The sequence below is a fragment of the Arthrobacter sp. GW822-FHT05G07 genome (genome assembly GCF_058799755.1).
In genome coordinates this window covers 54,854-285,539 of record NZ_JBXALT010000003.1, presented here as the reverse complement: position 1 = coordinate 285,539, position 230,686 = coordinate 54,854, and the positions used below count along the sequence as shown (strand labels likewise).

The 230,686-nt window shown below is 61.8% G+C and carries 205 protein-coding genes, 3 tRNA genes, 1 other RNA gene, 1 pseudogene and 2 riboswitches (2 of these 212 cut by a window edge); of the genes and pseudogenes, 79 read left to right on the top strand and 131 right to left on the bottom strand.

Annotation, left to right across the window (positions count from 1 at the left end; genetic code table 11):
* The 24 genes from AC1RJY_RS06455 to argS form a co-directional block, all read right to left on the bottom strand.
* Window positions 1-534, bottom strand: partial view of an alpha/beta hydrolase gene (locus AC1RJY_RS06455; RefSeq protein ID WP_498601865.1) — the start only. The gene continues 765 nt to the left of window position 1, outside the view; the window shows 534 of its 1,299 coding nt (coding positions 1-534); it begins with the start codon at window positions 532-534; its stop codon lies beyond the left edge, outside the window.
* A gap of 5 nt (window positions 535-539) precedes the next feature.
* Window positions 540-971, bottom strand: coding sequence for a DUF2550 domain-containing protein (locus AC1RJY_RS06450; RefSeq protein ID WP_014922171.1), 432 nt, complete (start codon window positions 969-971; stop codon window positions 540-542).
* A 10-nt stretch (window positions 972-981) separates the two neighbouring features.
* Window positions 982-1,266, bottom strand: coding sequence for a F0F1 ATP synthase subunit epsilon (locus tag AC1RJY_RS06445; RefSeq protein WP_014922172.1), 285 nt, complete (start codon window positions 1,264-1,266; stop codon window positions 982-984).
* Between the two features lies 1 nt (window position 1,267).
* The gene (gene atpD / locus AC1RJY_RS06440) at window positions 1,268-2,719 is read right to left on the bottom strand and encodes a F0F1 ATP synthase subunit beta (RefSeq protein WP_014922173.1); all 1,452 of its coding nucleotides are present in this window, start codon (window positions 2,717-2,719) and stop codon (window positions 1,268-1,270) included.
* A gap of 84 nt (window positions 2,720-2,803) precedes the next feature.
* Complete coding sequence (locus tag AC1RJY_RS06435) at window positions 2,804-3,694, bottom strand: F0F1 ATP synthase subunit gamma (protein ID WP_011775258.1); 891 nt, start codon at window positions 3,692-3,694, stop codon at window positions 2,804-2,806.
* Between the two features lie 76 nt (window positions 3,695-3,770).
* Window positions 3,771-5,408 carry a F0F1 ATP synthase subunit alpha gene (gene atpA, locus AC1RJY_RS06430; RefSeq protein WP_011775259.1) on the bottom strand — a complete coding sequence of 546 codons (1,638 nt, stop codon included), beginning with the start codon at window positions 5,406-5,408 and terminating at the stop codon, window positions 3,771-3,773.
* A gap of 85 nt (window positions 5,409-5,493) precedes the next feature.
* On the bottom strand, window positions 5,494-6,321 hold the full coding sequence (locus tag AC1RJY_RS06425) for a F0F1 ATP synthase subunit delta (RefSeq protein ID WP_014922175.1): 828 nt from the start codon (window positions 6,319-6,321) through the stop codon (window positions 5,494-5,496).
* Window positions 6,321-6,878 carry a F0F1 ATP synthase subunit B gene (locus AC1RJY_RS06420; protein ID WP_011775260.1) on the bottom strand — a complete coding sequence of 186 codons (558 nt, stop codon included), beginning with the start codon at window positions 6,876-6,878 and terminating at the stop codon, window positions 6,321-6,323. The genes AC1RJY_RS06425 and AC1RJY_RS06420 overlap by 1 nt, the downstream gene beginning before the upstream one ends.
* A gap of 50 nt (window positions 6,879-6,928) precedes the next feature.
* Window positions 6,929-7,147: an ATP synthase F0 subunit C gene (gene atpE, locus AC1RJY_RS06415; RefSeq protein ID WP_011775261.1), complete on the bottom strand. Its 219-nt coding sequence runs from the start codon at window positions 7,145-7,147 to the stop codon at window positions 6,929-6,931.
* Window positions 7,148-7,226: 79 nt separating this feature from the next.
* Window positions 7,227-8,027, bottom strand: coding sequence for a F0F1 ATP synthase subunit A (gene atpB, locus AC1RJY_RS06410; protein ID WP_011775262.1), 801 nt, complete (start codon window positions 8,025-8,027; stop codon window positions 7,227-7,229).
* 81 nt (window positions 8,028-8,108) lie between these two features.
* Entirely contained in the window at window positions 8,109-8,444 is a 336-nt protein-coding gene (locus tag AC1RJY_RS06405; RefSeq protein WP_043470421.1) for a hypothetical protein, read from the bottom strand.
* Window positions 8,431-8,922, bottom strand: a complete 492-nt coding sequence (locus tag AC1RJY_RS06400; RefSeq protein WP_011775263.1) for a Cg1360 family ATP-synthase-associated protein — start codon at window positions 8,920-8,922, stop codon at window positions 8,431-8,433. The genes AC1RJY_RS06405 and AC1RJY_RS06400 overlap by 14 nt, the downstream gene beginning before the upstream one ends.
* Window positions 8,923-9,041: 119 nt before the next feature.
* A complete protein-coding gene (locus AC1RJY_RS06395) occupies window positions 9,042-10,154 on the bottom strand; it encodes an MraY family glycosyltransferase (protein WP_187329886.1) in 1,113 nt (370 codons plus the stop codon).
* Window positions 10,155-10,449: 295 nt separating this feature from the next.
* Complete coding sequence (locus AC1RJY_RS06390) at window positions 10,450-11,406, bottom strand: glycosyltransferase (RefSeq protein ID WP_498601862.1); 957 nt, start codon at window positions 11,404-11,406, stop codon at window positions 10,450-10,452.
* The gene (locus AC1RJY_RS06385; protein WP_498601860.1) at window positions 11,407-12,192 is read right to left on the bottom strand and encodes a WecB/TagA/CpsF family glycosyltransferase; all 786 of its coding nucleotides are present in this window, start codon (window positions 12,190-12,192) and stop codon (window positions 11,407-11,409) included.
* Window positions 12,189-13,103 carry an L-threonylcarbamoyladenylate synthase gene (locus AC1RJY_RS06380; protein ID WP_498601858.1) on the bottom strand — a complete coding sequence of 305 codons (915 nt, stop codon included), beginning with the start codon at window positions 13,101-13,103 and terminating at the stop codon, window positions 12,189-12,191. Before AC1RJY_RS06380 ends, AC1RJY_RS06385 begins: the two co-directional genes overlap by 4 nt.
* Before the next feature lie 12 nt (window positions 13,104-13,115).
* Window positions 13,116-13,988 (bottom strand): peptide chain release factor N(5)-glutamine methyltransferase, encoded by an 873-nt coding sequence (gene prmC, locus AC1RJY_RS06375; protein WP_014922180.1) that lies wholly within the window; start codon window positions 13,986-13,988, stop codon window positions 13,116-13,118.
* A 36-nt stretch (window positions 13,989-14,024) separates the two neighbouring features.
* Window positions 14,025-15,098: a peptide chain release factor 1 gene (prfA, locus tag AC1RJY_RS06370; RefSeq protein WP_014922181.1), complete on the bottom strand. Its 1,074-nt coding sequence runs from the start codon at window positions 15,096-15,098 to the stop codon at window positions 14,025-14,027.
* A gap of 253 nt (window positions 15,099-15,351) precedes the next feature.
* Entirely contained in the window at window positions 15,352-17,478 is a 2,127-nt protein-coding gene (rho, locus tag AC1RJY_RS06365; protein ID WP_498601856.1) for a transcription termination factor Rho, read from the bottom strand.
* Between the two features lie 304 nt (window positions 17,479-17,782).
* Window positions 17,783-18,757 (bottom strand): homoserine kinase, encoded by a 975-nt coding sequence (gene thrB / locus AC1RJY_RS06360; protein ID WP_498601854.1) that lies wholly within the window; start codon window positions 18,755-18,757, stop codon window positions 17,783-17,785.
* Between the two features lie 2 nt (window positions 18,758-18,759).
* Window positions 18,760-19,863 (bottom strand): threonine synthase, encoded by a 1,104-nt coding sequence (gene thrC / locus AC1RJY_RS06355; protein WP_011775273.1) that lies wholly within the window; start codon window positions 19,861-19,863, stop codon window positions 18,760-18,762.
* Window positions 19,864-21,180, bottom strand: a complete 1,317-nt coding sequence (locus AC1RJY_RS06350; RefSeq protein ID WP_011775274.1) for a homoserine dehydrogenase — start codon at window positions 21,178-21,180, stop codon at window positions 19,864-19,866.
* Entirely contained in the window at window positions 21,173-22,645 is a 1,473-nt protein-coding gene (gene lysA / locus AC1RJY_RS06345) for a diaminopimelate decarboxylase (RefSeq protein ID WP_011775275.1), read from the bottom strand. Before lysA ends, AC1RJY_RS06350 begins: the two co-directional genes overlap by 8 nt.
* A gap of 4 nt (window positions 22,646-22,649) precedes the next feature.
* The gene (gene argS / locus AC1RJY_RS06340) at window positions 22,650-24,299 is read right to left on the bottom strand and encodes an arginine--tRNA ligase (RefSeq protein ID WP_210063649.1); all 1,650 of its coding nucleotides are present in this window, start codon (window positions 24,297-24,299) and stop codon (window positions 22,650-22,652) included.
* Window positions 24,300-24,533: 234 nt separating this feature from the next.
* Between argS and AC1RJY_RS06335 the strand changes: the two genes are divergently transcribed.
* From AC1RJY_RS06335 to AC1RJY_RS06310, 6 genes are all read left to right on the top strand, one after another.
* Complete coding sequence (locus AC1RJY_RS06335; RefSeq protein ID WP_498601852.1) at window positions 24,534-25,028, top strand: FMN-binding protein; 495 nt, start codon at window positions 24,534-24,536, stop codon at window positions 25,026-25,028.
* Window positions 25,029-25,033: 5 nt separating this feature from the next.
* Entirely contained in the window at window positions 25,034-25,906 is an 873-nt protein-coding gene (locus AC1RJY_RS06330; protein WP_498601850.1) for an FAD:protein FMN transferase, read from the top strand.
* On the top strand, window positions 25,903-27,405 hold the full coding sequence (locus AC1RJY_RS06325) for an FAD-dependent oxidoreductase (RefSeq protein ID WP_498601849.1): 1,503 nt from the start codon (window positions 25,903-25,905) through the stop codon (window positions 27,403-27,405). The genes AC1RJY_RS06330 and AC1RJY_RS06325 overlap by 4 nt, the downstream gene beginning before the upstream one ends.
* Before the next feature lie 109 nt (window positions 27,406-27,514).
* A tRNA-Arg gene (locus AC1RJY_RS06320) sits at window positions 27,515-27,587 on the top strand.
* A gap of 160 nt (window positions 27,588-27,747) precedes the next feature.
* A complete protein-coding gene (locus AC1RJY_RS06315; RefSeq protein ID WP_498601976.1) occupies window positions 27,748-28,788 on the top strand; it encodes a M4 family metallopeptidase in 1,041 nt (346 codons plus the stop codon).
* An 80-nt stretch (window positions 28,789-28,868) separates the two neighbouring features.
* The gene (locus tag AC1RJY_RS06310; RefSeq protein ID WP_014922189.1) at window positions 28,869-29,171 is read left to right on the top strand and encodes a protealysin inhibitor emfourin; all 303 of its coding nucleotides are present in this window, start codon (window positions 28,869-28,871) and stop codon (window positions 29,169-29,171) included.
* Between the two features lie 36 nt (window positions 29,172-29,207).
* Here the strand turns inward: AC1RJY_RS06310 and AC1RJY_RS06305 are convergent, their stop codons facing one another.
* Window positions 29,208-30,176, bottom strand: a complete 969-nt coding sequence (locus AC1RJY_RS06305; RefSeq protein ID WP_011775282.1) for a GlxA family transcriptional regulator — start codon at window positions 30,174-30,176, stop codon at window positions 29,208-29,210.
* An 81-nt stretch (window positions 30,177-30,257) separates the two neighbouring features.
* Between AC1RJY_RS06305 and AC1RJY_RS06300 the strand changes: the two genes are divergently transcribed.
* The 3 genes from AC1RJY_RS06300 (at window position 30,258) to hrpA (ending at window position 35,529) form a co-directional block, all read left to right on the top strand.
* Complete coding sequence (locus tag AC1RJY_RS06300) at window positions 30,258-30,428, top strand: hypothetical protein (RefSeq protein ID WP_014922190.1); 171 nt, start codon at window positions 30,258-30,260, stop codon at window positions 30,426-30,428.
* Between the two features lie 147 nt (window positions 30,429-30,575).
* Entirely contained in the window at window positions 30,576-31,568 is a 993-nt protein-coding gene (locus AC1RJY_RS06295) for a helix-turn-helix transcriptional regulator (RefSeq protein WP_014922191.1), read from the top strand.
* A 13-nt stretch (window positions 31,569-31,581) separates the two neighbouring features.
* A complete protein-coding gene (gene hrpA, locus AC1RJY_RS06290; RefSeq protein ID WP_498601848.1) occupies window positions 31,582-35,529 on the top strand; it encodes an ATP-dependent RNA helicase HrpA in 3,948 nt (1,315 codons plus the stop codon).
* A gap of 68 nt (window positions 35,530-35,597) precedes the next feature.
* On the opposite strand, the gene AC1RJY_RS06285 is transcribed toward hrpA, so the two are convergent.
* Genes AC1RJY_RS06285 through AC1RJY_RS06275 form a run of 3 tightly spaced genes read right to left on the bottom strand, consistent with a single transcriptional unit; the run spans window position 35,598 to window position 38,070 of the window.
* Window positions 35,598-36,026 (bottom strand): HIT family protein, encoded by a 429-nt coding sequence (locus tag AC1RJY_RS06285; protein WP_011775284.1) that lies wholly within the window; start codon window positions 36,024-36,026, stop codon window positions 35,598-35,600.
* Window positions 36,023-37,174 (bottom strand): NAD(P)-dependent alcohol dehydrogenase, encoded by a 1,152-nt coding sequence (locus tag AC1RJY_RS06280; RefSeq protein ID WP_498601847.1) that lies wholly within the window; start codon window positions 37,172-37,174, stop codon window positions 36,023-36,025. The genes AC1RJY_RS06285 and AC1RJY_RS06280 overlap by 4 nt, the downstream gene beginning before the upstream one ends.
* Window positions 37,171-38,070: a sulfurtransferase gene (locus AC1RJY_RS06275; protein ID WP_498601845.1), complete on the bottom strand. Its 900-nt coding sequence runs from the start codon at window positions 38,068-38,070 to the stop codon at window positions 37,171-37,173. The genes AC1RJY_RS06280 and AC1RJY_RS06275 overlap by 4 nt, the downstream gene beginning before the upstream one ends.
* A 96-nt stretch (window positions 38,071-38,166) precedes the next feature.
* On the opposite strand from AC1RJY_RS06275, the gene cds1 reads away from it, so the two are divergent.
* The gene (cds1, locus tag AC1RJY_RS06270) at window positions 38,167-39,249 is read left to right on the top strand and encodes an L-cysteine desulfhydrase Cds1 (protein WP_210063643.1); all 1,083 of its coding nucleotides are present in this window, start codon (window positions 38,167-38,169) and stop codon (window positions 39,247-39,249) included.
* On the opposite strand, the gene AC1RJY_RS06265 is transcribed toward cds1, so the two are convergent.
* Window positions 39,246-39,899, bottom strand: a complete 654-nt coding sequence (locus AC1RJY_RS06265) for an MBL fold metallo-hydrolase (protein ID WP_011775288.1) — start codon at window positions 39,897-39,899, stop codon at window positions 39,246-39,248. The genes cds1 and AC1RJY_RS06265 overlap by 4 nt on opposite strands.
* 94 nt (window positions 39,900-39,993) lie before the next feature.
* Between AC1RJY_RS06265 and AC1RJY_RS06260 the strand changes: the two genes are divergently transcribed.
* Window positions 39,994-40,461, top strand: coding sequence for a Fur family transcriptional regulator (locus AC1RJY_RS06260; RefSeq protein ID WP_014922196.1), 468 nt, complete (start codon window positions 39,994-39,996; stop codon window positions 40,459-40,461).
* Here AC1RJY_RS06260 and AC1RJY_RS06255 read toward each other — a convergent pair.
* From AC1RJY_RS06255 to AC1RJY_RS06235, 5 genes are all read right to left on the bottom strand, one after another.
* Window positions 40,458-41,348 (bottom strand): metal ABC transporter permease, encoded by an 891-nt coding sequence (locus AC1RJY_RS06255; protein WP_014922197.1) that lies wholly within the window; start codon window positions 41,346-41,348, stop codon window positions 40,458-40,460. The two genes, AC1RJY_RS06260 and AC1RJY_RS06255, sit on opposite strands and share 4 nt — an antisense overlap.
* A complete protein-coding gene (locus AC1RJY_RS06250; RefSeq protein WP_014922198.1) occupies window positions 41,349-42,152 on the bottom strand; it encodes a metal ABC transporter ATP-binding protein in 804 nt (267 codons plus the stop codon).
* 163 nt (window positions 42,153-42,315) lie between these two features.
* The gene (locus AC1RJY_RS06245; RefSeq protein WP_043806171.1) at window positions 42,316-43,332 is read right to left on the bottom strand and encodes a metal ABC transporter solute-binding protein, Zn/Mn family; all 1,017 of its coding nucleotides are present in this window, start codon (window positions 43,330-43,332) and stop codon (window positions 42,316-42,318) included.
* Window positions 43,333-43,439: 107 nt separating this feature from the next.
* Window positions 43,440-44,510, bottom strand: a complete 1,071-nt coding sequence (locus tag AC1RJY_RS06240; protein ID WP_498601844.1) for a hemolysin family protein — start codon at window positions 44,508-44,510, stop codon at window positions 43,440-43,442.
* Window positions 44,507-45,859 carry a hemolysin family protein gene (locus tag AC1RJY_RS06235; protein WP_210063640.1) on the bottom strand — a complete coding sequence of 451 codons (1,353 nt, stop codon included), beginning with the start codon at window positions 45,857-45,859 and terminating at the stop codon, window positions 44,507-44,509. The genes AC1RJY_RS06240 and AC1RJY_RS06235 overlap by 4 nt, the downstream gene beginning before the upstream one ends.
* Window positions 45,860-46,345: 486 nt before the next feature.
* Here AC1RJY_RS06235 and AC1RJY_RS06230 point away from each other — a divergent pair, with 486 nt between their 5' ends.
* Window positions 46,346-50,134 carry a multifunctional oxoglutarate decarboxylase/oxoglutarate dehydrogenase thiamine pyrophosphate-binding subunit/dihydrolipoyllysine-residue succinyltransferase subunit gene (locus tag AC1RJY_RS06230; RefSeq protein WP_014922201.1) on the top strand — a complete coding sequence of 1,263 codons (3,789 nt, stop codon included), beginning with the start codon at window positions 46,346-46,348 and terminating at the stop codon, window positions 50,132-50,134.
* Window positions 50,135-50,224: 90 nt separating this feature from the next.
* Entirely contained in the window at window positions 50,225-50,872 is a 648-nt protein-coding gene (locus tag AC1RJY_RS06225) for a GDSL-type esterase/lipase family protein (protein WP_011775296.1), read from the top strand.
* Here AC1RJY_RS06225 and AC1RJY_RS06220 read toward each other — a convergent pair.
* On the bottom strand, window positions 50,850-51,056 hold the full coding sequence (locus AC1RJY_RS06220) for a hypothetical protein (protein WP_238324325.1): 207 nt from the start codon (window positions 51,054-51,056) through the stop codon (window positions 50,850-50,852). The genes AC1RJY_RS06225 and AC1RJY_RS06220 overlap by 23 nt on opposite strands.
* Window positions 51,057-51,063: 7 nt before the next feature.
* Between AC1RJY_RS06220 and AC1RJY_RS06215 the strand changes: the two genes are divergently transcribed.
* From AC1RJY_RS06215 to AC1RJY_RS06200, 4 genes are all read left to right on the top strand, one after another.
* Window positions 51,064-52,164, top strand: a complete 1,101-nt coding sequence (locus AC1RJY_RS06215) for a serine hydrolase domain-containing protein (protein WP_498601842.1) — start codon at window positions 51,064-51,066, stop codon at window positions 52,162-52,164.
* Between the two features lie 103 nt (window positions 52,165-52,267).
* On the top strand, window positions 52,268-53,116 hold the full coding sequence (locus tag AC1RJY_RS06210) for a DUF4097 family beta strand repeat-containing protein (protein ID WP_014922204.1): 849 nt from the start codon (window positions 52,268-52,270) through the stop codon (window positions 53,114-53,116).
* Window positions 53,116-53,730: a PadR family transcriptional regulator gene (locus AC1RJY_RS06205; protein WP_011775299.1), complete on the top strand. Its 615-nt coding sequence runs from the start codon at window positions 53,116-53,118 to the stop codon at window positions 53,728-53,730. The genes AC1RJY_RS06210 and AC1RJY_RS06205 overlap by 1 nt, the downstream gene beginning before the upstream one ends.
* Before the next feature lie 113 nt (window positions 53,731-53,843).
* Window positions 53,844-53,918: a 50S ribosomal protein bL37 gene (locus tag AC1RJY_RS06200; protein ID WP_369299106.1), complete on the top strand. Its 75-nt coding sequence runs from the start codon at window positions 53,844-53,846 to the stop codon at window positions 53,916-53,918.
* Between the two features lie 131 nt (window positions 53,919-54,049).
* On the opposite strand, the gene rsrA is transcribed toward AC1RJY_RS06200, so the two are convergent.
* Both rsrA and AC1RJY_RS06190 read right to left on the bottom strand, forming a co-directional pair.
* On the bottom strand, window positions 54,050-54,310 hold the full coding sequence (rsrA, locus tag AC1RJY_RS06195) for a mycothiol system anti-sigma-R factor (protein WP_011775300.1): 261 nt from the start codon (window positions 54,308-54,310) through the stop codon (window positions 54,050-54,052).
* Window positions 54,307-55,104, bottom strand: coding sequence for a sigma-70 family RNA polymerase sigma factor (locus AC1RJY_RS06190; protein ID WP_011775301.1), 798 nt, complete (start codon window positions 55,102-55,104; stop codon window positions 54,307-54,309). The genes rsrA and AC1RJY_RS06190 overlap by 4 nt, the downstream gene beginning before the upstream one ends.
* Before the next feature lie 181 nt (window positions 55,105-55,285).
* Between AC1RJY_RS06190 and AC1RJY_RS06185 the strand changes: the two genes are divergently transcribed.
* The 7 genes from AC1RJY_RS06185 (at window position 55,286) to AC1RJY_RS06155 (ending at window position 62,532) form a co-directional block, all read left to right on the top strand.
* Window positions 55,286-55,801 (top strand): DoxX family membrane protein, encoded by a 516-nt coding sequence (locus AC1RJY_RS06185; protein WP_011775302.1) that lies wholly within the window; start codon window positions 55,286-55,288, stop codon window positions 55,799-55,801.
* A gap of 6 nt (window positions 55,802-55,807) precedes the next feature.
* Window positions 55,808-57,178, top strand: a complete 1,371-nt coding sequence (gene aroA, locus AC1RJY_RS06180) for a 3-phosphoshikimate 1-carboxyvinyltransferase (RefSeq protein WP_043470431.1) — start codon at window positions 55,808-55,810, stop codon at window positions 57,176-57,178.
* A 2-nt stretch (window positions 57,179-57,180) separates the two neighbouring features.
* Window positions 57,181-58,296, top strand: coding sequence for a ribosome small subunit-dependent GTPase A (gene rsgA, locus AC1RJY_RS06175; RefSeq protein ID WP_011775304.1), 1,116 nt, complete (start codon window positions 57,181-57,183; stop codon window positions 58,294-58,296).
* Between the two features lie 55 nt (window positions 58,297-58,351).
* Window positions 58,352-59,164, top strand: a complete 813-nt coding sequence (gene hisN, locus AC1RJY_RS06170) for a histidinol-phosphatase (protein ID WP_011775305.1) — start codon at window positions 58,352-58,354, stop codon at window positions 59,162-59,164.
* 180 nt (window positions 59,165-59,344) lie between these two features.
* A riboswitch (SAM riboswitch) is annotated at window positions 59,345-59,458 on the top strand.
* Window positions 59,459-59,489: 31 nt separating this feature from the next.
* Window positions 59,490-60,899: an aminotransferase class V-fold PLP-dependent enzyme gene (locus AC1RJY_RS06165; protein ID WP_014922207.1), complete on the top strand. Its 1,410-nt coding sequence runs from the start codon at window positions 59,490-59,492 to the stop codon at window positions 60,897-60,899.
* 85 nt (window positions 60,900-60,984) lie between these two features.
* On the top strand, window positions 60,985-61,809 hold the full coding sequence (locus AC1RJY_RS06160) for a class I SAM-dependent methyltransferase (protein WP_498601975.1): 825 nt from the start codon (window positions 60,985-60,987) through the stop codon (window positions 61,807-61,809).
* Window positions 61,810-61,818: 9 nt separating this feature from the next.
* The gene (locus AC1RJY_RS06155) at window positions 61,819-62,532 is read left to right on the top strand and encodes a metal-dependent transcriptional regulator (protein ID WP_498601839.1); all 714 of its coding nucleotides are present in this window, start codon (window positions 61,819-61,821) and stop codon (window positions 62,530-62,532) included.
* 18 nt (window positions 62,533-62,550) lie between these two features.
* Here the strand turns inward: AC1RJY_RS06155 and AC1RJY_RS06150 are convergent, their stop codons facing one another.
* The gene (locus tag AC1RJY_RS06150; RefSeq protein WP_498601837.1) at window positions 62,551-64,005 is read right to left on the bottom strand and encodes an MFS transporter; all 1,455 of its coding nucleotides are present in this window, start codon (window positions 64,003-64,005) and stop codon (window positions 62,551-62,553) included.
* A gap of 31 nt (window positions 64,006-64,036) precedes the next feature.
* Here AC1RJY_RS06150 and AC1RJY_RS06145 point away from each other — a divergent pair, with 31 nt between their 5' ends.
* Entirely contained in the window at window positions 64,037-64,411 is a 375-nt protein-coding gene (locus AC1RJY_RS06145) for a hypothetical protein (protein WP_498601836.1), read from the top strand.
* Between the two features lie 25 nt (window positions 64,412-64,436).
* Here AC1RJY_RS06145 and AC1RJY_RS06140 read toward each other — a convergent pair whose 3' ends face one another.
* From AC1RJY_RS06140 to AC1RJY_RS06075, 14 genes are all read right to left on the bottom strand, one after another.
* The gene (locus AC1RJY_RS06140; protein WP_498601834.1) at window positions 64,437-65,420 is read right to left on the bottom strand and encodes a S1C family serine protease; all 984 of its coding nucleotides are present in this window, start codon (window positions 65,418-65,420) and stop codon (window positions 64,437-64,439) included.
* A 175-nt stretch (window positions 65,421-65,595) separates the two neighbouring features.
* Window positions 65,596-65,964, bottom strand: a transfer-messenger RNA (tmRNA) gene (ssrA, locus tag AC1RJY_RS06135).
* Window positions 65,965-66,061: 97 nt separating this feature from the next.
* Complete coding sequence (gene smpB / locus AC1RJY_RS06130; RefSeq protein ID WP_017198498.1) at window positions 66,062-66,532, bottom strand: SsrA-binding protein SmpB; 471 nt, start codon at window positions 66,530-66,532, stop codon at window positions 66,062-66,064.
* A gap of 76 nt (window positions 66,533-66,608) precedes the next feature.
* Window positions 66,609-68,024: a peptidoglycan DD-metalloendopeptidase family protein gene (locus AC1RJY_RS06125; protein WP_498601832.1), complete on the bottom strand. Its 1,416-nt coding sequence runs from the start codon at window positions 68,022-68,024 to the stop codon at window positions 66,609-66,611.
* A 55-nt stretch (window positions 68,025-68,079) separates the two neighbouring features.
* Window positions 68,080-68,994, bottom strand: coding sequence for a permease-like cell division protein FtsX (gene ftsX / locus AC1RJY_RS06120; RefSeq protein WP_014922213.1), 915 nt, complete (start codon window positions 68,992-68,994; stop codon window positions 68,080-68,082).
* Window positions 68,991-69,755, bottom strand: a complete 765-nt coding sequence (ftsE, locus tag AC1RJY_RS06115; RefSeq protein WP_017198501.1) for a cell division ATP-binding protein FtsE — start codon at window positions 69,753-69,755, stop codon at window positions 68,991-68,993. Before ftsE ends, ftsX begins: the two co-directional genes overlap by 4 nt.
* 187 nt (window positions 69,756-69,942) lie before the next feature.
* On the bottom strand, window positions 69,943-71,061 hold the full coding sequence (gene prfB, locus AC1RJY_RS06110) for a peptide chain release factor 2 (protein ID WP_043471348.1): 1,119 nt from the start codon (window positions 71,059-71,061) through the stop codon (window positions 69,943-69,945).
* Window positions 71,062-71,170: 109 nt separating this feature from the next.
* Window positions 71,171-71,620: a pilus assembly protein TadG-related protein gene (locus tag AC1RJY_RS06105; RefSeq protein ID WP_011775316.1), complete on the bottom strand. Its 450-nt coding sequence runs from the start codon at window positions 71,618-71,620 to the stop codon at window positions 71,171-71,173.
* Window positions 71,617-72,165, bottom strand: coding sequence for a hypothetical protein (locus AC1RJY_RS06100; protein ID WP_498601830.1), 549 nt, complete (start codon window positions 72,163-72,165; stop codon window positions 71,617-71,619). Before AC1RJY_RS06100 ends, AC1RJY_RS06105 begins: the two co-directional genes overlap by 4 nt.
* Window positions 72,146-72,568 (bottom strand): TadE family protein, encoded by a 423-nt coding sequence (locus AC1RJY_RS06095; RefSeq protein ID WP_011775318.1) that lies wholly within the window; start codon window positions 72,566-72,568, stop codon window positions 72,146-72,148. Before AC1RJY_RS06095 ends, AC1RJY_RS06100 begins: the two co-directional genes overlap by 20 nt.
* An 8-nt stretch (window positions 72,569-72,576) precedes the next feature.
* Entirely contained in the window at window positions 72,577-72,816 is a 240-nt protein-coding gene (locus AC1RJY_RS06090) for a hypothetical protein (RefSeq protein ID WP_011775319.1), read from the bottom strand.
* Between the two features lie 83 nt (window positions 72,817-72,899).
* On the bottom strand, window positions 72,900-73,841 hold the full coding sequence (locus AC1RJY_RS06085) for a type II secretion system F family protein (protein ID WP_011775320.1): 942 nt from the start codon (window positions 73,839-73,841) through the stop codon (window positions 72,900-72,902).
* Entirely contained in the window at window positions 73,838-74,692 is an 855-nt protein-coding gene (locus AC1RJY_RS06080) for a type II secretion system F family protein (protein ID WP_014922220.1), read from the bottom strand. The genes AC1RJY_RS06085 and AC1RJY_RS06080 overlap by 4 nt, the downstream gene beginning before the upstream one ends.
* The gene (locus tag AC1RJY_RS06075; protein WP_043470439.1) at window positions 74,692-75,915 is read right to left on the bottom strand and encodes a TadA family conjugal transfer-associated ATPase; all 1,224 of its coding nucleotides are present in this window, start codon (window positions 75,913-75,915) and stop codon (window positions 74,692-74,694) included. The genes AC1RJY_RS06080 and AC1RJY_RS06075 overlap by 1 nt, the downstream gene beginning before the upstream one ends.
* A gap of 277 nt (window positions 75,916-76,192) precedes the next feature.
* On the opposite strand from AC1RJY_RS06075, the gene AC1RJY_RS06070 reads away from it, so the two are divergent.
* From AC1RJY_RS06070 to AC1RJY_RS06035, 8 genes are all read left to right on the top strand, one after another.
* Window positions 76,193-78,943 (top strand): GH25 family lysozyme, encoded by a 2,751-nt coding sequence (locus AC1RJY_RS06070; RefSeq protein WP_498601827.1) that lies wholly within the window; start codon window positions 76,193-76,195, stop codon window positions 78,941-78,943.
* A 251-nt stretch (window positions 78,944-79,194) separates the two neighbouring features.
* Entirely contained in the window at window positions 79,195-80,541 is a 1,347-nt protein-coding gene (locus tag AC1RJY_RS06065; RefSeq protein ID WP_011775324.1) for a hypothetical protein, read from the top strand.
* A 110-nt stretch (window positions 80,542-80,651) separates the two neighbouring features.
* Window positions 80,652-81,473 carry a hypothetical protein gene (locus AC1RJY_RS06060; protein WP_498601825.1) on the top strand — a complete coding sequence of 274 codons (822 nt, stop codon included), beginning with the start codon at window positions 80,652-80,654 and terminating at the stop codon, window positions 81,471-81,473.
* Between the two features lie 84 nt (window positions 81,474-81,557).
* Window positions 81,558-82,085, top strand: a complete 528-nt coding sequence (locus AC1RJY_RS06055) for a hypothetical protein (RefSeq protein ID WP_011775326.1) — start codon at window positions 81,558-81,560, stop codon at window positions 82,083-82,085.
* Window positions 82,085-85,168 (top strand): chitobiase/beta-hexosaminidase C-terminal domain-containing protein, encoded by a 3,084-nt coding sequence (locus AC1RJY_RS06050; RefSeq protein WP_498601973.1) that lies wholly within the window; start codon window positions 82,085-82,087, stop codon window positions 85,166-85,168. The genes AC1RJY_RS06055 and AC1RJY_RS06050 overlap by 1 nt, the downstream gene beginning before the upstream one ends.
* 213 nt (window positions 85,169-85,381) lie before the next feature.
* Complete coding sequence (locus tag AC1RJY_RS06045; protein WP_238324329.1) at window positions 85,382-86,137, top strand: glycosyltransferase; 756 nt, start codon at window positions 85,382-85,384, stop codon at window positions 86,135-86,137.
* Window positions 86,134-87,162, top strand: coding sequence for a lysylphosphatidylglycerol synthase domain-containing protein (locus AC1RJY_RS06040; protein ID WP_011775329.1), 1,029 nt, complete (start codon window positions 86,134-86,136; stop codon window positions 87,160-87,162). Before AC1RJY_RS06045 ends, AC1RJY_RS06040 begins: the two co-directional genes overlap by 4 nt.
* A 97-nt stretch (window positions 87,163-87,259) precedes the next feature.
* On the top strand, window positions 87,260-89,503 hold the full coding sequence (locus AC1RJY_RS06035) for a glycosyltransferase family protein (protein WP_043806177.1): 2,244 nt from the start codon (window positions 87,260-87,262) through the stop codon (window positions 89,501-89,503).
* Window positions 89,504-89,775: 272 nt separating this feature from the next.
* Here AC1RJY_RS06035 and AC1RJY_RS06030 read toward each other — a convergent pair whose 3' ends face one another.
* From AC1RJY_RS06030 to AC1RJY_RS06000, 7 genes are all read right to left on the bottom strand, one after another.
* Window positions 89,776-90,507: an ABC transporter ATP-binding protein gene (locus AC1RJY_RS06030; protein WP_011775331.1), complete on the bottom strand. Its 732-nt coding sequence runs from the start codon at window positions 90,505-90,507 to the stop codon at window positions 89,776-89,778.
* Complete coding sequence (locus tag AC1RJY_RS06025; RefSeq protein WP_014922226.1) at window positions 90,508-91,365, bottom strand: ABC transporter permease; 858 nt, start codon at window positions 91,363-91,365, stop codon at window positions 90,508-90,510.
* A 2-nt stretch (window positions 91,366-91,367) separates the two neighbouring features.
* The gene (locus tag AC1RJY_RS06020) at window positions 91,368-93,374 is read right to left on the bottom strand and encodes a glycosyltransferase (protein ID WP_011775333.1); all 2,007 of its coding nucleotides are present in this window, start codon (window positions 93,372-93,374) and stop codon (window positions 91,368-91,370) included.
* Window positions 93,371-94,555 carry a UDP-galactopyranose mutase gene (gene glf, locus AC1RJY_RS06015; protein ID WP_026005450.1) on the bottom strand — a complete coding sequence of 395 codons (1,185 nt, stop codon included), beginning with the start codon at window positions 94,553-94,555 and terminating at the stop codon, window positions 93,371-93,373. The genes AC1RJY_RS06020 and glf overlap by 4 nt, the downstream gene beginning before the upstream one ends.
* 187 nt (window positions 94,556-94,742) lie before the next feature.
* Window positions 94,743-95,729 (bottom strand): Gfo/Idh/MocA family oxidoreductase, encoded by a 987-nt coding sequence (locus AC1RJY_RS06010; protein WP_498601822.1) that lies wholly within the window; start codon window positions 95,727-95,729, stop codon window positions 94,743-94,745.
* Window positions 95,729-96,820, bottom strand: coding sequence for a DegT/DnrJ/EryC1/StrS family aminotransferase (locus AC1RJY_RS06005; RefSeq protein WP_014922229.1), 1,092 nt, complete (start codon window positions 96,818-96,820; stop codon window positions 95,729-95,731). Before AC1RJY_RS06005 ends, AC1RJY_RS06010 begins: the two co-directional genes overlap by 1 nt.
* Window positions 96,817-97,434, bottom strand: coding sequence for an acyltransferase (locus AC1RJY_RS06000; protein ID WP_498601820.1), 618 nt, complete (start codon window positions 97,432-97,434; stop codon window positions 96,817-96,819). Before AC1RJY_RS06000 ends, AC1RJY_RS06005 begins: the two co-directional genes overlap by 4 nt.
* A gap of 180 nt (window positions 97,435-97,614) precedes the next feature.
* Between AC1RJY_RS06000 and AC1RJY_RS05995 the strand changes: the two genes are divergently transcribed.
* Window positions 97,615-101,772, top strand: coding sequence for a type VII secretion EssC family protein (locus tag AC1RJY_RS05995; protein WP_498601818.1), 4,158 nt, complete (start codon window positions 97,615-97,617; stop codon window positions 101,770-101,772).
* Window positions 101,773-101,790: 18 nt separating this feature from the next.
* On the opposite strand, the gene AC1RJY_RS05990 is transcribed toward AC1RJY_RS05995, so the two are convergent.
* Window positions 101,791-102,279, bottom strand: coding sequence for a hypothetical protein (locus AC1RJY_RS05990; protein ID WP_210063627.1), 489 nt, complete (start codon window positions 102,277-102,279; stop codon window positions 101,791-101,793).
* A gap of 238 nt (window positions 102,280-102,517) precedes the next feature.
* Between AC1RJY_RS05990 and AC1RJY_RS05985 the strand changes: the two genes are divergently transcribed.
* On the top strand, window positions 102,518-102,766 hold the full coding sequence (locus AC1RJY_RS05985; RefSeq protein ID WP_003804966.1) for a WhiB family transcriptional regulator: 249 nt from the start codon (window positions 102,518-102,520) through the stop codon (window positions 102,764-102,766).
* An 89-nt stretch (window positions 102,767-102,855) separates the two neighbouring features.
* On the opposite strand, the gene AC1RJY_RS05980 is transcribed toward AC1RJY_RS05985, so the two are convergent.
* Genes AC1RJY_RS05980 through AC1RJY_RS05965 form a run of 4 tightly spaced genes read right to left on the bottom strand, consistent with a single transcriptional unit; the run spans window position 102,856 to window position 111,222 of the window.
* Window positions 102,856-104,325 carry a sensor histidine kinase gene (locus AC1RJY_RS05980; protein WP_011775340.1) on the bottom strand — a complete coding sequence of 490 codons (1,470 nt, stop codon included), beginning with the start codon at window positions 104,323-104,325 and terminating at the stop codon, window positions 102,856-102,858.
* A gap of 31 nt (window positions 104,326-104,356) precedes the next feature.
* A complete protein-coding gene (locus AC1RJY_RS05975) occupies window positions 104,357-109,213 on the bottom strand; it encodes an NAD-glutamate dehydrogenase (protein ID WP_498601817.1) in 4,857 nt (1,618 codons plus the stop codon).
* A 57-nt stretch (window positions 109,214-109,270) separates the two neighbouring features.
* Window positions 109,271-110,581 (bottom strand): CpaE/TadZ family protein, encoded by a 1,311-nt coding sequence (locus AC1RJY_RS05970; RefSeq protein ID WP_498601816.1) that lies wholly within the window; start codon window positions 110,579-110,581, stop codon window positions 109,271-109,273.
* Window positions 110,578-111,222 carry an SAF domain-containing protein gene (locus tag AC1RJY_RS05965; RefSeq protein WP_210063624.1) on the bottom strand — a complete coding sequence of 215 codons (645 nt, stop codon included), beginning with the start codon at window positions 111,220-111,222 and terminating at the stop codon, window positions 110,578-110,580. Before AC1RJY_RS05965 ends, AC1RJY_RS05970 begins: the two co-directional genes overlap by 4 nt.
* 155 nt (window positions 111,223-111,377) lie before the next feature.
* Between AC1RJY_RS05965 and AC1RJY_RS05960 the strand changes: the two genes are divergently transcribed.
* Window positions 111,378-111,599, top strand: a complete 222-nt coding sequence (locus AC1RJY_RS05960) for a helix-turn-helix domain-containing protein (protein WP_043471355.1) — start codon at window positions 111,378-111,380, stop codon at window positions 111,597-111,599.
* Here the strand turns inward: AC1RJY_RS05960 and AC1RJY_RS05955 are convergent.
* Window positions 111,596-112,183 (bottom strand): hypothetical protein, encoded by a 588-nt coding sequence (locus AC1RJY_RS05955; RefSeq protein WP_014922237.1) that lies wholly within the window; start codon window positions 112,181-112,183, stop codon window positions 111,596-111,598. The genes AC1RJY_RS05960 and AC1RJY_RS05955 overlap by 4 nt on opposite strands.
* 138 nt (window positions 112,184-112,321) lie before the next feature.
* On the opposite strand from AC1RJY_RS05955, the gene AC1RJY_RS05950 reads away from it, so the two are divergent.
* Entirely contained in the window at window positions 112,322-113,098 is a 777-nt protein-coding gene (locus AC1RJY_RS05950; protein ID WP_498601815.1) for a LysM peptidoglycan-binding domain-containing protein, read from the top strand.
* A 150-nt stretch (window positions 113,099-113,248) separates the two neighbouring features.
* Window positions 113,249-113,677: an Rv3235 family protein gene (locus tag AC1RJY_RS05945; protein WP_498601814.1), complete on the top strand. Its 429-nt coding sequence runs from the start codon at window positions 113,249-113,251 to the stop codon at window positions 113,675-113,677.
* 98 nt (window positions 113,678-113,775) lie between these two features.
* Here AC1RJY_RS05945 and secA read toward each other — a convergent pair whose 3' ends face one another.
* From secA to mtrA, 7 genes are all read right to left on the bottom strand, one after another.
* Window positions 113,776-116,517, bottom strand: coding sequence for a preprotein translocase subunit SecA (gene secA, locus AC1RJY_RS05940; RefSeq protein ID WP_014922239.1), 2,742 nt, complete (start codon window positions 116,515-116,517; stop codon window positions 113,776-113,778).
* 42 nt (window positions 116,518-116,559) lie between these two features.
* Window positions 116,560-117,849 carry a winged helix-turn-helix domain-containing protein gene (locus AC1RJY_RS05935; protein ID WP_498601812.1) on the bottom strand — a complete coding sequence of 430 codons (1,290 nt, stop codon included), beginning with the start codon at window positions 117,847-117,849 and terminating at the stop codon, window positions 116,560-116,562.
* A 29-nt stretch (window positions 117,850-117,878) separates the two neighbouring features.
* On the bottom strand, window positions 117,879-118,607 hold the full coding sequence (gene hpf, locus AC1RJY_RS05930) for a ribosome hibernation-promoting factor, HPF/YfiA family (RefSeq protein ID WP_043470442.1): 729 nt from the start codon (window positions 118,605-118,607) through the stop codon (window positions 117,879-117,881).
* Window positions 118,608-118,750: 143 nt separating this feature from the next.
* Window positions 118,751-119,458 (bottom strand): ComF family protein, encoded by a 708-nt coding sequence (locus AC1RJY_RS05925; protein WP_286139758.1) that lies wholly within the window; start codon window positions 119,456-119,458, stop codon window positions 118,751-118,753.
* Between the two features lie 465 nt (window positions 119,459-119,923).
* On the bottom strand, window positions 119,924-121,636 hold the full coding sequence (locus tag AC1RJY_RS05920) for an LpqB family beta-propeller domain-containing protein (protein WP_011775351.1): 1,713 nt from the start codon (window positions 121,634-121,636) through the stop codon (window positions 119,924-119,926).
* 2 nt (window positions 121,637-121,638) lie between these two features.
* Entirely contained in the window at window positions 121,639-123,627 is a 1,989-nt protein-coding gene (mtrB, locus tag AC1RJY_RS05915; RefSeq protein ID WP_043470445.1) for an MtrAB system histidine kinase MtrB, read from the bottom strand.
* A complete protein-coding gene (gene mtrA, locus AC1RJY_RS05910; RefSeq protein WP_014922244.1) occupies window positions 123,599-124,273 on the bottom strand; it encodes an MtrAB system response regulator MtrA in 675 nt (224 codons plus the stop codon). Before mtrA ends, mtrB begins: the two co-directional genes overlap by 29 nt.
* A 223-nt stretch (window positions 124,274-124,496) precedes the next feature.
* Here mtrA and AC1RJY_RS05905 point away from each other — a divergent pair, with 223 nt between their 5' ends.
* Genes AC1RJY_RS05905 through AC1RJY_RS05880 form a run of 6 tightly spaced genes read left to right on the top strand, consistent with a single transcriptional unit; the run spans window position 124,497 to window position 130,901 of the window.
* On the top strand, window positions 124,497-125,810 hold the full coding sequence (locus AC1RJY_RS05905) for a DUF7847 domain-containing protein (protein ID WP_498601810.1): 1,314 nt from the start codon (window positions 124,497-124,499) through the stop codon (window positions 125,808-125,810).
* Window positions 125,807-126,496 (top strand): DUF4129 domain-containing protein, encoded by a 690-nt coding sequence (locus AC1RJY_RS05900; protein ID WP_498601809.1) that lies wholly within the window; start codon window positions 125,807-125,809, stop codon window positions 126,494-126,496. Before AC1RJY_RS05905 ends, AC1RJY_RS05900 begins: the two co-directional genes overlap by 4 nt.
* Window positions 126,493-127,689 (top strand): DUF4350 domain-containing protein, encoded by a 1,197-nt coding sequence (locus tag AC1RJY_RS05895; protein WP_498601808.1) that lies wholly within the window; start codon window positions 126,493-126,495, stop codon window positions 127,687-127,689. The genes AC1RJY_RS05900 and AC1RJY_RS05895 overlap by 4 nt, the downstream gene beginning before the upstream one ends.
* Entirely contained in the window at window positions 127,686-128,816 is a 1,131-nt protein-coding gene (locus tag AC1RJY_RS05890; protein ID WP_498601806.1) for an AAA family ATPase, read from the top strand. The genes AC1RJY_RS05895 and AC1RJY_RS05890 overlap by 4 nt, the downstream gene beginning before the upstream one ends.
* Window positions 128,817-128,848: 32 nt before the next feature.
* Complete coding sequence (locus AC1RJY_RS05885) at window positions 128,849-130,141, top strand: DUF58 domain-containing protein (RefSeq protein ID WP_498601804.1); 1,293 nt, start codon at window positions 128,849-128,851, stop codon at window positions 130,139-130,141.
* Window positions 130,142-130,187: 46 nt separating this feature from the next.
* Complete coding sequence (locus AC1RJY_RS05880; RefSeq protein WP_011775359.1) at window positions 130,188-130,901, top strand: DUF4166 domain-containing protein; 714 nt, start codon at window positions 130,188-130,190, stop codon at window positions 130,899-130,901.
* An 11-nt stretch (window positions 130,902-130,912) separates the two neighbouring features.
* Here AC1RJY_RS05880 and AC1RJY_RS05875 read toward each other — a convergent pair whose 3' ends face one another.
* From AC1RJY_RS05875 to mnmA, 7 genes are all read right to left on the bottom strand, one after another.
* Window positions 130,913-131,947: a uroporphyrinogen decarboxylase/cobalamine-independent methonine synthase family protein gene (locus tag AC1RJY_RS05875; RefSeq protein ID WP_498601802.1), complete on the bottom strand. Its 1,035-nt coding sequence runs from the start codon at window positions 131,945-131,947 to the stop codon at window positions 130,913-130,915.
* Between the two features lie 3 nt (window positions 131,948-131,950).
* Entirely contained in the window at window positions 131,951-132,340 is a 390-nt protein-coding gene (locus AC1RJY_RS05870; protein ID WP_014922252.1) for a chorismate mutase, read from the bottom strand.
* Window positions 132,341-132,472: 132 nt separating this feature from the next.
* Complete coding sequence (locus tag AC1RJY_RS05865) at window positions 132,473-134,179, bottom strand: ABC transporter ATP-binding protein (RefSeq protein WP_498601800.1); 1,707 nt, start codon at window positions 134,177-134,179, stop codon at window positions 132,473-132,475.
* Window positions 134,176-135,180 (bottom strand): ABC transporter permease, encoded by a 1,005-nt coding sequence (locus tag AC1RJY_RS05860; protein WP_011775363.1) that lies wholly within the window; start codon window positions 135,178-135,180, stop codon window positions 134,176-134,178. Before AC1RJY_RS05860 ends, AC1RJY_RS05865 begins: the two co-directional genes overlap by 4 nt.
* A gap of 2 nt (window positions 135,181-135,182) precedes the next feature.
* Complete coding sequence (locus tag AC1RJY_RS05855) at window positions 135,183-136,274, bottom strand: ABC transporter permease (protein WP_011775364.1); 1,092 nt, start codon at window positions 136,272-136,274, stop codon at window positions 135,183-135,185.
* A gap of 129 nt (window positions 136,275-136,403) precedes the next feature.
* Window positions 136,404-138,032: an ABC transporter substrate-binding protein gene (locus AC1RJY_RS05850; RefSeq protein WP_014922255.1), complete on the bottom strand. Its 1,629-nt coding sequence runs from the start codon at window positions 138,030-138,032 to the stop codon at window positions 136,404-136,406.
* A 171-nt stretch (window positions 138,033-138,203) separates the two neighbouring features.
* The gene (gene mnmA, locus AC1RJY_RS05845; protein WP_187329888.1) at window positions 138,204-139,343 is read right to left on the bottom strand and encodes a tRNA 2-thiouridine(34) synthase MnmA; all 1,140 of its coding nucleotides are present in this window, start codon (window positions 139,341-139,343) and stop codon (window positions 138,204-138,206) included.
* Window positions 139,344-139,505: 162 nt separating this feature from the next.
* Here mnmA and AC1RJY_RS05840 point away from each other — a divergent pair, with 162 nt between their 5' ends.
* On the top strand, window positions 139,506-140,747 hold the full coding sequence (locus AC1RJY_RS05840; RefSeq protein WP_498601797.1) for an NAD(P)/FAD-dependent oxidoreductase: 1,242 nt from the start codon (window positions 139,506-139,508) through the stop codon (window positions 140,745-140,747).
* Window positions 140,748-140,750: 3 nt separating this feature from the next.
* Here AC1RJY_RS05840 and AC1RJY_RS05835 read toward each other — a convergent pair whose 3' ends face one another.
* The 4 genes from AC1RJY_RS05835 to AC1RJY_RS05820 form a co-directional block, all read right to left on the bottom strand.
* Window positions 140,751-141,983 carry a cysteine desulfurase family protein gene (locus tag AC1RJY_RS05835; RefSeq protein WP_210063613.1) on the bottom strand — a complete coding sequence of 411 codons (1,233 nt, stop codon included), beginning with the start codon at window positions 141,981-141,983 and terminating at the stop codon, window positions 140,751-140,753.
* Window positions 141,984-142,009: 26 nt separating this feature from the next.
* A complete protein-coding gene (locus AC1RJY_RS05830) occupies window positions 142,010-142,693 on the bottom strand; it encodes a helix-turn-helix transcriptional regulator (protein ID WP_498601795.1) in 684 nt (227 codons plus the stop codon).
* A 63-nt stretch (window positions 142,694-142,756) separates the two neighbouring features.
* Window positions 142,757-143,431 (bottom strand): hypothetical protein, encoded by a 675-nt coding sequence (locus AC1RJY_RS05825; protein WP_498601793.1) that lies wholly within the window; start codon window positions 143,429-143,431, stop codon window positions 142,757-142,759.
* Between the two features lie 139 nt (window positions 143,432-143,570).
* Window positions 143,571-144,497, bottom strand: a complete 927-nt coding sequence (locus AC1RJY_RS05820) for a diacylglycerol/lipid kinase family protein (RefSeq protein ID WP_498601791.1) — start codon at window positions 144,495-144,497, stop codon at window positions 143,571-143,573.
* Between the two features lie 122 nt (window positions 144,498-144,619).
* On the opposite strand from AC1RJY_RS05820, the gene AC1RJY_RS05815 reads away from it, so the two are divergent.
* From AC1RJY_RS05815 to AC1RJY_RS05800, 4 genes are all read left to right on the top strand, one after another.
* Window positions 144,620-145,564, top strand: coding sequence for a J domain-containing protein (locus AC1RJY_RS05815; RefSeq protein ID WP_011775372.1), 945 nt, complete (start codon window positions 144,620-144,622; stop codon window positions 145,562-145,564).
* Window positions 145,565-145,626: 62 nt separating this feature from the next.
* Window positions 145,627-146,094, top strand: a complete 468-nt coding sequence (locus AC1RJY_RS05810) for a tRNA (cytidine(34)-2'-O)-methyltransferase (RefSeq protein WP_011775373.1) — start codon at window positions 145,627-145,629, stop codon at window positions 146,092-146,094.
* A 188-nt stretch (window positions 146,095-146,282) separates the two neighbouring features.
* A complete protein-coding gene (gene sigK, locus AC1RJY_RS05805; protein ID WP_043471361.1) occupies window positions 146,283-146,888 on the top strand; it encodes an ECF RNA polymerase sigma factor SigK in 606 nt (201 codons plus the stop codon).
* Window position 146,889: 1 nt separating this feature from the next.
* Window positions 146,890-147,723 (top strand): anti-sigma factor, encoded by an 834-nt coding sequence (locus AC1RJY_RS05800; protein ID WP_498601788.1) that lies wholly within the window; start codon window positions 146,890-146,892, stop codon window positions 147,721-147,723.
* Window positions 147,724-147,804: 81 nt separating this feature from the next.
* Here AC1RJY_RS05800 and AC1RJY_RS05795 read toward each other — a convergent pair whose 3' ends face one another.
* The 6 genes from AC1RJY_RS05795 to AC1RJY_RS05770 form a co-directional block, all read right to left on the bottom strand.
* Entirely contained in the window at window positions 147,805-149,208 is a 1,404-nt protein-coding gene (locus AC1RJY_RS05795) for a GntT/GntP/DsdX family permease (RefSeq protein WP_011775376.1), read from the bottom strand.
* Complete coding sequence (locus tag AC1RJY_RS05790) at window positions 149,205-149,750, bottom strand: gluconokinase (protein ID WP_043806186.1); 546 nt, start codon at window positions 149,748-149,750, stop codon at window positions 149,205-149,207. Before AC1RJY_RS05790 ends, AC1RJY_RS05795 begins: the two co-directional genes overlap by 4 nt.
* Window positions 149,751-149,824: 74 nt before the next feature.
* On the bottom strand, window positions 149,825-150,604 hold the full coding sequence (locus AC1RJY_RS05785) for a PIG-L deacetylase family protein (RefSeq protein WP_498601786.1): 780 nt from the start codon (window positions 150,602-150,604) through the stop codon (window positions 149,825-149,827).
* A 5-nt stretch (window positions 150,605-150,609) separates the two neighbouring features.
* A complete protein-coding gene (locus AC1RJY_RS05780) occupies window positions 150,610-151,563 on the bottom strand; it encodes an electron transfer flavoprotein subunit alpha/FixB family protein (protein WP_498601785.1) in 954 nt (317 codons plus the stop codon).
* Window positions 151,564-151,577: 14 nt separating this feature from the next.
* A complete protein-coding gene (locus tag AC1RJY_RS05775) occupies window positions 151,578-152,381 on the bottom strand; it encodes an electron transfer flavoprotein subunit beta/FixA family protein (protein ID WP_043470457.1) in 804 nt (267 codons plus the stop codon).
* 258 nt (window positions 152,382-152,639) lie between these two features.
* The gene (locus AC1RJY_RS05770) at window positions 152,640-154,238 is read right to left on the bottom strand and encodes a S1C family serine protease (RefSeq protein ID WP_043471364.1); all 1,599 of its coding nucleotides are present in this window, start codon (window positions 154,236-154,238) and stop codon (window positions 152,640-152,642) included.
* 321 nt (window positions 154,239-154,559) lie between these two features.
* Between AC1RJY_RS05770 and AC1RJY_RS05765 the strand changes: the two genes are divergently transcribed.
* Window positions 154,560-156,617 carry a TPM domain-containing protein gene (locus tag AC1RJY_RS05765; RefSeq protein ID WP_210063609.1) on the top strand — a complete coding sequence of 686 codons (2,058 nt, stop codon included), beginning with the start codon at window positions 154,560-154,562 and terminating at the stop codon, window positions 156,615-156,617.
* Between the two features lie 98 nt (window positions 156,618-156,715).
* A complete protein-coding gene (locus AC1RJY_RS05760; RefSeq protein ID WP_014922264.1) occupies window positions 156,716-157,504 on the top strand; it encodes a PspA/IM30 family protein in 789 nt (262 codons plus the stop codon).
* Between the two features lie 104 nt (window positions 157,505-157,608).
* On the opposite strand, the gene AC1RJY_RS05755 is transcribed toward AC1RJY_RS05760, so the two are convergent.
* From AC1RJY_RS05755 to AC1RJY_RS05735, 5 genes are all read right to left on the bottom strand, one after another.
* A complete protein-coding gene (locus AC1RJY_RS05755; protein ID WP_014922265.1) occupies window positions 157,609-158,400 on the bottom strand; it encodes a GntR family transcriptional regulator in 792 nt (263 codons plus the stop codon).
* A gap of 119 nt (window positions 158,401-158,519) precedes the next feature.
* Window positions 158,520-158,593 (bottom strand) — tRNA-Met (locus AC1RJY_RS05750).
* A 407-nt stretch (window positions 158,594-159,000) separates the two neighbouring features.
* Window positions 159,001-159,077: transfer RNA gene (locus tag AC1RJY_RS05745), tRNA-Met, on the bottom strand.
* Window positions 159,078-159,210: 133 nt separating this feature from the next.
* A complete protein-coding gene (locus AC1RJY_RS05740; protein ID WP_011775386.1) occupies window positions 159,211-162,291 on the bottom strand; it encodes a UPF0182 family membrane protein in 3,081 nt (1,026 codons plus the stop codon).
* Window positions 162,292-162,332: 41 nt separating this feature from the next.
* Entirely contained in the window at window positions 162,333-163,469 is a 1,137-nt protein-coding gene (locus AC1RJY_RS05735; protein WP_498601781.1) for a YlbL family protein, read from the bottom strand.
* A gap of 210 nt (window positions 163,470-163,679) precedes the next feature.
* Here AC1RJY_RS05735 and AC1RJY_RS05730 point away from each other — a divergent pair, with 210 nt between their 5' ends.
* Window positions 163,680-165,137, top strand: coding sequence for a zinc-dependent metalloprotease (locus AC1RJY_RS05730; RefSeq protein WP_011775388.1), 1,458 nt, complete (start codon window positions 163,680-163,682; stop codon window positions 165,135-165,137).
* A 99-nt stretch (window positions 165,138-165,236) separates the two neighbouring features.
* Here the strand turns inward: AC1RJY_RS05730 and AC1RJY_RS05725 are convergent, their stop codons facing one another.
* The 3 genes from AC1RJY_RS05725 to nudC are packed head-to-tail and all read right to left on the bottom strand — an operon-like array spanning window position 165,237 to window position 168,981.
* Window positions 165,237-165,863 (bottom strand): M48 metallopeptidase family protein, encoded by a 627-nt coding sequence (locus AC1RJY_RS05725; RefSeq protein WP_011775389.1) that lies wholly within the window; start codon window positions 165,861-165,863, stop codon window positions 165,237-165,239.
* On the bottom strand, window positions 165,863-167,995 hold the full coding sequence (locus AC1RJY_RS05720; protein ID WP_498601780.1) for an ATP-dependent DNA helicase UvrD2: 2,133 nt from the start codon (window positions 167,993-167,995) through the stop codon (window positions 165,863-165,865). The genes AC1RJY_RS05725 and AC1RJY_RS05720 overlap by 1 nt, the downstream gene beginning before the upstream one ends.
* A complete protein-coding gene (gene nudC, locus AC1RJY_RS05715; protein WP_014922269.1) occupies window positions 167,992-168,981 on the bottom strand; it encodes an NAD(+) diphosphatase in 990 nt (329 codons plus the stop codon). Before nudC ends, AC1RJY_RS05720 begins: the two co-directional genes overlap by 4 nt.
* Before the next feature lie 194 nt (window positions 168,982-169,175).
* On the opposite strand from nudC, the gene AC1RJY_RS05710 reads away from it, so the two are divergent.
* Window positions 169,176-170,318 carry a macrolide 2'-phosphotransferase gene (locus tag AC1RJY_RS05710; RefSeq protein ID WP_307807155.1) on the top strand — a complete coding sequence of 381 codons (1,143 nt, stop codon included), beginning with the start codon at window positions 169,176-169,178 and terminating at the stop codon, window positions 170,316-170,318.
* Window positions 170,319-170,351: 33 nt separating this feature from the next.
* Here AC1RJY_RS05710 and AC1RJY_RS05705 read toward each other — a convergent pair whose 3' ends face one another.
* The 3 genes from AC1RJY_RS05705 to AC1RJY_RS05695 are packed head-to-tail and all read right to left on the bottom strand — an operon-like array spanning window position 170,352 to window position 177,621.
* Window positions 170,352-173,855, bottom strand: a complete 3,504-nt coding sequence (locus AC1RJY_RS05705; protein WP_498601777.1) for an ATP-dependent helicase — start codon at window positions 173,853-173,855, stop codon at window positions 170,352-170,354.
* The gene (locus AC1RJY_RS05700; protein ID WP_498601775.1) at window positions 173,852-177,208 is read right to left on the bottom strand and encodes an ATP-dependent helicase; all 3,357 of its coding nucleotides are present in this window, start codon (window positions 177,206-177,208) and stop codon (window positions 173,852-173,854) included. The genes AC1RJY_RS05705 and AC1RJY_RS05700 overlap by 4 nt, the downstream gene beginning before the upstream one ends.
* Window positions 177,205-177,621, bottom strand: a complete 417-nt coding sequence (locus AC1RJY_RS05695) for an MGMT family protein (RefSeq protein ID WP_498601773.1) — start codon at window positions 177,619-177,621, stop codon at window positions 177,205-177,207. The genes AC1RJY_RS05700 and AC1RJY_RS05695 overlap by 4 nt, the downstream gene beginning before the upstream one ends.
* Before the next feature lie 66 nt (window positions 177,622-177,687).
* Between AC1RJY_RS05695 and AC1RJY_RS05690 the strand changes: the two genes are divergently transcribed.
* From AC1RJY_RS05690 to AC1RJY_RS05675, 4 genes are all read left to right on the top strand, one after another.
* Window positions 177,688-178,398: a 3'-5' exonuclease gene (locus AC1RJY_RS05690; RefSeq protein ID WP_014922274.1), complete on the top strand. Its 711-nt coding sequence runs from the start codon at window positions 177,688-177,690 to the stop codon at window positions 178,396-178,398.
* Between the two features lie 323 nt (window positions 178,399-178,721).
* Window positions 178,722-179,672 carry an ABC transporter substrate-binding protein gene (locus tag AC1RJY_RS05685; protein ID WP_043806194.1) on the top strand — a complete coding sequence of 317 codons (951 nt, stop codon included), beginning with the start codon at window positions 178,722-178,724 and terminating at the stop codon, window positions 179,670-179,672.
* A 12-nt stretch (window positions 179,673-179,684) separates the two neighbouring features.
* Window positions 179,685-180,449 carry an amino acid ABC transporter permease gene (locus tag AC1RJY_RS05680; RefSeq protein WP_011775398.1) on the top strand — a complete coding sequence of 255 codons (765 nt, stop codon included), beginning with the start codon at window positions 179,685-179,687 and terminating at the stop codon, window positions 180,447-180,449.
* Window positions 180,446-181,183, top strand: coding sequence for an amino acid ABC transporter ATP-binding protein (locus AC1RJY_RS05675; RefSeq protein ID WP_011775399.1), 738 nt, complete (start codon window positions 180,446-180,448; stop codon window positions 181,181-181,183). The genes AC1RJY_RS05680 and AC1RJY_RS05675 overlap by 4 nt, the downstream gene beginning before the upstream one ends.
* Before the next feature lie 95 nt (window positions 181,184-181,278).
* On the opposite strand, the pseudogene AC1RJY_RS05670 reads toward AC1RJY_RS05675, so the two are convergent.
* A pseudogene (locus AC1RJY_RS05670) lies at window positions 181,279-182,268 on the bottom strand (glycoside hydrolase family 3 N-terminal domain-containing protein); the annotation flags it as partial.
* A gap of 49 nt (window positions 182,269-182,317) precedes the next feature.
* On the opposite strand from AC1RJY_RS05670, the gene AC1RJY_RS05665 reads away from it, so the two are divergent.
* A complete protein-coding gene (locus AC1RJY_RS05665) occupies window positions 182,318-182,620 on the top strand; it encodes a hypothetical protein (protein ID WP_498601985.1) in 303 nt (100 codons plus the stop codon).
* Window positions 182,621-182,676: 56 nt separating this feature from the next.
* Here AC1RJY_RS05665 and hemL read toward each other — a convergent pair whose 3' ends face one another.
* From hemL to hemE, 9 genes are all read right to left on the bottom strand, one after another.
* Entirely contained in the window at window positions 182,677-183,996 is a 1,320-nt protein-coding gene (gene hemL / locus AC1RJY_RS05660) for a glutamate-1-semialdehyde 2,1-aminomutase (protein WP_011775401.1), read from the bottom strand.
* A gap of 43 nt (window positions 183,997-184,039) precedes the next feature.
* Window positions 184,040-185,119 (bottom strand): LLM class flavin-dependent oxidoreductase, encoded by a 1,080-nt coding sequence (locus AC1RJY_RS05655; RefSeq protein ID WP_498601769.1) that lies wholly within the window; start codon window positions 185,117-185,119, stop codon window positions 184,040-184,042.
* Window positions 185,119-186,099, bottom strand: a complete 981-nt coding sequence (hemB, locus tag AC1RJY_RS05650; protein WP_498601767.1) for a porphobilinogen synthase — start codon at window positions 186,097-186,099, stop codon at window positions 185,119-185,121. The genes AC1RJY_RS05655 and hemB overlap by 1 nt, the downstream gene beginning before the upstream one ends.
* Window positions 186,096-186,974, bottom strand: a complete 879-nt coding sequence (locus tag AC1RJY_RS05645; RefSeq protein WP_498601765.1) for a uroporphyrinogen-III synthase — start codon at window positions 186,972-186,974, stop codon at window positions 186,096-186,098. The genes hemB and AC1RJY_RS05645 overlap by 4 nt, the downstream gene beginning before the upstream one ends.
* The gene (gene hemC / locus AC1RJY_RS05640) at window positions 186,961-187,959 is read right to left on the bottom strand and encodes a hydroxymethylbilane synthase (RefSeq protein ID WP_011775404.1); all 999 of its coding nucleotides are present in this window, start codon (window positions 187,957-187,959) and stop codon (window positions 186,961-186,963) included. The genes AC1RJY_RS05645 and hemC overlap by 14 nt, the downstream gene beginning before the upstream one ends.
* Complete coding sequence (locus AC1RJY_RS05635; protein ID WP_498601762.1) at window positions 187,956-189,179, bottom strand: ferrochelatase; 1,224 nt, start codon at window positions 189,177-189,179, stop codon at window positions 187,956-187,958. Before AC1RJY_RS05635 ends, hemC begins: the two co-directional genes overlap by 4 nt.
* Window positions 189,176-189,877, bottom strand: coding sequence for a hydrogen peroxide-dependent heme synthase (gene hemQ, locus AC1RJY_RS05630; RefSeq protein ID WP_011775406.1), 702 nt, complete (start codon window positions 189,875-189,877; stop codon window positions 189,176-189,178). The genes AC1RJY_RS05635 and hemQ overlap by 4 nt, the downstream gene beginning before the upstream one ends.
* Window positions 189,878-189,949: 72 nt before the next feature.
* Window positions 189,950-191,422 (bottom strand): protoporphyrinogen oxidase, encoded by a 1,473-nt coding sequence (gene hemG / locus AC1RJY_RS05625; RefSeq protein ID WP_051024990.1) that lies wholly within the window; start codon window positions 191,420-191,422, stop codon window positions 189,950-189,952.
* Window positions 191,423-191,427: 5 nt separating this feature from the next.
* A complete protein-coding gene (gene hemE, locus AC1RJY_RS05620) occupies window positions 191,428-192,543 on the bottom strand; it encodes a uroporphyrinogen decarboxylase (protein WP_011775408.1) in 1,116 nt (371 codons plus the stop codon).
* A gap of 158 nt (window positions 192,544-192,701) precedes the next feature.
* On the opposite strand from hemE, the gene AC1RJY_RS05615 reads away from it, so the two are divergent.
* Window positions 192,702-194,024, top strand: a complete 1,323-nt coding sequence (locus tag AC1RJY_RS05615) for a glutamyl-tRNA reductase (RefSeq protein ID WP_014922283.1) — start codon at window positions 192,702-192,704, stop codon at window positions 194,022-194,024.
* Window positions 194,025-194,076: 52 nt separating this feature from the next.
* Here the strand turns inward: AC1RJY_RS05615 and moeB are convergent, their stop codons facing one another.
* Entirely contained in the window at window positions 194,077-195,279 is a 1,203-nt protein-coding gene (gene moeB, locus AC1RJY_RS05610; RefSeq protein WP_011775410.1) for a molybdopterin-synthase adenylyltransferase MoeB, read from the bottom strand.
* A 6-nt stretch (window positions 195,280-195,285) separates the two neighbouring features.
* Here moeB and AC1RJY_RS05605 point away from each other — a divergent pair, with 6 nt between their 5' ends.
* The 3 genes from AC1RJY_RS05605 to AC1RJY_RS05595 are packed head-to-tail and all read left to right on the top strand — an operon-like array spanning window position 195,286 to window position 196,635.
* Complete coding sequence (locus AC1RJY_RS05605; protein ID WP_011775411.1) at window positions 195,286-196,020, top strand: TetR/AcrR family transcriptional regulator; 735 nt, start codon at window positions 195,286-195,288, stop codon at window positions 196,018-196,020.
* Window positions 196,021-196,070: 50 nt separating this feature from the next.
* Window positions 196,071-196,295 (top strand): DUF3107 domain-containing protein, encoded by a 225-nt coding sequence (locus tag AC1RJY_RS05600; protein WP_011775412.1) that lies wholly within the window; start codon window positions 196,071-196,073, stop codon window positions 196,293-196,295.
* Between the two features lie 37 nt (window positions 196,296-196,332).
* Complete coding sequence (locus tag AC1RJY_RS05595; protein ID WP_011775413.1) at window positions 196,333-196,635, top strand: hypothetical protein; 303 nt, start codon at window positions 196,333-196,335, stop codon at window positions 196,633-196,635.
* Between the two features lie 64 nt (window positions 196,636-196,699).
* On the opposite strand, the gene AC1RJY_RS05590 is transcribed toward AC1RJY_RS05595, so the two are convergent.
* From AC1RJY_RS05590 to thiO, 4 genes are all read right to left on the bottom strand, one after another.
* A complete protein-coding gene (locus AC1RJY_RS05590) occupies window positions 196,700-197,053 on the bottom strand; it encodes a 4a-hydroxytetrahydrobiopterin dehydratase (protein WP_011775414.1) in 354 nt (117 codons plus the stop codon).
* A 30-nt stretch (window positions 197,054-197,083) separates the two neighbouring features.
* Window positions 197,084-197,899, bottom strand: coding sequence for a thiazole synthase (locus AC1RJY_RS05585; RefSeq protein ID WP_011775415.1), 816 nt, complete (start codon window positions 197,897-197,899; stop codon window positions 197,084-197,086).
* Between the two features lie 3 nt (window positions 197,900-197,902).
* Window positions 197,903-198,139 carry a sulfur carrier protein ThiS gene (thiS, locus tag AC1RJY_RS05580; protein ID WP_011775416.1) on the bottom strand — a complete coding sequence of 79 codons (237 nt, stop codon included), beginning with the start codon at window positions 198,137-198,139 and terminating at the stop codon, window positions 197,903-197,905.
* The gene (gene thiO / locus AC1RJY_RS05575) at window positions 198,136-199,404 is read right to left on the bottom strand and encodes a glycine oxidase ThiO (protein WP_011775417.1); all 1,269 of its coding nucleotides are present in this window, start codon (window positions 199,402-199,404) and stop codon (window positions 198,136-198,138) included. The genes thiS and thiO overlap by 4 nt, the downstream gene beginning before the upstream one ends.
* Window positions 199,397-199,515, bottom strand: a riboswitch (TPP riboswitch). (Overlaps the previous gene by 8 nt.)
* A gap of 27 nt (window positions 199,516-199,542) precedes the next feature.
* Between thiO and thiE the strand changes: the two genes are divergently transcribed.
* The gene (gene thiE / locus AC1RJY_RS05570; protein WP_014922287.1) at window positions 199,543-200,214 is read left to right on the top strand and encodes a thiamine phosphate synthase; all 672 of its coding nucleotides are present in this window, start codon (window positions 199,543-199,545) and stop codon (window positions 200,212-200,214) included.
* A 30-nt stretch (window positions 200,215-200,244) separates the two neighbouring features.
* On the opposite strand, the gene AC1RJY_RS05565 is transcribed toward thiE, so the two are convergent.
* Entirely contained in the window at window positions 200,245-200,913 is a 669-nt protein-coding gene (locus AC1RJY_RS05565) for a ferritin-like fold-containing protein (RefSeq protein WP_011775419.1), read from the bottom strand.
* Between the two features lie 156 nt (window positions 200,914-201,069).
* Between AC1RJY_RS05565 and AC1RJY_RS05560 the strand changes: the two genes are divergently transcribed.
* From AC1RJY_RS05560 to AC1RJY_RS05545, 4 genes are all read left to right on the top strand, one after another.
* Window positions 201,070-202,017: a TM2 domain-containing protein gene (locus AC1RJY_RS05560; RefSeq protein ID WP_210063593.1), complete on the top strand. Its 948-nt coding sequence runs from the start codon at window positions 201,070-201,072 to the stop codon at window positions 202,015-202,017.
* Window positions 202,018-202,131: 114 nt separating this feature from the next.
* Window positions 202,132-203,634 (top strand): RNB domain-containing ribonuclease, encoded by a 1,503-nt coding sequence (locus tag AC1RJY_RS05555; RefSeq protein ID WP_498601755.1) that lies wholly within the window; start codon window positions 202,132-202,134, stop codon window positions 203,632-203,634.
* A gap of 277 nt (window positions 203,635-203,911) precedes the next feature.
* Window positions 203,912-205,624, top strand: a complete 1,713-nt coding sequence (locus AC1RJY_RS05550) for a DEAD/DEAH box helicase (protein ID WP_014922290.1) — start codon at window positions 203,912-203,914, stop codon at window positions 205,622-205,624.
* 8 nt (window positions 205,625-205,632) lie between these two features.
* On the top strand, window positions 205,633-206,547 hold the full coding sequence (locus AC1RJY_RS05545) for a DNA-methyltransferase (protein WP_011775423.1): 915 nt from the start codon (window positions 205,633-205,635) through the stop codon (window positions 206,545-206,547).
* Here the strand turns inward: AC1RJY_RS05545 and AC1RJY_RS05540 are convergent.
* Together AC1RJY_RS05540 and AC1RJY_RS05535 are read right to left on the bottom strand one after the other, a co-directional pair.
* The gene (locus tag AC1RJY_RS05540) at window positions 206,520-207,128 is read right to left on the bottom strand and encodes a MarC family protein (RefSeq protein ID WP_011775424.1); all 609 of its coding nucleotides are present in this window, start codon (window positions 207,126-207,128) and stop codon (window positions 206,520-206,522) included. The genes AC1RJY_RS05545 and AC1RJY_RS05540 overlap by 28 nt on opposite strands.
* A 13-nt stretch (window positions 207,129-207,141) precedes the next feature.
* Window positions 207,142-207,987: a PHP domain-containing protein gene (locus AC1RJY_RS05535; protein WP_011775425.1), complete on the bottom strand. Its 846-nt coding sequence runs from the start codon at window positions 207,985-207,987 to the stop codon at window positions 207,142-207,144.
* 80 nt (window positions 207,988-208,067) lie between these two features.
* Between AC1RJY_RS05535 and AC1RJY_RS05530 the strand changes: the two genes are divergently transcribed.
* Complete coding sequence (locus AC1RJY_RS05530; RefSeq protein ID WP_043470471.1) at window positions 208,068-209,642, top strand: aminopeptidase P family protein; 1,575 nt, start codon at window positions 208,068-208,070, stop codon at window positions 209,640-209,642.
* Window positions 209,643-209,746: 104 nt separating this feature from the next.
* Here the strand turns inward: AC1RJY_RS05530 and AC1RJY_RS05525 are convergent, their stop codons facing one another.
* Window positions 209,747-210,568 (bottom strand): YflT domain-containing protein, encoded by an 822-nt coding sequence (locus AC1RJY_RS05525; protein WP_187329891.1) that lies wholly within the window; start codon window positions 210,566-210,568, stop codon window positions 209,747-209,749.
* A gap of 76 nt (window positions 210,569-210,644) precedes the next feature.
* Here AC1RJY_RS05525 and AC1RJY_RS05520 point away from each other — a divergent pair, with 76 nt between their 5' ends.
* The 3 genes from AC1RJY_RS05520 to AC1RJY_RS05510 are packed head-to-tail and all read left to right on the top strand — an operon-like array spanning window position 210,645 to window position 213,772.
* Entirely contained in the window at window positions 210,645-211,928 is a 1,284-nt protein-coding gene (locus tag AC1RJY_RS05520) for a magnesium transporter MgtE N-terminal domain-containing protein (RefSeq protein WP_011775428.1), read from the top strand.
* On the top strand, window positions 211,909-212,640 hold the full coding sequence (locus AC1RJY_RS05515) for a DUF1003 domain-containing protein (RefSeq protein ID WP_011775429.1): 732 nt from the start codon (window positions 211,909-211,911) through the stop codon (window positions 212,638-212,640). The genes AC1RJY_RS05520 and AC1RJY_RS05515 overlap by 20 nt, the downstream gene beginning before the upstream one ends.
* A 4-nt stretch (window positions 212,641-212,644) precedes the next feature.
* Window positions 212,645-213,772, top strand: coding sequence for an Mrp/NBP35 family ATP-binding protein (locus tag AC1RJY_RS05510; protein WP_011775430.1), 1,128 nt, complete (start codon window positions 212,645-212,647; stop codon window positions 213,770-213,772).
* A gap of 37 nt (window positions 213,773-213,809) precedes the next feature.
* On the opposite strand, the gene AC1RJY_RS05505 is transcribed toward AC1RJY_RS05510, so the two are convergent.
* From AC1RJY_RS05505 to sigE, 3 genes are read right to left on the bottom strand one after another with little or no spacing between them, the layout of a single operon-like run.
* Window positions 213,810-214,196 carry a twin-arginine translocase TatA/TatE family subunit gene (locus AC1RJY_RS05505; RefSeq protein ID WP_011775431.1) on the bottom strand — a complete coding sequence of 129 codons (387 nt, stop codon included), beginning with the start codon at window positions 214,194-214,196 and terminating at the stop codon, window positions 213,810-213,812.
* A 10-nt stretch (window positions 214,197-214,206) separates the two neighbouring features.
* Window positions 214,207-215,148 (bottom strand): hypothetical protein, encoded by a 942-nt coding sequence (locus AC1RJY_RS05500; RefSeq protein ID WP_238324335.1) that lies wholly within the window; start codon window positions 215,146-215,148, stop codon window positions 214,207-214,209.
* A 7-nt stretch (window positions 215,149-215,155) separates the two neighbouring features.
* Entirely contained in the window at window positions 215,156-215,779 is a 624-nt protein-coding gene (gene sigE, locus AC1RJY_RS05495; RefSeq protein WP_011775433.1) for an RNA polymerase sigma factor SigE, read from the bottom strand.
* Window positions 215,780-216,016: 237 nt separating this feature from the next.
* Here sigE and AC1RJY_RS05490 point away from each other — a divergent pair, with 237 nt between their 5' ends.
* Window positions 216,017-216,649: an O-methyltransferase gene (locus AC1RJY_RS05490; protein ID WP_011775434.1), complete on the top strand. Its 633-nt coding sequence runs from the start codon at window positions 216,017-216,019 to the stop codon at window positions 216,647-216,649.
* Window positions 216,650-216,735: 86 nt separating this feature from the next.
* Here the strand turns inward: AC1RJY_RS05490 and AC1RJY_RS05485 are convergent, their stop codons facing one another.
* The 4 genes from AC1RJY_RS05485 to AC1RJY_RS05470 form a co-directional block, all read right to left on the bottom strand.
* The gene (locus AC1RJY_RS05485; protein ID WP_009357720.1) at window positions 216,736-216,903 is read right to left on the bottom strand and encodes a DUF3117 domain-containing protein; all 168 of its coding nucleotides are present in this window, start codon (window positions 216,901-216,903) and stop codon (window positions 216,736-216,738) included.
* A 225-nt stretch (window positions 216,904-217,128) separates the two neighbouring features.
* On the bottom strand, window positions 217,129-218,334 hold the full coding sequence (locus tag AC1RJY_RS05480; RefSeq protein ID WP_043806200.1) for a putative hexosyltransferase: 1,206 nt from the start codon (window positions 218,332-218,334) through the stop codon (window positions 217,129-217,131).
* A gap of 56 nt (window positions 218,335-218,390) precedes the next feature.
* On the bottom strand, window positions 218,391-218,735 hold the full coding sequence (locus AC1RJY_RS05475) for a DivIVA domain-containing protein (protein WP_498601749.1): 345 nt from the start codon (window positions 218,733-218,735) through the stop codon (window positions 218,391-218,393).
* Window positions 218,736-218,753: 18 nt separating this feature from the next.
* The gene (locus AC1RJY_RS05470; protein WP_011775437.1) at window positions 218,754-219,596 is read right to left on the bottom strand and encodes an LOG family protein; all 843 of its coding nucleotides are present in this window, start codon (window positions 219,594-219,596) and stop codon (window positions 218,754-218,756) included.
* 163 nt (window positions 219,597-219,759) lie between these two features.
* Here AC1RJY_RS05470 and AC1RJY_RS05465 point away from each other — a divergent pair, with 163 nt between their 5' ends.
* From AC1RJY_RS05465 to AC1RJY_RS05450, 4 genes are all read left to right on the top strand, one after another.
* A complete protein-coding gene (locus AC1RJY_RS05465; RefSeq protein ID WP_011775438.1) occupies window positions 219,760-220,515 on the top strand; it encodes an amino acid ABC transporter ATP-binding protein in 756 nt (251 codons plus the stop codon).
* Between the two features lie 54 nt (window positions 220,516-220,569).
* A complete protein-coding gene (locus AC1RJY_RS05460; RefSeq protein ID WP_011775439.1) occupies window positions 220,570-221,445 on the top strand; it encodes a glutamate ABC transporter substrate-binding protein in 876 nt (291 codons plus the stop codon).
* Window positions 221,446-221,541: 96 nt separating this feature from the next.
* Complete coding sequence (locus AC1RJY_RS05455; protein ID WP_011775440.1) at window positions 221,542-222,192, top strand: amino acid ABC transporter permease; 651 nt, start codon at window positions 221,542-221,544, stop codon at window positions 222,190-222,192.
* A complete protein-coding gene (locus AC1RJY_RS05450; RefSeq protein ID WP_011775441.1) occupies window positions 222,189-223,058 on the top strand; it encodes an amino acid ABC transporter permease in 870 nt (289 codons plus the stop codon). The genes AC1RJY_RS05455 and AC1RJY_RS05450 overlap by 4 nt, the downstream gene beginning before the upstream one ends.
* A 71-nt stretch (window positions 223,059-223,129) precedes the next feature.
* Here the strand turns inward: AC1RJY_RS05450 and dapE are convergent, their stop codons facing one another.
* Window positions 223,130-224,254: a succinyl-diaminopimelate desuccinylase gene (dapE, locus tag AC1RJY_RS05445; RefSeq protein WP_498601746.1), complete on the bottom strand. Its 1,125-nt coding sequence runs from the start codon at window positions 224,252-224,254 to the stop codon at window positions 223,130-223,132.
* 85 nt (window positions 224,255-224,339) lie between these two features.
* Here dapE and dapD point away from each other — a divergent pair, with 85 nt between their 5' ends.
* Window positions 224,340-225,365 (top strand): 2,3,4,5-tetrahydropyridine-2,6-dicarboxylate N-succinyltransferase, encoded by a 1,026-nt coding sequence (gene dapD, locus AC1RJY_RS05440; protein ID WP_498601745.1) that lies wholly within the window; start codon window positions 224,340-224,342, stop codon window positions 225,363-225,365.
* Window positions 225,366-225,378: 13 nt separating this feature from the next.
* Entirely contained in the window at window positions 225,379-226,221 is an 843-nt protein-coding gene (locus AC1RJY_RS05435; RefSeq protein WP_014922299.1) for a hypothetical protein, read from the top strand.
* Window positions 226,222-226,238: 17 nt separating this feature from the next.
* On the opposite strand, the gene AC1RJY_RS05430 is transcribed toward AC1RJY_RS05435, so the two are convergent.
* The gene (locus AC1RJY_RS05430) at window positions 226,239-226,850 is read right to left on the bottom strand and encodes a hypothetical protein (RefSeq protein ID WP_011775445.1); all 612 of its coding nucleotides are present in this window, start codon (window positions 226,848-226,850) and stop codon (window positions 226,239-226,241) included.
* Window positions 226,851-226,932: 82 nt separating this feature from the next.
* Window positions 226,933-227,559, bottom strand: a complete 627-nt coding sequence (locus tag AC1RJY_RS05425; RefSeq protein ID WP_210063587.1) for a TetR/AcrR family transcriptional regulator — start codon at window positions 227,557-227,559, stop codon at window positions 226,933-226,935.
* An 80-nt stretch (window positions 227,560-227,639) separates the two neighbouring features.
* Between AC1RJY_RS05425 and galE the strand changes: the two genes are divergently transcribed.
* The gene (gene galE / locus AC1RJY_RS05420) at window positions 227,640-228,680 is read left to right on the top strand and encodes a UDP-glucose 4-epimerase GalE (RefSeq protein ID WP_043470474.1); all 1,041 of its coding nucleotides are present in this window, start codon (window positions 227,640-227,642) and stop codon (window positions 228,678-228,680) included.
* Window positions 228,681-228,765: 85 nt separating this feature from the next.
* On the opposite strand, the gene AC1RJY_RS05415 is transcribed toward galE, so the two are convergent.
* Together AC1RJY_RS05415 and dapC are read right to left on the bottom strand one after the other, a co-directional pair.
* Window positions 228,766-230,049, bottom strand: a complete 1,284-nt coding sequence (locus AC1RJY_RS05415) for a citrate synthase (protein ID WP_026005754.1) — start codon at window positions 230,047-230,049, stop codon at window positions 228,766-228,768.
* Window positions 230,050-230,281: 232 nt separating this feature from the next.
* Window positions 230,282-230,686: the 3' portion of a succinyldiaminopimelate transaminase gene (gene dapC, locus AC1RJY_RS05410; protein ID WP_011775448.1), read on the bottom strand. The gene runs 744 nt beyond the window's last position; 405 of the gene's 1,149 nt are visible here — the last part of the coding sequence; its start codon lies beyond the right edge, outside the window — the gene reads right to left on this strand; its stop codon occupies window positions 230,282-230,284.

Sequence of the window (230,686 nt, the reverse complement as noted above, 5' to 3'; positions counted from 1 at the left end):
AATCCCGGCTTTGCGCATGATGCCGTTGCGGGGCATGGAATCCGGAGCTTTCCATGCGGAAAGAGCAGGGCCGGGCTTCGCGTCCGCAGCGCGCTTAAGGCTTGCTTCGAGAGGCTGTATGCGCGCTACCGCCGTACCCAATAAGTCCGAGACGGTGTTGTTCAGTCCAAAATAGAGATTTATCTGAACCACGCAGAGGAGCACAACGCCAAGCACTGCGGCCACACTAAGCGAGCGGCCGGGCCAGGAACCTTGGGGGAAGCGCGCGGCGCACAGGAGCACAGCCGCGACAGCAGGAACCGCCCAGGCCAGAGTCTCAAAAGGCAGATTCTCAGAAAACGTGGCGGTAAGGTCCACAAGGACCCAATGAATCAGCGCCACAGCGCCTATGGAGACCACCAGGCTGGCCAGGACGAGCAGCAACCAGGAACGTCGTCGACGCCAGAGAAGGTAGGCCCCTCCGGCCGCACCACAGGCGATGCTGAACCAGAGGAACGGCCCATCCACCAGACTCACGTCCGAAAGAAAGTCCATGGCGCCTAACGCCAGGTTCCGACGCCGATGACCGGCCCGGCCTCGAGCCAGGAGGACAAACCAGCGTAGGCGTCAAAATTCATGGCGAGCATGAACTCTTTACCTTCGTACTGCAGTTCCACCACTACGACGCCGGGCTGTATCCTGACGAGTTCATCTTCCGTGGGCTGGCGGCGGCCAAGCAGTTCAAGCGAGCTGCGCTTGAACTTGTGCTTAGGGATGACGCTGAGGGACATCAGGCGGAACCACTCGAGCTCGTTGTCCTGATAACGACAAACCCCCATCTGCCAGCTGTTTCCAGCCATGCAAATGGAGGCGTCGACCGTGCCCAGGGCGCGCCGCAGATTGAAGCGGCGCACCCCGAAAAGGCACAGTGAAATGATCAGCAACGTAAACGCTGTTGCCAGGGCGATGAACGGAATGAGGGAATCGTCCATCAAGGTCGTGCTATCGGATCCCCGCTGTAGCCGCTTCGCCCAATTTGGCGTTGTCAGCAACAATCACCACGCGGTCGTTGTCTACGGAGAAGAATCCACCGTCAACAACCACCGCAATGCGATCACCGGAAACCGGCTGGATTGCCAGCTCGCCCGCGGCCATGATGGCCAGAAGGGGCGAGTGGCCCGGCAGGATTCCGATTTCACCATCGCTGGTGCGGGCCTTCACCATCTTGGCCGCACCGGACCACACGAAGTGGTCCGCTGCGACAATCTCAACCTCGAGCTCAGCCATACTACTTGGTCTGTTCCTGGATCTTGGCCCAGTTGCGCTCGACGTCATCCAGGCCGCCGACGTTGAAGAACGCCTGCTCTGCGATGTGGTCAAGCTCGCCGTCGCAGATGGCAGTGAAGCCTTCAACGGTGTCCTTGATGGACACGGTGGAGCCCTCGACGCCGGTGAACTGCTTGGCGGTGTAGGTGTTCTGCGAGAGGAACTGCTGGATACGACGTGCACGCGACACGACGATCTTGTCCTCTTCAGACAGTTCGTCAACACCGAGGATGGCGATGATGTCCTGGAGTTCCTTGTTCTTCTGCAAGATCTGCTTGACACGGACTGCCGTGTTGTAGTGATCCTTGCCGATGTACTGGGGATCCAGAATACGGGAGGTGGACGTCAGCGGGTCAACGGCCGGGTACAGACCACGGGATGCGATTTCACGGGAAAGTTCCGTGGTCGCGTCGAGGTGTGCGAAGGTCGTTGCCGGAGCCGGGTCGGTGTAGTCATCAGCCGGCACGTAGATAGCCTGCATCGACGTGATGGAGTGACCCTTGGTGGACGTGATGCGCTCCTGGAGCAGACCCATCTCGTCAGCAAGGTTCGGCTGGTAGCCCACAGCGGACGGCATACGGCCGAGCAGAGTGGAAACTTCCGAACCTGCCTGCGTGAAGCGGAAGATGTTGTCAATGAAGAGCAACACGTCCTGGTTCTGGACATCGCGGAAGTACTCCGCCATGGTCAGGGCAGACAGGGCCACGCGCAGACGCGTTCCCGGCGGCTCATCCATCTGGCCGAATACAAGGGCGGTGTCCTTGAGAACGCCTGCCTCTTCCATTTCAACCCAGAGGTCGTTACCTTCACGGGTACGCTCGCCAACACCGGCGAATACCGAAGTACCACCGAAGTTGCGGGCAACACGAGTGATCATTTCCTGGATCAGAACGGTCTTGCCAACGCCGGCGCCGCCGAACAGGCCGATCTTTCCACCCTTGATGTACGGGGTGAGAAGGTCGATGACCTTGATGCCGGTCTCGAGCATCTCCGTAGAGCCCTCGAGGGAAGCGAAGGACGGAGCCTTGCGGTGGATCGGCCAGTAGGCGTCTGCCTTGATCTCCGACTCTTCGACGTCCAGCGGCTTGCCGAGAACGTTGAAGATGTGGCCCTTGACGCCGTCGCCAACGGGCACGGAGATGGGAGCACCGGAATCCTGCACGGTGGTACCGCGGACGAGGCCGTCGGTTGCCTGCAGGGAGATGGCGCGAACGAGGTTGTCACCCAGGTGCTGTGACGTCTCGAACGTGATGGTCTTGGTCTGGCCGTTGAGAGTGATCTCAGTGGTCAGAGCGTTGTAAATCGAGGGGATTGCGTCAGCCGGGAATTCGACGTCGACAACCGGACCAATAACACGGGCAATGCGGCCGGTGGCACCGGCCGTAGCTACGTGTTCGGTAGCAGTGGCAGTCATCTCTCTCACTTCACTCAGTAGATGGCGTGGGGTTAAGTTTATCTGTTTGGTGCAGGTGCGGCTTCGAGCCGAATCCGTTGCTGGCTAGGACGCGAGGGCGTCTGCGCCGGCCACGATTTCGGAAAGCTCCTGCGTAATCTCGGCCTGGCGGGCCGTGTTGCGAAGGCGCGTGTACTTCTTGATCAAATCCGTAGCGTTGTCACCGGCCGACTTCATAGCGCGCTGGCGGGCTGCGAGCTCGGAAGCTGCGGCCTGCAGCATGGCTGCGAAGATGCGGGACTCGATGTAACGCGGAAGCAGTGCGTCAAGCACCTGCTCTGTTTCCGGTTCAAACTCGTACAACGGCAACAGCTCGGATTCCGAGGCTGCTTCCTCTTCGACGACCTCCAGCGGGAGCAAACGGATGACCGTAGGCTCCTGCGTCACCATGGACTTGAAGCGGGTGTACACAACGTGGATCTCGTCCACGCCGCCCTCTTCGAAGTCAGTGGAGAAGTCTTCAAGAAGTGCAGCTCCGACTTCCTGCGCGGTTTCGAATTCCGGTGCGTCCGTGCCACCAGTCCATACGCGGGCGTAGGACCGGTTGCGGAAATCGAAGTACGCCTGCGCCTTGCGGCCAACCAGGTACGCCTTGACTTCCTTGCCTTCTGCGTGAAGAAGCTCGGTGAGACCTTCAGCCTGCTTGAGCACGCTCGCGGAGTAGGATCCTGCAAGGCCGCGGTCCGATGTAATGATCAGGACTGCGGCGCGGCGGATCTGCTCCGGCTCGGTGGTCAGCGGGTGGTCGATTTCGCTCTGAGTTGCGACAGCAGAAACGGCGCGGGTAATCGCGTTCGCGTAAGGCAGTGAAGCTGCTACGCGGGCGCGGGCCTTACCGATGCGCGAGGTAGCGATCAGTTCCATCGCCTTGAAGATCTTGCGCATCGACGTCGTCGAGCTGATCTTCTGACGGTAGACCCGAATCTGGGCTCCCATACTTATCCTTTCCTAAGTTCCCGATGTGCTGCCCTGCCGGGGCCCTTGCGGACCCCGGCAGAGCAGGTTATCGAAACTAGCGCTTCTGCTTGACGATCTTTTCCTGGTCGACGTCGCCGCCGGAGATCGCTGCGTGCTCTTCGTGGCCAGCGCCAACCAAGTGGTTGTCGCCTTCGCCGAAGAAGCCCTTCTTGAAGGAAACAATTGCTTCCTTCAAGGCTGCAGCGGTGTCGTCATCCAGGACGTTGGTCTGTGCCAGCGTGGTCAGGATGGAGGACTTGTGCGTGAGGTGCTCCAGGAACTCGGACTCGAAGCGGCTGATGTCCTCAACCGGAACGTCGTCCAGGTAACCGTTGGTACCGGCCCAGATGGAGACAACCTGGTTCTCAACCGGGAACGGTGAGTACTGGCCCTGCTTCAGCAGTTCCATCAGGCGTGCACCACGGGTCAGCTGCTGACGGGAAGCAGCATCCAGGTCAGAGGCGAACATAGCGAATGCCTGCATGTCGCGGTACTGAGCCAGGTCCAGCTTCAAGGTACCGGAGACCTTCTTCATGGACTTGACCTGTGCAGCGCCACCAACGCGGGACACGGACACACCAACGTCAACAGCGGGACGCTGGTTGGCGTTGAAGAGGTCCGACTGGAGGAAGATCTGGCCATCGGTAATGGAGATCACGTTGGTCGGGATGTAGGCAGAAACGTCGTTTGCCTTGGTTTCAACGATCGGCAGACCGGTCATCGAACCTGCACCGAGCTCGTCAGAGAGCTTGGCACAACGTTCCAGCAGACGGGAGTGCAAGTAGAAAACGTCACCCGGGTAGGCTTCGCGTCCCGGCGGACGACGCAGCAGCAGGGATACGGCGCGGTAGGCTTCGGCCTGCTTGGACAGGTCATCGAAGATCACCAGAACGTGCTTGCCGCCGTACATCCAGTGCTGGCCGATGGCCGAACCTGCATACGGTGCCAAGTACTTGAAGCCGGCGGGGTCAGATGCCGGGGACGCCACGATGGTGGTGTACTCCAGTGCGCCGTGATCCTCTAGTGTCTGACGAACGGCTGCGATGGTGGAAGCCTTCTGGCCAACACCGACGTAGACGCAACGTACCTGCTTGGTGACATCTCCCGAAGCCCAGTTGGCCTTCTGGTTGATGATGGTGTCCACGGCGATGGCGGTCTTGCCGGTCTGGCGGTCACCAATGATCAGCTGACGCTGGCCACGGCCGATCGGGATCATGGCGTCGATAGCCTTGAGGCCGGTCTGCATCGGTTCGTGAACCGACTTGCGTTCGGTAACGCCCGGAGCCTGAAGTTCCAGGGCACGGGTGGCTTCGGCCTTGATCTCGCCGAGGTCATCGATCGGCTGGCCCAGGGGGTCGACGACGCGACCCAGGAAGGCATCGCCAACCGGGACGGACAGGATCTCACCGGTACGGTGAACTTCCTGGCCTTCTTCAATACCGGTGAAGTCACCGAGGATAATGACACCGATCTCGCGGACGTCAAGGTTCTGGGCCAGGCCCAGCGTGCCATCTTCGAAGCGAAGCAGCTCGTTCGCCATGACCGAGGGAAGACCCTCAACACGGGCGATGCCGTCACTTGCGGTGGTCACACGACCAACCTCTACGCGCTCTGCGTTTCCGGGTTCGTAGGACGCCGCGAACTCGTTCAACGCATTACGGACGTCGTCGGCGTTGATGGTCAATTCGGCCATCTGCAGTCCCTGCTCTCCTGTTTTCGTGATCATCGTTGCTCACGATGACCGGGTTTTATATCAGTTAAGTTGTGCTTTGTCTTCGCTAGCCAGCGAGCTGGCGGCGGAGTTCGGTCAGACGGGCGATAACCGAAGCGTCGAGCACTTCGTCACCCACCTGCACGCGGATTCCACCGATCAGTGCGGGGTCAACATTGACGTTGACCTTCAGTTCGCGGCCGTACAGGGCATCCAGCCCGGCCTGCAGACGGCTGGCCTGCGTTTCCGTCAACGGACGGGTAACGCTGACAGTTGCAATCCAGCGCTGCTGACGCTTGGCTGCAAGCTTGGCGAATGAATCGACAAGCTTGCTCGGCTTGACACCGCGCGGCTGCGTAACTGCCTGGCTGATGAGAACCTTTGCTTCCTCGCTGCTGCCAGGAACAAGCTTCTCGGCCAGTGCAATCTTCGCCGCGGGAGATGCCTGCGGCTCAGACAGAGCACGTTGTACCTCGTGGCTGGAGGCGACGGCCTGATTGAAGGCAAACAGATCGTTTTCCAGCTCTTCCAGCCCCGTGATACCGGAGGCAGAAACGGCCGACTTGTTTTCAGCTACGGCAATGACAACCGTGGCAGCAAGCGTCTCGAGTGCATCGCCGATATCGCGTGCCGATGCCCAGCGCGAGCTGGCCAATCCGCCTGCAATCTCAGCAGCATCAGCGGAGACTTTTCCGCCAACCAGCTGCTTGACCAGCGCCGACTTCTCGTCACCGGAACGGGACGGGTCAGTCAGGGCGCGGCGCAAGCCAGCCGAGCTGTCCACCGTTCCCAGGATTCCGAAGAGGTCCTTAGCCAACTGCAGCGAGGCGAAGGGAAGCTTGGCTTCCAGTTGCGCCAGTGCTGTGGTCAGCGATTCGCTCGATATACCTGCCATTACTTAGCTGCACCTGCGCTCTGGGTCTCCAGATCTGCAAGGAAGCGGTCCACAACGCGTGCGGCGCGCTGGTCGTCGGTGAGTGCTTCCCCAACGATGCGGCCGGCCAGCGTAGTGGCCAAAGTGCCAACCTCGGAGCGAAGCGAGACAACAGCTGCCTGGCGCTCCGACTCGATGGCAGCGTGTGCCTGCTCAGTGATGCGCGCAGATTCTGCCGCAGCCTTTGCCTTCAGGTCCGCGAGGATCTGGGCGCCTTCGGCGCGTGCTTCTTCGCGGATGCGGTTGGCTTCGGCACGGGCATCGGTGAGCTGCTGCTTGTACTCTTCAAGAGCTGCAGAAGCTTCCGCCTGGGCCGCTTCGGCCTTTGCAATGCCACCTTCGATTGCTTCGGCGCGCTCTGCGAAGGTCTTCTCGAACATCGGGACAACAAACTTGACCACGATGTACATGAGGACCGCAAAGCCCACGAGGACTACGCCCATTTCCCAGACGTTGGGAACGAGCGGATTAGCCTCCGCAGCGCCTTCAGTGGCGGCTGAGATGATCAGCTGATTCATATTTCACCCGTCCTATCTACTCGTGCTTGGGATTCGCTTGGTTCTAAGGACTAGGAAAGAACGAAAGCGAAGACCAGGCCGAGGATGGCGAGAGCTTCAGTCAGTGCCAGACCAAGGAACGCGATCGGCTGCAGCACACGCTGAGCTTCCGGCTGACGTGCAACACCGTTGATGTACGCGGCGAACACGAGACCCACACCGATACCACCGCCGATGGCCGAGAGACCGTAGCCGATGAGGTTGAGGGAGCCGTTGATGGTGCCTTCCATTTTTTCTTCCTTTCAAGATGCCGCCCGTGCGGCAGGTTGTTTGGGTTGCTTCATCCCCGCGAGGGGAAGTTTTGGGAGCCTAGTGGCTGTCGGCGTGCAGGGCGCCTTCGATGTAGATCGCGGTCAACAGTGTGAACACGTAAGCCTGCAGGGCCATGATCAGTGCTTCGAGCATGTACATGGCCACGGCGCCTACCAGTACCAGTACCGATGCGCCCTTGAGCAGGACGTTCTCCTGCATGACAAGGAACTCGATGCCGGAACCGGCGAGCATGACGATCAAGTGGCCGGCCAGCATGGTCGCGAACAGACGGAGGCTGTGCGTGACGGGGCGGACCAGGAAGTTGGAGATGATTTCGATCGGTACCACGATCGGCAGGATGTACCACGGAACACCGGAAGGAACTGTGGCGAGCTTGAAGTACTTCAGGCCGTTCTTCTTGATACCGATGATGATCCAGGTGAAGTACACGATGCCGGCCATGACGTAGGCGCCGCCTACGTGCGAGAAGCTCGGAAGCTGGATCACCGGGATGGCGCCGTAGATGTTGTTCACCAGAATGAAGAAGAACAGGCTGAACAGCAGCGGGACGTACTTGATGAAGTCCTTGCCGCCGATGATGTCCTTGGCGATGCCGTTACGGACGAAGCCGTAGGCCATCTCACCTGCGAACTGCAGCTTGCCGGGAACCAGCTGCTGCTTACGTGCAGCGAGGATGAAGAATGTAGCGATAATGACGACCGATAGGATCACCAGCAACATCTGCTTGGAGAAGCCATCGTGCGCACCCCAAGGCAGGATTGCCGGCAGGTGCATTTCGTCGATTCCGGGTGGGGTGAATGACCCCGAATCCTGGGCGGGGAGCGCAAGCGCGATCAACGCGTTTCCTCTCTGCTGTGTCCATCATTGGGCATTGGTTGGAATCCGGACGCGTTGGACGCATCTGCATTCCTTGTGAAATTATTTGGCATTACTGTCCCCGTCCGTGGACGGACCGCTGTCTGCGTTGCTCTCGCCAGAAGAGGAGCTTTGTCTGGTGAGGCCGTGCATATGGGAAAGATAGAACCCTCCTGCGGCTCCCAGCAGAGCGCCAAGGAGCACAATCCAGCGGGTCCCCCACAGATTATCCAGACCCCAGCCTATCAAACTCCAGACAATGATCCCGCCAATGATGTAGCTGAAGACGGCAATGCCGGCGTTGTATCCGCCGTCGTTTCCGGCTTCCGCGGATTCATTGCGGTTGGCAGCTTGCTGATCAGTCACAGCCGGGCGTGAATAGCGCTTACGCGGGGACATCCGGGCCGCCTTTCTGCTCAGCAGGATCGTTGTAGATCTGCAGGCGGGCCTTGCTGAAGCCATAGATCTCGGCGGCTTGCCAGAAGACGACGGTGACCACGGCGCCGATGAGGAACCAACGGTCGTGGAGCCATTCCGGAGCGCCGAGTACAAAGAGCACAACAGCGAATCCGACCACCTTGATGAAATACGTCGCAACAAAGAGGCCGACTGCACCGGAGGGGTTGTTACGGCCAACGAAGTGGCCGATCAGGAGGCTGATCCCAAAGAAGAGCATGACCAGCACGGCACCGAACGCGGCTGAAAGCGCGCCCTGCCCGCCATTGATGAAGGCTGCGATCACACAGGTGACGGCCGTGGCCGCTACTGCTGCTGCAGCGCTAAGAAGAAGCAACCGGAGCCACAACGAGGACGGCTGACCAACAGATCCAACACCACGTTTACCGGACGGGCGTCCGGTTTCGGCGTTGGATGTCATGGGGATACCAATCCTCGTGGCACAGGTGCCATATTCTCAAAGTGGGGTTACGGGCGAGTGACTGTCCGCAGAAAGAATTCTACATGAGATAGAACTGTGACCATAACCGGCCATCACAACTACTCCCCAGGCCGCGTGGAGTTCCGGGTGAAGTAGGGCCACGCCGTCACGGCGGCCATGACCAGCGCTGCCGCTATGACCACGATGAGCACGATTTGCCATGGGAACACAGCAAAGGCGACACCGCCGAAGGCAAGAATGCACGTCCACACATAGAGCATGACGACGGCGCTGCGGTGCGAGTATCCGAGGTCCACCAACTTGTGGTGGAGGTGCCCGCGGTCAGCCGACCACGGCGATTGGCCTCTGGCTGTTCTCCGGACAACAGCCATCCCCAGGTCAAGAAGGGGAAGGGACAGTACCGCGAAAGGAAGCAAAATAGGAACGATCGTGGGGATACCGTTGGCGCGGTCGTAGAGGCCGGACCCGATCTGTCCAGTGGCCACAACACCGGCGGAAGCCATGAGCAAGCCGATAAGCATTGCCCCGGAATCTCCCATGAAGATTTTGGCGGGGAACCAATTATGCGGCAGGAACCCGATGCAACTGCCAACCAGGATGGCCATCAGGAGTGTTGCGAGATCCGAGTTGTCCGTGGATGGGTTGTTACGGTGTACCCAGTACGCGGTGAGGAAGAAGGCTCCGCCACCAATGATCGCGACTCCGGCGGCCAAACCGTCCAGTCCGTCGATGAAGTTGACGGCATTCATGGTGGTGACAATGAGGCCGGCCGTCAGCACAATCTGGACCACCTCGGACTCAAGGAAAATCGGTTCAGGGATGAAGGGCACCACAGACATCCGCACACCCCAGATAGCCACAATGAACGCTGCCGCGGCCTGGCCCAGGAGTTTGATCCACCAGCGGATGTCGAGGATATCGTCCGCGACCCCCACGGCGACGATCACTACAGCACCGGCCAGGATCCCCCAGGGGGCATCGTTGTGCCTGAAAATGTCCTTGACGAAAAAGGAATTGCTCGCGACTACCAACGCGGCGAAGAAGCCCACAAAGATGCCCAGTCCCCCAAGTTTGGAGATCAGGGCTGAGTGCATGTCACGGCTTCGGATGGGTTGGTATAACCGGAGCTTGTTTCCCACCACACGGGCACCCCATGTCCCGGCATACGCCACAACCGCAGCCGTAAGGGCCATCAGCATGTACATGATCATGCCGCGGCCCCAAAGAGCAGCCCGATGAATAACCGGGAAACCTGGATCACTGCACGCAGCCGGCGCGCACTGCCGCGAAATTGAGCGCAGCTCAGGGTGTGGAATTCTGTCTTTGGATAAATGGAACTTCTCCGTCGCCATGCCTGCACCGGCTGTGCCGAATGTTGCGGGATTTCTGTGGACTCTTGTCACGATACTAATGCCAACGGTCGTGACCACCCTGTGACGCAGCCGCCAAACCCAGCGTGTTTGGCTGAGGTTAAGCTGCGTGGCTCTTACCGAACCGGCTCTTGTCTTACCGAACCGGCTCTTGAACATTGCGCAACGCGTAGATGCCTTCGAGCACTTGGTCGTTGGAACGCGGGGCTTTCAGGCTGTGCCGCAGGCCCTTGAAAAACCCGGCCAACAGCACTTTGCGGTTGGGCGAGGCCGCGATGGTACGGGTCCAGTTGCGCAGCGAAGCACCGGTGAACAGGACTTTTTCCCACGGCGCCAAGGCATTCGATCGGGTATAGACCCAGAGCTTGTTCCGCACTTCATAGTAGAAGCGGGGGCCCGGATCTGCTCCCGCATCGCCAAAGACCTTGGTGTGGTGGCTGGCCACGGAGGCGTTGGTGGTCAAGGCGGTCCCCCGGCGGGAAATCCTGGCGGTGTACTCGAGATCATCGTTCCAGATGAAGTAGTCCGCAATAGGGAGGCCATGCTGTTTGATCTCTTCAGCACGTATCAGCACCGAAACGAACGATGCAGTCCGGATTTGGGTCGCACCCAGCCGGGCAGCTGCGCTGCGCTCGTTCTCGCTTGCTCCCATCCGCGGCCGCATGCGGTTCATCGGATGGTCGCGGCCATCAGTCCACACAACACGGCTTGCGATAAAGGCCGGGGCCTTACCTGCTGCCTGTCGGTAGGACTCCGATACGTCCAATGCTTCGCGAAGGGCATCCGGCTGCGGTTCCGTGTCGTCATCCATGATCCACACGTGGTCCGCGCGGTGGTCCAGTACGGCCCGTTCCATGCCGACAACGAACCCCCCGGCCCCGCCCACGTTCGTGTTCAAGGTAACCACATCAGTGGTCACCGTGCCTTGGTACTGCTGGAGGAACTCGGCGGTGCCGTCCGTGGAGGCGTTGTCCACGATGACGACGGCGTCCGGTACCCGGGTACCTGAAGCGATGCCTTCCAGGGTTGTCTGGAGGAGTTCACGCCGGTTATAGGTCACTACAACAGCGACCACTACAGGGTGGGACGTCATTTACTTGCCTTTGGTCTTGGATGGTTGGAAGCGGCGCCGGATCAGCAGGCCTGCCAGCTTCCAAGGTTCAAAAAAAACTCTGTAGGCCACGCGGCCCGGGTGCAGGACCAGGCGCCAAGCCCATTCGAGCCCCAAGCGTCCGAGCCAGCGTGGCGCCAGTTTTTGGATGCCTGCAACTTGTTCAATGGCACCTCCTACAGCGCAGTAGAGGGCGGGCGGCAATTCCGGGAGCCTACGGTGCAGGACAGTTTCCTGAAGGGGCATCCCGAGTCCGATCAGGACCAACTGCGGTCGGAAGTCCGTCAGCCAGTCCACCACCGCGTCTTCCAGGGCGCTGTCCCACCCCTCACCCGGCATTCCGTCCACTGTTGCACCGGGGACGATAGCGCGCAGCCGGGCGACCGCCGTCGTATTGGCCGCGCGTCCCGCGCCTACTACGGCCACGCGCTCCAGACCCTCGACCTTTCCAAGCTCCGGGATCCAATCCATGGAACCCAGCCGGTAGGCCATTGTTCCCTCACCCAAGGGCTGGAGTTGACGCTTGTGGGCGAATCCCCAGAGCATCGCAACGGGAGCACCATCCAAGAGGACGATCGGACTGCCCTCATACAAAGAACGGACATCCGGGCGCGAATGAAGCAACGTGATGCTGTGAAGGTTGTGTCCAAGCACCGTGGCGGTTGTTCCGGAGGCGATGAGCCCGCCCATGGCCTCAATAAGCTCATTGACGCGCAACGGAGTGGCGTCGACGTCAAGGACGGGGACGCGTTGGCGCTCCGGAATCATTCGGGCTTGGCTTCCCTTGAGGCCTCTGGCTTCACCGTTTCCAGCGTTGAGTCCTCGACGGCGGCGGCTTCCGTTACTTCCACAGGCGCGTCATCCGCTGTTGTGGGCTTCTCTTGGGGAACGATGGCTTCCTCAGCAGGTTCATCGACAGCCGCAGTATGCTCTGCGGCGCCGGCTGCTGTGGTTCCTTCAGGCGCCGCGTCGTCCACAGCAGGCTCCTCCGCAGGAATGGTGTCGGCGGCGCCCAGGGTCTCGCCAATGCCCAGTATCGACGGAACAATTTCGCGGAGCCGCTCCAGCTCAATGGCTCCTTGGCGCACTACCCGGAACGGAGTGGACGTGGCGTCAACAATGGTGGAGGGCAGGGCAGCAGTCCCCTTGATCGGACGGAAACCGCCTTCAAGGTAGACCTCAACGGACTCCGCCAGTTGGAGTCTCGCTTCCGAGGCTGTCTGTGCCGCTTCCTGGCCCGTCCGGTTGGCGGAGGAAACAGCCAAGGGACCCGTGAGCCCCAGGAGTTCCAGGGCAATCTGGTCATCAGGCATCCTCAGGGCAACGGTGCCCTTGGTGTCACCGAGGTCCCAGTCCAAGGACGGCTGTGCATGCAGGATCAGCGTCAACCCACCCGGCCAGAAGGCTTGAGCCAGTGCCCGGGCATCGGCGGGTACGTCGGTGGCAAGTCCATCCAAGGCGTTGACCCGGGGAATCAGGACCGGAGGAGGCATCTGCCGGCTGCGACCTTTGGAGGCCAGCAACATGGTCACGGCCAACGGCGAAAAGGCATCAGCAGCAATACCGTAGACAGTGTCCGTTGGCAGCACGATGCACTTCTTTTCGCTGATGGCGCGTTGGGCATGCTGAAGCCCTTCAGCCCGCTGGTCATCGGAAGTGCAGTTATAGGTTGTGGTCACAGCGCTATTCTTTCACTCATCAGGAGAGGGGCTTGCCAGGATCGCGCTGGTGGCACGTTCCTTGCCGTTCAGGTCGCAGTGCGTGGTGACGTTGTTCCAACGTCCGGTGCGTTCCAGCATCCCCGCGATCCATACTGCTTGGACCTCCGCGTGCTCCATCACGAAGAAACCACCGGGTTTGAGGAGGCGGGCCGCTGAGGCCGCCGCCGCCGTCGGAAGTACCATGCCGTCCGCTCCCCCACCGTACAGTGCCTCCGGCGGATCATGGAGGGCAACTTCAGGCTCTGTGGGGATGGCTTCGGACGGAATGTACGGCGGATTGGATACGACGACGTCGAACGTTCCGTTGTGCTCGGGGAGGGCATCCCGCAGGTCGCCTTGCACCAAGGTCACGCCCAGCGGTTCGAGGTTCTTCGCAGCCCAGGCGTGGGCAAAGGTACTGAACTCCACGGCGTGGACTTCAGCGCCCGGAACCTCATGGGCAATGGATCCGGCGATGGCACCGGATCCTGTCCCGAGGTCCACCACCTTGGGCGTGGGCACTCCCGCGACGTGATCAATGACCAACTGGACCACCGATTCCGTTTCAGGACGGGGAATGAAGACACCCGGCCCCACGCGCAACTCAAGATGGCGGAAATACGCGACGCCGGTGATGTGCTGGAGGGGGACCCGTCCGGCCCGCTCCTCCACCAGTTCCCCGTAGCCTTCCGGAGCGGGAGTGTCGCCGAGCAACATGGCACGCAGGCGGCCAAGGCCGACACCGAGCAGGTGTTCGGCAAGCAACTCGGCATCGACACGCGGGCTGGGCACACCGGCTTCGGCTAAGACGGCAGTAGCCTCGCGAACGGCGTCCGCGAGGCTCTGACCTTGGTAAAACGTCATGGATGAACTCTGCTGTGGTTGTTGTCCGGCAGGCAGTTATTCGCCGATGGCATCCAGGCGGGCCTGCTCGTCTGCTTCAATGGCTGACTGGATCACGGGTTCAAGATCGCCGTTCATGACGGCGTCAAGGTTGTAAGCCTTGTAGCCGGTGCGGTGGTCCGCGATACGGTTTTCCGGGAAGTTGTACGTACGGATGCGCTCTGAACGGTCCATGGTGCGGATCTGCGACTTGCGCTGTTCGGAGTTGGCGGCGTCGATTTGTTCCTGCTGGTGTGCCAAGAGACGGGCACGAAGGACGCGCATACCGGCTTCGCGGTTCTGCAGCTGCGACTTTTCGTTCTGCATGGCCACCACGATGCCCGTAGGCAAGTGAGTGATGCGGACAGCGGAGTCAGTGGTGTTCACGGACTGCCCACCCGGACCGGATGAACGGTAAACATCGATCTTGAGGTCGTTCTGGTTGATCTCGAGTTCCTCAGGCTCATCAACTTCCGGGAGCACCAGGACGCCGGCAGCCGACGTGTGGATACGACCCTGCGACTCGGTTACGGGAACACGCTGGACGCGGTGAACGCCGCCTTCAAATTTCAAACGGGCAAAAACGCCCTGTGCGGGATCGTTCGAATTGCCCTTGATGGCGACGGCAACGTCCTTGTATCCACCAAGATCGGATTCGGTTGCGGAGATCATTTCGGTCTTCCAGCCCCGCGATTCGGCGTAACGCATGTACATGCGCAGAAGATCACCGGCGAACAAAGCAGCTTCGTCGCCGCCTTCGCCGCCCTTCACTTCAAGGATCACGTTGCGGGCATCGTCCGGATCACGCGGGATCAGCAGACGGCGCAGCCGCTCTTGTGCCGCGGGGATCTGTTCCTCCAACTGCACAACCTCGGCAGCGAATTCGGGATCCTCGTCAGCCATCTCTTTGGCAGCTTCCAGATCATCGTTGAGCCCGCGCCACTTGTTGTAAGCCTCCACAATGCCCTGAAGCTGAGCGGATCGCCGCCCCAACTTCCTGGCAGCAGACTGATCGGCATAAACGGCAGGATCACTCAACTGCGCCTGAATAGCAGCATGCTCATCAAGCAATCCCTGTACGGACTCAAACATTTTCAAACCTCTTTCGACTCGCAGACAAGTCTAGTTGCGACGATTGGTGACTTAACGACCAACCGCTCAAATAAGCCGGCCAGCGAAGGTGACGGCAACGCCCAAGGTGACCTGACCGCCGTCGAGTAATTTTGCCGGCCCGGGAGTGGCATCGGGCCTGTCGTAGCGTTGCTGCCGACGTACGCAGTACGTCGGCAGCAACGCGAAGGGGCGGGGCCGGCAAAATTACTCGACGGCCCCACCCCAGATAACGCTATTTGTCGTTGTCCGACTTCGCTCCGAGCGTCGTCTTCTGAACCTGCATGAGGAACTCGACGTTGCTCTGCGTCTCCCGGATCTTGTTGGTCAGCAGCTCAAGGCTCTGCTGCTGTTCAAGGCCGGAAAGGACGCGGCGCAGCTTCCACATGATCTTGACCTCTTCAGGCGAGAGCAGGTTCTCTTCGCGGCGCGTGCCGGACGCGTTGACGTCCACGGCCGGGAAGATGCGCTTGTCTGCCAGCTGGCGGGACAGGCGGAGCTCCATGTTGCCGGTGCCCTTGAACTCTTCGAAGATGACTTCGTCCATCTTGGAGCCGGTCTCGACGAGAGCGGTTGCCAGGATGGTGAGCGAGCCACCGTTCTCGATGTTGCGGGCTGCACCGAAGAATCGCTTGGGCGGGTACAGGGCTGCTGAGTCCACGCCACCGGACAGGATACGGCCGGAGGCCGGTGCTGCCAGGTTGTAGGCACGGCCCAGGCGGGTCATGGAGTCCAGGAGAACCACCACGTCCATGCCCATTTCCACGAGGCGCTTTGCGCGTTCGATGGAGAGTTCGGCAACCGTGGTGTGGTCGTCGGCGGGACGGTCAAAGGTGGAGGCAATAACCTCACCCTTGACGGTGCGCTGCATGTCCGTGACTTCTTCGGGACGTTCGTCAACCAGCACCATCATGAGGTGAACCTCAGGGTTGTTGGTGGTGATTGCGTTCGCGATGGACTGCAGGATGAGCGTCTTGCCGGCCTTCGGCGGGGAGACGATCAGGCCACGCTGGCCCTTGCCGATCGGGGCCACGAGGTCGATAACACGCGGGCCGATCTTCTTGGGGTCCGTCTCGAGGCGCAGGCGCTCGGACGGGTACAGCGGTACGAGCTTGGCGAACTCGACGCGGTCCTTGAGTTCTTCCGGCGTCTTGCCGTTGACTGACGTGACGCGGACGAGTGCATTGAACTTCTGGCGGGCCGACTGCTGGCTGCGGTCTTCACCGTCACGAGGTGCGCGAATGGCACCGACGACGGCATCGCCCTTGCGGAGGTTGTACTTCTTTACCTGCGCCAGGGAAACGTAGACGTCGTTTGCACCGGGGAGGTATCCGGATGTACGGATGAACGCGTAGTTCTCCAGGACATCGAGGATGCCTGCTACGGGAAGCAGGACGTCGTCTTCGGTAACCTCGACGTCGTCAACGTCCGGTCCCTGCGCGCGGCCACGGCGACGCTCGTTGCGATCACGGAAGCGGTCGCTGCGGGTGTTGCCGTCACGGTTGTCCTGACCTCCCCGACGGTCACTCCGGTCGGTCTGCTCGTTGCGGTCACGACGGTTCCGGCGGTTCCTGCGGTTGCCGGTGTCGTCGCCGTCGTTGTTGTCATCACGGCGGCCGCGAGTGTTGTCGCGACGTTCGCGCTGCTGCTCGCCAGAGTCGGACTGTTCGCGCTGCTCACGCTGTTCAGTGCGGTCGGCACGCTGCTCGCGCTGCTCACTGCGATCGGCACGCTGCTCCGCACGGTCAGTACGTTGCTCAGTGCGGTCAGCGCGCTGCTCGGCGGCAGGTGCTTCGGCTGCTTCAGCAGGCGCTGCGGCAGCTTCGCCACGGCGTCGGTTACGGGTGCGCGGCTGACGACGCTCTGTAGCGGCCTCGCCGGTCTCAACGGCGGCCGGAGCTTCAGCAACCGGTGCGGTTGCGGACTCGGCAGGTGCTGCAGCGGCTTCAGCAGCTGCTACCACTCCATCACTGGTGGCGCGGCGGCTGCGGCCACGACCGCGACCACGAGGCGCTTCCTGGGCCGGGGCCTCGGCAGCTGCTTCTGCAGGTGCGCTGCTTTCCGCTGCAACCTTGGGCTCTGCGGTCCGGGCTTCCTTGGCCGCAGTTGCCTTTGCCGTCGCGGTGGCCTTGGCGGGCGCCTTGGCGGTTGAGGTTCCGGCGCGATGTGCCGAAATGGCCGTTACCAAGTCCCCCTTGCGCATACGGGATCCCCCGGAGATGCCCAGCTGACTCGCGAGAGCCTGAAGCTGGGCGAGCTTAAGGCCTGCAAGGCCGCTGCTCTTGGTGGTTGCTGCAGTTGACGAATCAGCAGCAGAAGATGTTGTGTCCACAGCTGAAGCCAGCTCAGTGGTTTCTGTCACGAAGGATCCTTCCCCCTCGACGGCGTCCAGAGCGAGAGCTGGACGCGATGATTTGTTCTGGGCTGCAGTTCAGATCTGCAGCCGGTGATTTGGGCCGTGCCTGATGGATTATGGCCAACAGGGCCGGATACTGATCGTCATCACTGGATCCAGTTGCCCGGACAGCCGGCGTAGCGTTCAGGGAACAGAGAGATTTCTGCGGCCCTGAGACAGGCCGGAAAGAGACGACACCACCAACGTTGGCACAGTTGACGAAAGGTACGGCAAAACACCGAGATCCAAAATCAGGGAACTGCCCGCGGCTTTACCGGCGGTGCACTTCCACTCTAGCACCTTGATCGTCTACAGCCAGCGTCATCACACGCCAACCGACGTCGGGTGTGTTGACCGCCGTGAATGTCTCGATGAATTCTGCAATTGTGGCGGCTTCGTCAGCGCCATTGGCCAGCACCATCACGGTGGGACCGGCGCCTGAGACAACCGCTGCATGCCCCGCAGTCCGGAGGGCCGCGATGAGATCGGCGCTGGGGCGCATGGCCTGAGCGCGGTAGCTCTGGTGGAGGTAGTCCTCTGTGCCTGGCAACAGCAACGTGGGATCAGCAGTGAGCGCGTGAATCAACAGGGCTGCACGTCCGGAATTCATTGCTGCCGCGTGATGCCCCACTGATGCCGGGAGCAGCCCGCGCGCAGTTTCCGTGGAAAGCTCGTAATCGGGGATTGCCACCACGGGAATGACCGCCGCTGCGACGTCAGCGTGTGTGCTGCTGTACTGCTCGCTGTCCTGCCATGACAGCGCCAGTCCGCCGAATATGGCGGGTGCGACGTTGTCCGGATGGCCTTCCATCTCGCTGGTCAACTGCAGGATCCAATCGCGGTCCTGCCGGGACGCTGCCGGGACCAGTGCGTTTGCCGCAGTGACGGCGGCAACCACTGCCGAGGCTGAAGACCCGAGTCCCCGGCCGTGCGGGTTGACGTTGTCCGCTGTGATTTTGAGGCCCGAGTGCCGGAAGCCAAGCCGATCCAAGGCCAGGTCAATGGCACGAACCACGAGGTGGCTGGCGTCACGCGGGAGGGAGTCAGCACCCTCGCCGGAGAGCTCGAACTCGAGCTCCCCGGTGCTGAGGGTCTCCACCGTCAAGGTGTCGTAGATGGACAGGGCCAAGCCGAGGCTGTCGTAGCCGGGGCCCAGGTTGGCACTCGTACCGGGGACCTTGACGGTCAGCCGCTGGCCTGCCGCGACGAGTGCACGATCGGTCGCGGTGGGCTGCGTTGATTCCACTCTTAGTTTTCTTCCAGTCCCAGTTCTGCGGCAACAGTGACGACGTCGTTCGGCACCTTGACGGGCTGCACGTCGCTGCCGTCTTCGGTGCGGAGGGCCCACTGCGGGTCCTTGAGTCCGTGTCCGGTAACCGTTATGACGATGGTTTTGCCCGACGGAACCTCGCCGGCGGCATGCTTCTTGATCAAGCCCGCGACACCGGCAGCGGAGCCGGGTTCAACGAAAACGCCTTCCTTTGCCGAAAGCCAGCGGTGAGCAGCCAGAATCTCGTCATCGGTGACAGCCTCGATCAGTCCACCGGATTCGTCACGGGCCGCAACTGCGGTTTCCCACGAGGCCGGGTTGCCGATGCGGATGGCGGTGGCAATCGTGTCGGGCTCGGTGATGGGGTGGCCTGCAACGAACGGCGCGGCACCGGCGGCCTGGAAGCCCCACATGACGGGCGTCTTGGTGGAAACAGCAGGAAGTGTTCCATTAGTGGTCTCGAAGGGCGCGGAGTATTCCTTGTAGCCCTTCCAGTAAGCACTGATGTTGCCGGCGTTGCCTACAGGCAGTACGTGGATGTCAGGGGCATCGCCCAAGGTGTCCACCACTTCGAAGGCACCGGTCTTCTGGCCTTGGATACGGGCCGGGTTGACCGAGTTCACCAGGAACACCGGGTAGGCCTCGCCGAGCTTCCGGGCGATGTCCAGGCAGTTATCAAAGTTGCCGTCAACCTGGAGCAGTGTGGCGCCGTGCGCGATGGCCTGGCTCAGCTTGCCCATGGAGATCTTGCCTTCGGGTACAAGCACAGCGCACTTGAGGCCTGCCGCAGTGGCGTAGGCCGCAGCCGAGGCGGAGGTGTTGCCGGTGGAAGCGCAAACAACAGCCTTTGCACCGGCTTCAACGGCAGCCGTCATGGCCATGGTCATGCCGCGGTCCTTGAAGGAACCCGTGGGGTTCATGCCTTCGACCTTCAGGTACACCTCTGAGCCGGTCAGCTCGGAAAGCTTCTGCGCGTGGACGAGCGGAGTGCCGCCCTCTCCCAGGGTGATGACCTTGGTGGCTTCCGTTACAGGCAAACGATCAGCGTATTCGCGGATTACTCCGCGCCATTGGTGAGCCACTTAGACCCCTTCTACCCGCAGAACGGATGTTACAGAATTGATGACGTCCAGGCCCTTCACGGCCTCGACGGTTGCTGCGAGTGCAGCTTCGGATGCACGGTGCGTCACGATTTTCAGCTCGGCCGACTCAACGTTGGAGGCTGAGTCGCGGTGGATCGTCTGGCGCATGATTTCGATGGAAACGCCGTTCTCCGCAAAGATGTGCGCAATCCGTGCCAGCACGCCGGCCTGGTCAGCGACATCCAAGCCGATGTAGTAGCTGGTGTTCGAGGCGTCGATGGCCAGCGCCGGAACGTGGCCCGTCGTGGTTTCCGTGCGGCCGGGGCCGCCCAACACCAAGCGCCGCGCAGCGGAGACGAGGTCGCCCAGCACGGCAGACGCCGTCGGGGTGCCGCCGGCACCCTGGCCGTAGAACATCAGTTCCCCGGCATTTTCCGCCTCGATGAAGACGGCATTGAAGGCTCCACGGACAGCGGCCAGCGGGTGTTCGCGCGGCAGGAGCGTGGGATGGACACGCACGGAAATGCCGCTGCCGTTGTCCGACGAGTCGATCTTCTCGGCAATTGCGAGCAGTTTGATGACAAAGCCGGCTTCCTTGGCGGAGGCGATGTCTGCAGCGCTGACCTTGGTGATGCCTTCGCAATAGACATCGTCCAGGGAGAAGCGGGTGTGGAACGACAACGACGCAAGGATCGCTGCCTTGGCTGCAGCGTCGTGGCCTTCCACATCGGCAGTGGGATCTGCTTCCGCGTATCCGAGGCGCTGTGCTTCGGCGAGGGCATCGGCGAACTGCGCGCCGGTGCTGTCCATCTGGTCAAGGATGAAGTTGGTGGTGCCGTTGACGATACCGAGTACGCGGGTGATGCGGTCTCCGGACAGAGAGTCACGGATGGGGCGCAGAATGGGAATGGCTCCCGCGACGGCGGCCTCGTAAGACAGCTGGACTCCGGCCTTGTCGGCCTCCTCGTAGAGAGTGGGCCCATCCTGGGCGAGCAAGGCCTTGTTGCCGGTAACGACGCATGCGCCGTTCTGGATGGCCGTCAGGATCAGTGATCGGGCAGGCTCTATGCCGCCCATGAGTTCGATGACCAGGTCTGCGTCCTTGACCAAGGTATCGGCGTCGGTGGTGAACAGTTCACGCGGCAGTTCGACGTCACGCGGCGAGTCGACATTGCGGACGGCGATGCCGGACAGTTCCAGGCGGGCGCCGCTGCGGGCAGCGAGGGCCTCGGCGTCGTCAATCAAAATCCGCGCAACCTGGGCCCCAACGTTGCCACAGCCCAGCAGGGCCACCTTCAAGGTTCGCATTTCAGACATTCGCCACTCCCATGTCGCGGTTCAAGAGATCTTCTTCGGTTTCCCCGCGGACAATCAGCCGGGCGGCTCCGTCGCGTACAGCGACAACGCCAGGCCGGGCCAGGTAGTTGTAGTTGCTGGAGAGGGCCCAGCAGTAGGCGCCGGTACCCGGTACTGCGAGCAAATCACCGGCTGCCACATCCGCGGGCAGATATACATCTCTAACAACTATGTCGCCGCTCTCGCAATGTTTGCCCACTACGCGGGACAGCTGCGGAGCCGCCGAAGAGTTCCGGGAGGCCAGAATTGCCGAATAATCCGCGTCGTACAGCACCGGACGGGCGTTGTCGCTCATTCCGCCGTCCACCGACACATAGCGGCGCGGATACGTAACGTTCTCTTGCGTTTCTTCACCCTCAGGGGCGTCAACACGGACGGTTTTGAGCGTGCCGACTTCGTAGAGAGTGAAGGTTGTGCTGCCCACAATGGCACGTCCGGGTTCAATGGAGATACGCGGTGGCGTGATGTCCAGCTCGGCGCACTTGGAGCGGACGACGTCGGCCATTGCCTGCGCGATTTCCGCTGCCGGGCGGGGGGTGTCCACGGGGGTGTAGGCGATGCCGTAACCGCCGCCGAGATCCAGTTCGGGCATGACGATGGAATACTTGGCCTGCATGGCGGCGAGGAAGCCCAGGAGCTTTTCCGCTGCAACAGCAAAGCCATCGGGCTCGAAGATCTGCGAACCGATGTGGCAGTGCAGGCCAAGCAGCTCGATGCTGGCGTAGGAGGTTGCCGCGGCCACTGCTTCTTCGGCCGCGGACAGGCCGGCTTCCTCGGTGGAGTCTTCGGCCATGGAAAGGCCGAACTTCTGGTCTTCGTGAGCCGTGGCAATGAACTCGTGGGTGTGGGCGTGCACGCCGGGGGTCAGCCTCAGCATGACCTTGGCAGTTTCGCCGCGGCTGGAAGCGATCTTGGCAACGCGCTCAAGTTCATCGAGGCTGTCCACCACGATCCGGCCAAGCAGCATGTCCAAAGCGCGGTTGATCTCGGCGTCGGACTTATTGTTGCCGTGCAGGCCAAGGTTGGGACCTTCAATTCCCGCGCGTGCCGCAACAGCCAGCTCGCCGCCCGAACAAGTGTCCAGGCGAAGGCCTTCCTCAGCCACCCAGCTGGCCACTGCAGTGCACAGGAACGACTTCCCGGCGTAGTAGACGTCCACTCCCCCGCAAATGTCGGCGAAGGCGGCATCAAAGGCGTCTTTGAATGCACGGGCACGGGCACGGAAGTCCGATTCACTCATGACGAACAGCGGGGTTCCGTACTGTTCCTTGAGCTCGCTGACGGACACGCCGTCGATGGTGACCTCGCCGGCGTCGTTCTTTTCAACCCCGGCCGCCCACATAGGTGCCTGCAAGGCGTTGAGGTCTTCAGGAACGGCCAACCACCCGGGAGCGAGCGGAGAAGCGTGTGCAGCGTCTGTGTTCATTTCCCTACATCCGTTCCGGCGCAGAAACGCCCAGCAGTTCGAGTCCGTTGGCGAGAACCTGGCTGGTGGCGTCGTTCAACCACAGACGTGTGCGGTTGACGTCGAGCACAGGTTCCTCGCCCTGCGGCGAGACGCGGCAAGCGTCGTACCAGCGGTGATAGGCCCCGGCGATGACCTCCAGGTGGCGTGCCACGCGGTGCGGTTCACGCAGTTCGGCGGCCTTTGCCACGATGGACGGATAGCTGCCCAGATAGGAGAGCAACTCGTTTTCGGTGGCGTGGTCCAGGAGTGATGCGTCAAAGACGGAGCGGTCCACGCCTGCTTCCGCAGCATTGCGGGCCGTGCCCCGCGACCGGGCATGAGCGTACTGCACGTAGAACACGGGGTTCTCGTTGCTGTGCTTCTTCAGCAGTTCGGGATCCAGCGTCAGGGGCGAGTCAGCCGGGAAACGGGCCAGCGAGTAGCGGACAGCGTCCTTCCCGAGCCATGAGATGAGGTCCTTGAGCTCGATGATGTTACCGGCACGCTTGGACAGTTTGGCGCCATTCACGGACACAAGCTGGCCGATGAGGACCTCAATGTTGACCTCGGGATCATCGCCCGCGCAGGCTGCAATGGCCTTCAGGCGATTGATGTAACCGTGGTGGTCCGCGCCGAGCAGGTAAATCTTCTCCGTGAACCCGCGGTCCTTCTTTGAAAGGTAGTACGCGGCGTCCGCTGCGAAGTAGGTGGGTTCGCCGTTGGCACGGATCATCACGCGGTCTTTGTCGTCGCCGAAGTCGGTGGTGCGCAACCAGACGGCACCGCCGTCGTCGAATACGTGGCCCTGTTCGCGAAGGCGGGCGACGGCGGATTCGATCGCGCCGGCGTCGTGCAGTTCCTTCTCCGAGAAGAAGACGTCGAACTCTACGCCGAACTCAGCCAGCGTGGTCTTGATGTCTGACATCTGTGCCTCGTAGGCTGCGGCGCGGATGACGGGCAGGGCTGCCTCGTCTGTCAGTTCGCGGATGCCTGGGTGGGCTTTCAGCACTTCGTCGCCAAGTTCACGGATGTACTCGCCCGGGTAGCCACCCTCCGGTACACCACGGCCATGAAGGCGGGAAAGGACCGAGTTTGCGAACACGTTCATCTGCGAGCCGGCGTCGTTGATGTAATACTCGGCGGTGACATCAGCACCCGAGGCACGCAGGACGCGGGCAATGGCGTCGCCAAGAGCGGCCCAGCGCGTATGTCCGATGTGCAGTGGACCAGTGGGGTTCGCAGAAACGAACTCCATATTGACGACTCGGCCTGCGAGCGCCTGGTTGGTGCCGTAGCTGGCTCCTGCTTCAACAATGGTCTTGGCGAGGGCGCCTGCTGTGGCAGCGTCCACTGTGATGTTCAGGAAGCCCGGACCGGCGATTTCCACTCCGGTAACGCCGGGAATGCCCTGCAGATGGTTGCTGAGGATTCCTGCGAATTCACGGGGGTTCATGCCGGCCTGCTTGGAGAGTTGCAGGGCGATGTTGGTGGCCCAGTCTCCATGATCCCGGTTCTTGGGTCGCTCCACTCGCACGGCGTCGGGCACGGCAGATTCCGTCAAGGCGATTTCGCCGGTAGAGACGGCGTCCTTTAGGCAGGCGGATATGGCAGCAGAGAGTTCTTCGGGAGTCACGCTTCTAGCCTACCGGGGGCCTGCAAAGTCGCGGAATTGAGGCTCCCGTATGTGGCTAGTTGGACACAGCCCGCTCACAGGAATGGCTCTCTGGCAGCACAGACTGAACCATTACGCTGAATCCAACGTTGTGAACACGTAGGAGGTGGCCTTGTTGGTCATCCCGTTACACGCAGTATCCATTGATGAAAATGACCCCTGACGAATTCTTGTCCAGTTGAAACGAGCAGAACCATGACTACGCCACTCCGCAAGAGCCTCTACGTTGGTTTCGCCGGCCTCTCCATCATCGGAACCGCCGCGGCATGTGCCCCTACGACCCAAGCCCCCGCAACTCAGACTCCGGCTACCCAGGATGGCGGCCAGGCCGCAACCAACAGCCCGTCATCGGCAGGCACTTCATCGTCTGCTGCCGTCGCTTCCACCGGCGCGGCCACATACAAGGACGGGACGTACAGTTCCGACGGTACGTACACCTCGCCCAATGGGCTGGAAACGGTGGGTGTGGAGCTGACCTTGGCCGCGGACAAGGTTTCTGCCGTCAACATCACGGTCCACCCGTCCAATCCGAATACCAAGAAGTTCCAGGGGGAGTTCGCCAGCGGTATCGCAGCCCAGATCGTCGGCAAGGACATCGACGAACTCAACGTTTCCAAGGTGGCCGGCTCTTCCCTGACGTCCGGCGGCTTCAACGAAGCCGTGGAACAGATCAAGGCCCAGGCCAAGTAGCAGCCATGCCGCACCCTGGCTGGAGCACCTTCAGCTTCGAAGGGATCGGTACGCAGTGGGAGATTTCGACGCCGGACAGTTTGGTACCCGCCGTCCGGCGCGAGGTGCTTGAAACAGTCGCGGCATACGACAAGACGTGGTCGCGGTTCAGGCCGGATTCCTTGGTGTCCGGCCTGTCCCGCGGTCCGGGCATCATCACGCTGCCGGAGCATGCAGTCGCCCTCCAGAAGCTATATTCGGTGCTGTATCGCCTCAGCGATGGTGCCATGACCCCACTCATCGGCAGCAGCTTGGAGCGTCTGGGTTACGACGCCGGCTACGCTCTTGTTCCGTCAGGAAATCCCCTCGCCCCGCCGCGGTGGGAAGACGTCCTCGATTGGACAGGCACGGACCTGGCCGCGAAAGAGCCGTTAGTTTTGGACGTCGGAGCAGCCGGGAAGGGCCAGCTGGTTGACCTGTTGGGCGAAATCCTGTTGGCAACGGATCACACTGACTTCCTGGTGGATGGCAGCGGCGACATGCTGCACGCGGGAAGCCACCCGGTCACCGTTGCGTTGGAGCATCCCTATAACCCCCGGCAGGCCATAGGAACGGTGGAGCTGAACAACTCCGCACTGTGTGCCTCTGCTTCAAACCGACGCACGTGGGGTGACGGTCTCCACCATGTCCTGGATGGAACGACGGGCGAGCCTATTCACACCACGGTGGCTACATGGGCCATGGCTGCGAGCGCCTTGGTTGCGGACGGACTTGCCACGGCATTGTTCATGCTTGAACCGGCTCGGCTGGAGGAGGAATTTGATTTCTCATGGCTTTCGGTGTCGTCGAGTGGTGTTGCCGCGTTTTCGACCGGTTTTGAGGGGAGACTGTTCACATGATTGCCGCTAAGTCGCGTCTGGACACTTGGTTGGGCCGCTTCACCATGTACCGCTTGATTCTCTGGGTGCTGGGCGTGCTGGTTGTCTACAGCATGGTCCTGAACATCCTGGGGTGGTTGACCTTCGGGCTCCCGGAGATGGCGGTACACCTTGTGCTTTGCTTGGGTGTGACCTATGCCTCCAGCCGGCTGCTCGCGCTGCTCTTCGGCGTGAAGCCGCACACGGAGTCGTCACTTATTACCGGGCTGCTGATCTACTTCCTGTTCTGGCCGGCCTTTGGCGTGATGGACATGGCGGGGGTTGCTTTGGCATGCGTGCTGGCCAGCGTGTCCAAGTATGCTCTGGCCTTCCGTGGGCGGCATATTTTCAACCCGGCCGCGGCCGGTGCGTTCATCACGGGCCTGACGGGGCTCAACATCGCCACGTGGTGGGCTGCCACGCCGGCCATGCTCTGGCTCTTGGTTCCCGGGGTGCTGCTTGTCCTGTACCGCACTCGGAAAATGCTGATGGCCGCCGTTTTCCTCGCGGCTGCCACCAGCATCATCACGGTAGAGCTCCTCAGCCGCAGCATGACATTGGGCCAGGCCTTGTGGCAGTCCTTGGCACAGCGCCCGTTGCTGTTCTTCGTGGGATTCATGCTCTCGGAGCCCCTCACCCTGCCTCCCCGTCGCTGGCAGCAGCTGGCGCTTGCCGCCGTCGTGGGTGTTGTCTTCGCCGTTCCCTACAACTTTGGTTTCATTGCCAACTCCCCGGAACTCGCGCTGTTGCTGGGCAATCTTTTGGCGTTCTTCCTGGGACAGCGCGGTGGCGTCCATCTGACGTTCAAGGGCTCGCGCCCCCTCACCCCCGCCAGTACTGAATTCAGGTTCGAGCCACAGCGGCCCGTGCGCTTTGCCGCCGGACAATTCATGGAGCTGAACCTGCCGCATGCCGGATCCGACGGCAAGGGGCGCCGACGGGTTTTCAGCATCACCAGCCCGCCCGGCGCGGCCGAGGTTACGTTCGGCGTGGGTACGGCCGAGCCCCTGTCTACGGCCAAGAAGGCACTGTTTGCGCTTCAGCCCGGGGACAGCGTTTCTGCAACGGCCGTGGGCGGAGACTTTGTTTTACCGCGCGACGCCGGGAAGCCGGTCCTGCTGATCGCCGCGGGTATCGGCATTACGCCTTTCGTGTCGCAGCTGGCGGCCGACGACGCCGCCCGCGACACCGTGGTTGTGTACCTCGCAAAGGGTCGCGATGAACTTGCGTGCGTGGAACAGCTGGAAGCCTCCGGCGCCAAAGTGTTGGCCCGGCTGGCGGACGGTTCCACTCCCCCGGAGTTCATGGTGGACGCCGGTACGTCCAGGATCGATGCCGCACGCCTCAAGGAGCTGGTTCCGGATATCGGGGATCGGGAAGTTTTCGTCTCGGGCTCCCCGGCGAGCGTGGACTCCCTGCGCGCTGCAGCACGTGGTGCAGGAGCGCGCCGGGTACATGTCGACTCATTCGCGGGCTACTGATCCGCGGGGTTCCGGACCGGGCTCGCCGGAGGGGCGCCGGGTTTTCATTTGCGGCTCCGTGGCTGCTAAGCTCTAGGACGTCCCACCGGCAACGGAGGGAACCCTGGATGCCCTCGTAGCTCAGGGGATAGAGCGTCTGCCTCCGGAGCAGAAGGCCGTAGGTTCGAATCCTATCGAGGGCACAACGAATACCCCGCCAGTCCTGCTGGCGGGGTATTTTTTTGCGTGCCGGTTACCGACTATCAGTTGGAGGCTTGCCGGGCCTGAACCGCAATATTGTCCGTCCCTGATCCTAGGCTGATTCCAGTTGGTCATACCGATAGCCAAAGGGGTTTCACCGTGATGTGTTCAATTGTCCCGCCGTATATGCTGCGCAGGATTGCTGCCCGGAATGAACCACGGCTTCGGGCGGTTGCCCGGGCCGCCAAGGAGTCCTTGCTGCACATCAAGGACCTGCAGGCCATCCGTACAGCCCCTATCCCCGCGGCACCGCCAAGCGCACGCCAAGCCAAACCGGGTCCGCCCAAGCGGACCATTTTCGACGCCGGCTCATCGGAAACCCTGCCCGGCCGCATTGTCCGCAAGGAGGGTGCCCCACCCGTCGGAGATGTCGCTGCGGACGAGGCCTACGACGGCCTCGGGAGCACGCACCGGCTGTACGGCGAGATTTTCGGCAGGGATTCCATTGACGATGCCGGGCTCTCCCTGGATGCAACGGTCCACTATGGGAAGCTCTACGACAACGCCTTTTGGGACGGCAGCCAGATGGTCTTCGGCGACGGTGACGGCCAGATTTTCCAGCGCTTCACCAAGTCCGTGAGCGTCATTGGCCATGAACTCGCCCACGGGGTTACGCAGTACACAGCCAATCTGGCGTATCGGAACCAAGCCGGAGCACTCAACGAGTCCATGTCGGACGTCTTCGGGGTCCTCGTCGAGCAGTATCTCAAGCAGGAGTCCGCAGGGGACGCCAGTTGGCTCATTGGGGAGGGCCTTTTCACCGGGCAGGTCCAAGGTGCCGCCCTGCGCTCCATGAAAGCACCGGGGACAGCTTATGACGACGACGTTTTGGGAAAGGACCCCCAGCCGGACTCCATGGATACGTACGTGCGGACGAGCGCTGACAATGGCGGAGTGCACATCAACTCCGGCATCCCCAACAAGGCTTTCTATGTTGTGGCCTCGGAACTCGGCGGCAAGGCTTGGGAGGCACCCGGCCAGATCTGGTACGGCACCTTGACCAGTGGATCCCTGCCGGCAACCTGTACTTTTGGAAAGTTTGCCAAGACCACTCTTGCGACCGCTGAGGAACTTTTCGGTTCCGGGTCAGCTGAGCATGACGCCGTCCTGAAGGCGTGGGAGACTGTGAAGGTCAAGGTTTAGTCAGGTGGCGGGACCGGACAGTTTGCTCCGGTCCCTGCCGGTTGGCTGACTACAGAACGTCGAACGAGAAGCAGCCGGCCATGAAGATCACCGTCCAACGCAGTGGGGGAATCGCCGCGATGACACGCGTCTGGAGCGTGGATGCTGTGTCCCCCGATGAGAAGGAACGATGGGTTCCGATCGTGGAGGCCTGCCCGTGGGACGAAGCCAAAAGTCAAGCCCGGACACCCAACGAACCTGACCGGTTCATGTACTCCATCCGCGCAGGGCAACGCCGCGCCACTCTCCCCGACCGCGCCGTAACCGGGCCTTGGCAGGAACTGGTGGAATGCGCCCAAGCCGAAGGTTCGGAGTCACGGGGACGGCTCGGCAGCCGACGCTAAGAGCAGCCGCCTTCGTCGGGCAGCAGCCGCTGGGTTTCAGATGGCTTCTGCCAACTGTCCCCGGAATGCCCGCCTGTAGCTCTGTGGACTCGTGTCCAGCACTTTTGTGAAGTGGTGGCGCAGCAGGACAGAATGCCCGAACCCTGCAACACGAGCGATCTCGTCGATGTTCAGCTCAGTGGTTTCCAACAGTTCCTGCGCACGCAGCACGCGTTGCGAGTTCAGCCAGGCAGCGGGCGTAGCTCCGGTTTCCGCGCGGAAGCGCCGGGCGAACGTCCTTGGCGACATGTGGAGCCGTGCAGCCAACTCGTTCACGCTGTGTTCTTCGTCGAGGTGTTCAACCATCCAGCGAAGCAGTTCCTCCATGGGTGCGGAACCGCAACGGGGCATGGGCCTGTCAATGAACTGGGCCTGGCCACCGTCGCGATGCGGCGGTACCACCATGTCGCGTGCGATTGCAGCAGCCACGTTCGCCCCCAATTCCTCACGGACAAGATGGAGGCATGCGTCGATTCCCGCGGCCGTACCGGCGCTGGTGATGATGGTTCCGTCCTGCACGTAGAGGACGTTCTCGTCCACGATCGCGGACGGGTACCGGCTGGCCAGATCCTGCGAATAGTGCCAGTGCGTGGTGCAACGCCGTCCGTCCAACAAACCGGCGCGGGCCAGGGCATAGGCCCCGGAGCAAATGGACATCACCCACGCACCCCTGGCATGTGCTGCCCGCAACGCATCCATGACGGACTCGGGGACGTCCTGGTCCCGGCCGAACGGCGCCATGATGACGAGGTCTGCATCTGCCGCTGCTTCGAGGCCGAGGTTCACATGAAGCGACAGACCGGACTTCATGCGGACGTCACCCGGTTCCGGTGTTACCACCCGGAAATCGAAGGCCGGTACCCCGGCACCACGGTCAGATCGGTCGATGCCGAAGACCTCGAAGGCCGTACCGAATTCGAAGACCGAGAAGTTGGGTACAACAATCACCGCCACTGATTTCAACATACCTCCAGTGTGGCAGAAAATTATCTAAATGGGGCATTTCTGCCACTGTTTCTTGGAGTCCCACAAGAGCAGGCTTGAGACATGGAAATCTTCGGAATCATCCTCTTCATCGTCCTCATCACCGCCGTCGCAGCTACCGTTTCAGCCCTGTTGAAGGATGGACGCGGGCACAACCCGCCCATCAATTCCAAGGAACCCTGGAGCGCCTTCGACGCTCCGAGCAGCCCGTACTGGAACCCCCGCATCTACTAGGGGCATGCCAGGCGACTGCAAGGTCCACCACGCCAATCCAACCGACGCCCGTACGTTCACGGAATTCTGCAGGATTCCCCTGAACGGCGGGCGTCCCTATGTCTGCCCGACGCCCACCCGGGACGCCCATGGGCTAGATTCACTTGCATGATTCAAACGTCTGCCCGGCTCCTCCAGCTGCTGTCACTGTTGCAGGTGCGACGCGAATGGACGGGCCCGGCACTCGCTGATCGGATGGGCGTGACCGAGCGGACCGTCCGACGCGACATCGACAAGCTACGGAACCTTGGCTACCCCATCCACGCCTCCCCCGGGATCGCGGGCGGTTACCAGCTTGGTGCCGGCGCGCAGCTTCCCCCGCTGCTGCTGGATGACAATGAGGCCTTGGCTGTCGCCCTCGGTTTGAGTTCGGTAGCCGCCGGCCCGGTGGCAGGCATCGGCGAGGCATCCGTCCGCGCCCTGGCAAAGCTGGAGCAGGTCCTGCCGTCCCGGCTGCGCCCGAAGTTCGCCATGCTGAAAGCGGCCGTCACTACCCTTCCCAGCAATGCGGCCACCGTAGATCCTGAACAACTGACCGTCGTCTCGGCCGCGATATCGGACCGGCGCCAAATCACCTTTGACTACGTCAAGTCCGACGGCGAGTCAGCACGGCGGCTGGTGGAGCCCTACCGATTGGTGGACACGGGGCGTCGCTGGTACTTGGTGGCGTGGGATGTTGATCGGGAGGACTGGCGGACGTTCCGGGCCGACCGCCTCGCTTCCCTGCCGTCAGAACGAAAAAGATACACGCCCAGGCCCCTGCCCGCGGAAGACCTGGCAGCGTACGTCCAACAGTCGATCACCCGTTCGCCTTACAGATTCGACGTCGTGGTGCGGCTTCACGCGCCGCTGGGCGAGGTGGCCGCCGTCGTCAATTCCCAGTACGCGACGCTGACAGCCGACGGGCCGGAAGCCACCATCCTGCGGTCCGGATGGGATAACCTGGCTGCCCCGGCCGCCTATCTGGCCGCGCTGGACATGGACTTCGAGATCCTCGAGCCTGTTGAATTCACGACCTACGCCATGGAACTCGCGCACCGGCTGAGTGCGGCAGCCGGGACTGTGACGGACACAGCGGACGCCGAACCCCAGCCACAGTAGACTGACAGCAGCCATGACACTTCATATTTCCTACCCCGCAGAGCTGCCCGTATCCGAGCGCCGCGAGGATCTGATGGCGGCCATCGCCGCAAACCAGGTGACCATCATTGCCGGTGAGACCGGTTCGGGTAAGACCACGCAGATCCCCAAGATGTGCCTCGAACTTGGCCTTGGAGACAAAGGCCTGATCGGGCATACCCAGCCACGCCGGTTGGCGGCCCGCACAGTAGCCGAACGCATCGCGTCTGAACTCGATGTAGAGATCGGACAGGAGGTGGGCTTCCAGGTCCGCTTCACCGGTGAGGTCAGCGCTTCCACCAAGATCAAGCTGATGACCGACGGCATCCTCCTCGCGGAGATCCAGCGGGACAAACTGCTCCGGAAATACAGCACCATCATCATCGACGAGGCCCACGAGCGCAGCCTCAACATCGACTTCATCCTGGGCTACCTCAAACGCATCCTCCCCCAGCGCCCGGACCTCAAGGTCATCATCACCTCGGCCACCATCGATCCCCAACGCTTCGCCAAGCACTTCGGCAGCGAGGAAGATCCAGCGCCGATCATCGAGGTCTCCGGACGAACTTACCCGGTAGAGATCCGGTACAGGCCGTTGTCCCAACCCGCCGGCGGGGAGGAAGATACCTCGGACGACGAACTTGAAGAGGACCGCGATCCCCTGGACGCCGTATGCGATGCCGTGGACGAGCTCGCCAAGGAAGCACCCGGCGACATCCTCGTCTTCTTTTCCGGTGAGCGTGAAATCAGGGATGCTGCCGAGGCCATCAACGGCCGCATCCAAACGAACCGGCGCCTTGCCGGGACGGAAGTCCTGCCCCTTTTTGCCCGATTGAGCCTGCAAGAGCAGCACAGGGTGTTCAACCCCGGCGGAAAACGACGCATCATCCTTGCCACCAACGTCGCCGAAACGTCGCTGACCGTGCCGGGTATCAAGTACGTGATCGATACCGGCACCGCCCGCATCTCGCGGTACTCGCACCGGACCAAAGTCCAGCGGCTGCCCATCGAGCGAGTTTCCCAGGCCTCGGCCAACCAGCGCTCGGGCCGCTGTGGGCGCGTGTCCGAGGGCATCGCCATCCGTTTGTACTCGGAAGAGGACTTCGAGTCGCGTCCGCAGTTCACGGATCCGGAGATCCTCCGGACCAATCTCGCTGCGGTCATCCTGCAGATGACCGCCATGGGCGTTGCGCGCGGCCCCAAGGATGTAGAGAACTTCCCCTTCGTGGAACCGCCGGACTCGCGTGCTATCAACGACGGCGTCACGCTCCTGCGCGAACTCGGCGCTTTGAGTTCGCCCAAGGCCGGTGACGCGCAGGGTAACGGTCGCAGTGGCAGTGGCCTGACCGCCGTCGGGCAGAAACTTGCCCAGCTGCCGGTGGATCCGCGGCTGGGCCGGATGATCGTGGAGGCCGGCAAACGCGGCTGCGTACGCGAAGTCATGATCCTGGCCGCAGCACTGACCATCCAGGACCCCCGCGAACGGCCCACGGACAAGCAGCAGCTTGCCGCGGAAAAGCATGCACGCTTCCGGGATGAGTTGTCGGACTTCACCGGCTTCCTTAACCTGTGGAACTACATCCAGGAAAAGCAGCGCGAACTCTCCTCAACCCAGTTCCGCAAGCTGTGCCGCAACGAATTCATCAACTACCTGCGTGTTCGTGAGTGGCAGGACCTTTTCACCCAGCTTCGGCAGATGGCCAAACCTCTTGGCATTGTGTTGGACAACAAACGCGAAGCTGATCCCGTCGGCAACTACGAGGGCATCCATATCAGCCTGCTCTCCGGATTGCTGAGCCACATCGGTCTCCTGGATGAGCGCAAGCGCGAATACGCCGGTGCACGCGGCAGCCGCTTCGCGATCTTCCCCGGCTCGGCGCTGTTCAAGAAATCCCCGGCGTTCGTGATGGCGGCCGAGCTCGTGGAAACCAGCCGGTTGTGGGCGCGTGTTGCTGCCAAGTTCGATCCTTTGTGGGCCGAGCAAGTCGCCCCGGACCTGGTGAAGAGGTCGTACAGCGAACCTCATTGGTCTTCGCGGCAAGGCGCCGTCATGGCCCATGAGAAGGTGACGCTGTACGGCGTGCCGATTATTCCTAACCGCCGGGTCAACTACGGGCGCATCGATCCCGAACTCTCCCGGGAAATGTTCATTCGCCATGCCTTGGTGGAGGGCGAGTGGAAAACACACCATAAGTTCTTCCATCGCAACCGTGCCCTGCTCCAGGAAATCGAAGAACTCGAAACCCGCATGAGGCGGCGGGACATCCTGGTGGACGACCAGACGCTGTTCGACTTCTATGACGCACGCGTGGGCAAAGAAGTGGTCTCCGAGAGGCACTTTGATAAGTGGTGGAAGGATGCCCGCCACACGGATCCCGCTCTCCTGGACTTCGACCAATCGTTGTTGATGAGCGAAGACGCCGAGGCGCTGGACGACTCCGCATACCCGAAGAGCTGGCTGCACAAGGGATTCGAACTCCCGTTGAGCTACGAGTTCCATCCCGTGGCGCCCGGTTCGGCCCCTAATCCATCCGACGGTGTTACCGCTGAAGTCCCGGTGCTGTTCCTGAACCAACTGGACGATGCCCCGTTCCGCTGGCAAATTCCGGGGCAACGTGTAGAGCTGGTGACGGCGCTGATCAAGTCGCTACCCAAGCAAATACGGAAGAACTTTGTGCCTGCCCCGGACGTTGCACGGCAAGCAACCGCAGCGCTGGAAGCCGATTTCGACCCCGCCACCGATGAACTGGAGCCGTCCTTGGAACTGGTCCTTCGCCGGCTCCGCGGACACGTCATTCCTCCGGGCTCGTGGAACTGGGACGCGGTACCGCCTCACTTGCGCGTGAGCTTCAAGGTGGTGGACAGCAAGGGCAAGGTGCTTGACGAAGGAAAGGACCTCGCTGAACTCCAGGAGAAGCTGGCGCCGGCAACGCGCCGCGCCATCGCCGAATCGCTCGGCGCCACACCCGCGACGACGTCACGCGCCAAGGGCGGCAAGGGAACCGGCACATCGGGCCCACCCAACGGTCAAACGCCAGCCCCGGGCGCAACGCCCGCAGGCGATGGAATTGTTGCCGAACGCGGCGGCATCACCACGTGGGACTTCGGCACCGTGGAGCGCCAGGTTACCCGGACGGTCAAGGGCCACGCCGTCACCGGGTTCCCGGCGATCGTGGACGAAGGAAAGTCCGTGGCACTCCGGGTATTTCAGACCCGCCCGGAGCAGGAGGCCGCCATGCGTGGCGGCGTCATACGATTGCTTGCCCTGCGGATCCCGCCACCCGACCGTTACGTGCTGGAGCACCTCAGTAACACGGAGAAGCTGACGTTTAGCCAGAACCCGCACGGATCCGTGAGCGCACTCATCGCGGACTGCGCACTGGCAGCCATCGACAAACTGGTTCCGCAGGATCTGCCATGGGACAAGGAGGCGTTCGATGCGTTGTACGAGGTAGTCCGCGCAGAACTGATCGATACCGTGTTCACAGTGACGGCCGTCGTCGAACGTGTCCTGGCCAGCACCCGCAGGATCCAGAAAGAGCTCAAGTCCATTGCAAGCCTGCCGCTGATCAGTGCCCTCAACGATATGAAGAGCCAGCTGGAGCAGTTGGTCTTTCCTGGCTTTGTGGCACAGACGGGCTACGCGCAGCTCAGCCAACTGCCGCGGTACCTTCAGGGCATCGAGAAACGGCTGCAAAAGCTCCCTGGCAACGTCCAACGAGACAGCTTGAACATGGCGATCATTCAGGCGCTGGAGGATGACTACGATGACGCTGTTTCTGCTCTCCTTCCGGGGCGCAGGGCGGGCACCGAGTTAACCCGTGTGCGCTGGATGATCGAAGAACTGCGGGTGAGCCTCTTTGCGGTGGAGCTCGGCACGGCCTACTCGGTGTCGGAGAAGCGGATCCGCACGGTGCTGAACCAGGCCCTGGCACCCGCATAACCGCACCCGCATTGCCATGAAAAACCCGGCGGTGCTTATTAGCACCGCCGGGTTAAGTCGTGTAGGAGTCAGTCCTCGGGGACAGCGTCCCCGTGGCCCGCTTCCCGGAGCGCCGCACGGAGCTTCACTGCCGTGGCCTCCATGACCGCGGGATCCGGGTTGTGGTCCACGTTGTGAATTTCAAAGTCTGCCGTGGAGTAGGCAGGCCACACGTGAACATGCAGGTGGTCCACCTCGAAGCCTTCCATCAGGACGCCCACACGCTTGGCATCAAACAAATCCTCCTGCACCTTGCCGATGCGCTGGGCCACGTCCATGACCTTGGCCAGCAATTCGGGACTAGCATGCGTCCATGAGTCAACCTCATCACGCGGCACCACCAGGGTGTGCCCTTGGGTGATGGGCGAAATGGTCAGGAAAGCAACCACGTCCTGGTCCTTCCACACAAAGCGGCCCGGGATTTCCCCATTGATGATCTTGGTGAACAGTGTGCTCATGCGTCTGCCCTTTCGGATGGTTCCTGAAGAGTTGCTGTGTCCAGTACGAAACGGTACTTCACGTCGCCGGCCACCATGCGGTCGTAGGCTTCATTGAGTTGCTCCGCAGCGACAACCTCGATGTCGCTCACCACTCCGTGTTCCGCACAGAAGTCCAGCATTTCCTGCGTCTCCTCGATGCCACCAATCAACGAACCCGCATAGGCGAGTCGACGGCGGATGAGCAACCCGGGGCTGACCGGCGGCATGTCGTCAGCGGGAAGTCCCAACTGGAAGAGGGCCCCGTCCAGGCGAAGGGTCCGGAAGTAGGGGTTGAGATCGTGGGGCGCCGCCACTGTGTCGATAATGACGTCAATGCTCCGGTTGGCGGCCTCCATGGCGTCCGCATCCTTGGACAGGACCACGTGGTCGGCGCCGAGTGCCCGGGCAGCGTCGAACTTGGACTCGGAGGTGGTGAAAACGGTGACGTCGGCGCCCATGGCCTTGGCGATCTTGACAGCCATATGCCCCAGACCACCCAAGCCCACCACTCCCACGGAGTCGCCTTCTTCCACATCGAAATACCGGAGCGGCGAATAGGTGGTGATGCCGGCGCACAGCAACGGTGCGGCCGCCGCGGCGTCCAAAGCATCCGGGACGCGCAGTACGAAGCGCCTGTCCACCACCACCGACGTCGAATACCCGCCTTGGGTGACCGAGTCGCCGTTTCGCGGATCTACAGCACCGTACGTGCCGATGTTGCCCCGCTCGCAGTACTGTTCCAATCCATCAAGACAGCTTTCGCATTCGCGGCATGAGTCCACCAAGCAGCCGACACCTACGCGGTCGCCGGGAGCGAAGTCCTGCACCGCGCCGCCTACACGGGTGACGCGACCTACGATCTCATGGCCGGGGACCAGCGGGTAGGGAGGAACCCGCCATTCACCGCGCGTTGCGTGCACATCCGAGTGGCACAGTCCGCAGAACTCAATGGCAATCTCCACGTCATCCTCTTTAGGTGCGCGGCGGGCCACCGTCAGGGGTACCAAACCACTGTCCGGAGACGTCGCGCCGTAGGCGGCCGCCAGCGTGCTTCCGGTCCTGGATTCACTGGTGTCCAAAGTAATGGGCTTGGCAAGGGGCGGGGGCACAGGGCGTCCGGGAGTCATGCTCCGACGCTACTCCCGGCAGCCGTGCTTGTGCCACTTGGGTGGCCACCGGCTCCTTCAAAAGGCTCGCTGCCCACAGCGACGTCGTTGGCATCATTGTTGGACCATTGCGAGAACGATCCCGGGAACAGCGCCGCACGGTAACCGGCGATCTCCAAGGCGGCGATCTCATGGGAGGCCGTCACTCCGGAACCGCAATACACCGCAACGTTGGACGAGGTGCCCAGACCCAACTCCTCAAAGCGCCGCCGCAACTCCTCCACCGGCAGGAACATGCCCTCGGCCGTGACGTTCCCTGTGGTCGGCGCGCTCAGTGCGCCCGGGATATGCCCGGCCTTGGGGTCAATCGGCTCCACTTCACCGCGGTACCGCTCCCCCGCCCGGGCATCCAGCAACACGCCCCTGCGGTGCCACTGTGCCGCCTCACTCTCGGAAATGACCGGCATGCGGCCCTCGCCCAACGTGACATTCCCGACGGCGGGACTCACCTCGCCGGTCTCCACCGCGTAACCGTTCGCGCGCCAGGCTGCCAAGCCGCCGTCGAGCAGGTAGACAGCGTCAACGCCGGCGTTCCGCAGCATCCACCAAACACGTGCTGCGGCCATGTTGCCGCTGTTGTCGTACGCGACGATCGTGTCGCCGTCGTTGATCCCCCACCTTCGCGCGGAGTCCTGAAAGTGGTCGCGGGTTGGCAGTGGGTGGCGGCCCAGCCCGGGCTGCGCGTGGTCGGCCAGCTCTGTGGGGAGGTCCACGAAAACGGCGCCTGGAAGGTGGGCCGTCAGATAGTCAAGGTGACCGTCAGTACGGCCCAGGACCCAGCGGACATCCAGGAGTACGGTCCGCTCCCCGGTTTCGAGTCGCTGGTGCAGTGCTGACGCACTTATCAACGTGGCCATGGTTCTCCTTCGTTCTTGCCGCGACGGTCAGGCATCCGGTCTTCCTGCACAGGCTCTGTTGCTGCCGGTGCCCGAATTCCAGCCTAGGCTTATCCGGTGAGCAATTCGTGTATTCAGGACAGGGCATGGGCCAGTGAGGCCATCCGCAAGATCGAGGCAGAGAACAACCGCTCGGCCGACACCCATCTTTACGCGGTTCCACTCCCGGAGCACTGGGGCGTCCAGCTGTACCTGAAAGACGAGTCAACGCATAGATCCGGCAGCCTCAAGCACCGCCTGGCACGATCTTTGTTCCTGTACGGCCTGGTCAACGGCTGGATCACGGAAGGCACCACCATTGTGGAAGCCTCCAGCGGCAGCACGGCCGTTTCCGAGGCCTATTTCGCCCGGCTCATTGGATTGCCTTTCATCGCGGTGATGACAAAGACCACCAGCCCCGAGAAGATCGCCCTGATCGAGGAGTTCGGCGGCGCTTGCCTGCTGGTCGACCACGCGTCCGAGGTCTATGCCGTGGCCGAAGAGACTGCCAGGACGTCCGGTGGTTACTACATGGACCAGTTCACCTACGCCGAGCGGGCGACGGACTGGCGCGGCAACAACAACATCGCGGAATCGATCTTCGAACAACTCTCTTTGGAAGAACACCCGGTTCCGGACTGGATCGTGGTGGGTGCAGGCACCGGCGGTACCAGCGCCACCATTGGCCGCTACCTGCGGTACAACCGCTACAACACCCGCCTGGCCGTGGTGGATCCCGAAAACTCGGCCTTCTACCCGGCGTGGCGCGACGGAGACGCGGCTGCGGCCACGGGCCTGCCCTCCAGGATCGAGGGCATCGGCCGGCCTCGCTCTGAGCCCAGCTTCGTGCCGGCGGTCATCGACCATATGATCCAAGTGCCCGACGCCGCATCCGTTGCCGCCATGCGGCACCTCCGGAAACTCACCGGCCTCCATGCGGGCCCCTCAACCGGCACCAACCTGTGGGGCGTCTGGCAGTTGGTGGCCGGGATGGTGGCTGAGGGCCGCAAAGGCAGCATCGTTTCACTCATGTGCGACGCCGGCGACCGCTATGCGGGCAGCTACAACGACGCCGGGTGGCTGGCCGCGCACGGCCTGGATCCCGCACCGCACGAAGCAGTTCTGGAGCGCTTTCACAACACCGGGGTGTGGACCGCCTAGACCTCCACGGACTCCATGGGCGCCAGTCGCACGTAGGCGGTGCCATAGCGGGCCCCGATCCGGGTGACATGCCCCTCCACGATGCCGCGTCCCAATTCGTTGAGCAGCCCGTCGTGGACCGGGAAAGCCTTGGGTGCACGGACGGAAATCACGAAGTCCACCACTTCACCCACTTTGGACCACGGTGCATGGATGGGGACCAAGAGGGTCTGGACGTTGATCCCGTCAGGGACAACGAACGAATCCCCCGGGTGGAATACGTTGTCATCCACCAGATAGCCGATGTTCGCTACCACCGGGATCTGTGCGTGGATGACGGCATGTTGTCCACCGAAGGTCCGGATACTGAACCCTGCCGCGTCAAAGGCGGAGTTGGGCTCTACGGTATGCACGCGGTCGGAGACATCGCCGTTTTCCTTCAGCGCAGCAGCCACCCCGGCCGGGGCGTGGACCTCAAGCGCGGTGTTGCTCCGCAGGGCTGCTGTCACCGCGGGACGGTCGATGTGGTCGTTATGCTCGTGCGTCACAAGTACAGCGTGGGCCCCGCTCAGCGCTTCCTCTGCTTCAGAGAAAGTCCCGGGATCGATCACCAGGACCTTTCCCTCTTTCTCCAACCGGACACAGGCATGGGTGTACTTGGTGAGCTTCATGGAGACAGCCTAGGGGCGCCCGCTGACAGTTTCCAAGCTTCCCGTACTGGTAAAATTGGGCTTTGCCAGCATCCCCAGGGAAGTGAGTCTTTCAATGCCACAAGGCACCAGTTCCGCCACGACCGGCAATGAAGCGCCGGCCACCAGCGGCGTCAAGGAGCAGCGCGTCACCAAGCAACGCTTGGCCGTCAGCGCAGCCTTGGATGAATTGGATGACTTCGTCAGCACCCAGGAGCTGTACCGGCTTTTGCAGAACAAAGGCATCTCCGTGTCGTTGGCCACTGCGTACCGCATCCTGCAGTCCTTGGCTGACGACGGACTCATTGATGTCCTCCGGAACGGTGATGGTGAAGCCGTCTACCGCCGGTGTGCAGTCACCGGACACCACCACCACCTGCTCTGCCGCAACTGCGGCAAGGCAGAAGAAGTGGAGGCACCCGCCGTCGAGACCTGGGCCGCCCGCACGGCAACTGAACACGGCTTCACCGAGGTTGCCCACACAGTGGAAATCTTCGGGCTATGCCCCGAATGCACGGCCAAAAAAGCAGCCGGCAAGCTCTAGAGCGCACCGGCCGGCTGGTCCCGTGACACCCGGCCGTTGAGGCCCCTGTTGGCGCGGACCCTGCCGATGATCCGGCACACCACGTAAATCAGGAAGGACAGCGTGGTGACGTAAGGGCTGATGGGGATGCGACTGCCCAAAGCCAAGAGAATTCCGCCCACTGTGGCCGTCATCGCGAAAAGCACACTCAACAACACCACCAAACGCGGCGATGTAGTCACCCTCAGCGCAGCAGCTGCAGGGGTGATCAGTAAGGCGAGGACCAAGAGTGCACCAACAATCTGGATGGACAGGGCCACGCTGACCCCCAAAAGCACCATGAAGCCGATGGCCAGTCCCCGGACAGGAACGCCTCTGGCCTCAGCCATCTCCGGGTCTACGCTGGCAAAGCTCAGTGGCCGCCATATTGCCGCCAGCGCTGCCATCACTACCACGGCGGTGCCGGCCAAAACTTGCAGCTGAACCGAGTCCACGGACACAATCTGACCGGTCAGCAAGCCGAACTTGTTCGCTGCGCGCCCCTCATACAGAGCAAGGAACAAGATCCCCAGGCCCAGGCCGAATGGCATGATCACACCGATGATCGAGTTCTTGTCCCGCGCCCGGACTCCCATGAAACCAAGAAGCACAGCGGCAGCCACCGAGCCGATCAAGGAACCGAAAATGATGTCGGCACCGATCAACAGGGCAAACGCTGCGCCGGCGAAGGACAGCTCGGAGATGCCGTGAACAGCGAATGCAAGGTCCCGCTTCATGACGAACGTACCAACCAGTCCGCCCAGCAAGCCGAGAACAGCTCCCGCCCAGATGGAATTCTGGACAAGGACCAGCAACTCACCATAGTTCTCGAAGTTGAAAATGGTCTGCAGGATGCTCTCAAGATCCATCTAGAACTCCTCCCCTGCGGTGGCGTGGGCATCGTCATGGAAGTGCGTGGTTGCGTCGGGAAGACCGACGACGACGATCCTTCCGTTGGTGTGGATGACCTCCACATGGCTGTCGTACAACTCGGAAAGAACTTCCGTGGTCATCACTTCCTGGGGCGTCCCTACCCGGAACTGGCCGCCGGCAAGGTAGAGGACCCGGTCCACGTAGTCGATCACAGGGTTGATCTCGTGGGTCACGAAGACCACAGCGCTGTTCCGCTCGTGGCATTGCTTGTTGATCAGCGCACTGACCCCCTGCTGATGGTGCAAATCGAGGGACAGCAATGGTTCATCGCAGAGGAGAACCTGAGGTTCGGTGGCCAGCGCCTGTGCAACCCTGAGCCGTTGTTGCTCGCCCCCGGACAATTGCCCTACCGGCACCTTGGCATAGTCTGAGGCACCCACCTGCTCCAACAGTGCGTCGATCCGCTGGTTGACGTTGCCGGATGCGAATCGCATTCCCCAGCGGTGACCGTCAATACCCAGACCCACCAGGTCGCGGGCCCTAAGAGGGGTGTCCGGCGCAAACGACTTTTGCTGCGGTATGTAGCCAATCCGCTTGCTGCCGCGTTCCACCGGGTGGCCACCCAACGACACGGTCCCGGAGTGGAGTTCCTGCAATCCGAGAAGGACTTTCAGGAAGCTCGTCTTGCCACTCCCGTTGGGTCCCAGCACAGCAAAGAACTCGCCCGGGTTGATGTCGAGGTCGAGATCCCGCCAGAGTGTCCTCTTGCCGAACTGCAGGCGGGCTCCGCGGAGGCTCACTACCGGTGTCAAAAGTTGTCCTCGATCCGTGCGCTCCGTGGAACGCAGTTGTTGTGCCGCTGGTGTTGGCGGGTGTGGTGGTGGCAGGCAAAAGGCCCCGCAGCCATCCTGAATATCTTAGGACGCCTACGGGGCCCTTCACCGCAATTGGGTTCCGGGAACGCTACTTCTTGAGTGCTGTCGAAATGGATTCCACGTTGTCCGTCATCCACTGGAGGTAGTCTTTCCCGTCAGGCAGCGTCTCAGTGAAGTTCACTACCGGCACGCCGGCGGTGTCCGCGGCCCGTTTGACGGCCTCGGTCTGGGGCCCTTCCGTCTGCTGGTTGTAGGCCAGGAACCGGACAGACTTGGCACTGACAAGGTCAGTGGTTTCCTTCAACACAGCTGCCGGGACATCGGTTTCCTCTTCGATGGCGGCACTGTAAGCCTCAGGGGTCTTGTTTTCCAGGCCGGCTGCTTCCAGCAGGTACAGGGGAACAGGCTCAGTGACCGCCACCGGGGCGTGATCGTTGGCCGCCTTGACGGCAGCGAGTTGTCCGTTGAGTTCAGCGAGCTTCGCTTTAAAGGTGTCCGCATTGGCCGTGAAAGTGGATGCGGACCCCGCGTCCAAGGTGCCCAACTTTACGGCCACTGCATCGGCGAGCTTGCCCATCGCGTCCAGGCTGTACCAGACGTGCTCGTTGAAGTCACCGTGGTCGTGCGCGTGCTCGTCTTCGCTGTGGGCCTCGGCGCTCTTGGAGTCCGTGCCATGGCCTTCCTCTTCGGGCGCAAGCCCTGAGATCTCCACAGCACTGATCATGTTCTCGTGTCCGACCTTGGTCTCGTCGGCAATTTTGTGAAGGAACTCGTCGTAGCCTCCGCCGTTCTCCACCACGAGCTTCGCCTTGGAGATCACCAACTTGTCCTGGGCGCTTGCCTCGTACGAGTGCGGGTCCTGGCTTGTCTTGGTGATGATGGCACTCACGTTGACTTTATCCCCGCCAATGGCCTTCACAACGTCTCCGTAGACGTTCGTGGAGGTGACTACCTCAATAGCACCGGATGACGATGCATTGTTGGCTCCAGCCGTACCGGCGCAGGAAGAAAGCATGAGGGCGGCAAGAGCTGCTGAAGCTGCCACGGACAGGCGGGCGGCGGAACGACGCACGAGGACCTCGGATCTACTCAAAATGAGAATCAAACACAATTACTGGCAGATTCCAGTGTAACCCCTAGTTTGGAATGATTCCTATTTAGACAAGTCTGGCGCCGACCTCGGGGGTCGACGCCAGCCTGATTCATTGCTTGCTACTGCACTTGGTGACCACCGTAGCGGCGAATGCCGGTTGCCTGGGTGGCATCCCGGATCTCACCGACCAACTGTTCGATGACGTCCTCCAGGAACAGGACACCCTGAGTTTCGCCGGCTGCGCCGACAACACGGGCAAGGTGCGAACCCGTACGTTGCATGACGGACATTGCCTGCTCGATCTCGTCATCAGGCGCAAGGTTGGCCAACGACCGGATGCGGCCCTCGGCGATGGGATGCCGCCGGCCCTCGTCCGGAATGGACAGGATGTCCTTCACGTGCAGGTATCCGGCGAGTTCGCCGTCGTCGTCCACCATCGGGAACCGGGAGAAACCGGTGCGGCTGACCGCCTTTTCCAAGTCCACCGGAGTGGAAGCAGTCTTCAGCACCACCAGCCTGTCCAAAGGAACCATGATGTGCGAGGCCGTATGCTCCGAGAACTCCAAAGCGCCGCTCAGCAGGCCCGTTTCGTCATCCACCAAACCGTGGCGCGTGGATTCCTGAACAATCGACTGCACCTCCTCAAGCGTGAACGAAGAGGACACTTCATCCTTGGGCTCGATCTTCATCAGCCGCAGGATGTGGTTGGCCAACCAGTTCAGGGTCCAGATAATCGGGTTCACCACACGGGCGATGAACATCAGCGGCGGGGCCAACAGCAGGGCGGCTTTGTCCGCAACGGAAACCGAGATGTTCTTGGGGACCATCTCGCCAAAGGTGACGTGCAGGAACGTGACGAACAGCAGCGCGATGGCAAAAGCGATGATGTCTGCCAGTTCAACCGGAACACCAACCAGCTCCAATGGCTCAGCCAACAGATGGTGGATCGCGGGCTCGGCAACTTGGAGGATCAAGAGGGAGCAAACAGTGATACCCAGCTGGGCGCAAGCGAGCATCAGCGAGACGTTTTCCATGGCGCGCAGTGTTGTTTGCGCGCGCTTGGACCCGGCTTCGGCAAGTGGCTCAATCTGGCTGCGACGCGCCGACATGACCGCGAACTCGGCACCCACAAAGAAGGCGTTGCCAATCAGGAGCACCACGAGCCAGACAATTCCTACCCAGTCACTCATACGGCACCTGCTTCGCGACGCGTGCTTCCGGTATCCACGGGTGATGATTCGTCCGTCTCCACGTGATGGAAACAGATCCTGTCGATCCTTCGGCCGTCCATCCGGGTGACGGTCAGCGTCCCGCCGACGGTATCCACCACATCACCTGTCCTGGCAATACGGCCAAGCTGGCTCATGACGTACCCGCCCACGGTCTCGTAGGCAGATTCATCAGGAACGGTCAGGTTGGGAATCTGCTCAGACACTTCGTCCGGCCTCAACAAGCCCGGGAAGTACCAGTCCCCGGACGCGCTCTGCAGCACTCCCGGCCGGACCTTGTCATGCTCATCGGCGACTTCGCCGACGATCTCTTCCACGAGGTCCTCAAGGGTGGTGATGCCCGCGGTGCCGCCGTATTCATCCAGCACGACGGCGAGTTGGAGGTTGCCCTCGCGCAATTCAGCAAGGAGTGCGTCCAAATGAATAGTCTCTGGAACCTTCAGGACGTCCGTCATGATCGCGCCTGCCTCAAGCTTGGCCCGACGCTCCGCGGGAACAGCTACCGCCTTCTTGATGTGAACCACGCCGCGGATATCGTCCGTGGAATCCCCAATGACAGGGAACCGGGAATATCCGGTTCTGCGCGCGGCATCCAGGACGTCGGAGACGGGCTGGTCGGCGTCGATCGTTTCCATGCGGATGCGGGGCGTCATGACGTCCGCCGCCGTGCGCCCGGAAAAGTTCAGGGTACGGGCAACGAAGTTGGCCGTACCGGCATCCAACGTCCCCAGCTCCGCCGAGCGCCGCACCAAAGATGCAAGCTCCGCAGGGGTCCTCGCCCCCGAGATCTCTTCCTTGGCTTCGAGGCCGAACAGGTTCAGCACCTTGTTCGAGAATCCATTCAGCACCACGATGGCCGGCTTGAAAACAGCCGTAAACATCAGCTGGGGGCGCGCCAGGCGTTTGCCCAAAGGAAAAGCGAGGGCAATGGCCATGTTCTTGGGGACCAACTCGCCCAGAAGCATCGAAAGGAGCGTGGCGAACGCCATGGCAACAATCAACGCGACCGAATGCGCCACCTCAGGGGCGAGGCCCAGCAGGCCGAGGGGCCCAACAAGCAGCTGCCCGACAGAGGGCTCCATCACAAAACCTGTCAACAAAGTGGTCAGCGTGATGCCCAACTGGCAACTGGAGAGCTGTGTGGAGAGCGACTTAAGGCACTTCAGCAGCGGGGCGGCAGCGTGGTCGCCGTTGTCGACTGCACGCTGAACGCTTGCTTGGTCCAAGGCAACAAGGGAAAACTCAACTGCTACAAAAAAGCCGGTGCCAAGAATCAAAGCAAAGCCGGCAAGGAGAAGAATCCATTCCACCTAGTGCATCACTCCAAGAGTGGGCGCGTGCAAGGGTGAAGAAGCCTTTGGCTCGGGGATTCTCCCCGGCGGAGGCTGGTCGGGTCCCGCGGACGCATGGTCTGCGGCACCACCGGCTGTGAGCGCCGGCGCGTGATGGGCATGTGAACGGGTATTGCCGGCTCGACGGGCACGCTGTGCGGGTTTGCCAGATTGGCTCCCCCGACAGTTCCCAGGCCGGCACCTAGATTTACTGTCCATAAGAACTTCAGTCTACAGTCCGCCCGGCCACGGGCGCTTCGCCGGCGTCACGTACGCTTCAAGAAGAAGGCCATGCCCAATACGTCAGCCGCAACATGATTTAGGTCACCACTATTGGCAGTTAACCAACGATCCTAACTAGACTGACATGGGTCTGAGTTCGCGGGACCCGGACCCTGGCCCACCGTTGTGGAGAGCATCTGTGGCCAGCGGGAAAACAACACTCATGGAAGAGGCGTATTTCAAGTGCCAGAGCAGCCCAGCCACCGTCTACCAGAGGAATTTGGCGGAAACGAGTGGCTCGTTGACGAACTGTACGAGCGGTACCAACAGGACAAGAATTCGGTCGACGCCAAATGGTGGCCACTCTTCGAGTCCTTTGCTTCCGGTGACGGCACTTCTTCCAACGGATCCTCCGCAGCCGCATCGGCTGCCAATCCCCCTACCCAAGTACTTCCCGTGGTAGCTCCGGCAGCACCGGCACCGACGCCGGCCGCTCCCGCCGCTGCCCCGGAGGCTGCACCGGCGGCGCCCGCCCCGGCGAAAAAGGCACCCGCCACGGTTGCCCGGGACGGAGCAAAGAAGCCCGCCGCCGGCACCACGGCCCAGCCCATCCCGGCACAGCTGCCCAAGAGCACCAAGGCTCCTACAGCACCTGAGGAAGACGTCGTTTCAGTCCTCCGCGGTCCTGCCAAGGCTATTGCCACCAACATGGTGACCAGCCTTGAAGTGCCCACTGCCACGAGCGTCCGGGCAGTTCCTGCCAAGCTGCTCATCGATAACCGAGTGGTCATCAACTCCAACCTTGCCCGCGCCCGCGGTGGCAAGGTGTCGTTCACGCACCTCATCGGATATGCGGTTGTCCGCGCGCTCTCCCAGTTCCCGTCGATGAACGTCTACTACGACGAGATCGACGGAAAGCCGAGCGCCGTTCAGCCCGCCCACGTCAACTTCGGCATCGCCATTGACATGCCCAAGCCCGATGGCACCCGCCTCCTGATGGTTCCGAACATCAAGAAGGCCGAGACCATGGACTTCGCCGAGTTCTGGCACACCTACGAGGACCTCATCAAGCGCGCCCGCAACGGCAAGCTGACCGCTGACGACCACGCAGGTACTACGGTCTCCCTCACCAACCCCGGTGGAATCGGTACGGTCCACTCGGTACCGCGCCTTTCCAAGGGCCAGGCGGCCATCATCGGCGTCGGCGCCCTTGACTACCCTGCTGAGTTCCAGGGCGCGAGCGAGAAGATCATCGCCCAGAACGCCATCAGCAAGATCCTCACCCTGACCTCCACCTATGACCACCGCGTCATCCAGGGCGCAGGCAGCGGCGAGTTCCTCAAGCTTGTCCACCAGCTCCTCCTCGGTGCGCAGAACTTCTACGACGAAATCTTCGAAGCCCTGCGCATTCCGTACGAGCCCGTGCGCTGGAGCCCGGACCTCCAGGTTGATCCTGCAGACGAGATCAACAAGGTAGCCCGCATCCAGCAGCTGATCCACTCCTACCGCGTGCGTGGCCACCTCATGGCCGACACCGATCCTTTGGAGTACGTACAGCGCAAGCACCCTGACCTGGACGTCCTCACCTATGGCCTGACCCTCTGGGACCTGGACCGCGAATGGCCCACCGGCGGGTTCGGTGGCAAGCCGCAGCTCAAGTTCCGAGACATCCTCGGCGTGCTCCGCGACGCCTACTGCCGCACCACGGGCATCGAGTACATGCACATCCAGGAGCCGGCAGAACGCAAGTGGTTCCAGGACCAGTTGGAGCACCCGTACTCCAAGCCGAGCCGTGAAGAGCAGTTGCGCATCGTCTCCAAGCTCAACGCTGCAGAGGCTTTCGAAACCTTCCTGCAGACCAAGTTCGTTGGCCAGAAGCGCTTCTCCCTTGAGGGTGGCGAGTCGCTGATTCCGCTGCTCGACGCCGTCATTTCCGACGCAGCCGACGACGGCTTGGACGAAGTTGCCATCGGCATGGCCCACCGTGGCCGCCTTAACGTGCTGACCAACATCGCAGGCAAGACCTACGCACAGGTCTTCCGCGAATTCGAGGGCACCCAGGACCCCCGCTCGGTCCAGGGCTCCGGTGACGTCAAGTACCACCTCGGCACGGAGGGTACTTTCACCTCGGACAACGGCAAGCAGACCAAGGTCTACCTCGCCGCCAACCCGTCCCACTTGGAAGCTGTTGACTCCGTCCTCGAAGGCATCGTCCGCGCCAAGCAGGACCGTCTGGACCAGGGCGAGTCCTTCCCCGTCCTGCCCATCATGGTCCACGGTGATGCAGCCTTCGCAGGCCAGGGTGTTGTGGCTGAAACCCTCAACCTCTCCCAGCTGCGCGGCTACCGCACCGGCGGTACCATCCACGTGATCGTCAACAACCAGGTTGGCTTCACCACCGCGCCGTCGTCATCGCGCTCGTCCACGTACTCCACGGACGTTGCCAAGATGATCCAGGCACCGGTGTTCCACGTGAACGGCGACGACCCCGAAGCCGTGGTGCGCGTTGCGCAGCTCGCCTACGAGTTCCGTCAGCGTTTCCACAAGGACGTTGTCATCGACATGGTCTGCTACCGCCGTCGCGGCCACAACGAAGGCGACGACCCCTCGATGACCCAGCCGCTCATGTACAACCTGATCGAAGCCAAACGCTCCGTTCGCAAGTTGTACACCGAGTCGCTCATCGGCCGCGGAGACATTACCGAGGAAGAAGCTGAGCAGCTGCTCCGCGACTACCAGGAGCGCCTTGAGCGCGTCTTCGCTGAGACGCACGCTGCACAGACTTCACCGATCCCGATCATCACGGCGGACTCCGCTGCTGTCTCGGACATCGAGCGTCCCATTGCGCAGCAGGCTGACTTCGGGACCAACTCCCCTGCCTCCACTGCGATTTCCGCCGAAACCCTTGCCCGCATCGGCAAGGCGCACCTGGAAATTCCGGATGGCTTCACCGTTCACTCCAAGCTCAAGCAGCTCCTTGAGAAGCGTGAGCAGATGTCCCGTGAAGGCGGCATCGACTGGGGCTTCGGCGAGATCGCAGCCTTTGGCTCCCTGATCATGGAAGGCGTACCCGTACGCCTGGCTGGCCAGGACTCCCGCCGCGGAACGTTTGTCCAGCGTCACGCCGTGTTCCACGACCGCGCCAACGGCAACGAATGGCTGCCACTGGGCAACCTTTCCGACGACCAAGCCAAGTTGTGGATCTACGACTCCCTGTTGTCCGAATACGCGGCCATGGGCTTCGAATACGGCTACTCGGTGGAGCGTCCGGATGCCTTGGTCCTCTGGGAGGCCCAGTTCGGTGACTTCGTCAACGGCGCCCAAACCATCATTGACGAGTTCATTTCCTCGGCTGAACAGAAGTGGGGCCAGCGCTCCTCGCTGGTTCTCATGCTGCCGCACGGTTACGAAGGCCAGGGTCCGGACCACTCGTCGGCACGCATCGAGCGCTTCCTGCAGATGTGCGCCGAGGACAACATGATCGTGGCCAACCCCACCACGGCCGCCTCGCACTTCCACCTGTTGCGCCGCCAGGCTTACAGCCGTCCGCGGAAGCCGTTGATCATCTTCACACCCAAGCAGCTGCTCCGCCTCAAGGGTGCGGCTTCGGCCGTGGAAGACTTCACCACCGGCGGCTTCAAGCCGGTCATTGCTGATCCGGAAGTACAGCCTGCCAATGTGGACCGCGTCATCCTGGTCTCAGGCCGTTTGTACTACGACCTCCTGTCCAACCGTCAGAAGTCCGGCGACACTTCGACTGCGATCATCCGCGTAGAGCAGCTGTACCCGCTGCCCAAGGCTGAGATTGACGCCGAACTCGCCAAGTACCCGAACGCTGACATCGTTTGGGCACAGGACGAGCCCGCCAACCAGGGTCCGTGGCCGTTCATGGGCCTGAACCTGGCACCGGAGCTTGATCGCAAGCTTCGTCTCGTGTCGCGCCCGGCTTCGGCATCCACCGCTGCCGGTTCCATGAAGCGCCACGCTGCTGAACAGGACGCCCTGATCAAGCAGGCGTTCGAACGCAAGTAAACGAAACTGCCCGGCCTGAGGAGCGATGAGCGCGCCTCAGGCCGGGCAGTTCTGTTTAATGGGACAGGTACCCGGTTCCCAAACCGGCCGATGATTCGGAAACCGTGCAAGGACCGTAACGAGTGTGAAGAGGTAACCGTGGAAGACAGGAAGCTGCGCATCGCAGCTGTAGGAGATGAACTGCTCGCGGGTCTGGGGGATCCCCGCGCATTGGGTTGGCTCGGAAGAGTGCTGGCCCGCACGCCCCAGGACTCCGTTGTGGTGGAAAGTTTCCCGCTCCCCTGCCCCATGGAAGGCACTGAGGGCCTCGCCGCCCGCTGGCAGGACGAGGCCGGCAGGCGCTTCAGCGACACGCATGAGAATCGATTGGTGATCGGTCTTTCGGGGCGCGACCTCGAGTTTGGTCTGTCCACGGCGCGCAGCCGTTTGAATCTTGCCAACATCCTGGACGGCGCTTCACACAGCAGCGTGGAAGTCTTTGTGGTGGGCCCGCCCCCCACGCTTGATCCCGCCCGCAACAAACGGCTTGCTGAACTGAACACTGCCTTCGCTGATGTCACCACGCGACGAAACCACCACTACGTTGACACGTTCTCCCCCTTGCTCAATCATGAGCAGTGGAGGACGGACCTCGCAGCCAATGGGGGAACACCGGGCCAGGCCGGCTACGGATTAATTGCGTGGCTTGTCCTGCACCGCGGCTGGTTCCAGTGGCTTAATATCGCACAACCGGAGTAGCCATGACACGGATCGTGAAGGTTTCTGTCAGAGCACCATTCACCGCGGCCATTGTTGCCGCAGTGGTAGCCACAGTTTCCTGCAGTTCCGGTCCGCCCTCTCCTTCAGCGACGTCGCCAACAGCCACGCCCACGGCTTCGTCATCAACGATTTCGTCATCAACATCCTCGCCATCAACGGCCACAGCTGCGTTGCAGCCATTCGACGCCGGAACCCTGCGCGCCGACTTCGAGCGGACCGCGAAGGAAGTCCTTGTCCCCGGAGCGGTGATGTTGTTGGTGACCCCCGAAGGGACACTCACGGCTTCTTACGGCACTGGTGTCCGCGACGCCCAGCGCGCAGTATCCACAGAGGACCATATCCGGGTGGGCTCCGTCACCAAGACCTGGACCACAACAGCCATTCTGCAGATGGTCCAGGAGGGCAAGCTTTCCTTGGACGATCCGGTGTCCCGGCACCGGCCCGACGTTCCCAACGGGGACAACATCACTATCGATCAGCTGCTGACCATGCGGAGCGGGCTGTTCAACTACACGGAAACCCTCGAGCTCAATTCGGCCATGGACACGGACCCGCAAAGGGCTTGGCAACCGGACGAACTTCTAGCCCTGGCCTACAAACACCCACCGTACTTTGCGCCTGGCCAGGGTTTCCATTACTCCAACACCAACACGGTCCTGCTGGGCCTCATCGCCGAAAAGATCGCCGGGAAACCGTTGGGGCAACTGTTCAAGGAACGCATCTTCGAGCCGCTGGGCATGAAGGGAACAGTGTTCCCCGACATCGCGTCGAACAGTATTCCCGAACCCCATCCCCAGGGCTACTTCTTCGGGGACAACGTCCTGACCATGACGAATCCCGCACTCCCGGAGGCCATGCAGCAGGAAGCCAACGCCGGCACGCTCGCACCCAACGACGTCACTGACGTCAATCCATCGTGGGCTTGGGCAGCGGGTTCGGGGATCTCCACGGCCACTGATCTGAAGACTCTTGGGGAGGCCCTTGTCAACGGAAAGCTCCTGAACGCCGAACTGCAACAAAAGCGGCTTGAGACCGTCACGCCCACGAACCCGGACGACCCGCGCAGTGCCTCGTATGGTTTGGGGATCGCGAAGTTCGGTAATCTCTACGGCCACACCGGAGAACTTCCAGGCTTCAACACCTTCATGGGCAGCGATCCTGCGAATTCCGTCACGTTGGTGGTGTGGACCAATTTGGCGCCCGCTGCCGACGGCCGCGATCCCGCGGTAATCATCGCCCGCTCGCTCATCGGCAAGATTTACAGGTCATAGCCCTGACCTGCCGTCCGGCATTAGTCAACAAACCATTGCCTCCTGGCTAGACGCGATATATCGTGTTTTCTATCAACGCGATATATCGCAACTTGGAGGGATCATGTCTGACGAACTATGGACCGTGACGGGCCCGCAAACCATTGATGTGGAGAATGTCCGCTCTCTCAAACTGGGCATTGTCAAAGGCCGCTTTGACGTGGTGACGCACGACGAGCCGTTTGTCCGCATCGAGATCAGCGAGATCACGGGCGACCCTCTGACGGTCACGCTTGTTGACGGAAGGCTGGAAGTACGCCACCAACTCCAAGGACCGCAGGGCTGGTTCCGCAACCTGATGGGTACCGTCAACAACACCAGCAGCAACTCGGTGATCGTCGGCATTGCGCTACCATCCGGCGTCGACGTTGAGGCGGGTACCGTGAGCGGTGACGGCATGGTCTCGGGAATCAGCGGCCGCACTCGTCTGAACACGGTCTCCGGTTCGGTCCTTGCCGACAGCACCAGCGGCGAATTGCACGTCAATACAGTCAGTGGCGAGGTCATCGCCAGAAACCACGACGGCGTCCTGACCGCCAAGAGCGTCTCAGGCGAAGTCACCGCTTCGGGCAAGTTCAAGAACGTCCGTGCGAGCACCGTGAGCGGCGACCTCAGCTTTGACCTGCAGGACTACACCAACGACCTCGGGGCCAATTCCGTCTCCGGAGACCTGACTATCCGGCTGCCACATGATGTCGGCCTGGACATCGTGGCGAAGTCGGCCAGCGGTACCGTGGTGATCGACGACCAGATGTACGCCCAGCCCGGCAGCAACGTTCACACCATTGTGGGCCCGGACGAAAAACTGATGCTGGTTCGGACCAACACGATGTCCGGGAAGACCTACATCATGCACGGATCGGCGCCCACACCGGAAAACGGCCACCCGGCCCCCGGGGAATCGGGCCTCTGATGCCCCCGGTTTTTGCGCACGGCGCCCTGCGACTGTACCTGCTTGCCTTGCTCGAGACAGGTCCGAAGCACGGCTATGAGCTGATCAAGGAGTTGGGCGAGCGATTCGGCGGCACCTACTCCCCCAGCGCCGGAACCATCTACCCGCGTTTGGGAAAGCTGGAGGAGGAAGGCCTCGTTGCCACGGAGGCCGAAGGGCGTCGCACCAAGTACCTCATCACTGATGCCGGCCGCGCTGAGCTGGACAGCCGCCGGCAGGAGCTTGCCGATGTAGAGGACACAATTTCGGCCTCCGTCAGGCGGCTCGCCGACAATCTGCGGGAGGACATCCGAACCAATATGCGCGGCTTGCGGGCAGATCTCGCAGCCACCGCCGAGGCCGCCCGCACCAGCGCTTCTTCGGCTGCTTTTCGGAGCAGGACAGCGGGCTACACTCCTGAAGGTCAGCGCATCCTCAAGGAAGCGGAACTATTGGTCCAGTCCTTCAGGGACGACATTCGTGTCGAATTGCGCCAGCACGGCGCCGCTCATCCGCTGACTCCCATTGCGCTTGAAACCGTGCGCACTGTATTGGACCAGGCCCGCATCTCGATCAGGAACTCGCTGCGAAACTGACTAACGGGCTGCTCCGAGGGAGCACGACACCCGCCCGGTTCGCGGCGCAGCGCTCTGATGTGCGAAACTGGAGGGCAGCTTTATTGAGTATCAATCCTTGAAGGAGGCCAGCTATGAGCAAGCGTGCACGTAAGCGTCGTGACCGTAAGCGCGGCGGCGCGAACCACGGCAAGCGTCCCAACACCTAAGCCATCGGCTTAGCGTCACAGGCTTAAAAGCGAAGGACCCGGAAACCATGCGGTTTCCGGGTCCTTCGCAGTTAAGAGCTGGAGAAGTTGCCCCCCTGTGAAGGGATCAGCTCTGGAGCGCCGGAGTTGTATCAGGCGTCCACGGCTTTGATGGAGTGAATCCTGTCAAGAATCGAGTTCTTGAGGTTTTCCGGCGCAGATTCAGTGCATGAGCGCTTGACCATGGTGCGGATGAGGCACTCAAGGTCGTACTGCTCGGCACATTCCTCGCAGGTGTCCAGGTGCTGCTTGATCTCAGTGAGGTCCTCGCGGGTCAACGCACCGTCGAGGTACTCGTAGATCCGCTGCATTCGCGTATCGTCGCAATCGCCCAATCCCTGGCAGTCGCTCATTTCTCTTTCTCCTGATTGTTGCTTCCGGCCGCGGCCTGATCATCGGTTTGGGCCCTGAAGCCCCGTTCGGCGGCATAGTCCGCCAGCATGTCCCGCAGCATCTTCCTGCCGCGGTGCAACCGTGACATGACCGTGCCGATCGGGGTGTTCATGATTTCTGAAATTTGCTTGTAGGCGTACCCTTCAACATCCGCGAAGTAGACCGCCAGCCGGAATTCCTCAGGAATTGACTGCAAAGCGTTCTTCACGTCGGAGTCAGGGAGGTGGTCCAGAGCCTCAGTCTCAGCGGACCGTAAGCCCGCGGAGGTATGCGACTCCGCCTTGGCCAACTGCCAATCCTCGATCGTGTCCGAGTTGGACTGCAGAGGCTCACGCTGCCGCTTCCGATAGAGATTGATGTACGTGTTGGTCAGGATGCGGTACAGCCAGGCCTTAAGGTTGGTACCCGGCTTGTACTGGTGAAAGGCCGAAAACGCCTTGGTGTAAGCCTCTTGGACCAGATCTTCGGCATCGGAGGGGTTGCGCGCCATCCGCATGGCTGCCGAATACAGTTGGTCCACGTACTGCATCGCGTCGCGCTCAAAGCGTTCCCGCCGCTGTTCAGGAGTCTCCGTAGCAGGATCGACGTCGGGTGCAACAGCTGCGTCGTCGTCCGCGTCGGCTGCCTGGTACATGGCCGCTGCGGCCGGTTCAATGGTGCTCATCGTTGCCAAGTCTACTGTCAGCGTGGGCGAATCCGGCTGCGCACCAAACCCAACCTCCGGTAGAACCATGCGGTCCTTCACCAAAGTCAAAAAACCAACTCCGTTCAGCGAGGCGGCATCACCATGCCGCGGTCCGGTCTCCGCCGCACCTGAAACTCACAACGGCTGCCGCTGGGTAAATATTCCGCAAAAGTGCAAGACTAGAGCAGACTGCACCCCTTGAGCACAACACTCATCGAACTAATGTGGCAAGCCATCCAGGAGGCAAGACATGTCTGTTATCCGTTTTCTCGCACGTCCCATGCTCGCGTCCAGCTTCGTCGTCGCAGGGCTGGACAAGCTCAGGAACGCGGACGACACTGCGAAGCAACTCTCACCCGTCCTTCGCCGCGCCTCGGAATCCCTGCCCTTCAAAACTGACGAAAAGACACTCGCGCGCGTCATCGGCGGTGCACAGCTGGGCGCCGGAGCATTGCTCGGACTCGGCAAACTCTCCCGCTTCGCCGCCACGGTCCTCGCTATCACGTCGGCCTTGAACTCCTATGTCGAGTGGCGTTCGGCCGATATCAGCACGAAGGAAGGCCGGAGCGCCCGCAAGGCCCAGTTGCTGAAGAACATTTCCCTCACGGGCGGCGTGCTTCTTGCCTCAGTTGATACAGAAGGCCGTCCGAGCATTGCCTGGCGGGCAGAACACTTGGCGGCCGATGCCAAAAAAGTGACAGGCAAGCAGATCAAGCGCGCAGACAAAGCAGTTCGCAAAGCCGTAGACAACGCAGTTGGAGCATAAGGAAGCATGACAGGCACCACCCCTGCTAACACCGAATCAACAAAAGCCGCCACCACGCTCCCCTTGTGGCCGGCCCCTCATGCCAAGGGGCCCGTGGACGCGACGGTGACGGTCCCCGGTTCAAAGTCCCTGACAAACCGGTTCCTAGTGTTAGCGGCTTTGGCGGATGGTCCCTCACGGTTGAGGGCTCCCCTTCATTCCCGCGACTCCGCACTGATGATCCAAGCCCTCCGGCAGTTGGGTGCAACCGTCACCGAAGTACCCGGTGACGGCCACTTCGGACCGGACTTGGAAATTACACCCATGGATCCGGCCGCGTCGGGCGCGGAGACGGCAATCGACTGCGGACTGGCCGGAACCGTCATGCGGTTCGTTCCACCGTTGGCGGCACTGCGTAACGGCGTTACAGTCTTCGACGGCGACCCCCACGCACGCAACAGACCCATGGGAACCATCATCGAAGCCTTGATCGCCCTCGGCGTTCCGGTGGCAGCGGACGGCGGCAGGACGCCGTCGTCCCTTCCCTTCGCTGTGGACGGTACCGGCGAGGTCCGGGGCGGCCATCTGGTGATTGACGCCAGCGCATCGTCCCAGTTCGTTTCCGCGTTGCTGCTGGTGGGTGCCCGCTTCGTTGAGGGCCTGCATCTGGAGCACGTGGGCAAGCCCGTTCCCAGCTTGGACCACATCACCATGACCGTGGAGGTCCTCCGCAGCGTGGGCGTGGTCGTGGACGATTCCGTACCCAACCACTGGCGGGTCTCCCCTGGCCGCATCCGGGCTTTTGACCAGCGTATCGAACAAGACCTCTCCAACGCAGGGCCTTTCCTCGCCGCCGCGCTGGCCACGCGTGGCACCGTCCGCATTCCCAATTGGCCTGCCGGCACCACACAAGTGGGCGACCAGTGGCGCACCATCCTGACCGCCTTGGGAGCAGAGGTGACCTTCCAGGACGGAACGCTGACAGTGACTGGCGGCGCCGAAATTAAGGGAGCCGACTTCGACGAAACCAGCGAGCTGGCACCTACTGTTGCCGCGCTGTGCGCGTTGGCCACCGGGACCTCCCGGTTAACCGGCATTGCCCACCTCCGCGGGCACGAAACTGACCGGCTTGCCGCCCTTGTAGCCGAGATCAACGGCCTCGGAGGCGACGCGGAAGAGACCGCCGATGGCTTGGTGATCCGGCCGGCGACCCTTCACGGGGGCGTGGTCCACAGCTATGCCGACCACCGCATGGCTACTGCCGGCGCGATCCTTGGTCTCGCCGTCGAAGGCGTACAGGTTGAGGACATCGCCACGACGTCCAAGACCATGCCGGAATTCCCACAGATGTGGGCGGCCATGCTGCAGCCAACCGATGCCGATGAGGCCAGTAACTGATCATGGGCCGTGACGCACGTTCCTGGGACGAATCCGACGTCCGGATCCGTCCCAGCAAAAAAGGATCCAGGCCCCGCACCAAGGATCGCCCCAGCCACGATGACGCCGTGATAGGCAGGATCATCACCGTGGACCGCGGGCGCTACAGGGCTATTGTGGGCGAAGATTCCGCACATGAGCGCATCGTGATTGCAGCCCGCGCCCGTGAACTGCGGCGCAATCCCGTTGTCCCTGGCGACTTCGTCGCTTTGGTGGGTGACGTCTCCGGGTCCCCCGACACTCTGGCGCGCCTGGTGCGGGTGGAAGAGCGGAAGACGCTCCTTCGCCGCAGCGCGGATGATACGGACCCCATCGAACGAGTGGTTGTAGCCAATGCCGATCAGCTCGTTGTGGTTGTTGCGGCGGCCAACCCGGAACCACGTACTGGATTTATTGACCGTGCTTTGGTTGCAGCATACGACGCCGGCATCGAGCCGTTGCTGCTTATCACCAAGGCGGACGTCAAGGATCCGGCGGAGCTCCTTGCCAATTACCTGAGCTTGGACTTTCCCGTGATCATCAGCCGTACGGCTGACTCCGAGGCCGGCGGCATCGATGCCCGCTCGGATGATGGACTCTCAGCCCGGCTGGACAAGGACGCCGTCTCCCAGCTCCGCTCACATCTGGGTGGCAAAGTCACCGTCATGCTCGGCCACTCAGGTGTAGGCAAATCCACCATGGTCAATGCACTGACGGGGGCAGAGCGCGCCACTGGCGGCGTCAACGCGGTGACGGGCCGTGGCCGGCACACGTCATCCTCGGCTTTGGCGCTGAAGCTGGACGATGCCCCGTCCGGCAGCTGGATCATCGATACTCCCGGCATACGCTCCTTCGGCTTGGCGCATGTGGACCCGGACCGGATCCTCCATTCCTTCCCGGACCTTGAGCCCGGCACGGAAACCTGCGACCGCGGCTGCAAGCACGGTGCCACCGCCACCAATTGCGGGCTTGATGCATGGGTGAACGATGGCCATGCAGGCCCATCAGGAGTGGCGCGGCTGGCCTCCCTGCGCCGCTTGCTGGGTGCAGACCCACGACTCGAAGCGAAAGAGACCAAGGAACTGGGCACCGTCAACTGATCGTTACCGGCTTCACGTCCCCAATGAGGCGAACGATTCAGGATAGTTTGGTGGCATGACCCATCCCGTTTCCACGTACAACGATGACCTGCGCCTTGCCCATGTCCTCGCTGACTCAGTCGATGCCCAGACCATGGATCGCTTCAAAGCGCTGGACCTCAAGATCGAAACCAAGCCCGACCTCACGCCTGTCACTGACGCTGACAAGGCCGCTGAGGAAGCAATCCGCGGTCAGCTGTCCCGCTCGCGCCCACGTGATGCGGTCCTGGGCGAGGAGTTCGGCAGCAGCGGCCACGGCTCGCGCCGCTGGATCATCGACCCCATCGACGGAACCAAGAACTTCGTCCGGGGTGTTCCGGTGTGGGCAACGTTGATCGCCCTCGTGGACGAAGGCGAACCCGTCGTGGGCGTCGTGAGCGCCCCCGCGTTGGGCAAACGCTGGTGGGCTGCCAAGGACATGGGTGCCTACATGGGGCGGTCCCTCGCCTCGGCCACCCGCCTCAAAGTTTCCAACGTCTCCAGCCTGGCAGACGCCTCCATGTCCTACTCAAGCCTTTCGGGCTGGAAGGAACGGGGCAACCTTGACGAGTTCCTGGACCTCACCGAAGACGTCTGGCGCACGCGTGCCTATGGTGACTTCTGGTCGTACTGTCTCGTGGCCGAGGGCGCAGTGGACATCGCCTGCGAGCCTGAGCTGAACCTTTATGACATGGCAGCACTCGTCCCCATCGTCACTGAGGCCGGCGGCCGTTTCACGTCCCTGGAAGGCGAAGACGGTCCTTTCGGCGGCAATGCACTGGCTACCAACTCGATCCTTCACTCCGAGGTCCTCAAGCGGCTCAACCCCGGCCTGGACGACCTTCTCTAAACATTTCATCGCCTTGTCCAACCAGTAGGCGACGGAATTTTCGACGGCGGCAGCCCCCTTTTGGGGGTCTCCGCCGTTTTTTATTCGACGAAGCAGGCATTTTGCCTTCCGCGTAACAAAAGGCTTAACAATCGGCAGCGGCTTTGGATGGGCCCCCGGACGTGCTCTAGCCTTTTTACAGGTCACGAGTGCCAGCGCTAAACCCCGGTTTGCTGGCCGGCAACCCTCCATTCGCGGTGGGGTGCCCCGGGTGACGACCCGGCCGGTCCGGAACGGATGCGGCAAGCGCGGATCCCCTCCGGGGGTCCCTCTTGAGTGAGGTCCCATGAGCACTGTCACGTTCGACTCAAACATCATTCCGTCCTTCGCCGCAGAAACCACAGCAGAAACAGCCCCTGCTGCACGGCCGCTGGCCGCTGTTACCGGCGCCGAGTTGCAGGCGCCCCTGATTCAGGGCGGACATGTTCGCTACGCAAACCTCGACTACGGGGCATCGGCTCCGGCGTTGACCATCGTCTCGGCGTACCTCAACGAAGTCCTTCCCTACTACGCGAGTGTCCACCGCGGCGCAGGCTACGCCTCCCAAATCAGCACGTCGGTGTACGAGAACTCCAGGAACATCGTCCGTGACTTCGTCGGTGGGCGGCCGGATGATTCTGTCATCTTCACCCGGAACACCACGGACTCCTTGAACCTGCTGGCCGGGTGCCTTCCGCAGATCGACGGCAAGCCCGCAGGCGAGGTCCTGTACCTGGATATCGAGCACCACGCCAACCTGCTTCCATGGCAGGGTGTACCGCACCGCAGCGTCGTAGCGGCCCCCACCCTGTCCGCCACACTGGACAAACTCCGCGGAGAGTTGGCTCAGGGCGGTGTCAGCCTGCTTGCGGTGACCGGAGCCTCCAACGTCACCGGCGAAATTCTTCCCATCGCAGAACTTGCTTCCCTGGCCCACGAATACGGTGCGCGGATCGTGGTGGATGCCGCCCAGCTCGCTCCGCACCGCCGGATCAATATCACCGAAGCAGACGTCGACTACATTGTCTTCTCCGGACACAAGCTCTACGCTCCCTTCGGCGCCGGCGTCGTGGTGGGCCGTCCCGACTGGCTCGACGCCGGCACTCCGCATCTGGCCGGTGGCGGCGCGGTCCGTGAAGCCCGTTTGGACTCCGTCAACTGGGCGGCCGGCCCCGCACGGCACGAGGGCGGCTCCCCCAACGTGCTGGGAGCGGCAACGCTCGCTCGCGCCACCCAGGTGCTCGCAGGCCTGGACCAGGACGCGTGGCACGCCCACGAGGCTGCCATCCGCTCGTACTTGGTGGAAGGCCTGGAGGCCATCGACGGCGTGACAGTCCACAAGATCTTCACTGACTCCTTGGACACCATCGGTGTGGTCAATTTCTCCGTCGAAGGATTCGACGCCGGATTGGTGGCCGCTTACCTGGCAGCGGAGCACGGCGTGGGCCTGCGAGATGGCCGCTTTTGCGCCCACCCGCTCCTCAAGCGCCTCGGGCTTCCCTCAGGCTCTTTGCGCGCCAGCTTCGGCGTCGGCTCCCGGTTGGAGGACGCCACCAGGCTGCTAGCAGGCATCCAAGGGCTCAAGCGCGACGGACTGGGCTGGGACTACGTGGTGGACGAGGGCCGCTGGGTTCCCGCCAATGACCACCGCAGCTACCCCGAGTGGGCGCCAAACACTCCGGGCACTGCGGGCGCAGCTCCCTGCACTGTCGACTAAGAACACAGTGAACCGGGCGTCCCGGCCGCTGCGGTAAATTCGTAGGGTACCTTTTGGCCACCCTGTGAAGGAGTTCTGCGTGTCCCTGCGTTCCCCGGGCGCCGCAAACGATGCGGCCGGCATTCCCGGACCCGCTGGCCCGCGAGGTCCCAAGCTCCACGCTGCCCGTCGGCGGGAACTCGGCCAGAGCTTCCAGGACGGCGGAGAACACTATGACCGCGTGCGCCCCGGCTATCCACTGGACTCTCTGGATTGGCTCGTTCCTCCCGGGGCGCGGTCCGCGGCCGACCTCGGTGCGGGCACAGGCAAGTTCACGGCACTCCTCATCGAACGCGGACTGGCCGTCACCGCCGTCGATCCTTCCACGGACATGCTGGAGCAATTGCGAAAGAGCTACCCCCACGTCAACGCGTTGGAGGGAACGGCAGAGGCAACCGGACTGACGGACTCAGCATTCGACGTCGTCAGCGTTGCCCAGGCCTGGCACTGGTGCGAGCCCCTCGCAGCGAGCACGGAGATCGCCCGGATCCTGCAGCCCCACGGGGTCCTGGGGTTGATCTGGAATCAATTGGACACTTCGGTTCCCTGGGTTCACCGCCTTTCACGCATCATGCATGCAGGCGATGTCCACAAGCCCGGTTTCCGGCCAGTCGTCGGTCCGGAGTTCGAAGGCCTGGAATCCCACCTGACCAGGTGGGAGGATTCCCTGACGCCGGAGGACATCATGGAATTGACCAAGTCCCGCAGCTACTATCTCCGTGCCAACGATGCCACCCGGGCGAAGGTCATGCACAACCTGGAGTGGTACCTCCACGAGCACCTCGGTCATGCCCCGGGTGAAAGCATCGGGTTGCCCTACATGACGCAAACCTGGCGGGCATTCAAAATTCAGGGCACGACGCCACGGTAGGCTTAGGGTGTGAAGACCAGTACGCCCTCCTCCTCGATTGAGGACTACGTCAAGGTCATCTACTCCTACACGGAGTGGCAGGACAAACCAATTACGTCCTCCCAGCTCGCCCAGCGCTTGGGGGTGGCCAATTCCTCGGTGTCCGAGATGGTACGCAAGCTCAAGGACCAGGGCTTGGTTGATCACCAACCCTATAGCGCCATCAGGCTGACCCCTCAAGGTATGCGGCTCGCCCTCTCCATGGTTCGCCGGCACCGGCTCATTGAGACGTACCTGGTGGAGGAACTCGGCTACAGCTGGGACGAAGTCCATGACGAAGCCGAAATGTTGGAACATGCGGTGTCCGATACGTTCATAGAGCGTATGTCTGCCAAGCTTGGCCATCCTGTCCGGGACCCGCACGGCGACCCTATTCCGTCGTCCGATGGTTCAGTCGAGTTGCCGCACGCCTACCGGATGATCGAACTGGACCAGGGCCACTCGGGCCGCATCACACGAATCAGCGACGAAAATCCGGACCTCCTGCGCTACCTTGCCTCGGAGGAGATATCCCTGGACGCACCGATCGAAGTCGTGGGCCGTAAACCCTTCGGCGGAGCCTTGGTAGTGCGCATCGGCAGCGGCGCAAAAGGCCGCGAGTTCGACCTCGCGGACGAAGTCACCTCGGCCCTCTGGGTCCAGAGCTCCGAGACGCACGAAGGGTGCGTTCTTCCGGCCCGTTAAGCCGGGGCGCCTCAGAGGTCAGCCGCGCTGCCCGGCCGCACCGCCGTCGTCGGAGGCTGTATCAGGTTCGCTGAGAGTGGTGGTCGCGACTTCCTGTACCGGGTTCCGGATTCCGACGGCGGACGCCACCGCCCCGAACAGGAACAGGCCTGCTGTCACCAGCAAGGCGTTGTAGAGACCGTCCCTGGTGAAAACCGGCCCCACAATCACCCCGGCAAAGGCGATGGAGATCAGGCCCGCAATACGGGCCACGGCGTTGTTCACGGCCGAACCAATCCCGGCTTCCTCCGAAGGGACAGCGCCCAGGATGGCGGCCGTCAGGGGCGCCACCAACGTCGCCAGGCCAAGGCCAAAGACAATCTGCCCCGGGAGCACCTGCGTCCAGTAGTTGAGCGGGTCCTGAACAGACAGCGACATCAGGAACCCCGCCCCGCACAATAAGGGGCCGATCGTCATGAACCATCTTGCCCCGTACTTGCCAGCGAGGCCGCCAAAGTACGATGCACCCAGCATCAGGATGACTGTGCCGGGAAGCAGCGCCATACCCGCCACCGTGGCGCCCATGCCGCCCACTTGCTGCAGATAGATGCCCAACACGAAGAAGCCCAGGGAAATGGCGGCATAGATGGCCAGCGTGGCGAGATTACCCCAGGCAAAGTTGCGGATACTGAAAAGTCTCAGCGGCAACATGGGTTCAGCAGTCCTGGACTCGTGAACCAGGAACAGAACCATGGCAACTACACCCACCAGAAGCGGAGCCCACACCTGGGCACTGCTCCATCCCATCCTCCCCTGTTCGATGAAGGCATACACCGGTCCTCCCAGGCCCACCATGGCCAGGAAAGCCCCCAGGTAGTCGATGCTCTTGCTCTTGTCCCTCGTGGCATCGGACGCCCGGAGACCGGCAAGCATGGGCCAAATGGCAACCGCGGGTATGACGTTGATGAAGAAGATGACCCGCCAGGACAGAAGATCCACGGCCACACCACCGATGAGCGGACCCACAATGGCCGCGGCGCTTGTCCAGCCGGACCATTGCCCAATGGCCTTCGACTGCGCCGGGCCTGAGAACGACGAGATGATCATGGCAAGCGAACTCGGAACCAGGAGGGCGCCAGCGATCCCTTGGAGCGCCCGCGAAACCACCAGCACTTCTCCGGTCCATGCCAGCCCGCACATGACCGAGGTCAGCGCGAAACCGGCGAGGCCCCATTCAAGAATCCTTGCCCTGCCGAAATGGTCGGATAATGAGCCGGCCACCAGGATCAACGCCCCCAAGGTGAGCAAGTACGCGTCCACCACCCATTGCTGAATGACCAGGCCGCCACCCAGTTCACGCCCGATCGCCGGAAGTGCGAGATTCACCACAAATCCATCAAGGATCGCGATGAACGAAGCCACAATCGCCACCACAAGTACGCGCTTTTGGAGCGGAGTTCTCGGCAGGAGGGCCGCTGCGTCAGTCATGTGCACAGCCTACGCCGGGGAAGTCCCGTATCGTTGAATGGTGATTAGCAGACGTGATACCGCCTTGGCCCTTGATATTTCGATGGAAATGGCCCAACGCCACGGCATTCCGTCCCGCCTCTCAGAGGCCGAGCTCAGGGAGATGCAGGACAACCCCCCGGCGTGGCTGGTACAGTCCCGGGCCAACCGCACCGGCAAGCGACCCGTCTGGGTCCATCTGACATGCGCTGTGTGCGGCTACTCCGAAGCCGTTCGCCCCAAGAAATGGTGGCCGGACTTCTCCTTCGTCTTTTGCGGCACCCACCGAAACAACGAACTTCCCGAACTCTTCCTCGGCGACGTACGCAGCGAATACGAGGGCGTCGGAAGCCGTTTCATCGGCGTGGTGGACGTTCGTGAGGACCAAGGCTAGACAGGGAGCCTCAGCCGGCAAACACCTAGGCCGGCTGACTCATTTCGGATGGCACGGCTGTGATCTTCAGGGCCTTGCCTTCGCGGAGCACCGTCAAGGGGAAAGGCTCGCCGATAGCCTCGGCAAACAGCAACTTCTGCAGGCTTTCAGCGCTGGAAACCGCACGGTCCTGCGCACGCAACACCACGTCCCCCGGTTGAAGTCCGGACAACTCCGCAGGCGAGCCCGGAATGACCTCCACCACCCGCAGACCCTCCTTCTGGCCGGTCCGAACCACCGCACTCGCGTCGAGGGGTATCGGAGTGCTGACCAAGCCAAGGTAAGCGCGGCGAACGCGGCCGTCCCTCAGCAACGACGCGATGATCCGTTGTGTCGTGGTGTTGATTGGTACTGCCAGTCCCAGCCCGAGGCCGGCAACGGCGGTGTTGATGCCCACGATGCGTCCCCTTGTGTCGGCCAATGCACCCCCGGAGTTTCCCGGATTCAGGGCGGCGTCGGTTTGGATGACATCCTCGATCACACGCCTGTGCTCCCCCGCCCTCACGGGAATGGACCGCCCCAATCCGCTCACTACGCCAGCGGTCACCGAACCGGCCAGGCCCAGCGGATTCCCCACGGCAATCACCAATTGGCCTACCCGCAACGTGTCGGCATTGCCCAGCAATGCCGGCGGCGGGGTGGGCTTCAGGCCACGGACCACTGCGAGGTCGGAGAGTGGATCTGCTCCCACCAGCTCCACATCAGTGTGCTTGCCATCAGCGAATACGGCCCGGCCGGACTGGATGCCCGCCACTACATGCGCGTTGGTCAGCATATATCCGTCGGCGGTGAAGACCACCGCGGAGCCGCTTCCCCCACGGACCCGGCCACGGCGGTCAGTACTTGTCATCTCGATCGCGGCAACGTGGGGCGTCACTGATTCAGCAACGCGTATGACGATCCGGGAGTACGCATCCAAGGCTTCATGGTCGTCTGCGGATTGCTCTTCGAATGCCGGATTTGTGCTCATCACGTGCCTCCTGCCAACGCCCAGCCACGCTTAACCGCGATCCTTCGGCAAAGCGCCCAACCAGTACAACTGCCAAGCAGGTGCCGGTAGTCCTGAACACGCTACGCCGTAGGTGAACGCACGGTGCATTCGGCAAAAGAAAACCCCCGGATCACGAGGATCCGAGGGCTTTCCGGGGTGGAGATGGGGGGAATTGAACCCCCGTCCGATGTCGTTTTGTCAGGGCTTCTCCGGGCGCAGTTCGCGTCGGATTTTCTCGGCCCCAGCCATCCTGCGAACAGGTGGCTGATCCGGGCCCAGTCATCTAAGAGTCCCGTTTACCTCAATGACGAAGGCAAACAGCAGTGGCTATCTAAATGACGCCAGGAACCGGGGCGATAGCAACCCCGGGCTGACGGACTGTCTTACTGCTTAGGCAGCGAGAGCGAAGTCAGTGCGCTTAGATTCGGCACTTATTGGTTTGCAGACAGCGTTTACGAGATAATTCTGCATCCTCGGCCCGCTTCACCTGTCGCGACTAACATCGTCGAAACCGATCATCCCCGTATTTTGTTACCAAACCCGGCAAGAGTTCTTAAACTCCTGTCGGACTACTCATCATAACGCATTCAACCGGCGGATCATTCCCGGACACGCGCTGCCTAGCGTCGGTTGCGTTCCCGCAACTCGCGCAGGGACTCACGCTTGTCCTGCTGCTCACGGAGTGTCTGGCGCTTGTCGTAATCCTTCTTACCGCGGGCGATGGCGATTTCCACCTTGGCCCGGCCATCCAGGAAGTAGAGCTGGAGAGGCACCACGGTGAATCCGGACTCGCGAATTTTCTGCGAGATCTTGTCCAGTTCATCGCGGTGCAGCAGGAGTTTACGACGGCGCCGCGCGGCATGGTTGGTCCAGCTCCCCTGATGATATTCAGGGATGTGGATGCCCTCCATCCAGAGTTCGTCGTTGTAGAAGGTACAGAAGCCATCAACCATGGAGGCATGACCTTCACGGAGGGACTTCACCTCTGTTCCCATGAGGGCAATGCCTGCCTCATAGGTGTCCAGGACATGGTAGTTGTGCCGGGCCTTCCGATTGGTGGCCACTACCTTACGGCCACTTTCCTTGGGCACGGTAGAACTCCTTGTTAGATGCGGATTTCAACTAGTGTACGCCAGCGCGGCGGAGCCTCCGCGCGCCAACCGCACGCTAGAGGAGGGTCATGGGGTCCACTGCGGCACTGTTGAGCCAGGTTTCGAAGTGCGCGTGGCAACCTGTCGAGTTACCCGTGCTGCCCGAGTATGCGATGAGTTGCCCCGCCGATACTTGCTGGCCGTTGGCTACGACAATGCTGCTGTTGTGGTAATAGATGGTGGTCAGCGAGTTGCCTTGCACCACACCATGGGACAGTTTTACCCGCCATCCGCCGCCGTCGGCCGAGTTCCAGCCCGAGTTGAAGACCTCGCCCGCCGCCGCTGCGTAGACGGGCGTGCCACACGCCGCACCGAAGTCGATGCCGGTGTGCATGTAACCACCGGTGCCATAGAAATCAATGGTGCCTGGTGGCGTTGCACGCCAGCCAAATCCGGAGGTGATGGGGACAGCACTTGCGAAGGGGTGCCGAAGGCCGAACGCCGACGGCGAACCAGCCGGCGGAGGGGAATATGGCGGTTCCGGAGGTGCAGGCCTACCTTGCGCTGCTGCTGCAGCAGCAGCCGCGGCCGCAGCCTCTTCAGCAACCCGGCGCTGTTCCGCTTCCCATGCTTCCCTCAGCTTCCGGTCACGCTCCACGATCTCGGCGGCCACCGTATTTTGTTCGGCCTTCACGCGGGCGAGATTGGCTTCGATGCCCGGTTTGGCTGCCTGAAGTTGTCCGTTGAGGCGGGTGGTGTCCTCGATCAACTTGTCTACTTCGGCCTTCTTGCTCGCCGCCTCGTCCCTTGCCGACTTTTCCCGGTCAAGTGCAGCGTCCGCCTTGGCCTTCAGGTCTTGGATTTCTTCCTCGACGGCAACGAGCCTCGCCTGGGAGTTCACGTTGGTGGCGTTCTGCTGGGTGAGTTTGGTCATCGCCGCGTTTTGGCTGCGCATGGCTTGGTCAGCCAAATCCATGGACTCGGTCAGGCTGCCGGATTCGCTGGACCCGAATAAAAGCGCGATATTCGTGGGGACGCCTCCGGATTTGTACGCCTGGGAGGCAATCTGCCCGATCAACTTCTTGGTGTCAGTGATCTTCTGCTTATCACTCTCCAACTGCTCCGTAATCTTGGCCTTGTTCTGCTGGGCAAGCTCAACCCTGGCAGCAAGTGCCTCGACTTCCTTGACCGCACTCGCCACCCGGCCCTGTGCCTCAAGCAGGGCCTGCTGTGCGCCGGGAAGGCGACCCTGGTAGATCACCAGGTCACCGGCAGCCTTTGCGATGTTTGAGTCAACAAATTCGAGTGAAGCCTGGACACGGGCCGCTTCAGCTTCCAACGCAGCCTGCTGGTCCTCGAGGCTGTCCGCCTGAGCAGTTGGAGCGCCGGACAGGAGGCTGACAGCCAGGCCCACAGCAAGAACCGCTCCCACAAACCGAGCATGACCCGACGCAAGGCGTCGGCGCAGGGGGTTCGGGTCCAACGTGGTCATCAGGAGTCCTTTTCGCTTGTCAGCATTGTTGATTGTTGAGTCAGGGCGTTCACGGCTAGACCTTCAGGTAACGCCGGAGCGTCAAAAGGGAAGATATGCCGGCCAAGCCCGCGCCAAGCGCAATGAGCACCGGCGCGATCACCAGGACCTGGGTGGAGGAGATGAACGGGGTATTGAGGAACTGCCTCGACAGGTCGCCGTTGAGCCAGAAGTGCGCCATGAGCCAGAGCGTGATGGAAGCCAGCAGTGCTCCTACTACGGCAGCAATGACACCTTCCAGGATGAACGGCAATTGGATGACCGTCTTTGACGCGCCCACGAGTCGCATGATCCCTGTCTCCCGCCGTCGGCTGAACGCCGACAGCCGGATGGTGGTGGTGATCAACAAGACCGCGCAGAAAATCATCACCGCCGCCACGCCCATGGCAGCAACCGATGCCCCGTTCATCCAGGAAAAGATGCGTTCGAGCACCTGCCGTTGGTCACTGACTGTCTCAACACCCGGTTGAGAGGAAAACGTTTCGCTGATGATTTCGTACTTTTCGGGGTTCTTCATGTTGATCCGGAAGGAGGCCGGCAACTGGTCTTCAGATACCGAATCCACTATCGGTGAGTTGGAGAACTGCTCTTTGAAGTGGGTGTACGCCTCAGCTTGCGACTCGAACTGGAAATCGTTGATGTACGGCTTGATTGCCGGGGACTCGAGCATGGCCTGAAGGTTCGCCTGCTGTTCCTTGGTGGCCGACCCCGAAGCGCACCCCACCGCCGTCGAACCGTCATTGCAGAGGAAGACCGCTACCTGGACTTTGTCGTACCAGTAGCCCTTCATCTGGTTGATCTGCATCTGCAGCATTCCTGCCGCACCCACGAACGTCAGCGAAACAAAGGTCACCAGGACCACAGAGATCACCATGGAGAGGTTCCGGCGCAGGCCGCTGCCGATCTCCCCCAGGATAAACAAAAGCCTCACAGCTGTGCCCCCTGCGCACGGTTGAGTTCCTCGCCGCTGGCATCCCTCAGCCGGCGCGATTCGCCAACCACGGGGATCATCGATGTGTAAAGCGCCTTGGCTTCGTCGCGAATGACCTTGCCGTTCTTGAGTTCCACCACGCGGCGGCGCATTTCATTGACAATGTCGTCGTCGTGGGTTGCCATGACTACCGTGGTGCCGTTCTGATTGATTTTGTCCAGGACTCCCATGATTCCCATCGAGGTGATGGGGTCCAGGTTTCCGGTCGGTTCGTCCGCCAGCAGAATGCCGGGGCGGTTTACGACGGCGCGGGCGATCGCCACGCGCTGCTGCTCGCCACCGGAAAGTTCATGGGGCATGCGACGTTCCTTGCCCTCCAGGCCGACCGTCTTCAGAACTTCCGGCACTGTCTCCCGGATAATCGAGCGACTCTTGCCGATCACCTGCATAGCGAAAGCAACGTTAGCGAAGACGTTCTTCTGCGGGAGCAACCGGAAGTCCTGGAAGACAACGCCAATTCCGCGCCGCAGCTTAGGGACGCGCCAGCTCGAAATGTTCGCAACGTTCTGGCCGGCGACGTACACGGACCCGGACGAGGCTTTGTCCTCTTTAAGGATCAACCGCAGGAACGTGGACTTGCCTGACCCTGAAGCGCCCACCAAGAAGGTGAACTCGCCGCGGTTGATCTCAAGGCTCACAGAATCGAGCGCCGGTCGGGCATTCTGCTCATAGACCTTGGTGACATTCTCAAATCTGATCATGGCCCTTAGAACCCCGCCGGACATGACATAGTCGCCCAGTCCAACAGCCGGAGCGCGGGCTTTCGATGGGGGAAGTGAGAGCACCGGCCACTCGACTATACGCACGGGCCAGCCGCTACTCCGCGGCTTTCAGGGGCGTGTCGCGGAATCCGAACTCTCACGTGACCCGGGCCACAATGCCCGGGTGCTAGTTGGCCGCTGCGTTGCGGTTGCCGGTACGCCAGCGAATGCCGGCGTCGATGAAGTCATCGATATCCCCGTCAAGCACTGCCGAAGTGTTGCCCACTTCGTGTTCCGTCCGCAGGTCCTTGACCATTTGGTATGGATTGAGGACGTAGGAACGCATCTGGTCACCCCAGGACGCCTTAACGTCTCCGGCCAACGCCTTCTTTTCCGCGTCTTGCTGTTCCTTCTTCACCAGAAGCAACCGGGACTGGAGCACACGCATGGCGGCTGCACGGTTCTGAAGCTGCGATTTCTCATTCTGCATCGAAACCACAATGCCCGTAGGGATGTGCGTCAGCCTCACAGCGGAGTCTGTGGTGTTGACGGACTGGCCGCCCGGACCCGAGGAACGGAAGACGTCAACGCGGATTTCGTTGTCCGGGATCTCAATGGAGTCCGTCTGCTCGATCAAAGGGATGACCTCCACCGCGGCGAAGGATGTCTGACGGCGCCCCTGGTTATCGAAAGGACTGATGCGGACCAGCCGGTGCGTTCCGGCTTCAACACTCAACGTGCCGAAGGCGTAGGGTGCCTTGACTTCGAAGGTGGCGGATTTCAGGCCGGCTTCCTCGGCATAGGATGTGTCCATCACCGTGGTCGGGTAGCCATGGCGTTCAGCCCAACGCAAATACATCCTCATCAGCATCTCCGCGAAATCGGCAGCGTCCACGCCACCGGCTCCTGCCCTGATGGTAACTACGGCTTCGCGTTCGTCGTACTCGCCCGACAACAGCGTTGTTATCTCCAGCTCCGCAAGCGCCTTGCGAATGGACGAAAGTTCTTTGGCCGCTTCCGCCATCGAGTCCTCATCGCCCTCATCCTGGCCCAGTTCAACCAGAACTTCGAGGTCGTCAATCCGGGATGCGAGCTTGGAAAGGCGCTCAACTTCGGACTGCCGGTGCGACAACCTTGAAGTGATCACCTGGGCAGAAGCAGGATCATCCCAGAGGTCCGGAGCCCCGGCCTGCTCGCTCAGTTCAGCGATCTCAGTCTTGAGTGCATCAACATCGGTGACGTTCTCGATTGAGCTGTACGTTGCTCGAAGTGCGCGGATTTCCGCGGGAAAATCAATTTCAGCCATGATCATCCCAGCGTACGCTATCCGTTGCACTCCCCGGTGGCTCCCCCACTCTGTGCCCGTGCCCGCGCGACATCTCATGACCGGGACCTCTCATTACCGGGTCCGCCTATTACTGAGTCAGCCGGGATCGGGCCGTTGACCTCGCTTCAATGAGAATCCCCTCCGGCAGTAGAAAGCTGATCACGGGCGGATGCGCCACTGCGGTGAGTACTACTACCGCCGTACCGCCCGGCTCGCTGCCCGTACCCGCTCCAACAGCCAGGTGGTCATGCCTGGAAAAGGCGTTACTTGCATCAAGGTAGGAGCCGGCTGAGGCGATCACTGTCGCATCCACCAGCGATGTGGAAGGAACGTAGCTTCCGCCGATATGCGCCACCGTGTAGGAGTCCGCGGCCGCGAGCGCCGCTCCGTCAGCCAAAGACAGCAACTTCTTGTGCTCCAGGTAGACAGCTGACGCTGCCATGACCACCGAAGCCAGGAGGAGTAATAACAGCACGAACCCGACGATGAGAACCGTTATCTGGCCTTCTTCCCGCCTTCTCGATGAAACTACTGTCATTGGTAACGCCCTACAACCTGCGATGCCGACGCACTGAGTCGGCTTGCGTTCAACTGCAGGGAGTCCCCGAAGGGCATCAAGGGTAAGGGAACATCCAAGCGCACAGTGACAGTCACCGTTGCGCCTGCTGACAAGCAACTCCCGCGATCACATTCGATGGCGATGCTGGCCTGCTCCGGCGAATAACCGTGATCCTTGAGAGCGACAAGCACGCTGCGCTCCGCTGCTGTCCTTGCAATGACCGGGTCCCGTTGGGTCACAAAGACTTTAGCTGCTTGATCGGCAGCGCCCACCACGGCAAACGACCCGCCCTGAATCTGGCCAACGGTCACTACGAAATAGACCACCGGGACCATGAGGAGCAAAGCCAGGAAGGTAAATTCCACCACGGCGCTGCCCTTTTGTGCTTCGTGGGGTGGAAGGCAATCCCCTACCTTCCCAGCCCATCCCGCTGGCAAGCACAGGGCATCGCGCAGCCTGCTTTTTAACACATTTTTCACCGCGGCGAGTGGTGGCATTCGCGCGTCACCTTGGGAGATCAGCATGTCCCGTCACCTCCAACAATTTACCGGGGCCGATCAGACCAAAAACCGGCAGAGGGGCCTTTACTGTCACTTCCAAGGTTCGGACCCCCTCAATGGTGACTTCCGTTGAAGTGACATCGCGGGCAAAATCACCGTTCAACGCAGCGCCAATCAACTCCGCGGTCCTGGCACGGGCATCCATAGACGTGCGATCCGACAAGGCCCCGTATCGCGCTCCGGAAGCGGCGGCATCGACGAGTGTGTTCCGAACGTGCAGCACCAGCGTGAGTTGAACTATCGAGATAAAAAACAAGGTCAGCAGGGCACCAACCAAGACGAAGTCCACCGCAGCAGACCCGCGCTCATGTGCGGCATTCGTGGGCACTGAGTGAGAAGAGTCATCGACGACGCCGTCGTAGTCCATCCCGCGTCCTACTTGCCCACCTTGCTCATCGCTTGATTGAAAAGGTCGCCCAATGCCGGTGTCGCGATGGCAAGAAGTCCTGCCACGAGGATCGCGGACATCAGTGTGATCATCACCCACCCAGGTACGTCACCGCGCTCGTGGTCTTCCCTGGGGTGTGTCGTCCTGTGGGCAATCGCCACGAACAACCACCATGAGCAGAGGAGCAGGATTGAGATAACGGACAGTTTGCTTGCACTTCGTTTCATGGTCTTCCTCAGTGTATTTCGAGACGTTGCTGACTTAGCGTGGTTAGTTGAGTGGATAGCTGGGGCGGATCATGGGTGGCGCTCTATAGGCTCATCTCCAAAGCCGCAATGGCAGGAAAAGCAGCGAAGATTACGGTCAGCGGGAGCACGCCGAAGACAAGCGGGACCATCATGGCAATTTCTTTTCGGCCTGCTGACTCCATGAGGTCCCGCTTTGCGGCGTCACGGACGTCCGCTGCTTGCGCCCGGAGGACGTCTGCCAACGGTGTCCCGCGTTCAACAGCAACCATCAGGCCGTCGATGAACCTGACCAAGGGCGGAAGTTCCGACCTCGATGAGAATGCCTGAAGCGCTTCCGTCAGCGGCTTCCCAGACCTGGTATCCGCCAAGATCGTGGCAAACTCCGCGGAGAGCTCGCCATTCGAGCTGCGGCTCACCCTGTCCATGGCGCCCATGGCACTCTCACCTGCTGCGACCGCGAGCGCCATCAACTCCGCGAGGCTGGGAAACTCGGACAACATCCGTGACTCCCTCCGCTTTATCCGCAGACCCAACGCATAGTCCCGAAGCAGGTAGCCGCCCAGCGCGCTGGCGATCACTGAGCTACATGAGACGGCCGGACTGAACCGGCCGGCGCTTGCCCCGGCGACCACCACGACGATAGAGAGCACGAAAGCGGCCCCGGCCCACAGAAGCTGTTCGGCCCGGAAATCCAACGTTGATTTTTTCGAACCCGCACGGGCAAGCTTCTTCGCCAAGGCCGTGTTGCCTACGTTGAAGCGGGACATGGAAGTAAGGGCGTCGCGGATGATGGGGCGAAGAATTCGTTCGAAGGGCCCAAACGGAGTGAGATTGTGTGTTGGCGTGCGGAGCAGGCGCGATTCAAGATTCTGCGACTTCAGTTGAGGTTCGATCCGATCAGCGAATCTGGTTCCCCGCATGAACGGGAGGCGCACCACGATCAACCAGCACCCGGCTCCTAGAAGCAGGCCGCACAGCAAGGCGAAGGCTGTTGATGTGGTCATCGAAGAACCCGCTCATCCTCCGGCAAGGCGCCGACGCGGAGCATCACGGAGTAGCAGAAAACTGAAATCAACAGGCCTCCGAGCAAAACCAAGGCGCCCATGCCTGAGTTGAATGCCAGCATGGCTTCAGGCCTGCTTGCCATGACCACCAAAACTATCCAGGGCGCAGCTACAGCGAGCCGGGCAGCATTGACGGTCCAGGACTGCCGGGCCTCAAGCTCACTGCGCGTCCTTGCGCTGTCGCGCAGGAACCCTGACAGGGTCCCCAGCATTCGTCCGAGGTCGGAGCCACCCACTTCACGAGTCATTCGCAGGGCCTCAATGATTCGGTCGGCCACCGGATCAGCCAGGCGTTCCTTGAGTTTGTCCGCTGCAGCCTCAAAATTGCCGGCGGCTCTATAGTCGGCCCCGAAGTCCAAGAACAACTCCCTTAATTCTTCCGGGCCATTGTGTCCCAGCTGGATCAGCGCCTCTGGCAGTGCAAGGCCTGCACGAATAGCTGAACGCAAGTGGTCCACGATGTCCGGCCACAGCTGCCGTAGTGAGTTCCTACGCTTCCGTGCCCGCCAGCGCACAATTGCAAAGGGAATCCATGAACCGAAGATTGCGAAACACAGGGCCACCGGCGGCGATCCTGTCAGAACATAGAAAACCAGCAGTGCGAACAGTCCAAGTCCGGCGCACGTGGCAAGGAGTCCGGTGCCGGTGACTTTCTCAATCCCTGCTGCCATCAGGAGAAGATCCAAGCGTCGGGGCTTTTTTCTTTTGGGCTCAGCCGGTGGTTGGACCCATGTGGACCACCACATGAGAAACACCCCTAAGCCACACACGATCCCGAGCAGTGCCGCCATCAGTTCAACTCCAAGAGGGCAGCCACATCGAAGCCTGCGCGGGCAAACTTTTCCGGTGCCGGCATGGAGTTGACCCTGGGATGCAACTGCCCTGCAACCATGCCGAAGACACCCGAGGATTCAATGATCCCGTTTTCCACCCTGCGTCCCAGCGACAGGATCTCGGTCACCTGCCTGCGCCCGGTTGAATGGCGACCGCAGTGCACCACGAGGTCGATGCACGACGCCACTGTGGGTACTACGAAAGCACTCGATATATTGGCCCCTGCCAAGAGCGGGAGGGTGCAGATCTTGGTGACGGCGTCGTGGGCAGAGTTGGCGTGCACGGTACACATCCCGGGTAACCCGGAGTTCAGCGCAATGAGCATGTCGAGGCTTTCCGCTTCGCGAACTTCTCCCACTATCAAGCGATCGGGACGCATTCGAAGCGCTTCCTTGACAAGCCTTCGCAAAGGAATGTCGCCTTCACCCTCGAGATTCGGTTGACGGCACTGCAATCCCACCACGTCGCGCAGCGGAAGCTTCAGTTCAAAGATCTCCTCCACCGTGATGACCCGTTCACGGGAACCGATGCTGGCGGCCAAGCAATTCAACATTGTGGTCTTTCCCGCTTGGGTGGCTCCGGACACCAGAATGTTGAGCCCGCTGGCTACCGCCGCACCGAGGAACCTGGCAGCCTGGGGCGTCAGGCTTCCAAGCTCGACGAGGTGCTCAAGGCGGCTTGCCTTCGCGATGAATTTCCTGATGTTGACAGCCCAGTGCTTGCGGGTGATGTCAGGAATTGCTACGTGCAACCTGGATCCGTCCGGAAGGGCAGCATCCACGAAAGGGGATGAGAGATCCACCCGGCGTCCCGAGCTCTTGAGCATTCTTTCAACCAGATCGCGTACCTGCTGCTCGCTGAGACTTATGGCCGTCAGCTCGGATTCCCCGTTGCGCGCCACGTAGATCTCGTGCGGCGCATTGATCCATATCTCTTCGATTCCGGGATCATCCAGGAGCGGCTGCAGGGGCCCAAATCCTGCGACGGCATCAAAGATGTGTTGTCGCGCGGTCTCGAGGTGTCCGAGAGAGGGAAGGGGACCCAGAAGTGCCCGTTCGTCGTAATCGTTGACCGCCGCCTCTACCAGAAGCCGGACATCCCCGGCTTGTTCCAGCGGATCCAGCCCGCGGCGCCGAATGAGTTCCCGGACTTCTCCCTCGACGATTTTTACAGCATCCACAACTCTCCCCTGATCACGAGCCTGTAAACGAGAGGCGTATCTCGAGTCATTCACGCTAGGCGAGCGAATTCGGACCCTCAAGTCACTCCGAACGCTATGTGGATAACTTCCCATCATCAGTCACGCCAGCACCCTGAATCCCACTAGTCACTCCAGTTTCGGAATGTTAGGGTAAAGCCCGTTAGGAGCTGGCCTAAGGTCTCATGCGCAAGCGCCCGCCCCGGAGCTTGTCCACAAGCCACACCATGCGCCGCTAAGCCGCGGCACAGGGCCGGATGTGAAAATGAAAACTACTTCGATGGACCCGGTCCGCCGCATCCCACTGGCACGTGTAGGCCTGGCGCTTACTATCGCCCTGATCGGAAGTTCAAGCCTGGGAGCACCTGCATGGGCGCAGACGTCCGGACCGCAACCGGCACCGCAGTCGGAGATCCGGGAACCAACGCCGTCACAGGGTCCGCGACCAGCCGGAGACGGCTCGGGTTCGGCGCCCTCCGGCAGCGATTTGCCGACCATCGAACCGGTTCCCGGTCAGCAAGAGCCGCCGCCCGCCGTCGAACCTTCACCATTAGAGGCGCCGTTGCCAACATCAACGGCCTCAGGACAACCCGAAGCGCAGCGCGCAACACCCCAGGCAATGCCTGGCAGCGCCAATAACGCCGACGCCATGAAAGCGGCCATGCGCGCCGCTATTCCGGCCGGTGGCGCCGAAATGGGGCAGCGATCGCCAAGGGTCATGGCGACGAAGCAGCAGAGTGCGGTTTCGCCCCCGTCGGGAGCCCGTTCAATCGGCGGAGCAGTGAATTCAGTGGTTCCCATGGCGGCTGACCCGGGACACTGGCGCCCGACTATCGGCATCGCGGGTCAGGATGTCAGCGCCCACCAAGGCAACGTCAACTGGCAAACCCAATGGAACCAAGGTTCCCGATGGGCCTACGTCAAGGCGTCCGAAGGCAACTACTACCTCAATGAAAACTACACACAGCAGTACAACGGCTCCCGTGACGTAGGAATGGTCCGGGGCGCCTACCACTTCGCTATCCCCAACTGGTCATCGGGTGCGGACCAGGCCAGGTATTTCGTGGCAAACGGTGGCGGATGGACTGCCGACGGTTACACGCTCCCGCCCGTCCTGGACATCGAATACAACCCCTACGCCGGACGCACCATCAACGGGTTCTACTTCGGCAACACATGCTATGACATGTCCAAGGCGCAGCTCGGACAATGGGCGGCCGACTTCGGCAATACTGTCAAGGCACTGACGGGTCGATTCCCGGTGATCTACAGCACCACCGACTGGTGGAACACCTGCGTAGGGAACTCCACCTTCGGAAACTACCCGCTGTGGATCGCGTCCTATTGGAACAACCCAACCAACTCGCCCGGGGCCATGCCTCTCAGTTGGGGCAATTACACCATGTGGCAGTACAGCAGCACGGGCCCCTTTGAAGGCGACTCGAATATTTTCAACGGCACTTATGACCAGCTTCGGACATTCGCTAGAGGAGTCCCCCGCCCCTCCAGCCCCTCCATCCGGTCCGGGGCGGACGTGCTCGCTGCCATGCCCTCCGGACGTCTGGACAATTTCCCGGCAGACGGACAGGGCCGCATCACAGGACCGGTAGGCATTGGTTCCGGTTGGGGAACTGCACAGTCCGTCCACGTCGTTGACTGGAACCAGGACGGAGTCCAGGACATCCTCGCCCAGTGGCAGGACGGCTCGCTCCAGGTTTTCCGGGGCGCTTCCGGTGGCGGTTTCCTTGCGCCCATTCTGGTGGGAACGGGGTGGCAGGAGATGTCGCTCACCGCGGGGTGGTGGAACTCCAGGGACGCGTATCCGGGTGTTATCGGCCAGGACGGCAAAGGAAATCTGTACCGGTACGTGAATGCGGCCGGAGGCGCCCTCGGTGGAGGAGTGCTGATCGGGACCGGATTCGGAGGGCACCAGTTCAACCAACTGGACTTCGACGGGGACGGCAACCAGGACATCGTCTCCCGGACAAATGACGGCATCATGCGTCTGTACCGCTCCAACGGGGTGGGATCGTTCCTCTCCGAACCGAGCCGGGTAATCGGAAACGGCTGGTCCGCCATGACGTCGGTGAGCTCATCGGCCGGGTTCAATGGCGCTGGTTCGCAGGGGCTCCAAGCCCGGACCGCCAACGGTGACCTGTACTACTACCCGGCAGTGTCCGGGTCGTGGGGCAACCGCTTCCTCATCGGAGTGGGATGGAATGATGCGAACGTGATCAGCGGCGCTCCGGTCAACGTTGAGGCCACGCTCGGCGTGGACGCTCAAGATGTGGTGGCCACGCGTCAAGACGGCAACATGTATCGCTACCCCGGGTCAGGTTCAACCTCCTTGTTGCCTGCTGAACTTATCGGCACGCAGTGGACCGGGCTGAAGGCCGGCTTCCTCGCCGACTGGAACAACGACGGCACCTTGGACATCCTGGCTCAGTGGACCGATGGGCGGCTCAGCATGTATCCGGGATTCAAAGGCCGAGGCTACGGGGCGCCCATCAGCCTCGGTACCGGTTGGAAAGACTGGACGCTCACTGTCGGTTCGTGGAAGAAGTCCGACGCCCGTCCGAGCATCGTTGGATACGACCCCTCAGGCCGCTTGTTCCACATCAGTAACCCGTCCGGCACGGGATTGGGCGCGCGTGTTCAGATTGGCGTCGGTTGGGCCGGATTGGCCATCCTCCAGATGGACTTCGACAAGGACACCAACATGGATCTCCTGGCGAAGAATGCCGCCGGCGATTTGGTGCTCTACCGGTCAACCGGCAGCGGAACACTGATTCAGGAAGCGCCCGACACCGTAGGTGTCGGTTGGAACGTGATCAACAGCTTCGGAGCCATCCGTGGATTCGCTGGAGCCGGCTCAAGCGGGATCCTGGCGCGGACGACCGGTGGCGATCTGCGTTATTACCCGGTTGGACAGAATCGAAGCTGGGGCACACCCACCAGAATCGGCATCGACTGGGGCGGGCTAAGAATCCTCGCCCCCGCCGCAAGTTAGACCAAGCGGGCGCCGGCTCCCGAAAATAGGGCCTGCACACTCTGAAAAGGAGGGTGCGGGCCCTTTTCGTATTCGGCAAAATTACGTAAAGGAAACAAACAATGTTTAGGCCGGAGACAGGTCTAAATCGCGGGATTGCGTGATCTAATGAAGGTGGTCTCACGTATTGGCTGTTCAGCGCATTCGGGAAACGGGCTTTGTTTGGGGGCAAGCGAAGGTCACCAATGCGCACAATCAAGGAGTGATCTTTCATGGCGTTTACCGTTTCAACGGCCAAGGTCAGCATTTCGCCGCCCCTGGATGTCAATCCCTATATGGCGGGGTACGGGACCCTCGACGGCGGCCGGGAGGCTACAAGCAGTGCACCCTACGAATCGCTGTGGGTCAGGGCCATCGTGCTGTGGGAAAATGGCTCACCCAATCTGATCATGAGCGTGGACATTCTTGCCCTGCCCCGGTCAATACACCAGCGTGCCCGGGAGCGGATATTGGCGCTGGCGGGATGGTCCAACGGCGACATTCTGATCCAGTCCACGCACACGCACAATGGGCCGGCCGTCGTCGACACCCTCCACCCGTTCATGTGCTACGGGTTGTCGGACTTGTCCATGGTGGAGACCTACAGCCAGCACTTGGAGAACGACCTCGTGGATGCTGCAAGCGAAGCGCTCAACGCATCGCAGACAGCTGTCACGTTGGATTACAAGGTCACAACGGCCAGCATCGCGTACAACAGGGTGGGCCTTCCTTACCTTGAGAACACCGTGCCGGTCATTGTGGCGCGCAAGCCAAACGGGAACGCCGCAGCGGTGATATTCAACTACGCATGCCACCCGGTCGCGGCCGGCATGCGCACACTTTTCGACGGCGATTTTCCCGCCGGAGCCTGTAACTACATCGAAAACACCAACCCCGAATGTTTCGCCTTGTTCCTTCAAGGAGCAGCCGGAGACCAGAACCCCATGGGAGTGCCCAGCTGGGAGTTGAGGGACGAGTACGCCACTAAGCTCGGCGCTGCTGTTGACGTTGCCATGCAGACACCCGGAAGGTCCATCGGCAGCCCCCTCCAGACCAGCTACCAGGAGGTCCAGATCCCCCTGGACATCACTCCCACTGCCGGGAACATGGCAGCTGTCCGCGCCGCCTACGTGTCACGGCTCCCCAACCTGGACGGTAATCCCGCCTGGTACGGACGCCACGCCCAAGTCATGATCGGTCGAATTGACAGCGGCAGTTACGAAACCTCGGTCGCTTGTCCCTTCCAAGTGTGGAAGTTCGGGGGCAGCCCGCAACTGAGGATTGGAATCGTCGGTGGCGAGTTGGTAAGCGGTTACGCCGCATACTTCCGGGCAAGGTTCGGCGGCGCAAACGGAGTGATCGTTGGTGGGTACGGAAACGAGTCGTGCTACTACGTACCCAGTGCGCAGTTCCTGCCGCCTTATTCTTCCGGGGGCAGCTATGAGGGAGGCTGGGACCCGGACCATCCGGGGATCGCGGGTGGCTCGATGACCGTTTACGGACACATCGGTCACTTCCGGGGCGGAACAACGGGCGTAGAAGCCACTGTTATCAACACCCTGAACTCCATGTTCGCCTGACAACCACCAAACGTCGAAGGCCTTGGTCTCCGGAGCAAGGCCTTCGACGTTTGTATCACCATTTTGTAGCGGTATCGATACCCGATTCACGGGCAAATTCATTGACCGGCATGCGGGTTCTGACAACCATGGAGGTGGAGGTCATCATGCGAACCCTGTACCCGGCCGCTGCGGCGATGCTACTGCTCATTGCCGGTTGCTCCAGCCCACCGACACCTTCCACCACGGCAACGCCCGTTCCCTCCGTATCGGCGACTCCTTCATCATCGGCAACGCCTGCTCCCGAACCGACAGAGCCGGGCAATGGCAGCGGACAAGGCGCCGGCGCACCTGATGATTCGGGCCGGTTCTCGTACCTCTGTTCAAGCCTTAACGAGGCAGTTCCGGACGTGACGTACACAAGCCTTGCGGAGGTTTGGGCTTCCACCGGATATGTCCGTATGGATTCCTGCACTGCGAGCTATGAAGGACCCGCTCCGTTCGAGCCCACCGAAGATGAAGCCCGGATCATCTCCCTAGCTGAGCCCGGTGTCACACCATCCGAGGGCCTCGACGCCTATTTGACCGCATTGGCACTCTGTACACGCGTCAGCGACGAAGCCGCTTCGGAGCTCTTCGGCCGAAGCAGCCGTCAAATGCTGCGGGCCGCAAGCGAGCTATGCCCCAGGGCACCGCAGGGGCGAATCATCGAACTCTGGGCGTCGGGGGAAAGAGCCGGGGACGGCGAGTCTTCGGTGACGAGCGAGGGCCTGGTTCCCGGAAAGTTCCACCTCCGGAAGACCCCGCCGGAAGGCTGCACATGGTCGGTGTCGGCCTCTGACGGCAGCACGAAGGCCAACGGCGGGGCAGCCGAAGGTCAATCAGGAATAATCCTTGAAGAAAAAGACGTACTAGCTAGTGACAAATGCGGAATTTGGGAGAAGATAGAGTAATGCAGCCGGCAACGGCTGGGGCGAAAATCCAACTGCATGCGGAGCTGGGGAGCATCCGAATGAAGTGGGGATCCCTCGGTGGACATGCCAAGACGCGCTATCGTCCAGCTTGGCCTAGCCGGTCTCGTTCTTACAGGCTGCTCGGTCAAGGTCGTTGAAAATGTTGAGCCATTCAGGCTGGGCGTGACGAATGCCGGCGATGCCGACAAACCACGCGTCGAAAGACCCGAACCAGTCAAGCGATATCAATTCGAATGTCGCGGAGCCAATGGAAATCCGCTCATCATTTTGTCGAGCCTTGAAGAGGTTTGGGCAAACACTCAATACAAGAAATTCGCAGATGTCGTAGTGACATATGTGGGCCTTCAGCCCCAGGTTTTGGCGGCGGAAGAAAATGCCGCGGTTAATGTCGCTGTTGAAGCGGGCGCCGTTGGAACAAGGAATGACATTTGCCTTGCCATTGTCAAAGCCTGCACCAGAAACAATCCCCCAACCATCAGTACGGCGCTCTATGGGCTTGGCGGCGTTCCGATCGTTAAGGGAGCACTCACGCTGGCGCCCATGGCACCGCAGGCCGCAGTCCTGACCAAGTGGTTGAAGGAAGTGGCGTGATGGGACAGCAGATGAGGCGCGACGCCGGATGGCGGCTTCGCGGACAAAAGGTCACCACGGCATTGGCCGCCGTACTTCTGACGGTTGCAGGCATGACCGCGGTGGTTTCCAGCACCCCGGCACATGCGGACCAACAGAAACAGATCATTGGTATTGGGCTCACCAAGCCTGCGGGGACTGTTCTTGACCCCATCGGCCGCATGTGGGTTTCAGATAGCGTGGCCGGTTTCTGCCGCATGTCCGAACCCATTAACGGAAACGCGGGCACCATCGAGGAAGACACGTGCTTGGGCGGCAGCCTGCCTGGAGCCGGCCCCGGACCGAAAGTCCCCGGGGTCTCCATCGTGCTTGACCCCACCCCCGGCTCCATCGGCAATGGCGACGAAACAGTCTTCATTCCGGATTCAGCGGTTGGAAGTTCGCATCTTGTACGGGCCGTGTGGAATCCACCGCTGGACCTCTTCGAGTACAGCAGCACACTGACGGTCCTCGATGGCGACGTCCGCCCGAACGCCGTTTCTGACGGACCGGATGGCAACATCTATCTGTCATTCGCCAATGCCCGCTCAATCATCAAGATCGTTGATCCGACCATCATGCACCCAAGCATCGAATCCATTGCGTCGGTCACCACCCGCGCACTGGGCCTGGTGGCGGCGGGCTACGACAGCAACGGATACGTCAGTGTCTACGTACTGGAAACCACCGGCCTCCGGGCGTTTTCCGCCCCTGGCAACGGCGAAATGACAGACTACGTGCCATTGACTTCGTACAACGTCGGCGTCGCGGCGTCGATCTACTACGACTACAACGCCCACGTTATTTACACGGGCACCAGCAGCGGCACCACGGCGGGCACAGACAAGGTCTCACGGCTCGACCTCACGAACGGCACCGTAGACAACCAATGGGCCTTGGGATTCAGCAAGATCGGCGGCCTTGGAATGCGGGGCGGTCAACTTCTGGTGCTCGATGATCCCGGGCAGCTGGCCTCTTCTCCGGGCGAAGGCCGGGGCAGCATCAGCATCCTTGGCGGCGCAGTGGCGAAAATTACTTCCGGCCCCACACTGGCCAGCGGTGCACAAGCTCCCAATCCCGAATTCACCAATGACACCACTCCCACGTTCGGCGTCAGCGCGGATCCGGCCGGCAGTGCGTTGGAGTGTTCCATGGGTGGAGCCTGGGTGAACTGCACCGGCGGCACCTACACGTCAACTGCGTTGACGAACGGGCAGCAGACCTTCTCCGTGAGGCCTGCACCCGGTGGCGTACCGGTTTCACGGACATTCACAGTGGACACAGTCGCACCTGCTGCGCCGGTCTTTACAGCTCCAAACAGTGGTCAAGTAGTCAACGGCAAACCGGTTCTGGGCGCCACTTTTGAGCCAGGAACAACACTCACATGTTCCGTTGACTCCACTGCCGACGCTGCCTTCCAGGCATGTGTACCGGGTGACACATTCACGCTCACAACTGCGGGTGCCCATACCTTGAGGATCCGAAGCACGGACTCGGCAGGGAACGTCAGCCCTGCTGCTGCGCAGACCGTAACGGCTGATCTGACGGCCCCCCAGGTTGCCATCACGGCTCCGGCCAGCGGGGCCACAGTGGGAGCCGGGTACCAGTTCCAGTTCGCCTCCGGCTCCTCGGATGTAGCTGGGTTCCGCTGCCGGTTGGGAACCGATGCTTTCACCGCTTGCACATCACCGAAGGTCTATGCGGACATCGCCAACGGACCAAACAGGTTTGAAGTAGAGGCCCGGGACGTTGCAGGCAACACCACCGTTGCAGGCGTCAACTTCACGGTCTTCATAGCTGACACGACTCCTCCCACAGTGACAGCCAGTCCTGTAGGCGGAACGTACGGTCCTGCAAGCAAAGTCACGCTGACAGCGAGTGAAGCAGACGCCAAGATCTACTACACAGAGAACGGCACCACTCCCACCACGGCCAGCACGCCCTACACCGGCCCCATCACCATGGGAAGCAAAACCCTCAAGTACATTGCAGTCGACGCAGCCAACAATGCCTCGGCACCGCAAACCCAGGTGTACGTGTTGGACAATGTTGCGCCAACGGTGACAGCCAGCCCACAGGGTGGAAACCTGACGCTTGGACAAAAGGTCACGCTGACCACGGAATCCGGAGCGAAGATCTACTACACAACGAACAACTCCACACCCACGCTGTCCAGCCCCACCGGCACAACAACCGTGACCGTGACGCCAACAGCGACCACCACGGTCAAGTACTTCGCTGTTGATGCGGCAGGCAACCAGTCTGCGGTGGCATCGCAGACATATACCTTGCCTGCGGCACCGGCCAACACGTGGAAGGACTTCAATTCGGACGCGAAGAATGACGTCCTGGCTCGCGACGCGGCCGGTACATTGTGGCTCTACCCGGGTAATGGCACCGGCGGATGGCTGGGTAAGGTCAACACCGGGACCTCGTGGAACAACTACAACCTGATCGTTCCAACGCGGGACTTCAGCGGCGATGGACGCAGTGATGTCCTCGCCAGGGACGCGTCCGGGCAACTGTGGCTCTTCAAGGGAAACGGCGTGGGCGGCTGGCAGCCTCCTGAAGTTGCCGGTGCCGGCTGGAGCGGATTCACGGCTGTTGTGGCACCCGGCGACTTCAGCGGTGATGGCAAATCCGATGTCCTTGCCAGGGACTCCTCCGGAATCCTGTGGCTTTACAAGGGCGATGGATTGGGTAAGTTCACCGCTGGTCGGACTCAGGTTGGAGCAGGGTGGAACGTCATGAATGCCATCTTCAGCACAGGTGACTTCAACGGCGACGGGAAGACCGATGTGTTGGCCCGCGACACAGGGGGCGCCCTGTGGCTCTACCCAGGCAATGGCAGCAGCGGCTGGGGCAACCGCTCCCAGATCGGAAGCGGATGGAATGGTATGACCGCCTTGCTCGGACCCGGCGATTTCAATGGGAACGGCAAAGCTGATGTCCTCGCCAGGGACGCCAGCGGCAATCTGTGGCTCTACCCAGGCAATGGCTCGGGCGGCTGGCTCGCCTGGGGCCAGGTAGGCAACGGATGGCAAGGATTCACATCGCTCCCCTGATAGGGACCGGACGTAGCTTGCCGTTTTGAGGGGTGCACCGGAGAATATCCGGTGCACCCCTTTCGTCTGCACCCAGCACTGGAGATGCTGCCCTTCCACAGAAGGTATCCAGCAATGAACTAGACTGAGGGTTTGCAAGGAACTCGTGACAACAGCGTTGCGGGCTACGGCTGGCGTTCAAGAATTCGTCGGCACGAACTACCGAGGAGAGTCTTGACTTTCGACCAGGCAGGCCAACCGGATCTCTCCGTTGTGATCCCCGTCTATAACGGAGAACGGATTTTGGCGGCAACAATGGCCCGTCTTTCCGGCTACTTGACCAGTGGCACCTCCGAGATCATCATCGTGGAGAACGGATCTTCAGACAAAACACTCGAGGTCGCCCTCAAGCACGCGGTGGATACTCCCAACGTGACGTTCCAGGTTCTCCAGAGCCAAAAGGGCATGGGAAACGCCTACCGCAGGGGCATCGAAGCCAGCTCCGGCAGCCGCGTGCTCCTCACTGCGGACGATCTTCCCTTCGGTACTGACGATCTCGACGAAGACAAGAAGCTCCAAACCAAACCCCACGTCGTCATCGGTTCGAAGGCCCACAAGGACTCGATCACCGAGCGCAGTCTCATCCGCGGAATTACCACTTTTGGTTTCAAGACTCTGCGGCAGGTAATCCTCGGGTCCAAGGTTGGCGATTCCCAAGGAACACTGATTGTCGACGGCGACTGGCTTCGAAGCATGGTTGACCGCTTCGATGACCCCGGATTCCTCTTCAGCACCCAGGTCGTCTACGCCGCTGAAAAGCAAGGTTTCAAGATCGTAGAAGTGCCCGTCACACTGGCGCCCGACGACGAACCGGGCGAAACCACCATCCGGACTGCCGACGTCGTCAAGATGTTCAAAGGACTCGTGGCCATGCGCCGCCGCCGGAGTGAGTTCGCGGTGGCTCCCAGCGCGGGGACGCACGCCTCATGACGGGATCAATTGCGGAAACACCTTCCAACGACAACGATCTCAATCAAGAACAGCCTCCGGTGAAGAGCACCAAGGCCAAGCTGGTTGACTTCGCCCGGCGCGCCTTGGTGGTCATCGTATTCGCCGCGGCCGTGTACTTCATTGCAGTCCAGTGGCCGCAAGTCCAAGCCACGGTTTTCGCCCTTCAATGGTGGCAGGTCCTGCTGTCCCTGCTGGCGCTTATCCCGGGCGTCTTGCTCGGTATGTACATGTGGCGGGTAGTCATGGCAAGCCTGCTGCGATCCGTAGACATTGAACCCCAAGGTTTGGTGCTCAACCAGATCTACCTGGTCGGCCAGATCGGCAAGTACCTGCCCGGTTCCGTGTGGGCGTTCGTACTTCAGATGGAGCTAGGGCGAAAGAACGGAATTGCTCGCGCGCAAGTCTTCGTAGCGTCCCTGGTGAGCACCGGAATCACCATTGGCGCGGCTTTGGTGGTTGGGGCTTCGGCGCTTCCTATCCTGGTCCAACGGCAGCCCAATCTGCAGTGGCTGTACGTCATCCTGCCGGTTGTTATTTTGGCGATGAACCCAAACGTCGTGACGTTCCTGGTCAACATCGTCCTGCGTGTGTTCCGCCGCCCGCCCCTCCCCGAACGAATTCAGGCCAACACCATGGTCAAGGCCTTCATCCTTGGCGTGCTGATGTACCTGTGCTTTGGCCTGCACCTTTGGATCCTGGTTGGCCATGAGGCCACCTTGGACCTCGCGACGTTCCTGGTTCTGACTGGTGCGTTGGCTCTTGGTATGACGCTGGGCGTGCTGGCATTCCTGCTTCCCGCAGGCGTGGGGGCTCGCGAAGCCATCTTGATCCTTGCCCTGGCCGGAATGATGAGCGCCGGTGCTGCGACGGCAATCGCTGCCCTTTCACGAATCATGTTCACGATCGCGGATCTACTGTGCGTCGGCATAGCTTATGTTCACTTCCGGTGGCGGCAACAGTCAGCTTCCAAGACCACCGTGGACTCGGCCTCGGAGGCCAAGTAGCAGGTGGTGGCGGGTGCCCCCGAACTTCCCGTAATCCAGGCAGTCCTTCAGGCCAATATTCACACTTATGCCGCGCGCTAAGGAGCAAGCTAAGACCATGACAGCAGGAACCTCCGGGGCTACTGCCCAGCGCCCGCCGGTCACCCGACGGCGCTACTTCATGCAGCACGATTGGCATTGGGGCATTGTTACTGCCGCAATAGCAGCCGTCGCCTCCATCATTCCCCGATTGTTCAATCCCACGTTCTACTACTGGGACGACATGATGCAGTCCTTCCTCCCCCTGTGGCGTCATATGGGTGAGGAAATACGCTCCGGCCGGTTCCCGTTGATGGAACCCGGCGGATGGGTGGGCGGCAACATTGTGGCCGAGGTGGGCTACGGTATTTTCAACCCGGTTAACATCGTCAATTCAGTCATCGTTTCGAATTTCGAGAACCTGTCTCTGGCGAGTTATTTCATCATCGTCCAGTTCATCGCGTTGCTGGCGTTCGGTACGTTCATGCTCGCCCGCGACTACGGTTCCAACAGGCCCTTGGCTCTGGCTGCCGGTGTGGCAATCCCCTTCAGCGGCTTTACGCTCTTCTACGAGGCTGCCCGGTGGCCGGGCGGCCTGATGGCCTTCGCATGGATTACCGTTTTCTGGTGGTCTGTCCGCCGCTACGCGCGCCGTAACACGTCACCGTTCCTGCCGTTCCTGCTGGGCTTCCTGACGATGACGGCGGGAAACCCCTACGGGGCCATTGGCGTCATTCTTGTCCTCGCGGCTGTCGCCATCGAGCTGATGCTCATGAGGCATTGGCGCCGGCTTATTCCAATCGTCATTGTCGGTGCCCTGGTAGGTCTGACCGCGGTCCTGGTCTACTTCCCCTTGCCCCTCAGCTCAGCCGTCACAGTGCGGCAACAGAGCGAAATTCTGAATGACCTATTCCTTTCCCCGGACATGTCGTCGCTACTAACCATGAGCACATCGTCCATGCGGCCGCGGATCAACAACTTCTGGGCACCCATCGACAACGTCCCCTCAAGTTACCTGGCGTGGTTCGTCCTGCCACTGCTTCCGTGGCTGGATTTCCGCAGCTTCCGAAACCGCTCGCGTCAAATTTTCAGCATCTACATCATCACCGGAATCTACTTCCTGCTGACCTTCGCTCCTTCCCAGGTGCTGGTCTTCCGCTGGCCGATCCGACTCATCGAGTATGTGTACCTCGGCGTCATCGTTCTCGTCGCGGTGGTGGCCTCAGCGGGCTTGAAGACCACATCATGGAAGAAACGGTTGTTCATTACCGTGGCCATCCTTGGTTTTGGAACCTACCGCGCCTGGTCCATGGTTCCCGAGGGCGGCAAATGGCAGGTCTTCACCCTGGCCGTGACTTTGGCCTTGGTGGCGCTGGCCGTCTTTGGCTGGAAGCGCTTCGGCTACCGAGGCTTGGCCGCAGTGATGGTACTGGGAACAATCGCCACGCTTGGAATGCAGTCCAGGCAGTTCGTCCCCAACAATGCCGTAGCCGGAATCGGCTCCCCCGTGGATGCAGACACGCTCCGTGACTCAACCAGCAGTTACCGGGGCAACACCATTCAGATCTTCAACACCATGAAAATCACAGGCGAGGAATTCACTGAGGGACGCCTCCTGTACGGCAATCAGATCCTCAACGCCGACGTCAACAACAGCATGGGCCGGTATAGCGGCATCAGCTTCACTACATACGTCAATGCCTTGTGCATGAACTACCGCGGCGAGACCTGCCCGCTTGCCTACACGGAGCTGTTCAAACAGGCGTCCCCGGAAATCGACGTTACGTTGGCCGATGTCCTTCAAGTCGAGACTGTCGCCGTCCAGAAGACCATGATTGCCCCGGACCAACTCAACGTTGCCCCTGGCTGGTCGATTGTGGCCTCGGATGAGACCCGGACAATCCTTCAGCGGGAGAACCCGTTGCCCTACCCCGGCACCGTTTCCTGGGCCTCTGACGGAGTCTCAGTCCAGGATGCGGTCAGGAACGGCAACGATGAACACATCACTCTGTCCGGCGACGGCAGGGCAGGGAAGCTGACCCTCGCCCGCCTCGCGTGGCCCGGCTACACCGTTACGGTTGATGGCGAACCGCAGAAGCTCACGCAGGGCCCAGCGGGGGTCATCCTGGTGGACGTTCCAGCTGGTGCCAAGTCAGTGGACATTTCCTTCACGACGCCGGGTCTCACCATGGGCCTCGCTGCCCAGGCGGTCGCGTGGTTCGGGATATTGGTGTTCACTGTTTTCCACTATGTTCGTCGGCATCGCCGCACAGGGTCCGAGGAACACGTCATTCAGGAGCCGGCCGAAAAGGTATCTGTCTAGCCGGCTGCAACGTATTAGACCGCCTGTAAGTCAGAAGAGCGTCTAAGGTCCGAGGAGCGTCCGCCCCCACCGGGGCGGACGCTCTTCTTTGTGGGGCGCTGGTTTGTGGGGCGCTGGCAGATCCCTCCAGCACCCATGCAGTAGCGCGGTCAGGCCCGCCCCCGTCCTACTTAGAGCAACTCACCTATGGCAAAGGCCACCGCACATCATTCGGAGAAGATGTGCGGTGGCCTTTTTGCTGTCCCTCGTAGGGTTCAAACAGCAATTACCTGCTAGTTGCTATCGCGCAGCCATGCTACAGCTTGGTCAGCGGGGCCTTCGAACTGCACCGTGCCGGAGGCAAGCACAACTCCCCTGTCGCAGATACGCGAGATCATGTCGAGGTCGTGGCTGACCACAACCAGCGTCCGTCCTTCATCCGAAAGTTGCTTGATTTTGGCCAAACACTTCTTCTGGAACGGCTCGTCGCCCACGGCCAGGATCTCATCCACCAAGAAGATGTCGGGCTGCGTGTGGACTGCCACTGCGAAAGCAAGCCTCAGGAACATACCGGAGGAATAGAACTTTACTTCGGTGTCGATGAACTGCTCAATCTCGGAGAACGCAACGATTTCGTCGAACTTCTCGTTGATTTCCTGCTCAGTCATTCCCAGGATTGCAGCATTGAGGAAGACGTTTTCGCGCCCGGACAGGTCCGGGTGGAAACCTGCGCCAACCTCGATGAGCCCGGCTACGCGACCCTTAGTACGGACCGTGCCTTTATCCGGCAGGATAACGCCGGAGATAAGTTTCAATAATGTGGATTTACCTGAGCCGTTGAACCCCAACAAAGCCACGGTCTCCCCTGGCTGAATCTCGAGGCTCACATCGTGGAGTGCATCGAACTTCTTGCTGAGGTCGCTTTTCCGACCCTTCACCAGCCAAACGAGGGTCTCCTTGAGAGAGTGCGAATGGCGGAGATTAAAGGTCTTTTTAAGGTCCTTGACGATTATTGCGGCGCCCATCTAGACCTCCTGCGCAAAGTGGCCCTCAAGTCGTCGGAAGACGAGTTGGCCGATGATAAGGAACAGGGCAGCCATGCCGAGACCAATCAATCCCGTCCACATCAGATGCGGAGGCAGTTCGACTGGACGGTCAACAGTGGGATACCAGAAGGCCCAGTGGAACAACTCAACAGCCACCGTGATCGGGTTGAGCTGATAGATGACCAGCACCCAAGGCGGTGCCAGCCGACGGATCATGGTCCAGTCATAAAGCACCGGCGATGTCCACGTTACGATCATCATCAACATATCTACGATGTTCTCGGCGTCGCGGAAGAAGACATTGACGGCTCCGGCCAAGAGGCCCAGGCCGGTCGCCGTAACTGCCACAATGACGAAGCCCAGAGCAGCTCCAATGAGTTGCATGATGTCCGGTTTCCACCCGCTCAGCAGCGCAGCAGCCAACAACACCACCAATTGGGGGAGGAAATGAACCGCAGCAACCCACACTGAGGCAACGGGGAATAATTCCCGTGGCAGGTAGATCTTCTTAACCAAGGCAGCGTTCGACACGATGGATCTCGTGGCATTCGAAAACGCTTCGGAGAAGAAGTTGATGACGATGACACCAGAGAACATGTACAGCGCGTAATTGGGAATCTGATCCCCGACGCGCAGGACAATGCCCAAAGCAAAGAACAGCACAACGTACTGGACCAACGGCTTGACGTAAGACCAAGCAAGGCCCAGGACAGAACCCCGGTACCTTACCCGGAGTTCCTTACGGACTATCAGTTTGAGGAGGTACCGGCGCCGGTAAACGTCCAGCAGCCCGGCCCCTACCCCCGGAACAGCGTATGTATCAGTGGAAGTTGTCATTGCTACTTGCTGGGCTCCGAAGCTTCGAACGTTTCCCGCCACGACTCCATGGAGGTGATCTCGGGGAGGGCCTCACGGTACTGTGCCCGGAGGGTCTCCCAGTTAGAGAAAAGCTGAGCATGGAGTTTGGCGGACTCAACCACCAGCTGGCGTGCCATCTTCGGGTTTCGCAAATGCCATGAAGCGCCCGTGCCGTCTGCGTTGGATACCACGGCGCTATCCAAGTGCGCCAAGCTCCACCATTTGCCGTCCTGATGAGCAACGTGAGCCTCAGGGGCAGCCTTGGCGGTGCCGCGCACGGGAGCCAGTGTCTGTTTGAGGACGGTCTTAACTGCCCAAGGAAGCAGTCCCAAGGCGCCTGGCTGCTTGAAAGACTGGGGCTTCTTGGGGGGACGCTTGCGGAAGACCTCGGGGAACGCTGCAGGGTCGGTCTTGACCTGTGAGTCCGGGAACTCCTCGCGCATGGCACGGAGTTTCGGCATCGTCGTCGGCAGTTGCTTGTGCAAATTGTCTGGACCGGCGAGAACATCGCGAAGTGCCATCACCCGTGCCTGCTCCGGGTAGTACTGCATGGATACCAGGTGCTTGACGTCCGTGTTCAAGCTCTCACGCAGGATGCGACCGCCCTTGGGGAACGGCGAGTGCAGGAGGGTCGCGATAAGACGGTTGCGCTCGTGGTAGTAGGCCTGCCAGTCCACGGAGTCGTCCTTATCGGCCCAAGAGACATGCCAGACTGCTGCCCCGGGAAGGGTCACCGTGGGGAAGCCGGCAGCCCGGCCCCGGAGGGAGTACTCAGCGTCGTCCCACTTAATGAACACAGGAAGGGACAGACCAATGGTTTCCACAACCGTCTTGGGAATCAGGCACATCCACCATCCGTTGTAATCCGCATCCCAGCGACGGTGGAGTTGCGGAGTGGATCGCAAACCCGCAGTGGAGAAGTCGTGATTGCCGAGTCCCTCCACAGGCCCCCAAAGGAAGCGATAGAAGTTTACGACCTCTGAATAGGCGTGCAGGACGGACTTGTTGTACATATCGAACATGTGGCCGCCAACGATGGTCGGCTTACGGCAGAGGTCTGCAAACGCCACTGCACGCATTACGCCTTCTGTTTCCAGCTCGATATCGTCGTCCAGCAGCATGACGTAGTCGCTCTTGTCAGAAACGACCATCTCGTACATGTTCCGCGCGAAACCTCCCGAGCCGCCGAGGTTGCCCTGGTTGATGATCCGAAGTTGATCACCCATGGACTCCGCGACTGCGTCGAAGCCAGCTTGGTCTGCGACCTTCTTGTTGCCCTGATCCACGATGATAAGTTCCGCAAGGATTTCCCGCAGACCAGCGTCACCGTCAATGGACTTGATGGTTTCGAGGCAGTAGTCGGCACGATTGAACGTGGTTACGCCGAGCGTGACGCGACCCTGTGGGCGGCCCTCATCAGGGACAGCCCAGTGAGCGCTCTTGAGCGTCATGCCGTCGCCGCCCGCAATGAGGTCAAACCAGTACCAGCCACCGTCCCCAAACGGGGCCAATGTCAGTTCGAATTCATTGGTGGAAGGGCCCTCCACCAGAATCGAATCCACGCGCTGGGAAGCACCGCGGGCGTTGGACCGGTAAACGATAACCGTCCCCTCGCCTTCGGTTTCGATGTGCAGCACGGTTTTGGTAGCGATGGTCCACTTACGCCAGTAGCTGGCAGGGAAAGCGTTGAAATACGACCCGAAAGAAAGACGCTCACCACGGCGGACCTGAACGGAGCCGCGGTTCAAAATGTCCTCCGGGTGGAGTTTCCGGGCCATGCCAATGGCCTGAACATCGGCGCCGCCGCCACTCGTGTGAAGCTTGTTGGTGTCAGGATCCACATACAGCGGCAACGTGTCGAGGTCACGGTTGGCCGGGAAAATCACCCGCTGGACAATCCGCAGGTTCTGTTCCGTGGAAGCGGGGATTTCATCGGCAGTAGTGGCCGTCATAGCGATCTCCTGGCTTTCGTTTGTTGTCGCGGTCATGCGTCCACTCCCCCACTTTCAAGCTTGGCGCCGCCAGTGAAGTGCGGCTTGATCTTGTTGTCGAACATGGACAAGGCGGAACCAATGGCCATATGCATGTCCAGATACTTGTACGTTCCAAGCCGGCCGCCGAACAGGACCGACTTCTCGCCCTTGGCCAGATCGCGGTAGGCAAGCAGCTTCTGGCGGTCGTCAGAAGTGTTGACGGGGTAGTAAGGCTCGTCCCCCTTCTCAGCAAAACGAGAAAACTCGCGCATGATGACCGTAGCGTCCTTGGTGTAGTCCCGTTCGGGGTGGAAGTGACGGAACTCATGGATGCGCGTGAAAGCAGCATCGGCGTCGGGGTAGTTCATTACTGAACAACCCTGGAAGTCCTCAATAGGCAGGACCTCTTCTTCGAGATCGATGGTGCGCCATGAAAGGTCACCTTCGGCATAGTCGAAGTAGCGGTCAACCGGGCCTGTGTAGATGACGGGCACCTGACCGAGGACAGAGGAGCGACCGTACTCACCGTCGTCGAAGAAGTCCGAGTTCAGGACAACCTCAATGTTCGGGTGATCTGCCATCCGCTCAATCCAGGCAGTGTAACCGTCAACTGGAAGACCTTCGTAAGTGTCGTTGAAGTACCGGTTGTCATAGTTGTAGCGCACGGGAAGCCGCGAGATGATTTCAGCCGGCAGATCCTTCGGATCCGTCTGCCACTGCTTTCCCGTGTAGTGCTTGATGAAGGCCTCATAAAGGGGACGGCCAATGAGTTGGATGCCCTTGTCATTGAGGTTCTGGGGGTCCGTTCCCGCCAGTTCGCCAGCCTGCTCGGCAATGAGTGCCTTTGCTTCCGTCGGGCTCATGGCCGAGCGGAAGAACTGGTTGATGGTACCCAGGTTGATGGGCATGGGGTAAACCTCGCCTTTATGGCTGGTGTACACCTTGTGCTGGTAACTCGTGAACTTGGTAAACCGGTTCACGTACTCCCACACACGTTCATTCGAGGTGTGGAAGAGGTGGGCGCCGTAGCGGTGCACCTCGATTCCGGTCTGCGCCTCATTCTCGCTGTAGGCGTTTCCACCAATATGGTGGCGGCGATCAAGCACCGCAACCTTCAGCCCCAACTCGGTAGCGGCGCGTTCTGCAATGGTCAGGCCAAAGAAACCCGAGCCGACGACGACGAGATCAGCGTTCACAAACTCTCCTGTGTATTGGCGTGCGGGCACAGAGATGCCCACGTCTACTGGTAAAGGCTACCCGACGTTACGATCGTTCCCCGATTCGGCAGCTCGCGGCAGCAAGGCATCAATTGTCCGGAAAAACGAACGGGAGGCTTGGCCCGTAGCCAGCCTCCCGTTCAAAACTGCCAAAAAACGAACAAAGCTAGAGCGAGACCACGGAGCCTGTCTCCGCGGACTCAAGTACAGCTTCAGCGACGCGAAGGGTCTCGAGTCCCTCCGCCATTGTGACAATATTCATGGACTTTCCGAGTACAGCATCACGGAATGCCTCGTGTTCCATCTTCAGCGGTTCGCGCTTTGCCAGGGCAAAGCGGGTCGATGAACCCTCGGACACTCCACGGAATGCCGCAACGGAGTCCCAGTCAGTCTGGAAAGTGCCGTTTTCAATGAACGTCAGATCAGCTGAAATGGTGTCCGCGATGTAGGCGCCGCGCTCACCCAGAACAACAGTGGTGCGCTCCTTCATGGGCGACAGCCAGTTGACGATGTGGTTGGTAACTACGCCGCTCTGCAGGTGGCCAATGGCGGTGACCATGTCCTCGTGCTCGCGTCCGCTCCTGGAAGTCGTGTGTGCCACGACATTCACGAAATTGCTCTGTGCAAGCCATGCAGTGAGATCGATGTCGTGCGTTGCGAGGTCCTTGACCACGCCGACATCTGCAATGCGGGAAGGGAACGGCCCTTGGCGTCGCGTCGAAATTTGGTAAACCTCGCCGAGGTCGCCGTTGCCGAGCCGTTCGCGGAGGCTCTGCAGTGACGGGTTGAAGCGCTCGATGTGACCTACGGCCCCGATCAATCCCCGCGAGTCAAAAGCCTCGGCAATGCGCCGGCCCGACACAGAGTCGTTGGCAATAGGCTTTTCCACCAGGCAGTGCACGCCGGCTTCAGCCAACTGCAGAGCCACTTCCTCGTGAAGCACGGTGGGCACTGCGGCCACAGCCATGTCAATGCCCTGCTCGATGAGCTGTTCAACGGAGCTGCAAACCTCAAGTCCGTTGGCTACGTTGTGGGGGTCACCGAAGGAGTCAGCGACGGCCACGAGGTCGACGCCTTCAAGCTCTCGAATGACGCGGGCATGGTGTCGGCCCATCATCCCCAGTCCAATGAGGCCTGCACGCAGATTTGCCACTAGCTTCCTGCCTTCGCAATGGCGTTGACCGCGGATACGATGCGGTCAAGGTCATCCTGGCTCAGCGACGGATGTACCGGGAGCGACAAGACGCTGGCAGCTGCTTCTTCCGTGACGGGCAGGTCATCAGAAGTCTGGAAAGGCGCAAGGCGGTGGTTCGGGATGGGGTAGTAGACGCCGCAGCCCACGTTGTATTCCTCGCGCAGGGCCTTGGCGAAACCATCGCGGTCCTCAGCGATGCGAATGGTGTACTGGTGGTACACGTGCTCGTAGCCTTCAGACACCTTGGGAGTGACAACGCCTTCGATGTTTGCGTCGAAGAAGGCAGCGTTCTCCTGGCGGGTCTTGGTCCAGGCGTTGATTTTGGTCAGCTGCACGCGGCCAATGGCAGCGTGGATGTTTGTCATGCGGGCGTTGAAGCCAACAAGCTCATTTTCATACTGCCGCTCCATGCCCTGGTTGCGGAGCAACCGAAGTCGACGCTCGACATCGGCCAAACCTGTGCTGACCATGCCACCTTCGCCGGACGTCATGTTCTTGGTGGGGTACAGGCTGAACATGGCGAAGTCACCAAACGTACCCACCTTGCGACCGTTGACGGCCGCACCGTGTGCTTGGGCGGCGTCTTCAAAGACCTTCACACCGTGCTTGGAAGCGACTGCGCCGATTCCATCCACGTCGAAGGGGTGGCCATAGAGGTGAACCGGCATGATGGCGGCCGTGCGATCCGTGATCTTCGATTCGACGGAGGCCGGATCAAGCGTGTAGTGGTCCAAGTCCACGTCGGCGAAGACAGGAGTTGCTCCAGTCAGGGCCACGGAGTTAGCCGTGGCCGCGAAAGTGAACGACGGAACAATGACTTCGTCGCCGGGACCGATGCCCGCAGCCAACAAGCCGAGGTGCAGGCCGGAGGTGCCTGAGTTGACCGCTACTGCAGCCCTGCCGTCGAGGAGTACTTGCGAGAACTCCTGTTCAAAAGACGCAACCTCCGAACCCTGTGCGAGTTGGCCGGAAGCCAGGACGGCCTCTACTGCCTTGCGCTCGTCATCACCGATGATGGGCTTAGCGGGGGGAATGAATTCGGGGCTCATGCCTCTACCTCTCGAAGGGTCTCGTTCTGTTCAACATATGTAGCGCCGGTCTCCGGGCATACCCAGTTCTCACCATTGCGTTGCAGCGGGAAACCAGCTTTACCGACCCAACCATGGCGTTTGGCCGGAACTCCGACCATCAGGGCAAAATCAGGGACGTCTTTGGCGACGACAGCACCAGCAGCCACTGTTGCCCACCGTCCAATGGTGACTGGTGCGACGCAGACAGCGCGGGCACCGATGGATGCTCCTTCACGAATGGTGACACCAACGGGCTCCCAGTCGTGGGCGCTCTTCAAGCCGCCATCCGGGCTAACCGCCCGGGGGTAAGTATCGTTTGTAAGTACAACGGCCGGGCCGATGAAGACCCCTGCCTCCAGTACCGCGGGCTCGTAGACAAGCGCATAGTTCTGAACTTTGCAGTTGTCCCCCATTTTGACTCCGGTGCCAATATAGGCGCCGCGTCCTACGATGCAGTTGACGCCCAATTCGGCCTGCTCGCGGACTTGGGCAAGATGCCAAATCTTTGATCCGTCACCAATTACCGCCTTGTCTGAAACATCGGCGCTCTCCGCAACCACTATCACCGGTGAAGGTCCTTCCTCATTGAGCACACGCGACAACGAGATTCATCTTAGCTGAGACACCATGCCACGGTGGCAAGGCGGCGGCTGTACGAGCGCGGGCAGGGGTTGTCCACATACGCCATATCTCCCGCAGCGCTTCCATTCGCAGGGCCGTAGCGTGATTTCTGTCAGCCCGACAATACCCGCCAAGACGCAGAGGATTAGCTAATGGCTTTGGAGTGCACACTGGTACGCGCCCCTGGTGCCGCTGAAGCGACGGACCCGGAGGAACTGAGCATCGCCGTCCCGGAAGGCACGTCCGGCGCCCACGTGCAGCAGCTTCTCTCGGCTGCTCGTGGAACCCGCCGGCTCTCCGTCGGTGGACGACTCCTTGCCACACTTACGGTGGGACAACCTCCTCTTGTTTCGGGCGCCGTCATTGTGGATGCCGCTCCGCCGCATCGGAACGCGAACAGAGCGTCGTTGCCGCTGATGTTGCTCACTCACTCGGGGCCCGGAGCCGGCTCTGTCTTCCGGATTCAACGAGGCCAGTACCGAATCGGCAGGGCTGGTGCCGAAATTTCGGTGTCCGATCCCGGGATGTCCAGGGAACACGCCATATTGGAGGCTTCCAGCACAGCCCTGACCGTGAGGTCCGTCGGGGGTGCGAACCCGGTCTTCGTGGACAATCAACCCACCAATCGAAAGGTGTTGACCTCCTCGTCGACGATGCAATGTGGAAACTCCACCTTTACCGTCGTCACGGACAGTGGTCCCCTTCCATCGATTTCAGTCGACGCGGGTCGCTCCGTTGAAGAACCGCTCGCAGTACCTCATGCCAGCCGTCCCGGAAACCGTCTCGTAGTGGCATTGTCGGCCGGCCTACCGTTGGTTGCCGGCATCGGTCTGGCCCTTGTCACGGGAATCTGGATGTTCCTGGGATTCACCGCCATCTCAGCGATCAGCCTTCTCGTTCCGTTGGCCGCCGGGCGGAAGGCCCGCCGGGAGTGCAAACTCGCCATAGCGCATGCAGTCCAAGAGGACATAGAACGACGCCGTCGATGCTCGCCGTCAGCTGCAGAGATGGTTGTGGCCGTCCACGGCGCTTCCGAGGCGCAAATGGTGGCCACCGAACCCGCAACAGGCGATGTCGGTCCAGCTCTGCCTGCGGCTTCACCGACAGGCCTCCACGCTGTGCGGGATGGCGCATGGCTCCGTCTCGGCACAACTCAAACGGCGGCGAACATTCGGCTGGTTCCCGACTATTCACAGTTCCGGCCACCATCCATTGGCGCCGCGCCAATTACTTTGGATCCCAGACATCCAGTGGTGACGCTCTGTGGCCACCCCGATCATACGGACGCCTTACTTCGTTTCGTATTGATGCAGCTAGTTGGTTTTCCCGGCTCTGCCAAAACGCCAGTGATAGTTTTGGGCCGGGCCGGAAGGTTGCCATTGAGCGCCCGATTCCTCCCCCGCGTCACCCTGGCAAGCACCTTGGATACCGCCCTCGCTGCCATGCAGCAGGCAGGCACCAGCGCGAACGGCAGGCTCATCATGGTTGATGATCCATCCCCTGAAGAAGCAAAACTCCTGTCCGCGCTCTTGAACGCCGCCCGACTCGCCGCGTGGCAAGTGATCAAGTGCTGCGCTCAGTCCAAACGCTCCGGTGTCTGCATCGAAATTTCGCCATCCGGCACGGTGGGCTACTTGGAGGCAGGCGGCGAGCGCCGACCATTCATCCCGGATCTCGTGCCGGTCGAAGTTTTCGATAGCTACTGTCGTCAGACACGGGCCACGGCTTTCGGTGAAGGACCCGGAACAAGCTCAACCATTCCTGATGAATGTTCGCTGGCTGAGTTACTCCCCCACGGGCAGCGCAGGGTGCTCCGGCGGTGGGCCGACGCATCCGGGCAAAACGGCCTCAGCGCTGTCTTGGGCAAGGGGCACGGCGGGCACATGATCTTCGACTTTAAGCTCGACGGTCCGCATCTCTTGGTTGCCGGAACCACTGGCTCGGGTAAATCCGAACTCTTGAGGACCCTTGTGGCTTCCATGGCACTGAGTGACTCTCCGGATCGCACAACATTTTTGTTCTTTGATTTCAAAGGCGGATCAGGTTTGCGACCGCTTGCAGGCCTTCCCCACTGCGTCGGCCTGTTGACTGATCTCAGCAAGCATCACCTGGAACGCGCTCTTGTTTCCCTCCGTGGAGAAATCCGTCATCGCGAGGAGTTGTTCGCTGCTGCCTGTGTGTCTGATCTCGCCCAGTATCGGCGGACGGCTTCGCCCACCGATCCGAAGATCCCGCATCTGATCCTTGTCATTGATGAATTCCGCATGCTGGTTGACGAATCTCCAAGCACTCTGCGGGAGCTCATGCGAATCGCGGCCATCGGGCGCTCCCTGGGCATTCATTTGGTGATGGCGACCCAAAGACCCCAGGGAGCACTGACTGCCGATATTCGGGCAAATGTGACCTCAAGCATCGCCCTACGCGTGCAATCGGAGGCCGAGTCCATGGACATCATCCACACTAAGGCTGCCGCCACCATAGGCGTAGCGGCTCCGGGGCGAGCCTATCTCGCCAGGGCTTCGTGCGACCCTGAAGAATTCCAGACGGCGTCCATCGCAGGCTCACCCGATATCGCGGTGTCTGGCGTAAGGCTGGACGGTTTCGGGCCAGCCGTGCAGCCAGCCACGCAGGCTTTGCAGCAGCGTTCCGGAGCCCTTACAACTGGCACCACCCAGGATTCCCTCCCGGATGGTGACCCCGAGTGGGTGGTTTCAACGGTAGAAGAAGCATGGCGCCGGCTTGGCAGACCACTCCCCCGGCGTCCTGTAGCCACGCCACTGCCCTCGTCGATCCTTTGGCATGACAAACTGCCCGATTCAGCTGAAATCTTGGATCTGGCGTCCAGCCCGGAAGGCCATTGGGCAGTAGGACCTTTGGCGATGCTCGACAGGCCGGCGAACCAAGTGGTGGAACCGCTGGTGTGGTCGCCGTCCAAAGACGGCCATCTGGCAATGATCGGCACCGATTCAAGTGGCATGCGGGAGTGCTTCAGGGCTGCGTCGGCGATGCTTGCGACTCAGAAACCCCAACCGCACCTCTATATCCTCGACGCAACGGGCACGCTGGACCATCTCACCGACGGGGGTCACCTCGGCGCGGCAGTTGGCCTGCACCAACTGCACCTCGCAGTGCGGGTTTTGAAGCGCCTCGCCACAGAAATGGAACATCGACGAAGTGCGGGCACGTCCGGAATGTCCAGTTCACCTTTGGTCTTGATCGTGGCTGGGTGGTGCTCGTGGGCTACGGCACTCAGAAGCGGGCCTTTCGCCTACGCAGAAGGAATTTTGCAGGACATCGTTCGGGACGGTTGTTCCCTTGGCGTCACTGTACTTATTTCAGGGGAGCGGGAACTCGTCAGCTCACGCTTTTTTGCCGCCATACAGAACCGCGCCTACTTTCCTTCGGGATCCACTGAAGAGTCGCGGTTCCACTGGCCGCGCCTCCCTGAGGTGGAGTCATTCCCCGGGCGCGCCGTCGTTATTGGGAATTTTACAAAGGAGCACGCTACCGTGGCACAGTTTCGCGGGGCTCCGGACAACGGACGCTGGCCGTTTGCTGATCTGACGCCGTCTGAACCGCCGTTCCGGATACGGCCGCTTCCTGAGCTTCTCCGTAGTGAGGACTTCCATGATTTGGTGGCGCCGCCCCAGGCACAAGGACTGCCATCAGGATCAGGATCAGGCTCCGGCTCGGCGGCCGATCATGGAGCAGGAGCCCACTTCGCAACCGGCTACGCAGTGGGTCCACTCTGGATCGGAGTCGGAGGAGACGAAGCCCTCCCCGTGTCCATGCCTCTGCGGGAACATGGAGTCAGCACCGTCCTCGGTGGTCCTCGCTCTGGAAAAAGCTCCGTTCTGGCATCGCTTCACACCCTGAATCCCGTGGTTCCATGGGTGTTTCCGCCCGATGCAGCGTTCGCCGGCTCTTTCTGGGCCTTGGTGGCGTCCCAGGTTGCTGCGGACACCCTGGACCCCCACAGCATCCTGTTGGTGGACGACGCCGATCTGCTGGATCACCAAGGCCGACAGGCCTTGGCTGCCGTGGTGGGCAAAGTACGTGGCATCATCCTGACAGCAACACCGGGGCCTGCCCTGCTCCATCAGCTGCCGCTTGCGAAGGAAGCGCAGGCTTCCAGCGCGGGTTTGGTTTTGAATCCCGCAACGCCCCACGACGCCGAACTCCTCGGAGTGAGGTTGGAAGTCGGTCGCGCAGGGTGCCCTGGTCGCGGCTTTCTCATCGACGGCGCAGAGGTGACACCTGTGCAAGCCGTACTCACCACAAGCTTTCCTCCGCCGTCCCAATCTCACTGAGCCCCGGTCAGGAGCCGTCTAGAGTGCCGCGGTGGTGCCCCCGGTTCTTGAGGCATAGGCCACCACGTCCTTCTGAAAAAGGAAGATGATCGCGGCCACCGCTGGAATAAGCATCGCCAGCCCCGGCAACAGCAGCCCACCAGTTACGGTAGGAAAACCAATGGTGAGGACGAACAACTGGGCCACCAACGCTGCCGCACGCGTCCATCTGTAGCCGCGGAACAAGAAATGGCTCACGGCGAATAGCCACGCAGAGAAGGCCAGCAGTAGTCCAAGGGTGAACACTGCCCCCCAAAAGGTCAGGACTGGCGCCCCGCTCAAGAGTTCGAAGGCGTACCAGGCAGCGGCGCCGAGAAGGGCTAGCGCTTCAAGCCCAACAACCACCGAGATAATGACAATTCCCAGTGGACGGCGACCGGCACCAGGGCTGTTCGCCGGTGCATCAAAATCGTCGCTTCCGTCCGGGCCGGACGCGGGTTGGGCTGGGTTTACGGGAGGTCTTGACACACTGGCACACTACCGGACATAGTCATCTAGCAGTGAGGGCACTGGCGGCTGATGTGATGCATCGCTCACGGATTCCGAGCATTTCGACCACTAACACCCCTTGTTTACAAGGCGTTAACATGAAACGCTTGACTCAGACGACCAAGGGGGCCCATGCGGGCCCCTTTCCTTTGGAGCCTCTCGTGAATGTTTTCACAAAAGGCTCATCTAGTTCTCACGAATGGAGTGACTGATCAGCATGGATTGGCGTAATCGCGCAGCCTGCCTCGACAAGGACCCGGAGCTCTTTTTCCCAGTCGGCAACACGGGACCCGCACTTCTGCAGATCGAGGAAGCCAAAAGCGTCTGCCGCCGCTGCCCTGTAGTAGACACCTGCCTCCAGTGGGCCTTGGAGTCCGGACAGGACGCCGGTGTTTGGGGCGGTATGAGTGAAGACGAACGGCGGGCACTCAAGCGTCGCGCTGCACGCGCACGGCGCGCTTCCTAACTCACGGCACAAGAAAGGCCGCGGACCATCCGGTCCGCGGCCTTTCTTTGTTTTCTGCTCTTGTGATCGAGTCGAAATTGCTCTCGGAGCTATGCCCTGGCGAGGTTGAGGACGATTTCGACGGCGGTCCCGCCGCCTTCGCGCGGGCTCCATTGAATGGATCCACCGAGCTCGCTGGTCACGAGTGTACGGACAATCTGCAGGCCCAATCCCTCGGTGTACTGGCCATCCGGAAGGCCGACGCCGTCGTCGGCTATGGTCACGGTCAAAAATTCGTCGTTGCCGTCGCCATCTGCCCGGTCCGCCAGCAACCAGACGGTTCCTGTGCGCCCCTCCAGTCCATGCTCGACGGCGTTGGTGACCAGCTCGTTGATGACCAAAGCCAGTGGTGTGGCAAAATCACTGGGCAATTCGCCGAACAGGCCTGAACGTTCCGTTCGCACCTGCTGGGACGGTGAAGCCACTTCGGCTGACAGCCTGAATTGGCGCCCGATCAGTTCGTCAAAGTCGACACTCTGCGTCAACCCTTGGGAGAGGGTCTCATGGACGAGTGCGATCGTGGCCACGCGCCGCATGGCTTGTTCCAGCCCCTGTTTTGCTTCGTCACTGACCATTCGCCGTGATTGCATCCGGAGTAGAGCTGCCACAGTCTGAAGATTGTTCTTGACCCTGTGATGGATTTCCCGAATGGTGGCGTCCTTGGTAACAAGCTCCATTTCCCTGCGCCGTAATTCTGAGACATCGCGGCAAAGGACAAGGGCTCCGAAACGGTGCTGTTCGTCGCGCAAAGGAATGGCCCGAAGGGAAAGACTGACACCCCTTGACTCGATCTCGCTGCGCCAGGGCATCCGCCCGGTCACAACCAGGGGCAATGTCTCGTCCACCATTCGCCGGTCCTTCAGAAGCCCGGCAGTCACCTCAGCCAGCGACCGCCCCTCCAGAGATTCGACTTCGCCGAGCCGACGGAACGCTGACACGCCATTGGGGCTCGCATACTGCACTATGCCCTCGGCGTCGAGCCTGATGAGGCCGTCGCCGACTCGCGGCGCTCCTCGACGCGAGCCCGTTGGAGAGGCAAAGTCGGGCCATAGGCCCAACGTTCCCATCCGCAAGAGATCATAGGCACACTGGCGATACGTGAGTTCCAGCCTGGACGGCATGCGGGAACTGGACAGGTCCATATGGGACGTCACAACCGCAAGTGTTCTGCCGTTGCGCACCATAGGAACAGCCTCAACCCGGAGTGCCATCTCGCTGCTCCAGCTTGTTTCACTGGAGCGCTCTATCGATCGGCTGTTCCAAGCTTTGTCCACAAGGGGGCGAAGATCCGAGCGGATGCCCTCTCCCACGAAGTCCGCGTGGAACACCGTATGTGATGTCGACGGACGGACGTGGGCGAGGGCAATGTAGCCGAACTCCGGATGCGGGAACCACAAAGCGAGGTCCGCGAATGCCAAGTCAGCGACCATTTGCCAGTCACCGACGAGGAGGTGCAGCCATTCGGCATCTCCAGGCCCGAAATCAGCGTGTTCCCTGATGGGGTCTGTAAAGATTGCCACTGCACCTCCATTTGCGACGCCGGGACTGACCCTAGCGTCGAACGATTGACCTCAAGAGCCTTAATGCTACCGACAGTGAAGCCATGTCGTCGGCTTCGAGCGCGTTGACCTCATCAAACATGGTCTTGGCGCGTCCCAGTTGTTCGGCATTCTGCCCTTCCCAGGCCTTGAGCCGATCTTCCGCCGCACCGCCGGACTCTGTCGATTCGAGGACCGACGTCGTCATATCCGCCACCGTCGAGTACAAGTCATCACGGAGAGCTGCACGTGCCAAAGCCTGCCAACGGTCATCACGAGGCAAAGAGCTGATTCGTTCCAGCAGAGAATCCACATGGAAGCGGTTGAACACCGTGTAGTAGACGTGCGCCACGTCCTCGACGCCCTCGTTTCCGGTTTGGGCAATCCGCGCAATGTCCAGGAGTGCGTAGCTCTCGAACAGCTCAGCCCACCTGTGTGCAAGATGATCCGGCAGTTCCCAGCCACGGGCTTTATCCAACCATCCGGAGATGCGGACCTTGTCCTCACCACGGAGGTAGTCAAGAAGCCTGGCCCTCAGCGGAGACAACATGGGCTTGAAGGACTCCACGACGTCCGAAATAGGCTGAGAACCCATCCCCTGCCCCAATACCCAACGCACAGCCCGGTCGAGCAACCGGCGGATGTCCAGATGGACTTCACTCCAATGCTCGGTGGGGAAGGACGCCGGAAGAGCATTCAGTTCGGCAACCATGGGGTCGAGGTCGTAGATTTCACGCAGCGCCACGAAGGCCTTGGCAACAGCCACCTCATTGGCCGAGGTTTCTTCAATGGCCCGGAAGGCGAAGGTGATGCCGCCCAGGTTAATGATGTCGTTGGCGACTACAGTGGCGATAATCTCGCGCCGCAGCGGGTGGGTGTCCAATTCGGCATCGAATTTCTCCCGCAACTGCTTCGGGAAGTATTCACGGATTGTGCCGGCAAACCAGGGATCGTCGGCGAGGTTGCTGTCCCGCAACGCTGCTGCGAGCTCGATCTTTGCGTATGCGGCCAAGACCGCCAGCTCGGGAGACGTGAGTCCTTGTCCCTGCTCCAACCTTGACCGGAGCGTTTCTGTGGTGGGGAGTGCCTCAAGATCGCGCTTGAGGTCGGCAGACTTCTCCAGCCAGTCCATGAGGCGCTCGTAACTTGGGCTCCAGTCCGCTACCCGGGTCCGATCGTTGAGGAGCAGGATGTTCTGGTCGATGTTGTCCTGGAGGACGAGCCGTCCCACCTCATCGGTCATGTCGGCCAGGAAGCTGGCTCTTTCGGCGGAATCGAGCTTGCCGGCCGCCACCATCCGGTCAACGAAGATCTTGATGTTGACCTCATGGTCGGAGCAGTCCACGCCAGCGGAGTTATCGATTGCATCTGTATTCAGGATGACGCCTTGCAAAGCGGCTTCGATGCGACCCCGTTGGGTCAGTCCCAGGTTTCCGCCTTCGCCCACAACTTTGACCCGCAGATCCCGACCGTCCACGCGGATAGCGTCGTTGGCTTTGTCACCGACAGCAGCATGGGTTTCCGTACTGGCCTTGACGTAGGTTCCGATACCGCCGTTGTAGAGGAGATCGGCCGGCGCCAGCAAGATTGCACGAAGAAGTTCCGGGGGGCTGAGCTGCGTCGTTCCGTCCGGCAGGCCCAAGGCCTTGCGTACCTGGTCCGAGACCGGGATGGTCTTGGCCTGGCGTGAATAAACGCCGCCGCCTTCGCTGATGAGAGTCCGGTCGTAGTCGTCCCAGGAAGACCGGGGCAATTCGAACAGCCTTTGCCGCTCGGCAAACGATGCAGCAGCTTCGGGTGAGGGATCCAGGAAGATGTGGCGGTGGTCAAATGCGGCTAGGAGCCGGATATGGCGGGAAAGCAACATCCCATTGCCGAACACGTCCCCGGACATGTCGCCCACACCAACCACCGTGAATTCCTCGGTCTGGGTGTCCAGGTCGAGCTCACTGAAGTGCCTCTTGACTGATTCCCATGCTCCACGCGCCGTGATGCCCATCGCCTTGTGGTCATAACCGACTGAGCCACCCGAGGCAAACGCGTCACCGAGCCAGAAACCGTATTCGGCCGCCAGCCCGTTGGCGGTGTCGGAGAACGTGGCGGTGCCCTTGTCTGCTGCCACTACCAAGTAGGAGTCGTCACCGTCGTGCCGAACAACGTCCGACGGCGGTACAAGCCTTTCGCCGTCCGCCGACGTCACGAGGTTGTCGGTAATATCCAACAGACCCCGGATGAAGGTCTTGTAGCTTTCGATTCCTTCGGCCATCCAGGCCGCCCGGTCCACTGCGGGGTTGGGCAGTTTCTTCGCAAAGAATCCTCCCTTGGCTCCCGTAGGAACAATGACAGCATTCTTGACCGTCTGTGCCTTCACCAGGCCCAGGATCTCGGTGCGGAAATCCTCCCTGCGGTCCGACCAACGGAGGCCACCTCGGGCCACCTTCCCGAAACGGAGGTGCACGCCCTCCACCCTCGGTGAGTAGACCCAGATCTCGAACATCGGACGTGGGAAAGGCAGCCCGTCAATCGACGTGGGGTCCAGCTTGAAGCTGAGGTATTCCTTGTTCTGGTAGTAGTTGGTCCGCAGAGTCGACTCAATAAGATTCACGAAGGTGCGCAGGACGCGATCCGCATCCAACGTGGCCACCTGCTCTATTGACTCAGCTAGGGCTGCCCGCGCAGCGGCTTGGCGTTCAGGCCGCTGTTCTTCCGCAACAGTGGGATCGAAGCGCGCAGAGAAGAGCTCGTTAAGCCCACGTGCAACATCCGGGTTGCCCAGGAGGGTATCAGCGATGAATCCGAAGGAGTTGGTGTTTCCCATTTGCCGCATGTATTTGGCATAGGCCCGGAGAACCACCACTTGACGCCAATGAATTCCTTCACGGAGCACCAGTCGGTCAAAGTTATCCGATTCAACAGCACCCGTGATGGCGGCGCTGAAGGAGTCGCCCAGCAGCTCTCCTGTAGCCAGGGGATCGACTCCCGCGGGGTACTTGAGTCCGAGGTCGTAGAGGAAGAAGTCACGATGATCTGAGGTTTCGATCTCAAAAGGACGCTCATCCAATACCTCCAGACCGAGGTTGTGGAAGTAGGGCAGGATTTGGCTGAGGCTCTTGGGCTCCATCAGATAGAGCTTGACGCGGGCATCCTCTTCCAAAGCCTCGCCGGCACCTTCGGGAAGATATACGTGGACACCGGGCCTGACTTGCTTGGTGACCCGTCCTGCCCGTTCTGCCTCTGCGCCATATTTCTCGAAGCGCTCAATGTCCTCAAGAGCGTCTTCCACCTCATAGTCAACGCGGTATCCCGCCGGGAATGCCTCCGCCCACAGCGCAGATAGAACATCAGCGTCAGCGGCACTCCGGTGCTCGCGGAGAACCTCTGTAATGCCCTCGCTCCATGACCGGGACGCACGCATCAGCCGTTGTTCCAGCTCTTTTACGTCAACTTCCGCCAGCTCGGCTGTTCGGGGCAACCTGATCCTGAAGAACACACGAGCCAGCGCGGATTCGGTGATTCGGGCCTCGTAGTCGATGCTTTCGGCGTGGAATGTTTCGCGGAGTTCCTGCTCGATCCGGAGTCGGACACTGGTGGTGTACCGGTCCCGAGGCAGGTAGACCACCGCGGACATGAACCGTCCGTAGATGTCCGGGCGCAGGAACAGCTTGGTCCGGCGCCGTTCCTGGAGTCGCTGGATCCCGGTGGCCGTGGCGGCGAGATCCGGTATTTCTATCTGGAACAGTTCGTCGCGGGGATACGTTTCAAGGATGCCCAGAAGGTCTTTGCCCGAGTGGGAGTCGACGGGGAAGCCGGCGTTCCGCAAGACAGCGTCCACCTTGTCCCGGACGATCGGGATGCTGCGTACGGATCCGGTGTACGCACTGGTGGCAAACAGACCTATGAAGCGGCGTTCACCGTTGACGTTGCCCAAGGCATCGAAGCTCTTGACTCCGATGTAATCGAGGTATGCGGGCCGGTGCACGGTGGAGCGCGAGTTTGCCTTGGTAATCACCAAGGCACGCTTCTCCCTTGCGCGCTTTCGGCCTGCGTCCGTGAGGTGCTGGACCTGACGCGTGGTGTCGCCCGCGCGCAGCAAGCCAAGGCCACTGTCCTCACGGAGCTGAAGAACATCCTCGCCATTCTCATCTACGAGGTCGTATTCGCGGTACCCCAGGAAAGTGAAGTTTCCGTTGTCCAGCCAACGCAGAAGGTCTTGTGCTTGCCTGAGTTCGGCGACTTGCTCAGGATGCGTAATGCCACCCAATGCTTCGGCCAGCTCAAGAGCTTTACTCCGCATCTTGGGCCAGTCCTCGACCGCGGCCCGGACGTCACCAAGGATGCGTTGCAGCCCTGCAATCAGTTCCTCCCGCGCATCATCACCTATCCGGTCAATTTCAACCGCGATCCATGACTCCATGTGCGATGCGTTATCGCCATCGCCCAAGAGATGGGCCACGCTGGGGAGTGCGGCGGTGTCGCCACTGGAAAGGCCAACGTTTGACGGTACCCTCGAGATACTGCTCAGCTCGCCGGAAAGCCGGTCACGGGTGACCACAAACAACGGGTGCATCACCAAACGGATTGCGCAGTTCTGGCGAACCAGTTCCGCATTAACAGAATCCACGAGGAATGGCATATCGTCCGTGACGATATAAACAACGTTTCGCTCAGGTTCGGCAGCGATTTCAACGACCGCGTTACCGGGCCTGCGGGATTGGGCCGCAATCCGGTGCTTCCTCGCCCGCGAAATCAGAAGTTCCGGCGAATACGCGCGTGAATCCTCCTCTGCGAGGTGCTCATGGTAGTCACCGAAGAACCCTTCACGGATAACTGCTGCATCGGACCGATCCTCCACGCTGGATCCTGACGACATCGACAAACGCCTCCATCACATGTTGATTGCTGCGACTCTGCAGCCCACATGGCGAGCCTAGCGCTTTAGGTGCCGCAAGGCTCTGATAGTTCGACCAAAGGAATTATGATTTTGCTGGACAGGTGCACATACGAGCGCTGCTATCGTCTTCCGCAGGGCCGACTCTGGTGCCACTTCCAGCAAAACCGAACCTGATAGTAGGGCGGCATCACAGGCCTCAGCATCAGCCGGCAGGAACGCATCTACACCCGTTCCAGGGCCATAGCGGACCCACGCATCCTCCAGTTGCTCCCGGGGAGAATGGCCCACAGTGGAGCGCTTCACCTTGTTCAGCACAACCCGAAGAGACACATTCGGAACCGCTGACTCGAGGTCCGCCAGCCCGCGCACCAAACGCGGCACTCCAATGGCATCCGCGGACCCGACAGCGAACACCACGTCAGCCATTTCCAAGCTGCGAAGCGTGGCGGCGTTCCGTCGCGGGGCCAGGGTGTCAAAGCTGAGCTCTTCATCCGACTCGAGGCAGAAACCTGCGTCCACCACAACATGATCCGCCAGTTGCTTGGCCATCTCGAGAACCGTCGAGTAGGCCCCCGCCCTAAGTTCAGTCCACCGATCCGCCCTGGTGGTGCCCGTGAGTACTCTAAAAGTTCCGCCTTTAATGAAGACTGGAATAGCCGCCGCTTTGAGGGCTTCAATATCAAGCAGTCCTTGGTCCGCCAACCTACAGGCCTGGGCCAAACCCGCCGACTCGTCCAGGAGTCCCAGCACCGCCGACACACTGGCTCCATAACTGTCTGCATCCACGAGGATGACCGATTTGCCGACGGCGGCCAACTCCGCGGCGATGTTGACCGCAAGGAGTGTCCTGCCGGGGGCGCCGATCGGTCCCCACACGGAAATTACCTGGCCGGCCCCCTCAACCGATTCATCGACACGGGTCGCCACAGGCATCACAAGCAAGTCTGCCCCTGGATCTGCAAATCCCGTGTCCCGAGTGGACCTCAGCTGACTTCGAGGACTGTCGCGCCCAACAGCCTCCGATATTTTGGCCGCGAGGTCTGCAGCCTCGATTCCCGCGCCAGCAGGCACTGCGCCTATGGAGTGCAGGCGTTCGACCTCGGCTGGATCATCACTTAGGGCAACAATGGAGACACCGACCGCCCTGAGACGATCAACCAGCGTGGTGGTGAGCTCCTCGCAGCCTTCCGCTACGACAGCCGCCACCGCGAGACCGCTTTGGCAAGCGGCTATGAGTTCAGCGAGCTCTGAACAACGGCGAACCACGGTTACCGGGCCATGCAGTCGCTCCAACCCGCCGACTATGACATCCTGCGCCGAGCCGACGGTAACGACAGGAATGCTCATCGGACTACGCCCGCAGGGTTCCAAACAACTGAAACCTTCGCCTTGTTCGCTTGCGCCCAGAGCAGTTTTGGCATTTGTTCGTCCGTCACCAGCACCATCACCACGGTCGTTTTCGCTGAACCAAAGGCTGTAGACCCCGGAGTCATCAGGGCGATTTCCGCGCTGGGCAAAAGTAACTGCGGTTCATCGAACGCACTATTGGAGCCCGGCATTGCAATCCAGACGTCAACCCTTGCGCCGGGAACGGCCTGCACGGGTAGTTCTTCTTCCGTTGCAATGGCCACCGGCTTACGGTTCAAAGCATCGGGCGCCCCCAGGCTTTCCTGTGGGACAAGCTGGTTCTTGGCCACCCGCTGCAGGGCAACCTTTCCCTCAGCGACTCCGTTCTCGACTGTGACGTAACTGGATTCGACGTCATCCAGACGGACTTTGACGATGGATAGGTCCGCCTCGGTGACCACCTGACCTACTGCAATGTCTTCGCGGGCCGTGTAGACCTGAGTTGTCCTGTCGGCTGTGCCTACCAGTGCAATCACGCCCGAGATAGACGCCAGAACCAGCAAAACGCCGATAAGAAGCCGGGGATCTTTCCACGAAGGCTTCTTTAGCCTGGGGGCTGCGATGCCCGCACTTTGACCCATTTTCCTGCTCCCCGCTGTGAGTTACTGCATGGTGAACGGCACCTGCCTCCTCATTCTTACCGGGCACCTTGGACGGGTCCAAAGCCATCGACCCCAAAGAGGCCGAAACTGTGGATAACTACACCAAACCGCAGCAACGGTGGCAAAATGAAGCCATGCCCCGATTCCTGACTCTTGCGGACGTCGCAGAACAACTACAAATCAATTCACCGCAGGCCTACGCCTTGGTTCGAAGCGGCGAGCTGAAAGCCATCCAGGTGGGAGGGCGGGGACAATGGCGCATCGAGGAAAAAATGCTCGAGCAGTACATCGAGGACCGTTACGCAGAGGCCAGCCGCATGATTCAAGAGGCCAAATCCAAAACCAACCAGCCTTAGTTGCCGCCGCCCCGGAAGTCCTGACTCCCCGCCGAGCAAAGCGCTGCAAATGAACCGAAAGGGACGGTCATGACCGCGGCCACGTTGCCTGCCCGGCGCGCCTCACCGTGCGGGACCACTGCGAGGTCAAAGTGGTCGCGCCCCACCCTGTCTATGACTCCATGCAGCTTGTATCCATCACCTGTCCGCACCTTCAGATGAACAACCAGTTCAGAGCGGTCCCTGGACAGCGCCCTCAGTGCGGAGGCGATCCCCAGCGTATGCTGGATCCGCGATGAGGGCCTCAGCGACACCCTTCCGAGTCCTTGATAGGAAAGGACAGACGTGTAGGGCACGAGCCACTGCCGAGCACCCTCCGTCAGGACCAGCCACTCGCTCCCCACATGGCCTAGCTCCCCTCGAATAACATCGCCGTCGACCATGACGATTTTGATTTCGGTGCCAGCGGAGCCCCGAAGGCGATCGGCCAGTTCGATGCCCGCGAGCTCGATCCTGGCTCGATCCGCTATCTCAGATTCCTTCTCCAAGGCTCGCTCGGCCGAGAATTGCGCTTCCAAATCGCTGAAAAGAGAGTCCCATCTCATGTGGTCAGACTAGGCTGCAGGGAGGAGTCATGGCCAATCCGGAAAGCGGGATTGGACAAATCACGGCTACTGTGCACAAAATGGAAAAAATAGGTCAAGTTGCATCAAACTGCATCAAATGAAGCTCGGGGACTTTGAATGGCTCGAATATTGCGTAGTGACTCCGCCCTCGCGGCATTTGTTCTTGGTCTGGGACTCTCCCTGGGTCTTGTGGGGGAACTGCTTCTGGCCCAGTGGCAGGCTGCTGAGCGACACCATCAAAGCTTTACGTTGGAACATCTTCTCGGATTCCTTGCCAGCGCCGCGGGGATTGCGATCGTGTCTTGGTGGGCCCTCTCCTTGTTAGTCGCCTTCCTGGCGTCATTTTTGCAGCGGGCCGGGCACAGAAAGCATGCCGACTCCCTCGCAAAATTCAGCCCTGCCTTTATGTTGCGTCTCGCGATGGCCATCGTCAGCCTAAATCTGCTGGGCACGGGGATAGCTCAAGCGGCTGCTACCCCACCGGAGCCAGGTTGGCATCGTACGTTCGCCGGCAACGGGGCACCCGCGCAGGCAGCGTGGACGCCCGCTCCCTCACATCGTGCCGACTCCCTCTCGCAATCTGTCGACGACGCCGATACATCCGGCACCCGGCTGAATGATCCGCGCTGGCAACCTCAACACCCCGTGATTGATCCTGGGCTTCTGAGCCGCCAGTCCTCACGATCAACGACGCCACAGGGCGAGGCCGGCGTCGTGGTCAAGGACGGTGACTCCTTGTGGTCAATCGCGGCGTCCAGGCTGGGACCCTTCGCAACCGATGTGGACGTCGCGTTGATCTGGCCCAAGTGGTACGCCGCCAATCGCGCAATCATCGGAAGTGACCCGGCCGTGCTGCGTCCGGGTCAGGTCTTGCAACCGCCTTCGCCGGGCTAGCAGTGAGGGGCTGTCGGACCAGCCCTTCGTACAGGACAGCCCGCTCAGGGGCAGAGTCCATATCTCACAACCGATTCCTAGTGTCATCCCAGCAGAAGCCACCGAGCAAAGCGTCCCCCCGCTGCAGCTCATGTAGTGAACGCCAGAGGTATGACCATGACCCTTGCAACAACGAGCCGACCAGCAAGTCGTCGGAGCACTAAACGCACAACCGCCACGCGCGGCCCGGGCGGTTCGGACATCGACGTCCGACTTGTTGCCCGGAGCATCGCGCAGGCAGCACTGGAGGTTCTGGCCGGCACCCGTCCAGTGCTTCAGCTCTCCCGCTCACTGAATGAGGAGTGCTACCTGTCCCTCCAGCATCGGGCAGCCCTCACGCGAAAGCACGCAGTCCGGACCCGGGGTAATTCACAACCTCACCTTAGTCCCATGGTCCGCTCTGTTCGAGTCTGTTCCATATCCGAATCAATCTGCGAGGCAAGCATCGTAGTGGCCGAAGAGCAGCGATGCCGTGCCGTAGCCATGAGGCTGGAGCAGTTGGATGGAGTTTGGCAGGTTACCGCCCTGGAAATTGGATAATTCCAAGGGCACAAACTGCTTCGAAGGCATGCGAAAAGGGTGGATCCCGGACAATCAGTCCCGGATCCACCCTTTCATTGCCGCGATATGGAATCTATTCAGCGACGCTTCTTCTTAGCCTGTTTCCGCGGTTCCTGGCTTGCTGCCTTAGCAGGGTTGCCGGAACGGCCTGACGCCCGGCCCTCAATCCGTGTCTGCGTCCCTCCGTCTTCGCCGGGCGCCGTGTACTGCAGCTGCGCAGGCTTTTCAGGTGCTTCGAGGCCCGCCGCACGGATTTGCGGATCGTGATGCTCGGTGTGCGCGCCAGCCGCAGAACCGTCCGCCACCACCACATCTTCGGCGGGAGTTACTTCAACTTCGAGGTTGTAGAGGAAACCAATGCTTTCCTCACGAATGGCTTCCATCATGCTCTGGAACATCACAAACCCCTCGCGCTGGTATTCCACCAGCGGATCGCGTTGGGCCATGGCACGGAGGCCAATTCCTTCCTTGAGGTAGTCCATCTCGTAGAGGTGTTCCTGCCACTTGCGTCCAATGACCGAAAGAACCACCCGACGCTCAAGCTCACGCATGCTCTCCGAACCGATGGCCTCTTCCCGCGCCTGATAAACAAGCCGTGCGTCGGAGAGGATTTCCTCCCTCAGGAATTCGGCAGTGACTCTGGACTTGCCGCCCGCTTCGTCAATGATCTCCTGGGCAGTCACGGTTGCCGGGTACAACGTCTTCAGGTTTGCCCACAGCTGGTTGTAGTCCCAGTCGTCGCCTGATCCCTCGGCAGTAGCCGCATCAATCAGTGAGTTGATGGTGTCTTCCAGGAAGTACTGGACCTTTTCGTGCAGGTCATCGCCCTCAAGGATCCGACGACGGTCGCCGTAAATGGCTTCACGCTGACGGTTGAGAACGTCATCGTACTTGAGGACGTTCTTGCGCTGCTCCGCGTTGCGGCCCTCTACTTGGCCTTGCGCCGAGGCAATGGCACGGGATACGAGCTTCGACTCCAGGGCAACATCGTCGGGCACGGAGCTGTTCATTAGCCGCTCGGCCGCACCTGAGTTGAACAACCTCATCAGGTCATCTGTAAGGGAGAGGTAGAACCGGGACTCGCCGGGGTCGCCCTGACGTCCGGAACGTCCGCGTAGCTGATTGTCGATCCGGCGGGATTCGTGGCGTTCGGTCCCGAGCACGTAAAGTCCGCCAAGGTCCAGAACTTCTTCATGCTCGTCCTTGACCGCCTGTTTGGCTGCTGCCAGCGCCGCCGGCCATGCGGCCTCGTACTCGTCAGAGTTTTCCTCAGGATCCAGCCCCCGCTTGGAGAGTTCGGCGATAGCCGTGAATTCGGCGTTGCCGCCGAGCATGATGTCAGTACCGCGGCCCGCCATGTTGGTTGCTACGGTAACCGCGCCCTTACGTCCGGCCTGCGCCACGATGGACGCCTCCCTGGCGTGGTTCTTGGCGTTAAGGACTTCGTGACGGATGCCTTCTTTGGCCAAGAGTTTAGAGAGGTACTCACTCTTTTCAACGCTGGTGGTGCCCACCAGCACCGGCTGGCCATTCTTGTGTCGTTCGGCGATGTCCTGAACGACAGCATCGAACTTCACTACCTCGTTCTTGTAGACGAGGTCCGACTGGTCGATCCGCTGCATGTCGCGGTTAGTGGGGATGGGAACGACGCCGAGCTTGTAAGTGCTCATGAACTCCGCCGCTTCAGTCTCGGCCGTACCCGTCATGCCGGCGAGCTTCGAGTACATGCGGAAGTAGTTCTGCAGCGTCACGGTGGCGAGAGTCTGATTCTCTGCCTTGATTTCGACATTTTCCTTGGCCTCAATGGCCTGGTGCATGCCTTCGTTGTAACGGCGCCCGGCAAGGATACGGCCGGTGTGCTCGTCAACAATCAGAACCTCGCCGTCGAGAATGACGTAGTCCTTGTCCCGCTTGAACAGTTCTTTGGCCTTGATGGCATTGTTGAGGAAGCCAATCAGCGGTGTGTTGGCGGATTCGTAGAGGTTCTGTATTCCAAGGTAGTCCTCCACCTTTTCAATGCCGGCTTCCAGTACGCCTACGGTTCGCTTCTTCTCGTCGACCTCGTAGTCAACGTCTGGCTGCAACCGGAGGACCACTTTGGAAAATTCGCTGTACCACCGGTTAGTGTCGCCTTGCGCGGGACCGGAAATGATCAGCGGAGTACGTGCTTCGTCGATCAGGATGGAGTCAACCTCATCCACGATCGCGAAGTTATGGCCGCGCTGCACCAGTTCACCGGCGTCCCAGGCCATGTTGTCGCGCAGGTAGTCGAAGCCGAATTCGTTGTTGGTTCCGTACGTGATGTCAGCGGCGTACTGCTCCCGGCGTACGGTGGGATCCTGGTTGGACAGGATGCAGCCGCTGGTGAGACCGAGGAACCGGTAGACACGGCCCATAAGTTCGGACTGGTACTCGGCAAGGTAGTCGTTAACGGTGACAACGTGGACACCCTTACCCGAGAGCGCGTTCAGGTAGGCAGGCGCTGTGGCAACGAGGGTTTTGCCTTCACCAGTTTTCATTTCCGCGATGTTGCCCAAATGGAGCGCGGCGCCACCCATGAGCTGCACGTCGAAGTGCCGCATACCCAAGGTCCTCGACGAGGCTTCACGCACGGCGGCGAACGCTTCCGGGAGGAGAGCTTCCAGGGTTTCACCGTCTTGGTGGCGGGACCTTAGCCGGTCCGTTTCCTCGCGGATTTCAGCGTCCGTGAAGGACTTGAAAGTGTCTTCCAGGGCATTGATGGAATCGGCATAGTTCCGCAGTGTCTTGAGTGTCTTTTTGTCACCCGTGCGGAGAAGTTTTTCGATTAGTGATGCCACGTGAAATTGCTCCCAGTCTCATGCTGCCGAATTCTGGCTGTTTCAGTCTACGGGAGAGACCAGCGCCACGTTGCCGGGTTCCACTCTGAGCGGACTGCCCGGATGGGGGTGTTGTGCCGGGGCACTGCCACCCCTTGCCACGGCCTCGGAAAGCGCTTCGGCAAGATCCCCTACCGGCCACACCACCACTTCCTGGAGGCCGAGCCACGTAGCCATGAGTCTCAGTTCCGCGGCAAGTTCGACGGCGGTATCCGCGGGTGCAGTCATCTCAGCAAAAGCGGCGCGCACCAAGAGCTGACCGGTGGCCCGGTCGGCTTTCAAGTCCACTCTGGCAACAATGGCCTCTCTCAGCAGGAACGGCAGAACATAGTAGCCGAAACGTCGCTTGGCGGCGGGGGTGTAGATCTCAATCCGGTAGTGGAATCCGAACAGCTCCTCAAGCCGCCGCCTTTCGAAAACCAGCGAATCGAAGGGACTCAGCAGCGCCCGGCCAGCTGCCTTTCGTGGCAGTTCGGCGTCAACATGTTTATAGATATCCCTGTCCCAGCCGCGAACCACAACGGGTTCAAGGCGGCCTGCACGGACCAAACGTTGTACCGAATCCGCACCTGCTTTAAGCGGTGTTCGAAAGTAGTCGGAGAAGCACCTTACCGTGCCAATGCCGTGGGCTTGGGCGGCTGCGTCCATCAGGCGGTCAAGGGACGCTTCAGCGTCGACTTCGGTCGGATTGGTGTCTGCAATAACCCGCGAGGTGAGGGTGTACTTTCGTTCGAATTGCGACGTCCGCGAGGCAGCGGATATCCGACCTTCTTCAAAGAGGTGCTCCAACACGCGCTTAACGATGTTCCAGTTCCAGCCCCAGTTGTCCCGTTCGGAGTCTTCGTCGTGTCCGAGCCTTGCCGTCAGTTCGGATGCAGTCATCGGGCGTCCTGTGGTGAGAGCCATCAGGATACGGTCCTCCATGTCCTGACGTACGGTCGGATCCAGGCCGTGGGCTCCCACCCACGACCGCTTCTGCCATACGCGCAGGTCCTGGAAGTGCTCCGGGCGGATAAAGCTCGCCTCGTGTGCCCAGTACTCCATCATTTTGCGTGGTTTCCGGCCAGCCATCGATTGAAGGATGAGGGGATCGTAATCTCCCAGCCGGGAAAAGAACGGAAGGTAATGGCTTCGTGCCACCACGTTCACCGAATCGATCTGGACAAGCTGGAGCCGGGCAAAGGTCCGGCCCACCGTCCGTGACGTCACGGGGCCGGTGGGCCGGACCTTTGCCAGACCTTGAGCTGCCAATGCGATCCGCCGCGCCTGTGACAGGCTCAGCGAAGCGGTCATTGAAGTCCCTTCGTGCTTATAGAGAGGCTTTACTTGGCTGTGGCGGCCTGATCATCAGAGCGGTAGGCGTGGATTTTTTCTTCCACGGCTTCCTCGCCGGGCTCGCACGTGGAGTCCAGGGTGATCACACCATAAGTCCAGCCACTGCGCCTGTAAACAACCGATGGCGCGTTGGTTTCCTTGTCCAGGAACAGGTAGAAGTTGTGTCCGACGAGCTCCATGTTGTCCACGGCGTCATCGAGGGTCAGCGATGCCGCCGGGAAAACTTTCCGGCGGATCAGGACGGGTGAATCGCCTGCCGGAATGTCGTTCTCGATGTCGTACGGTGACCGCTCGTCTACCGGCGGCGCGGACTCCTGATGGTTGCTTGCCTCTACGTAAAGCGGCTCACTCGCACTGGCTGGCTCAAGTGTTGCCGTAGCTTCCCTCACGGCCTTCGGTGTGTGGCGGCCGTGGTGCACCTTCTTGCGGTCCTTCGCGCGACGAAGCCTCTCAAGCAACTTGTTGTACGCGAGATCGAAGGCAGCAAACTTGTCAGCGGCTGTGGCCTCGGCACGGATAACGGGGCCTCGGCCCAGGACTGTCACTTCTACGGTGAGTTCGCCAGGCGTCTGCCTGGGATTGGTTTCCTTGGAAACCTTTGCGTCAACCCGCTGGACCTTATCCCCCAGCGATTCAATCTTTGAGATTTTTTCGCCGGCATATTCGCGAAAGCGGTCAGAAACTGTCAGATTTCGTCCGCTGATCATGAACTCCATGGTGCCCTCCAAATAACTCAGGTGACACGACAACGGCGCTGTTGGGGGCTTGTCTGACGGACAGTCGAGCCCCTTTCCGAGCCGCTATCGACAGGTACATCTGTTCTTGGTACCCACAACCGACGTTAGTTCATCGCCACCCGTTATTCATCCTTTAGCCACTTATTTTTTGATTGAGTCTTAATGACTGCATGGGGGTCGTCCTTGGCGGCAGTGTAAGCGTAGGCTGGTGGCCTCGTGGCCGCGAGCACAACAGCTCCGGAGACCACACCGCCGGCCGCAGTGACCGCCCGTGCTGCCTCGGCCAGGGTGGCCCCCGTAGTGAGGACATCGTCGACGAGGATGCACCTCTTGCCGCGCAGCTCTTCGCTCCGTCGTCGCACTACCCTCATGGATCCCCGCACACGACGAGCGCGTTCACCTCTTCCAAGGCCCTTTTGGCCTCCGTGTTCAGCAGGCTCATGGCCCGGCACCTCGTCAACGAGCCAGGCGCCCGCTTCTCGGACAACTCGCGGGTTGGCCATAAACCACGGTGACTCGCCAGTTTTCTCCAGCACGTCAAGGATTGGGCAATGGGGCAGCATCCGGCGAACGCTCATGAAGAAGAGCAGAAGGTGCACCGGGCTGAATCCACGCCTTCGGTATGCCTTACTGCTGGTGGGAACGGGGACAAGGCAGTAGCCTGACCGGCCACCTATGGCGGTCTCCACGGCCTTGCTAAGGCAGGAAGCCAGAACAGCCGCAAGGCGCCATTGACCATGGTGCTTGAAGGAGAGCAGGCACCGCGCCAACTCATCCCTGTACGGCCCTGCTGCTACCACCCCGATCTTCGCCGTTCCGTCGACATCCACCAACGCGCGCGACTCCTGCTCGGCCCGAAAGGGTTGCCTGCACAACTGACGGACCTTCTTTGCGCAACTGCCGCAAAGTACCGCGTCTTCCTTCTCACAGCAGACACAGTCGACAGGAACCAACACACCCAGGAGGTCAGTTACTGCGCCCTGCAATGCGACGATGACCCGGCCCGTTACGTGTTGATCCGGTCCACGACGACGTGCCCCGACAGGTTCAGGGGGATGTAGATCGGGGTCGAAGTATTGCCGACCCTGCCATGTACGGAACCACGAGCCCGGCAAGCAAAATAAGCCCAGTAAGGAAAATAGGCCTGGCGAAGAGTAGGTGCCACGTATGGAAAAAGTCACCCTCACAGCTTGACCGCGCGCCAATCCCGGCAAAAGGCACGCTGCACGCTATGTGGATAAACGCGCTTGCGAACAACGCGCACGGACTGGTAGGTAGAACGGCTGCGGGAGAGGTCAGCCCGGGAAAGCCGGTTCTGTTGGGCCTTTTAGCTGAAGCTCCCAGCCGTTTCCGACACGTTGGAAGATCCCGGCATCCGACTGTCCGTAGATTTGCTCAGCTCCGTTTCCGACGCTAATGCTGGTCAACCCGTCCCACGGGGCCAATTGCTGCGGCTCACCCGATTCCAAGGACAGCAACTCCGGTACCACCGTTGACGTGGCCGAACCGGACATCACAGCCACCGTGGAGCCGTTGACCCAGGCGCCTTGATCAGCAGCGCTGTTGCTGAGCAAGGTGATGGGGACGGTGAGGTCCTTAGGCACTCCGTCGGGGTTCCGGACTATGCCCGTAACCTGCACGGCGGACTTACCGTTCGCCTCGGAAATGACCAGGGCTCGGGTGCCCTCCCGGGAGACCCTGAAGTCCTTGACTGTTCGTCCTGTGAGCCAGGCCGGGGTCATGGTGACGCTGGGAATCCCGGCACCCGGGGCTGAGCCTGTGGGCTTGTAGGCCACAACCTCTGCGGCCCCGGTGGCACCAGGGCCCGCCGTCCACACCCAGTCGTTGGGGCTGAACGAAGGACCGGTAAGCGTCGTTCTGGTGGTGAGTTGTCGCGCCGGCTGCCCCGGTTCAATGGAGTAGAGAGTGGTCTTGTCGCCGTTAAGGAAGGCAGCCGTCTGGGACACCGGCGACTCTGCTGGCGAGTGCGGTCCGAGACCGGCAACCGACTGAATGTCCGGCAGTGGGGTGACCCTGTTGTTCTCATAACGCACCAGGTCTCCGTTGTTTACTGCAATCTGGCGGGCAGGAACCGACTTGTCCAGCACAGGCGGCAACACTGTGCCGTTGTCTTCCACGCGTACCAGATCCTGGTCCGCACGAAGTTGAACGTTGATGACATCGGGCTGGTTGCGGAAGGTCAGCGCCAACTGGTTTTGCATCCTCTGGCGGTCTTCCGCAGAGGCGTCAAACAGTTCCTTGGCGGAGAGATCCACCTGCGCCGCACCGGAGACCACCGGAACGGATTCCCTGGCGAGCTTCATCCCGGATGGGAATGCACTCACCACAGCCCCCCGCAAATAAGGTGCCGGGCCGGCAAGAAGGGCGCTGGTCATGGATTTGACCGTGTTCTTTTTGATGAACCAACGGTAGTCCGGCACTGCATAGGTGAAGGTGGGGTCATAGAAGTAGATGGGATTTGCCCCGTAGATGACTTTGAACGTCTCCTCCGGAATGGCCGTGCCATCAGGCACCTTGGAGATTCGCCATTCTCCCTCGACCTGCTCAAGCGTCACGGGAATGGTTTCCTTGGTCCCCGGTGGGAACTGGGTTGCGACGCCGTCAGCATCCACCGAATATGCGAGGTCGAGTTCGTAGAGGTATTCGTTCTCCCCTGCTGCTTTGACTACTTGCGCCTCGCGGAAAACGATGGCCCGTTTGTCAGGCTTCCAGGTTACTGATTGCGCTTGTGTCAGGTACTGACGTGCTACGGGGTAGTCGTCCTCGTAGCCGCTGCCAGCCATGTAGAAATCTTCGATCACAGTCTCCGGACTGGAACCGGCTCGCGGAGCAGCGGGAAAAAAGACCGGTGCGTTGGGATTGCCGGCGCCTTCGTCCTTGCTCTTGCCAACGGGCCCGGAGCGGGGAATCTGCGCGCAGGACGCCAGCATGACCATCAGCATGACCAACAGCGCGACGATTGCCCTCGCGCGGCCGGGACGCAGCATTCTCACGACATCTCCCCTGCTACTCCATCGTCTGGCGCGGGCTTCCCGCCGACGGTTTGAGGCGGCTGGGGAGCCCCGCTGGAATCCGGGCCCAGTACCAGCATCTGCCGTTCGCTTGCCGACCCGGGGAATCCAATGTCCGCAGGCTCCAGTTGAAGCGGGGACTTCGCAATGATGTCTCCTTGCCGCAGCGGAAGCGTCAACCGGAAGTTGGACCCGGCCCCCTTTCGGCCCCACGCCTGAAGCCAACCGTTGTGAAGCTTGGTGTCCTCGGCTGCGATGGAAAGGCCCAAGCCGCTTCCTCCGGTGGTCCGGGCCCTTGCAGGATCTGCCCTCCAGAAGCGGTCGAAGACTCTGGCGGCCTCAGCCTGGGTCATCCCGATGCCATGGTCCCTTACTGACACCGCCACAGCATCGTGGTTGGCCGCAACGGATATATGGATCGGTTTGCCTTCACCATGTTCGAGCGCATTAAGCAGCAGATTGCGGAGGATGCGGTCGATCCTGCGGGAGTCCATCTCCACGATGATGCTCTTCTGCCGGGCGTTCAGCCGGACTTCCGAACCGTACTCCGCGGCCACTGGTGCCGCACCTTCCATAACGTGAGAAATCACCTGGAAGATGTCTTGTGGCTCTGCATCGAGGACGGCTGCACCGGCGTCAAACCGCGAAATCTCGAGCAGGTCCGAGAGCAACGACTGAAAGCGCTCAACCTGGTGGTAGAGCAGCTCCGCCGATCTCTTGTTCATGGGATCAAAATCTTCCCGAGCATCGAACAGGACCTCGGCCGCCATGCGTACGGTGGTGAGCGGGGTACGCAGTTCATGGGACACGTCAGAGACAAAGCGTTGTTGCATTTGCGACAACGTGGCCAACTGAGTGATCTGTTCCTGGAGGCTGGCGGCCATGTGGTTGAAGGACGCGCCCAATCTTGCGACTTCGTCTTCTCCCTTGACCACCATGCGTTCCTGCAGTTGGCCGGCCGCGAGCTTTTCCGACACGACGGCCGCGTGGCTTACGGGACTGACGACGTTACGGGTCACGTACCAGGCAATGGCACCGATCATGAGGACGAGGGCAGCACCGCCTGCCCACAGGACGTTCTGGATCTCATCCAGTGTTTGCTGGGCAGTGTTGAGGTCGTAGATCAGGTAAAGCTCGTAGGCCGTTCCGTTGAAGGTGACCATATTTCCCACCGCGATGCCGGGCCTGTCCTCATTTCCCACCGGGAACTGTGTGGAGGCCCAGAACTGCTGCTTGCCGCCGGTTTGAACGGCCTTACGCAGCTCCGGGGGAATAACGCGAACCGTCAGCTGGTCCGAAGCACGCGACTCAACCCAGCGGTTACGTGGTTTGGTTTGTTCCGGCGCGGCTTCGAAGACATATCTGCGCTGGATGACCGACCCCCGGCCCTCCACTGCGGTCAAGGTGTCATAAACAAGGGTGATGACGCTCGACTGGTCGGTGACCTGGGCGCCGTCGAACGTGTCCTGGACCTGCTTGACGTTAAAGCGCGATTCGGACTCCGCCTGTGTCAGCCGCTCCTGGAAGAGGTTGTTGGCGATTTGGTTGGACAAGTATGCGCCCACAATCGCGAACGAAGTCACGGCGAGCAGCAACGTGGTCAGGACCGTACGGAACTCCAGGGATCGGCGCCAGCGCCGCAACAACGAACGCCAAACGAACCGCAGCCCCGGCCTGATCTGGCGCACGCCAATGGCCACGAGCCGCGAAACACGAAGAACCAGAATCAGGCCGCGCCGTCTCCAGATCCGCAGCCGCGACAGGAGCCACGAAAGGTTTCTGACCTCTTTGGCGGTCTGCTCAGGGGACGTTTCGGATGACTCAAGGGACGCTTCAGGAGACTTTGACTCTGCCGGGGTCACGTGGTGGACACCGGCCGAATCGGGGGTCTTGGGACCAGGGTCCCCGCCTGTCGCGCCGGTCTTGCCGACCGGGGACTCAGGAACCTGCTTTATATCCGACACCACGCACCGTCAAAACGACCTCGGGCGCTTCCGGATCGCGTTCAATCTTGGAGCGCAACCGCTGGACATGGACATTGACCAGCCGCGTGTCCGCAGCGTGGCGATATCCCCACACCTGCTCGAGGAGCAGTTCGCGTGTGAACACTTGCCAAGGCTTGCGCGCCAGCGCAACCAGGAGATCAAACTCAAGTGGCGTCAGCGAGATGCGCTCGCCGCCCCGGGTCACCAGGTGGCCTGCCACGTCGATGGTCACGTCTGCGATGCGCAGGGTTTCGGGGGCCTTCTGATCGCCCGGCCGCAACCGCGCACGCACGCGCGCTACAAGTTCAGCGGGTTTGAAGGGCTTGGGCACATAATCGTCGGCGCCGGATTCCAGGCCGCGAACAACATCCGAAGTATCCGACTTGGCAGTGAGCATGACGATAGGGACGTCCGACTCGCCACGGATCTGCCGGCAGACCTCGATCCCGTCCGATCCCGGCAGCATCAAGTCCAGCAGCACAAGGTCCGGCTTCGAGGAGCGGAAGACCTCCAAGGCTTGGCCGCCGTCTGCGCAGAACACTGGCTCGAAGCCGTCATTACGCAGGACGATGCCAATCATCTCTGCGAGTGCTTCGTCGTCGTCAACTACCAGAATGCGTGCCTTCATAGTTATATATTCCCTTATCACCAAGTCTTTGTCCCGTTGGACGCGGCGCACGGCATGGCGTCCCAAGGCTCTTCCACCGTACTGCACCTTGCCGTTACCGCGCCCAGGGAGGGCAGCCCGGGCGGCAGGCTATGAGGGACGACGGCGGGACTATAGGCTGGTGGCGAAGGTCCGTGTGGGGGACGTCGGGAGTCGGCGGGCCGGATCTCTTGGGGAGGAAAACGTGTCACAACCAGAGCACGGCCAGAATCCGCCGCCGGGCGGTCAGCCGGCGTGGGGCAACCAACCACAGTGGGGCAACCAACCACAGTGGGGCAACCAACCACAGTGGGGCAACCAACCACAGTGGGGAAATCAACCACAGTGGGGTGGGCCCCCGGGATGGACCGCCCCGCCGGATGGCGGGCAAAACCGGCCGGGCCAAGGTGCTCCGGGATGGCCGCCAGGGCCGCCTTACGGACAGCCCCTCTATGTCGCTCCCCCAAAGCCTGGAGTCATTCCCCTGCGTCCGCTGCAGTTCGGCGAGATTCTGGACGGCTCCTTCCAGACGATCCGCCGCAATGCCGCCTCCATGTTTGGCTCTGCGCTGATAGTGCAAGCCATCGGAGCCTTCTTCATCGGGATCGTCACGGTGGGGATGTTCCAGTTGTCCATGTCTCTTGAATCCGTCAGTTCAGAGGCAGAGTTCGCCGATGCGATGGGCCCCTTCTTCGCCTTCATGGCGGGCACCCTGGGCGTTTCCGTGCTGGTCGGTTTCCTGGGATCAGTTCTCCAGGGGGTTCTGGTTGTGCCGGTCTCCCGTTCGGTTCTCAACCGTCGGACGGGCTTCAAACAAATGTGGAAGCTTGCGGGCCCCAGGATCCTTCCGCTCCTTGGCGTTGCCGCGCTGCTGACGCTGGGCGGCCTGCTGGCCGCTGCCGCGGTGATCGGGATTGCGATCTTGTTGTTCACTGCCATGGGCCCTGCCGCGCTGCTGTTCGTCCTGCCCCTGGGACTGGGGTCAGTTGTGGTCTTTGTTTGGATCGGCCTGAAGTTGATGCTGGCCCCTGCCGCCATAGTGGTGGAGCAGACCGGCGTTTACGATGGTTTGCTCCGATCCTGGCGTTTGACCAAGAACAATTGGTGGCGCATCTTCGGCATCACGCTGGTGGTTGCCATCATGGTGGGAATCATCGCCCAGATTGTCCAAATTCCTGTGTCCTTGGCCTCCGCGGCCATCGGTTCGGTAGTAGCTCCCCACCCTGATCCCGACTCGATGATGTCCACGTTGGTTCTGACCACTGTGATCTCGACGGCGATCGGGGCCTTGGTGGGGTCCGTGACGTTTGCGTTTCAAGCGTCCGTTTCGAGCCTGATCTACATGGACCTTCGAATGCGTCGTGACGGCCTGGACGTTGAATTGATGCGGCTGATGGAAACAGGTTCCGATCCGGACGGAATACCCGGCGGGCCGTCCACCTTGCCCGGAAAGGCAGCCTGGCCACCGAACGGCGGGCAGTTTCCGTCCGCTCCCCCCGGGCAGCATCCTCCGGCATGAAGGTAGCCGCAAACGACGTTTTCGCATCGCCGGCTTTGATGGAACCGCCTGTGACACCGGACCGCGACGAAGCGCGCCGATGGGCCGCTGAGGAACTGTCCAACCCCCGATATCCCGACGCGACTCCCGGCTGGTTGGACCAGGTGTGGCGTGATGTCCTGGATTGGCTGGCATCTTTGGAAGGTGATGGAGCAGGCGGGCCCAACATCGCCGTTCCGTTGATGGTGGTCCTGGCCGTGGTGCTCATCGTCGCGGCCATCGTCATCGTTCGGCCCAGACTGAACGCCCGGAGGGCAAAAGCGCCCGGGGACCTTTACGGCGAGGACAAAGCTGTCGACGCCGAGGGCTACAGGAGGAAGGCTGCAACTGCAGCCGACGGCGGCAACTGGCCAGCCGCCGTCGTCGATCAGTTTCGCGCTCTTGTCCGATCGGCCGAAGAACGGGACATCATTGACGCTCGGGCCGGCAGGACCGCAGACGAGGCCGCCGATCAACTGGGGCGTGTTTTCGGTACAGCCCAAGTCAGGCTGCTTACCGCTGCCCGTGTTTTCGACGCCGTGCGGTACGGCGAACAGGCCGCAACGCGGGCAGACTACGAGTCCGTCCGCATGCTGGATGCCGACCTTCTTGCGTTAAAGCCCGACTTCGCCGGACAAGCCCACGCCGGATTTGCGGTACCCCGATGACAACGACGATAGACCGGAAAACCCCGGACCACTCTGCTTCCGAAGGACTTTCCACGGGACGCGGTTTCACAACCTGGTTTCGGAAACACCTCGTATGGATTGCCCTCGGCACCCTGCTTGCCGGCTTAGTGACTTTCCTGGCCATCAACAGTGTCTCCGGCGCAACAGATTCCCGTCGGTTGTCCGCGCGGAACCCAGCACCGGACGGGGCCATGGCCGTAGCCCAAATCCTGGGACGCCACGGCGTATCCGTCACTCCGACAGATACATTCGAGGACACCTTGGAGGCGTTGGCAGCCAAGGAAGAATCCACAGTCCTCCTTTATGACGCACAGGGTTTCCTTGACCACTCACAGCTGGGGGAGATCACGGCAGCAGCAGATCGTGTTGTGGTGGTTGCTCCACGGCTCAGGACCCTCAACGGCCTGGATCGAGGGTTCGGACCTGGCGGGGTAGTTCCGGAAGGAACACAGGTCACGGAACCCGGCTGTGACCAGGAAGACGCCAAGGCAGCGGGCCGGGTGTCTGCACAGGGCTCCGTCTTTTCCGGGAGCGTGGTTTGCTACGCCATCCGCGAGGACGGGCCCGGGTTGTATGCAGCATCAGCCGATGGGCGGATAGTCGTCCTGGGCAGCAGGGAACTGATGGACAATCAACACCTCGCCACAGAGGGGAATGCCGCCCTCGCCCTTCGTACGTTGGGAACCAGCGCGGACCTCGTGTGGTACATCCCGGGCCTCGGAGACATCTCCGCCACCGATTCGAACCCCACGCTAAACGAGCTCGCACCGCGCTGGCTGGCATTCGCGGGGCCATGGCTGGGCTTGGTAGCCCTGCTGGCCATCGCATGGCGTGGCCGGCGTATGGGCCCACTGGTTTTCGAGCCGCTGCCCGTGGTGGTCAAAGCCGCCGAAACAGCAGAAGGCCGGGCACGCCTTTACCAGGATTCACGGGCCGTGGGGCGGGCCGCCGAGAACCTGAGGGCCGGCACCCTGTCACGGTTGGCCCGGCACTTCAATCTCGGAGCCGACGCCACCACCGAAGCAATACTGGACGCAACAGCCCGCCATGTGGCGCTGGCAGCCACGGAAGTGCGGTCCGTCCTGATCGACTTCAGGCCGCAAAGCGAAGGACAACTGGTGCAGTGGGCACAACAAATCGAACGACTCGAACAGGAAGCGACCGCCCGATGAACAGCCAGCCGAACAGCTACACCAACAGCAATGCCCATTACGCGGGCGGTACGACGCCCCCGCCCGACGCCTTGCAGCAAGATGCGGCCCAGCGAGATGCGGCCCAGCAAGGAACTCCGCAGCAAGGAGCACCCCAGGCCGTCGGGCATCCGGAAAATGGGCAGCGTCATCCCGGGGAAGACCCGGCACGGCAGTCGCTGCTGAATGTCAGGACCGAGGTGGGCAAAGCCGTAGTGGGCCAGGACCCCACCGTAACGGGCATGCTGATTGCCCTGCTCTGCGGCGGGCATGTTCTCCTGGAGGGTGTTCCCGGCGTGGCCAAGACCCTCCTGGTCAGGGCTTTGTCTACCGCTCTGAGCTTGGACACCAAGCGTGTTCAGTTCACTCCGGACCTCATGCCCGGTGACGTCACGGGATCGTTGGTCTATGACTCGCATACCTCGGAGTTCACGTTCCGCGAGGGCCCTGTGTTCACCAACATCATGCTGGCCGATGAGATCAACCGAACTCCTCCGAAGACTCAGGCCTCACTCCTGGAAGCGATGGAAGAACGTCAGGTTTCGGTGGACGGCGTGTCCCGGCCCCTGCCGAGTCCGTTCATTGTGGCGGCAACCCAGAACCCCGTGGAGTATGAAGGAACCTATCCCCTGCCGGAGGCACAACTGGACCGGTTCCTCCTCAAGCTGACCATGCCGCTGCCCGGTCGGGACGAGGAAATCGAGGTCATCCGCCGCCACTCCAGCGGCTTTGATCCGCGAAACCTGTCCGCAGCCGGCGTACGGCCGGTGGCTGGCGCCGTCGAGCTTTCCAACGCCCAGCAGGCTGTAGCGCAAGTGGCGGTGGCCCCGGAGATCCTCGCGTACATCGTTGACGTGGTGCGTGCCACGAGGTCTGCGCCTTCCTTCCAACTCGGCGTTTCGCCTCGTGGTGCCACTGCGCTGCTCAACACTTCCAAAGCATGGGCATGGTTGTCTGGAAGGTCGTTCGTGACCCCTGACGATGTCAAGGCGTTGTCGTTGCCGTGCCTTCGGCACAGGGTGGGCCTGCGGCCGGAAGCCCAGATGGACGGAATCCAGGTGGACGACGTCCTGGGCAGCATCCTGGCGTCCGTCCCGGTGCCGCGGTGATCTGCGGTCCGGCCTTGGCCGAGGGGGCCTGAGTGGCCATTACGGGTCGTTTCGTGTTGCTGGCCTTTCTGGGTTTGGTGCCCTTGGTGGTTTTTCCGGCGTGGAGCACCGTCCTGTTCGTGGTCGTAGGACTACTGCTTTTGCTGGTTCTTGATCTTGTGGTGGCGGCATCACCGGCGCAGCTTGCCTTGGAACGCGAGCAGCCTGGAAACGTGACGCTGGAGGGCAGCGTGGAGTCCGTTGTGACCGTGACCAACCCCACGCGGCGCAAGCTGCGGGCCGAGGTACGGGACACGTGGCAGCCTTCTGCTGGCGCCGTCAACACTTCACAGTCCTTGGTTGTCCCGCCTGGCGAGCGTCGCCATATGACCGTCACTCTGGTCCCTCGTCGTCGCGGCGACCTCAAGAGCCCGCACGTGACCATAAGATCGCTGGGGCCTTTGGGCGTGGCCGCACGGCAGCGCACCCGTGTCCTGCCCGGGCAACTGCGGGTCCTCCCGCCGTTCCATTCGAAGCGTCATCTCCCGTCCAAGCTCCGGAAGCTCAGGGAACTGGACGGCAGGGCCGCCGTGCAGATTCGTGGTGCAGGCACCGAATTCGACTCCCTGCGCGACTATGTCCGCGGCGACGATGTCCGGTCCATAGACTGGCGCGCCACCGCGCGGCGGACGTCCGTGGTGGTCCGGACATGGCGCCCGGAACGGGACCGGCGTGTGGTCATCGTGCTTGATACGTCACGCACAGCGGCCGCCAGAATCGAAGATGAACCCCGGCTCGATACCGGAATTGAGGCGGCGTTGTTGCTCGCCGTGCTGGCCGAGCGCGGAGGCGACCGCGTGGACTTCCTCGCCTACGACCGAAGGCTCCGCGCACGGGTTGAATCTGCATCGAAGGGCAATTTGCTGGGTCAACTCGTCCAAGCCATGGCCCCTTTGGAAGCTGAACTGATCGAACTCGATTGGCAGCAGGTTCCGGCACAGGTGCGGGCAGTCTCGGCGCACCGCTCGATGGTGGTGCTCTTGACGGCGCTCGACGGCGGCGCCCCCGAAGAGGGGCTCCTCCCCACTGTGGCCCAATTGTCCCGCCAGCACGTTGTGGTGGTGGCGTCGGTTCGGGATCCGCTGCTTTCTGCCATGAAAGAAGAAAGGAGCACGGCCAGCCAGGTTTTCCGTGCAGCCGCCGCCGAACGTGCGCTGTTGGAGCGCGCCGCGGTGACGGCGCAACTCCGGCAACTCGGCGCCGAAGTGGTGGACGCCGAGCCCCATGAGGTCCCTCCCTTGCTCGCTGACGCCTACATACGGCTTAAAGCAGCCGGAAGGCTATAGTTCCAAGGTCTAGTGCAACTTTCGTTTCAGCTAAGGAAGGACCGCCATGAATACCCCCATCTACCACCTTGCACTCGGTCAGGACTTCACCAAGCTGGCCCCGGAGCTCCAGGAGTATTTTTCGTTGGCGGCCGGCTCCGGTTCGTATGGAATCGGTGAAGGGGTCTTTGACGTTGTGGGGTGCCGCCAAAAATGGTTGCGGCCATTGCTGGCACTGACAGGGAGCGAGGAGGCTTTCTTCCCTGAATACGGTGAGGGCATTCCCTTCCGGATCGAAAACCACGCCCATGTTGATCCCTTCGGACGCCCCGCCCTGACAGCTCGCCGGGAAATCTATTTCCCCTCGGGAACACGGCTGTTCCACGATACGACGAGCGCCGTCCTGCCTGGCCGGGACGATCAGAATGCCCGTTTGGTGGACCACGTGGGCCGGCACCGCCGGATGGTCACGGACCTGGATGTCAGTGTTACCCCGGAGGGCCGGCTTCGGGGTGTTTCCAGAGACAGCCGGCTGTTCCTTGGACCCTTGCGCATACCGTTGCCCGCAGCACTTGACGCACGCGCGTATGCGGAACAGTGGTGGGACAGCGCCGAAGGCAAGCACCGCATACAGGTCAAGGTCATCCAGCCACAGATAGGCTTGGTTCTTGTGTATGCAGGGCGCTTCGACTACCGCTTGGCACCGTACTTGCCGGGAGCAGCTCCAGGCACAACGCTCCCCCGCTACGCGGAACCGGACCGCTGGGAGAAGAGAATCTGACTTGCCTGCAGTCAGCCCTGGGCCAGCTGGTCCAAGCCGTCAGCCACTTGGGTAAGTTTCTTCAGCACATCCTTGGCCGTTGAAGGCTTGAAGTCAGCCAGTCCTGTCGAGGGGGTGACGCGAAGTCCCGCCAGTCCGGACGCCGGAAGACCAAGCTGACGCCACGGCTTCCAGATGCTTTCAACAACTTCTGCGGTGCGCGGCAGTTGCGCCTGCGGGTTGCTGGTGGAGAGCGCACCGGCCCACACGCGTTTTCCGTCCTCCACCGCTGCGGCAAGCTGCTCCCACTGGCGTGTCGTCAGGGCTTTCAGCGGCACGGCGACCCCGTCCGCACCAGCAGCGAGGATCCGCTCGATTGGTGCTTCAATCTCCGGTACGGAAACCACGGTCTCGACGACGCCGGCCGCCTTGATCGCGTCGATCATCACCCGCCAGGCACCTGTCACTTCATCTCCGGATATTGACCGCAGCGTCTTGTAGCCACTGGCCGTCGGGATGGTCCCGGCCATGACGGACGCTATGTCCGGTTCGTCAATCTGAACCACCAAATAGGCGCCGGGGACGGCCGCGGAGACGCGCCTGAGGTGTTCTGCGACGCCGACGGCCAAGGACTCCGCGATGTCCCTTCGTGCACCATAGTCCAACAGTGCCCGTTCGCCATTGTGCAGGTGAAGATTGGCGGCAAGGCTCATGGGTCCCAGCAACTGGACTTTGAACCCCGTTGCAGAGACGTCCTCGGCACCAGCGATATCGGCCAGAATGTTGATGTCCGTCGATAACGCCGAGCGGGCGCGCTGGGCGTCCTTTCCGGGCCTGTCCACCAAGCGCCAGCCGTGCGGTTGGACGTCGAGTGCGAGGTCGACCAGCAGGGAGCCGGTCCGGCCGACAGCATCCGAACCCACCCCGCGGTCAGGCAGTTCCGGCAGAAAAGGAAGGTGGGGGTCCCCCAATTCGCCCCGGATGATGCGGGTTCCCTCCGCAGGATCGCTGCCGGGCCACGGCCCCAGTGCCGTGGCGCTGGCGCGCAGGTTATCCATTTCCGTCATGGATCAAGCCTGCTGGCTGGAAGTCTGGTGATCCTCGGCGATTGCCTCGTGGTGGCGGATCACTTCGCTGATGATGAAGTTCAGGAACTTCTCTGCGAAGGCAGGGTCAAGGTGCGCATCCTCGGCGAGGCGCCGCAGGCGGGCGATCTGTGCCGACTCGCGGCCCGGATCTCCGGCGGGAAGCTTGTGGGTGGCCTTGAGGATTCCAACTTTCTGGGTGGCCTTGAACCGCTCGGCGAGGAGGAAGACCAGTGTTGCGTCAATATTGTCGATGCTGGACCGGATGGACAGCAGCTCCTCCATGACGGCACGGTCCACTTGGCCGGCCAGGGAGCTCGCTGCCGGGTTGAAGGAATCGGCGTCATCGGGGAGGGCATTGTTCTGCTCGGTCATGCACCCCAGTCTATGGTGTGGGGCGGTGTCGTCGCGGGTGTTACCTGCTGGCCGGACGGGTCGCGAAGTCAAGGTACGCCCCCACGTTGAGGGGCGTACCTTTCCCGCGTAGGCGGACGTCCAGGGAACGGTCTAGCCCCCCAGCAGCGTGCGGTGCGCTTCCCGCCGTCGTGCTTGTTCATCCGGGTCCGGCACCGGCAGGGAGGCGATGAGCCGCTTGGTGTAGTCGTGCTGCGGTGATCCCATCACATGGTTGCCGATCCCCTGCTCCACCAACCGGCCTTTGTACAACACGCCAACCCAATGGGACAACATATCCACCACTGCGAGGTCGTGACTGATGAAAAGAGCCGCGAAGCCGTACTGCTCCTGGATGTCCTTGAACAGATCCAGGACTTTGGCCTGCACCGAGACATCCAGCGCGGATGTCGGCTCGTCGGCGATCAGAAGACGCGGGTTCAGTGCCAGCGACCTCGCCAAGGAGGCGCGCTGCCGCTGCCCACCGGACAACTCGTGCGGGTAGCGCTCCGCGTACGACGCCGGCAGCTGGACTGACTCGAGCAACTCACCTACTTTTTTCCTCGCCTCAGCGGCGCCTGGCTTGGTGTGGATCAGCAGCGGCTCAGCAACGCACTCGCCGATGGTGAGGTGCGGGTTGAAGGACGCCGCCGGATCCTGGAAAACGAAGCCGATCTCCTTGCGGAGCGGACGGAAGGTACGCTCCTTGAAGTCCAACATCTCGTACCCAAGGACCTTCAGGCTGCCTCCGGTGGTCCTGGTCAGGCCTGCGATGGCCCGTCCAATGGTGGATTTTCCGGAACCGGATTCACCCACCAGCCCAAAGACCTCATTCTCGGACACCGTAAAGCTGACATCGTCCACGGCTTTGAATCCGTGCCTGCCGAAGCGCCCGGGGTATTCGATGGTGAGGTTCTTTGCTTCCACCAGGACTTTGCCTTCCTGATGGAGCCGGCCACGGGCACCCTCGGATGCCGAGTTCCGTCCGAGGTGCGGCACCGCGGCAAGCAGCTTCCTGGTGTACTCCTGCCGGGGTTCAGCAAACAGGACCCTGGACGAGGCCTCCTCCACTACGTCGCCCTGATACATGACCACAACACGGTCGGCCAGATCCGCCACGACACCCATGTTGTGCGTGATGAGCACAATAGATGTCCCGTAGTTGTCCCTCAAGTCGCGCAGTAGCTGGAGGATCTCAGCCTGGACTGTGACATCCAGTGCGGTGGTGGGCTCATCGGCCACGATCAGTCCCGGGTTCAGGGCCAACGCCGCAGCTATGACCACGCGTTGTTTCTGGCCGCCGGAGAACTGGTGCGGGTAGTAGTTCACACGCGTTTCAGGGTCAGGGATGCCCACTTTGCGGAGTGCCTCGGTTGCCCGTTGCTTGGCCTCCCTGGCGGAGATTCGCCGCCCGCCAGGTGCATGTGCCCGGATGCCTTCGGCAATCTGCCAGCCGACGGTAAAGACCGGATTCAGGGCAGTGGATGGCTCTTGGAACACCATGGCCACATCGCGGCCGCGGATTTTACGCAGGGTGGACTTGCTGACGCTGATGACATTGTTGCCGTTGATCACCACGGCGCCGGAGCTGACAGCAGTTTCCGGAAGCAGGCCAAGGATGGTTTTGGCTGTCACCGTCTTGCCGGAACCGGATTCCCCTACGATGGCCACTACTTCACCGGCTGCAACTTCCAGGCTGACGTCCTTTACAGCGTGAACGTCCCCGCCATCAGTGGCGAACGTGACTTGGAGTCGATCGATGGTGAGTACAGGCTGCTCGGCGCTGACGTGATCTGACATATTTCCAAGGTTGGTGGTCATGACTTGCCTGCCTCTGCCGGGTTTGAAGGCGTTCCTGCTGGTGTTGGTGGCAGCGTCCTGCCCGCGCGTTTGCGCCCACGGATCCGGGGGTCATTGAGGTCGTTGATGCTCTCGCCCACCAGGGTCAGCCCCAGCACTGTGAGAACCATCGCGATCCCGGGGAAGACGCCCGTCCACCAAATACCGGACGAAGTGTCCGCCAGTGCCTTGTTGAGGTCAAACCCCCATTCAGCAGCTGATGTGGGCTCGATGCCGAAGCCCAGGAAGCCCAAGCCAGCGAGCGTCAGGATCGCCTCGGAAGCGTTCAAGGTGAACATGAGCGGCAAGGTCCTGGTGGCGTTCTTGAAGATGTGCCGCCCAATGATGCGCACGCTGCTCGCCCCCAGCACCTTGGCCGACTCGACGAACGGCTCGGCTTTGAGACGAATGGTCTCTGCCCGGATGACCCGGAAGTACTGCGGGACAAAGACCACCGTTATGGAGAAAGCACAAGAGAAGATGCCGCCCCAGAAACTGGATTGCCCCCGGCTGATCACTATGGAAATCACGATTGCCAGGAGCAGGGTGGGAAACGCATAGATGGCATCCGCTACTACCACCAGAATCCTGTCCAGCCACCCTCCGAAATAACCGCTGAGCAAACCAAGGGCGACACCGAGGAACAGGGACATCGCCACAGACACAACGATGACGGTCACCGCTGTTTGGGAACCCCAAATCACCCGTGACAGGACATCGTAGCCGCCCACAGTTGTTCCCAGCAGGTGCTTGGAGTTCGGAGCCTCCTGGGTGGGAAACGAACCGGAAGAATCGCTGAGTTGGGAGTAGCCATAGGGAGCGAGGAGAGGTGCAAAGATGCTCGTAAGGATGAAGAGTCCACTGAGGACAACGCCCACGATGAGCATGCCTCGCTGAAGTCCTACGCTTTTCTTCAGGTGGCTTATCACGGGCAGCCTTGAGAACAAGGGCTGCTTGGGTCGGGTCAATTGGGAAGTGCTCATGGTCAGTACCTCACTCGAGGGTCGATGAGCGCGGCAATGATATCCACCACGAAGTTGGTGACAGCCACAATGATGGCCAACAGCACAACGATTCCTTGGACGGCCACAAAGTCGCGCGCGTTCAGGTACTGCACCAGCTGATAGCCCAGGCCCTTCCACTCAAACGTGGTTTCGGTAAGGATGGCGCCGCCCAGCATCAGGGCAATTTGCAGGCCCATGACCGTAATGATGGGAATCAATGCCGGCTTGTAGGCGTGCTTGGTCAGCAGGCGGAACTCACTGACGCCGCGGGAACGCCCGGCCTCGACGTAGTCCTTTCCCAGCGTGCCGATGACGTTTGTGCGCACCAGGCGCAAGAAGACGCCGGCGGTCAACAATCCGAGGGCTACTGCGGGGAGCACCGCGTGGGCGACGATGTCCCCCAGAGCTGCGAAGTTGCCGCTGCGTAACGCGTCCAGCCAGTAAATGCCTGACGGTGCAGCCAGGCCGCTCATGGTCAGTTCCGTCCGCGTAGAGGCTCGACCGGCCACGGGGAACCACCCAAGCCACACGGAAAACGTGAGTTTGAGGAGGAGCCCGGAGAAGAAAACGGGTGTGGCGTAGCAGAGGATGGCAAAGAACCTCAGAAACGCGTCAGGAGTCTTGTCCCGGTGCTGTGCGGCAATGAGCCCGAACGGGATGCCGACTGCGAGCGCGACGATCAGTGCGTTGATCGACAGCTCGAGTGTCGCTGCGCCGAAAGTGGTAAGTACCTCCACCACTGGCCTGCGGTCGGTGATGGTACTGCCGAAGTTGCCGGTGATGAGCTGGCCCAGGTATTCGAAGTACTGGACCAGGACGGGCCGATCGTAACCGGCCTCTTGTATTCGCTGGGCCAGGACGTCCGGGGGCAGCCGTCCGCCCTGCGATGCTGTGATGGGGTCGCCGATGACCCGCATCAGGAAGAAGACAAGAGTTACCAATATGAAGACGGTGGGGATGATCAGGAAAAACCTGACCACGATGTATCTGCCCAGCCCTCCCCCGCCCTTGGATTTGCTCTTGGGAGCAACGATGCCGGGCTCAGCCTCGGGGACCTCAATAAGTGTTGTCATTTGTTACCTGCATTTCCTGCCCGTGGATTGCGCGGGGTTGTCTCATGCGTGCCGGCCACGTGGGTGGTCAGCAAAGGAGGCGGGACACCGGATCAGTGTCCCGCCTCCCTGCTCATTGCAGAGGTGCGGTTACTTGGAAATTACGCCGAGACGGAACTTGAAGGATGGATCCAGGGTCTTTTCGACGCCGTTCACTCCGCTTCCGGTTACCGCCACCTGGGCGCCCTGAAGCAGAGGCAGGGTGGAGATGTCCTTGGCCAGTGCGTTTTGGACATCCTTGATGGCAGCCTCGCGGCTGGTCTTGTCCGCATCCGTCAGCTGCTTGGAGATCAGCTCATTGACTTCGGGGTTGTTGTAGTGGTTCTTCAGGAAGCCGCCTTCCGGGAAGAACGGCGTCAGGTAGTTATCGGAATCGCTGAAGTCCGGGAACCAACCAAACTGGAACAGCGGGTACTCGTCGGCACGGCTGGCCTTGCTGTACGTGACCCACTCGGTGGACTGCAGGTTTACGGTGAAGAGACCGGACTTCTCCAGTTGCTCCTTGACCATGGCGTATTCGTCGCCGGAGGATCCACCGTAGTGATCCGGGTTGTACTGCAGGTTCAGAGCCACCGGTTCAGTGATGCCGGCATCCGTCAGAACCTTCTTGGCCTTGTCCAGGCTCGGCTTTCCGGCGTCGCCGTAGGCGTCCTTGAACGCCTCATTGGCGCCGAGGAATCCGCTGGGAACGTTCGAGTACAGGGGCAGGTAGGTGCCCTTGTAGACCTGGTCAGCAATGGCCTGGCGGTCAACCAGGTTGGCCACGGCCTGGCGAACGGCAAGTGCCTTGGCGGGGTCGGCGCCAGTTGCCTTGGTTCCATACGGCATGGTGTCGAAGTTGAACGTGATGTAGCGGATTTCGCCGCCCGGTCCGGTGAGGACCTTGACCTTGGAGTCCTTGCGGAGGTCGTCGATGTCCGTGGCGCTCAGGCTGCGGAAGGCAACGTCAATTGCGCCTTGCTGGATTTCCAACTTCAGGTTGGTGGGGCTGGCGTAGTACTTGATGGTGGCTGCATCATTGGCAGGCTTGCCAAGAACGCCTTGGTAGTCCGCGAAGGCTTTGAAACTGACCAGCTCGTTCTTCTTGTAGCTGTCGATTGTGTACTGGCCGTAGAACGCGTTCGCCTTGATGATCTCGTCGTCCGGGAGGATCTTGTCGGCCGGGAAGACTTCATCGTCCACGATCGGCGCTGCAGGGCTGCTGAGGATCTGGCTGAACGTTTGGTCGTTGGCGTTCTCCAACTTGAACACCACCGTGGTGGCATCAGGAGTACTGACGCTCTCGATGTTGGTCAGCAGCGAAGCGGGGCCGGCGGGATCGTTGATGGCCACCTGACGATCAAAGGAGTGCTTGACGTCCTTGGAATCCAAGGTGTGCCCGTTGGCCCACTTGAGCCCGGACTTTAGCTTGACAGTGTATTCCGACGGCGCCGTGAACGACGACGATTCAGCGAGGTCGGGAACGGGTTCCGCGCCGCCGGGCTTCGAATTCAGCAGGAACGAATAGACCTGGTTCATCACCATAAATGAACCGTTATCGTAGGATCCCGCCGGGTCCAGCGAGGTGACTTTGTCAGTAGTGCCGTAAGCGATAGGGCCTGCGGCGGCCGGGGCGGATGATGAGCCGCCACCGGAGGGTCCCGTGCATGCCGTCAAGGCGAGCGCGGAGATGCCCGCAAGCGCGATAACGCCGTGCAGGGCCTTCTTGTTCATTGCCATCTGATGAACCTTCTGTTCGATGGATTCGGCGCGCCGCCGTGGGATATTTGTGACGGCGCACACTCTTGATTCCACGATTCAATCAGACTTCGAAGGCCACGAACCCTTCATTTTGTGATTTGAGACACAAAATTTACTTTCCAGTAGCTTTCGCTGCCGGAGCGGTGGCTCCTAGAGGACTTGCCGCTGCAGTGAACGGGCGGCATCAATGGTTGCCTGCCCCAGGACGCGGCTTCCCTGATAGAGAACGACCGTCTGGCCAGGGGCCACGCCCCTCAGTGGATCCGTCAACGTGACAACGAGCTGGGCACGCTCCACGCCGGATTCGTCGGTAACGGCTTCTACGCGCGCGATTGCAGGAACGGGATCTCCGTGGGCCCGGACCTGCGCGTGGCAGTCGAACTCAGCGCCGGTGGCAACTTCGGAAATGGGCAAGCCGGCCCACGAGACCTTGATGCCGCGAATCTCGTCGATCGCCAGCAGGGCTTCCGGCCCTACAACTACTTTGTTTTCCTTGGGGCGGATTTCCAGGACGAACCTGGGCTTGCCATCCGCCGCGGGGGTACCCAGCTTCAAACCGCGCCGCTGCCCCACCGTGAAGGCGTTGGCACCGGGATGTTCGCCAACCTTGGCGCCGGTTTCGTCAACGATGTCGCCGGTGGTCATGTCAATCTTCTCGGCCAGCCATCCGCGGGTGTCGCCGTCGGAGATAAAGCAAATATCGTGGCTGTCCGGCTTGTTGGCCACGGACAGCCCACGACGCTCGGCCTCGGCACGCACCTCAGCCTTGGACGGGGTGTCTGCCAACGGGAACATGGAGTGCTTGAGTTGTTCGTGGGTCAGGACGCCCAGGACGTAGCTCTGGTCCTTGGCCCAATCGGCGGCGCGGTGGAGTTCGCGGTTGCCGTCGGCGTCTTCGATGACCTTGGCGTAGTGGCCGGTGCAGACGGCGTCGAAGCCCAGCGCTATGGCCTTTTCCAGAAGGGCGGCGAACTTAATCCGCTCGTTGCACCTCATGCAGGGGTTCGGTGTCCTGCCCGCAGCGTACTCGTCAATGAAATCCTGGACGACGTCTTCCTTGAAGCGCTCGGAGAAATCCCAAACGTAGTAGGGAATGCCCAGGACGTCGCATGCCCGCCATGCATCGCGCGAATCCTCGATGGTGCAGCATCCCCGGCTTCCCGTGCGCAGGGTCCCCGGCATCCGCGACAACGCGAGGTGGACTCCGACGACGTCGTGTCCGGCCTCGACTGCCCGGGCTGCGGCCACGGCGGAGTCAACTCCGCCGCTCATTGCTGCAAGTACTCGCATGCTGGCTTTCTGTGTATGTGGGAGTTGGAGTCGCTGATCCGGCTGAGAACAGCCGCCGCGCCCATCTATTCTAGCCCGCCTTGCCACGCATGCCCTAAAACCCTTGACTGGCCCAACCCCTGCTTCTAAAGTCAAAACAATTGGTTTTAGAATCGAGCTGACATGGCACACGAACACATGGTTATCGTCGGAGGCGGGCTTGCCGGCGCTACCGCAGCCAAGACCCTCCGCGCAGAGGGCTATGAAGGTCCCGTCACCTTGGTGGCCGCCGAGAACCGGACACCCTATATACGCCCACCCCTTTCCAAGGAATTTCTCCTGGGCAAAGCTGAGGCAGATGCTGCTCTGGTAGTGCCGGATGACTGGTACGGGGAAAACGACGTCGAGCTTCTCCTCGAAAACCCTGCGAGCCGGATCGAGCCCGCGGATCACGCGGCGGTACTGGCCGATGGCCGAAGCCTTCACTATTCCAAGCTGCTCCTCGCCACGGGCGCCCGGCCACGAACCATCCCGCTTCCAGGCGCGGACCTTGCCGGAGTCATGACCTTCCGAACCTTCGATGACAGTGTGCGGCTTCAGAACCTCCTCAAGAACGGAGGCAAGAAGGTGGTCATGATCGGCTCCGGGTGGATCGGCATGGAACTGGCGGCAGCAGCCAGCACGTACGGCAACGACGTCACACTGCTGGGGCTGGAAGACATACCACTGAGTGCCGCCATCGGACCCGAACTGGGTGCATACTTCCAGCGGCTCCACGAAGATCAGGGCGTCACCTTCCGCCTTCCGGCAAGCGCTGCCGGAATTGACGGACAGAACGGCAGCGCGACGGCGGTCCGCACCAGTACCGGCGAAACGCTGCCCGCCGATGTTGTGATCGTTGCCGTCGGCGTCGTACCGGACACAGCACTCGGCGAAGCCGCAGGGCTCGCCATCCGCAATGGAATACTGGTGGATGCCGGGCTGAGGTCCAGCGCACCGGATGTGCTGGCTGCAGGAGATGTAGCCAACGCACTCCACCCGTTTACCGCCGAGCACCATCGCAGCGAACATTGGGCCAACGCGCTCAACGGCGGCAAGGTAGCTGCAAAGTCCATGATGGGCCAGGATGCCCAACTGGACGTGGTGCCGTACTTCTATACGGACCAGTTCACCCTCAGCTTGGAGTACTCGGGCTTTCCCTCCCTGACCTTCGGAATCACGCCGGTAATCCGCGGCTCGCTGGATGACGGCAGCTTTATCGCTTTTTGGTTGAGGGAGGGGATGGTAGTTGCCGGAATGAGCGTCAACCAGCGCCGGGTTCAGAAGCCAATCAAGGCGTTGATTTCCACCCGCACCCCTGTGAACGTCACCAAGCTGACGGATCCCGGGGTGCCGCTGGACGAGCTGCAGCCCGGTGAGCAGTAGGACCTAGAAAGGTTCCGACGTGCCCTGCCGAGCCACCGTTGCTGCTGTTTGAATGCTGGATTCATGACCGGCCATTCCAGCTTGCCGGGCCCTCAGGCATGCCTCTGGCAGGGCCTTCAAGAGCGCGTCCACATCTGCATCGGTGGAGCTGTGCCCCAGCGTAAAGCGCTGGGCGCCGCGTGCAGTATCTTCATCGAGGCCCATGGCCAGGAGGACGTGCGAAGGCCGGGGAACCCCTGCCGTGCACGCCGACCCCGTGGAGGATTCAACGCCTGCCAGGTCCAGGAGAAAAAGCAGTGAGTCGCCTTCGCAACCAGGGAAGGTGAAGTGGGCGTTCCCCGGCAGCCGTCCGTCCCCAGGAGCACCCCTCAGCACCGCGCCCGGGACGGAATCATGTACTCCGGTGATAAGGCGGTCGCGCAACAAGCTGAGACGTTCTTTTTCAACCGGCAGGTTGGCAGTGACAGCCTCCGCGGCTGCAGCAAAAGCGGCGATTGCGGGAGTATCCAGTGTTCCCGAGCGCACATCGCGCTCCTGCCCGCCGCCGTGCTGCACCGGCGTCAACTTCACGGCCCTTCCCAGGAGAAGTGCGCCGACCCCCACCGGACCGCCCAGCTTGTGCCCCGAGACGGACATTGCAGAGAGTCCCGAGCCACGAAAATCCACGGGAATCGATCCGAAAGCCTGGACCGCATCGGAGTGGACCGGGATTCCATGCAGCTTTGCCAGCTCCACAATCTCCGTCACCGGCTGGATGGTGCCCACTTCATTGTTGGCCCACATCACGGTGACCAAGGCAATTGATTCAGGGTCACGTTGGATTTCCTGCTTGACGACCTCCATCCGAACAGCGCCGTCGCTATCTACCGGGAGCCACACAACGTCCGCGCCTTCGTGCTTTTCAAGCCATTCGACGGTATCCATGACCGCATGATGCTCGACGGCGGAGCAAAGGATGCGTGTACGGTGCGGGTTCTCGTCCCGCCTGGCCCAGAACAGTCCCTTCACCGCCAGGTTGTCCGCTTCCGTCCCGCCTGAGGTGAAAATAACCTCAGATGGGTGCGCCCCGGCTGCCGCTGCCAACGCCTCCCTGGCATCCTCTACCGCTCGCCTCGCGCGGCGCCCCGCGCCGTGAAGCGACGAAGGATTGCCGGTCCGCGCCAGCTCACGCGTCATCACAGCGAGCGCTTCGGCTGACAGGGGCGTGGTTGCGGCGTGGTCAAGGTATACAGGCACCTTGTAATTCTACCGACGCCGGGCGCTCAGGATTTATTACCAAGGGCAGTGATGCGCGCGCAGCAGTGTCCCGGACCATGGTCCGGATCCGGCACGATGATGCCGGCACTGAGTCCGGAGGCCGCAGCAGCACCGCTGAGGAACGCGCCGTTCATTGCGCACACCACTTCCGTGTGGTCCCGCGACAAGCGATGGAACGGACAATTGAGCAGGCGGTATCCCCCGGCGGCGTCCGGCGAGGGGTCATATCCGAGTTCCGAGAGTGCGCCCACGAAATCGCCAGGGCGTCCAACCTCGCTCCCTGCAGCTGCAGCGACATCGCGCAACGCTTCCGCCGCCGGCACACCGTCGGCCTGAGAGCGCGTGATCGCCGCGGCCATGAGGTGGCCGGCGAGGTCGTAGTGCCGCTCAGGAACAGAGACGCCCACCTCGTCCATGACGGGCCTGTAGAGCTTTGATGGCCGCCCCGACCCTGGCCCCGTCTTCTCGGCGGATTTCCTGAACTCAACCCGCAAGAGCCCTTCGCGGACCAAACGATCCAAATGGAAGGAAGCCGAACTGCGGGGCAACTCGAGTGCCAAGGCAGCCTGATCCCGACTGACCGCGTCCCCCGTACTCAAAACGTACTCATAGAGCCTGCGACGGTTCTCATCGCCCAAGGCAGCAACAGCAGCGATTTTCCGGATCCACGGGAGTTCGGACGTGCCCATACACCAAAGGTATCTCTAAAAATAAGAATCGTTGCTTTAGCAGGATCCCGAAAGAGGGCGGGGTCAGGACGGTGGAACCACCACGAGGTGCGCCACGGTCTCCGCACGCGCTTGGGCCAGGGCGTTGTCATCCGGACATGCCAGGGAGACATACACCGAGGATGCGGGGACGCTGAACAACCTTGCCAGGATAACGGCCGACTGACCGCCGGTTGCCGAAGAGGATTCCACACCGAGGAACTCAACACTGTGCTGCGGCTTATCGGAGTCCTGTCCCCAACGCAAGGACGCCGACTTCAGGTTATCCAGCGCATTGCCGGCATCCAGGTATTTGAAGAGTTCCTTGGTGGAGGACACATCGTCCCCGGACACCACCAGCGGCCCCTGATTGACGCTGACCCTCACTGCGAGAGTGCAACCGTCCGTCTTCCTGTACCTGGTCTCACCCTGCAGTGCGGAATGAACCACGGACCAGCCAGGCACCTCTTCCAACCTCGTGGAGACTGTGACAGGCTCCCCCGGCGCCAATGCGCCACCTGCCGCCAGCGGCAAATCCTTCGCGGCCACTGCGGCTGCGTCGTGCCCAGGCGTAATGGTGGGCGTCGCCAGCGCGGATTCCGACGGCGACGGCTTGGGTGCCGCAGGATCCGGCACGTTGACGCTGCAGGCAGCCAGCAAGACGCCTGCGGCTCCGGCGGCAACCAAGCCGGCCAGCCGTCGTCGAACGTTGTTCGCCACTATGTCTCCTTGCCTTGCTGCCGTAGCCACGCTGCTTGAATCTGACTGCCCTCTTCCCGCCGCCCAAGTAACGCGGCCTGTCGCCGCGATCGAGTCTAGCCGTCCGCGGCATGGAGGCTCCGCCGGCACCGCAAAATCACTAGGCAAGTACCCACAGCCCGGCAGGGACGAGGTCTACGACCACCGGTAAATCAGCGATGCGCTCGCCGTCGGCGTATGCCACCACCCCATCGGCTTCCAGCCGCACTTTCCGGACGCGCCTGATCTCCACGGCGGGATGACCGGTATGTTTCCCGGCGAAAACCTTGGGAAACACGGCAAGAAAACGGAGCCTGGACAAAGGCTTCACCACAAACATGTCCAACCAACCGTCGTCGGGCACTGCCTCAGGGGTGATCTTCATGCCCCCGCCAATGAACTGTCCGTTGGCCACCGAAATGAGCAAGGCAGGCTGGCTCCACGACACGTCGTCGGCAGTCACGGTGTAGGTGATCCGCCGGAAAGAGCCCAACTCCCTGAGCATCGCGAGGTTGTAGCGGCTCTTCCCCCGCGGCCATCGCCAGGAATTGGCCCGTTCGTTGACGGCCGCATCAAAGCCGGCGGAAAGGACGCCGGCGAAGTACGTGGTCCGACCAGCAGAGGTGACCCGCCCGGCGTCGATCCTGCGCCCGCCTGCTTCCAGCGCGAACAGTAGCCGGCGGCACGCGGCGGCGGTGTCCTTCAACGGCAAAGCCAACATCCGTGCCACGTCATTACCGGTTCCGCTGGGAACAATGCCAAGGGGAATGTCCAGCCCGACGAGCGCATTGACACCCAAATGAACCATGCCGTCGCCGCCCACCACCACCAAGGCCTCCACGCCGGTGGCCAGGGTCAGCTCCACCGCACTCCGCAAGGCGTCGTAGTCATCGGCCTGGAGTACGACGACGTCCCGGCCGGCGGCGCGGAGAAAAGCTGCGGCCTGGTTCCCGGCATGGCGCGTACGACCAAACGAAGCAGCAGGATTCATGGCGACAACGATCTTCTTCGGCGTACTGGAAGGGTTCTCGGCTGCCGAAGGATTCACAGCGTGAATTATGCCAGCGGGAACCACGCGCCCCGTTACCGACGTTCACATAGTGGCTGGATAAACTTGCCAGTACCGCGCCTCTTCAGAAGCGCACCGTCACCCTAGAGAAGGGCCCGTGCTTGGCCGAGGGCAGCAGTTCGCATTATCAGGTTCTCCGCGTTTCCGTCACCGCAACGGACAAGGAGATCAAAGTGGCCTACCGCAAGGCTGCCCGGAAAGCCCACCCCGATCACGGTGGAGAAGCCGAGATGTTCCGACGCGTGACCCTCGCCTACGAAACCCTCATTGATCCCCAACGCAGGGCCGAGTACGACCGCAGGTACGCCCGTGGAGCCTCAGGCGTGAGCCAGCCGAGGCCGGGCGACTACACCGGCACTGCCGCACCGGGCCCCTCCGCCACCACAAACGTCAAGCGACCTCAGGCCCAACGCAACACTGCGGGCGACCCCCCGGTTTACGTTCCGGCATTTGACGACCCCAACGAGGTTCCTCTCATCTCAGCGGCCGAAGCGGCGCAGCAAGTCCATGGACTCCCCCGCAAAAGGGGCATCTTTGGCGCCGACGCCCGCATCCAACGCGAGATGCGCACGGTCCAGCTCATCAGCCGGCAGGTCCTGCCCGCGATTCCCGCTGCGCGGCTCATCAACGGCCTGCGCTCGCCGTCGGATAACAACCACATCGACCACGCCGTCCTGTCCGGCTACCGGCTGGCCCTCATCGGTTCAATGCTGCTGCCCAAAGGCGCCTACGCCTGGGACGGGAACTCGCTGCGGCACGGCGGACGTTCGGTAGCTCCCCCGCAACTGGCCCACATCGTCCGCCACATGCAGGACCTTTTCCCCGAGCTCAATGTCACCGGCTGGGTGGTTCTGCACAGCCCTGACGGCAACCTCCATGAACCTGTGATCGACCAGTACGGAAAGGGCCAGTCGAGCCATAATGCCGTGGAGGTAGTCAACGGTGCCGGGCTTGCGAGGGGACTTAAGCAATTCCTCAGTTCGGGGCCGGCGCCGAACACCGTGGTGGTGCCCGTCCTGGCGCGACTGCTTCGCGGAATGCACTAGTCATCCCCCTGTGCCGTTTCCTGAACGCGGCCATACCCGCACGGGCTGACTAAGATGGGACGGTGTTCCGCATCCTCTTCCACACTCCAGAAATCCCGGGCAATACAGGCAACGCCATCCGTTTGGCCGCCATTACGGGGGCCGAGCTTCACTTGGTGGAGCCCCTCGGCTTTGATTTTTCCGATGCAAAGCTGCGTCGGGCCGGTCTTGATTACCATGATCTCGCCGTAGTTACGGTCCATAAGGACATCGAGGCCGCTTGGGCTGCACTCAAGCCGGAACGGGTTTTCGCCTACACCTCCGACGGCGAGACCTCCTACACGGACATCAGCTACCGCGAGGGCGACGTCCTGATGTTCGGTCCCGAATCGGTGGGCCTGCCGGACTGGCTCAAGCAGGATCCGCACGTCACCGCCCGTGTCCGCCTTCCCATGAAGCCTTCTCTTCGCTCGCTCAACCTTGCCAACGCTGCTTCAATCGCCGTCTTTGAAGCCTGGCGGCAGAACGGATTTGCCGGCGCCAAGGTGTAGCCCATCCAACGGAGCCACAGCACCGAATACCTTATGGCAGGACAGTCCCTGCCTTGGACATTCGTTGAGGAGCCTACGTGAGCGCGCTGCAGACCAGGGTGATGACAGCAAGCCGCTGCACCGCCGCGCCTTCGACGCAATCCCGTTATGCTGCCGGTTTCAAACGGGACGACATATGCTGGACGGTGATGGACATCCCCAACAATCCCGGCCCCCCGGTCTTCGAAGCTACCGGCTCTGCGACTGATCTGAATTCACAGCTGGCTGGCTTGCTCGAACTCGTGGCAGCAGGCGACCAGCAGGCTTTCGCCGAGTTCTATGGCCTCACCTCGAGGCGTGTCTTCGGTATGGCCAGGCGCGTCCTGATAGACCCTGACCTCAGCGAGGACGCCACCCAGGAGGTTTACATCCAGGTATGGCAGGGCGCCGCCAAGTTCGATCGCAGTGCGGGAAGTCCGCTGGCCTGGCTCATGACCATTGCCCACCGCCGGGCCATTGACCGTGTCCGTGCCGTGCAAGCGGCAACTGACCGCGAAGCTAAATACGGCGCAGCGAGCCAGGACCTGGACCGGGACCTGGTGGCAGAGGAAGCCGACAGCAACCTTGAGGCCGAAGCGGTCAGCCGGTGCCTCGGGACGCTCACGGACACTCAGCGCGAATCCGTTCGCCTCGCGTATTACGGCGGATTGACCTACCGGGAGGTCGCCGAGCATCTCGGTGCCGCTGTACCCACCATCAAGTCGCGCATCCGTGATGGATTACTGCGCCTGAAGACCTGCCTGGGGGTGGGTTGATATGAGCGAAAACACCAGTGGAGGCTTTATCCGCCGAATGTTTGCCAACGACATCGCCACCGACCTCGCTGAGGGCCGCGTCCTCGAACTGGCGGAAATCTATGCCTTGGACGCTGTAAGCGACGACGAACGGGCAATGATCGATGCCTACATCAAGGACGCTCCGGAAGGTCCCGAATTCCTGCAGCGGGTCCACGAAGCCCGCGAGACCCTGGCAGTCAGCTTCGCGCCCGAAGAAGCGCCGCCCGCAGGGCTCTTTGACAACATTATGGAGCGCATCAGCAACGATGCCGCCAGCCAGCCCCCCGCCGTGGCGGCAAGCCCCGACGTGGCGGGTCCCGCCGTCGACGACCTCGCAGCCGCGAGGGCGAAGCGAGAGGAACGTACGCGCGAGGGCGGGGCGCGCCGGTGGATCGTCGGAGCAGCAGCTGCAGCGGTCATTGCACTCGGTGGCATTGGAGTGGGCGCCTATGTCTCGACGCAGAACGACCCCGTCAACCAGGTACTGCAAGCGCAGGACGTCCAGAAGAAGTCCGCGCCGGTTCCCGGCGGTGGTACGGCCACCATTTCCGCGTCATCAGCCAAGGATTCCTTCGTGGTTCTGATGGATGGCGTTGCACCCGCCCCAGAGGGCAAGGTGTACCAGTTGTGGACCCTCCCCAAGGACGGCTCTGCCCCTGTACCCCAGGGCACCATGGACGCCGAGACTCTCTCCAAACCGGCCGTTGTGAAAGGGCTGTCCTCAGCTTCTTCGGTCGCGATTACCGTGGAACCCGCAGGCGGATCAAGCGCCCCCACCACAGACCCGGTCCTGGTGGTCGGGCTCAGCGCCTGACTCTTGACGCTCGACGCGCGACGGCGGCCGTCCCCTCAAGGGACAGCCGCCGTCGCGCTTTTAACCCGGTTGCTTCCGTAGCTACAACACGAGCGACAGAAGCATCACAAAGCCGAAGCCCACCACGGAGATCAGCGTCTCCATCACGGACCAAGTTTTGAATGTCTGCCCAACGGTCAGCCCGAACAGTTCTTTGACCAGCCAGAATCCCGCGTCGTTGACGTGGGACAGGAACAGGGAGCCTGCGCCGATGGCCAAGGCCAGCAAGGCTGCGTGCGTCGGGCTCAGGCTGCTGGCAAGCGGTGCCACAATGCCCGCCGCCGTCACTGTCGCCACCGTTGCTGAGCCTGTGGCCAGGCGCAGGGCCACTGCCACGATGAAGCCGAGCACCAGGACGGACATGTTGGCGCCTTCGGCCCATTTCTTGACGGCATCGCCTACACCGGCACCGATCAGGGTCTGCTTGAATCCGCCACCGGCGCCCACAATGAGGAGGATAGCTGCAATGGGCCCCAGGCTTTCACCCAATTTGGCTGTGATCCTGCTGCCCGTGAAGCCTACGGCGTATCCGAACGTCACGATCGCCAGCAGGACCGCCAGCGTCATGGCCACCAGGGGCTGGCCCACGAAGTCGAAGAAGATTCTGATTGCCGGCGCCGTTTCAGGGTTGGGCCAGATGATGCCACCCAAGGCCTTCAACAGCATCAGCACCACGGGGAAGATGATGGTCAGCAGGGTCACCAGGAACGACGGCTGGCGCTTGACTTCGCTCAGGTCCGCTGCGTGCTGGGTGTCGATGCCTCCCGCTACAGCCGGGGCATCGACCGGTACCCACCGGGCAGCCAACCGCGAGAAGAGGGGGCCACAGATGATGACAGTGGGGATCGCCACGAGGATGCCCAAGCCGAGCGTCGTTCCCAGCTCCGCTTTGACTGCGCTGATCGCAATCAGTGGACCCGGGTGGGGCGGCACCAGTCCGTGAAGCACGGACAGACCGGCCAACGCCGGGATCGCGATGCGCATCAGCTTCATCTTGGACCGCTGAGTAACCAGGACGATCACGGGAAGCAGAAGCACGAGCCCGATTTCGAAGAACATGGGCAAGCCGATGATGACAGCCACGAGCGTGATCATCCACACCAGTTTGTTGCCGCTGGCTTTGGCCAACAAGGTGTCCACCACGCGGTTTGCGCCACCGGAATCAGCCAGCAGCTTTCCGAGCATAGCTCCGAGGGCAATAAGCAGGCCTACTTCCTTGAGGACACCCCCAACGCCGTCCTCGAAGTTGGTGATGACCTTGCCCAGCTCCACGCCGGACGCCAGTCCCACAAAGGCCGAGCCCAGGACCAGCGCCAGGAACGGGTGGAGCTTCAGCTTTGCGATCAGCACCACGATCAGTGCAATGCCCAGCGCGGCCACCACGAGGAGTTGGGTGTCGTGGGCTGTCCATTCCAGTACCTGCGTCGCTGTTTCCAGGACCTTCACGAGGCGGTCGCTTCGGTACCGGCACCTACAGGCCGGAGACCGAGCCGTTCAATGACTTCGTCGGCTTCCTCTGCCGGCGACGCGGAAACGCACAAGGAGATGTAGTTCTCGTCCTGGGTCGGTTCCTCAAGGGCGTCGAACTGCGACTCCAAGAGCGACGGCGGCATGAAGTGGCCGTGCCTGGAGGCAAGGCGATCCGAGATCTTGTCCTTGCTCCCCTGCAGGAAAACGAACACAACGCCTTCGCCCCGGAGGACATCGCGATATTTCTTTTTCAGTGCCGAACAGGTGATGATCGCCGGGGTTCCGGCATCCACGTGCTCCCGGATCCAATCCGAGATGATGCCCAGCCAAGGCCAGCGGTCCTCATCGCTGAGGGCCTGTCCCGAGTGCATCTTTGCCACGTTAGCTTCAGGATGGAGATCATCGCCTTCGGCAAGATCCCACCCGAGTTTCCCTGCCAGTACGCCGGCTACGGTCGATTTGCCCGAACCGGAGACTCCCATAATCACCAGTACAGGTTGCTGCGCAGTCTTCGCCATCAAAGTCTGCCTTCCTCGAATAAATATGATTTAACCGAGATCAAGCATATGACACGGGTTACACCACGGCAATGTCAGAAGCCGGCGATGGTGCTGGAACCGTTGACGGACACCACATGGAAGGCTTCCGCGCTGGTCCCGGCAGGCAGGCCGGCACGCTCCCCGTTGGCCAACATCATGCTCCGGACTACCCGCTCCATACCGTCAATATCCGGGTGTTGGCTGGCATGGACACGGATCGCATCGAGCTTTGCGTCCACCTGTTCCGAGACATCAACAAAGTGGTTCTCCCGGGCGTCCGGGCTGGAGATAAACCACAACCACGGGAGCTTGTAGGCAGTAAGTCCTTCCGCAGCCAGCTCCGGGTAGGCAAAGGGATTTTCCACGGCGGGGTAGACCGCCCGGGTCACGGCTTCGCCTGCCGCGAGGTGGTCGGGATGGCTCTTCTGGAGGCGGTCCCAGTTCCTTTCCGGGTGCATGGTCAGCACAATGTCAGGGCGTATTTCGCGGATCAGCTTCACCACCTGCTTGATGACGCCATGTGTCGGCTCAAGGTATCCATCATGCTCATGCAGGTAATGGATGTCCTTGACCCCCACCAAGGCAGCCGCTCGTTGTTGCTCCTCAGCGCGGAGTTCGGTGATCCGTTCCCTGTCCACCGGATCGAAGCCGCCGGCATCGCCGTCGGTCATGATGCAATAGCTGACCTCCACGCCGGCCGCCGTCCAGGCCGCGATGGTCCCGGCGGCGCCAAAGTCGATGTCGTCAGGATGGGCGGTAAAACAAAGCACCCGCTCAACGCGCTCCATGGAGGCGTCAAACGGGCTCTTCGCTGACGTTATGTCAGTAGGCAAAGGGATCAGCCTTTCCGCTTCTTGATCTCCGCAGTGGCCTGCGGCAGAACCTTGAAGAGGTCACCGATGATGCCGTAGTCGGCAATCTCGAACACCGGCGATTCCGCGTCCTTGTTGATGGCGACAATGACCTTGGAAGTCTGCATCCCGGCCTTCTGCTGGATAGCTCCGGAGATGCCGGCAGAAATGTACAGCTGCGGTGAAACCGTGACGCCGGTTTGGCCAACCTGTGCATCGTGGCCAATCCAGCCTGCGTCGGTGGCAGCGCGGGAAGCGCCAACTGCCGCGCCCAGGGCGTCGGCAAGCTCTTCGAGGGGGCCGAAGTCACCGTCAACGCCACGGCCGCCGGCGACGACGATCCTTGCTTCGCTGAGGTCCGGCCGGCCGCTGGCGGGCTTCTCGGTCCGCGACGCAATGCGGGCAGAGTTTGCCAAGCCGTCAGCAGGAACTTCAACTTCTGCAGTGGCCGGTGCAGTCGCGTCACCGCTCGGCGCGGGTTCTACGTTGTTGGCCTTGACCGAAAGAACCGTCACCGGAGTGGTGGCCTTCGCGGTGGTGTTGTACGAGCCCGCCAGGACCGACTTGTGCGCGGTACCGTCAGCCTCAACGCCAACGACGTCCGTAATAACGCCGGCGTTGAGCTTGATGCCAAGCCTGCCCGCGATTTCCTTGCCCTCAGGCGAGTTGTCCACGAGGACCGCGGTAGCGCCGGATGCTGCTACAGCAGCGGCCAGGTAGGCGGCCTTCGGCCCCACCAAGTAGTTATCGAGATCGTCCACCGACGGCTGGTAAACCGTGGTGGCACCGTAGGCACCCAAGGTAGCGGCGACGTCGTCGTTCAGCTCCCCGGTGAACGCGACGGCGGTCTCCCCCAGTGAGCGGGCGATGGTCAGGAGCTCCAGGCTGCTCTTCTTGAGAGCTGCTCCCGGGTTGTCAATGAAAACAAGTGCGTTTGCCATGGTTGCAGTCCCCTTTAGAGCAGCTTCTGTGCGGCGAGGAAGTCGACCAGCTTGATGCCGGCGTCGCCGTCGTCGGTGATGATGGTCCCTGCCGTCCGCGGTGGGCGGGCCTCTGCGGACTCCACCACCGTCCACGAACCGGCCAAGCCCACCTGCGAAGCGTCCACACCGATGTCGGCCAGCGACAGGGAGGCGATCTTCTTCTTCTTGGCAGCCAGGATGCCCTTGAAGTTGGGGTAACGCGGTTCGTTGATCTGGTCGGTGACCGAGACAACTGCTGGAAGCTGCGCTTCAACCGTTTCAGAGAAGGCGCCAGCGTCACGTCGTGCGCTGACCTGACCACCCGTCACCTCAAGGCTGGAGGCAAAAGTGACCTGCGGGAACGACAACCGCTCGGCGAGCTGCGCCGGGATCAGCGAGGTCTCGCCGTCCGTGGAAGCCATGCCCGTCAGGACCAGGTCCACCGGGCGGCCGTCGGCCGAGATGTGGCGAATAGCGGCGGCAAGCGCCAGCGAAGTAGCAGCCGCATCCGAACCAGCCAAAGCGTCATCGCTGAGGTGGACACCGGAATACGCGCCGATCTGTAGGGACTTCTTCACAGCATTGACCGCACCGGACGGGCCCATGCTCAACGCAATGACCTCATTCCCGGCCTTCGGTCCGCCGCGTTCCTCCGCCAACTGGAGGGCTGCCTCTAGGGCGTACTCGTCCAGTTCAGACAAGATGCTCTCATCACGGTCTGTGGTGTTGCCAGGGCCGGTGATATGCCGGTCGAACTGGGCGTCCGGGACGTGCTTGACCAGAACGACAATCTTCAATGTCTCTTCCACTGTCTTCGAAGCAGCCTTCCATGCTTGTGGACGGCCAGACGCAGCAGCGTGGCCGTGGATTGCCCAACGCGTGGGCTCGTCCTAGCTAAGCATATTGCCCGCAGAAAACCACTCCCAGCGTTAAGCCCTGTTTCAGCTACGCGCGATGCTTACGCTGACCCCTGGCCGTGCCGGGTACGTCAAAACGGCGAACGACACCCGCAGGGTGCCGTCCGCCGTCGAACGCTGTTCTCCCGTCTGGGCAGCCTACTGTTGGGCGGCGTCGAGCGTGACCTCAACCTCTTGCGTCTGGCCACCGCGCTGAATGGTGACCTTGACCTTGGCGCCGGCCGGCTGTTCCCGGACCGCCGCAGTCAGTTGGTTGGGATCGCTCACGGCGTAGTCTCCGAACTTGGTCACGACGTCGCCAACCTTGAGTCCCGCATTGGCAGCAGCCGAACCCGACGTCACGGAAGCAACCTCGGCACCCACGGAGAAACCTGAATCGCTGCCCGTGGACGACTTCGAACGAACAGAGACACCGAATTGCCCATGGCTGGCCTTGCCGGTCTCGATGATCTCCTGCGCAACGCGCTTGGCGTGGTTGATCGGGACACTGAAGCCGACGCCGATGTTCCCGGCCGAAGAATCGGACGTTCCGCTGCCCGCCGAGGCGATCGCAACGTTAACACCGATGACCTCGCCCTTGCTGTTCACCAATGCACCGCCGGAGTTGCCGGGATTGATCGCTGCATCGGTCTGGATCACGTTAATGGCGATGGAACCCTCATTGGCAGTCCGCTGGCTCTGGCCACCGTTCGGCGGTGCGAACTGGAAGCCCTCATCATCGCCCTGGCTCTCATCCGGAGTCCCCTCCGGCACAGCCGACGACGCAACACTAATGGTGCGGTTGAGCGTGGACACGATGCCGTCCGTCACCGTGCCGGTGAGACCCAGCGGCGAACCGATCGCGACGGCGGTGTCCCCCACGTTGATCTTGGACGAGTCGCCGAGGGTTGCCGGAACCAGGCCCGACGCGTCGCTCACCTTGATGACGGCAAGGTCTGACAAAGGGTCCGTGCCGACCACAGTGGCTTTGAGGACCTTACCGTCGTTCGTGCGGACCTCGATGGCGGCATTGGCCGTGGCACCGTCGAGGGTGACCACGTGAGTGTTGGTGAGGATGTGGCCCTGATCGTCCAGGATGATGCCGGACCCGGTTCCGCCTTCACTGCCACTCGTTGCCTTGATAGTCACCACACTGGGCGAGGCCTTGGCTGCCGCTGCGGTGATGACGTTGACGTCGTCCTTGTTGTTCACAATCACCGTGCTCGACTGTCCGCCTGTGGAGGCGGCAGGTGCCGGGTTATCCCATAGTGCGTTACTGCCGGCCACTACGCCGCCACCGATCAGGCCCGCCGCGAGCATGCTGGCCACCAGGGTGCCGACGCCGAACGCCGGCTTACGCTTGGTTGCTACCGCTGAAGAGTGCCCGGGGGTGTGCTGCATTCCGGGGCCGTTGTGACCTTGTGCGGTGTGGAATCCTTGTGCGTTGTGGAACTGGGAACCAGCACTGCCGTTGGCTCCCGGGTTTGAGCCGCCATAGAACGGCTGGTGCTGCGGGTAGCTCGGGCGGTGACCTGAATCCTGCTGCTGCGGAGCGCCGTAGTACTGCGGCTGCTGCGGGGCTGCTGGCTGCTGGAAAGCCGGCAAAGGAGTGGTGTTGTCCGTCCCGGCTCCTTGCCCGGAACTCCAGGCAGGCTGCTGCTGGGTGGCGGAGGCGTCGTTCTGCTCCCCCGTCGTATCCCGCGGCTCTGACGGCTCGCGGTTCTCTGGTGCGGTGCCCTGCGCTGGGTTCTCCGTCATGGGTGTTCCTTTCATCCTCGTCTCCAACAACTATGTACCCATTAACTGGAACAAAAGCGGACGTTCGCTGGGAGCTTCCTGAAAGGGGTTGGCAGCGTTCGTCCGGCCCTTCAATTTCTCCCTCAACGCCTAAACAATCCAGCTCTCTCCTATATTTCGCTGGTGGCATATTCACCCCTGTGGACGGGCCATGGGGTGCACCATAGAATCAAGAGGAATTGCCACAGCGACCTGCGGCTTTACACCATGCGTGGGGGCGCTGAGCATTCTGTGACGATTGGTACGCCTTGTTCCAGTCGCAGACGTGCTGAAGGGTTGCACATGCGGTCAATAGTTAAACGCGTACTCGCCGTGATTGGCCTGGTTGGAATGTTGGCCCTCCCGGCCACATCCGCTTGGGCTGAAAGTCCAGTGACGCTCGATCCCACCACCAAGATTGTGGATTCGGCGGGCGTGCTCGGCGGAGATAAAGCCAAGGTTCAAGAGGCCATTCAGAAGCTCGGGGCTGACCACGCCATGACGCTGCACGCTGTGTTCGTCAAACGGTTCGAGGACCCCGCCGACCGCGTGGAATGGGCCGCTGCCGTGGCAGACCAGGCAAAGCTTGGCTCCAATGCCATGCTGCTCACGGTAGCTACAGATACACGGCAATATTTGTTGAGCAAGCCAAACAATAGCAAAATCACCAATGCCCAAAGGGACACGATAACCAGTAAGGCAATTGACCCCCAGCTGCGTGCAGGGAACTACGCTCAGGCAGTCATCGATGCAGCCGCAGCCATCGGAGATGCTGCAGGCGGAGGCAGCGGAACTGTGCCCAACGGAAACGCTGGTGTCGGAGTACTCGTCGGAGTAGGCGTTGTAGCGGCCGGCGGCGCCGGAACCTACCTCTACCTCCGAAACCGCCGTAAGAAAGGCAGCACCAAGGCTGTCAGCGCCAGCTATGGACCACAAGGCGAACAGCTTGACCCCTTGGCTGGCCTGACCATCCCTGAACTGCGCCAGAAGAGCGGCTCGCTGTTGATCGAGGCGGATGACGCCATCAAGTCCAGCGAGCAGGAACTCGGTTTCGCCCAGGCGCAGTACGGTGACTCCGCGATTGGCAACTTCACCAAGGCCTTGGAAGAGGCAAAGGGCCACATGACTGAGTCCTTCAAGCTGCAGCAGCAGCTGGATGACCACATCCCTGACACCGAAGAGCAGCAGCGGAGCTGGCTCGGCGAGATCATCCGCCGATCAGAAGCCGCCCTGGCATCCTTGCGTGATCAGAAGGCTGACTTTGACTCTTTGCGCGAGCTTGAAAAGAACGCTCCGCAAGCCTTGGCAGCCGTGACCGCGGGAGCCAAGGAGGCCGATGCGAAAATCGCCAGCGCAGAGCAATCCCTTGAAGGATTGCGCGCCAAGTATGCCGAATCTGCCTTGACTCAGGTCTCCGACAACATCCTGCAGGCCAAGGAGCGGCTGGCGTTCGTGCAGAACGCCGTCACTGCCGCCCAGGAGAAGTTGGCAACCGGCGAGAACAGCCTTGCGGCCGTGGCAGTACGTGCCGCAGAGGAAAGCCTGCACCAGACCAACGTGTTGATCGATGCCATCTCCAAGACGGCCGGCAGCCTGGACGAGGCCCGTACGTCGTTGGAAGGCGCCGTAGCGGAAACCAGCCAGGACCTGGCCCAAGCACGGGCGATGATCCAGTCCGGCGAACACCCGGAACTTGCCGGTCCCGTGGCCGGAGTCGAAGCCGCCCTGGCTCAGGTGAAGACCGAGATCCAGGGTGGAAAGATCGATCCCATCGCGACGCTTAGTCGAGTGGAGTCGGCCCACCAGGCGCTCGACCAGTCTTTGTCCGGCATCCGCGACCAGCAGGAGCAGGCCCGCCGCGCCCAGGCCTCATTGCAGCAAACCATCATGGCCGCACAGGCACAGATCAGCGCCACATCGGATTACATCACAGCTCGTCGCGGCGGCGTGGGCACGGAGGCTCGAACGAGGTTGGCGGAGGCTCAGCGCAACCTCGATTACGCGCTCTCCATCTCACGCAATGACCCCGTCACGGCTCTGACCTACGCCCAGCAAGCACATTCGCTTGCAGCCCAGGCGGCACAACTCGCACAGTCTGACGTCGACCAATTCGGCTACGCCGACCAGGGCTACGGACGCGGTGGAATGTTCGGCGGTGGTGGCGGAGGCGGTGGCCTCGGCGGCGCTATCCTCGGCGGCATCCTCATCAACTCCATCCTGAACGGCGGCGGAGGCGGCTGGGGCGGCGGCGGCAATGACGGCGGCGGCGATGGTGGATTCTTTGGTGGCGGCGGCGATTCCGGCGGAGGTTTCGACAGCGGCGGCTGGGGTGGCGACGGCGGCGGTGGAGGCGACTTCTAGCCAGACAGACTAGGCGGGGTCCATGCCCCGCATAGAAGCGGTACAACAACTGATCACTGATTTCAGTGTCACCACTGAGCAGGACGAAAGGCAACACCATGGTTAAGCAGTCCATTTTCGGTCGGATCTCGCAGCTCGCCAAGGCAAACATCAACGCCTTGCTGGACCAGGCTGAGGACCCGCAGAAGATGCTGGACCAGATGGTCCGCGACTACACAAACAACATTGCCGAGGCGGAATCAGCCGTAGCCCAGACCATCGGTAATCTCCGGATGCTGCAGGCCGACTACAACGAAGATGTCAAGAACGCCCAGGACTGGGGCAACAAAGCCTTGGCAGCGTCGCGGAAGGCCGATGAGTACCGCTCGGCCGGTGATCCTGTTGATGCCCAGAAGTTCGACAACCTTGCAAAGGTGGCCATCCAGCGTCAGATGACCGCAGAGTCCGAAGCGAAGGCAGCAGAACCGAGCATTGCTTCCCAGACTGAGGTAGTGGACAAGCTCAAGACCGGGCTTGACCAAATGAAGAACAAGCTCAACCAGCTAACCGCCAAGCGCAACGAACTGGTAGCACGCTCCAAGACCGCTGCCGCGCAGTCCCAGGTGCACGACGCCCTCAAGAGCATCGACATTATGGATCCCACCAGCGAGGTTGGCCGCTTCGAAGAGAAAATCCGCCGTGAAGAGGCCAAGGTTTTGGGCCAGCAGGAACTCGCCAGCTCCAGCCTTGACGCCCAGTTCAACCAGCTCGAAGACCTCGGAGAGCAGACCGAGATTGAAGCCCGCCTTGCGGCCTTGAAGTCGGGCGGCTCCAAGCCCGCCATCGGCGCAGGAGCCCCGGCGTCAACCGGCGCAACAGTCGACGAAGCTGACTTCGACAAGCTCTAAGGAACGCATCGGGCGGACAGCCCAAAGCCGTGCTCGCGGAACCAGAATGGGCCGGATCCTGAAAGGGATCCGGCCCATTTTTGCTTTGCGCTCCTCGTCCAGCCTTAGGAAGGCACTGACGGATCTTGCCCGGGGCTGACGTCGGTCGCCACTTCTGCGCGGATCTCGAAGCCCTTGGGGTGGAAATAGGTGACCGTGCACTCCAAGACCTCTCCGTGAGGTCCAAGCGTAGTCCGTTCCAAGCGTGGCACCATGGCGAACCCTCGGACGTTGAGAGCGTCTGCCAGGTGCTCGGGCGGTGCATGCATGGTCACGGTTATTTCTGCCCGGTGGAGGGGCTTCAGCGTCCTGTCCTGGATGACCTGGTAGATGGAGTTCCGCTCGGCATCCGCCAGGCTGATATGGCGGCCGATATGCGACGGGATGAAAATCTCCGCAATGGCATAAGGCCATCCGGCGCTTGAGTAGGAGCGGCGGATCACCAGCACCAGGTTGTCGTCTGACACCAGCTTGGCCGGCACTGACTTGTCCTTCTCCATCCACTTGTATTCGATGAGTCCCTTGACGGTCTTCATTCCGGCCGCAGTAAACGTCTCCATGAATGGCGCCAAGCGGTTCAGCATCTTTGCAGGACGTTGGGCCATCACGAAAGTCCCCTTGCCCTGCCGTCGGACCAGCAAACCCTTCACGACCAGGGTTTCGATCGCTTTTCGAACAGTGGTCCGGCTGATGCCGTAGGCATCCATCAGGAACTCTTCCGTAGGTATCCGGGAGCCTGGCTCCAGACGGCTGACGTGATCCGTTAGAACGTCAGCCACCTGCTGATACACGGCAACAGGACCATCCCTCTGAAGGACTTCACGCCCATCTCCAAGTTTGTAGTCTTCATTGACCATTGGGCGTCCCATCCATTTCTTGCCTCAGCAAATCCGGGTTTGATGCTAGCACCGGTACCCCGGTGACCAGTTAAACAAAAGATCCGGATCAGTTGTCACTGATCCGGATCTTTCTCCAGTTGCGGGGACAGGATTTGAACCTGTGACCTCTGGGTTATGAGCCCAGCGAGCTACCGAACTGCTCCACCCCGCGTCGCAAGAACAACTCTACCGCACCCTCCAGGGTGCTTATGACCATATGGCATCTAAGGTGCCGCAGATCACTCCCCCGCGCCTGAACGAATGCCTATAGACCGTGGATCGCTTCCGCATCATGCCGCGACCGCGTCCACCATTCCCACCAGAACTCTGCGGGCCAGGCCGAACCCGAGGGACGTGAGAGAGGGTTGGGACCAAACCCGAGGGACGTGAGAGAGGGTTGGGACCAAACCCGAGGGAAGTGAGAGAGGGTCGGGACCAAACCCGAGGGACGTGAGAGAGGGTTGGGACCAAACCCGAGGGACGTGAGAGAGGGTCCGGCTTGCGTGCGGGGGCTTCAGGGATTGCGGGCAAAACAAAAGGTCCGGATCAGTGTTTACTGATCCGGACCTTTTTCTCCAGTTGCGGGGACAGGATTTGAACCTGTGACCTCTGGGTTATGAGCCCAGCGAGCTACCGAACTGCTCCACCCCCCCGCGTCGCAAGAACAACATTACCGTCCGGTGAATGTCAGACCAAATCCTGGCGACGTGATGTGCATCTCCCCTAACGCGAAAGGCCGGCACCCGCCCCCGACAGGGAGCAGGCGCCGGCCTTTGGCCGCCTACAGAGCTAGCTGCTTGGCGACGGCGACGGTGTCGCGCTGGGAGTAGCTCCCGGCGTCGCTGTCGGCGCAGGCGTAGCGTCCAAACGGGCCTGAGCGTCGATCGCCTTCTTCAGTGCCTCAGACAACTTGGTCTGTTGCGCACCGTAGCCGGCGAAGTCGCCCTTGGCCAATGCGGCCTGGCCGTCCTGAATAGCCTTGTTGGCCTCATCGAGGGCTGCCTTGAGGTCGGCCTTGGCGTCGGTGGGCCCGGCAGGCGGCGGAGTGGTGCCAGGAGGCGAGGTAGGCGTCTGGCCATTGTTGTCGGAGTCGCCGGCAGTAGCACCGGAATCACCGCCGAACAACTGGTCCAAAGCTTCATCCAAAGTGGGCGCGAAGCCGATCTTGTCACCGAATGCCACCAGCACACGCTGCAATGTGGGGTACGACGTCTCACCTGTGGACTTCAGGTAGACAGGCTGCACGTAGAGCAGACCACCGCCTACAGGAAGAGTCAACAGGTTGCCGTTCAGTACATCGGATGCACCCTGCCTCAGAAGGTTAAGCGCCTGAGAGACGGTGGGATCAGAGTTGAACTTGTTTTGCGCCTGTCCGGGACCCGGGACCTGTGTATCGGTCGGGAGCTCCAGGAGCCGCAGCTTTCCGTAACTCTCCCCCTTGACTCCCTTGACGTTTCCGGCGTCCGAGTCAGCCGCCAGGAACCCGTAAAGGATGTTCCGGGCGCTGCCGTTGACCGTTTGAGGAATGAAGGACGAGGTCAGCTGGAACGCCGGCTTCTCCTGGTCGGGCATCTGCAGCGACATGTAGAACGGCGGCTGCTTGACGGCTTCCGAAACGGTGGGATCGTTCGGAACACTCCAAGCATCGTTGTTCTGGTAGAAGCTGTCCGGGTCGGTCACGTGGTAGCGGCCGAGCAGTTCACGCTGGACCTTGAACAGGTCCTCTGGGTAGCGAACGTGGCTCATGAGATCGCCGGACATTTCCGAGTACGGCTTGATGACCGTGGGGAAGACCTTTTGCCATGCCTTCAGGATGGGGTCCTGGTCATCCCATGCGTAGAGGTTGACGGAGCCGTCATAGGCGTCCACTGTTGCCTTGACCGAGTTGCGGATGTAGTTCACCGAGCTGTTCGGCAAGGCGACAGTACGTCCTGCACTGGTTTGCGAGTCCACAGTAGCGTTCTGCAGCTGCTGCGGCTGGGAGTACGGGAAGTACTGGCTGGTGGTGTAGCCGTCAACAATCCACTTGACGCGGCCGTCCACAACTGCCGGGTAGGCGTTGCCGTCGACGGTCAGGTAAGGGGCGAGCTTCTCAACGCGTTCGCGTGGGTTGCGTTCGTAGAGAATCTGGGATTCAGCATTCACGCCGTCCGAGAGCAACAGGTCTGAAGACTGGAACTTGATGGAGTACAGGATCCTGTTGAGCCAGTTGCCTACGTTCGGTCCGCCGTTGCCGCTGAAAGTGTACTGCGTCTCTCCACCACCTTCCCGCCCTGCTGGTCGGTCCTGCTCGCGGTTCGGGGCACCGTCCGGCGCTCCGACGATGGAGTATTCGGGAGAATTTTCGCCGAAGTAGATACGGGGCTCGTATGAAGTGTCATTGCCGAGGACGCCGTTGGACGGGATGCCAGACTGCAGGAACTCCGGCTTGCCGTCGGCCGTGAACTTGTTGCCCTTGGCTGCGACAACGCCATAACCATGGGTGTAAACGATGTGCCTGTTAACCCATGTCTGCTGGTTGGCGCTCAGGCCATCCGGGTTCAGTTCGCGAACCGCAATTACGGTGTCCTGGACTTTGCCGTCAACCATGTAGCGGTCAACATTCAGGGTTTGCGGGAACTGGTAGTACGGGCGGTACTGCTCAAGCTGGGCAAACGCCGAGGAAATGAGGTTCGGGTCAAGGAGACGGATATTGGCAGTAGTCTGCGCGTCCGCTGCCAAGGCACCCGTAGTCGCCGTGGTGGTGGCGTTGTAAGCCGACACATCGATCTTGTCCAGACCGTACGCTGCCCGCGTCATCTTGATATTTCGATCAATGAACTCCTTTTCCAAGGTGTTCTCCGACGGACGAACCTGGAACTGCTGAATAACCCATGGATAAACACCGCCTGCCAGAATGGCGGTGATGACCAACATCGCGGTACCGATCACCGGCAGGCGCCACCGACCAATGATCGCGGCAATGATGAACAGGATGGCCACAAGGCCCGCAGCCACAGCAAGGATCGCTTTGGTGGGGACAACGGCATTAACATCCGTGTACAGCGCACCGGCCCAGCGGCCCGAGTTGCTCTGGACAGTTGTGTACCTGTCCAGCCAGAAGTTAACGCCCAGCAGGATCAGGAAGAGTGCACCTGTTACCGCGATGTGGATCTGCGCTGCACGGCTGGTGAAGATGCCACGCTCCATAAGACGGATGCTGCCGTACAGATAGTGGGTCAGGATGCCTGCGATACCGGCTACGACGGCAATGCTGATCAGGAAGCCTGTGATGAAACCCAGGAACGGCAGCGACATCAGATAGAAGCTGATGTCCATGTTGAACAATGGGTCTGCCTGACCGAAGGGCTCCTGGTTGAAGAACAACAGGGCCTTCTGCCACTGGCTGGCTGCCGCGCTGCCGGCAAAGAGCCCGAACAGGATGGGCAGGCCGATCATGACCACGCGGCGGACAGGCTCAAGCTGAGCCTGGTAGCGGTTGAGGTTGTCCCGGGCCTCGGCATCAGGCGCATAGACGGGCCGGGAGCGGTAGGCGATCCTGATGGCAAAGAACACCGCGGCAAACATCATGGCGAAACCGATGAGGAACGTAATGATCCTGGCTAGGTTTTCGCGGATATAAACTTCGAAGAAGCCAAGCTGCTGGTACCACAGGACGTCAGTCCACACATTGGCGAAGAAAATGAACCCGACGACGGCCACTGCCACGACAATGAGCGTCGGAGTCAGGGCACCTCGTCTCAGCGGTGATCTTCCGGGCGGGTTGGAGCTGGCGGGACGGGACAAACTCTGTACCTCATTGGTGTCAGTGAACAGTCGGTGTGCGCGTGTTGACTTTTTCTGCCGCTGGGATGTGGCAGGGGCCGTCATCTATGCCACGAGTGGCGGTGAAGCTAAGTTCCACCGTCAGTCTAGTTGTTTGTGCAGGTGGGAAGGCTCCCCGTGTCCTGACCGGATCCGAGCCGCTCCACGGCCGAGGTCGCATCGGCCAAAGTTTCCACTTTGACAACCTGAAGTCCGTTGGGAACATGGCCCACGACATCGGCACAATTGGATGCCGGCGCCAAGAACATGGTGGCACCCTGTTGACGGGCGCCGATCATCTTTTGGGCAATGCCCCCGATAGGTCCCACGGCGCCATCGGCGGTGATGGTGCCAGTGCCGGCGACGTGCTTGCCGCCTGTGAGGTCCCCGGGCGTGAGGTTGTCCACGATCCCCAGAGCAAACATCATGCCTGCGCTTGGTCCACCAACATTGTCCAAGGAAATGCTGACGTCGAACGGGAATGTGAAGTCGCTGGCCAGCAGCACGCCCAGAACGTACCGGTCGGCTTGGTTCTTGGTGGGGGTTATCGTTTCAGAAACTGCGGTGCCGTTCCTGTCCAAGCCGACCACCGCCGGGGACCCAGCACCGGCGGCAAGCTCAGCTTGGACCACGCTCATGGACGTGATCGCCTTGCCATTGATGGAGACCAGACGGTCACCCTCCTGGATTTTCCCTGCGGATGGTGACGGCTCAGACAAACCTGCCACGTTGAGCCGCTGCTCAAAAGGAATCTCGAGCTCACGCAACGCCGCAGCCACCGCATTCTCCTGCGATGTCTCCATGGCAATTTCACCCTGCTGCACCGTCTGCTCGGCCGTGGTGCCCTTGGGATAGATGAGTTCTTCCGGATAGATGGCTTTGGAGGGATCCACCCAGGCGCGGAAAACATCAAAGATGGTGGCCGGACTCTTCGGACCGCCGGTCATGACCACGGTAGTCAGGTCAAGGTTGCCGTTCGCCGGAAAGGACTCGCGGCCGGAAATACTAATGACCGGTTTGTCTCCGTCCTTACCAAGGGTGTTGAACGTGGGACCCGCCGACTCTATGACATACGGCACCGGCAACGCTGCTGCCCCGATGCCCAGGCCGAGAGCGAGGAGCCCTGAGATCACCATGATCATGTACCGGCCGTCGCGGGGCGGTGCCGTCGGCGCGGAGGTGAAATCGGCGTCGGGCGTCTGACGCGGGTCCAATGAGCCCTCGGGGCTGGGCGAAGTAAGCATTGAGGCCTCTCTATGCCGGCGTTGCGTGACCGGATCCATGGCTCCTGCCGCCGAAAGCGGCGGCGGCACATACCAAACATCAACACTACGCGGTCTGACGTTGCAGGACTGCTTTGCCTACAGCGAACGGCACCTCCTCCGGGCAGACAGCCTTCCGGCCGCGCGGTACGGTGAAAGAGATCACCAGCCAGTTCGACGATCGGCGGCACCATGACTTCCAACCCCAACAATCCGTCCAACGACGACGACACCCCCAAGGATCCGCTGGCAGAAATGCTCCAGAACCTGATGGGCGGTCAGGGCATGGGCAACATCGATCCCGCCGAGCTGGCCAAGGCCGCGGGCCTGCCCAACGATCCCCAGCTTCTTCAGCAGATGTTCGCCCAGGTTCAGGCAATGATGAGCTCCACGTCTGAAGGCCCTGTGAATTGGCAACTGGCGCACGAGAATGCGCGGCGCGTCGCTGCTGCCGGTACAGATCCCTCGGTAAATGCTCAGCAGACCAGGGAAGTCGACGAAGCACTGAGGCTTGCGGAACTTTGGCTGGACCCAGTGACTGATCTCTCGGCAACGGGCCTGATCGGCCGGGCGTGGTCGAGGGCCGAATGGGTCGAAGCGACGCTGGGGACGTGGAAGCGCCTGACCGAGCCGGTCGCCAACAGCATCGCCAATGCCTTGTCCAATGCGCTCACCCAGCAAATGCCTGAAGAAATGAAGTCCATGATGGGTGGCGCCTCGTCCATGCTGCAAAACATGGGCGGAGCGATATTTGGCATGCAACTTGGACAGGCTATCGGGGCATTGTCAGCCGAGGTTGTGAGCTCCACAGACATCGGTGTCCCCCTGGCAGACCTGGAAATGGCCTTGCTGCCGGCTAACGTTGCCAAATTCGGGGAAGGCCTCAGCCTCCCCGAGAACGACGTTCGACTCTTCCTCGCCGTACGTGAAGCTGCCCACGCGCGGCTGTTCGTCCAAGTGCCCTGGTTGCGTGGCCACCTGCTGGGTGCCATTGAGGCATACGCCCGCGGCATTCACATCGATATGTCCCGCATTGAAGACCTCGCCCGGGACCTTGACCCGAGCAACCCCGAAGGAATTCAGGAAGCACTGTCCCAGGGAGTCTTCACACCGGAACGCACTCCCGTGCAGACGGCCGCGCTGGAGAAGCTCGAAACAGCGCTTGCTCTGGTGGAAGGCTGGGTGGACGAGCTCACAGCGGAAGCAACCAGCAAGGTGCTGCCGTCATCGACTGCGCTGCGCGAAACCGTGCGTCGTCGTCGCGCAACAGGCGGACCGGCCGAGCACGCATTCTCGTCCCTCGTTGGTTTGGAACTTCGCCCCCGCAGGCTCCGGGAAGCAGCAACGCTGTGGGCCACGCTGAAGGAAGAACGTGGAATCGCCGGCCGTGACGCAATCTGGCACCACCCGGATCTCCTGCCCACCGGTGAGGACCTGGACGACCCCAAGGGCTTCTCCGAACGTCGGCGCCTTGCCGAGGCAAGTGACAGCGAAGTTGATGACGCCCTGCAGAAGCTTCTGAGCGGCGGCTACGAGACCTCCGACGGCGATGAAGGAGAAGCTTCGGATTCAAAGGACACGTCCACGGAGAAGGGATCCGGCAAAGAGCCGGAAACGGATGAGTCCGACCCCGAGGCACCCACCAAATAGGCTCCGCCCTCGACAACAGAAGTTTGCAACGGCCGCCATCTCCATGGCGGCCGTTGTTCGTTTAAGGCACCGTCATCGGGTAAATTCCGTCGTCCGGGCTTAGTCAGCCACGTCCCCAGCTGGAACGCTGGAGTTTTCCGAGCCTTGTTCTTCCGGGAGTCCCCGGGATGTAGCAAAGGCAACGCCTTCCAGAAAGGCCTTTGCCCGATGAGTCTCAGGGTATGCCTCGACCAGTCTCCAGAACTCTGCGTTGTGGCCCGCCACCAGCAAGTGCGCGAGCTCATGCACCAGGACGTAGTCGATGACCCATTGCGGCATGGGTTGCAGCTTGTTCGACAACCTGATGGTGCCGTCCGCAGGAGTCGCCGAACCCCACCGGGAGTTCTGGTTGGACACCCAGCGAACCGACGTCGGAACCGCCCGCCCGCCGAGGTACGTCCGAGAAAGGTGCTCGGCATGATTGGCGAGGGCTTGGTCCGTGGCGGGACGGCGCCTGCCAGCACCCGCTTGCCGTTCTCCCTGTTTCTTCAGCTTGGCCAGCATTCGCCGGACCCACTCACGTTCCTGGGACTTGGTGAAGCTCGCCGGGATAGCGACCACGGCCTTCCCGTCTTCCCAAAATGCAGCAACAGTTCGGCGGCGCCTGGCTGATCGACGCACGACGACCGGAGCGCCGTCGTCCGTAGTGTGCGGAACGCCGGCATCGGTGGCGGATGGACGCGTCATCAGAGCTCCGAACTCTCAGCGAGTACGGCCAGGACAGCTTCGCCATAGCGTTCAAGCTTGGATGGGCCAATCCCAGCCAGGCCAGCCAGTTCCTCAAGCGATGAAGGCTTGGCTTCGGCGATTGCCGTGAGCGTAGCGTCCGTGAAGACAACATAGGCCGGAACGTCGGCCGTCTGGGCTTCGTCCCTGCGCCACTGCCTCAGCGCATCGAACGTTTGTTCCTCATATGTGGGCGGGCACTGGTTACAGCGCCCCACCTTCCGCTCGGCTCCACTTGCCAGCATGCTTCCGCAGACCTTGCACGAAGCCGGTGCGGCAGCTTTCCGTCGGGTGGGACCTGTCTTGCTGCGTGCGTTGGCGGAAGCCACGGAATTGGGACGAAGTCCGTCAAGGAACCTTGACGGCTTGCGGTTGGCGCGGCCACCCGGCGTTCGGGCTGTGGACCATGAGAGATTCAGATGCTCGCGAGCGCGGGTGATGCCGACATAGAGCAACCTGCGTTCTTCGTCAACGTCCTCCGGGGTGTCTGCGAAGGAAATGGGCATGAGGCCTTCGCTGAGGCCCACCAGGAACACGGCATCCCATTCCAGGCCCTTGGCGGCGTGAAGGGAAGCCAGAGTCACACCTTGAACGGTTGGCGCGTGCTGCGCGACCGATCGCTCTTGTAGCTCGTTGACGAACTCAGCCAGGGTGAAGGACTCTCCGCGGCTGACGGCAAGCTCATCAGCCAGTGCGACCAAAGCTGCCAGGGATTCCCAACGCTCTCGCAGTGCACCTCCGCTATGGGGGGCGGCATCCGTATACCCGAGTGACGCAACGATGTCCCGAACGATTTGGCCCAGTGCTTCCTGGGGTCCTTCGGCCACGGCGCGGGTTGCCGCCCGTAACTGGAGGATCGCATCACGGACTTCCTTGCGTGCGAAGAACCGTTCCCCTCCCCGAAGCTGGTAGCCAATCCCGGCTGAAGCAAGGGCTTGCTCATACGCTTCAGACTGGCCGTTGGTGCGGAACAAGATAGCAATCTCGCTGGCCTTGACTCCGGTATTGAGCAGCTCCTGGATTCGGCCTGCCACCACGGCTGCCTCGGCCTCGTCATCCGGGCACTCCATGAACCGCGGGTCCGGTCCGGAGGGCCGCTGCGCGACGAGCTTGAGGGGAGGCGCCCACGCTGCATCTGCCACCGGGCCGCCGCTTCGTCGGGAGCCGAGGAGGTCGTTGGCGAGCTTCACCACTTGCGGGGTGGACCGGTAGTCACGAATGAGCTTGACGACTGTGGCTCCCGGGAACTGTGCTTTGAACCCCAGAAGGTGCTTGGGTGAAGCTCCGGTGAAGGAGTAGATGGTCTGGCTGGCATCGCCCACCACACACAACTCGTTCCGGCCTCCGAGCCACAAATCCAACAGCCGTTGTTGCAGGGGCGAGACGTCCTGGTATTCGTCCACCACGAAGTGGCGGTATTGTTCCCGGACTGTTGCCGCTACTTTCGGATCCTCCTGGAGGATCCCTACCGTGATGAGGAGAACGTCTTCAAAGTCGATGACGTTCCGGTCGGTTTTGATGTCCTCGTATGCCTGGAACACCCGGGCGACCGCAGTGAGGTCGAAACCTCCGGGAGTACCACGGTCTTGGGCATTCTCCAGGTAGTTGGCGGGCGTCAGCATGGACACCTTGGCCCACTCAATCTCGGCCGCAAGGTCCCTGATGGATGCACGGTCAGTGCTGAGGCGAAGCCTGCGGGAGGCCTCGGCGATCATGTTGGCCTTGTGGTCCAGCAGATTAGGTAGAGTGCCGCCGATTGCCTGCGGCCAAAAGAACTGCAACTGCCTCAAAGCGGCGGCGTGGAAGGTACGGGCTTGAACGTTGGCAACACCAAGATCGCGAAGCCTGCTGCGCATCTCAGCTGCGGCCCGGGCGGTAAAGGTCACGGCCAGAAGCCTCTGGGGGCTGTACACCCCGGAGTGGACCCCATAGGCAATGCGATGAGTGATGGCGCGTGTTTTTCCCGTGCCTGCCCCCGCGAGGACGCACATGGGTCCCGTCAAAGTACTGGCTACTTCGCGTTGCTCTTCATCCAGGCCGCTAAGTATGCGCTCCTCCAGTGAGCCTCCGCCGTCGAAAATTCCTTCGGTCACGGCTGGAGGTCTTCGATGACGCCGCCGTACCAATGCTCAATCAATGAACGCGCGATGGACAAGCGCGTTGAGATGGTGATTTCACCGCTCAGCACAGCTTCCTGCAGCTCCTCGCGGCTGAACCACCGAGCCCGGGTGACCTCTACGCCGTCGGGCCGCGCTACGGCGTCGTTGGTTCTGGCGGTGAATCCCAGCATGAGGGAGGCAGGGAACGGCCACGACTGTGAACCGAGATACTGGCAGGCCGTCACACGGACACCCACTTCCTCCCCGATTTCCCGAACAACAGCCTGCTCCAGCGATTCACCCGGCTCAACGAATCCTGCGAGCGTCGAGTAGTTCCTGGCGTCCACGGGCCCTCCGCCGCCCAGCAGAAGCCGGCCATCAGGGCCAACCACCGTGACGATAATGGCGGGATCCGTCCGCGGGTAATGCTCCGAGTTGTCCTTGGGACAGCGCCGAACCCAGCCCCCGGCTTCGATGTCCGTGGGCGTGCCGCACTGCGGGCAATGCGTGTGGGTTGCATGCCAGTTGGAGATTGCGCTGGCCTCAATGAACAAAGCGGTGTCCTTGGCGTCCAGACGCGCCGCAACATCCCGGAAGCCTGCCCATTCAGCACCCAGCGGGACCGTGGCGGTGCCCGGCGCCGGCGGTTCCGCGACAGTGAACAGCACAACGGACGTGCCTTCCGGCAATGATGACGACGTCAAGGTGGTGCCCAGGTAGATGGCAGCAACAGCACCGCCACCCGACGCGTTAAGAGCGTCCCAGAGCGGAGCGGCATCCCCGAACCAGAGACCGTCAGCAGTCACCAGCGCTTTGCGCTGCGAAATGACCATGGCCTTGGCCGTACCGGAAGCGACGAGATCCTCAACCATCCCAGGCTTCATACGGACGCCCGAGCCGCGATCCACCATGGCAGGGCGGACGGGAAGAACGGTCTCCATCAGGTGATTGGCAAGCGCCGGCGACTCCGTATAACTCATGTCTCTACCGTACTGACTCGTACCGACAAAAAACATTTGGAAAGGTCCCCTGTTGTGGACACCACCCCAGGGGATCACCCGCTTGGGCAGCTACGCCGTGCTTTCCCCCACATTTGAAGGGTATTTGCTGCGGATCTGAAGACTCGCCGCACTGCATCATGGCCACGGGCCGCACTCAATCTACCGTGGAGAACGTGAGAAGAACACCGCTCGAACTGGCCGCCATAGCAACCGCGGCGGTGCCTGGCCTTTCGCCGACGGCCGCAGCCTATTCCCCCGACGACGACGCAGACTTCGACTCAGCGTCGCTGCTCGACGCAGAAGGCAAACGCTGGCGGGTCCGCTCACCGCGACATCCGGAAGCCAGCACGCGCCTGGAAACCGAATTCATGGTGTTGCGGGCTTTCGCCCCGGCCATCCGCGCTGAGCTGCCTTTTCATGTGCCCACCATCGCCGGCACGGTGCGGCAAGGAGCCTTGACGACGTTCGTCTACGCCCACATGCAAGGCTCCACGCTTTCCATCGAAGAACTTTCAGCCGGCAGTCCTGCCCTGGCCCGGGAAGTCGGAGCAGCCCTGGCAGCCATTCACGACTTGCCACTGACCTTGGTCACCAACGCCGACCTTCCCAGTTACTCGGCCAATGAGTTCCGGCAACGCAAACTCAACGAGCTTGACCAAGCAGCAACCACGGGCAAGATTCCGGCCACCCTGCTGCGCCGCTGGGAACACGCCCTCGAAGACGTTGCACTTTGGCGCTTCAATCCTTCAGTGGTCCACGGGGACCTTCATGAAGACAACCTGATGGTGCAGGATGACACCGTGACGGCCCTGACGGGTTGGACCGATCTCCGAATCGGCGATCCTGCCGACGACTTCGCCTGGTTGGTGGCATCCAACGAAGCCTCGTTTGTTGAGGCCGTTTTGAACCACTACACGCAAGCCCGCCGCGACGTCCCTGACGCCCACCTACTCCGCCGGGCCGCTCTCCTGGCCGAGTTCGCCCTGGCACAGTACCTGGTCAAGGCCATGGCCGCCGGGCACCAGAGCATGACGGCAGAAGCCGAGTCAATGCTCCAGACACTCGCCGATGACATCGACGAGCAAGTGCGCCGCGATGAAGAAGCTGCACAAGCCGCTGAGGACGAGGCCGCTGAGCTGAGGGCGTCGGACTCACCGGCAGAGAGGCCCGCCGTCAGCGTCGCGGCTATCCCCGATGCGGAGTCAGAGAGCCCTGAACACGGCGACTCAGGCACGAGGTCACTCCATGACGACACTTCCACTGCGGCCATCAGTGTTGTCAGCGTGACCCCGCTTCACGCGGCCGAACGTTCCTAGACTCCGTGGCCGGACTCCAGATGTCCCGGTAACTCAGCGACTGCTCTTGAGCGCCTTCGCGACAATCAGCTCAAGTTCCTCGGCGCTGCCAAGATCGTGCGGACGCACCACAGCATCATCCGCCACATAGTAGAACGCTGCGCTGACGTCCTCGAGGGGCACATCTTTAAGTCTGGCCCACGCGAGCCGGTAAACGGCCAGCTGCACCGCCCGAATCGCCAGTTGTTGACCTGCGGGGCGTCGTCCGGTTTTCCAGTCAATGAGTTGCCAGCGGCCGTCGGCGTCACGGAACACGGCGTCGATGCGTCCACGGACTACGACGTCGCCAATCCGCGTCTCCACAGGTACTTCGACGAAAGCAGGAGCGCGCTGGGCCCACTCGGACTTCTTGAAAGCCGCCACCATGTCATCCAAGCCGTAGGCCTCGTCGATGTGGGAGTCCGAACCGGGCGCTTCATCGAGGTCCAGCATGCCGGTTGTTCCGAAGTACTCCTCGACCCATGCATGGAAGGCAGTGCCCTTGCGCGCCGAAATGCCCGGTTCACGGGGAACGGGCCTGCGCAGCTGGGACAGAACGGCCGCAGGGTCAGCGCCGAGGTCCACGAAGAGGGAGGCAGAAATATGGCTGGGCAGGTGGACATCCTGAACGGTCTTAGCCTGCCGTTGGCGATCCAACAGTAGTTCTGCCTCTTGGGACCACTTCCCGGCCGCACCAGTCAGGTCATTTGAGGGTGCATGGCCGGGTTCCTCGATGTATCCGCGGACCAGGGCCGCGGCCCGGTCCATGGCAGAACGTCTGCCGGGAGTCAGCCTTAGGCGGGCACCGGTCCGTGGGTCTGAAGGCCCTTCCAAGGGGTCATAGGGGAATTGAGCAACCTCAAGCGCTGCGGTCAACGGGCTTTCTTCAGGCAAGGCCTCCTCGGCCACCGATTCCGCATGGATGACCGCACTGGCGAGCGACTGCATGCGGGCAGCACCGTCTTCCACTGCAGCTACTGCGGCAAGGGGTGCCAGTTCAGAGAGAAAGGCAGACATGCCGGCCATTCCCGACCGAGAGCCGTTCCAGGCAGCGCTGGAAGCCCACAGTACGAACTTCGCCCGGGTGTAGGCGACGTAGGCGAGTCTTCTCTCTTCGGCCTCACCGTGATGCTGGACTTCGGATTTGAAGTCTTTCTCCGCGTCCAGCCATCCCTTTTGGTCGGGCTGATCCAGGTCCCATTGGGGAAGGTCGGCACGATCACCCCGCAAGGGCCACGGCAAGGCCGCGGCGCCGGTGCTCCACCGCGAATCCCTGTTGCTGGGGAACGAACCGGCGTTGAGGCCGGGGACAAAGACAACGTCCCATTCCAAACCCTTGGAAGCATGGACGGTCAGCAATTGCACCGCTTCCCGGTTGGTCTCAACGGGTGCCACGTCCAAGCCCCCTTCCTCGGAGGCCGCAGCCTCCAGCCAGGACAAGAACGCCAGTAGGTCGATGCGCTGTGATGTCTGCAGGAACCCGGCCGCTGCATCCTGAAAAGCATCCAGGTTGCGGCGTGCCTGGTGGATGCTGATTCCGGGCTTGGCAGTCACCTCGATGTCCAGGAGCATTGCTCGTTCCACCTCGCCCAGAAGTGTGGTGAGGTCGTCGCCGATGTAGCTCCTCAGGGAGCGGAGCTCCGAGGCAAGGCTGGTCAGTCGATCCAGGGCGGCAGCGCTCAGGCTCCGCCCATGCCCTGAAGTCCAGCCCGGCCGGGGAAGGAAGTCAAGGGCCTCCACGAGGCTTGCGGCATCGGTGATGTCGCTTTCAACCACTACGCCTGCGGGTTCTTCGTTGTCGTCAAAAGATTCAGGCTGGGCTTCCGGAGCAGACCGGCGGCGGGCAAGGAAACGGGACCAGTCGCTGAACGCCATCAAATCTGCCGGACCAATCCGCCATCGTGCCCCGGCCAACAACCTCATAAGAGCATCGGAACGTCCTGGATCGGCGAGGACCCGCAACGTCGCCACCAGATCCACGATCTCTGGTGTGTCCAGCAAGCCGCCGAGTCCCACGATCTCGTAGGGAATGCCCTGGAGTTCGAACTCGCGGCGGAGGCACTCCATCTGCGCCCGTCGGCGACACAGGACCGCCATGGTGGGTTTGACCGGGGTGCCGTCTTTCTCTTCCTCGAAAACAGTTCTTTGGTAGCGCCGGACATCGCGGGCTATGACGGTGGCCTCGTCTTCATCCGTGCCGAAGCGACCGATCACTACGCTCCCATCCACCGCTGCAGGGCTGGGTACCAACGCGGGGACTGAGACATTACCGGCTGTCTTCCTGTCCCCTGCCGGACCCTCCGATGCTGCCGCCCTGTTCAAGGGCGCTGCGATGGTGTTGGCGGCTTGGAGGATGTTTCTGCCGTTCCGCCAGGCAGTGGTCAGGTAGGAGGTGGGCGCGACGGAGTAGGACTCATTGTCGCCGGAGTGGTCCGCATGCCGCACGGGAAACTCCTGCACAAAGTGGAAGAGTTGCCCTGCAGAAGCGCCGCGGAATCCGTATATCGACTGGTTCGGGTCGCCTACCGCGGTCACTGCGTGGCCCTGTCCGAAAAGACGCGAGAACAGAACAAGCTGCGCGTGGGAGGTGTCCTGGAACTCATCCAGGAGCACCACTTTGTAGCGGGCACGTTCGGTGGTGGCAGCGAGAGGGATGTCGCTCGCAATCCGCGCCGCAAGAGCCACGAGGTCACCGAAATCAAGGACACCGCGCTGACGCTTCGCTTCCTGGTAGCGGACCACCATGTCGGCAACGCTGCCGCGTGTCCGGAGCATCGCCGCAAGTTCGCCGGCTGCCTGCGTTGGATTCTTCTTAGCCCCGGCTACATAGGGAAGCTCCTCAAAGGTCTGAACGCGCTCCAAGACCCAGTCCCGTACTTCCCCCGGATCCTGAAGGTGCTCGGCGCATTCACCGGCCAGCTGGATCACTGCAGTGACGAGTGTGGATTTGGCGGCAGTGAAGTGCTGGTACTCGCCGTCATACGCTTCAACGACTTCGCTGGCCAGCTGCCAGGACTGCGCTCCCCCCAGCAAGACGACATCCCGCTCGATGCCCAGGCGAAGGCCGTAATCCGACACGATGCCGCTTGCATAGGAGTGGTATGTGGACACTTTAGGTTCGAGGTCGTCGGCTTCGAGGAGTCCCTCCGGGAAGCCAATGCTACCGTCGTCCGCCGCCGCTATCCGCTGGAGGGTAGCCAGCTTGGACCGTATCCGACTCGCCAGCTCTCCCGCTGCCTTGCGAGTGAACGTCACGCCGAGCACTTCTTCAGGACGCACCCAGCCGTTGGCCACTAGCCACACCACCCGGTCCGCCATGGTGGCCGTTTTGCCAGAACCCGCTCCGGCGATCACCAGACGGGGCGAAAGAGGTGAGGCAATAATGGCTGCCTGTTCAGGCGTAGGGTGGTTCTTCTCGCCGAGGATGCCGGCCAGTTCAGAAGGTGAAAACCTTGGCTCGGGAACTACCTCTACACCCAGGGTGCTGGAGGCGAAGCCGTCCAGGAGCTCGGTTGTCATTCGGTGACCTGCTTTCCTCTGGCGCACAACGGGCAAATATCCGGGAGTCGGCATCCATGGCCGCCATGCCCTCCCTTGCCGGGGTCGTGACGAGCTTCGAACGTCGCACCGGCCATCAGCGCGGCCGCCTCATTGACCAGGCTTTCCGCCCAGTTATCCGTCGAATCCAATGGATCCTGCTGCTGCACGGCGGGACTCTTTGTCTTCGTCCCAAGTTGGGCCAACACAGCACCGCCGGGGACGAAGCCATGACCGGACCCGGCAAGGGATCCGGCGTCGTTCGTTTCCTCCCGCGTTCCAGCATCCAGGAAGGCGCCTCTGAGAACTGCGGCCTGGTACGCACCTAGTTGGGGATGCTTGGCAACCTCAGCTTTGCCGGGTTGCCGCTTGCCGGTCTTGAGGTCCACGATCACGAGCCTGCCCTCCGGATCTATTTCGAGGCGGTCCACCTGACCCCGGAGTACGGCGTGGCGGACGGCCTCCTCATCAGGAGCATGAGGATTACCTGTGCCACCGGCATTCACGGCGATATCCGGCAGCTGAACTTCAAAGTCGTGTTCAACCGCCAGAAGGCTTCTTCCCTCGCTGCGCATGATGAGCACATACTGGGCCAACTTTCGAACCATGAGTTCCGCCCGCTGGAAATCAAGCTTCCCTTCCCAGTTGTCCTTCATACCCAAAGTGGGCCAGCGGCGTACGAGTTCAGCAACGTACTCGGCTCCCGAAGCATCGGGAAGTTCCTGCGCGATGCTGTGGACCAAGGTGCCCAGGCTGCGCGCAAAATCGGTGGCAGCTTCCCCTCCGGCTGCTTGGACGAACCAGTCCAACGGGGACTTATGGACCGCTTCCACTTTGGACGGCGAGACGGAGACGGTGCCGCCAGCCGGCACCACGGCTTCATAGGAACTCAGCGCCGCCAAACCCCACCACGAGTCAGGATGGGCACCCGGAACGGCTGGTTCCGTGCCGGCAAGCCTGGCCAGTATGCGGGCGGCTTCATGCGCGGTTCCGTTGATTCCGGTACCTGCGTCTTCCGATTGGGCGTGCTGGCGCAGTTCCGCGACAAGGGCCCTCAACGTCATGGGACGATCAACAGGCGTGTAGTCGCGCTTGTACTCACCGGAACCCAGCGGCGCCACGTAGTCCAGAAAAGCGGAAGGTTGTTCATCCTCAGAGGACACTGCCGTGCAGATCAATACTTCACGGGCGCGCGATACAGCTGTAGAGAAGCTCCTGAGTTCGTCGTAGCGAATGTCCCGGAGCCGGCTCAGGGGCCCGCGCTTCAGGGCGTAGTCCACTCCATGTTCCACGGCGTCGGCATAGACTGTGCTGCCCAGCAGCTCTCCACGCAATCGGGTGTTGGGCCACACGCCTTCCTGGAGACCCGCCACTATCACCACCGGCCATTCCCGCCCCGCCGCACTTGCGGGAGTCATGATCTCTACGCAGGCCTCCAACTGTGCCCGCGCGGCGAGGGTGTCCATAGGCAGCTCCTGGTTCAACAAGTAGTCCAGAAACTGCTCGGGGCCGGAACCGGGCAGTTGGTCCACGAAGCGTTCGGCTGTATGGAACAGAGCCATCATGGCGTCAAGGTCCCGATCGGCGCGGGCCCCGGCGTTGCCGCCTTCAAGGGCCGTTTCCGCCCAGCGGGAAGACAGTCCGGTGGCATGCCACAAAGCCCACAGAACAGATTCCGCGTTGGCCCCGGGCTCGGCGGCGGCCGCTGTACCGGCTGCGATCATGCGGGCGAGCCGGCGGGCAGAACTGCCTTCAATCCCCAATGAGGCCAAAGCCCCGGGCTGAAGCAGAGCCTCCACCAGCAAAGCGTCGCTGGAGCGGCCGCCACCGCCCGAGAGCTCCTCGCGACGCAGGGATTGCCGGAGCCTCCGCAACTCGATGGCCGTGGCTCCGCCGATGCGGGACGTCAGGAGGGAAACTGCAGTTTCCGGCGTCAGTTTTCCGGGGTCCAGGACAATGGCAAAAGCCTCCAGCAACGGCCGCACGGCGACTTCGTCACGGACAGCTGAGTCTGCCACGGGAACGCGCACCGGAATCCCCTGGCCACTCAGGTAGCGCTGCAACTGCGAAATTTGCCCGCCGTTCCGGACGATCACCGCGATGTCGCTGAACTCCCGGGATTCCCGCAGCTGCGCTTCGAGGATGCGCTGCGCCACATAGCGCAGCTCGTGCACAGCCGATGGGAGAACATGGCCCTCAACCCGACCATGATCGCTGGTAGTCGCCTGACCCGTGCCTTCCGGACGTTGCGGTTGTTCCATCTGCCTGGCCAGCTGACCACCGGAACGCTGTGAGATACGGCCTGCAACCCGGGTCCACGCCTCAGCCACCTCGGGCGTGTGCCTGTGGGTCACCGACAGCGGGCGTTCGAGAACCTTCTGCTGCGTGCCGCCCAGCAGCGATGGCAACTCTGAGACCAGGTCCGGGCGTGCGCCGCGGAAACCCTGCACTACCGTGTCCGGTGAGTAGGTCACCACGACGTCCTTGCCTTCTCCAATGTCGGCAAGAAGTTCGAATACTGCCGGATTCGATTCCTGGGCGTCGTCCACGAGGATGAGTTGGAGACGTTGCCTCTCGGCGGCGAGGAACTCCGGTGAGTCCTGGAAAATTTGCCGCGCCGTGGTGATGATCCCGGCGGGGTCAAAGGCCTCCGGCATGCGGAGGTCCAGGACATCCCTGTACTCGCTGTACAGCTCAGCCGCCGCCATCCAGTCAGGCCGTCCGCACTCGTAAGCCAGCCCAACCAAGTCCTCGGCGGTGCGCCCCGATTCAATGATGCGGTCGAACAACTGCCGGATCTCGTGACGGAAGCCGCGGGTAGGAAGTGCTGCGGTGAGATCCTCCGGCCAAGGCAGCTGGAATCCCGGGCGGGAGTGGCCTTCCAGTAACTCCTTGATGATGAGGTCCTGCTCGGGGCCCGACAAAAGCTTCGGTGGCCGCGTCAGCGGCAGGATGCCTTCGGCCTTTGCCCGCCGGATAACGTCGAAGGCATACGACGCCCAGGTGCGTGCCGGCGTCGTACTGAGACTGCGGTCCAGCCGCCCTGTGAAGGTGTCGCGCAAAGCAGCGGCGGCGTGGCGCCCGGGAGCGAGGACGAGAATTTGTTCCGGATCCAGGCCGTCTTCACGAACACGGCGGACTGCGGATTCCACGAGCACAGTCGACTTGCCGGTGCCAGGTCCTCCGGGGACAAGGACGGGGCCGCTCCCCTGCGGGAGGGAAACGACTGCGAATTGGTCCGGGGACAAAACGGGTGCCGCGTAGTGGGTCTCACGCGGCGGGAGCAGGCGGAGGGCTGCCGGTGCTTGGCGGGTTTTGGCAGGAGTGGCGGTCACACAGTCATTTCATCATCGGGCACCGACAATTTATGGAGTTGACGCTCCAACTGGTCAGAGATCACATCAAGTTGGTCAAAGTCAGGTTCTGTAGGCGCCCATCGGGCGGCTGTCAGATCGACGCGCCAACGGCCTTCACCCGTCCTCAGGAATGCCTCGTAGGCGCCGTGCAGCGGAGTGGATTCTTCCAGGTAGTGCCGCAAGGCGTCTGCTTCATGACCGGGAGGCGCTTCCCCGCTTGCCCGCAGGACACGCCACCATGCGACGGAGCTGCCGTAGTGGCTCATCACAGTCCCAACCTGCCGTGGACCGCCGGCTCCAAGAAGCTCTGCGACGTCACCATAGGCGACCGCCGAACCCGATGGAACAAGGTCCACAACGGCCAGAACAGCCGTCACGTACTCCATCCGCATGTGTTCAGCGTAACGGCAGGAGTGTCGTGCCCAAAGAGTGTCGGACCCAGCCGGTAGCTTGAAGACATGAGTTCCTGGAATACCCTCTCCCGTGCCGCATTCGACCTCGAGACCACCGGAAAGAACTCGCGGTCAGCGCGGATCGTCACCGCTTCCATCACAGTTGTGGATGCTCACGGGGAACTCATCGCAGAGCACGAGTGGTTGGCAGATCCCGGTGTGGAGATTCCGCTCGAAGCCAGCGAGGTGCACGGCGTAACCACAGAGAAGGCCCGCGCCGAAGGCCGCCCGGCAGCAGAGGTCACACGCGAAGTCGCCGGGGTACTCCAAGGATTGTTCGACGACGGCACTCCCGTCATTGCTTTCAACGCCAGTTACGATTTCACCGTGTTGGCGGCGGAGTCTGCCCGCTACGGCGTTCCCCAACTGAGCCGCTTCCCCGTGCTGGATCCGTATGTCATGAACAAGCAAGTGGACCGGTACCGCAAGGGGAAGCGCACCCTCACCGCTTTGTGCGAGGAATACGGCGTGGACCTGACAAACGCACATACCTCCGCGGCGGATGCGCTCGCTACGCTCCGCGTTCTGGATGCCATGGCCGGCAAGTTCCCCAAGTTGCAGATGCCTGCGTCCACGCTGCATCAGCTGCAAGTAGACTGGGCGGCGTCCCAGGCTGCTGATTTCCAGCAGTACTTGCGCCGGAGCAAGCCCACCGCCGTCATCGAGGGTGAGTGGCCGGTTCTGCCGCCTGAGGATGCCAGCCGGGGCGGCTTCTAGAGCAGGAAGCACGCCAAGCGTTACTTTTTGCGACGCAAGTCACAACGAATTCGGGAACCCAAAATGTGGGACTGGCCGCGCGGAGATTCCACGCGAAGCTTCTCTGCCGGAATAGTCCGGAGTCCAGCCGGCGTTTGGCGGGAACTTTGTTCGGTTAATTTGAGTGCTGGCAGTCACTTCTTCGATTCACAGCGCGCTACTGGGCTGGTGACATAATTAAGTTTGGCGGGTTGAAGTCTGCTAGGGCAGCCAACCATTGTTCTGCTGCCGCATTCCCCGCCCACCGCGAAACGTCTCCGTTACCCGATGAAAGTGATTTCTTCATGAAATTCAAAGCCCCTAAGTGGCTGTCTGTTGCCCCCGTGGCCGCAGCCCTGGTGATTTCCCTGGCAGCATGCGGCGGAGGAACCTCCGAGCCCAGCGGCTCGCCCACCGACGCCCTCGCCGGCAGCGACCAGAAGTCGCTGGACACGTTTACCACCGCTGACGTTACGGCGCTGGATCAGATCGACAAGTCCAAGCTGGGCCTCATCACCGACGGCACCCTGCGCGTGGGCACCCTTTCCGATGCCCCGCCGAACATTTTCATTGATCCGTCCGGTAACTTCACCGGTTACGACAACGAACTCCTGCGCGCCATTGGTGACAAGCTGGGCCTCAAGGTCGAGTTCGCGTCCACCGACTTCTCGGCGCTTCTGTCCCAGGTGGGCAACAAGCAGTTCGACGTCGGATCCTCCTCGATCTCCACCACGGACGCCCGTCGCAAGACAGTCGGCTTCACGAATGGCTACGACTTTGGCTACATGGCGATCGTGACCAAGAGCGACTCCAAGGTCACCGGCTTCGCCGACGTCAAGGAAGGCCTCCGCATCGGCGTCGTCCAGGGCACCGTCCAGGATGACTACATGACCAACACCCTGAAGATCGAGCCTGTCCGTTTCCCTGACTACAACACTGTCTACGGCAACGTCAAGAACGGCCAGATCGACGCTTGGGTTGCACCTTCGCAGCAGGCTGAAGGCCAGGTCAAGGAAGGCGACAACACCAAGATCGCCGAGAAGGTTGTCAACACCCAGAACTTCACCGCATACGCCGTGAACAAGGACAACCAGCCGCTGATCGACGCCCTGAACTCCGGTTTGGATGCAGTCATCGCTGACGGCACCTGGGCCAAGCTCACGGCCGAATGGTACAAGGACCGTCCGACTGCCGCCGAGCAGACCCCCCAGGGCTGGAAGCCGGGCAGCAAGGCCGTCCAGCTCCCCGCCAAGTAACCAAGGCGTTCCATGGATATCCTCAATCAACTAGCCGAGACCTTCTTTGACTGGGAGGCAATGGGCGAAGTCATCCCCAAGATGTTCGCCGTCGGCCTGCCCAACACCATCGTCCTGGCCGTCGTCTCGGGCATCATCGGGACCGCGCTCGGGATGCTGCTCGCCCTGATGGGGATTTCCCGGAACGCAGCAGCACGGTGGGTAGCCCGCATTTACACGGACATCCTCCGCGGGCTTCCCCCGGTGCTGACCATCCTGGTGATCGGATTCGGTTTCGGTCCTATCATTCGCGAGCTTACGGGTTCCACCAGCCCTTACCCCATGGCCATCGCGGCTCTGTCCTTGATGTCCGGCGCGTACATCGGCGAGATCTTCCGTTCCGGTATCCAGAGCGTGGATAAGGGCCAACTGGAAGCAACCCGCGCCTTGGGGTTCAGCTACGGCTCGTCCATGCGTCTGGTGGTGGTGCCCCAAGGCATCCGCCGCGTGCTTCCGGCTTTGGTCAACCAGTTCATCGCGTTGATCAAGGAATCGTCGCTGGTGTTCATGCTTGGCTTGCTGGCAACCGAGCGTGAAATCTTCCAGATCGGCAAGGACGCCGCTGCCAACAGCGGCAACCTGTCGCCGTACGTCGCAGCGGCCATCTTCTATCTGGCGCTGACCATCCCGCTTACGCACTTTGTGAACTGGATTGATGCACGCATGCGTGCCGGCCGCCCGGAGAAGAAGGAACCGGACGAGGCAGCAGCCGTCGTTGGAAAAGGAGCCCAAGCATGAGTGAATTCGCATCAGGCACATTGACGGCGAAGAACATCCACTTATCGTTCGGCAGCAATCACGTCTTGCGGGGCATCGACCTGCACGTCGAGAAGGGCACCACGGCATCCGTGATCGGCCCGTCCGGCTCGGGCAAGTCAACGCTGCTCCGCGTGATGAACCGACTCATCGAACCCGACCAGGGCGACATCCTGCTGGATGGAAGATCGGTGCTGAAGGACAACCCGGACGAACTGCGTCGCCGCATCGGCATGGTCTTCCAGCAGTTCAACTTGTTCCCGCACAAAACGGTGGCCGAGAACATCTCGCTGGCATTGCGCAAAATCCGCGGCATGTCCAAGGAGCAGGCGCGCGATGAGGCCCTGGCCCAGCTGGACCTGGTGGGTTTGAAGCACAAGGCGGACTCGCGTCCAGCCAACCTCTCAGGCGGACAGCAGCAGCGTGTGGCAATTGCCCGCGCGCTTGCCATGAAGCCCGAGGTGATGTTCTTTGACGAAGCTACCTCCGCGCTGGACCCGGAACTCGTCAAGGGCGTGCTTGCCCTCATGACGGACTTGGCCCAAGGAGGCATGACCATGGTGGTGGTAACCCACGAAATGGGCTTCTCCCGGAATGTCTCGGACATCGTGACCTTCATGGACGCCGGCGTTGTGGTTGAATCCGGTCCTCCGGAGCAGCTGTTCACCGATCCCCGGACGGAACGCCTTCAAGGTTTCCTTTCGGACGTCCTCTAAGGACGTCCTCTAAGCAGGACAAAGCACAGGTTGCAAAGAACCCCGCCTTCCAAACGAAGGCGGGGTTCTTTGCTGTGCTCACTGCCTTGGAGCCGTTAGTGAGCGGCTTTGACCCGCAGCACTGTCAACGCTGCAGCATCCACCTTGGCCCTGAAAGCAGGATCTGACGTAGCCTTCTGCACCACCGCCCGGTGCATGGCCGGAATGCTCGTGGGATCGGCGCACACCAGCATGGTTCCGCCTGCACCGAAGAAGTTCAGGGCGCGCTCGGCATCGGACCATGCTTCCAGCTGCGCGGCACTGCAGAGATCGTCCGAAAGAACGATCCCCGTGAAGCCGGCGTCAGCACGGAGCATGGTTTCCATCACGGTGGGTGAGAACGGTGCGATGTTGGCGGCGTCAATCTTGTCGTAGTAAGCATTGGACACCATGACCCATTGGGTGCCTGATTTGATGGCCGCGTGGAACGGCTCCAGCGCAGGATCGTTCCGGGTGGTGGCCGTGTCACGTACGTCGCTGCGGACATCGGTGTTGGGAACCACCCGGCCAAGGCCCGGGAAGTGTTTGACCACGGGAGCGACGCCCGCGTCCTTCATGCCATCGGCAAAGGCGTTGCCCAGGAGCGAGACGCTGGCAGGGTCATAGCCGTACTCCCGCTGAAAATGGCCGATGGGGGCATTTGACGGGGAAAACTCCGGGCTGGTCACTGTATCAAGGACCGGCGCGAGATTCACATTGACGCCTACGCTACGAAGTTCCTTCCCCCACGTTGCAGCATCCGTGCGGAGCTTGGCCGCCCCGGAGGACGCCTGGAGCACTGCGGTCGGAATAGTGGAGAATCCGGGACCGGACAGAACCTGCACGTATCCTCCTTCTTGGTCCGTCGCCACAAATAGGGGTACCCCACCTGTTGTGGCAGCCGAGACCGTACCGGTCAACGACGACACGACAGCTGTAGTCGGGGCAGTTCCAGCCTTGCTGCGTCCGCTGAGGTAAACGTTGCCGGCGTGATACTTCGTCAGTGCTTCCATGGTGCCCGGTTCCGCGCCGCTGGCCTTGGCCGCCACCATAAACAGTTGCCCTACCCGCTGCTCAAGGCTGAGCGCTGCGAGTTGCTGCTCCGCAGGTGACGGTGTGCTCGGCGCCGGGGCCGGTGCGGCGGAAGGAGGCGGGGAAGGAACGGCAGACGGCGTGGTTGTCGCCGGCGGGGATGTAGGTGCCGGCGTGGCTGTCGGCGAAGAAGGAGATACAGAAGGCGTCCCCTCCGCCGAGGCCTGGCCGGAGTTGGATGGGCCACTGGAACATCCCGAGGCCGTCACCAGAAGTACTCCGGCGGTGGCAATGCTGACACTCAATGAAGCAATGGACGGGAACTTGCGCATGGTAAACCGTGAATTCGTTGGGGGTGGGGTTTCCACCTACGAGCCTACCCCGTGACAAGCAACGATGCCCCGGACAACTGCTTCAAGCAGGCGCCGGGGCATCACCAAAAACTAGGCCGATGCGCCCGCTGCGGCCTTCGCTGCTGCAGGGAGGGCATCGACGATCCTGTTCATCGCTGCGTCGTCATGGGCAGCGGAAAGGAACCAGGCTTCGAAGACCGATGGCGGAAGGTAGACGCCGGAGTCCAGCATGGAGTGGAAGAACGGGGCGTATCGGAAGCTTTCCTGCCGCTGCGCGTCGTCGTAGTTGTGCACGCCGTGGGCAGAGGTACCAAACGCGACGGAGAACAGGTTGCCTGCCCGCTGGATGGAGTGGTCCACACCCGCGGCATCAAGGGCAGAGGAGAGCGCGGCGGAGAGTTCCAGGGATCGGGCATCAACGTAGGCGTAGACCTCAGGAGTTGCGTTCGTCAGCGTTGCGACACCCGCTGCCATGGCCACGGGGTTTCCGGACAGCGTCCCGGCCTGGTAAACCGGGCCGACGGGAGCAAGGTAGTCCATGACGTCGGCACGGCCGCCGAGTGCCGCCGTCGGCATTCCGCCGCCGATGACCTTGCCGAACGTGAGCAGGTCCGGAGCCCAGCCTTCCTGGCGGCCGGTCAGTCCCCAGTAGCCGGCGTAGCCGGTGCGGAAGCCGGTGAGGACTTCGTCGAGGATGAGGAGCGCACCGTGTTCCTTGGTGATGCGGGACAGCCCCGCGTTGAAGCCCTCACCCGGGGTGACGACGCCCATGTTGGCCGGAGCTGCTTCGGTGATAACGGCAGCAATGTTCTTGCCGTGCGCAGCGAATGCAGCCTCGACGGCAGCGAGATCGTTATAGGGCAGGACCAGTGTCTCAGCGGCAGTGGCCTCGGTGACGCCGGCAGAGCCGGGCAGTGCCAACGTGGCGACGCCGGATCCTGCGGCTGCCAGCAATCCGTCAAGGTGCCCGTGGTAGCAGCCGGCGAACTTGATGATCAGGTTGCGGCCGGTGAAACCACGGGCCAGGCGGACGGCAGTCATGGTGGCTTCGGTTCCCGTGGACACCATCCGCAAGCGTTCGACGGCGGACACCCGGTCCTTGACGATCGCAGCCAGGTTGGCTTCATCCGGGGTGGAAGCTCCGAAGGACAAGCCACGGTCCACAGCTGCGTGAACGGCGTCGAGCACGGCGGGGTGGGCGTGACCCAACAGCGCCGGCCCCCAGGAGCAGACGAGGTCTACGTATTCCTTACCGTCGGCGTCTGTCAGGTAGGCACCCTTGGCGGACACCATGAACTTCGGAGTACCGCCCACTGACCCGAAGGCCCGAACCGGCGAGTTGACGCCGCCGGGCATCAGGGACCGGGCGCGGTCGAACAGCTGGTCGGACACAGGGGTGTTTGACGTCATGGTTCCTATTCTTTCAGTGATTTAAGCTTGGCCGGGCGCAGTCTTATGAGGCGTCGGCCAGCAGCTCAGCAACCCGGGGGGCCACTTCGCTGCCGTAGAGCTCGATGCAGCGCATCATGGATTGATGCGGCAATGTTCCATTGCTGTATTTGAGGTCGAAGCGGTCCACACCAAGGTTCCGCTTGAGCAAGGCGATTTTCCGGGCAACGGTTTCCGGGGAGCCAACGTAGAGCGCACCTTCAGGGCCGCACATGGCATCAAACTCTCCGCGATTCCCTGGACCCCAGCCGCGCTCTGAACCTATCCGGTTGCGCTGCTCCAGCCAATGCGGGAAGAGTTCCTCGCGGGCGGCTTCGTCCGTGTCAGCAATGAACCCCGGTGAGTGCGTTGCGATCTGCCGCATCGGATGGCCGTACTTGGCCATCGCATCACGGTACAGCTTGACCAGCGGCGCGAAGCGGCGGGGTTCTCCCCCAATAATGGCGAAGATGATGGGGTAGCCATATTCGGCGCAGCGCAGCACGGACTCGGGTGTACCGCCTACACCGATCCAAGCCGGCAGCAAGTGGTGCTGCAGTTTGGGGTATACCTGCAGCCCGTTGACGTTGGGACGCGTGCGGCCTTCCCAATGAACCGGTTTCTGCGAGCGAACTTTATCGAACAGTTCCAGTTTTTCCTCGAACAGGACTTCGTAGTCCGCCAGGTCCAAACCAAACAGAGGGAACGACTCCACGAACGAACCCCTGCCGAGCATTACCTCCGCCCTGCCGTTGGACAACGCATCCACGGTGGCGAAGCGCTGGAAAACCCGGATGGGGTCATCGGAGCTGAGCACGGTAACGGCCGAGCCAAGGCGAATCCGTGAGGTAACCGCGGCCGCCGCTGCAAGGAAGACTTCAGGTGCGGACACCGCGAAATCGCGCCGGTGGTGCTCCCCCACCCCAAAGGCATGAAGTCCGACGGCGTCAGCCAGCTTCGCTTCCTGGAGCAGCTCGCGCAGCACGCGCGCATGTTCCTTCGGGTTTCCATCGGCGTCCACCCCGGCGTCGCCGAAAGTGTTCAGGCCGAGCAGGATCTCATGGGCCGCCACCGGCGCTGTGGGATCGGCAGGAACTGCGGTCATCAGGACTCCTTCAGCCAGCGTGCGAGTTCGGAGGCCCAGTAGGTCAGGACGGTGTCGGCTCCGGCACGCTTGATGCCGAGGACGGATTCGGTGATGGCACCCCGCCTGTCGATCCAGCCATTGGCGGCGGCCGCTTCGATCATGGCGTACTCGCCCGAGATTTGGTAGGCCGACACCGGCACCGGGCTCATGGCTGCGACGTCGGCCAGGATGTCCAAGTAGCTCATGGCAGGCTTGACCATGACCATGTCAGCGCCTTCTTCGAGGTCCAGTTCAACTTCCAGGATGGCTTCCCGACGGTTTGCCGCGTCCATCTGGTAGGTCCGGCGATCACCCTTGAGCTGGGAATCCACGGCCTCACGGAACGGGCCATAGAATGCTGACGCGTACTTGGCTGCATAGGCAAGAACTGCTGTGTTCTTGTGCCCGGACTCCTCCAGCGCTTGACGGATGACTGCGATCTGTCCGTCCATCATTCCCGAGGGCCCCAGCACGTGAGCTCCGGCGTCCGCTTGGGCAACAGCCATCCGGCCGTAGATCTCCAGCGTGGCGTCGTTGTCTACGTAGCCTTCGGAATCGAGGACGCCGCAGTGGCCGTGGTCCGTGAACTCATCGAGGCAAACGTCGCCCATAATCACCAGGTCATCGCCGACCTCGGCTTTGACGTCGCGGATGGCCTTGTTCAGGACGCCATCCGGGTCCAATGAAGCGGTGCCTTGCGCGTCGCGCACGGCGGGCACACCGAACAGCATGATGCCGCCCACGCCCAACTCCACGGCTTCTGCGGCCGCCCGTTTCAGGGACTCGGTGGTGTGCTGGACCACTCCCGGCATGGAGCTGATGGGGCTCGGCTCTGTGAGGCCCTCCCTTATGAACGCCGGGAGGATCAGGTCCGCGGGCGCCAGGCGGTTTTCGGCGGTGAGCCTCCGCATTGCGGGAGTGGTGCGCAAGCGGCGGGGACGATGGTTCGGAAAGCTCATTGCGGGTTCCCTTCGTTGGCGAAAACAGATTCCAAGGCGGCCACAATGCCGTCCGGGGTTGGTTCTTTGGCGGTGGCTGCCACGGTGAGGCCGATCCGGGAGGCCTCTGCCGCCGTCGGACGCCCGATGGCGATGAAGCGGCAGGTGCCCAAAGCAGGAAATATGTGGGCGATGCGACGCGCAGCGCTGGGTGAAGCAGCCACCACGGCGTCCAGGCTCCCGACGTCCATTGCGGTCCGTGCCTCGTCCGGGCTGAGAGTCGGCGGCATGTCGCCCCGGGAAACTACGACGTCGGACGGAAGCTCCGCTGTTAGGCGGAGTTCCGGACGGGCTGGGTAACCGACTGTGTTGTAGGCGACAACGGAGGTCACGTCCGCGCCTCTGGCGGTCAAGCCTTCCCGCAGGCCGGGCGACGCGATATCTGCTTGTGGCAGGAAAACCCGTCCACCGGATGACTCCCACACAGCAAGCAGACCTTCGGCCGATTGGACATCGGTAGGCGACAAAGCAACGGTGAGACCAACGGATTCAAGGACCTGCCGGGACGAGGGTCCAATGGTGGCCACCTTTGTTCCCGATGGCACGAGGTCCGCAAGGTCGACGCCGCGCTGCGCAGCTTTGTCCAGGAGAACCCGGACAGTGGTGATGCTGCTGATCACCAGCCAATCGAAATTGCCAGCCACCAAACGGTCCAAGGCTGAATCAAGGGGAGCCTGGTCTCCGGCCCTCTCGAAATCAATGAGCGGCAACACCAGTGGCTCGGCCCCAAAGCTACTGAGGAGCGATGCCAAGGGGCGCGCGCGGTCGGCGCTCCTGGTGATCAGGACGCGCCGACCGGTCAGCCCGTTCGATTCATGCGGCTCAGGACGCGGCAAGGTCCGCGATCTCCGCGGCGCCGGCGGCGAGCAACAGCTCAGCCACTTCGATGCCGAGCAACGTGGCGCCAACCTCCGTGAGGCCGTCGGTGGCCTTCTTCTCGCGGACAGTCTTGGTGCCATCCACTGCGCAGACCACTGCCTCAAGGTGCAGCATGCTGCCCTTACGGAAGGCGTAGGCACCAACGGGGGCCGCGCAACCGGCTTCGAGCCTGGCCAGAACAGCGCGCTCGGCCGTTACGGCGAGGCGGGTGTCGTGGTCGTTCAGTGCCGCAAGGGCCTGTGCCAGCACCCCGTCGGCCCCTTCGGCGGAACCTGCCACGCTGGGGGCGTCTTCAGTGCGGCACTCGATGGCCAACGCTCCCTGCCCGGGGGCGGGAAGCATGACGTCGGATTCGAAGAACTCGCTGACGGTGTCCAACCGGTCCATTCGTTCCAAGCCCGCCGCGGCCAGCACCACGGCGTCAAGGTCGCAGGACTTGCCTTGAACAACCTCATCGGTGGTGTTACCCGGGAGGCCGGGGACGCGTCCAAGGCGTGTGTCCACGTTTCCGCGGATATCGAGTACTTCGATGTCCGGACGTGCAGCCCGAAGCTGCGCGGCACGCCGAGGCGAGCCTGTGCCTACTTTGGCGCCGCCCGGCAGCTGGGCGAGTGTCATACCGTCACGGGCACAGAGCACGTCACGGACATCCACCCGCTTGGGGGTTGCCGCGATGCTCAGGCCAAGTGCGGCACCCGTGGGCAGGTCCTTCAGCGAGTGCACGGCGACATCGCAGGCGTCAGCCAGCAGGGCATCCCGCAGTGCAGCGACGAACACTCCGGTGCCACCCATCTGGGACAGGGATCCGGTTTTCACATCGCCCTCGGTCTTGATGTGCACCAGCTCCACCGGGAAGCCGCCCACGGCAGCCAACTGGTCCGCAGTCTGTTGCGTTTGCGTCAGGGCAAGCTTGCTAGCCCTGGTTCCGATGCGGACTGTCACTTGGCAGCCTCCGAAGCGGGGTAGGCGTCATGGCCGGTCCCGATGCTGGTGCCAACTTCGGCGATGACGGGCTTTGCTCCGCGGAAGTTCTCGCAGCAGTTGGGACGGCAGACGTCGTACCACGGGCCAAGGTCCATGACGTGGGGACGCTCGGCAATGTTGTTCTCCACCGTGCGTTCGCAGATCAGGTCCACCAGGCCGGACACGAAAGCCGCATGCGTGCCCGGCGTGGGAACGCGGGTGGCCTCGATGCTCAGGTTCTTGCACGTTTCCAAGGCCTCGGTGTCGAGGTCCCAGGCAACTTCCATGTGGTCGCTGACAAAGCCGAGGGGAACGATGACCACGCCGCGCACGCCTTCGGGGGCGATTTCCTCGAGGTGGTCGTTGATGTCAGGTTCAAGCCAAGGGATGTGCGGGGCACCGGAGCGTGACTGGTACACGAGGTCCCAGGCAACGTTCGGTGCCACAGCGTCCATGATGGCCTGGGCGTTGGCAAGGTGCTGGGCTGCGTAGGCGGACCCTTCAGCAAATTCGCGAGGCTCGTCCTGGGACCTGCCTGCGGCTTCAGCATCCCGGGTGGGGATGGAGTGGGTGGCGAACAGAACCCGAATCTTCGAATCCGGGTCAGCTTCGCCGGCAGCGGCCAGCTTGCCGCGAATCTCTTCCAATCCGGCGGCGGTTCCTTCCAGGAAGGGCTGGACTACGCCGGGGTGGTCGAAGTACTGGCGGATCTTGTCCACCTCAAGCTTGCCGTCCAAACCGGTTTCGGTCAGCGCAATGCCGATGTCTTCGCGGTATTGGCGGCAGCTGGAGTAACAGGAGTAGATGCTGGTGGTGAGCATCAGGATCCGGCGGTGTCCGGCGTCGTATGCGTCCTGCAGGACCGGCGCGATGTAGGGATCCCAGTTCCGGTTTCCCCAGAGGACCGGCAGTTCGATGCCACGCCGCGCCAGTTCAGCCTCGATCGCTGCCTTCAGCTCGCGGTTCTGCTGATTGATGGGGCTGATACCGCCGAAAGCGCGATAGTGGTGCGAGACCTCTTCGAGCCGCTCGTCCGGGATGCCGCGGCCACGGGTGACGTTGCGCAGGAAGGGAATGACGTCGTCCTGGCCTTCAGGACCGCCGAAGGATGCGAGCAGTACGGCGTCGTACTGTTTGGCTTCCTGGCGTCCACGCTCAGTGATGGCGTTCGCTTCAGTGGTGATAACAAGCTCGGTCATGCCAGGACCTCGGCAATCTCGGCAGCCGTGACGCGGCGGCCGGTGTAGAAGGGAATCTCTTCGCGGACGTGGTGGCGCGCTTCGGTGGACCGCAGGTGGCGCATCAGGTCCACGAGGTCCACCAGTTCAGGTGCTTCGAGGCCGAGGATCCATTCCCAGTCGCCCAGGGCAAACGAGGACACGGTGTTGGAGATGACCTGCGGGAATTCGCGTCCAAGCAGGCCGTGGTCGCGGAGCATCTTGCCGCGCTCATCCGTGGGAAGCAGATACCACTCGTAGGAGCGCACAAACGGATAGACGCAGAGCCAAGTGCTGGGCTCTACGCCCCGCGCGTAGGCGGGCACGTGGCTCTTGGAGAACTCGGCTTCACGGTGCACGCCCATGGCGGACCAAACGATTTCGGTTCCCGCAAAGAGCTTGCTGCGGCGGATGGAGCGGACAGCGGACTGCAGGTCCTCCGGCTTGGGCCCGTGGAGCCACACCATGATGTCTGCGTCCGAGCGCATGGCCGAGACGTCATAGCTGCCCCGAAGGATCACGCCGCCTTCCGCGAGCTTCTCGGCAAGGGCTTCGAATTCCTGTGCAGCATCGCCGCTGCGCAGGACGTCGGCCGAGCGCTTGAAGACCGTCCACAGTGTGTAGAACTGTTCTTCGGTTTCAGCAGTTTTAGTGACAGATTCGGCAGAAGTGTGGCTCATGGTTCAAGTTTGCCCCGTGCCAGCCGCTAAGTCGAAACGGATCAGTTCTACAAGACGTAGAAGTGATGCAAATCACTCAATGGATGGTCCGTTGGCGCTTACCGCGGCAAGTTGCGCCCGCGTATCAGCCACTACTGCGGCAAGGCCGTTTCCGGCCAACCAGCCGCCCACCATGGTCAGACCGTCCGCAGCGGCGCACACCTTGCGCACTTGCGCCACACGCTGTTTATGACCGACGGCGGCGAACGGCAATGCGCCCGCCCACCGCACCACATCCCAGTCCACGATGTCCGACCGGGATACCCGAACGGTCAACAGCGCGGAAGCGTCTTCCAGGGCGGCGGCCAGGAGAGACCCATCATCCAGTACGAGGTCCGCTCCACCACCCCCCTCTTCGCGCCGACCATAGGAAAGGCGCAGGACATGCGTTCCGGGACCAGCCTCGTCAGCCAACCAATCCCACTTTGCCGTTGCATGCGTCAAGGCTTTGGCCTTGATCCCAGGGGTCTCAGGAGCCACCAGGATCCCTGTCCCCCGCGGCCTGCCATCAAGCTGCGGCAAATCCACAACCATCGTCACCAGGCTCACCAGCGGTCCGGGGGCGGGACGCAGGCTGGACAACTCAGGTAACGACTTCTCCAGCAGCCCAACGGCGGCTGGGCCGTCAAGCGCAACCACCAGCCGGTCGGCGTCGTACGTGTCGTTTCCGGCGGTGACCCGCCAACCGTCTTCCGTCTTGACGACGTCCTCGGCACGCTTGCCGGTCAGCAATGACACCCCGCGCTCCCGCAAGTCCGATACCAGCGCGACCACCAGGGTATTCATCCCACCCTTCAAGCCCGCGACGGCGGAACCCGCCTTCGCCGGGCCGGACGCCGTAGATGCGGTAGCCGTTCTGCGTTGAGCCGCAACAGCGGCAGCGAGGGATCCATGGGCGCGGAGCCCCGCGCGCAGCCCCGGGGCGACCATGTCCACATCCAAGAGGGCAGGGTCGGCAGAGTGAACGCCACCCACCACCGGAGAAACAAGCCGTTCAAGAACCCTTTTGCCCATCCGGGTTCGGACCAAAGAGGAAACGCTGGTGACGTCCGAGGACGTTCCCACAGAGGCCGGGAGCCAACGGTCCAAGGATGCCCTCATTGCTCCCGCGAGCCCCAAGGATCGCCGAACTTCAGGGTCCCAGGGGTTCGCAGGAATCCCGAGCACCCCCGTTTTGGGGAGCTCCTGCGGGCCGTTGGGAAGCTGCACCCAGGCGCCACCCGGATGCGGGGCGACGATGCGGTCCGCCAGTCCAAGCTCACGCGCGAGGTCGGCTACAGCTGTGGACCGGGTGGCGAACGACTCCGCCCCGCTGTCCAGCTGCAGCCCGGCAACAACATGGCTTCCCACGCAGCCGCCCCAAGCGTTGCTTGCTTCGAGGACAGTGACCGCCCAACCGTCCGCTGCCAGTTCACGTGAGGCGATCAGGCCCGAGATGCCTCCGCCAACCACCACGGCTGTTGGCCGTGAATCATGTGCCTCGGGCTTTGTGTGCCCCCTGCGCATGAGTCCTACTCCGCGGGGATGGAGTGAATGAGCTCCACGACGCGGGTCAGGACTGTGGGGTCTGTTTCGGGGGGAACCCCGTGGCCGAGGTTCAGTACGTGGCCCGGGGCGTGGGAACCAGCGGCGATGACTTCGCGGACGTGGGCTTCAAGGACTTCCCACGGGGCAGACAGAAGAGCGGGGTCGATGTTGCCCTGGAGCGGAACAGTGCCACCGAGCCGACGGTTGGCCTCGTCCAAGGGCAGCCGGTAGTCCACGCCCACGACGTCCACTCCGACGTCGCGCATGGCAACCAGCAGTTCGGAGGTGCCGGTGCCGAAGTGGATCAACGGCGCCCCGAGTCCACGTACGTGGTCAAGCGCGCGGGTAGATGCCGGCGCCACGTATTTGGTGTAGTCAGCCAAGCCCAGCGATCCTGCCCACGAGTCAAAGAGCTGCGCGGCCGACGCGCCTGCCTCAAGCTGGGCCTGGAGGAACATTCCGGAGGTATCGGCAGCCCAGTTGGCCAGCGCGGCCCAGGTCTCGGGATCCGCGTGCATCATGGTCCGCGGGCCAAGGTGGTCACGCGAAGGCTTCCCTTCCACCATGTAAGCCGCAAGGGTGAACGGCGCGCCGGCAAAGCCGATCAGCGGCGTCTTACCCAGTTCGGCCACCGTCAGGCGGACAGCTTCCCGGATGGGCTCCAGGGCTTCCCACGTCAGCGTGGGAAGGGCGGCAACATCAGCTGCTGTCCGGACCGGCTTGTCCAAAACGGGTCCCACGCCGGGGACGATGTCCACGCCGACACCCGCGAGCTTCAAAGGAATGACGATGTCGGAGAAGAAGATGGCGGCGTCAACATCGTGGCGTCGAACGGGTTGAAGGGTAATCTCGGCAGCGAGCTCCGGGCGAAGGCAGGAGTCCAACATGGCAACGCCCTCGCGCACCTTCAGGTATTCAGGCAGGGAACGGCCGGCCTGGCGCATGAACCAGACGGGCCTGCGGGACGGCGTGCCACCGCGGTAGGCCGTGATCAGCGGCGAGTCCGAGGTGCGACCGTCCTTCAGCGGGTGGTTGTCGCCGAGGGTTCCCGCCGGGGCGTTGGAGGCCGTACTGTTGGATGCTGCCGCGCTAGAAGTCATGCCTTCGATTGTGCCGAAAATCCGGGGCAAAAGATAACGACAAGCTGTCACGTCGCGCCCCGCCCGGGCCGTTGTGGCCGGGATCACTCACTTGCGTGTGGATCACCACGGCGCCACATTGTTCTACCGGGCTACGAAAAAGCTATGATTGGGGTGCTGTGGTTCTTTTCTCATTGGTGGCTACACACGCCGACATCGACCTCGAAACTGTCGCTCAGTTGAGCAACGGTTCCTCTGAGCTTGCCTCGGCAGCCCTGACGGACTCCTCAGTAGTCTCCGGTGCAGTGGTCCTGGCCACCTGCAACCGCTACGAGGTTTACGGCGAAACTGCCAACGGGGCTGACCTTGAGGCGGCCCGTTCCGCCCTTGTTTCGCAGATCAGCGAACTCAGCGGCCTTAACGAGCAACTCGTCTCCCGCTCCTTTGCTACCCACACGGGCCCGGATGTCACCCGGCACCTCTTCGCAGTCAGCGCCGGGCTGGACTCGGCCGTGGTGGGTGAGCGTGAAATCGCCGGCCAGGTTCGTCGGGCCCTGATCACCGCCCAGCAGGAAGGCACCGCCAGCTCCGGCCTGGTGCGTCTCTTCCAGGCAGCGTCCAAGACCGCCAAGGATGTAGGCGCGCAGACCGCCCTCGGCTCGCGCGGGCTTTCCATTGTTTCCGTCGCACTGGACCTCGCCACCGATCTCGCCGAGAACGACGATTGGACCACCAAGAAAGTTGTGGTCTTCGGAACCGGGGCCTATGCCGGCGCTACCATGTCACTTCTCCGTGAGCGCGGCTGCACCGATATTTCCGTTTACTCTTCATCCGGACGCGCCGAAGGCTTCGTAGCCACCCGCGGCGGTACGGCGCTCGACGCCGACACTCTTCCCGCTGCTGTTGCCGCGGCTGACGTCATGATCGGCTGCAGCGGATCCGACAACCGGGTTGAGGCCGCAGACCTTGCCCGTGTCCGGGCGAATTCGGGCAAACCGTTGATCGCGATCGACCTCGCCCTCACCCATGACTTCGACCCCGCCGTGGGAGAACTCGACGGCGTTGAACTTCTGACGCTTGAATCCGTACGGCTCGCTGCTCCCCAGGAACAGGCAGAGTCACTCTCGCAGGCCAGCGCAATCGTCAACGGCGCTGCCACGTCATTCGAGTCCGAACGCGAAGCCCGTTCCGTGGACACCGCCATCGTGGCGCTCCGCCGTCACACCATGAACGTCCTGGACGCGGAAATGGAAAAAGTCCGCGCCCGCCACGGTTGTACCGCTGCTGCCGAAGAGGTGGAGTTCGCCCTGCGCCGGATGGTCAAGCAGCTCCTGCACATCCCGACGGTCCGGGCCCGCGAACTCGCAGCCAACGGCCAGCAGGATGACTACGTTGCAGCGCTCGAGGCCCTCTACGGCATCCAGGTGGAACAGCCCCAGGCTGCAGCCCCCGCCTCGGAGTGCCCGGTGGATCACGAGCAACTGCGCTCCGAAAGCGCCTAACTGTTTTTGAGGCCGCCCCTCCCTGGAAGGCTGGGCGGCCCGACCCCTACGTTTAGTAGACGGGCTTCTGCGGCTCCACGTCCCGCACCCAGGCGAGAATACCGCCGTCGAGATGCCTGACGCGCGTGTACCCCGCCTTCTGTGCCGCCTCAAGGACAGCAGCCGAGCGTGTCCCGGCCTTGCAGTGGAACACGATGTCCTTATCCTGCGGCAGCTCCACCCACGCCTCGCCGGAGAGAATGCGGCCCTGCGGAATGAGGACCGAGCCATCGATGCTCACGATGCTGTGCTCGCCGGACTCACGGACGTCCACGAGTTCGAAGTCCCGCTCCCCCGACTCCCGTTCGGCCAGCATTCCTGCGAGGTCTTTGGCGGACACAGTGTGCTCCTGGTCCGTGGCCGCGAGTGGCGTCACGCCGCAGAAAGCCTCGTAGTCGGTCAGTTCCGTGATGGGTTCGGCTTCAGGGTCCTTGGAGACCTTGATCTCGCGCCAGCTCCCGCCCAAAGCGTCAAAGAGCGCCACACGGCCCAGCAATGAACGCCCGACGCCGGTGATCAGCTTTACGGCCTCGGTCACCATGAGCGATCCAACCGCCGCGCACAGCATGCCGAACACGCCGCCCTCACCACAGGACGGCACGGAGCCGGCGGGAGGCGCCTCAGGGTAGAGATCCCTGTACGTGGGCCCGTGTTCGGCCCAGAAGACGCTTACTTGGCCGTCGAAGCGGAAGATGGAGCCCCAAACATAGGGCTTACCGAGAATGGCAGCGGCATCATTGACGAGATAACGGGTAGCGAAGTTGTCCGCACCGTCGAGGATGAGGTCATATTTCGCAAACAACTCCAGCGCGTTGGACGCGTCGAGCCGGATGTCATGCAGGACAACGTCCACCAAGGGGTTGAGCTCGGCGATCGCGCTTCGGGCCGATTCGATCTTGGGCGAACCCACGTCCCGTACGCCATGGATGACCTGGCGCTGCAGGTTGCTGAGGTCCACCACGTCGTCATCCACAATGCCGAGCGTTCCCACGCCGGCGGCGGCCAGGTACAACAAAGCAGGCGAACCAAGTCCTCCGGCACCTATGACGAGGACTTTGGCATTTTTAAGCCTGCGTTGGCCCAGGGCGCCGATTTCGGGAATGATGAGATGCCGGGAGTACCGCTCCACCTCGGCCGGCGTGAGTTCGGCGGCCGGTTCAACGAGGGGTGGAAGGACAGCGGGCGCAGCGGAGTGGGCAGCAACTATTGAGGCCATACCTCAATGTATGCCTGCAGATGCCGCCCGGTCATATTACCCACCGGTAGAGTAGTCATAACTGCAAAGGAAAGGCGGCAGACTGTGGCTGACGGCACACGGGCAAGCGATGGGGCACCAGCCAAGCAGGAACGGGCAGGTTCTACGCGTTCACCAAGGTTGCCGCGGGATGAGCGCCGCGCACAGTTGCTGAACGCGGCATTGGAAGTTTTCGTCTCCAACGGCTTCCATGGGGCAGCCATGGACGAAATCGCAGAAGCAGCGCACGTGAGCAAACCAGTGCTGTACCAGCACTTCCCGTCCAAGCGCGAGCTCTATATGGCCCTCTTGGACAGCCACCTGGCTACCCTGACGCAGCTGATGCTCAATGCCTTGAACTCCACCACGGACAACAAGGAACGCGTCAAGGCCGTCATGCGCGCCTATTACAGGTTCATCGCGGACGACGACCAAGCCCATCGCCTGGTCTTCGAGTCGGACCTGATTAATGATCCCGACGTCAGCTCGCGTTTGGAGACTTTCAACAAGACGTTTGCGGACGCCGTGGCCCACGTCATAGCCGAAGACACCAAACTGCCCCCTCTTGAAGCGCAGCTTCTCGGGCGTGGTTTGGCCGGAATGGCGCAGGTCAGCGCGCGGTATTGGCTTGAAACGGACGGAAACCTGGACCTCGATGTGGCCAGCGATCTGATCTATCGTTTAGCTTGGCGCGGAATCAGTCGATTCCCCAAAGAGTCCTAGGCTACAAATAGAGGACTGACTTAACACTTGATTGGCTTGGAGGCCTTGCTGTGGAAGTAAAGATCGGCATTCAGAACGTTGGCCGTGAGATCGTGCTCGAATCCGCCTTGGATGCTGACGCCGTTGCCAAAATTGTGGCCGAGGCCGTCACCAAGGGCTCCGAACTCCGTCTTACTGACGAAAAAGGCCGCCAGATCATCGTTCCCGGCAACGTCCTGGGCTATGTGGAGATCGGCGCCGAGGAAGTTCGCCGCGTAGGTTTCGGCGCCCTCTAAGGTTTCCCACGTCTCGTCCGTCCGCTAAGGAGTTTTCATGCTTTCTCTCGTCGTGGTGGTTCTGGCCACCATTGCCACCGGTTTCATTGTGTGGGCCAACGACAAGCGGCACGGCAAGTACGGGATCGCGTTGCCGGCCGGCGTCTCAGCAGCTGTGGGCACGCTGAGCTGGATCGCCTTCATCAGCGCAGGTTTGGGCTACCAGCCGGGCGCAACCTGGATTCCGTGGGTCCTGCCTATTGTGCTCGGCACTGCTGCGGCGGTTGCCGTGGTGCTCTTCCTCGGCCGGACCCGGACCCAACACGACACTGCGGCGCTCACCAAGGCGCTGCGGCTTTAGAGCCTTAAGCAGTAGTGACCGTCACCTACGGGGTGACGGTCACTACTGTTTTAAGCCACTGTCACTACTGATTTAACCCACTTTGCGACGCCGGATAGCGCTCAGGCTGTGCGGTGGCACCCAAGACCGCTGCTGCTTCGCTCACCGCGGTGGCCGCGGCAATGTCACGTTTGGTCACCTGCGCGCCGGCATCGTGGGACACATAGCGAAGGAAGACCCTGTTGTAGCGCCATTCCAGATCCGGATGATGATGTTGTTCCTCGGCGAGCTGTCCGATAGCCGCAATGAGCGCAAGCGCGTCCGCCGCCGTCGAAGTTTTGTAGACGGTCACCAGGCCCTCCTGATACTTCCAGTCCGGAAGGTCTCCGAGGGCAGCATTGATGGCTGCCTCAGCCAGTTGCTCATCCTTGGCTGCCATGACCGCCCCTTCTATTTCGGAGAACCCAGGTCAGAGGAACTCTGCCCGGCCCTCCATCGCCGAGGATGCGAGCGCATGCTCCCGCCGAGGAATCCGCCCTGCCTGCTTGGCCAGCCTACCGGCGATCACAGCGTGTTTGAAGGCTTCCCCCATCTGTACCGGGTTCTGAGCCCGGGTTACAGCAGTGGCCAGCAGGACGGCGTCGCAGCCCAACTCCATGGCCAACGCGGCATCGGAGGCGGTTCCGATTCCCGCGTCGAGGACCACAGGTACGGAGGCCCGGGACACGATGAGTTCAATGTTGTGCGGGTTCAGGATGCCGAGGCCTGTTCCAATGGGTGATCCCAGGGGCATGACAGCGGTGGCACCCAGGTTTTCGAGCCTGAGCGCGAGCACGGGATCGTCATTTGTGTAGGCGAAAACCTTGAAGCCGCGGTTCACCAGTTGTTCCGTTGCATCCACCAGTTCCACGGCGTCGGGCAGGAGCGTGTGTTCGTCGGCGATGACTTCCAGCTTCACCCAATCGGTCTCCAGGGCTTCCCGTGCCAGTTCAGCAGTCATCACGGCGTCCTTGGCAGTAAAGCAGCCCGCAGTGTTGGGAAGGACCCGGATGTTGTGGTTCACCAGGAGCTGGAACAGCGATCCCGTTTCGGCTGGGGAATAGCGGCGCATGGCCACGGTGGTGAGCTCGGTCCCCGACGCCAGGAGCGCTGATCCCAGGCCATCGAGGCTCGGCGCGCCTCCGGTACCCATGATGAGCCGGGAACCGAATTCGACACCGTCGATCACCAGCGCGTCAGTGGAATGAACGTCAGTGGTGCGAACGTCAATGTTTGCTGTTGTCATGGTTCAGCCTCCTTGGACTGCTGTTACGAGTTCGAGTTCGTCTCCGTCGGCCAGCGCCGTCACGGCCCATTGGCTGCGGGGCACCACCTCGGAGTTACGTGCGACCGCGACTCCCAGCTTGCCGCCGTCGGCCGCTTGTCCGCGAGGGTCCAAGGCGCGGCCGGTGATCGCTGTGACCAGGGTGCTGACGGATGCGTCATCGGAGACTGCGTGATCGGTTCCGTTGAGTTTGATGTTCATGCTGTTTCCTTGGTGGGAGCGTGTGCTGCTGGTGTAAGAACTTGGGGAACTGAAGCGTTGCCCGCGAAGCGATCAGGCAGGAACGGAGTCCATCGAGGGTCCGTTGTGCCGCTGATGAGTTCGCCCACGATTCTGGCGGCCACGGGAGTCAGGAGCACACCGTGGCGGAAGAAACCTGTGGCGATCACCAGGCCGTCAGTGTCGCCGTGGGGACCGCTGACCCGTCCGAGCAGGGGGGCGTTGTCCGGGGTTCCAGGGCGGGCGCGGGCGGTTGCTTCAAGGAGTTCCAATTCCGCAACTGCGGGGACCAGGGCTTGGGCATCCCTCAGCAGCTGGTAGACGCCGCCGGCCGAGACCGCGTTGGAAGACGCTGACAATCCGTCTTCGCGTTGCGTCGCCCCAATCACCACGGTTCCGTCATCCCGGGGAACTATGTAGACGGGAACGCCTCGAACCATCCCCCGAACAGTGGACGTGACCAAGGGCCGGAGGTTGTCGGGGACGCGAAGCCGGAGGATGTCGCCATAGACCGGCCTCACCGGAAGGTTCAGTCCCTCAGGGAGCCCCGACAGTTGGGATGCCCCCAGCCCGTTGGCCACCACAGTCTCCGCGGCGCGGACCACGACTCCGGATTCGAGTTCCACTCCGGTGACCCGCCCGTCATCCCTCAGCACACCGCGTGCCGGGGAAGGAACGGCGAATCCGTCATCGGCCCCGGACACCCAGGAACCGTCGTCAGGTGAATGGTTTGCTAATCCAGCCAGGAGGCATGCGGCGAGCTTTCGCGGATCCACTTGGTGGTCGGCGGGAATATCGAAAGCGCAGGAAATCTGTGGGCTGAGGAGCGGCTCGCGTTGCCTCGCGTCCCGCAGGGCCAGAGGTTCAACTCCCAATCCAGCTGCGAGCTGTACGGACCTCAGGTCTGCGAGCGCCCTGCGGTCGGCTGCGTCGGCACCCACGGCGAGGGTCGGCGTCGTGCGGTATCCGCTGCCCTCTCCACCCACGTGCAGTCCGTCCACGAAGGAAGGCCACAGCCGCGAAGATTCGACCATCAATTCCAGGAGGTCTCCCTCCTGATAATGCAGTTCGCTGACGGGTGCAAGCATTCCGGCGGCGGCGAACGTTGCACCCGAGGCCGGGACGGGATCGATCAGCGCCACTGAACGGCCAAGTCGCCGGGCTTCATGAGCGATGCCAAGGCCTATGATGCCGCCGCCAATGACGGCCACGTCTGCCTGGATGGGGGTATGGCGGGGACCTGCCATTCGTTTCCTTCCCTACGCCGGTACTAGCCGGATCAGGTCAAGCGGTCGGCGCTGAAGCCCTCTCAGCCGGACAGTCATATGACGAATGTCGCGGCTCCCGCAGTACGTGCCCAGTTTAGAGGAACTACTCTGGTTTCCATGACCCAGCCTGACGCCCTCGCCTCCGCCCGCCTCTATCTGTGCACTGATGCCCGTCAACGGCAGGGCGATTTCGAAGACTTTGTGGACGCCGCATTCGCTGGAGGCGTTGACATCATCCAGCTCCGCGACAAGACTCTGGAAGCTGCCGAGGAGCTTGAATTGCTGGCCGTTTTGCGGAGCGTCGCACAACGGCACGGACGGCTTTGGGCTGTCAACGACCGGGCCGATGTTGCCAGTATTTCCGGGGCTCCTGTATTCCACATCGGTCAAAAGGACCTGCCCCTGACGGCAGCGCGAACCCTCTTGCCGAACGTGACCGGCATCGGTCTTTCCACCCACACACAGGAACAAATCGATGCGGCAGTCGCCACCTCCCAGGGCCCCCTGGGACTGGACTATTTCTGCGTGGGTCCGGTCTGGGCAACGCCTACCAAACCCGGCCGCTCGGCGGTGGGGCTGGACTTGGTCACATATGCCGCAGAAGCGGAAAAGCGTTCGGGCAATGCTGTGACACTTCCTTGGTTCGCCATTGGTGGCATCGACCTCAGCAACGTTGAACAGGTAGTGGAAGCGGGAGCCAGCCGGATCGTCGTGGTCCGTGCCATCACCGAGGCAACAGACCCGACGGCGGCAGCCAAGTCGCTGCTGCAAGCACTGGACACCGTGTAGTTTCCCGCCGAATTCAAGTGGTCTTAGCCGCTACGCGGTCAGGCCAAGGCCTGTCATCCGGCGCCCGTGTTTATCGGCGAGTTCCGTCGTTAAGCTCCTGACCGCTGCACGCGCATCCCCGCCGCCTTTCAGCAATGGTCCCAGCAGGGGGTGTTCCATGCCGACGCGCTGCGCCTGCGTCAAGGCCTCCCCCACCAAGCGGCGACCCCACAATGCAAGGCGCGAGGCCAGGCGCGGGTCGTCAGCCAAGGCCCGCCTGATCAGGACCCGAAGGACTTCCGTGGCCTGGTCAGGGGAAGCGACGCGTTCAACGAAATGCCGCGTTGTTGGGTCGAGGAACATCGATACGGCCCTGTAGAAGTCCGATGACACCGTATCGATGACGTACGCCTTCATGACAGATTCGAACCAGTCCCCCGGTTTGGTGCGCTCATGGAAATGATCGAAGGAGCGCTGGAACGGCAGCATGGCTTGTTCCGGATCGACGCCCATCTCCGACAACCGGTCATTGAGGAGCGCAAAGTTGCCGTAGGCGCCCACGGCGATCTTCGCGAACACAGACCTGTCATGGAGGGTGGGGGCATAGCGCGAATCCAGGGAGAGGCGCCCGAAAGCGGATAGCTCGCCATATGCCATGGCTCCAAGCAACTCCGCGGAGAGTTGCCCGGCAGAGGCTGCAGCGTCCGGGGAGATGCCCATGGATCAAGACTATCCCTGGTGGGCCACAACCTCCCCGGGGTCGGGTTCCTGCTTCCAGTGCCATTCCTACTAGGCTGGCTCGAAGTGAGTTGACTGCCGCATGCCCCTCATGCCGTAGGTCCTCCTCCTCGCACCCACTTCACTGAAGGATTTTCAATGAGTCACCCCAGTTACCCACCCGCGCCGCAGAACGACGCCGGAGCAGGAATTCCGCAGGTGCCTGCCGCACCCTACGCTTACGGCGGCCAGTTCCAGGGTGGGGCACAGCCGGGCTACCAGCCCGGACCGGATTCAGGCCCCTACGGAACCCCGGTGGGAGCTCCGGCGAAGTCCTTCATGACCACATGGATCCTGGCCCTGCTCCTGGGTAGCTTCGGTGTGGACCGCTTCTATCTGGGCAAGATCGGTACCGGAATCGCGAAGCTGCTCACAGCCGGCGGCTTCGGTATCTGGTCCATCGTTGACCTCATCATCACGCTGACGGGAAACGCCCGGGACAAGCAGGGCCGTCCGCTTGCGGGTTACCCGGAGAACAAGAAGAAGGCATGGATCATCACCATTGTCGTCTGGTTCGCGGGCCTGATTGTCGGAATCGTGTCCACGGTGTTGTCGTTGACCTTTGTTGCTGCTGCAGTCCAGGGTGCAGGCACCGATGCCCCGGTCCTGCCGTCGGCCTCCCAGGAGGCACCGGCACCGTCGTCGGGCACTGCCTCTGATGACGGTTCCTTAACCGTCACCATGTCCGAGGGCAACACCGTGAAAGTCAGCCTCCTGAACTCCGGTTACACCACCGAAATTCCCGGGATGTCCTACATGAAACCGACCAGGGGAGGCTTCCTCCTCTTGGAGGTTTCCTGGGAGGCCACAGCTGGAAGCAGTTACGCCTCACCCTCGAACTTCGAGGCCTTCGACGCGGACGGCGCCAAGGGCGAGGAGATCTACGTGGAGGAAGGTCTGGGAGGACTGCCTTCCGGGGATGTTGCCGCCGGAGAGATGCAGCGGGGAGTCATTGCCTTCGACATCAAGAACGGCCCCACCACAGTGGTCATCAGCGATGACTTCGGCGACAAGGCAGCTACTTTCACCCTGACGCCGGCAAACTAAACAGCCGGTCCGGTCCATACCGCCGCACGGAAAGCCCGTTGCCCCCTTGGGGTAGCGGGCTTTTTGGGTGGGACATCCAAGACTATCCGCCGGTTTCGGGCTACCCTGATTTTCGTGTCACATCATCGGATAGCGCCCAACGTCGACGACTCCTCGGACCAGCTCGCCGCGGCGCTTGCCGCTCTCAGGACAGAGCTGGAACTCCCTGGCGAATACCCGGCAGAAGCTGTGGAAGAAGCACGGCAAGCCGTCGCGGACCTTGAGTTGCCGGGTCAGGACCTGCGGCACGTACCATTCGTGACCATTGATCCGGCGACCTCCACGGACTTGGACCAGGCCCTGTTCATTGACCGTGCCGGCGACGGCTACAAGGTCCTCTACGCAATCGCCGATGTCCCGTCTTTCGTGGAACCGGGTGGGGCACTGGACCACGAAACCCGTCACCGCGGGCAGACCTTCTATGCTCCTGACGGGCGGATCCCGCTGCATCCGGAGGTCATCAGCGAGAACGCCGGCAGCCTCTTGGCCGATCAGGACTGCAGTGCGTTCGTGTGGGACTTCGACTTGGACGCGGAAGCTGGAGTGTTGGCTGTCACCGTTGCCCGCGCCGCCGTTCGCAGCAGGGCCAAACTCAGCTACAAGGGCGCTCAGCAGCAGATTGACGACGGTACGGCCCCGCCCGTACTTCAGCTCCTCAAAGAAGTGGGAATCAAGCGTGTTGAACTGGAACGGCGGCGCGGCGGCGCAAGCCTCAACATGCCGGAACAGGAAATCGTCCAAGCAACCGACGGCGGCGGATACAGGATCGCGGCTGCCCCCTCCCTCCCGGTTGAGGACTGGAACGCGCAGATCTCGCTCATGACCGGCATGGCCGCCGCGCAGATGATGCTCGACGGAAAAGTGGGCATCCTGCGCACCATGCCCGCTCCTGATGACCGGTCACTGCTCCATTTCAAGCGCCAGACCTCCGCTCTGGGCAAGCCCTGGGACGGCCACGTCACCTACGGCGAGTACCTGAGGACCTTGGACGCATCCGATCCCCAACAGCTGGCCATCCTTCACTCTGCCGGTATGTTGTTCCGGGGCGCCGGTTACACCCCCTTTGACGGAGAGCTGCCGGCAATCGTGACCCAAGCAGCCATCGGAGCTCCGTATGCACACGCCACGGCACCCCTGCGCCGGCTCATCGATCGCTTTGTCCTGGTGATCTGCGAGGCGCTCAGCAACAACCACGACATCCCGCAGTGGGCTCGGGAGGCACTCCCTTCATTGCCGGAGATCATGGCGGCCTCCGACCAGTTGGCCGGACGCCTCGAACGTGCGGCGCTGGACACTGTGGAAGCAGCCCTCGTAGCCAACCACGTGGGCCAGGAATTCGACGCTGTAGTCATTTCGGGGTCCAAGCCCTCCAATGGGGCCGGTTTCAAAGCTGCCAACGGCAATGGCAGTAACAACGGCGGCAGCAACGGCAACGGGCCCTTTGGCGTCATACAAATATCAGACCCTGCTGTAACGGCCCGGTGCGACGGAGAAATGGAGTCTGGAACCAAAGTCCGGGTGCGGCTGCTGAAGGCCGATATCGCCAGCCGGGAGATCAGGTTCGAGCTGCTGCCCTGACGCCGTTCTGCCGACGATCCGGGCTTTCCGGCCCCCAGAGGATAGACTGGGCTTGTAGTAATGGATGCCCGGTCGTTGATTCAGTTAATTTTTGAACTCAACAAGCCCGCCCCTACGCGATCTTGAGATGTACCAACTGGTGACCAGTGCCAGTACTTAGATAGCCCGCGATCGGCTTCCACTGGACTTGCTTGCGCGCCCGTTCGTGCTCCGGTACGGCTCCGCCGCCGCCGTTGAGCATGCAGCGCCAATGCCCAAATGAATAAGGAAACTCCCTGTGAGTGAATTGCATACCCACGAAGTCCTGACGGACTCCACCGGAACCGAATCCATCGAACCCGAGGAAACGATCATCTCGGATGAGACGCCCCACGAGATCGAAGAGAAGTCGTTCGCTGACTTCAACGTCCGCGCCGACATCGTTGAGTCTTTGGCCGACGCCGGAATCACGCACCCGTTCCCCATCCAGGCAATGACCCTGCCGGTCGCCTTGAGCGGCCACGACATCATCGGCCAAGCCAAAACCGGTACCGGAAAAACGCTTGGCTTCGGCATCCCCGCCCTCCAGCGCGTCGCCGGAAGGGATGATGCAGGTTACGCCAAGCTCGCTGTCCCGGGCGCACCGCAGGCACTGGTCATCGTCCCCACGCGTGAGCTTGCCGTGCAGGTAGCCAACGACCTCCAGGCCGCGTCACGCAAGCGCAACGCCCGCATCGCCACCATCTACGGCGGCCGCGCCTACGAACCCCAGATTGATGCCCTGCAGAAGGGCGTCGAAATCGTAGTGGGCACCCCTGGCCGGCTGATCGATCTCTACAAGCAGAAGCACCTGAGCCTCAAGAACGTCAAGATGGTGATCCTTGACGAAGCCGACGAAATGCTGGACCTTGGCTTCCTCCCCGACGTCGAGACCCTGATCGCCGGCACCCCCGCGGTTCGGCAAACGCTCCTCTTCTCGGCAACCATGCCCGGCCCCGTCATCGCTATGGCTCGCCGCTACATGACGCAGCCCACCCACATCCGGGCAGCCGACCCGAATGATGAAGGCCTGACCAAGCGCGACATCCGCCAACTCATCTACCGTGCACACAGCATGGACAAGACCGAGGTTGTGGCCCGCATCCTGCAGGCCCGCGGACGTGGCCGCACCATCATCTTCACCAAGACCAAGCGCACCGCCGCGAAAGTTGCCGAGGAACTCGTTGACCGCGGCTTCGCGGCTGCAGCCATTCACGGCGACCTCGGCCAGGGCGCCCGTGAACAGGCCCTCCGCGCGTTCCGCAACAACAAGGTTGACGTCCTGGTAGCCACCGACGTCGCAGCCCGCGGCATCGACGTTGATGACGTTACCCATGTCATCAACTACCAGTGCGTGGAAGACGAAAAGATCTACCTGCACCGCGTTGGACGTACGGGCCGCGCAGGTAACAAGGGCACCGCCGTCACGTTTGTTGACTGGGACGACATGCCTCGCTGGGGCCTGATCAACAAAGCCCTGGGACTCAGCGTTCCCGAGCCCGTTGAAACCTACTCCTCGTCGCCGCACCTGTACACGGATCTGGACATTCCCGAGGGCACCAAGGGTCGTCTGCCGCGCAACAAGCGCGTCCTCGCCGGCGTTGACGCCGAAGTCCTTGAGGACCTCGGCGAAACCGGCAAGAAGAATGCACGCTCCGGCGGCTCAGGCCGGGATGGCGGACGTGACGGCAAGCGCGACGGCGGTCGTGACGGCGGTCGCGGACGCTCCGGCAGGTCCGGTGACGCCGAGTCCAGCGAATCCAAGGGCGAGGGCGGTCGCAACCGTACGCGCCGCCGTCGTACTTCTGATGGCGAGGCAGCCCCCGCTGCCGGTGCCTCGGAAACCCGCACTGCCACCGCAGACAACGCGGAGAAGCCGGCCCGCACGCGCCGGACCCGCACGCGCCGCCGCAACGGCGAAGTGGTCTCCGGTGAGACCGCAGCTGCCCAGTCCGGCAGCACCGAGGCCTAAAAACCTCAATGACTGAATCTGTTTGGGCGCCGGACGGCGGCAACTTGGTGGTGCACGCGGACAACGCGGAGTTCCTCCCTACGCTGCCGGACGGCGCCTTCACACTCATCTACGTGGACCCGCCCTTCAACACGGGCCGGGTCCAACGCCGCCAGGAAACCCGCATGGTCCGCAACGCGGACGGCGACGGCGACCGCGTCGGCTTCAAGGGCCGCTCTTACGACACCATCAAGGGCGCCCTGCACAGCTACGACGACGCCTTCAGCGACTACTGGTCCTTCCTGGAGCCCAAGCTCGTGGAGGCTTGGCGGCTGCTGGCCGACGACGGCACCCTGTACCTGCATTTGGATTACCGGGAAGTCCACTACGCCAAGGTGATGCTGGACTCCATCTTCGGCCGGGAATGCTTCCTCAACGAGATCATCTGGGCCTACGATTACGGCGCCCGCGCCAAGAACCGCTGGCCCACCAAGCACGACAACATTTTGGTGTACGTCAAGAACCCCACCAAGTATCACTTCGACAACGCCGAAGTGGACCGGGAACCGTACATGGCACCCGGACTGGTCACCCCCGCCAAACGCGAGCTCGGCAAGCTGCCCACGGATGTCTGGTGGCACACCATCGTTTCGCCTACCGGCCGCGAAAAGACCGGCTATCCTACCCAAAAACCCGAGGGCCTGGTACGCAGGATTGTCTCCGCATCAAGCCGCGAGGGCGATTGGTGCCTCGATTTCTTCGCTGGTTCAGGGACCCTCGGTGCTGTGGCAGCCAAACTGGGCCGCAACTTTGTGTGCGTCGACCAGAACGAACAAGCCATCGAAGTCATGCGAAAACGGCTGGGCACCAAGGCCGACTTCCGCCGGAGCGGCTCATTGCCGGACGCCAGCCTGGATCAGGCAGCGCCCTTCACGAAGGCCTGAACTGCGTCCGCGATCATTTGGACGGCAATGGCTGACAACAGCAGGCCGGCAATCCGGGTGACCAGCTCCACTCCGTTTTCCCCGAGCACCCGCTGCACGACGCCCGCGAAGCGCATCGCCAAGTACAGCGAGCCAAGCACCACAGCGATGCCGAGCCCCACCGCCAGATACTCCGCGAGCTGGCTGGACTGCTGCACGAAAACCATGACGGCAACGATCGCGCCCGGTCCGGCCATGAGCGGCGTTCCCAGTGGCACAAAAGCCACGTTCTTGTACTTGGCGGCATTCTCTTCACCACTGGTGGACCCCGTCAGCAGCTGCAGCGCTATCAGCACCAGGAGCAGGCCACCGGCACCCTGCAGGGCAGCCAGCGAGATGTGCATGTAGTTGAGGATCGACTGGCCAAAGATCGCGAACACCACGATCACACCTGTGGCCACCAACAGGGCCTGGAAAGCGGAGCGGTTACGATCCTTGGCCGACATCTGCGCCGTCAAGGACATGAAAATCGGCACGGTACCCGGTGGATCCATGATCACGAACAGCGTGACGATCACGGATGCGAGCAACTGCAGATCCATCAGCGGACCCCTTTCACCGAATGACCGTGCTGCCTGTTGCCAACTCCTCTATCCGTGACAAGACTGCGGGCGAGGTAGTGTTTTCGCCCAACAGGTTAGGCTTGCCCGCTCCGTGGTAGTCGGAGGACCCCGTCATGAGCAAACCGTGTTCGGCGGCCAAGCCGCGAAGGAATGTCCGGCCCTCCTCCGGGTTGTCCCGATGTTCAACCTCAAGTCCCAGAAGTCCGGCATCAATCATGTCCTGGTAGGTTTTCTCCCCCACAATGCGTCCCCGCGATGAGGCCACAGGGTGGGCAAAGACGGGGACGCCGCCAGCCGCGCGGACAAGCTCGACGGCGACCGCCGGGTTGGGTGCATAGTGCTGCACGAAGTACCGCGAATGTGAAGTGAGGATGGACGTGAAAGCCTCCGTGCGATCCGCCACCACACCGGCAGCCACCAAGGCATCGGCGATGTGCGGGCGGCCCACCGTGGCACCGGGAGCCACATGGTGAATCACGTCGTCCCACGTCAACGGATAATCCTCGGACAACAATGTAACCATGTGCTCGGCGCGGGTGAGCCGGGCGTCCTTGGACTTGGTGATTTCCTCCAGCAGGCCGGCATGGGCGGGATCGTGGAGGTAACTGAGCAAATGGACGCTGATTCCCTGCTCCGTCCGGCAGGAGATCTCCATTCCAGGAACGAACGCAATGCCATGTTCCCTGGCAGCAGCGGCAGCGGACTCCCAACCATCAGTGGAATCGTGATCGGTCAGCGCCACGGCATCCAGACCGGCCGAGACGGCAGAGATGATCACTCCGGCCGGTGTCTCGGTTCCGTCGGAAACATTTGAGTGCGCATGCAGGTCTATCCTCACTTTCCCAGCCTATGGGATGCGGGCGTGCTTGGAGTGTTGCGCCGTTGGCCTCTCCACGAAACTGGTGGGACGATGTAACGGTGAACGATGCCGAAAACACCCAGAACTCGTCCTCCCAGCCACTGCAAGAGCGCGTCAACAACCGCTCGCAAAGGCCCACATCCGATGCCTTCAAGGCATTCATGGCCAGCAACTGGGCGCCCGCCCCGCAGGTGACCCCTGCGCGTGACGCCGTTGCAGACCATGCCGCGCGCCGCCGTCGTACTATTTCCGAACTGTTCAAGGGCGAACGGCTCGTTGTCCCGGCCGGTCCACTGAAGGTCCGATCCAACGACTGCGACTACCGTTTCCGTCCCCACTCCGGTTTCGCCCACCTCACTGGCCTGGGCCTCGACCACGAGCCCGACGCCGTGTTGATCCTGGAGCCCGTAGCTGAAGGAAAGGGCGACGACGGCGGTCACCACACCGCGACGCTCTACTTCCGTCCGCTGGCCGGCCGGGACACAGAACAGTTCTACGCTGACTCCCGCGCAGGCGAGTTCTGGATCGGTGCACGCCCCACGCTCGCAGAATTCGAAGCCCGGCTCGGCCTGCCCACCGCGCACATCTCTGAGCTCGAAATGGCAATCACCAAGAACGTGGGCGCCCCGGAAATCGGCGGCATCTCCATTCGACTGGTCCGCAAGGTGGACGAGAACATCGACGCACTGGTTGATACCGCCCGCTACAACACGGCCAAGGACCCCGAGAACCTGGACCTAGGCGAACTCGACGCCCTGGACGAGAAGCTCAGCGAAGCACTGTCAGAGCTGCGCCTCCTCAAGGACGACTGGGAAATCGAGCAGATGAAGATTGCCGTGGCGGCAACGGTGGAAGGCTTCGCTGACGTAGTCCGCGCCCTTCCCCGCGCGCTGACCCACGCGCGCGGAGAGCGGGTAGTTGAAGGCGCCTTCTTCGCCCGCGCCCGCGAGGAAGGCAACGAACTCGGCTACGACACCATTGCCGCGTCCGGCAACAACGCCACGGTTCTGCACTGGAACCGCAACTCCGGAACCGTCAACGCCGGCGAGCTCCTTCTCCTCGATGCCGGCGTGGAAGCAGACTCCCTCTACACAGCTGACATCACCCGCACGCTGCCCGCCACCGGCACCTTCACCGACGTCCAGCGCAAGGTCTACCAGGCCGTGCTCGACGCCGCCGATGCCGGTTTCGCAGCCGCCCAGCCGGGCGTGAAGTTCCGCGACATCCACACCGCGGCAACCACGGTCCTGGCCGAACGCCTGGCTGAATGGGGCCTGCTGCCCGTATCCGTCGAGGAAGCCATCAGCCCGGAGGGCCAGCAACACCGCCGCTGGATGCCGCACGGCACCAGCCACCACCTGGGCCTCGACGTCCACGACTGTGCGCAGGCAAAACGGGAACTGTACCTCGATGGAATCCTCACCGAAGGCATGGTTTTCACGATCGAACCGGGTCTCTATTTCAAGAATGAAGACCTCGCCATCCCCGAGGAGTACCGCGGGATCGGCGTCCGCATCGAGGACGACATCCTCATGACCGCCGACGGACCCGTCAACCTCAGCGCCGCGCTGCCCCGCGAAGCAGACGACGTCGAGTCCTGGATGGCCGGCATCTACCAGGAAGCCCAAGGCTAAGCGCAGGCCGTTGCCACCACAACAGAAAGGGAAGGCCACCGGAGACAGATCCGGTGGCCTTCCCTTTCTTGTGCTTGACGGAAGCCTTTTGCTCCGGCGAAGCCCTACTGCTTGGTCGACCCCTCGGAGGTGGACTGATGTCCCTCTTCCTGCGGGGTGTTCTGCCCTTGGCTCTGGCCGTCGGTCACACGGACGCCGTACTGCGGACGACCGTCCGGGAGGTCGGGGTAACGGACAGCTGCCGGTGCCGGGTTCTGCGCGGACTGGTCCACTGGGGCGTTCTGTCCCTCAGGAGTACTGGAACCGTTGGACTCGGGGCCACGCTGGCCGTAGGGATCGTTCCACGTGGAAGGCCGCTCAGGCGCCTGGCCGGGCTGCTGGAACGGCGCATTCTGCTGGTTGTAGTTGGCGGCCTGCGGTGCGGCTGCCTGCGACGGGTTCATCGGCAGCTGGTGGAGCAAACGGCGGGCCTCGTGGGCTGCCTCCACGGCGACGATGACATCGTAGTTGGTGGCAACCACTTGGCTGGTGGAGGTGAAGTCACGCTTCCCGCGCTGGGTGGCATAGGTGACGATGCCGAACAGCATGAAGAAAGCCGCACCCATGAGCACCGAAGTGATGATGGAGAACGGGCCGCCGGCGGGAGTGAAGAAGGACAACATGACGCCGACGAAGAGGCCGAACCACATGCCGCTCAGGGCGCCGGACAAAGCCACCCTCGGGTAGCTCAGGCGGCCGGTCACGCGCTCCACCATTTTGAGGTCATTGCCCACGATCGACACCAGCTGAACAGGGAACTGCTGGTCTGCGAGGTAGTCCACCGCCTTCTGGGCATCCAAATACGAGGTGTACGAGCCCACGGTGTCGCCTTGGGGGACACTGCGGGATTCCTCAACGGCTTTGGGAGCACCAAAAATGTTTGACATAGCCCCATTGTGTCTCATGGACATGTGTAGTGGCTGGAATTCAGCTAAAAGAGAGCAGACTCGGTAGCCTGTAAACATGAGCACACATCCCTCACGCGTCTTTGTCGCGCGCCTGCTCGGCTTGGACGTCTTCGACCCCCTGGGCGATCGTCTTGGCCGGTTGCGCGACGTCGTGGTGCTCTCCCGCGGCACCCGTGGTGCTCCCCATGTGGTGGGCATCGTGGTTGAAGTTCCTGGCAAGAAGCGCGTCTTTGTTCCCATGACCCGCATTACGTCCATCGACCAGACGCAAATCATTTGCACTGGCCTGGTCAACCTGCGGCGCTTCGAGCAGCGCGGTGCCGAAACACTGGTGGTCGCTGAAATGTTCGACCGCCGCGTGACGCTGGCGGACGGCAGTGGAGACGCGACGATCGAGGACATTGCCATGGACCAGCACCGGTCCAAGGACTGGTTCGTCAGCAAGCTGTTCGTCCGCCGCGGCCACTCCCTGTCCCCCTTTGGCAGGCTCCGCCGCAACGAGACCCTGATCATCGACTGGGCCGATGCCCAGACCGGCGCCCACAACGAGCCCCAGGCCGCTACGCAGTTCGTTGCCACGCACGAAGACCTGAAACCTGCCGACTTTGCTGAAGCCCTTCAGGAAATGAGCGACAAACGGCGTTTTGAAGTGGCCAGTGAGCTCCAGGATGAGCGCCTTGCCGATGTTCTCCAGGAACTCCCGGAAGATGACCAAGTGGAGATTCTCTCCGCACTTGATGTGGAACGCGCCGCTGACGTCCTCGAAGAGATGGATCCTGACGACGCCGCCGACCTCCTGGCCGAGCTTCCTTCAGCGCAGGCCGAAGAACTTCTCCAACTCATGGAACCCCAGGAGGCCGAGGACGTCCGCCGCCTCCTGGAGTACGACGAAGACACCGCCGGTGGCCTCATGACACCGGTCCCGGTCATCCTGCCGCCGGAAGCCACAGTGGCCGAGGCCCTGGCGCATGTCCGGCGTGAGGAGCTCTCACCCGCACTGGCCTCATCCATCTTTATCGCCCGCCCTCCCTTGGAGACCCCCACCGGACGCTTCCTGGGCGTGGTTCATATCCAACAGCTTCTGCGTTTCCCTCCGCCGGAACCGCTGGGCAACCTCGTGGACAAGAATCTTGAGCCCCTTTCGGACCAGGCCCACATCTCCGAAGTTGCCCGGACCCTGGCCACGTACAACTTGAATTCACTTCCAGTCGTGGACGACGACGGCCGCCTTGTGGGGGCGGTGACTGTTGATGACGTGCTGGATCACCTGTTGCCGGATGACTGGCGCGCCCATGAGGACGACGCCCCTATAAGGAAACTTGGAGGCCGCATTGGCTGATAACAACGCCACCCGATCCCCCAAGTCCTCAGGACGCTCGAGCAGCAGCCTTGACACGCCTTTGAGTGGTCGCCAACGCATCCTGCCCAAGTTCTCACCGAACCCGGATGCTTTCGGAAACGCCACGGAGGGCTTCGCCCGGTTCATGGGCACGCCTACGTTCCTCGTCTACATGACGGTGTTCTGCGTGTTCTGGCTTGCGTGGAACTCGTTCGCACCCACGGACTGGCAATTCGACCGCATGGAGCTGGGCTTCACCCTGCTGACGCTCATGCTGTCCCTTCAAGCCTCCTACGCGGCGCCGCTCCTCCTGCTGGCCCAAAACCGGCAGGATGACCGCGACCGTGTCTCGCTCCAGCAGGACCGCCAGCGTGCCGAACGCAACCTCTCCGACACCGAGTACCTGACGAGGGAGTTGGCCTCGCTCCGCATTGCTTTGCGTGAGGTAGCAACCCGTGACTATGTCCGGACTGAGCTCCGAAGCCTGCTGGAAGACATCATCGATGCTCAGGAAGAGCTCCGCGAGAACGAAGCCTCCGCTGATGGCACGGAATCGCCGGGTGAGAAGGTCAAGGAGAAACTGAAGGAGAAGCGCGACAAATCGCGCGGGCCCCGCACACAGCAGATTCCGAAGGTCCGCCCGCCAAGGGCCGCAGGTCCACAACATTCCACCGGCAAACCATCGCCGGGAAACCCCGAAAGCCGAGCCTGACCATATGACCACCGCATCGGCCGAGGCGCTGCACGCTGCCTTGGCAACCGTCATCGATCCCGAGCTCCGGCGCCCCATCACGGAACTCGGGATGGTGGAGTCGGTGTCTGCCGATGATGACGGAGCCGTGCACGTTGCCGTTCTGCTGACCATCGCCGGGTGCCCCTTGCGCGAGACCATTACCAAGGACGCCACCGACGCCCTCACCCGCGTAGAAGGCGTCACAGGCGTGGACGTGGAACTGAAGGTCATGACCCCAGAGCAGCGCGAAGCCCTCAAGGAACAGCTCCGCGGCCCCGGTGGACAGCGTGGCATACCCTTCACCAAGCCTGGGTCCCTGACCAAGGTGTACGCCGTAGCCAGCGGAAAAGGCGGCGTGGGCAAGTCATCCGTCACCGTCAACCTGGCCTGTGCACTGGCCGCCCAGGGCCTCCGCGTGGGCATTGTGGACGCCGATGTGCACGGCTTCTCCGTCCCCGCCCTGATGGGCATCACGCAAAAGCCCACCCAAGTGGACGACATGATCCTTCCGCCTGTGGCTTACGGCGTGAAGGTCATCTCCATCGGCATGTTCGTTGCGGGCAACCAGCCGGTGGCGTGGCGCGGTCCGATGCTGCACAGGGCCCTTGAGCAATTCCTCACCGATGTTTACTTCGGCGATCTCGATGCCCTCTTCCTGGACCTTCCCCCTGGCACAGGGGACATCGCGATTTCCGTGGCGCAGCTCTTGCCCAACGCGGAAATCCTGGTGGTCACCACGCCGCAGGCAGCTGCTGCGGACGTCGCCGAACGTGCCGGAACCATCGCCACCCAGACAGGGCAGAAGGTGGCCGGTGTCATCGAGAACATGTCCTACTTGGAAATGCCCGACGGCGGGCGCATGGAATTGTTCGGAAGTGGCGGGGGTGCCATCCTGGCTGAGCGGTTGAGCGCTGCTGTGGGCACCGAGGTTCCGCTCCTCGGCCAGATTCCACTGGACATCCGCTTGCGGGAGGGCGGCGACGCCGGGAAACCCGTAGTTCTGGCCGCACCCGAAACGGCCGCCGCCAAAGCGATGGAGGGTGTTGCTGCAGCCTTGGCAACCCGGCCACGCGGGCTGTCCGGCATGCCTTTGGGAATCCAGCCGCGCTGAACCGGCGGCCCTTCCCTGGTCTGGCAGATGCCTCGGCTCAGGTTGCTTCGGTATCGAACGGGGCGGCTTCGCCCTCGGCAAGCCGCTCGATGATCCGCGCAGGGGCCTTGGGTTTGGCACCTGCTGCTGCAGCAGCAGCTACGGGGGCGCCGGCACTGACCGGCTTGGTGTCGTCGTCCAGGAGCGCATCCTTGATGATGCGACGGGGATCGTACTGACGGGGATCGTATTTCTTCCAGTCGACCTCATCGATGTCGATGCCGACTTCTTCTTTGATCTGCTCGCGGGCGCCGGAAGCCATCCGGCGCACTTCCTTAACCAGGTTGGCGAGCTTTTGAGTGTATTCGGGCAAACGGCTGGGACCGATGACGAGTACGCCGATAATCAGAAGGAGTATGAACTCCGGGCCGTTGATTCCAAGCACGATACGAAGATTACCTTGTCTGTGGTGCCGCTCCTAAACCAGCAGGACGCAGCAAGGTTTGGAGGCCTCGCAGCACCCTTTTGTACCATGCCTCTGGATCTTCGTCGGCGGAAATCAACGCCATGGACTCCCCCGCCCGGACGATTTCCGGGACGGCGTCGTCTGCACTGTCCGCCGGGAGGTCGGAAGCATAGCTGATGACGGCCGCTGGCATGGTGTATACAGCCTTCCACGGGATTCCTTGCGTGACAGAAAGCTGCGCCGACCTGGAGCGCCCGGGTCCGGACCCATTAGCCGGCAGGTGTTCCTCCACAATGGTGGCGTAGTGACCGTTGCTTTCGAGCCTGATCTCCACAGCAGGGTTGCCGTTGAGCATGGTGGCTTGGGCGGACACGACGTGGAAGCCCATTCCGGACAGCTCAGGACAGGCCCATCCTTCGTCCCGCAGTGACTCCAACTGCGCAGGGCTCAAGCTGACCGTGCTGCCCGCCCGAAAAGCGGGGCCAACCATCGATTCTGCAGGGTTACCTGTCCAAGCACCGGCAACCGCGCCAAGGTCAGATGGTCCCGCGAGGACGCGCGAATCCTCATCACCGGCGATTACGTAGGCCGAGACCGCCAAGGCCCCTGCACTGACCGCCAAGGTACCCGCGGCAATGCCCGCAATGCGAAGGCCCCGGAAGCGACCGAACGGATGTTGCGGCGTGGAGGTTGAGTACGTTGGGGCCGGCTCGTTGGCCAGGCGTTCGGTGTGCTGGATCAATCGCGCGGCAAGATCCTGGCTTGCTTCGGGGACAGCCGCTCCACGAAGGCGTTCAAGGTACTGCCGCTCCCGGCGGAGCGCAATTCGGCACTCCGCGCAGTCCTGGAGGTGTTCCGGCGTGCGCGGATGGCGCAGCGCAGCCAATCTGCGTCGGGAAAGGGCTCCCGGACGAAGTGAACGTCGAGGCATCGACACCCTAAAGAATGCTGGCGATGCGGGGCATCTTCAACCGCGGCTTGCGGGCCTCTGCCGGACGGGGGTCGCGGTGGGCAAGTTTCTCGCGCAGCATGGTGCGCCCCCGGTGGATGCGGGATCGGACGGTCCCCAGCTTCACACCGAGCGCCTCGGCGACTTCGTCGTACGAAAGGCCCTCAAGGTCACACAGCACGACGGCGGCGCGGAAGTCCGGTGGGAGTTCTTCCAGGGCCCGCTGGACATCAAGGTCAAGGTTGTTGTGCTCGAAGCTCTGTTCCGGGCCGGGCTCGCGACCGGGCAAACGGGATTCGGCATCCTCGGCGAGCGCATCGAAGCGGATTCGGCTCTTGCGGCGCGCCTGATCCAGAAATAGGTTGGTGGTGATGCGGTGCAACCAGCCATCCAGGGTTCCCGGCTTGAAATTCTCAAGTGAACGAAACACCCTGACGAAGACCTCCTGCGTGAGATCCTCGGCGTCGAACTTGTTGCCGGTCAGGCGATAGGCGAGGCGATACACCTTGGCGGAGTGGTTCGAAACCACTTCCTCCCAGCTGGGCATGACCCAATCAGTAACGGCCTCAAGGCTTTCCGTTGTTTGGACTGGCGCAGCATGCGATGCCGGCATCGTCCACTCCCCTCAAACTCTGGTACACCGAATCTTCGGTGCCGCCCACCTCATGGATGACCGGAGCATTATCATCCCAAGTTTGTCTGGGAATTTCCTGACTGGCGGGCCATTTCTCCGCAAGGCTGAACTCGGTGACGGACACAGGCTCGGAGGAGCTCCCCTGCAGCGGGTTTACCGGTGCGGACCCAGTAGTCTTGGTACAAACACCCCTACCCGCGGAAAGCGAACCCCTTCATGAGTGCCGACAAGTCAAGCAGCTGGTCCTACGCAGAAGATCTGCCGGCTGAGGATGACGTGTTGTTGCGCGCCCGGGAGCGGTCCTTTGAACTCGGTGTTACCCCTATCAGCCCCGGTGTGGGTGCAGTGCTGACAGTGCTCGCTGCCGCTTCAAAGGCCCAGACCGTGGTGGAAGTCGGTTCGGGTGCCGGAGTGTCCGGGGTTTGCTTGCTGCGTGGACTAAGCCCCCATGCTGTGCTGACCACCATCGACGTGGACGTCGAACACCTTAAAGCCGCCAGGGAAGCGTTCCTGGAGTCGGGCAGTCCGGCCAACCGTACCCGCACCATCTCAGGCCGCGCAGCTGATGTGTTGCCTCGCCTGACCGACTCCGCGTACGACCTCGTCTTCATCGATGCCGACAAGCCAAACTTCCCCAAGTACGTGGAACAGGCAATCCGTCTCTTGAAGTCCGGAGGCACCTTGGTCATCAACGATGCTTTGGACAAGGACCGTGTCTCCAATCCGGCGGCGCGGGACGCCACCACCGTGGTCCTGCGTCAGATCGTAAAGGCAATTCGCGACGACGAGCGGCTGGCTTCCGCGATGCTGCCGACGGGCGACGGGCTTCTGGTGGCTGTCAAGAAATAGATCGCCCTTCAGTGGCACGAGAACAGCTTAAACAACAGCAGGGCCTCGGCTTGCCGGGCCCTGCTGTGTAACTCTATTCAAAACGCCTATTCAGTAACGCCTACGAGGCATTCCTTGAGGTTGGCCGCTTCCGCAGCGTTGAGCTCGACAACGAGTCGTCCTCCGCCTTCGAGCGGCACACGCATGATCAAGCTGCGTCCCTCTTTGGTAACTTCCATAGGGCCGTCGCCGGTACGTGGTTTCATAGCCGCCATTAGGAAAATCCCCTCCATTTGTCCCAAGTCACGCCAACCCGGCCGGGCTGGTTCCGCGTCGCAATTGCAGCCGGCGGCACCGCTTGGAGGCCGCCTTGGCCGGGCACTTTTCGGTGCTTTGTCCTTGCTCTTAGTCCATTATCCCGTAATTACCCGTCCGTAGCGAATCAAACACCTATTTGTCCGGGCTTTGTACATACTCCCTTCACGCAGCAAAGGTCCACGTCAGGGCGGATAGTCCCCGCCCCCGGGGAGCGGAGCCCACGCCCACAGCCACACCACCCAGACGATCTGGAGGAGGACGAACATCACCACCACGGTTCCCCGGTACGCCTTGGACTTGGACAGCAATGCCACGCCCAGTGCCAGCGGGAAAAGGGGCAACAGCATTCTGAACGTACTGGTCTGAGGATGCAGGAAGACCAGCAGGTATCCCATGTAGCAGGCACACCACAGCCGCAGCTCTGCTCCGAGGGCTCTGACGGGCTTCGACATCATGACCAGCACGAAAAGAGCGGCGAAGACGAAGGGGGCCAGCACGCCCAGCACAGGACCAAACAGCATCCGACCCGTGTCGAACCATGGTTTGAAGGGCACAAGATCGTGCCCCCGCCATGCTGTTTCAGTCCGTGTGTAGGCAGTAAATTCACCGGTAGTAGCCCAAGCGATGGCCGGCCATGCGAGAGCTCCGATGCCCGCTGCAAGCACCAGTGCGCCCAGTGAAAGCAAGCCGCGCACCGACGTCGTCTCGTCGTCATCACGGACCGAAGCTTGGGCCGATAGCGTCCTGGACCGCCCGAAGCGCTGCCATACACGCCAAATCAGCAGCAAGCCCATCATGGCTGCGAAGGGTACCCCCGTCGGCCTGGACAAGCACATCAGGAGCACAACCGGAATTGCGGCCAGATATCGGCGGCGGACCACCAGCAACAAGGAGCCGGACAACAGCAGCAGATTCAAGGACTCGGCATACGGGACCTGGAGGATCGGCGACACGGGAAAAGTAGAGACGAAGACGACGCCCCAGAGTGCGGCGCGCTTGCCTGCGAACTCGCGGAAGAGCTTGTAAATCACCAAAGCTGCGCCCACACCCGCCAGCATGGCGATGATGGTGAGCGCCGGGAAGGTTCCTATCCCCGTGGCTGCCGAGAGACCCCGGGCCAGGAAGGGAAAGAGCGCATAGAACGCCCATGCGTTCTGCTGTACCACACCATTCGCGTCTACGGGCAGGATCGAGGGGTAACCGTTATCGGCAGCTTCCTGGTACCAGCGTCCATCCCAGATAGTGATGAAGTTCCAGTAATCCGGGGCCGGCGGGAACCAAGGATTTGTTCCCTGGTGAATGGCAGCCGCCATGAAGATACATGCACTGACCATTCTGGCCACCACAAAAATCAAGGAAACCTGCAGCCACCAAGGCCATCCAGCCATTCTTACTGCCGCGGTCGAGAGCCCGTGGGAAAGCCGATCCGTGGGGGTTCGTGAGCTCACGGCTGGGTCCGACCGGTTTCGCCGCCCTCACGACGCGGCTGCTGTACCAAGACGCCAAGTCGTTCGATCTCGCGGTCCTTGGCCTGCAGCTGGTCTCTGAGCTCCTCCAGGACCTGGTCAACCTGATCCATGCGGTACCCGCGAAGCCCCAGGGCAAAGCTCAAGGAGTCGATGTCTGCGGGCTTGGCATTCTCCGGCAGCAGGACAGCGGGCAGGTTGGGGACCGGTTGATCAAGTCCCGATCCGATCGAACGCCCCCGTAGGATCCCGGCACCGAGATACAGCGCCGCACCGACGAGGACTATCGCGAGAAACACCAGGAAAAAGCTCACAGGGTCCATCGTGCCAGAAACGGCCGCCTACTCCGGGCGCTGCTGGTTTCCGTTGGTGGTAGGCGGAAGTGGTGCGCCGTGCAGGACACGGTGCACGGCATCGGCGGGGTCGTCCACCAACTGGATCAGGTCGAGGTCCTTCTCGGACACCATGCCTTCTGCCACCAGGGTGTCCCTGATCCACTCAAGCATGGGTCCCCAGAACCGAACACCGAGCAGCACGATGGGGAACGAGGTCACCTTGCGGGTTTGGACAAGCACCATTGCCTCGAACAACTCATCCAAGGTGCCAAGCCCTCCGGGGAGCACTACGAAGCCCTGCGCGTACTTGACGAACATGGTCTTGCGGGCGAAGAAGTACCGGAAGTTGATGCCCAGGTCCACCCACTGGTTGAGTCCCTGCTCAAATGGCAGTTCAATGCCCAGGCCCACTGAGACTCCGTTGCCTTCCACGGCACCCTTGTTGGCAGCTTCCATGGATCCGGGGCCGCCACCGGTGATCACCGCGACCCCGGCTTCAGCGAGTTTGCGCCCCACGTCCACGGCCATCTCGTAGTACTCGGTTCCCGGCTTGGTCCGCGCCGAACCGAACACACTGACGGCAGGTCCCAGGTCAGCCAGGGCTCCAAAGCCCTCCACGAACTCACTCTGGATCCTCAGGACACGCCACGGATCGGTGTGGATGAATTGCCCGGCACCACTGGTATCCAGCAAATGCTGGTCCGACATTCCCGTGTCCGCTTGTTTGCGTCGGAGCTCAAGGGAGCCTTTGTGCTTGGCGGGTGCGATCTCCGAGGGGAGCGGCACGTGGGTGCCCGTGACGCGACCGTTGGCATCCGGGTGGGGAATGGGGTGCTGGCTGATGCTCATTGCCCAAGGCTAGCGCGGATGACGGCATGCTCCGTCGCTGCGACCCGCTTCTTGCATTGCAGTCTGGTATCTCGCTGGGGAGCAGGTTTCTGTTCAGTCACGATCTTCAGGAAGTTGCCGTGACCGTGGTCATATTTGCTTCTTTGTTCGCTAGATTCGTCGTATGACTACTCAAGCGTCCGGCGATGCCCTCGTCTCCCTGAACGGCGTCAACAAGCACTACGGTCAATTGCACGTCCTCAAGGACATCAACCTCCAGGTTCAAAAGGGTGAAGTCGTGGTGGTTATCGGACCTTCAGGTTCCGGTAAATCCACTCTCTGCCGTGCGATCAACCGTTTGGAAACCATCGACGACGGCGACATCGCCATCGACGGGAAGAAGCTCCCCGAAGAAGGCAAGGACCTAGCGCACTTGCGTGCCGACGTCGGAATGGTGTTCCAGTCCTTCAACCTGTTCGCCCACAAGACGATTCTTGAGAACGTCACGCTGGGCCCCATCAAGGTTAAGAAGGTGGCCAAGGGCACGGCTGACAAGGAGGCCATGGCCCTCCTTGAGCGCGTAGGCGTCGGGCACCAAGCACCGAAGCTTCCCGCCCAGCTCTCCGGCGGCCAGCAGCAGCGTGTGGCCATTGCCCGTGCTCTTGCCATGAAGCCGAAGGTGATGCTGTTCGACGAGCCCACCTCCGCGTTGGACCCCGAAATGATCAACGAAGTACTGGACGTCATGATCCAGCTGGCCAAGGAAGGCATGACCATGATCGTGGTCACGCACGAAATGGGCTTCGCCCGCAAGGCCGCTGACCGCGTGGTGTTCATGGCCGACGGTCAGATCGTGGAAGACGCAACTCCCGAGGAATTCTTCACCAACCCGAAGAGCACTCGCGCCAAGGACTTCTTGTCCAAGCTCTTGACCCACTAGCTCCTTACCGCCCGCACCCCGGCCGTAAGGCGGCCATCCAATGAAAGGAACATCATGAAGTCTCTTATTACCCGGAGGAAGTCACTCCTGGTGGCCGCATCGGCTGCGCTTGCCCTCTCGCTGAGCGCTTGCGGCGGCGGCAGCACAACCACTCCCCCGGTTGCCTCGGCAAGCTTTGAAGCCGGCACCACCATGGAGAAGCTGAACAAGGCCCAGACGATCAAAATCGGGACCAAGTTCGACCAGCCGTTGTTCGGCCAGAAGGGCCTGGATGGCAAGCCTGTCGGTTTCGACGTCGAAATGGGCAAGGCAATCGCCGCAAAGCTTGGTATTCCGGCTGACAAAATCGAGTGGGTAGAGACGGTCTCCCAGAACCGTGAGTCGTTCATCGAGCAGGGTCGCGTCGATCTTGTGATCGCCACGTACACCATCAACGATGCCCGCAAGGAAAAGGTCGCCTTTGCCGGCCCTTACTACGAAGCAGGCCAGGCGTTGCTGGTGAACAAGGACGATACCTCCATCACCAAGCCTGAAGATGTCTCGGGCAAGAAGGTCTGCTCCGTCACGGGTTCCACCCCGGCCAAGACCATCGCCGAAAAGTACGGCGCAGAGGTAGTCCCTGCGGCCACCTACACCGCCTGCCTGGAGCCCCTGCGTAACAAGCAGGTTGTCGCCGTTACCACCGACAACGTCATCCTCGCCGGCTACGTCGACAAGGAGCCGGACGCCTTCAAGCTCGCCTCGGATGAAACCTTCACCAAGGAGCCTTACGGCATCGGCCTGAAGAAGGATGACACCGTGTTCCGCAACTGGATCAACGACCAGCTTGAGGGATTCGCCAAGGACGATACCTACAAGAAGGCTTGGGAAGCCACTGCAGGCAAGGTCATCAAGACTGCCCCTGAACTTCCTGCCATCAACCGCTACTAGCTAGTCGGGACCCGTCAACTGCCGCCGCCCATCGGGACGGCGGCAGTTGACGAATCCAGGACCCTGTTCCCTGATTAGCTGCAGCCAAAGGAAGCCATGGACGCCGTCATAGCAAGCCTCCCCGAATATTGGGACGGATTTCTCCGAACCCTTTATCTCTCCGTAATTTCAGGAATCATTGCCCTCATTGTCGGCACACTCCTGGCGGCCATGAGGGTTTCCCCCGTGGCAGCACTTCGCGGTTTCAGCATGTTCTATGTTGAAGTGGCACGTAATACCCCATTGACCATCATTTTCTTTTTCGCCGCCATCGTTTTGCCCCGGTTGGGCGTTAAGTTCGAACAGTTCGAAGTCGCGGCCATCATCGCGTTGAGCAGTTACACGGCAGCCTTCATCGCCGAAGCCGTCCGTTCCGGCGTCAACAGCGTGCCTGTTGGCCAGGCGGAAGCTGCCCGCAGCGTAGGCATGACCTTCACACAGGTTTTGGGCTTCATCGTCCTCCCCCAAGCCGTACGCACCGTCATTCCTCCGTTGATCAACATCCTGATTGCACTGGTCAAGAACTCCTCGGTGGCCGGCGCGTTCTTTGTCCTGGAGCTTTTCGGTTACGGCCGCCAGCTCTCCAATGACTACGGCAACCAAGTCCTCTGGATCCTCCTTGGGGTGGCTTTCTTCTACCTCTTGATCACGGTTCCTTTGGGACTTCTGGCGCACTTTGTTGAACGAAAGGTGGCGATTGCCCGATGACATCGGTCCTGTACGACGTCCCCGGGCCCAAGGCCCGCCTGTATTCGCTCCTGGGCTCCGCCGCCGGAATTCTGATCATCCTCGGCATCCTCGCCATCGCCGTCACAACGCTGGCGCAGCAAGGCATCTTCGACGCAGACCGTTGGGAGATCTTCTACGGCCCCATGGCACCCGATGTCTGGAGCCTGATCGGCCAAGGCATCCTCGCCACGCTGGCCGCAGCCGCTGTGGCAGCCGTGATCGCATTCCCCTTGGGCATTGCGCTCTGCCTGCTGCGTATTTCCTTGATTCCCTGGATCCGGATACCCACGCAGGTAGTGCTTGAGTTCCTCCGCGGCATGCCCGTGGTCCTTATGATGTTGTTCGTCCTGCTGGTTTTCGCCACAGGTCAGTTCCAGGCCGTGGTTGTTGGCTTGGTTCTCTACAACGCCGCCATCTTCGCTGAGATCCTGCGTGCAGGCATCCAGTCTCTCCCCAAGGGACAACGCGAGGCTGGTCTGGCCATCGGCCTCCGCAGTTTCCAGTCACGGATGTCCATCGAGTTCCCTCAGGCTGTGCGCCGGATGCTTCCGTCCTTGGTTGCCCAGTTGGTGGTTTTGCTCAAGGACACCTCGCTCGGCTACATCGTGGGCTATGAGGAACTCCTGCGGAAGATCCAAATCATGGCCGACTTCCTTGGCCCTGACTTCCTGTTCCCCGCCTTCTTTGTGGGCGCTGCGATCTACATCCTGATCAACCTGACGGTGTCACGGATTGCGATCATGATTGAACGCCGCGGTTCCAAGAAGGCCGCCGGCGGCATGGCATCGGCCATCAAGACGGTGGACCTCGAGGTCAACGTACCCGGTACGGACAACAAGAAGTAATCCCCGCACCAAAAAAGAAAGTCCGCAGCCACCGGCTGCGGACCTTCTTTTGTTGGGGGCAACCCTGAGGGCTACGGCGCCAGCCACGTCCTCAGTGCACGGAGGCACTCACGGATGGCATCGGCGTCGACGTGCTCGTTGTCCTTGTGAGCCAGCAGCGGATCGCCGGGTCCGAAGTTCACAGCCGGGATGCCCAGCTCACTGAAACGCGCGACGTCGGTCCATCCGTATTTGGGCTTGGGCTCGGCACCGACTGCGGCAACGAAGGAGGCTGCGGCCGGGTGATTGAGTCCAGGACGCGCGCCGGCAGCGGCGTCCGTACGGACGACGTCGAATCCCTCCAAGAGGTCCCGGACGTGGGCCTCGGCCTGGTCCGGTGTTTTGTCCGGAGCGAAACGGTAGTTGATTTCCACCACGCAGCGGTCCGGGATCACGTTGCCGGCAGTTCCGCCGTTGATCTTCACCGCGTTGAGGCTCTCACGGTAATCGAGGCCGTCCACGTTGATGGTCTGCGGTTCGTAGTCGGCGAGCCGCGCCAGGATGGGGGCTGCGGCGTGGATCGCGTTGACGCCCATCCATGCGCGTGCAGAGTGGGCTGTTTCGCCGATGGTGGTGGCTTCGAAGCGGCTGGTGCCGTTGCAGCCGCCTTCCACCGTGCCGTGGGTTGGCTCCAGCAGGATCGCGAAGTCGCCCTGCAACAGGTCACCGTGGTTGCGGACCAACCTTCCGAGGCCGCTCTTGACCGCTTCCACTTCCTCATGGTCGTAGAAGACGAAGGTGACGTCCTTGTCCGGCTGCCGCCCGTCGTCGAACAGTGTTGCCGCGAGGGCGAGCTGCACCGCCACGCCACCCTTCATGTCTGTGGTCCCGCGCCCGTACAGGATGCCTTCACCGGGAACCCCGGACTCCCACGTGGCCGGAACGGTGCCCAGTGAGCCCTCCACGGTGGGAAGGGGCACGGTGTCCAGATGTCCGGCCAGGATGACGCGCTCGGAACGGCCAAGTTCGGTGCGCGCAATGATGGCGTCGCCGTCACGGGTCACGGTATAGGCCGGGATGGCACGAAGGGCGGACTCGACGGCGTCGGCGAGTTCGGTCTCGTTGCCGGACACGCTGTTGAAGTCAATGAGCGCGGCTGTCAGCACGGCAACGTCCTGGCGCAGGTCAAGGAGGGCGGGAGCAGGGTTCAGGGTCACCCGTCCAGCCTAATGCCCGCAATTGCGACTTCTATGGCATGAGACGGGTTTTAACCGACCTCTGCCTGCTGGATAGACTTGGCGCATGACTGAAACTGCTTCCTCTGCTGTGCCCGCAAACGCGCCCGCCAACCACCGATCAGCCTATGGCTTCGGCCTCGCCACCATCGCCACCTCGGCTTCCGGGGAAGCAACCGTGCTGGACGTCTGGTACCCGGCACCCGCGCTTGGTGTCACCGCCGAAACCCTGCGCGACGTGGACAATGCCGATCCTGCGCTCACCGCACTTGCCGAGGAAGGCAAGGACGCCGACCGCGGAACCGAGCAGAAGGTTGTCTTTGCACAGATCGACCTCGACGCCGCCCCTGCAGACACGGCCGACGCGTACCTGCGTTTGCACCTCCTCTCCCACCGTTTGGTCAAGCCGAACAGCATCAACCTGGACGGTGTCTTCGGCAAGCTGCCCAACGTTGTGTGGACCAACTTCGGTCCCGCAGCTGTGGACGGCTTCGAACTGACCCGTGCCCGCCTGCGCAAGCGCGGCAACGTTGTGGTCTTCGGCGTGGACAAGTTCCCGCGGATGGTCGATTACGTGATCCCCTCCGGTGTTCGCATTGCCGACGCCGACCGCGTCCGTTTGGGTGCCCACCTCGCCGAAGGCACCACGGTCATGCACGAAGGCTTCGTGAACTTCAACGCAGGAACCCTTGGCACTTCCATGGTGGAAGGCCGCATCTCGGCAGGCGTCGTGGCCGGTGACGGTACGGACGTCGGCGGCGGAGCGTCCATCATGGGCACGCTCTCCGGTGGCGGCAAGGAAAAGATCGCACTGGGCGAGCGTGTTCTGCTCGGCGCCAACTCCGGCGTAGGCATCAGCATTGGCGACGACTCCGTGGTGGAGGCGGGCCTGTACGTCACCGCCGGTACCCGTGTGCGCGTTCCAGGCCCCAAGGACGAGAACGGCGAGGACACCAGCAAGATCATCAAGGCCGTGGAACTCTCCGGCGTTCCCAACCTGCTCTTCCGCCGCAACTCCACCACCGGCGGCGTGGAAGTACTTCCCCGCAAGGGCCAGACCGTGGAGCTGAATGAGGCTCTCCACGCCAACTAGCAGGAGAGAATCAATGCGCCGGTTCCGCCGCGCCATGGTTGCGGTGCTGGCTTTGGCCCTCGTAGCAGGTGCCATTTACGCAATAGTCGCAGTGCTGCAGCGCTCCGAGACCCTGGTCACGGAGCGCTGCTTTGCCATTGTCGGCTCTGAAAGCCATGAGCTTGCCACGGACCAGGCTGCGAACGCTTCGCTCATCTCCGCGATTTCGGTCCAGCGCGGACTTCCACCCAGGGCAGCAAGCATTGCCCTGGCCACGGCCATGCAGGAATCAAGGCTGCGCAACATCAATTACGGCGACGACGCCGGGCCGGACTCCCGCGGATTGTTCCAGCAGCGGCCCTCGCAAGGCTGGGGAACCGAAGAACAAGTCATGGACCCCGTCTATGCAAGCAACGCGTTCTTTGACGGACTGGTCAAGGTGGCCGGCTACGAATCCATGGAAATCACCCAAGCAGCACAAGCGGTCCAACGTTCCGCTTTCCCCCGCGCTTACGCCCAGCATGAGGGCATGGGCCGGGCCTTCGCTTCCGCTCTCACCGGACACTCCACCGCTTCTTTGAACTGCGAGTTGCGCATGCCGGAGGCGGCCGGTGACCCTGCCGTCGTCGTCGATGAATTCACGACGGCGTTCGGCACCCAAGCGGCCACCATTCAGGGTCGCTCGGTTCAGCTGGAGATCGGTGGAACGCAGGCCTGGGCTGTGGCTCACTGGGCGGTGGCAAACGCCAAGACCCTGTCCATCACGCAGGTGGACCTTGCAGGCCAGACGTGGAACAGGCAAAAACGCGACGGCTGGCAACCCTCTGCCGCGGCCTCCGAGGGCGTCACGATCACCGTATCGGCACCTACCACCTAAGCCCTACTGGAATTCCTTCAGGCGAGCAGCTCAACCACAGGCTGGACGTAACTGCGGAACACGTCAGGCTCGGACAGCAGGCGGTGGCTCATGATCATAGTGCTCGGTTCCAGATACCAGGCACGGGGTTCACTGAGTGGCAGCTCAATAATGGTGAGCTCGAAGTCGCGGGAACTGCGGCCGACTTCAAGGAGCCTGTCTTCCACCATTTCGTTCAGGACGTGCGTCACGCCGTTGGCTTCACGGGCTGCCTCAAGATGGGCGTACTCGTCAATCCTGTCCGTGGCCCATCCGAGCGCTGAACCAAAATGTGCCTGCAGGACGCGCTGCAGTGCCGGCGAGTTGCCGAAGGCCTTGAAGCTTGGCGGTGCCAGCTCAGGAGCCGGGTTGGGATAGGACTTCACCAGGCTCTCCCACCAGGCCTCCCACTCGGTCTTGAGCGCCGGGAAGCCCCCCACGTCAGAGGTGAGATGCTTGTGGTCGGCATGCCGGACTTTCGGAGCAGCGTGGGAGAGCATCGGTTTGCCGGCGCCATCCAGTCCCGCTACATCGCGCAAGTACAGGGCGATGAGCATCGGCCCGGACGTATCCATAGTGATGCGCCATCCCGGGCCGCCTGACTCGTGCATGCGAATTCCTCCCTTGGCAGGTCCCCGACATGTCCCAGTCTATTCCCGATGGCTGCGGACGGTAATGGCGCTGCAGGATGGTTTAGCGGTGGACTGGCACGGCTCCCAGGGATCGCAGGTGGGCTGTGAGGACGTCGCTGCACATCTCCGCGGTCATCCACTCGGGCTGCAGCAGCGCGTGCATGCAGAGCCCGTCCATGGTGGCCAAGAGCCTTTCAGCTTCAGTCACCAGGGTTTGCTGCGCGTCAGCCCCGCCCGGGCTCAGGATCATGATCAGGCGACCGACGATGGCGGCCACAGCGCGGTGGCTGCGCTCGGCTTCGTCGGCCAGGACGGGCTTGATCCTGGCGGCGTGCCGGAACGCCATCCAGACGCACGCGTCTACCGCCAGCTCCTCGTCCAAGGGCAGGACCTGTCCCAGGAGATTCAGCACGGCGTTGTGCTGCTCAGGGCTTTCCGGTGATGCTTCCTCGACGGACGTGAGCGCCGCCTCAAGACGCCCGGCGATGCGATCAATGACTGCCCCGAAGGAGAAAACCAGAAGTTCATCACTGCTGGCGAAGTAGTGCCGCACCGAGCCAACAGCCAGCCCCGCTTCGTCAGCTACTTCCCTGAGGGATGCCCGTTCCAAGCCGTCGCTGGCAATGATCCGGAAGACAGCTTGGACAACTTCAAGGCGCCGGGCTTCGGCATCAACAATTTTGGGCACCAGTATTTTTTAGCACGAACGTGCTTCAACACCGCTCAACAGAGAGCGGCGTGGCTCCGATTTCCGCTAGCGTAGGAACCATGAAAATTCTTGTCACGGGTGGCACCGGCTACATCGGTTCCCACACCGTTTTGTCCCTTCAGGAAGCCGGCCACGACGTCGTTGTGCTCGACAACCTCGTGAACTCCAGCGAGGAATCCCTCCGCCGGGTGTCGGAGCTCACCGGCAAGACCGCCGCCTTCCACCAGGTGGACCTGGTGGACGAGCCCGCAGTTGAGGCCGTGTTCGACCAGCACCAGATCGACGCCGTGATCCACTTCGCGGGACTGAAGGCCGTGGGAGAGTCCGTCCAGGAACCCCTCGCCTACTACTACAACAACATCGTGGGCACCCTGAACCTGCTCCGCGCCATGGACAAGCACAACGTGCGCTCCATCGTGTTCAGCTCCTCAGCCACCGTGTACGGCGAGCACAACCCGATCCCCTACATCGAGAAGATGGAAATCGGCGCCAATAACCCGTACGGCCGCACCAAGGAACAGATCGAGGACATCCTCTCGGACCTGGGCAACGCCGATGACCGCTGGCATATCGCACTGCTGCGCTATTTCAACCCCGTGGGCGCACACCCGTCCGGCCGCATCGGCGAGGACCCCCAAGGCATCCCGAACAACCTTGTCCCCTTCATCGCACAGGTAGCCGTGGGACGCCGCGAGAAGCTCATGGTCTTTGGTGGCGACTACGACACCCCCGATGGCACCGCCCAGCGTGACTACATCCACGTAGTGGACTTGGCAGACGGCCACGTAGCAGCCCTGAACTACATCGCCGAGCGCGCCGGCGTCCGCCGCTGGAACCTTGGCTCCGGCCGCGGTTCGTCCGTTCTCGAAGTACTGCGCTCCTTCGAGAAGGCCGTGGGCCAGCCCATTCCGTACGAGATCACCGGCCGCCGCGCCGGCGATCTCCCCGCCTTCTGGGCCGACGCTTCGTCCGCCCTCGCTGACCTTGGATGGTCCACCACCAAGACCGTGGACCAGATGTGCGAGGACCACTGGCGCTGGCAGAAGAACAACCCTTACGGCTACAACGCTGCCGAGCCTGCCGCGGCGAGCAACGCCTAATCCGCCGCAAACACGGCAAGCAACGACGGCGGCCGCCCACCTCGCGAGGTGGGCGGCCGCCGTCGTTATTGACGCTGTTGCCGTATCAGTTGGCCGGGTAGTTGCGCTCCGGCTCCCCTGTGTAGAGCTGCCGCGGGCGGCCGATCTTCGTCTGGGGGTCGTTGATCATTTCGCGCCACTGGGCAATCCAGCCCGGGAGGCGTCCAATGGCGAAGAGGACGGTGAACATCTTCTCCGGGAAGCCCATGGCCTTGTAGATGAGGCCGGTGTAGAAGTCGACGTTCGGGTACAGCTTGCGCTGGATGAAGTAGTCATCGGCCAGTGCCTTCTCTTCAAGGCGCATGGCGATGTCCAGCAGTTCGTCGTTGCCGCCAAGCTTGCCCAGAACTTCGTGTGCCGTTGCCTTGATGATCTTGGCGCGGGGATCGTAGTTCTTGTAGACGCGGTGTCCGAAGCCCATGAGGCGGACGCCGTCTTCCTTGTTCTTGACCTTCTCCATGTAGTCCTCGGGCTTGATGCCGTCGGCCTGGATCTGGCGGAGCATCTTCAGTACGGCCTCGTTGGCACCACCGTGCGCCGGGCCGAAGAGGGCGTTGATGCCGGCGGACACCGACGCGAAGAGGTTCGCGTTGGACGAGCCCACCAGTCGCACGGTGGACGTGGAACAGTTCTGCTCGTGATCGGCGTGAAGGATGAGCAGGAGGTCGAGGGCCTTGACGACCACCGGGTCCATTTCGTACTGCTCGGCGGGAAGGCCGAAGCTAAGGCGCAGGAAGTTCTCCACAAGGTTCATGGAGTTGTCCGGGTAGAGCATCGGCTGGCCGATGGACTTCTTGTGCGCATAGGCAGCGATAACCGGCAGCTTGGCCATGAGGCGGATGGTGGAAACTTCCACGTGCTCCGCGTTGAAGGGATCCAGCGAGTCCTGGTAGAACGTGGACAGCGCCGAAACAGCCGAGGAGAGAACCGGCATGGGGTGGGCGTCGCGCGGGAATCCGCCGAAGAAGCCCTTGAGCTCTTCGTGCAGGAGCGTGTGGCGACGGATGCGCTGATCGAACTCCTCCAGCTCCGTGGGAGTGGGGAGGTTGCCGTAGATCAGCAGGTAGGAAACCTCGAGGAAGCTCGAGTGCTGCGCGAGCTGCTCGATGGGGTAACCGCGGTAGCGCAGGACACCTGCGTCGCCGTCGATGTAGGTGATGGCCGAGGTGGTGGCCGCTGTGTTCATGAAGCCGGGGTCATAGGCAACGGCGCCCGTCTGCTTCAGCAGCTTGGAAACGTCATAACCTTCGTTTCCTTCTACAACCTTGATGCGCGGCAGTTCGAGTTCGCCGCCGGCATGGCGCAGTGTCGCGCTGGTGGTCTCAGTCATGGAGTCCCCTTCATGAGGCCTTTGGGCCTCTATCGAACGCTTGTCCAACCAACTTCTGGTGCCGCCGCCTTCGACCCTACTGTTGCAGGGCTCCAACGACCGAAGTGCTTTCTTAGTGAAGGCCACCATTGATAGTCAGTTAAAAAGTTACCGCCAGTAACCCTACGGAACTAATCCGTGCCGTCCGGTTACTGGCGGAATGACGCTATTAGTGGTGCAAGTCACAGCATTGTTATGAGGCTGTGGTGAGCCGTTCAACGGCGGCATCAATTCGCTCGTCGCTTCCGGTGAGGGCCACCCGGATGAATCCGTTGCCGGCATCGCCGTAGAAAACGCCCGGGCCCACCACGATGCCAAGTTCAGCGAACCGCGCCACCGTATCCCAGGTGGCTTCGCCGGCCGTGGACCAGAGGTAGAGTCCCGCTTTGGATTCGTGGATTGTCAGCCCGAACTTTTCAAGCGCCGGCACGATCCTCTCGCGTCGCCCCCGGTACAGGTCCTTCTGGGCCAGGACATGGCCGACATCTCCCAGCGCAACACGCATGGCTTCTTGCACAGGGTAGGGAACGATCATGCCCGCATGTTTGCGGCTGTTGACCAGATTCGCCATGATCGCCGAATCTCCGGCCACGAACGC

Excerpts from the sequence above, each read along its gene's own strand:
- AC1RJY_RS06420 (WP_011775260.1), bottom strand. The coding sequence starts at position 6,878 with ATGAATCAGCTGATCATCTCAGCCGCCACTGAAGGCGCTGCGGAGGCT.
- prfB (WP_043471348.1), bottom strand. The coding sequence starts at position 71,061 with ATGGCTGAAATTGATTTTCCCGCGGAAATCCGCGCACTTCGAGCAACG.
- AC1RJY_RS05740 (WP_011775386.1), bottom strand. The coding sequence starts at position 162,291 with ATGACGGCCCCTGCCACATCCCAGCGGCAGAAAAAGTCAACACGCGCA.
- AC1RJY_RS05945 (WP_498601814.1), top strand. The coding sequence starts at position 113,249 with ATGACCATGACCCTTGCAACAACGAGCCGACCAGCAAGTCGTCGGAGC.
- AC1RJY_RS05455 (WP_011775440.1), top strand. The coding sequence starts at position 221,542 with ATGGACGCCGTCATAGCAAGCCTCCCCGAATATTGGGACGGATTTCTC.
- hemG (WP_051024990.1), bottom strand. The coding sequence starts at position 191,422 with ATGCGCAGGGGGCACACAAAGCCCGAGGCACATGATTCACGGCCAACA.
- AC1RJY_RS06325 (WP_498601849.1), top strand. The coding sequence starts at position 25,903 with ATGATTGCCGCTAAGTCGCGTCTGGACACTTGGTTGGGCCGCTTCACC.
- AC1RJY_RS06185 (WP_011775302.1), top strand. The coding sequence starts at position 55,286 with ATGTCTGTTATCCGTTTTCTCGCACGTCCCATGCTCGCGTCCAGCTTC.
- AC1RJY_RS06145 (WP_498601836.1), top strand. The coding sequence starts at position 64,037 with ATGGTGATTAGCAGACGTGATACCGCCTTGGCCCTTGATATTTCGATG.
- AC1RJY_RS05890 (WP_498601806.1), top strand. The coding sequence starts at position 127,686 with ATGAACAGCCAGCCGAACAGCTACACCAACAGCAATGCCCATTACGCG.
- AC1RJY_RS05900 (WP_498601809.1), top strand. The coding sequence starts at position 125,807 with ATGAAGGTAGCCGCAAACGACGTTTTCGCATCGCCGGCTTTGATGGAA.
- AC1RJY_RS06305 (WP_011775282.1), bottom strand. The coding sequence starts at position 30,176 with ATGTTGAAATCAGTGGCGGTGATTGTTGTACCCAACTTCTCGGTCTTC.
- AC1RJY_RS06040 (WP_011775329.1), top strand. The coding sequence starts at position 86,134 with ATGACGGGATCAATTGCGGAAACACCTTCCAACGACAACGATCTCAAT.
- AC1RJY_RS06025 (WP_014922226.1), bottom strand. The coding sequence starts at position 91,365 with ATGACAACTTCCACTGATACATACGCTGTTCCGGGGGTAGGGGCCGGG.
- AC1RJY_RS06020 (WP_011775333.1), bottom strand. The coding sequence starts at position 93,374 with ATGACCGCGACAACAAACGAAAGCCAGGAGATCGCTATGACGGCCACT.
- AC1RJY_RS06450 (WP_014922171.1), bottom strand. The coding sequence starts at position 971 with ATGGACGATTCCCTCATTCCGTTCATCGCCCTGGCAACAGCGTTTACG.
- AC1RJY_RS06435 (WP_011775258.1), bottom strand. The coding sequence starts at position 3,694 with ATGGGAGCCCAGATTCGGGTCTACCGTCAGAAGATCAGCTCGACGACG.
- AC1RJY_RS05875 (WP_498601802.1), bottom strand. The coding sequence starts at position 131,947 with ATGACGGAAATGGATAACCTGCGCGCCAGCGCCACGGCACTGGGGCCG.
- AC1RJY_RS05975 (WP_498601817.1), bottom strand. The coding sequence starts at position 109,213 with ATGTCGTCAGGATCCAGCGTGGAGGATCGGTCCGATGCAGCAGTTATC.
- sigK (WP_043471361.1), top strand. The coding sequence starts at position 146,283 with ATGGACATCCCCAACAATCCCGGCCCCCCGGTCTTCGAAGCTACCGGC.
- AC1RJY_RS05705 (WP_498601777.1), bottom strand. The coding sequence starts at position 173,855 with ATGACAACCGAGCTCCTGGACGGCTTCGCCTCCAGCACCCTGGGTGTA.
- AC1RJY_RS05755 (WP_014922265.1), bottom strand. The coding sequence starts at position 158,400 with ATGGTCAATGAAGACTACAAACTTGGAGATGGGCGTGAAGTCCTTCAG.
- AC1RJY_RS06300 (WP_014922190.1), top strand. The coding sequence starts at position 30,258 with ATGGAAATCTTCGGAATCATCCTCTTCATCGTCCTCATCACCGCCGTC.
- AC1RJY_RS06240 (WP_498601844.1), bottom strand. The coding sequence starts at position 44,510 with ATGAGTGACTGGGTAGGAATTGTCTGGCTCGTGGTGCTCCTGATTGGC.
- AC1RJY_RS05605 (WP_011775411.1), top strand. The coding sequence starts at position 195,286 with ATGTATGCCTGCAGATGCCGCCCGGTCATATTACCCACCGGTAGAGTA.
- AC1RJY_RS05525 (WP_187329891.1), bottom strand. The coding sequence starts at position 210,568 with ATGTCAAACATTTTTGGTGCTCCCAAAGCCGTTGAGGAATCCCGCAGT.
- AC1RJY_RS05965 (WP_210063624.1), bottom strand. The coding sequence starts at position 111,222 with ATGGGTCAAAGTGCGGGCATCGCAGCCCCCAGGCTAAAGAAGCCTTCG.
- prfA (WP_014922181.1), bottom strand. The coding sequence starts at position 15,098 with ATGTTTGAGTCCGTACAGGGATTGCTTGATGAGCATGCTGCTATTCAG.
- AC1RJY_RS06350 (WP_011775274.1), bottom strand. The coding sequence starts at position 21,180 with ATGTCTGAAATGCGAACCTTGAAGGTGGCCCTGCTGGGCTGTGGCAAC.
- AC1RJY_RS06125 (WP_498601832.1), bottom strand. The coding sequence starts at position 68,024 with ATGACCACGTTGGACCCGAACCCCCTGCGCCGACGCCTTGCGTCGGGT.
- AC1RJY_RS06315 (WP_498601976.1), top strand. The coding sequence starts at position 27,748 with ATGTGTTCAATTGTCCCGCCGTATATGCTGCGCAGGATTGCTGCCCGG.
- AC1RJY_RS06095 (WP_011775318.1), bottom strand. The coding sequence starts at position 72,568 with ATGGACTACGACGGCGTCGTCGATGACTCTTCTCACTCAGTGCCCACG.
- AC1RJY_RS05870 (WP_014922252.1), bottom strand. The coding sequence starts at position 132,340 with ATGACCGAGCAGAACAATGCCCTCCCCGATGACGCCGATTCCTTCAAC.
- AC1RJY_RS05895 (WP_498601808.1), top strand. The coding sequence starts at position 126,493 with ATGACAACGACGATAGACCGGAAAACCCCGGACCACTCTGCTTCCGAA.
- AC1RJY_RS06035 (WP_043806177.1), top strand. The coding sequence starts at position 87,260 with ATGACAGCAGGAACCTCCGGGGCTACTGCCCAGCGCCCGCCGGTCACC.
- AC1RJY_RS05955 (WP_014922237.1), bottom strand. The coding sequence starts at position 112,183 with ATGAGATGGGACTCTCTTTTCAGCGATTTGGAAGCGCAATTCTCGGCC.
- AC1RJY_RS06280 (WP_498601847.1), bottom strand. The coding sequence starts at position 37,174 with ATGACTCCCGGACGCCCTGTGCCCCCGCCCCTTGCCAAGCCCATTACT.
- AC1RJY_RS06050 (WP_498601973.1), top strand. The coding sequence starts at position 82,085 with ATGGGACAGCAGATGAGGCGCGACGCCGGATGGCGGCTTCGCGGACAA.
- mnmA (WP_187329888.1), bottom strand. The coding sequence starts at position 139,343 with ATGCGAGTACTTGCAGCAATGAGCGGCGGAGTTGACTCCGCCGTGGCC.
- AC1RJY_RS06205 (WP_011775299.1), top strand. The coding sequence starts at position 53,116 with ATGCCCCCGGTTTTTGCGCACGGCGCCCTGCGACTGTACCTGCTTGCC.
- AC1RJY_RS05780 (WP_498601785.1), bottom strand. The coding sequence starts at position 151,563 with ATGGCAAACGCACTTGTTTTCATTGACAACCCGGGAGCAGCTCTCAAG.
- AC1RJY_RS06140 (WP_498601834.1), bottom strand. The coding sequence starts at position 65,420 with ATGAGCACAAATCCGGCATTCGAAGAGCAATCCGCAGACGACCATGAA.
- galE (WP_043470474.1), top strand. The coding sequence starts at position 227,640 with ATGAAAATTCTTGTCACGGGTGGCACCGGCTACATCGGTTCCCACACC.
- AC1RJY_RS05540 (WP_011775424.1), bottom strand. The coding sequence starts at position 207,128 with ATGGATCTGCAGTTGCTCGCATCCGTGATCGTCACGCTGTTCGTGATC.
- AC1RJY_RS05970 (WP_498601816.1), bottom strand. The coding sequence starts at position 110,581 with ATGAGCATTCCTGTCGTTACCGTCGGCTCGGCGCAGGATGTCATAGTC.
- atpA (WP_011775259.1), bottom strand. The coding sequence starts at position 5,408 with ATGGCCGAATTGACCATCAACGCCGACGACGTCCGTAATGCGTTGAAC.
- thiO (WP_011775417.1), bottom strand. The coding sequence starts at position 199,404 with ATGGCAGGTCCCCGCCATACCCCCATCCAGGCAGACGTGGCCGTCATT.
- AC1RJY_RS06060 (WP_498601825.1), top strand. The coding sequence starts at position 80,652 with ATGCGGGTTCTGACAACCATGGAGGTGGAGGTCATCATGCGAACCCTG.
- nudC (WP_014922269.1), bottom strand. The coding sequence starts at position 168,981 with ATGAGTTATACGGAGTCGCCGGCGCTTGCCAATCACCTGATGGAGACC.
- AC1RJY_RS05545 (WP_011775423.1), top strand. The coding sequence starts at position 205,633 with ATGACTGAATCTGTTTGGGCGCCGGACGGCGGCAACTTGGTGGTGCAC.
- AC1RJY_RS05695 (WP_498601773.1), bottom strand. The coding sequence starts at position 177,621 with ATGCGGATGGAGTACGTGACGGCTGTTCTGGCCGTTGTGGACCTTGTT.
- AC1RJY_RS05480 (WP_043806200.1), bottom strand. The coding sequence starts at position 218,334 with ATGGCTGGATGGCCTTGGTGGCTGCAGGTTTCCTTGATTTTTGTGGTG.
- rsgA (WP_011775304.1), top strand. The coding sequence starts at position 57,181 with ATGGGCCGTGACGCACGTTCCTGGGACGAATCCGACGTCCGGATCCGT.
- AC1RJY_RS05465 (WP_011775438.1), top strand. The coding sequence starts at position 219,760 with ATGACTACTCAAGCGTCCGGCGATGCCCTCGTCTCCCTGAACGGCGTC.
- moeB (WP_011775410.1), bottom strand. The coding sequence starts at position 195,279 with ATGGCCTCAATAGTTGCTGCCCACTCCGCTGCGCCCGCTGTCCTTCCA.
- prmC (WP_014922180.1), bottom strand. The coding sequence starts at position 13,988 with ATGACGTTTTACCAAGGTCAGAGCCTCGCGGACGCCGTTCGCGAGGCT.
- AC1RJY_RS06400 (WP_011775263.1), bottom strand. The coding sequence starts at position 8,922 with ATGACATCCAACGCCGAAACCGGACGCCCGTCCGGTAAACGTGGTGTT.
- AC1RJY_RS06395 (WP_187329886.1), bottom strand. The coding sequence starts at position 10,154 with ATGATCATGTACATGCTGATGGCCCTTACGGCTGCGGTTGTGGCGTAT.
- AC1RJY_RS05935 (WP_498601812.1), bottom strand. The coding sequence starts at position 117,849 with ATGACCGCTTCGCTGAGCCTGTCACAGGCGCGGCGGATCGCATTGGCA.
- AC1RJY_RS06285 (WP_011775284.1), bottom strand. The coding sequence starts at position 36,026 with ATGAGCACACTGTTCACCAAGATCATCAATGGGGAAATCCCGGGCCGC.
- sigE (WP_011775433.1), bottom strand. The coding sequence starts at position 215,779 with ATGCCGGCATCGCATGCTGCGCCAGTCCAAACAACGGAAAGCCTTGAG.
- AC1RJY_RS05470 (WP_011775437.1), bottom strand. The coding sequence starts at position 219,596 with ATGAGCATCAGCCAGCACCCCATTCCCCACCCGGATGCCAACGGTCGC.
- AC1RJY_RS06225 (WP_011775296.1), top strand. The coding sequence starts at position 50,225 with ATGATTCGGAAACCGTGCAAGGACCGTAACGAGTGTGAAGAGGTAACC.
- AC1RJY_RS05830 (WP_498601795.1), bottom strand. The coding sequence starts at position 142,693 with ATGGGCACGTCCGAACTCCCGTGGATCCGGAAAATCGCTGCTGTTGCT.
- ftsE (WP_017198501.1), bottom strand. The coding sequence starts at position 69,755 with ATGATCAGATTTGAGAATGTCACCAAGGTCTATGAGCAGAATGCCCGA.
- AC1RJY_RS05415 (WP_026005754.1), bottom strand. The coding sequence starts at position 230,049 with ATGACTGAGACCACCAGCGCGACACTGCGCCATGCCGGCGGCGAACTC.
- AC1RJY_RS05790 (WP_043806186.1), bottom strand. The coding sequence starts at position 149,750 with ATGGCGAAGACTGCGCAGCAACCTGTACTGGTGATTATGGGAGTCTCC.
- hemE (WP_011775408.1), bottom strand. The coding sequence starts at position 192,543 with ATGACTTCTAGCGCGGCAGCATCCAACAGTACGGCCTCCAACGCCCCG.
- AC1RJY_RS05435 (WP_014922299.1), top strand. The coding sequence starts at position 225,379 with ATGCGCCGGTTCCGCCGCGCCATGGTTGCGGTGCTGGCTTTGGCCCTC.
- thiS (WP_011775416.1), bottom strand. The coding sequence starts at position 198,139 with ATGAACATCAAACTCAACGGAACCGATCACGCAGTCTCCGATGACGCA.
- AC1RJY_RS05520 (WP_011775428.1), top strand. The coding sequence starts at position 210,645 with ATGAGCACACATCCCTCACGCGTCTTTGTCGCGCGCCTGCTCGGCTTG.
- AC1RJY_RS05490 (WP_011775434.1), top strand. The coding sequence starts at position 216,017 with ATGAGTGCCGACAAGTCAAGCAGCTGGTCCTACGCAGAAGATCTGCCG.
- AC1RJY_RS06030 (WP_011775331.1), bottom strand. The coding sequence starts at position 90,507 with ATGGGCGCCGCAATAATCGTCAAGGACCTTAAAAAGACCTTTAATCTC.
- AC1RJY_RS05855 (WP_011775364.1), bottom strand. The coding sequence starts at position 136,274 with ATGACAACACTTATTGAGGTCCCCGAGGCTGAGCCCGGCATCGTTGCT.
- AC1RJY_RS06405 (WP_043470421.1), bottom strand. The coding sequence starts at position 8,444 with ATGTCCCCGCGTAAGCGCTATTCACGCCCGGCTGTGACTGATCAGCAA.
- AC1RJY_RS05475 (WP_498601749.1), bottom strand. The coding sequence starts at position 218,735 with ATGGACCCTGTGAGCTTTTTCCTGGTGTTTCTCGCGATAGTCCTCGTC.
- AC1RJY_RS06100 (WP_498601830.1), bottom strand. The coding sequence starts at position 72,165 with ATGCTGATCTCCCAAGGTGACGCGCGAATGCCACCACTCGCCGCGGTG.
- AC1RJY_RS05565 (WP_011775419.1), bottom strand. The coding sequence starts at position 200,913 with ATGGGCATCTCCCCGGACGCTGCAGCCTCTGCCGGGCAACTCTCCGCG.
- AC1RJY_RS05485 (WP_009357720.1), bottom strand. The coding sequence starts at position 216,903 with ATGGCGGCTATGAAACCACGTACCGGCGACGGCCCTATGGAAGTTACC.
- AC1RJY_RS05850 (WP_014922255.1), bottom strand. The coding sequence starts at position 138,032 with ATGGCAATGAACAAGAAGGCCCTGCACGGCGTTATCGCGCTTGCGGGC.
- AC1RJY_RS05430 (WP_011775445.1), bottom strand. The coding sequence starts at position 226,850 with ATGCACGAGTCAGGCGGCCCGGGATGGCGCATCACTATGGATACGTCC.
- AC1RJY_RS06390 (WP_498601862.1), bottom strand. The coding sequence starts at position 11,406 with ATGACGTCCCACCCTGTAGTGGTCGCTGTTGTAGTGACCTATAACCGG.
- AC1RJY_RS06085 (WP_011775320.1), bottom strand. The coding sequence starts at position 73,841 with ATGACCACATCAACAGCCTTCGCCTTGCTGTGCGGCCTGCTTCTAGGA.
- AC1RJY_RS05685 (WP_043806194.1), top strand. The coding sequence starts at position 178,722 with ATGAAATTCAAAGCCCCTAAGTGGCTGTCTGTTGCCCCCGTGGCCGCA.
- AC1RJY_RS05860 (WP_011775363.1), bottom strand. The coding sequence starts at position 135,180 with ATGAGCACTTCCCAATTGACCCGACCCAAGCAGCCCTTGTTCTCAAGG.
- AC1RJY_RS05510 (WP_011775430.1), top strand. The coding sequence starts at position 212,645 with ATGACCACCGCATCGGCCGAGGCGCTGCACGCTGCCTTGGCAACCGTC.
- AC1RJY_RS05560 (WP_210063593.1), top strand. The coding sequence starts at position 201,070 with ATGAGTCACCCCAGTTACCCACCCGCGCCGCAGAACGACGCCGGAGCA.
- AC1RJY_RS05590 (WP_011775414.1), bottom strand. The coding sequence starts at position 197,053 with ATGGCAGCCAAGGATGAGCAACTGGCTGAGGCAGCCATCAATGCTGCC.
- AC1RJY_RS06165 (WP_014922207.1), top strand. The coding sequence starts at position 59,490 with ATGAGCACTGTCACGTTCGACTCAAACATCATTCCGTCCTTCGCCGCA.
- AC1RJY_RS05880 (WP_011775359.1), top strand. The coding sequence starts at position 130,188 with ATGAATACCCCCATCTACCACCTTGCACTCGGTCAGGACTTCACCAAG.
- AC1RJY_RS06210 (WP_014922204.1), top strand. The coding sequence starts at position 52,268 with ATGTCTGACGAACTATGGACCGTGACGGGCCCGCAAACCATTGATGTG.
- thiE (WP_014922287.1), top strand. The coding sequence starts at position 199,543 with ATGACCCAGCCTGACGCCCTCGCCTCCGCCCGCCTCTATCTGTGCACT.
- AC1RJY_RS05635 (WP_498601762.1), bottom strand. The coding sequence starts at position 189,179 with ATGACCGAGCTTGTTATCACCACTGAAGCGAACGCCATCACTGAGCGT.
- AC1RJY_RS05690 (WP_014922274.1), top strand. The coding sequence starts at position 177,688 with ATGAGTTCCTGGAATACCCTCTCCCGTGCCGCATTCGACCTCGAGACC.
- AC1RJY_RS05655 (WP_498601769.1), bottom strand. The coding sequence starts at position 185,119 with ATGACCGCAGTTCCTGCCGATCCCACAGCGCCGGTGGCGGCCCATGAG.
- AC1RJY_RS05460 (WP_011775439.1), top strand. The coding sequence starts at position 220,570 with ATGAAGTCTCTTATTACCCGGAGGAAGTCACTCCTGGTGGCCGCATCG.
- hemQ (WP_011775406.1), bottom strand. The coding sequence starts at position 189,877 with ATGAGCCACACTTCTGCCGAATCTGTCACTAAAACTGCTGAAACCGAA.
- AC1RJY_RS06335 (WP_498601852.1), top strand. The coding sequence starts at position 24,534 with ATGACTACGCCACTCCGCAAGAGCCTCTACGTTGGTTTCGCCGGCCTC.
- AC1RJY_RS06385 (WP_498601860.1), bottom strand. The coding sequence starts at position 12,192 with ATGATTCCGGAGCGCCAACGCGTCCCCGTCCTTGACGTCGACGCCACT.
- lysA (WP_011775275.1), bottom strand. The coding sequence starts at position 22,645 with ATGAACACAGACGCTGCACACGCTTCTCCGCTCGCTCCCGGGTGGTTG.
- AC1RJY_RS05765 (WP_210063609.1), top strand. The coding sequence starts at position 154,560 with ATGCGGTCAATAGTTAAACGCGTACTCGCCGTGATTGGCCTGGTTGGA.
- AC1RJY_RS06080 (WP_014922220.1), bottom strand. The coding sequence starts at position 74,692 with ATGGCGGCACTGCTCGGGATCGTGTGTGGCTTAGGGGTGTTTCTCATG.
- AC1RJY_RS05725 (WP_011775389.1), bottom strand. The coding sequence starts at position 165,863 with ATGACGCGTCCATCCGCCACCGATGCCGGCGTTCCGCACACTACGGAC.
- AC1RJY_RS06330 (WP_498601850.1), top strand. The coding sequence starts at position 25,034 with ATGCCGCACCCTGGCTGGAGCACCTTCAGCTTCGAAGGGATCGGTACG.
- AC1RJY_RS05730 (WP_011775388.1), top strand. The coding sequence starts at position 163,680 with ATGACTTCCAACCCCAACAATCCGTCCAACGACGACGACACCCCCAAG.
- AC1RJY_RS05500 (WP_238324335.1), bottom strand. The coding sequence starts at position 215,148 with ATGCCTCGACGTTCACTTCGTCCGGGAGCCCTTTCCCGACGCAGATTG.
- AC1RJY_RS05735 (WP_498601781.1), bottom strand. The coding sequence starts at position 163,469 with ATGCTTACTTCGCCCAGCCCCGAGGGCTCATTGGACCCGCGTCAGACG.
- hemL (WP_011775401.1), bottom strand. The coding sequence starts at position 183,996 with ATGACGTCAAACACCCCTGTGTCCGACCAGCTGTTCGACCGCGCCCGG.
- AC1RJY_RS05865 (WP_498601800.1), bottom strand. The coding sequence starts at position 134,179 with ATGACCACCAACCTTGGAAATATGTCAGATCACGTCAGCGCCGAGCAG.
- AC1RJY_RS06065 (WP_011775324.1), top strand. The coding sequence starts at position 79,195 with ATGGCGTTTACCGTTTCAACGGCCAAGGTCAGCATTTCGCCGCCCCTG.
- AC1RJY_RS06005 (WP_014922229.1), bottom strand. The coding sequence starts at position 96,820 with ATGAGCCCCGAATTCATTCCCCCCGCTAAGCCCATCATCGGTGATGAC.
- AC1RJY_RS05680 (WP_011775398.1), top strand. The coding sequence starts at position 179,685 with ATGGATATCCTCAATCAACTAGCCGAGACCTTCTTTGACTGGGAGGCA.
- AC1RJY_RS05675 (WP_011775399.1), top strand. The coding sequence starts at position 180,446 with ATGAGTGAATTCGCATCAGGCACATTGACGGCGAAGAACATCCACTTA.
- hemB (WP_498601767.1), bottom strand. The coding sequence starts at position 186,099 with ATGAGCTTTCCGAACCATCGTCCCCGCCGCTTGCGCACCACTCCCGCA.
- AC1RJY_RS05960 (WP_043471355.1), top strand. The coding sequence starts at position 111,378 with ATGCCCCGATTCCTGACTCTTGCGGACGTCGCAGAACAACTACAAATC.
- AC1RJY_RS05760 (WP_014922264.1), top strand. The coding sequence starts at position 156,716 with ATGGTTAAGCAGTCCATTTTCGGTCGGATCTCGCAGCTCGCCAAGGCA.
- hrpA (WP_498601848.1), top strand. The coding sequence starts at position 31,582 with ATGACACTTCATATTTCCTACCCCGCAGAGCTGCCCGTATCCGAGCGC.
- AC1RJY_RS05840 (WP_498601797.1), top strand. The coding sequence starts at position 139,506 with ATGGCACACGAACACATGGTTATCGTCGGAGGCGGGCTTGCCGGCGCT.
- AC1RJY_RS06055 (WP_011775326.1), top strand. The coding sequence starts at position 81,558 with ATGCCAAGACGCGCTATCGTCCAGCTTGGCCTAGCCGGTCTCGTTCTT.
- AC1RJY_RS06090 (WP_011775319.1), bottom strand. The coding sequence starts at position 72,816 with ATGAAACGAAGTGCAAGCAAACTGTCCGTTATCTCAATCCTGCTCCTC.
- AC1RJY_RS05995 (WP_498601818.1), top strand. The coding sequence starts at position 97,615 with ATGGCTTTGGAGTGCACACTGGTACGCGCCCCTGGTGCCGCTGAAGCG.
- mtrA (WP_014922244.1), bottom strand. The coding sequence starts at position 124,273 with ATGAAGGCACGCATTCTGGTAGTTGACGACGACGAAGCACTCGCAGAG.
- AC1RJY_RS06105 (WP_011775316.1), bottom strand. The coding sequence starts at position 71,620 with ATGACAGTAGTTTCATCGAGAAGGCGGGAAGAAGGCCAGATAACGGTT.
- AC1RJY_RS06310 (WP_014922189.1), top strand. The coding sequence starts at position 28,869 with ATGAAGATCACCGTCCAACGCAGTGGGGGAATCGCCGCGATGACACGC.
- AC1RJY_RS05800 (WP_498601788.1), top strand. The coding sequence starts at position 146,890 with ATGAGCGAAAACACCAGTGGAGGCTTTATCCGCCGAATGTTTGCCAAC.
- AC1RJY_RS06275 (WP_498601845.1), bottom strand. The coding sequence starts at position 38,070 with ATGGCCACGTTGATAAGTGCGTCAGCACTGCACCAGCGACTCGAAACC.
- hisN (WP_011775305.1), top strand. The coding sequence starts at position 58,352 with ATGACCCATCCCGTTTCCACGTACAACGATGACCTGCGCCTTGCCCAT.
- AC1RJY_RS05450 (WP_011775441.1), top strand. The coding sequence starts at position 222,189 with ATGACATCGGTCCTGTACGACGTCCCCGGGCCCAAGGCCCGCCTGTAT.
- rsrA (WP_011775300.1), bottom strand. The coding sequence starts at position 54,310 with ATGAGCGACTGCCAGGGATTGGGCGATTGCGACGATACGCGAATGCAG.
- AC1RJY_RS05585 (WP_011775415.1), bottom strand. The coding sequence starts at position 197,899 with ATGACAACAGCAAACATTGACGTTCGCACCACTGACGTTCATTCCACT.
- AC1RJY_RS06295 (WP_014922191.1), top strand. The coding sequence starts at position 30,576 with ATGATTCAAACGTCTGCCCGGCTCCTCCAGCTGCTGTCACTGTTGCAG.
- dapD (WP_498601745.1), top strand. The coding sequence starts at position 224,340 with ATGACTGAAACTGCTTCCTCTGCTGTGCCCGCAAACGCGCCCGCCAAC.
- AC1RJY_RS06255 (WP_014922197.1), bottom strand. The coding sequence starts at position 41,348 with ATGGATCTTGAGAGCATCCTGCAGACCATTTTCAACTTCGAGAACTAT.
- aroA (WP_043470431.1), top strand. The coding sequence starts at position 55,808 with ATGACAGGCACCACCCCTGCTAACACCGAATCAACAAAAGCCGCCACC.
- AC1RJY_RS05595 (WP_011775413.1), top strand. The coding sequence starts at position 196,333 with ATGCTTTCTCTCGTCGTGGTGGTTCTGGCCACCATTGCCACCGGTTTC.
- hpf (WP_043470442.1), bottom strand. The coding sequence starts at position 118,607 with ATGGAGTTCATGATCAGCGGACGAAATCTGACAGTTTCTGACCGCTTT.
- atpE (WP_011775261.1), bottom strand. The coding sequence starts at position 7,147 with ATGGAAGGCACCATCAACGGCTCCCTCAACCTCATCGGCTACGGTCTC.
- atpD (WP_014922173.1), bottom strand. The coding sequence starts at position 2,719 with ATGACTGCCACTGCTACCGAACACGTAGCTACGGCCGGTGCCACCGGC.
- AC1RJY_RS05950 (WP_498601815.1), top strand. The coding sequence starts at position 112,322 with ATGGCTCGAATATTGCGTAGTGACTCCGCCCTCGCGGCATTTGTTCTT.
- AC1RJY_RS06260 (WP_014922196.1), top strand. The coding sequence starts at position 39,994 with ATGCCACAAGGCACCAGTTCCGCCACGACCGGCAATGAAGCGCCGGCC.
- AC1RJY_RS05770 (WP_043471364.1), bottom strand. The coding sequence starts at position 154,238 with ATGACGGAGAACCCAGCGCAGGGCACCGCACCAGAGAACCGCGAGCCG.
- AC1RJY_RS06445 (WP_014922172.1), bottom strand. The coding sequence starts at position 1,266 with ATGGCTGAGCTCGAGGTTGAGATTGTCGCAGCGGACCACTTCGTGTGG.
- AC1RJY_RS05985 (WP_003804966.1), top strand. The coding sequence starts at position 102,518 with ATGGATTGGCGTAATCGCGCAGCCTGCCTCGACAAGGACCCGGAGCTC.
- AC1RJY_RS06265 (WP_011775288.1), bottom strand. The coding sequence starts at position 39,899 with ATGAAGCTCACCAAGTACACCCATGCCTGTGTCCGGTTGGAGAAAGAG.
- AC1RJY_RS06425 (WP_014922175.1), bottom strand. The coding sequence starts at position 6,321 with ATGGCAGGTATATCGAGCGAATCGCTGACCACAGCACTGGCGCAACTG.
- AC1RJY_RS05920 (WP_011775351.1), bottom strand. The coding sequence starts at position 121,636 with ATGCTGCGTCCCGGCCGCGCGAGGGCAATCGTCGCGCTGTTGGTCATG.